Origin of the sequence: Streptomyces sp. NBC_00459 (assembly GCF_036013955.1) — a bacterium.
In the GTDB taxonomy this organism is placed as follows: Bacteria; Actinomycetota; Actinomycetes; order Streptomycetales; family Streptomycetaceae; genus Streptomyces.
In genome coordinates, this window is the sequence record NZ_CP107903.1 from 7,325,912 (window position 1) to 7,556,597 (window position 230,686).

A 230,686-nucleotide genomic window follows, 5' to 3' on the forward strand; every position below is an offset into this window, starting at 1 on the left:
TGGGCGAGTCCGCCCAGCAGGGAGGCGGCGATGAACACGAGGATGCCGGTCAGGAAGACCCGGCGGCGGCCGAGGATGTCACCGGCCCGGCCGCCGAGGAGCAGCAGGCCGCCGAAGGTGAGGGTGTAGGCGCTGACCACCCAGGTGAGGTCGGTCGTGCTGAACTTGAGGGCGCCTTGAATGTGAGGTAGGGCGATGTTCACAATCGTCGCGTCGAGTACGACCATGAGCTGGCAGGCCGCGATGACGGTGAGTGCTATGCCGGGATGCCCCTCCCGGCGGGCCGCACCTGGTTTGTGGTCCTTCATCAACGAAGAGGTAGTCACTATGGGCCCCCATAAGAGCACTAGTGAACGCTCACGTTCACTGTCGCGTCGAACGGTAGTGAGTCCCCGACAGTGAACGCAAGCGTTCACTGAAGTCGCCGCCGTGTGGTGCACCCGTTGCCCGGGTAATCTCGGCGATTCACCTCGCCGGCGATCCCCTCAATACCGACAATCCTCATAAATACTGGCACTTGCTGCCCCCTCCTGCCCGCTGGAGACACTCGGATGGTTACTTCGCGCTGGACGGCTGCCCCCGCCCGGGCGGCCTCCCCCCGCCGGCGCGGCGCCGTGCTCGAACGCGCGATCCTCGATGCCGCGCTGGAGCAGCTCAGCACGGTCGGCTGGAACGGGCTCACGATGGAGGGTGTCGCCGCCGGTGCCCAGACCGGCAAGGCCGCGGTCTACCGTCGCTGGCCCTCCAAGGAGGACCTCGTCGCGGACGCGCTCCAGGCCGGGCTGCCGCGCTTCGACCGGGCGCCCGACCTCGGCAACGTGCGGGACGACCTTCTCGAACTGTGCGGGCAGGTGCGTGAGGCGCTGTTCTCGCGCCCCGGATTCGCGCTGCGCTCGGTGATTCACGAATGCGACAACCCACAGGCCGAGCGCTTTCAGAGCGTGATCTTCGGAGGGCTCGTCGAGCCGACGGTGAAGCTCCTTCGGGAGATCGTCGACCGGGGAATCGAGCGGGGGGAGGTGCGTCCCGACGCTGCCAACGGCTATGTCCTCGATGCCATCCCGGCGATGATGATGTACCGCTCCAAGATGTGCGGCAGCGAATGGGGGGAGCGGGACATCGAGGAGATGATCGACCAGTTGATGGTTCCGCTGCTGCGCGTGGGCGGCATCTGAAGTCCCCTCCGAAGGCCTCCGGGGCGTGCCCCGCGGTGACCCTCAAGTCGACTGGGGGAACCGGGGTGTCGTGTGGGGTTCCGGGCGGCGTAGGCTAAGACCGCCATGCCGTACGAAGCACCCACCCACACAGTCGAGCGCTCTTTGCGCGCCACGACCGGGGCGAAGGTCATCGCCGGCGTCGACGAGGTGGGGCGGGGTGCGTGGGCCGGCCCCGTCACTGTCTGCGCGGCGGTCACCGGCCTCCGGCGGCCCCCCGAGGGACTCACCGACTCCAAGCTCCTCGCGGTCAAGCGGCGTACCCAACTCGCGGAAGTCCTGCGGGAATGGGTCACGTCGTACGCGTTGGGGCACGCCTCGCCGGAGGAGATCGACGACCTGGGGATGACGGCGGCACTGCGGCTCGCCGCGGAGCGCGCTCTCGAGGCCTTGCCGGTCCGCCCGGACGCGGTCATCCTCGACGGGAAGCACGACTACCTGGGGTCGCCGTGGCAGGTCCGTACGGTGATCAAGGGTGACCAGTCGTGCGTGGCGGTCGCGGCGGCGTCCGTGATCGCCAAGGTTCAACGCGACAAAATGATGGCCGAACTGGGTATCGACCATGCAGACTTCGGGTTTGCGGCCAATGCCGGGTATCCGTCGCCCGTACACAAGGCCGCGCTGGAGGAGCGGGGTCCCACCCCGTACCACCGGCTGTCGTGGGCGTATCTTGATGCGCTGCCCCAGTGGCGGCACCTCAAGAAGGCCCGCAGTTGGGCGAACGGGAACACTCCGGAGATCGAGGGCCAGCTCGGCTTCGACTTCTGACCGTTTCGTTCGCACTCATGTGCCACCCGCCGACGCGAGTCGCAGCGGCGTTTGATAAATATCAAGTCATGCCTCTCATTCCCGAGGAGCCTCAGATTCACGAGAGTGCCCAGGGTCCCCGCGTCGCTCCGGCCAGTGGCCACAGCGCGCCGACCCCCCGTCCCGTACCCGGCCCGCGCCCCGCGGCTTCGCCGCGTCCCGGCCGTCCGGGTCCCTTCCGGCCCACCGCGCCGGCCCAGCGTGCACCGCACGACGCGCCCGCGGCCGTGGCTTCGACCGCCGGAGCGGTCAAGCCCGGGCCGTCCGCGGCTCCGGCCGCCCCTGTCCCTTCCATCCCTTCCGCGCCTGTCTCCGAGGCCCCGGCGGCCCCGCAGGTCCAGCTGATCCCGGCCTCGGCCGAGGGTGCGCTGGACGCTGCCGAGGAAGCCGTCGACCTGCTCCTGGAGTCGGGTCGGGCCCCCGGCGAGGTGCTGGTGATCACCACCGGCGATCCGCACCCGTGGGCCGCGCACGAGCTGTCCTTCGGTGAGGGCCCGTACTGGGCGCAGCACGACGCGGGCGACGACGTCTTCTATGCCGACGCCGCCGTTCTGAGCCGTGCCGCCTCCCGTCCCGTGGTCGTGGTCGCCGTCAACGGCGGTGCCGACACGGCCGCGGCCGCCCTTCCGCTGGCCCTCGGCCGAGCCGGTGCCCTGCTGATCTGCTGCGGTGACCCGCAGCAGATCAACTCGGCGCTGGGTGCTGGGGTCCGAGCGGCTTCGTGAACCGTTCCGGGTCGGCCGGTCCGGCCGACCGGACCGGCCGACGGAGCGCTTCTGAAGCGGGGACCGTGCGGAGGGCGATCTGACGTTCCCCGACGCGGACGCGCCGGGACGTCCGTGGCTGCCGTGCGGCTCTCTGCCGTGCCTTGGCCCGGGCGGCAGGAGACGGGATCCCAATGGCGCAGCGTTATGGGCGACAGGGGCACGCGCACGCGTGCCCCTGTCGTCGTGCGTGCCGGATGCCGTCAGGGCGAATCGTGTTGCCCATCATGGGCTGGGGCTTCTCGCCCGTGTACGTCGTACCGGCGGACGCCGTTGTCCGTGGCGGCTGATCCCTGTACGGCTGAGGCGCGTTCCGCTGGGCGCCTGTGTCAGCGGGCTGCCGCGCGGCGCAGGATGTCCGAGGCGGCGCCTCCGGTGCGGGGCATCGGCAGCGGTGGCGGTGCCTCGGACATGGCGAAGGGCTCCGGGGGTGAATCCGCGTTCGGGCGGCGTCCTCCGCGACCCTCGCCGAGCACCTGCCAGCCGTCGCGGGTCAGCGTGATGTACGCGCCGCAGCGCAGCCCGTGGAGGGTGCAGGCGTCACGCAGACCCCACATCCACGCGCCGTCCTCCTCGGTCCAGCGGGCGTCGCCGTCGCGGCAGTAGAGCAGGACGGCGGTGCGCACCGGAGTACGGCGACGCAGGTCGTGAGGGATGACCCGACGCAGCTGCGCGAGCAGCGAGTTGCGGAACATCCAGCCGTCGGCCGGCGCCGAGCGGCGGGTGAACGAGGCGCTCGCCCGCAGCCGTTCGTCCGGATCGAGGACGGCCACGATCGCGGTCGCGGGCCCGGGGCGATGCCGCGCGTGCAGTCCGCTGACGACCTCGCGGGGATTGCGCAGCAGGGGAATCCCGGCTGCGGCCCACTCCGCGGGTTCGAGCATGCGGGCTGCTGAGTTGGTGGAAGCGGCGGACAGGTCGGCAGACGTCGACATGGATGCCGCGGGGGACGGAGCGAATCCGAAGGTCACGGTCCTCCCTTCGGCTACGCGCCCACACTGCGGGCGGAGATCGGACTTGGGGGAGCGCACACCGCGGCGGAGCCCTGCCGGACCACGGACACGCCGTGCGGGGAGCGGACTTCAATTCTCGCTGTCGAACTGGGTTGCGGCAACGAGCAAATGGGGCCACCGACCGGCTTCTGGTGATCTGTGGATTATATCCCTGCCCGGTGTGTCATTTGTAGACGGCTGAGGTGGCCGGGAACATGCCGTTGGTCCGCTTGTTCGGTTTGGTTCACGTTCCCGTCATCGATGACGCAGGACGAGGACCAGTGGCAACACCGCCTGCACGACGGTGAGTCGCCGTCCCAAGCCTCCACCGCCCGGGTCCACACGGTCGCGGTGAAGTCGTCCGAAAGGGGGACCGGGTCCACCGTCCGAGCGGCCGGGAAGGGAAGGGCGCTGGGCATGTCGTCATGGCCGAGGATTGGGCCGATGTCAGTGCCGTGGGGTTGCATGGGGGCATGAGCAACCAGGAGCTACGTGACGAAGCCGACGCCATCCTCGCTGAGCTGGTCGGTGCCCCTGGGGGTTCGGCGCGGTTGCGGGAGGACCAGTGGCAGGCGGTGGCCGCCCTGGTGGAGGAGCGCAGGCGTGCCCTGGTGGTGCAGCGCACCGGCTGGGGCAAGTCGGCGGTGTACTTCGTCGCGACCGCTCTGCTGAGGCGGCGTGGCGCAGGCCCGACGGTGATCATCTCGCCACTGTTGGCCCTGATGCGCAACCAGGTCGAGTCGGCGGCACGGGCCGGTATCCGGGCGCGCACGATCAACTCCGCCAACCCGGAGGAGTGGGACACCGTCTACGGGGAGGTCGAGCGCGGCGAGACCGACGTTCTCCTCGTCAGTCCGGAACGCCTCAACTCCGTGGACTTCCGCGATCAAGTGCTGCCCAGGCTCGCGGCCACCACCGGCCTGCTGGTGGTCGACGAGGCGCACTGCATCTCCGACTGGGGACACGATTTCCGTCCCGACTACCGCCGGCTGCGCACGATGCTCGCGGAGCTGCCGGCAGGGGTGCCGGTGCTGGCCACGACGGCGACCGCGAACGCGCGTGTGACGGCGGATGTGGCCGAGCAACTGGGCACGGGGGGCGGGGACGCTCTGGTGCTGCGGGGGCCACTGGACCGGGAGAGCCTGCGACTGGGCGTGCTGGAGCTGCCGGACGCGGCGCATCGGCTGGCCTGGCTGGGGGAGCGGCTGGGGGATCTGCCGGGTTCGGGGATCATCTACACGCTGACGGTGGCTGCGGCGGAGGAGGTCGCGGCGTTCCTTCGGCAGCGCGGGTATCCGGTGGCCTCGTACACGGGGAAGACGGAGAACGCCGACCGGTTGCAGGCGGAGGAGGATCTGCTGGCGAACCGGGTGAAGGCGCTGGTGGCGACCTCGGCGCTGGGGATGGGCTTCGACAAGCCGGACCTGGGGTTCGTGGTGCACCTGGGGTCGCCATCGTCACCGATCGCCTACTACCAGCAGGTGGGTCGTGCGGGCCGCGGTGTGGATCACGCGGATGTGCTGCTGCTGCCGGGGCGGGAGGACGAGGCGATCTGGGCGTACTTCGCTTCGGTGGGCTTCCCTCCCGAGGAGCAGGTACGGCGCACACTGGCCGTCCTGCAGGAGGCGGGCCGACCCCTGTCGCTGCCGGCGTTGGAGCCGCTGGTGGATCTTCGGCGTTCGCGGCTGGAGACGATGCTGAAGGTCCTGGACGTGGACGGGGCCGTCAAGCGGGTGAAGGGCGGCTGGACGGCGACAGGGCAGCCGTGGGCCTACGACACCGAACGCTACGCCTGGGTCGCCAAACAGCGCGCCGCCGAGCAGCAGGCCATGAGGGACTACGTGGCGACCACGGGGTGCCGGATGGAGTTCCTGCAGCGGCAGCTCGACGACGAGAAGGCGGTCCCGTGCGGCCGCTGCGACTCCTGCGCCGGGCCCTGGCTCGATCCTTCCGTGTCGCCCGGCGCTCTTGCGGGGGCCGCAGGTGAACTGGACCGCCCCGGGGTGGAGGTCGAGCCTCGCCGGATGTGGCCCTCGGGCATGCCGGCGGTCGGGGTCGACCTCAAGGGCCGTATCCCCGTGGGTCAGCAGGCGGCCACCGGGCGGGCGCTGGGCAGGCTGTCGGACATCGGCTGGGGCAACCGCCTGCGTCCGCTGCTGTCGGCGCAGGCTGTGGACGGGCCGGTCCCGGACGACGTGCTGGCCGCCGTCGTGACGGTGGTGACCGACTGGGCCCGCTCACCGGGCGGCTGGGCCGGCGGCGGTCCCGACGCTGCGGCGCGGCCGGTGGGGATCGTCGCCATGCCCTCCCGTACCCGCCCGCAGCTGGTCGCCTCGCTGGCCGGGGGACTGGCCCGGGTCGGCAGGCTTCCCCTCCTGGGCAGCCTGGCGTACACCGAGCAGGCCGACGAGTACGCGGCGCACCGCAGCAACTCCGCCCAGCGGCTGCGCGCCCTGGCCGCCTCGTTCACCGTGCCCGCCGAACTCGCCGCGGCCCTGGCAGCCACCCCCGGCCCGGTTCTGCTCGTCGACGACTACACCGACTCCGGCTGGACACTGGCCGTAGGGGCACGCCTCCTGCGCCGGACCGGAGCCGACGCGGTCCTCCCGCTCACCCTTGCCGTGGCCGGGTGAGAGGGCTTCGCTGAGAGGGCTGCCGAGCGTCTGGACGGCGGTACGTGCGCGTGCGGTCCGCTCGCTGGCGCCGGAGGCCGTCACCGGCATCCAGCTGGGCATCGCAAGCGGCTCGGGAGCTCCCGGGTGACCTTCGGCCATGGCGGCCTGCTTCGGCTCCGACGGCGAGGACTGATCACCGGGGCCTTCTCACGCGGTCAGCCGCGCAGGAAGTACAGGACGGTCATGATCACGGCGGTGCTCAGAATGACGCCCCGCAGCAGCCGGGCGGGGAGGCGGCGGGCGAGGTGGGCGCCGGCGAAACCGCCGGCCACCGCGCCGATCAGCATGGGAGCGAGGAGAAGCGGCGCGCTCAGTGTGTCCGAGGCGATCAGGAACAGCACGGTCGCGCTGAGATAGATGGCGGCGAGCTGCGCGATACGCATCGGGTTGCTGACCGCGGCGTCGAGACCGAGGCCGATGCTCCAGAAGGCCAGCATCAGGATGCCTACGGCACCGCCGAAGTAACCGCCGTACACGGCGAGGATGAACTGGCCTGTCAGGACGGCGCGGGAACTCATGCCGACCGTGCGGCCGAGCGTGGCGTTCCACGCCTGGGACAGGCGGGTTCCGAAGGCGAGAGTCACCGTGGCGAAGGCGAGCAGCCACGGCGCCGCGGCGTCGAAGGACGATGCGGGCAGTGCCAGGAGCAGGCCGCCGCCGACTCCGCCGCCGATCACACTGATCGCTGTCAGCGACCTCGTGGACGCCCCTCCGACCGGCGCTAGTTCGCGTCGGTACACCCATGCGCCGGCCACGGCCCCGGGCACCAGGGCGACCCGCGACAAGGCGTTCGCCGTCACCGGTGACAGACCGAGTGACACGAGAACGGGCAGCGCCACGAAGGTGCCCCCGCCGCCGATGGCGTTCAACGCTCCGGCGGCGGCACCAGCCAGCAGGACCAGCAATATCTCGGACACACGCTGAGCATCCGTCCTCTGGAGAGATGCTGACAATGCGCAATCGACGGACCCAGCCTTAGTCCAGAACATAGGCTGAGGGGGTGCGCTATGACTTGGACGACCTGCGACTCTTTGTCCACATCGCGGCGGAGGGGTCGATCACGGCGGGTGCGCACCGGATGCACCTGAGCCTGCCTTCGGCCAGCGCCCGGGTGCGCTCGCTGGAGCGGCACGCCGGAGTGCCGCTGCTGGTCCGCGGGCGGCGAGGCGTGCGGCTCACCCCGGCAGGGACGACCCTGGCCCGCCACGCACGCGACGTACTCGCCCAGACCGCTCGGCTCGAAAGCGCCGTCGCGAGCTACACGCGGTCTCCGACGGCTCCGCTGACCCTGCTGGGCGGCGGTTCCGCGATGCAGGGGCTCGTGCCGCGGGCCCTGGTCTCGTTCCTGCGCGCGCATCCGGACGTCGACGTCACTGTGTCCGAGAGCCGCACCCCGCAGACGGTGCGCATGCTGGCCGACGGCGAGGCGGATCTGGGGGTCGTCCTCGACGACGAAGCCCGCGACTGCGGCCTGCGCACGGAGCTCCTCGGGGACGACTCCTTGGTCGTGATCGGCCAGGTCGGCGGGGTTCTCGCCGGGCGGACCGCGCTCACGTACGGCGAGGCCGCCGAGCACCCTCTCGTCGGGCTCGACGCCGGCTCCTCGCTGCGCCGCTGGATCGAGAAGCACCTCGGACCGCACGCCCCGGTGGCGCGTCACCGCACCACCGTCGCCGATCTCAACGTCCTCGTAGCCCTCGCTGCCGCCGGTGTCGGGCTCGCCGTGGTGCCACGTCGTGTCATCGATCGCCGGCAGCCGGTCGACGTGTGCGAGCTGCGGGAACCCTGGGCCCGCAGGCAGCACTTGCTGGCCTGGGGCGTCAAGGACCGCGCTGCACCGGCGGCCACCGAGGCACTCGCAGAACACCTGCGCCGAGCGGCAACGGTCGAACCGTCGTCCCGTGACGCGCGCGGAGAGCCTGCCGGCCAGTTGCCCGTCCCCGGCGCCCAGGAGCCGCCAGGAGCCGAGGGTGGCGGCGATGCCGATGACGATGCCGATTCGAGGCAGCGCCACGCTGCTCTGCGGGAGTACGGGGTGGTGTACGGATCCCGGCGCTGACCTTGACGTGTTCCTGGTCGAGGTTATCCACAGGCTCCAGCGGGATCGCGGAATCCGCGAGATCGTCACGGCATGACGAATCACAGCGAAACGCATCAGGTCACCCTGCGTACCCCGGCCGAACTGGCCGACGCCCTGCCCTATTTGCTCGGATACCACCCCGAGGACAGCATCGTCCTGGTCGCGTTGCACGACCGGGACGGGCGCGGCCGGTTCGGAGGCCGCGCCCGGCTCGGAATTCCCGCCAACCCGGATGACTGGCCCGCCGTGGCACAGCAACTGACACACGGTCTGGTGACCGGCAGCGAGCGCAGAGGCGCACGGCCCGAGAGCATGGTCGTGTACCTCTGCCAGGAACCGACGGAGGGCGAAGCGCGGCACCAGGTGAGGGAACGTCTGCGCCCGCTCGCCCAGTTGCTGCGCACCGAGTGCGGTCGTCTCGACGTACCCGTGGTCGAGGCTCTGTGCATCGCCGACAACCGCTTCTGGTCCTACTGCTGCGTGACGCCCGAGTGCTGTCCGGACGACGGAGTGCCCATGGGCCTTCCAGGTACGTCGGTGCTGGCCGCCGCCGCGGCCTATGCCGGTCTGCAAGTGCGAGGCACACTCAGTGAGTTGCGGGCCAGGTTCCATCCCTGGGAGACCGCTGCGGCGCTGGAACAGGAACGCGCGCTCGACACCGCCAACGCCCGCCTGGTGCCCCGGATCCTCGACGACGCGAGCCGCGCCGACGTGGCAGAGGAGACCCTGCGGCAGGCACTGCGGGCCAGGAGTCGACTGGCCGACGCACCCGCGGTCTCCGGCACACTTCTGGCAGACCTTCACGACGACGAACTGCTCGCACACGACGAGGCCGCCACGCTGATCCTGGGTCTGCAGGATCGTACGACCCGCGATCGCGCGGCGGAGTGGATGGAGGGCGACGAGGCGGCACCGGCCCTGCGCCTCTGGCGGGCCCTGGCCCGCCGCTGTGTCGGGCCGTACCGCGAGCACGCCGCGGCCCCTCTGACGCTCGCCGGCTGGGTCGCCTGGTCGACCGGTGACGAAGTGGAGGCCAGGGAAGCCCTGGCCATGGCACTCGGCGCGGACCCCGGCTATCTGTTCGCCCGCCTGCTGCACCAGGCCTGCAACGAGGGTCTGGACCCGGAGTCGATCCGGCGCTGTCTGCGCGCGGAGCGCGGCGACCGGCCTCGCATCACTGCCGGGACGCCCGGAACCATGCCGGACACCGAGCGAATCGGGGTCGGCGACGCGTACGAGGACGGGGGCATCGGCTGGGGCGAGGATCCGGAGGGGTTCGGGAGCGAGGAGGGGTTCGAGGCCACGGCGGCTTCCGAAAGGACGGAGCGGTTCGGGGGATCGAGCGGCGTCGGTCGGGTGGAGGGGCGCGGGAGCGACGGCTGGATCGACGACACCGAAGCCACGGCATCCCTTGACGGGGTCACGGGTTCCCCTTCCTGCTCCACGTCGGTCAGCGGTGCCACCCGGGCGCTGGAGTCGGCCACGAGGCGTCGACGTCGGGTAGGTCCGGCAGATGACGGCGACACCCGCCCACGCGTCCGGCGGACCGGCGGAACCCGTCCCCAGCTCTTGGGCAGGTCCGTCGCACGTCGGCGCAGCCCGGGCGCCGAGGAGGCCGCCCCTCCCGGCCACCGCACGAAGGGGAACGACTCGTGAACAGGGGTGGGGCAGTTCACCGGCGCTCCGGCGCCAGTCGCATGCCAGGGGGACGGCTCGACAAGGACGGGACAGCCCACCGGCTCCCGAACGGCGTCGGGAGGGGTGACCGACGGTTAATCACCGGCGGGACGTCCGAGGAGCGACGCGTCAGTGAGGGGGCAGCGGGCCGGCGTCCGGTCGGCTCTGTGGCGGCCGTTCGACGGTTCGGCAACGGCGGAACACGCGACCGGCGATTGAGCAACGGCAGCGCGCCCCACGTACAAGTGACCGGCGCCAGGACAGCCCCAGGACACCTCTCCCTTCCGACCACACTGGACGGCCGACGCAGTCGTCCCGGCACGGGTCGGAAGTATGCTCCGCTTCACCGCCATTCGGTCGGCTTGTCCCGCCGGAGGCGTGACTCGGGGAAGCCCTGGTCCGTTCACCTGAGTGGCGGAATCCTTGGACAGGCCGAGCCGCCGCATCATCCCTGTCCTGCCGAAGCCCCCTACCGGGCGCCGAGCGCGCCCTCGGCGCCCAGAGCGCAGAAGAAGTCGCCCATGCATCCGCCGACCCCGCCCTCGGCCGCCGACGACGACCGTCGCGGCGCAGGCACACCCACGCCGCCCTTGCGGGGAGGTGGCGACGGAGTCCCCGGCAACGCGGGGTACCCGCGAGGCTCGGAGCCTCGCTTCCCGGGCACCGGGCGCCCTTCCGCGCCCCGGCCGCCGCTTGCCCCACCCCCGCCCGCCCGCCGTCCTGCTCAGCTGCCCCCGACCCACACCACCCTGATCTGCGTCGCCCTTCCCGGGCTCGCGATCTCCACGGACCAGGGGCAGCTCACCGGCCGGGGACTGGAAGGCTTCTACCGCGGGGGCAGGCGGGTGCTCGCCCGGTGCCAGGTCCGGGTGGCCGGCCGTGAACCGCTCGCGGTGCAGGCCCGGATGACCGCCGCCGACCGTGCCCGATTCGTGGGAACGTTACGTGTCTCCCCGGACGGCGGGCCCGACCCGGACATCGTCGTCGAGCGCATCCGCCACGCGGACGGCACTGAGCTGATCACCCTGCACAGTTCGGCGCTGCGCCCGTTGCGCCTGCCGGTCGAGGTGTCACTCGGTACCGACCTGGCGGACCTGGGCATGATCGCCGCCGGCACCGCGGGCCCCGAACTGCCCGCCAGCGTCCACGCTTCCGGCCTGCGCTGGTCCAGCGCCGCCGGCAGCGCCGCCGTCACCGCCGACCCGCCACCCGCCGACGCGCTGGCTTCCGCGGGCCTGCTGCGCTGGGAGCTAGACCTGCCCCCGGGCGGTTCCATTACCCTGGAGCTGCGTATACGGCAGGACGGTACGGGGCCAGTCCGGGCCGTGGGTCATGTGGCGACGAGCCCCCTCGCCCCAGCACGGGCCGCAGGCGACGATCCACGCGTCGAGGCACTCCTGCGGACCAGTATCGAAGACCTTCAGGCCCTGCTCCTGCGCGACTCCGCGCATCCCGCCGACACCCACCTCGCGGCCGGCGCGCCGTGGCGCTGCGGGATGGCCCCGGCCGAGGCTCTTGCCGCCGCCCGAATGACGCTCCCCCTCGGCACCGGGCTCGCGGCGGGCACACTGCGAACCCTCGCCCGCACCCAACTCCCGGGGCCGGGCCCGAGATCCGGCATGCTCCCCGGCCCGCGCCGGGACGCGGGCCCCCACCTGCCACCGGGCTGTACGGGCACGGAGGCCACCCTGCTCTTCCCCGTGCTCCTCGCCGAGGCCCGCCGCTGGGGGCTCCCGGAACAGGTGACCGAGGAACTGCTCCCGACGGCCGAGCGCTGTCTGACCTGGCTGCGCACGACCGTGGGCGACGGAACCTACCTGCCGGATCCGCAACCGGGCGGCCCTCTGCGCTGTGAGACGCAGGCCCATGCGCACCGCGCCGCCCTCCTCGGCGCCGATCTCCTCGACGCGTACGGCCGCCCGGGCGGTGCCGGGCTGCGGCAGTGGGCCCAGAAGCTGCGCAGCGCGTTCAGGGACGACTTCTGGGTCGAGGACCGGGGCGGCGGCCGACCCGCCGCGGCTCGTACGCCGGACGGGCGCACCGTGCCGCACTTCGGTGCGATCGCCGCCCATCTCCTCGACACCGGTCTGCTGGGCGAGGGTGAGCAGGCTCCCGGGCTGCTCGACAAGGTGCAGACCGAACAACTCGCCCGGCTGTTCGGCAGTCCGGCCCTGGACTCCGGCTGGGGGTTGCGCGGCCTGGGCGTCAAGGAGGCGGGATACAACCCGTTCGGCCACCGCAGCGGTGCCGTGCGGGTCCAGGAGACCGCGGTGGCCGTCGCCGGCCTGGCCACCGCAGGGTACGAGAGGGAGGCGAGTGCGCTGCTGCGCGGGCTCCTGGCGGCGGCCGAGACCTTCGCATACCGGCTGCCGGAGATGTACGCGGGAGAGCAGCGCGTGGAAGGAGGCGCCCCGTTGCCCCACCCGGCCGCCTGCCGGCCGTCGGCCACGGCTGCCGCCTCCGGGGTGCTGCTGCTCGCGACCCTGGCCGGTATCCGTCCGGACGCCCCGGCGAGCAGGGTCATGCTCCGTCCGGTACGCAGCGTTCCGCTGGGCGAGATCGGCCTGACGGGGCTGCGGATCGCGGGGGCCCCCTTTTCCGTACGGGTCGGTCGCCTCGGCGTCGCCATGGTCGAGGAGGCCGCCGCGGGACTGCAACTGGGAGCGTGATCTCCTACGGCATGCCTCGGAAGGGCGCCCGGAAGGCCTTGACACCTGTGTCCGACCAGCGTGGACCAGTCATGGTGCGGCTGGAGAAGAGAGTGTTTATCGTCAGGCAGACGACTATGATCGCGGGCATGCCCTACGACCCGTCAGCCTTCCCGCCCTTCGCCGTCACCGTGGACCTGGTCGTGCTGACCGTGCGTCGTCACGCCCTGTGCGCGCTGGCGGTACGCAGGGGTGAGTCGCCCTTCCAGGGACGCTGGGCGCTCCCCGGCGGCTTCGTACGGGCCGACGAGGATCTGTCACAGGCCGCAGCGCGTGAACTGGCCGAGGAGACCGGACTGCGCGCCCACGACCCGGACGCCCCGGCTCAGGACAACGGCGCTCACCTGGAACAGCTCGCGACCTACGGCGACCCCAAGCGCGATCCCCGGATGCGGGTGGTCAGTGTCGCCCATCTCGCGCTCGCCCCCGACCTGCCCGCTCCCAGGGCGGGCGGTGACGCGAACAGTGCCCGCTGGGCACCCGTCGAGGAACTGCTGCAACAGGGCGGCTACGGCCGGGACGGCGAACAGGCGGCACCACTCGCCTTCGACCACGCCCAGATCCTGTCGGACGGGGTGGAGCGCGCCCGCTCCAAGATCGAGTACTCGTCGCTGGCCACGGCGTTCTGCCCGACCGAGTTCACCGTCGGCGAGTTGCGCCGTGTCTACGAGGCGGTGTGGGGCGTCGCCCTCGACCCGCGAAACTTCCACCGCAAGGTCACGGGCACCCCGGGCTTCCTCGTCCCCACGGGAGGTACGACCACCCGGCAGGGAGGTCGTCCGGCCCAGCTCTTCCGAGCCGGTGGAGCCACTCTGCTCAACCCTCCGATGCTGCGTCCCGAGGTCTGACACCGAACCCTGGGGCAACGCATGCCTTTCAGTGGGCCCTGCCACACCCGGTAAAACGGACATAACGCGCTATCTTGCTACGGGTGATCCAGGCCTTCGGACTGACCAGCAACCCTCGCAAGGAGCTCCCGCCCGCCGTCGACGACGTCTCCTTCGAGGCACGCGCGGGCTGCGTCACCACGCTCCTCGGTACCCCGGGCGCCGGCAAGACAACGGTGCTCAGGCTGATGCTCGAACTGCAACAGGGCCGTGGGACCACCTACTTCAGAGGGCGCCCGCTGCACCGCATCGCCCATCCGTCCCGTGAGGTCGGCGTTCTCTTGGGCGATGTGCCGGGGCACCCCGCGCGCACCGTCCGAGGCCAACTCCGCATGCTGTGCGCGGCGGCAGGCGTCCCGGTCCGCCGTGCCGACGAGGTCCTCGAAGTCGTCGGCCTCGTCAGTCTGCGCGACGAACGCCTGGGCACACTGTCGCGCGGCATGGACCGTCGGCTCGGTCTGGCCTGCGCTCTGCTGGCGGACCCGCACACCCTCGTGCTCGACGCGCTCACCGACGGCCTGTCGGCCCGTGAACGCCATTGGCTGCACGGCATGCTGCGCGCCCACGCGGCCCAGGGCGGCACCGTCCTGTGCGCCACCACCGACCCCAAGGAGGCGGCCCGAACCGCCGACCGGATCATCACCCTGGAGCAGGGGCGACTCGTCGCCGACCAGGAAGCCGCGGACTTCGCCCGCACCAGGCTGCGCCCCCGAGTCGCCGTACGCAGCCCCCACGCGACCCGTCTCGCGGCCCTGCTGACCAAAGAGGCCCGGACGGCGCATCGTTCCGTGGAGGTCGTGCCGGAGGCCGGTAACCGGCTCTCCGTGTACGGCAGTACCTGCGCGGACATCGGCGAGACCGCGTTCCGGCACGGCATCCTCGTACACCAACTCGCCGACGAGGTCGGTGACATGGGTCCCGGCGCCGGGTCGACCCGGCAGGGCGAGCCGTCGGCATGCCACGAGGGACGGACGCTTGGCGAGGGCCCCGTGGCTGGTGGGGCGATGGCGCTCGATGAGCCCAGAGCAGCCGGTACGACTGGAGAGACCGACTCCACAGCAGGACAGAAGACTGCCGGAGTCACGTCTGAGGCCGCCCCGGCGCAGGGCTCTGCCACCACCCCGGGTCTTTCCACAGCGCACGGCTCTGCCGGACAACGTCCTCCCGCAGCCGCTGCGGCGTCAACCGGGACCACCCCGGCAACCCGTCTCCCCGAGCCGAACGGGCCCACCGGCCGCCTGTCGACAGTCACCCGTGTCTCCGGGCAGTCAGTCGGCCGCGCCTCGGCGACGTCCGCGCCGACACGCCCCCGGGGCGCCCGCCCGCGCTCCTCCGACGCCCTCACCTCCGACAGCCTGCCGCCGCTCCCGCCCCCCATTTCCGTCCGCCCCGCTCCGAGTCCGCTACGCCCTCTCCGTTACGAGCTGCGCCGGGCCGCGGGCGTCGGCACCGGGTTTCTGACCGGGGCCGCCGTGCTCGTCTCGTCGGCGCTTGTCGCCGTACTCCTGGCCCGTGTCGGCCACACTCCGCAGCATCGCCTGCTGGCCGCCTGGCCGCAGGAGCTGCCGCTGCCGCCCGCTGCGCTCGGCGCCGGGCTGCTGGGCGCCATCGCCTTCGGGGACGAGTTCCGTCACCCCGCGCTGGCGGTCAATCGCGGCACCGTGCCCCGTCGACTGGGACTGCTCGTCGCCAAGCTCCTCGTCGCCGCGGCCACCGGGCTGCTGCTGGCCTTCCTCACCGTGGGCTGCGACGCCGAAGTGCTCTACCTCGTCTACGGACGGGAGCTGGCGCGCGTTCCCGCGGACTGGCTCGCGCTGACCGCGAGTTGGATCGGCCTTGTGATCGGCTGCGCCTGGGCCGGGGTCCTGGCGGCGGGCATCTTCCGGTCCACCACCGCTGGGCTGGCGGCGGTGGTCGCCGTACCGGTCGTCGTGGTGCCCCTCGTGCAGAAGGTCCTGGAGGGCTCGTCCGTGCGGAGCGCGGCCGGTTTCTCCGTGCGCCTGCGGGAACTGTTCCTGGCGGAGTGGCCCTTCGGGGGTGAGCGGTATCTGGCTGCCGGAACGCGGATGATCACCCAACCCGTCGGCGGCGCGCTGACATTGTCACTGGCTGCTCTGCTCTGTGCGTATCTGCTCACGACCCTGCGAAGCAGGGTCCGATGACGATCGTCCGCGCCCTTCCGGTCCTGCCCTGCGCACAACTCCCCGAGGAACGCCCGTTTCTTTCCGATAAGGCGTCAATTGCGACGGGGTGAGCGATCACCCTTTCGTGTGCTTTTCACCAAAGACCTCAAGGGAGTTGAAGGCGGCGCCGACAAAGGATCCGTGAGTACCCTTGCGCACACCATGATGACCGCCGCCCGCTCCGCAGACTCAGGTCTCGTCGGCCCGGGCGGGCTCGACCGCTATCCCTACGCCGAGGCCCCCGGTGCCGATCGGGTGGGAGTCCCTTCCTGGGACGCCACGGATCCGGAACTGGGCCGTGTCGGCCGCCGCAGCGCGGGCAGCCGCGGTCGCGGGCTGCACGGTCAACTCGTCCAGCAGCTGGGCCAGATGATCGTCTCCGGCGACCTGGGCGCGGACCGCCCCCTCGTGCCCGAGGAGATCGGCCAGCGTTTCGAGGTCTCCCGCACCGTAGTCCGTGAGTCGCTCCGGGTGCTGGAGGCCAAGGGCCTGGTGAGTGCCCGGCCGAACGTGGGCACGCGCGTGCGTCCCGTCAGCGACTGGAACCTCCTCGACCCCGACATCATCGAGTGGCGCGCCTTCGGGCCGCAGCGCGACAACCAGCGCCGCGAGCTCAGCGAGCTGCGCTGGACGATCGAGCCGCTCGCTGCTCGCCTCGCCGCCGGGCATGGGCGCGAAGAGGTCCAGCAGAGGCTCGTCGACATGGTCGAGATCATGGGTCACGCCATGAGCCAGGGTGACGCGCTGACGTTCTCGCGCGCCGACGCCGAGTACCACTCGCTGCTCATCCAGCTCGCCGGCAACCGCATGCTGGAGCACCTCTCCGGGATCGTGTCCGCCGCCCTCCAGGTGTCCGGCGGTCCGATCACCGGTTGTGACCGGCCCAACGAGGCGTCCTTGGCGCACCATGCCCGGATCGTCGAGGCTCTCGGGGCGGGCGACGGTGCGGGAGCGGAGGCGGCCATGCGGCAGCTCCTCATGGTGCACCCCGAGGTGGAGCGCGTGGTTCCGGCCCCGCGTGAGCACTGACCGAGAGTCGAGGGCGGTGCGATCGGGGGACGTGTCGTCCTCCGGAAAGCATCGCTCGGTCCGCGAACCGTCGCTGCCGGGCCCCGTCGGATCCCGAGAGGGCTCGGCGGGGTCCGGCAGCGAGACCGGGTGACCGAGCGGTGCGGTGAGAGGAAGAGGCGGCGGACCGTGCTGAAGTACCCGTCGTGGCCGTGAATGCCGCTGCCGATGGGGGCATGGATCGGTCGGGACGGCCTTGTCGTCACCGTGGCTGACCACCTTTAATAACAATTGACCGTTTATGAGCGCTTACGGGGTGTGACTCGGGCCACGCAGATTGGGCGTAACGCTTGCGGAAGCAGCGCGATGACCTAAGAGGTGACAGCCGCGGAGGGAATACGGACGCCGTTCAAGGCGCTGTGCATCTTCCCGGCCCTCGCCCGCGCCGTCGGCCCATCCCCAGTCGGCGGTCGTCGGCTCCTGTCCGTAGTGGACGGGGCCGGAAGCCGTTTTCCAACGTTCGAGAGGTTGTTCGTGTCGGCCAGCACATCCCGTACGCTCCCGCCGGAGATCGCCGAGTCCGTCTCTGTCATGGCGCTCATCGAGCGGGGAAAGGCTGAGGGGCAGATCGCCGGCGACGACGTGCGTCGGGCCTTCGAAGCTGACCAGATTCCGGCCACTCAGTGGAAGAACGTACTGCGCAGCCTCAACCAGATCCTCGAGGAAGAGGGTGTGACGCTGATGGTCAGTGCCGCAGAGCCGAAGCGCACCCGAAAGAGCGTCGCAGCGAAGAGTCCGGCCAAGCGCACCGCCACCAAGACGGTCGCAGCGAAGACGGTGACCACGAAGAAGGCCACCGCCACCGCCACCTCGACGGCCCCTTCCGCCGAGCCCTCCGTCGACGACGAGGCGCCCGCGAAGAAGGCCGCCGCCAAGAAGACGACGACTGCCAAGAAGGCGGTCGCGAAGAAGACCGTCGCCAAGAAGACGGCGGCCAAGAAGACGACCGCCGGCAAGGACGACGCCGAGGCCGTCGAGGACGAAGCGCTCGAGGACGTCAAGCCCGGCGAAGAGGAGGAGGAAGGGGCCGAGAACAAGGGCTTCGTCCTCTCCGACGACGACGAGGACGACGCGCCGGCCCAGCAGGTCGCCGTCGCCGGTGCCACCGCCGACCCGGTGAAGGACTACCTCAAGCAGATCGGCAAGGTCCCGCTGCTCAACGCCGAGCAGGAGGTCGAACTCGCCAAGCGCATCGAGGCAGGCCTGTTCGCCGAGGACAAGCTGGCCAACGCCGACAAGCTGGCTCCGAAGCTCAAGCGCGAGCTGGAGATCATCGCCGAGGACGGTCGCCGCGCCAAGAACCACCTCCTGGAGGCCAACCTCCGTCTGGTGGTCTCCCTGGCCAAGCGTTACACCGGCCGCGGCATGCTCTTCCTGGACCTCATCCAGGAGGGCAACCTCGGTCTGATCCGCGCGGTCGAGAAGTTCGACTACACCAAGGGCTACAAGTTCTCCACGTACGCCACCTGGTGGATCCGTCAGGCGATCACCCGCGCGATGGCCGACCAGGCCCGCACCATCCGTATCCCGGTGCACATGGTCGAGGTCATCAACAAGCTCGCGCGCGTGCAGCGCCAGATGCTCCAGGACCTGGGCCGCGAGCCCACCCCGGAGGAACTGGCCAAGGAACTCGACATGACCCCGGAGAAGGTCATCGAGGTCCAGAAGTACGGCCGCGAGCCGATCTCCCTCCACACCCCCCTGGGTGAGGACGGCGACAGCGAGTTCGGTGACCTCATCGAGGACTCCGAGGCCGTCGTCCCGGCCGACGCGGTCAGCTTCACGCTCCTTCAGGAGCAGCTGCACTCCGTCCTGGACACCCTGTCCGAGCGCGAGGCGGGCGTCGTCTCGATGCGCTTCGGTCTCACCGACGGTCAGCCGAAGACCCTCGACGAGATCGGCAAGGTGTACGGCGTCACCCGCGAGCGCATCCGCCAGATCGAGTCCAAGACCATGTCGAAACTGCGCCACCCGTCGCGTTCGCAGGTGCTGCGCGACTACCTCGACTAGGTCGCGGTCGTACGACACGACACGGAAGGCCCGGTCTCCCCCAGGGGAGCCGGGCCTTCGTGCTGCGCGAGTGCGGGGCGTCGCACCGGCGTGCGGGGAGCGCGGTCCGGCGCGTGCGGAACGAGGTGCTCCAGTCGACGGCGTCCCTCTTTCGTGGCGCGAGCGTGCGGGGCGGAGCGCCTTGGATCACTCTGGGTTTCTCGTGATCATCCCAGAGTGAGGAGCGCGCATGCGCCATCCCCTTGTCCGGGTCCTGTCCCGGACGCTGACCCGGTCGCTGGTTCTGGCGGCCGCGGCGGCCGTGATACCGCTGGCGTCCGCCGCCCCGGTGGCTGCCGACGGCGTTGTCGTCGGCGGATTCCCGGTCGACGTGTCCGAGGGCCCGTGGACGGTGGCGCTGTCCAGCCGTGACCGGTTCGGGGGTACGCGCGCCGGGCAGTTCTGCGGCGGCGTGGCCGTCGGCCGGAGCACCGTACTGACCGCGGCCCACTGCATGGGCGAGGACGTCCTGGGGGCGCCGCCCCACCGCGCACGGGACCTGAAGGTCATCACCGGGCGTACGGATCTGACGTCCGCCCAGGGCAAGGAGATCGCCGTACGTGACACCTGGGTCAACCCGGGCTACGACAAGCTCAGCAACGCCGGGGACTTCGCCGTACTCACCCTCGCCGAGCCCCTTCCGGAGAGTTCGGTCATCGGGATGGCGGCTGCGGGTGACCCGGCCTACCGACCCGGTACGAACGCCACGGTCTACGGCTGGGGCGACATCACGGGAGGCGCGGACTACGCGCGCAGTCTGCGCGCCGCACGGGTGCACGTGCTGTCCGACACGGTCTGCGAGCGGGCATACCCGGGCAGTGCCGACGGGACGTACCGAGCAGAGAGCATGCTGTGTGCGGGGGAGGCCGCAGGGGGGCCTGACGCCTGCCAGGGGGACAGTGGAGGGCCGCTGGTCGCTCAGGGGCGGCTGGTAGGGCTCGTGTCCTGGGGGAGCGGCTGCGGACGGCCCGGAAGCCCGGGCGTCTACACGCGGGTCTCGGACGTCGTGCGGACCATGGGGTGGGGCACCGCCCCTGCCCCCGGAAACGGTGGCTGAGGGCCTGTGGGTGGCGACCGGAGGGGTGTTTCGGGGTCCGCCCGGCTGAGGGCTCCCGACGGCCGCTGAGCGGCTTGAGTGAAGCGGGCGGCCACTCCTGAGTGCAGGAGTGGCCGCCCGAATCAACCGGTCTGTGCCGGGGCTGGCTCGTCGTCGACGCGCAGTATCAGCGTTCTTCTTCGTTGGAGCTGGCTGGAACGGTCGTCAGTCGCTCCGTCTCGTCCTGTATCTCAGCGGCGATCTTCTTGAGTTCCGGCTCGAACTTGCGACCGTGGTGGGCGCAGAAGAGCAGTTCTCCGCCGCTCGCCAAGACAACGCGAAGGTATGCCTGGGCGCCGCAGCGGTCGCAGCGATCAGCGGCCGTCAGCGGGCTCGCGGGGGTCAGAACAGTAGTCACGTCGCCTCTTCTCTAGCTCGACGAGCTGTCGTACCAGGGTCAACATCCAACCAGGCCGAAAACGTTCCCGCTTGTGGCCCTTCCTTGAAAAAAATCTTTTCGAGGCGGCTGTCTGATTCCGGTTGGCGGCGAATGTGCCGTATTGCGTGTCTTTGTGTCTGTACGGGTTCGCGCTGTCTGTCGTCTGTAGGGGTGTTGGTCCTCCCGGCTGGATTGCCGGTTGTTGATGAGGACGTGCCCGGAGCCTAAATGGTTCATGCCTGGAAGGGAACGTGATATGTACTTCACTCCATCGAGGGATCGAACAGGCATGCGACTCTGGATTAGTGTGAGTTTCGCCGAGGGTGGTGTTACATCGGCTCTACCAGGCCTCGGTACCCTCTGAGCGGCGACCGAAGCCAGGCCCTTACCCATCAGGGCCCCAACTGAAATTCAGCGAGGAGCGAACCGCGTGACCGCCGATACGTCCGTGCCGTCCACAGCGCTGCTGGCAGGAGCAGACCGGGACGGTTCCAACTACACCGCGCGGCACCTGCTCGTCCTCGAAGGGCTCGAGGCCGTGCGAAAGCGCCCGGGCATGTACATCGGGTCCACCGACAGCCGTGGCCTGATGCACTGCCTCTGGGAGATCATCGACAACTCCGTGGACGAGGCCCTTGGGGGCTACTGCGACCACATCGACGTCGTCCTGCACGACGACGGCTCCGTCGAGGTGCGGGACAACGGCCGCGGCATCCCCGTGGACGTCGAGCCCAAGACCGGCCTCTCCGGTGTCGAGGTCGTCATGACCAAGCTGCACGCCGGCGGCAAGTTCGGCGGCGGCTCGTACGCCGCCTCCGGCGGCCTGCACGGCGTGGGCGCGTCCGTGGTGAACGCGCTCTCGGCGCGCCTGGACGTCGAGGTCGACCGCGGGGGGAACACCCATGCGATCAGCTTCCGGCGGGGCGTGCCCGGTTCCTTCTCCGACGTCGGCCCGGACGCCACGTTCGAGACGGGAAGCCTGCGCAAGACCAAGCGGGTCCCCAAGACCCGCACCGGAACGCGCGTGCGGTACTGGGCCGACCGCCAGATCTTCCTCAAGGACGCCAAGCTCTCCCTGGAGAACCTCCACCAGCGCGCTCGGCAGACCGCGTTCCTGGTGCCGGGCCTCACCATCGTCGTCCGTGACGAGGTGGGCCTTGGTGAGGGCGGCAGCAAGGGCGAGGAGTCCTTCCGCTTCGACGGAGGCATCAGCGAGTTCTGCGAGTACCTGGCCACCGACAAGCCGGTCTGCGACGTCCTCCGCTTCTCCGGGCAGGGATCCTTCAAGGAGACGGTGCCGGTCCTCGACGACCACGGCCAGATGACCCCCACCGAGGTCACCCGCGAGCTGGGTGTCGACGTGGCGATGCGCTGGGGCACGGGTTACGACGTCACCCTCAAGTCGTTCGTGAACATCATCGCCACGCCCAAGGGCGGGACCCATGTGGCGGGGTTCGAACAGGCCGTCTCGAAGACGATGAACGAGGTACTGCGCACCAAGAAGCTGCTGCGCGTGGCCGAGGACGACATCGTCAAGGACGACGCACTGGAGGGCCTCACCGCGGTCGTCACCGTGCGTCTCGCCGAGCCGCAGTTCGAGGGCCAGACCAAGGAGATCCTCGGCACTTCGGCGGCACGCCGCATCGTGACGAATGTGGTGTCCAAGGAGCTCAAGGACTTCCTGACCTCCACCAAGCGGGACGCCGCCGCGCAGGCCCGCGTCGTCATGGAGAAGGCGGTGGCCGCCGCGCGCACGCGCATCGCGGCCCGTCAGCACAAGGACGCACAGCGCCGGAAGACGGCCCTGGAGTCCTCCTCGCTGCCTGCCAAGCTCGCCGACTGCCGCAGTGACGACGTCGAGCGCAGCGAACTGTTCATCGTGGAGGGCGACTCCGCGCTCGGTACGGCCAAGCTCGCCCGGAACTCGGAGTTCCAGGCCCTGCTGCCGATCCGCGGCAAGATCCTCAACGTCCAGAAGTCGTCCGTGACCGACATGCTGAAGAACGCCGAGTGCGGTGCGATCATCCAGGTCATAGGGGCTGGATCTGGTCGTACGTTCGATATCGACGCGGCCCGCTACGGCAAGATCATCATGATGACCGACGCCGACGTCGACGGCTCGCACATCCGAACACTGCTTCTGACGCTGTTCCACCGCTACATGCGGCCCATGGTCGAAGCGGGCCGGGTGTTCGCCGCGGTGCCGCCGTTGCACCGCATCGAGCTCATCCAGCCGAAGAAGGGCCAGGACAAGTACGTCTACACGTACTCCGACCGTGAGCTGCGCGAGAAGCTCCTGGAGTTCCAGAGCAAGGGTGTCCGCTACAAGGACTCGATCCAGCGCTACAAGGGTCTCGGTGAGATGGACGCCGACCAGCTGGCCGAGACCACGATGGATCCCCGTCATCGCACGCTGCGCCGGATCAACCTGTCCGACCTGGACTCTGCCGAACAGGTCTTCGACCTCTTGATGGGCAACGACGTCGCTCCTCGCAAGGAGTTCATCTCCAGCTCGGCGGCAACGCTGGACAGGTCGCGCATCGACGCGTGACCCATCCGGTTCTCGGTCCCGGGGCAGCGCTTGCAAGTGCTGCCCCGGCACCATTTCTCCACCCTGGGGTGGACCTTCTACCCGCTGCGAATCCACCCTTGATCCACCCCCGCTCCGATCCTGTGACCTGCCGATTTCCGTAGCGTCGAAGGTGTCGACAGCACCCGTTGCCGACACCCGCTCCTTCTTCGCCCACGGAGGCCTGATGTCCGGGCTCGTTGATGCCTTGCTGATCGTCGCCGTCGTCGCCCTGGTGGTCGTACGCCAGTTCCGTACGCGTCGGACAGACACGGACCGGCGCTGGTGGGTCCTGCCCGTGATCCTGGCCGTCGTGGCGCTGCGCGAGCCCGGACTTGTCGACAGCCACCACCGCACGGAGTCGATCACCCTGCTCGCGGCCGAACTGCTCATCGGCCTCGCCACGGGAGCCGGCTGGGCCTGGACAACCCACGTCTGGGCGGAGGCGGACGGCGTGGTGTGGAGCCGGAGCACCAGGGCGAGCGTCGCCGTGTGGATCACCGGGATCGGCCTCCGCGTCGGTCTCTTCGCCCTGGGCGCGGCACTCGGCGTCCACCAGGACACCTCGGCCCTTCTCCTCGCCCTCGCGGCGACCCTGCTGCTCCGCTCCGGAATCCTGCACTGGCGGACAAAGTCCCTGCACCTGGCATCTCCGCACCCGGAGCCGCTGCATCCGGGGTCCGTGCCCTCGGCGCGCCGGCAGACCACGGCTTACGGTGACGGCGTGCGGTCGCGGAAGGAGCACGTGTGACGAAGAACGACTGGTTGCGCTGGCCCTCCCAGGAGGCGCTCGGCCGCGAGGGAATCTCACGCAACCGCCGTCGGCTCGCCTGGGCCACCCGGATGCTGGTCCTCGGCACGCTGCTGTGGGGAGCCGTCAGCGGCAATCCGCCCCGGGGCCGGGACTCGGCTCTGGCCGTCGGCGGAGTCCTGCTCGCCGCGCTGCTCGCCTGGGCGCTCCACCGGACGACGTTCCAGCACAGACTGTGGCCCTCCCTGGCCCTCCTACTGCTGCTTCAAGGCCTCGCGGTCGCGGGCCAGGCCGCGGGCTTCCGGGTGCCGGCTCTCGTCCTGTGGTGCGGATGCGCGGTCACGGCCCTGGAAAGACTGCCCCTGTCGGCCGCTCTGCCCATGAGCATCGTGGCCCTCGGCTCGTACGCGGGGGTCAATGACGATCCCTTGCTCACCACGACCGTCACCAGCATCGGTCTCGCACTCGCCGGATACGTCCTGCGGCTCGACGCCGAAGCACGCGGCAACGCCCAGCTGCTCCTCGCCCAGGAGCGGGCCGCACGGGCCGCCGAAGCGGAGTCGGCGGCGCTCGCGGAGCGCGCCCGGATAGCGCGGGAGATCCACGACGTACTGGCGCACAGTCTCTCGGCGCAGCTGGTGCACCTGGAAGCGGCCCGCCTGCTGATCGAGCGAGGCGCCGATCGGGACCGGATACTCGAACGGGTGGTGGCGGCGCGGGGGATGGCCCGCGACGGTCTGGCCGAGACGAGACAGGCCCTGTCCGCACTGAGGGGCGAGATGTCCCCGCTGGAGGACTACCTGAGTGAACTCGTCGACGCGACCGACGACGTGGGAGTCACCATTACGGGTGAGCGCAGACCACTGCCTGCGGAAGCCTCGCAGGCAGTGCGCCGGGTGGCGCAGGAAGCGCTGACGAATGTCCGCAAGCATGCTCCGGGCGCCAAGGTCCAGGTGAGGCTGGACTACAGCGAGCACCAAGTGACGCTGGACGTACGGGACTCGGGCGGTTCGCCGGGCGAACTCACGGGGACGGGCGGCGGGTACGGTCTGCTGGGCATGCGGGAGCGTGCCGAGCTGCTGGGCGGTTCGCTCGATGCCGGGCCGGGGGAGAAGGGGTTCGTGGTGACGCTGAGGGTGCCGACATGACGCGGGAGGCCGGCCCGAAGCTCGCGCGGGTCGTGGTCGCGGACGACCAGACCGTCGTACGGGAAGGCATCGTGATGCTGCTCGGGCTGCTGCCCGGCATCGAGGTCGTCGGAGCGGCCGGAGACGGGGACGAGGCCGTGAGGCTCGCCGGTGAACTCGCGCCGGACGTGGTGCTGATGGATCTGCGCATGCCGCGCTGCGACGGTGTCGAGGCGACCCGGCGGATCAGGGCGGAGTACCCCGGGACGCAGGTCGTGGTGCTCACGACGTTCGCGGACGACGAGTCGCTGTTCCGTGCGCTGAAGGCGGGCGCGCGCGGCTATCTCACCAAGGATGCGGACGGTGACGAGATCGTCCGGGCGGTGCACAGCGTGCTGTCCGGGGACGCGGGGCTGGCGCCGAGCATCCAGCGGCGGCTCCTGGAGCGGCTGACGGAGCCGGAGAAGAAGCCTGCCGCGCCCGCCGAGCCGCCCGACGGGCTCACCACGAGGGAGACCGAGGTGCTGGTGCTGATCGCGGACGGCCTCAGCAACCAGGAGATCGCGCACCAACTGCATGTCTCCACAGCGACCGTGAAGACCCACATCAACAACCTCTTCGCCAAGACGGGAATCAAGGACCGTGCGCAGGCGGTGCGTTACGCCTACGGGAGGGGGTTGGTGCGGCCTCCCACGGGGTGAATCACCTAATGGGGTGAAGTCTGCGGAGAAGAAGAGTCGGGGATCTTCCCGTTCTGTCCATCCTTGGGCATGCAGTCAAGCACCGGTCGCCCCAACAGACGCGGGGGCGGCCCTGAGAGTTCGGCCGAGACCCACGAAGGTCGTGACACCGTCCCGACCCACGCGGGGGTGGGCGGGGACACCCGGTTCGACGACCCCTGGTACGACGCACTCGCCTCCGGCTGGGGTGAGTTGGACGGCACGGGTGCGCCCACCCCCCTTGTACCGCCCGCGCGCCAGGAGCAGGAGAGCCGGGGCGGTGGCGCGGCCGACGTCTATCTGGAGGTGCAGCGCAGCGCGGCCTTCCAGGAGGTGCGCAGTCGGTACAGGAGGTTCGTGATCCCCGGTGTCGCCATCTTCTTCTCCTGGTACGTGGGTTACGTGGTGACCGCGACCACTGCGCCCGGATTCATGGCCCGGCCCGTGGTGGGCGCGGTGAACGTGGCGATGTTGGCGGGACTCGGACAGTTCCTCACGACGTTCCTGTTCACCTGGGCGTACGCGCGACACGCACGGCTGCGCAGGGACCGGGCCGCGCTCGATCTGCGCTGGGACACCCAGGAACTGACGCGTGGCCTCAGAGGTGGTGGATCGTGACCGGCAACCATCAGATGCTGGCGCTGGTGCTGTTCAGCGCCTTCGTGGCCGTCACGCTGGCCATCACCACGTGGGTGAGCCGGCACCGGCAGGGCTCGGCGGAGGAGTTCTACGCGGGCGGCCGGCTCTTCTCCCCGATGGAGAATGGTTTTGCCATCGCGGGCGACTACATGTCGGCCGCGTCCTTCCTCGGCATCTCCGGCCTCATCGCGCTCTTCGGCTACGACGGGCTGCTGTACTCGGTGGGATTCCTGGTGGCGTGGCTCGTCGTGCTGTTCCTGGTCGCCGAACTGGTGCGCAACTGCGGGCGGTTCACCCTGGCCGATGTCGTCGCGTCGCGGATGCGTGAGCGGCCGGTGCGGATCGCCGCGGGAACTTCCTCGGTCACTGTGTCCGTTCTGTATTTGGTGGCGCAAATGGTGGGGGCGGGCAGCCTGGTCGCGCTGCTGCTGGGCGGGACGAGCGAGGCGGCGCAGTCCTGGACGGTGATCGCGGTCGGCGCGCTCATGGTGATCTATGTGTCGTTGGGAGGGATGCGGGCCACCACCTGGATCCAGATCGTCAAGGCGGTCCTGCTCATGGGCGGGGCGATCACGCTGACCGTGCTGGTGCTGCTGCGGTTCCACGGCGACTTCGACCAGCTGCTGCGCACGGCGGCCGAGCGCAGTGGTCACGGTGACGCGTTCCTCGCCCCGGGGCTGAGGTACGGCGGTGACTGGACCTCGCGCTTCGACTTCATGAGCCTGGGGCTCGCCCTCGTACTGGGTACGGCCGGGCTGCCGCACATCCTCTCCCGCTTCTACACTGTGCCGACCGCCAGGGCCGCGCGCCGATCGGTCGTCTGGTCGATCGGACTCATCGGCGGCTTCTATCTGATGACGATCGTCCTCGGCTTCGGCGCGGCGGCGATCGTCGGACCGAAGGCCGTCCGCGGTTCGAACGCGGCCGGGAACACGGCGGTCCCCCTGCTGGCCCTCGATCTGGGCGGCGGAGCGGACTCCACAGGCGGAACGGTTCTGTTCGCGATCGTCGCCGCCATCGCCTTCGCAACGATTCTCGCGGTGGTCGCAGGTATCACCCTCGCGTCCTCGGCGTCGGTGGCCCACGACCTGTACGCGTCGCTGCGTCGCCCGCGAGCCAAGCCGCGCAGTGAGGTGGCCGTGGCCCGCACTGCCGCGGTCGGCATCGGCGTGGTCGCGATCGCCCTCGGACTCCTGGCCCGTGACCTCAATGTCGCCTTCCTGGTGGGCCTCGCCTTCGCCGTCGCGGCGTCCGCGAACCTGCCGGTGCTGCTCTACTCGTTGTTCTGGGGCGGCTTCACCACCCGGGGTGCGGTGTGGTCGGTGTACGGCGGGCTGATTCCGTCAGTCGTCCTCGTACTGCTGTCGCCCGTGGTGTCGGGCAGCCCCGAATCGCTGTTCCCGGGAGTGGACTTCCAGTACTTCCCGTTGCAGAACCCGGGCCTCGTCTCGATCCCGCTGGGATTCATCGCGGGCTGGCTCGGCACCGTGACCTCGGCGGAGGATCCGGACGAGGCCAAGCACGCGGAGACCGAGGTGCGGTCACTCACGGGGGCGGGAGCTGTCTAGCGGGCGGCGATCTCACTGCCGTACGACGTCGTACGACAGTGATGGGCAGGGAAGCGACTCAGGGGGCCACCCATGCGTACCGGTGTTCGGGGCGGCCCGTGTCGCCGTACTTGAGGGAGAGGCGGAGGCGGCCCGCCTGTTCCAGATGGCGGAGGTAGCGCTGGGCCGTGGAGCGGCTCAGGCCCGTCTCGACGGCCACCTCGTGAGCGGAGAGCGGGTGGCCGGCGCGGTGGAGCACGCCGCAGATGAGGTCCGTGGTCGGTTCCGAGTGGCCGCTCGGAAGGCCGGGGGACGAGGGGGCGGGCGGCGTGCGCAGGGCACCGAAGATCCGGTCGACCTGTTCCTGGCCGGTGTGGCTCCGGTCCCCGACATGGTCGACGGTGCGGCGCAGGGCGGCGTAGGAGTCCAGACGGGTGCGCAACGCGGCGAAGGTGAACGGCTTGACCAGATAGTGCAGCGCGCCCACGCGCATCGCGGCCTGGACGGTCACCACGTCGCTCGCCGCCGTGATCATGATGACGTCGGTGCAGTGGCCCTGCTCCCGCATGCGGTGAACGAGTTCCAGTCCCGTCTGGTCGGGCAGGTAGTGGTCGAGCAGGACCAGGTCGATGGTGCCCTGCTGCACGGCTGCCAGGGCCTGGGCCGCGGTGTGCGCGCGGGCGGCGACCCTGAATCCGGGAACCCTGCCCACGTACCTGGCGTTGATCTCTGCGACACGGAGGTCGTCGTCCACTACCAGGACGTCAATCATCGAGCCTCTCCCTCAGGGCCGACGAGCGGTCGGCCCGTGCGGTGAACCCGTGTTGCGGCTCCGCAGCTTCGGCGCACGGAACGAGCAGAACAGATTTTCGCAAGCAGAAGAACGGCTTGCGCCCCGAAGTCCGATGTTGTGGCATGCGCCATGTCTCCCGCCATCGAACAGCGAGGCGCGAGCAAGATCTTCACAACTCCGCCGGGCTCGTTCTCAGGGACGGGTCGCCCACACATAACGGTGCTCAGGACGGCCCGCGTCACCGTACTTGAGGGTCAGCCTGGCCCGTCCCGTGCGCTCCAGCAGCTTCAGATAGCGTTGGGCGGTCTGGCGGCTCACCCCTGTCCGTTCGGCGATCTCCTGGGCGGAGAGGGGGCCTTCGGCGTTCACCAAGGCTCGGCGCACGAGCTCCGCGGTGGTGGGGGAGTGCCCCTTGGGCAGTTCGGGCTCGGGCCCGGAGGACAGGGCGCCGAAGATCCGGTCCACCTCGGCCTGTTCGGCCTCGCCGCCGCCGTCGAGGGTGCGGCGCAGCTCCGCGTACGCCTCCAGCTTGGCGCGCAGCCCCGCGAACGCGAACGGCTTGACCAGATACTGCAATGCTCCCTGGCGCATCGCCGCCTGTACGGTCGACACGTCCCGGGCCGCCGTCACCATGATCACGTCGGTCTCGTGGCCGCGTCGGCGCATCTCCTGGACGACCGAGAGGCCCGTGCCGTCGGGCAGGTAGTGGTCCATGAGGACGAGGTCGAGGTGAGGCAGTGCTTCCAACTGCCGCAGTGCCTCGGCCGCGCTGTGCGCCGCTCCCGCGACATGGAAGCCGGGCACCTTCTCCACATAGGCGGCGTTGACGCGCGCCACCCGGATGTCGTCGTCCACGACCAGGACCTCGATCATCTCGACTCCTCCTGTGCGGCGGTGGCGCCGGTGGTCGTGGTGGTGGCCGGCGCCGGTGACGGCTCCGTGTCCGGGACACGCGTGTGTTCCGTCTCCGGGACGCGACTGTGCCGGGTTTCCGCCGCCGGGTCCGGCTCCACGAGGGCTTCCGGCAGTACGACGGTGAACTCCGCGCCCCCGCCCTCGGCCTCGTCCACGCGCGCGCTGCCACCCTGCCGCTCCGCGAGCCGGCGTACCAGGGGGAGCCCGATTCCGCGCTTGCCGTGTGCCGGGGGTTTCTTCGTGGACCACCCCTCCGTGAAGATCAACTCGCGCTGTTCCGCCGGGATTCCGGGCCCCGTGTCGCGCACCCGGAGGACCGCGGTCCGGCCCTCCGCGCGCAGTTCGACCTCCACGCGCGCGTGCACCGTGCCGGCGACGGCGTCCAGCGCGTTGTCGACCAGGTTGCCGACGACGGTGACCAGCCCCCTGGGATCGACCAGCCGGTCCGGGAGCAGCGTCCGGTCCGAGACCCACAGGGCGACACCGCGCTCCGCCGCCACGGTGGCCTTGCCGACCAGCAGCGCGGCGAGCAGCGGATCGCGGATCTTCTCGGCGATCTGCTCCGCGGTGGCCCGGTGATCGCCCACCACCTCGCCGATGAACTCCGCGGCGTCGTCGTACATCTCCAGTTCGAGCAGCCCCAGGAGCGTGTGCATGCGGTTGGCGTGTTCGTGGTCCTGGGCGCGCAGGGCGTCGAGCAGGCCGTGCGTGGAGTCGAGTTCGCGGCCGAGCTGTTCCAGTTCGGTGCGGTCGCGCAGGGTGGCGACGGCGCCGCCGTCGTCGGTGGGCATGCGGTTGGCGACCAGGACACGCTGTCCGCGCACGGTGAGCAGATCGGTTCCGGTCACACGTCCGGCCAGCACGTCGGTCGTACGTCCGGAGCCGAGCGCCTCGTCCAGGGAGCGGCCGACAGCCTCCTCGCCGATACCCAGCAGGCGCTGTGCCTCGTCGTTGAGGAGCCGGACGCGGCCCGACCGGTCCAGGGCGACGACACCCTCGCGGATGCCGTGCAGCACCGCCTCGCGTTCCGCGAGCAGCGCCGCGATGTCGGAGAAGGCCAGGTCCCGGGTCTGTCGCTGCACCCTCCGTGAGATCAGCCAGGCGGCCAGGGCTCCCACAGCCATGGCACCGCCGGCGTAGGCGAGCAGTCCCGGAATCGCGTGGAACAGCAGAGCGCGCACGCTGTCGTACTCGATGCCGACCGAGACCGCCCCGACAACCTTGCCGTCGGTGTCACGCAGCGGAACTTTGCCGCGGGCCGAGCGGCCCAGGGTGCCGCTGTCGATCTCCATGACCTCCTTGCCCGCCAGGGCCTGGCGGGGGTCGGTGGAGACGACGCGGCCGATCTCCTTCGGATCCGTGTGCGACCAGCGCACGCCTCGCATGTCCATCACCACGACGTACTCGGCCCCGCTGGCCTTACGGATCCGCTCCGCCTCGGTCTGCACCGGCCCGTCGGCCGACGGACTGCTCCCCTGCAGGTCCTCGGCGATCTGCGGCTGGGCCGCGGTGGTCTGCGCGATTGCCAGCGCCCGGCGCATGGCCTGGTCGTCCAGCTGGTCGCTGAGCGGCGCGAGGAACAAACCGGTCGCGAGCACCGCGACTCCCGCGGCGATCGCCACCTGCATCAGCAGCACCTGCGAGAACATCCGCCGCGGCAGACCCAGGCGCAGGCGGCGAACAGGGGGAGTGGGGCTCATACCCATGACGGTACGGGGACGAGCGGCCTGTGCCGTAGTGGGGTGCGAAGTGGATCCCTTGATCAATGTGTGGACCGGCGTGACGGGGTGCTTGCCGGGTGGACCGCCGGCCGTGCGGGACGACGCCGAGTGCGGTCAGCGCGTCGGAGCCGTGGACGCCAGTTCGCGCACTGCCACCACGTCCATCCGCGCCGGCGAGCCCAACGCCGATCCGCAGCTCTCCGCGCGGGGCGGCAGCGAGGCACCCTGGGTCACTGCGACGCTCCACCTGCGTCCGTCCGTGTGGGCGACGGTCACCTCCCAGTACGGTGCCGAGCCGTCCGTCCGTACGACACTCAGCGCGTCCGCCGCGTATTCGCGCGCCGCCGAGCGGACGGCCAGTTCCGCGGCCTGTCCGGGGCGCTCCCAGGCGGAGCCGCCGCGGCAGCCCTCCACGACGACACGCCCTTCGCGCACACCCTGGAGGACCTCCTTGACGTGCGGGGCCTGGGCGCGGCCGTACGCGTATCCGTACGGCAGGACGAGCAGCGTCGGCGAGAAGCGGTGGCCGCCGAGGTGCGTGACCTCCCAGGCGCCCTCCACTCCGGAGGATGCCAGTTCGGCGGCGAGAGGGCGGCCGAGCAACGCGCAGCAGCGGTCGCGCTTGCCGTTGGTGCAGACGAGCGCCAGGGGGTCCCCGGTGTGGGCGCGCCCCTGGAGTGCGGCGTCGAAGGTCTGCGGGGCGCCCTTGCCGAGCGCGGCGAAGTCGAGGTCGAGCAGCTGCCCGGGGTCGCGGGTCGTGGCGCCGTGCAGCCAGACGTTCCCCGGCGTGGTGTGGGCCGCGTACACCTGTCGTGCGGCGGGTGTACCGAAGTCGGCGTGGCGGCCGGGGCGGCGGATCAGCGCGATCCGTACGCCGGTGCCCTCCGCGGCCTTCTCCAGGGCGCGGCCGAGTGAGGGGTCCAGGTGGCTCATGGTGAGCGCCTGGGCACCCCAGGGGCCCGGCTGTTCCAGCAGCAGCCACGTCCTCGCGGTCGCCGCGGTTCCCGCGATGGGCTCGTCGAGGTCCCGGGAGACGGTTGCGCACCTACTCACAGAGGTGAGCCTAACCTGACTTGGAGCGAGACGACTTCCAGCTGCGCGGAACGGGTGGTTCCGACGCTGTCGGGCTACTTCGGGAGCGGTTGCGGAGGGCGCTCACCCACGTAGGTTCCGGACGGGCGCATCCGCAGCGGACGCTCGCCGTACTCCTCCAGGGCGTGTGCGATCCAGCCCGCGGTGCGGGCGACGGCGAAGATCGTCTCGCCTGCCGACGCCCCCATGCCGCAGGCGACGGTGAACACGGCCAGGGCAAGGTCCACATTGGCGTGCAGCGGCGTGTGACGGGCGGCGGTCGTCACGACGTCCCGGGCCGCGGCGAGGGCGGGCGCCGCCTGCGGCATCTCGTCGAGGAGAGCGAACAGGGCACGCGCGCGTGGATCCTCGCCGGGGTAGAGCCGGTGGCCGAGCCCGGGGACGCGGCGGCCCGCGCGCAGCTCGTCCGCGACCACGGGAGCCGCATCGCCCTCGTCGAGCACGTCGAGGAGCATCCGGTGTGCCAGGCCGCTGGCGGCGCCGTGGAGCGGGCCTTCGAGGACGCCGAGTCCGGCCGAGACGGCCGCGTAGGGGTGCGCGCGGGCGGACGCGGCGACGCGTACGGCGAGGGTCGAGGCGGCCAGGTCGTGGTCGACGAGGAGGCCGAGTGCCGTGTCCAGGACGCGCAGTGACGCCTCGTCGGCGATCCGGACGCTGAGCCGGGCCCAGAGACGGTGGGCCAGTGGGCCCTCGTCGCGGTGGCCGGGCGCGCATGGCGGAAGGGCGGTCACGAGAGTGGGGATGAGGATGCGGGCGGTGCCCAGGACGGTGTCCTCGGAGAGGTCGAAGCGGAGCGGATCGACCGCTGCCGCGGCGATGGCGGCGACCCGGAGCCGGTCGACGGGGTCGCTGTGCTCCGGCAGCGCGTTGACGGAGCGGCGGGCGGCGGCGACGGAGGCCTTCGGCGCGGTGAAGGTGGCTCCGGGGCGCAGGGTGCCGGTCCACAGCCATTCGGCGACTTCTTCGTAGGAGTGGCGTGCGGCCAGCTCGGTGGCGTCGACGCCACGGAAGTAGTAGCGGTCCTTGTCGATGAGCGTGAGCCCGGTCCGTACGGACAACTCGTTGCCGGAGGCCGAACTCCCGCCGCTGTCCCGCTTGTTGCGGCGCGCGAGCGCCTCCACCTCCGAGACGTCGAAGGTGCTGCCTCGGCCTCCGGGGTCGCGTCGGCTGCTGAGCTGGCCGCGACTCACGTACGCGTACACGGTCTCGGGCTTCACGCCGAGCAGCTCGGCGGTCTCCTTGGTGCTCAGCCGACGGCTGGTGTGGTCGGGGGCGGGTTCCTGATCGCGCATGGGGGTCACCGTATCCGTATGGACTATGCATTGATTCAATCAATATTGACATCGTTTCAGTCAATCATGGACAGTCGAATCAAGTTCAGGGAGGAAACATGCCGAACAATCGGGCCACAACAGCTGTTCCCGCCGCTGTCGACGTACCGCGAGGGCTCGCAGGCGTCGTCGTCACCGACACCCGAATTGGTGACGTCAGGGGGCGCGAGGGGTTTTACCACTACCGTCAGTACTCCGCCGTCGAACTCGCGCAGACCCGCGGCTTCGAGGACGTCTGGCACCTCCTGGTCCATGGTGAGCTGCCGGACGCGGGCCGTCTCGCCGCCTTCACCGCGCGGACCGCGGCGCTGCGGCGGCTGCCCGACGAAGTGCGGGCGGCGCTGCCGTCGATCGCGGCGGCGACCGGCAGGTCCGGGCCGCTGGCCGGTATGCGTACGGCACTGTCGCTGCTCGGTGCGGCGAAGGGCTTCCGCCCTGTGTACGACATCGACGCGGAGGAGCGGCGCGCGGACGCCCTGGTCGCCTCGGCGGCCGTGCCGACCGTCCTGACGGCGCTGTACCGGCTGGGCCGGGGTCTCGACCCGGTGGAGCCGCGGGACGACCTCCCGTATGCGGCCAACTACCTGTACATGTTGACGGGGTCGGAGCCGGAACCACTGCACGCCAGGGCGATCGAGCAATACTTGATCTCAACCATTGATCACGGATTCAATGCATCAACCTTCACGGCGCGGGTCATCGCGTCGACAGGCGCGGACGTGGCCGCCTGTCTGGTGGGAGCGGTGGGAGCCCTCTCTGGTCCCTTGCACGGCGGCGCCCCGAGCCGCGCGCTGGACACCCTGGACGCGATCGGGACGAAGGACCGCATCGACACCTGGATCCGCGAACGCGTACTCGCCGGTGACCGCATCATGGGCTTCGGCCACCCGGTCTACCGCACGGAGGACCCCCGCTCCCGCATGCTCCGGGGCATCGCCGAGCGGTTCGGCGGCCCGCTGGTCGATCTGGCGGTCGAGGTCGAACGACGGGTGGAGGCGATCCTGGCCGAACTGAAGCCGGGCCGCGAACTGCACACGAACGTCGAGTTCTACGCGGGTGTGGTCATGGAACTGTGCGGCCTGCCGCGGGAGATGTTCACACCGACGTTCGCGGCGGCCCGTGTGGTGGGTTGGAGCGCCAACATCCTGGAGCAGGCGGAGGACTCGAAGATCATTCGGCCGGCGGCGCGATATGTGGGGCCCGTACCGCCGGTGGCGGTGCCGTTGATGCTCTGAGACCGGATGACCACGGGCGGCCCGACACACGGGTGTCCCGCACCGGCTGCCGACGGCCGTTCAATCAGCGACGATTCCTCCGGCTCTATCCTGGGGCGGCATTCGTTCCCCGGATGTGCGCACGGCCCTGAGCCGGTGTGCGCGTCGGCGTGAGAGAGGTCGCAGATTGAGTCAGCCGGGTCCGAGCCAGAGCCCTCGGCAGATCCCCGTCATCGTCCTCACCGGTTTCCTCGGTTCCGGCAAGACCACTCTCCTCAACCACCTCCTCCACCGCAGTGGTGGCAGCCGTATCGGGGCCATCGTCAATGACTTCGGGGCCATCGAGATCGACGCCATGGCCGTCGCGGGGGCACTGGGGGACTCCACGGTGTCGCTGGGCAACGGATGTCTGTGCTGCGCTGTCGATGCGAGCGAGCTCGATGTCTATCTTGATCGACTCACTCAACCCTCGGCCCGGATCGACGTCATCGTCATCGAGGCGAGTGGACTCGCCGAGCCGCAGGAACTCGTTCGGATGGTGCTCGCCAGCGAGAATCCCCGAGTCGTGTACGGGGGGCTGGTCGAGGTCGTCGATGCCGTCGAGTTCGACGACACACGGGCGAAGCACCCAGAGGTCGACCGGCATCTCGCCCTCGCCGATCTCGTCGTCGTCAACAAGGTCGGGCGGGTCGCGGACGCCGGTGAGCGGGTCCTGGGGACGGTTCGCGGGCTGGTCGACGGTGCCGCTGTCGTCCCCGCCGACTACGGGCGCGTGGACCCCGAGTTCCTCTTCGACTGCCGGCCGAACCAGGAGCGCATCGGGCAGCTGTCCTTCGACGACCTGCACAAACACGAGGAGGACGGCGAGGAGGAGAGCGAGGGGGACCACTCCGCGCATCTGCACGCCGCCTACGACAGTCTCTCCTTCAGCTCCTCGACCCCCCTCCACCCGCGTCGGCTGATGGAGTTCCTCGACAGTCGGCCCGAAGGGCTCTACCGCATCAAGGGATACGTCGACTTCGGCCCGCACGACCCGGGCAACCGGTACGCCGTGCATGCCGTCGGGCGGTTCCTGCGGTTCTATCCCGAGCGCTGGGCCGACGGTGAGGAGCGGCTCAGCCGCCTCGTCCTCATCGGGTCCGGCATCCACCTGGCCGCCCTGGGCAAGGACCTGGAGGCCTGTACGGACGACGCCCCACACGCCGACGAGCACAGCATGTGGGGCGTCCTCAGGTACGTACAGGAGCAGGGGCCGGAGGGCTACGGAGAGGTCGGCTGACCTACACCGGGCCCGTCACCACACCCACCGTCCTCGGCAGGGACACGCCCGAGCCGTCGCGGCGCGGGTCCATCTCCGGGAGTTCGGCCGGGGTGCCGTTCTTCTGGGACGCCCGCGCCGGTGTCGGGCCCGCCCAGGCCAGGGACAGACAGTCCTCGCCCTTCAGGAACCGCTGGCAGCGGACGCCGCCCGTGGCGCGACCCTTGCGCGGGTACTGGTCGAAGGGGGTCAGCTTCGCCGTCGTCTGGACGGAGTCGTCCAGCGTGCCCCGCGAGCCGGCGACCGTGAAGACGACCGCGTCCACCGCCGGATCCACCGCCGTGAACGAGATCACCTTGGCGCCGTCCGTGAGCTTGATGCCTGCCATGCCCCCGGCCGGGCGGCCCTGAGGGCGGACGTGAGCGGCCTGGAAGCGCAGCAGCTGGGCGTCGTCCGTGATGAAGACCAGGTCCTCCTCACCGGTGCGCAGCTCCGCCGCGCCGACGATCCGGTCGCCGTCCTTGAGCGTGATGACCTCCAACTCCCCCTTGTTGGAGGGATAGTCGGGGACCACACGCTTGACGACGCCCTGCTCCGTGCCGATCGCGAGGCCCGGGGACGACTCGTCGAGCGTCGTCAGGCAGACCACCGTCTCGCCGTCCTCCAGGGTGAGGAACTCCGACAGCGGGGCCCCGCCCGAGAGGTTGGGCGCAGCCATCGTGTCGGGGAGCCGGGGGAGATCGATGACGTTGATACGCAGCAGGCGGCCCGCCGACGTCACCGCGCCCACCTCGCCCCGTGCCGTCGCCGGGACCGCGGAGACGATCAGGTCGTGCTTCGCCCGCCTGCCGTCCTCGTCGGCCGGGAACGGCTCACCGTTCGCCGTACGAGCCAGCAGGTCCGTCGAGGAGAGCAGGACCCGGCACGGGTCGTCGGCCACCTGGAGCGGGACACCGGCCGCAGGGGCGGCGCCGGCCGACTCCAGCAGGACCGTACGCCGCTCGGTGCCGAACTTCTTGGCCACCGCGGCCAGTTCGGTCGAGACCAGCTTGCGCAGCTCCGCGTCCGACTCCAGGATCCGGGTCAGCTCCGCGATCTCCGCGGCCAGCCGCTCCTTCTCGGACTCCAGCTCGATACGGTCGAACCGGGTCAGCCGGCGCAGCGGGGTGTCCAGGATGTACTGCGTCTGGATCTCCGAGAGGGAGAACCGCTCCATCAGGCGTTCCTTCGCCTGCGCGGAGTTGTCGCTGGAGCGGATCAGCCGGATGACCTCGTCGATGTCCACCAGCGCGGTGAGCAGGCCCTCGACCAGGTGCAGCCGGTCGCGGCGCTTGCTGCGGCGGAACTCCGAGCGGCGCCGTACGACCTCGAAGCGGTGGTCGAGATAGACCTCCAGGAGCTCCTTGAGCCCCAGGGTGAGGGGCTGGCCGTCCACGAGCGCCACGTTGTTGATGCCGAAGGACTCCTCCATCGGCGTCAGCTTGTAGAGCTGTTCCAGGACGGCTTCCGGCACGAAGCCGTTCTTGACCTCGATGACCAGGCGCAGGCCGTGGCTGCGGTCGGTGAGGTCCTTGACGTCGGCGATGCCCTGGAGCTTCTTCGAGCCGACCAGGTCCTTGATCTTGGCGATCACCTTCTCCGGGCCGACGGTGAAGGGCAGTTCGGTGACGACCAGGCCCATGCGGCGCGCCGTCACGTTCTCCACCGACACCGTGGCGCGGATCTTGAACGTGCCGCGGCCCGTCTCGTACGCGTCCCTGATCCCGGCGAGGCCGACGATCCGGCCACCGGTGGGCAGGTCGGGGCCCGGGACGTGCCGCATCAGGGTGTCGAGGTCGGCGGCCGGGTAGCGGATGAGGTGCCGGGCGGCCGAGATGACCTCGCCGAGGTTGTGCGGCGGCATGTTGGTGGCCATACCGACGGCGATGCCCGACGCGCCGTTGACCAGCAGGTTCGGGAAGGCGGCGGGCAGCGCCACCGGTTCCTGCTCCTGGCCGTCGTAGTTGGGGGCGAAGTCGACGGTGTCCTCTTCGATCGACTCCGTCATCAGGGACGTGGCGTCGGCCATGCGCGCCTCGGTGTACCGCATGGCGGCCGGCGGGTCGTCGTTGCCCAGAGAACCGAAGTTGCCGTGACCGTCGACCAGCGGCACGCGCATGGAGAACGGCTGGGCGAGACGCACCAGGGCGTCGTAGATCGACGAGTCGCCGTGCGGGTGCAGCTTACCCATCACCTCGCCGACGACGCGGGCGCACTTCACATAGCCGCGGTCGGGGCGCAGGCCCATCTCGTTCATCTGGTACACGATGCGACGGTGTACGGGTTTGAGGCCGTCGCGGGCGTCGGGCAGGGCTCGGGAGTAGATGACCGAGTACGCGTACTCGAGGAAGGAGCCCTGCATCTCGTCGACGACGTCGATGTCGAGGATCCGCTCCTCGAAGTCATCGGGCGGCGGGGTCTTCGTGGTGCGGCGGGCCATCGCTGCCGGCTCCTTGCTGAGACATGAACGGGATCTGACGCGGACCATTGTGGACTGCCGCACTGACAACGCGGACCAAGGCCCATGCCTGCGGCGGTGTTCGGCGACGGCCGCTGATGCTGAAACGTACCGCCTGGAACCCGAGGAATCTCGCTGTCGGCGTACGTCCGCCGGGAACTTCGCCAGCACTCCACACGCTTGCATACAGTGGCAGGACCGGCAGGAACTCAGCGGTTGCAACAACCGCATCCGCGATCGAAGGGACGTACATGCCCATGGGTCACACGGCCACAGCCGAGGCAGGCTCCGGCGGCCTGACAGCGACCGAGCACCGCCTCGCCAACGGGCTGCGCGTGGTGCTCTCCGAGGACCACCTGACCCCGGTCGCAGCGGTGTGCCTCTGGTACGACGTCGGGTCGCGCCACGAGGTCAAGGGGCGTACCGGCCTGGCTCACCTCTTCGAGCACCTGATGTTCCAGGGTTCGGGCCAGGTGAAGGGCAACGGCCACTTCGAACTGGTCCAGGGCGCGGGCGGCTCGCTCAACGGCACCACCAGCTTCGAGCGCACCAACTACTTCGAGACCATGCCCACCCACCAACTGGAGCTCGCGCTCTGGCTGGAGGCCGACCGCATGGGCTCGCTGCTCGCGGCCCTCGACGACGAGTCCATGGAGAACCAGCGGGACGTCGTCAAGAACGAGCGCCGACAGCGCTACGACAACGTCCCCTACGGCACGGCGTTCGAGAAGCTGACCGCCCTCGCGTACCCGGAGGGCCACCCCTACCACCACACGCCGATCGGCTCGATGGCCGACCTGGACGCGGCGACGCTGGAGGACGCGCGCGCGTTCTTCCGCACGTACTACGCGCCCAACAACGCCGTCCTGTCGGTCGTCGGGGACATCGACCCCGAGGAGACGCTCGCCTGGGTCGAGAAGTACTTCGGATCCATCGCCGGGCACGACGGCAAGCCCGCGCCGCGCTCAGGCGCCCTCCCCGACGTCATCGGCGAGGAACTGCGCGAGGTCGTCGTGGAGGAGGTCCCCGCGCGCGCGTTGATGGCCGCCTACCGGCTCCCGGAGGACGGCACGCGCGCGTGCGACGCGGCCGACCTGGCGCTCACCGTCCTCGGCGGCGGTGAGTCCTCCCGTCTCTACAACCGGCTCGTACGGCGGGACCGTACGGCGGTGGCGGCCGGCTTCGGCCTGCTGCGGCTGGCCGGAGCGCCCTCCCTGGGATGGCTGGACGTGAAGACCTCCGCGGACGTCGAGGTGCCGGTCATCGAGGCCGCCGTCGACGAGGAGCTCGCCCGGTTCGCCGCGGAGGGCCCCACGGCCGAGGAAATGGAGCGCGCCCAGGCCCAGTTGGAGCGCGAGTGGCTGGACCGGCTCGGTACGGTCGCGGGCCGCGCCGACGAACTGTGCCGTTTCGCGGTGCTGTTCGGCGACCCGCAGCTCGCCCTGACCGCCGTGCAGCGCGTGCTCGACGTGACGGCCGAGGAGGTCCAGCAGGCCGCCAAGGACCGGCTGCGCCCCGACAACCGCGCGGTGCTCGTCTACGAGCCGGTCTCCGGAGAGACCGCCGAGGACGCTGATCCGCCGCAGGACCCCGAGGCCGAGGCCACGATCGAAGCCACCGACACCGACGAGGAGGCGGCCAAGTGACCGAGCTCGCCACGATGGAGTTCCACCCCCAGCCCCAGGCGGGCGAGGCCAGGCCCTGGGCCTTCCCGGCCCCCGGCCGGGGCACGCTCGGCAACGGTCTGACCGTCCTGCGCTGCCACCGCCCCGGCCAGCAGGTCGTCGCCGTCGAGGTACTCGTCGACGCCCCCCTGGAAGCCGAGCCGGCCGGTCTCGACGGAGTGGCCACGATCATGGCCCGGGCCTTCTCCGAAGGCACCGACAAGCACTCCGCCGAGGAGTTCGCCGCCGAGCTGGAGCGCTGCGGCGCCACCCTCGACGCGCACGCCGACCACCCGTGCGTGCGCCTCAGCCTCGAAGTGCCCGTGTCGCGGCTCCCCAAGGCGCTCGGTCTGCTGGCCGACGCCCTCAGGGCGCCCGCGTTCTCGGACAGCGAGATCGAACGGCTGGTGCGCAACCGGCTCGACGAGATCCCGCACGAGACGGCCAACCCGGCCCGTCGCTCCGCCAAGCAGCTGTACAAGGAGCTGTTCCCGGCGGCCTCGCGCATGTCCCGTCCGCGCCAGGGCACCGAGGAGACGGTCGCGAAGATCGACGCGGCCGCCGTACGCGCCTTCTACGAGAGGCACGTCCGGCCCGCCACGGCCACCGCCGTGGTCGTCGGCGACCTCACCGGCGTCGACCTGGACGCGCTGCTCGGTGACACCCTGGGGGCCTGGACGGGCTCGTCGGCCGAGCCGCGGCCCGTGCCGCCGGTGACCGCCGACGACACCGGCCGGGTCGTCATCGTGGACCGCCCCGGCGCCGTGCAGACCCAACTGCTCATCGGCCGCATCGGCGCCGACCGGCACGACCGCGTCTGGGCCGCCCAGGTCCTCGGCACGTACTGCCTCGGCGGCACCCTCACCTCCCGCCTGGACCGTGTCCTGCGCGAGGAGAAGGGCTACACCTACGGTGTGCGGGCGTTCGGCCAGGTCCTGCGCTCGGCTCCGGACGGTACCGGTGCCGCGCTGCTCGCCATCAGCGGCTCCTTCGACACTCCCAACACCGGTCCCGCTCTCGAGGACCTCTGGAAGGTGCTCCGCACCCTCGCGGCGGAAGGGCTCACCGACGCCGAGCGCGATGTCGCGGTGCAGAACCTGGTCGGCGTCGCCCCGCTCAAGTACGAGACCGCGGCGGCCGTGGCGAGCACACTGGCCGACCAGGTCGAGCAGCACCTGCCCGACGACTACCAGGCGACGCTGTACCGGCAGCTCGCCGCGACCGGCACCGTGGAGGCCACCGCGGCGGCCGTGAACGCCTTCCCGGTGGACCGCCTGGTGACGGTCCTCGTCGGCGACGCGGCGACGATCGAGGAGCCTGTCCGGGCCCTCGGTATCGGCGAAGTGACCGTCGTCCCCGCCGAGTAGCGGCACGGCGTACACGAAAGGGGCCCCGGTGCCGAAAGCGTCACCGGGGCCCCTTTGTCCATTTTGATGCGCAAGTTGTCCGTATTGATGGAGAGGTGGACCGTCTGCACTGTGGCATGCGCTACAAAACCCGTGATCGGTTTGTTGATTGAAAGATGTCCCGTTTAGCGTCTGTCCGGCTGTCCGTCATGCACCGAGCCGCAGCCGCGGCACCGGACAGTCATCGCCGAGTCCCCGTACGGCGCGAGCCAGGGGAGCCGGGGACCCACCATGTGCAGTCCCTGGGGTGAATCGGATGCCCGCGCGTGCCGCGAGGGTGTCCGTAGGAGACCTTCCTGCTCCGAACCCGTCAGCTAACCCGGTAGGCGAGAAGGAAGGAAAGGACCCACAACTACATGGCGTTCACCCGCGCCACCGGGAAGCACCGTCGTCCCAGCCGCCCCAGCCTTGTCACCCGTACGACCGTCCGAGCAGCCGGCGTGGCCGCCCTCGCGACCACCGGCGTCGTCGGCTCCCTCGCCGCTCCGGCGCTCGCCGCGGAGTCCACCGTCGAGCAGACCGGCCTCACCCCGGTGATCTCCATCGGCGAGTCGCTCGCCGAACAGATCGACGCGCAGGCCGCCGCCCAGGAACAGGCCGCCGAGAAGGCCGCCGCCGAGAAGCGGGCCGAGGCCGCCGCGCGCAAGGAGGCGGAGGAGCGGGTCAAGGAGGCACGCGAGGCGAAGGCCCGCGCCGCTCGCGAGGCCGAGCGCAAGCGCCTCACCAGCTATGTCGCCCCGATCGCCGGCTCGTACATCTCCACGGGCTACAAGACCGGCGGCGCCATCTGGTCCTCCGGCAGCCACACCGGCGTCGACTTCCATGCGGCGTCCGGCACCACCGTCCAAGCGGTTGGCTCCGGCACCGTCGTCGAGGCCGGTTGGGGCGGGTCCTACGGCAACAACATCGTGATCAAGATGATTGATGGTACGTACACTCAGTACGGTCATCTGTCGTCCATCAACGTCTCCGTCGGTCAGACGGTCACCCCGGGTCAGCAGATAGGCCTCTCCGGAGCCACCGGCAACGTCACCGGTGCGCATCTCCACTTCGAGGCACGCACGACCCCGGAGTACGGCTCGGACATCAACCCTGTCGCCTACCTCCGCTCGCACGGCGTGAACGTCTGACGACCCCGCGCACCACTTGTCGTGGCCCCGGCTCACCGAGCCGGGGCTTTCGGCGTTTCACAGGGGTGTGTGTCCAAAAAATATCCATCGATTCCGGCCTGCCGTCGGAAATTCCGGTTCTCTGCAATAGAGTCACTCAACACACGTCAATCGTCGACGTTTCACGGGGATTAAAGCGGAGGTCGGACATGCGTATTCCGGCGCACTCGGTATGCACGGCGATCCGGGACGACATCGTCGCCGGTGTCTACGAGCGCGGCAGCCGGCTCACCGAGGAACTGCTCGCGCGCCGGTACGGCGTCTCGCGCGTCCCCGTCCGCGAGGCCCTGCGCACGCTGGAGGCCGAGGGCTTCGTGGTGACCCGGCGGCACGCGGGCGCGTGCGTGGCCGAGCCCACCGAGCAGGAGGCCTCCGACCTGCTGGAGATGCGCATGCTCCTGGAGCCGCTGGGCGCCTCCCGGGCCGCCCAGCGGCGCACCGAGGCCCACCTCAAGGTGCTGCGCGGCCTGGTCCGGCTGGGGCAGGAGCGGGCCAGGCGGGGGAACAGCGAGGATCTGCGCTCCCTGGGGGGCTGGTTCCACGAGACGCTCGCCCAGGCTTCCGGAAGCCACGCCCTGACCTCGACGCTCACCCAGCTCCGGCACAAGATCGCCTGGATGTACGCGGTGGAGGCGCCGGCCAGTCCCGTCGACTCCTGGGCGGAGCACGGGGCGATCGTGGACGCGGTGGCGCGCGGTGACGGTGAGCGGGCGCGGGCGATCACGGCGCTGCACACCGAGCGGGCGACCGTCGTGCACCGACTTCGATTTCCGGGCGCCGGGGAGCGGCCGGATCGTGTGAGGACTTCGCAACATCCCGTAAACATGACGGGCCTGCGTCATTAACACGGGCGCCGTATACAAAGAGGGTTGAATTCGCGGGGGATTATTTCTGCTGCCTGCGATCGGGAATTACGAAGGGCCCGCCCGATATTCGGGCGGGCCCTTCGTCGTGTGCGGATGATGCTTTTGCGGTGGCATCTGCCGCCACCGTCGATCGAGGACCCTTCAGGCTTCCTCAGACGGTCTCGGGAAGTTCCTCGAGCCCCTCGGCCACCAGCTTCGCCAGGCGGTCGAGCGCGGCTTCGGCGCCCTCCGCCTCGGAGGCGAGGACGATCTCCTCGCCGCCCTGGGCGCCCAGGCCGAGGACCGCCAGCATGGAGGCCGCGTTGACGGGATTGCCGTCGGCCTTGGCGATCGTCATGGGGACGCCGGCGGCCGTGGCCGCACGGACGAAGATGGAGGCGGGGCGGGCGTGGAGGCCCTCCGCCCAGCCGACGTTGACGCGGCGCTCAGCCATGTGATGCTGCCCTTCACTGTCTCAGGGTTGTCTAGACCATTGTTCCATAGCGTGAAGCGTGCCGGGAGGCGGGCCCAAACCCGTCCCGGAACCGCGTTCGAACCCCGGCCTGGGCCCGACTTCGGTCCCCCACAGACTGCCTCGCGACGTTGTCGGACGCGAGCCGTACTCTGGGGCGCATGCAGAACTCGGCGGACCGGCACGAGTACCCCGCCCACTGGGAGGCGGACGTCGTGCTGCGCGACGGCGGCACCGCCCGTGTCCGGCCCATCACGGCGGACGACGCCGACCGGCTGGTCAGCTTCTACGAGCAGGTGTCGGACGAGTCGAAGTACTACCGCTTCTTCGCGCCCTATCCGCGCCTGTCCGCAAAGGACGTCCACCGCTTCACCCACCACGACTTCGTGGACCGGGTGGGGCTCGCGGCCACGGTCGGCGGCGAGTTCATCGCCACCGTACGCTACGACCGTATTGACGCCGAGGGACTGCCCGCCTCCGGTCCCGCCGGCGAGGCCGAGGTCGCCTTCCTGGTGCAGGACGCGCACCAGGGACGTGGTGTCGCCTCCGCCCTCCTCGAACACATCGCGGCTGTCGCCCGCGAGCGCGACATCCGCCGCTTCGCCGCCGAGGTGCTGCCGGCCAACAGCAAGATGATCAAGGTGTTCACGGACGCCGGGTACACCCAGAAGCGCAGCTTCGAGGACGGTGTCGTACGCCTGGAGTTCGACCTGGAGCCCACCGACCGCTCACTCGCCGTCCAGCGCGCGCGGGAGCAGCGGGCCGAGGCGCGTTCCGTCCGGCGGCTGCTCGCCCCGGGCGCCGTGGCCGTCATCGGCGTCGGCCGTGCCCCCGGCGGAGTCGGCCGCAGCGTCCTCGACCACATCAGGGACGCCGGTTTCACCGGTGACCTGTACGCGGTCAACAGCGCCTTCCCGGAGGAGCAGAAGGACATCGACGGAGTACCGGCGTACCGATCGGTCGGCGACATCGGGGGCCCCGTCGACCTCGCGGTCGTCGCCGTCCCGGCCGAGTACGTCCCCGAGGTCGTCGCCGAGTGCGGTGAGCACGGCGTGCAGGGACTCGTCGTGGTCTCCGCCGGTTACGCCGAGAGCGGCCCCGAGGGACGGGAACGGCAGCGCGAACTGGTGCGGCACGCGCGCACGTACGGGATGCGCATCATCGGCCCCAACGCCTTCGGTGTCATCAACACGGCGGAGGACGTCCGGCTGAACGCGTCGCTCGCCCCGGAGATGCCGAGGCCTGGGCGGATCGGGCTGTTCGCGCAGTCCGGGGCCATCGGAATCGCGCTGCTGTCCCGGCTGCACCGGCGCGGAGGAGGTGTCACCGGGGTCACCGGGGTGTCGACCTTCGTCTCGTCCGGCAACCGCGCCGACGTGTCCGGCAACGACGTACTCCAGTACTGGTACGACGACCCGGACACCGACGTCGTCCTCATGTACCTCGAATCCATCGGCAACCCGCGCAAGTTCACGCGCCTCGCGCGGCGCACGGCGGCGGCGAAGCCGCTGGTCGTCGTACAGGGGACGCGGCATGGCGGTGCCGCTCCCCAGGGGCATGCGGTACGGGCCACGCGGTTGCCGCACGCGACGGTGTCCGAGCTGCTGCGGCAGGCCGGGGTGATCCGGGTGGACACGATCACCGAACTGGTCGACGCGGGGCTGCTGCTGGCACGCCAGCCACTGCCCGCCGGGCCGAGGGTGGCGATCCTGGGGAACTCGGAGTCGCTGGGGCTGCTGACGTACGACGCGTGCCTCTCCGAGGGGTTGCGGCCGTCGGCGCCGCTGGACCTGACCACGGGGGCGTCGCCCGAGGACTTCCACCGGGCGCTGTCCCGGGCGCTGGCGGACGAGGGATGCGACGCGGTCGTCGTCACCGCGATCCCCACGGTGGGGGAGGGTTCCCTCGGCGACGCCGCATTGGCCGAGGCCCTGAGATCGGCCGCGGCGGAGGTTCCCGGGAAGCCGGTGCTGGTGGTCCATGTGGAGCTCGGGGGACTGGCCGAGGCACTGTCGGCCGCGGCCAGTACCGCCCCACGGGCAGGTTCACCGGCAACCGGCACCGCAGCGGCGGAACGCCTGCCGGACGCGGGGGCGGAACGGCAGTCCCCCGCGCCGGTGTCCCGGACGCAGACATCCCCGCCCCCGCCCGCCCCCGAATCCTGCTCCCGGCTGATCCCCGCCTACCCCGCCGCCGAGCGCGCCGTGCGGGCCCTCGGGGAAGCCGTGAAGTACGCGCAGTGGCGGCGGGAGGCCGCCGAGCCAGGCAAGGTGCCCGAGTCCATCGACGCGGACATCGACGAGAAGCGGGCCGCCGAGCTGATCGGCGGACTCCTCGCGCGTGGCCAGGGGCTCACCCTCGGTACGGACGAGACGTGCGAGCTGCTCGGGACGTACGGCATCCCGGTGCGCAGGGCCCTGCCCGCCCCGAGCCCCGAGAGCGCCGTGACCGCCGCGCGGGCCATCGGCTACCCCGTGGCTCTCAAGGCCACCGCCCCCCACCTGCGGCACCGCGCCGACCTGGGCGGCGTACGCCTGGATCTCGCGGACGAGGAGCAACTGCGGCGGGCGTACGCCGAACTGACCGGCCTCTTCGGGAACCCGGATCAGGTGCGGCCCGTGGTGCAGGGGATGGCACCGAGGGGGGTCGACACCGTCGTACGGGCGGTGATCGACCCGGCGGCCGGCGCGGTGCTCTCCTTCGGGCTCGCCGGGCCCGCCTCGCAGCTGCTCGGGGACATCGCGCACCGGCTCGTACCGGTCACCGACCGCGACGCGGCCTCGCTGATCCGCTCGATCCGGACGGCGCCGCTCCTCTTCGGCTGGCGCGGCTCGGCGCCGGTCGACACCGGGGCGCTGGAGGAACTGCTGCTCAGGGTGTCGCGGCTCGTCGACGATCATCCCGAGGTCATCGCGGTGTCCCTGGAGCCGGTGGTCGTCGCGCAGCACGGCCTGAGCGTGCTCGGGGCGTCGGTGCGGCTGGCGCCGCCGCCCGTCCGTGACGACCTGGGTCCCAGGACACTTCCTGTGTACTGAGCGGTGCCTCGCAGCCAGTGGGCCCCCGTAGGATGGGCACATGGCCAAGACCAGTACGTCGACCCAGGGGCTGCGAGCGGCGATCGAGCGCAGCGGCTACTACCCGGCCCTCGTGGCCGAGGCGGTGGAGGCCGCGATCGGCGGCGACTCCATCCGGTCGTACCTGGTCCACCAGGAGACGACATTCGACGCGAACGAGGTGCGTCGGCACGTGACCGTGCTCGTCCTCACGGGCAACCGTTTCATCGTCAGCCACACCGACGAGCAGGCCGAGGACACCACGTCCCCGACGCCGTACGCCACCACGTCCACGGAATCCGTGAAGCTGGGCCGGATCTCGTCCGTCGTCGTCAGCAGGGTCGTCGCCAACCCGGAGTCGTACGCGCCGGGCACGCTGCCCCGAGAGGTCGTCCTGACCATCGGCTGGGGCGCCGTCTCCCGCATCGACCTGGAGCCCGCCGCCTGTGGCGACCCCAACTGCGAGGCGGACCACGGCTACACCGGCAGTTCGACGGCGGACGACCTGAGCCTGCGCGTCAGCGAGGCCGGTGACGGCCCGGAGACCGTCCGCCAGGCCCTCGTCTTCGCCCAGGCCCTCTCGGAGGCGACCGCGGACGTCCCCCGCTGATGGCGCAGCCGACCGCCTGGGACTACCCGGAACCGCTCGCCGTGTCCTCCGCCCCCGTCCCGCACTACGGCACCGGCTCGCTCGCCGACCTGCTGCCCACCCTGGCCGCCGGCATGGACGTACCGGGTATGTCCGCGGCTATCCCGGAACTGGCGCCCGCCGACCGGAACTGCGTGTTCCTGATCGACGGACTGGGCTGGGAGCAACTCCGGGACCACCCGGACGAGGCTCCCTTCATGAGCTCGCTCATGAGCAGCTCGCGCGGTGGCACGGGCCGCCCGATCACCACCGGCTACCCGGCGACCACCGCGACCTCCCTCGCCTCCGTGGGCACCGGGCTGCCGCCGGGCGCGCACGGCCTGCCCGGCTACACCGTGCGCGATCCGGCCACCGGCGAGCTGATGAACCAGCTGCGCTGGCAGCCGTGGACGGACCCGCGCGCGTGGCAGCCGTACCCCACGGTGTTCCAGCTGGCGGACGCGGCCGGGGTGCACACGGCCCAGGTCTCCTCGCCGACCTTCGAGAACACCCCGCTGACGAAGATCGCGCTCAGCGGTGGGACGTTCCGTGGGAAGCTCGCGGGTGAGGACCGGATGGACCTCGCGGCCGAGCAACTGGCCGCGGGCGACCGCTCGCTGGTCTACACGTACTACGCGGAGGTGGACGGCAAGGGCCATCGCTTCGGCGTCGACTCGGACGCCTGGCGCGGTCAGCTCATGTACGTCGACCGGCTCGTCCAGCGGCTGGCCGAACAACTCCCGCCGCGCACCGCGCTGTACGTCACCGCCGACCACGGCATGATCGACATCCCGTTCGACGAGCAGCACCGCATCGACTTCGACGAGGACTGGGAACTGCGCGCCGGCGTGGCGTTGTTGGGCGGCGAGGGCCGCGCACGGCACGTGTACGCGGTGCCGGGAGCCGAGGCCGACGTACTGACCTGCTGGCGTGAGGTGCTCGGCGAGCAGTTCTGGGTGGCCTCGCGCGACGAGGCGATCGCGGCGGGCTGGTTCGGACCGACGGTCGAGGAACGGGTGTACGGGCGGATCGGCGACGTGGTGGCGGCGGCCCGGGACGACGTCCTGATCGTCGCCTCCGAGCGGGAGCCGAGGGAGTCGGCGATGGTCGGCAACCACGGCTCGATGACCCCTGCGGAACAGCTGGTCCCGCTCCTGCAAGTACGCTCCTGAGGCCCGTCCCTGCCCGACAGCCCCTGCCCAGCCTTCCCGCCGTCCTCCTGTCCTGCGCGTATCTCGCCGAAAGGTGCTCGACCTCCCATGCCCGAGCTGGTGTTCTTCTCCGGAACGATGGACTGCGGGAAGTCGACGCTGGCGCTCCAGATCGGGCACAACCGGTCCGCACGGGGGCTCCAGGGCGTGATCTTCACGCGCGACGACCGGGCGGGCGAGGGCAAGCTCTCCTCGCGGCTGGGTCTGGTGACGGAGGCGGTCGAGGCGGCCGTGGGTATGGATCTGCACGCCTATCTGGTGGACCAGATGTCCAGGGGCGGCAAGGTCGACTACGTGATCGTGGACGAGGCGCAGTTCCTCGCGCCGCAGCAGATCGACCAGTTGGCGCGGGTGGTCGACGACCTCGGCCTGGACGTCTTCGCGTTCGGCATCACCACCGACTTCCGCACGAAGCTCTTCCCTGGCTCCCAGCGGCTGATCGAGCTGGCGGACCGGATCGAGACCCTCCAGGTGGAGGCGATGTGCTGGTGCGGGGCACGGGCCACGCACAACGCGCGCACCGTGGGGGGCGTGATGGTCGTGGAGGGTGAGCAGGTCGTCGTGGGTGATGTGAACCGGCCGGCCGAGGAGATCGGCTACGAGGTGCTGTGCCGACGCCATCACCGGCGCCGTATGACGAGCGCCTCCGCGCACGCCTCCGTGATCTCTCCGGACGTCCTGCCGGTCAATTCGGCCTGATCGTTCTCCTCGGCGGTGCTTTCCGGCCGTTCTCGATACGATGAAGGTCACAATAACGTATCGGGCATTTCGCGCTTCAACCTTCACCTGAAGCACACAAGTTGGCTAAGTTGACCTCCGAACACCTTCCTAAACCTGCTGTCCGCACCTGACAGTTGGCTGGGGGGACGTACCACGGAAGGAGCTCGTCCCGCATGGCGCCGGAACGAACCCGAGATGATGGGCCGAGCCGTGAGGAGGTCCAGCAACGGATCAACAGCCTCTACGACCAGGCCGAGAGCTTCACCGGGACCTTCAACGCCACCCGCGCGATGAAGCTGGGCATTCGCAGGCGCGTCAACCCCGCGCCGGAGGCCGCGCGCAGGCGCTCCGATCCCGCCCTCGACGAGGTCGCCCGACCGTGGTTCGACGTGGGCCGCTCCCAGTTGGGCCCGACCGTGCCGGCAGTGCTGCCGCCCGACAGGAGGCCGGCCCGCGCGGCAGAGGAACGGCCCGCCCGACCGGCAGGACCGAACGTCGAACTGACCGCCCTTCCCGTGGCGGAGTTGTCCGCCGGACCTGTCGCCGCGCTGCCCGCCGGGCCGACCGCCGCTCTTCCGCCCGGGCCCATGGCCGAGCTGCCGCCCGCACCGGTCGCCGAACTTCCCGCCGCACCCATGGCCGCGCTGTCGGCCGTGCCCGCACCGCGCCGGGAAGCTCCGGGCGGCCTGGACTCGCTTTCGGCCGAGCCCAGCTGGTTCCCGTCGCCCGCCCAGGGCGCCGCTCCGCTCCCGGTGGCCGGTTCCCTGCCCGTCGAGGACGCCTGGCGCCTCCCCAACCGCGTCGAACAGCCTCGCCCCCAGCCCGCCGAGGAGTGGCAACTGCCCCAGCCGGTCGGCCTGAGCGCGGACGCGTTCCTCGACGCCGGCACGCCCCTCTACGCGGGCACGCTCCGCGACGGGGACTACGCCCTCGTCACCGAGCTCCCCCTCGTCACCGAACCGTTCCCGGTCGCCGACCCGTTCCCCGCGACGGACACGCCCTACGGAACGCACACGCCGGCGCACGGTACCCAGACGTACTACGGCACCCAGACGCCGCCGCACGGCACGCAGACGTCCTACGCCACGGGGACCTACTACCTCGGCACCGAGTCATTTCCGGGCCCCGGGACCGGCGCGAGTATCGGCAACGGCCTCGCGTTGGGCCTGGAGCCCGGCGCGAAGGCGGCGAAGGCGGTCGCCTTCGCCCGTGCGCAGATCGGCAGACCGTGCGTCTGGGGCGCGGTCGGGCCGGGGTCGTACGACAACTCCGGTCTCATCCAAGCCGCGTGGAAGGCCGCCGGGGTCGCGCTCCCGCGTTCCGTGCACGAGCAGGCGAGCGCCGGCATGGCGATCAACATCGCCGATGTCCGGCCCGGTGACCTCGTCTTCTTCCACGGCGAAGCGGGTCAGGTCGGTCACGTGGGCATCTTCGTCGGCGACGGCATGATGATGCACGCACCGAGTCCGGGTGCGCGGGTGCGCGACGACTCGATCTTCGCGGCCGGCGAGGCGGCGATCCACAGCGTCCTGCGGCCCGCGTAGGCGCCCTTCCAGGGGGCCGTCAGCGTGCCCCCTGGATCAGCGAGAACATCGCCCCCTCCGGGTCCGTCACCGTCGCCACGCGGCCGTGTGCGCCGTCGTGCGGGGGCTCGACGACATGGCCGCCCAGGTCCACCAGGCGGGTGGCCGCCGTATCCGTGTCGGCGACCTCGAAGTACGTCATCCAGTGCGGGCCCCGGTCGCGGGGCAGGAGGTTGCCCACGCCGTGGATGCCGGCGACCGGGCGGCCCTCGACGTGCAGGGTGACGTAGTCGAGGTCCGCCGACACCACGGGCTCTCCCTCGTAGCCGAAGACGGTCTTGTAGAACTTGGCCACGCTCGACGAGTCACGCGTGACCAGCTCGTTCCAGGCGGGAGTGCCGGGGACGCCGGTGATGCCCGTGCCCAGATGGGCGGCGGTCTGCCAGATGCCGAACACCGCACCCATCGGGTCGGAGGCGATCGCCAGCCGGCCCGCCTCGGCAGCGTCCAGGGGGCCCACGCCCACGGTGCCGCCCGAGTGCCGGACCATCTCCGCCGTGAGATCCACATCGTCCGATGCGAGGTACGGCGTCCAGGCGACGGGAAGGTGGCGGTCCGGCGGCAGCTGGCCGATGCCGGCCACCTCCTGGCCGTCGAGCAGGGCCCGTACGTACCAGCCGAGCTGCTGCGGGCCCAGCTCGAACTCCCAGCCGAACAACTCCCCGTAGAAGTCCTGGGTCGCCGTCATGCCGTGCACCATCAGACTCACCCAGCAGGGTGTGCCGGGCGCGTGCCGGGCCGGCGCTTCGCTGTTCCGGTCGGCCGACTCCCGTGCCTCGGTCATCGTCACTCTCTCCTCGACCCCTCGCGGTGGCCGTGTCACTTCCGCTGTCCGCCGCGTCGGCGGACCTGCCGCACACCGTCATACGGCGCGCTCCGTCGCCTATGTCGGTCGTGCCGTACTGCGTGCCCGCGTACCCGCACGCTCCGTGCCGATGCTCGCACCACCCGCGGTACCGCGCGCCCGGGCCGCGCCGATACCGCACGTCCTCGTCCTGAGGGTGCCCGAATCGGCGTTTCCTGCCTGTTTCCGCTCAATTGCCGCAAGGTGTACATCGGTCGTACAGCATGTGCTCGATCCCGTACGCCGTGTGATCGAACCTGTCCGGCGGGAGAGTAGCCCGACCTGACCGCTGCGGCCACCCCGTGCGTAAGGATGGAGCCATGAACGCCATCATCTCCGCACCCGAGCTCGTGAACGAGCTGGCCGGTTCCAACCCGCCGGTCCTGCTCGACATCCGCTGGCAGCTGAGCATGCCCACCGCGGGGCCCTTCGACGGGCGCGCCGAGTACGCCGACGGGCACCTGCCCGGTGCGGTCTTCGTCGACCTGGACCGGGAGCTCGCCTCGGCGGCCGGACCGGCCGGCCGGCATCCGCTGCCCGATCCGGAGGCGTTCGGCGCGGTCATGCGCCGCGCGGGCGTCTCGTCCGGAGTCCCGGTCGTCGTGTACGACGGCGGACAGGGCTGGGCGGCGGCCCGCGCATGGTGGCTGCTGCGCTGGACGGGTCACCCGGACGTGCGGGTCCTGGACGGCGGGTTGCCGTCCTGGGAGGGGGCGCTCGACACGGACGTGCCGGCGCCCGCCGCGGGCGACTTCACGCCGGTGCCGGGAGCGGTGGGGCTGCTCGACGCCGACGGCGCCGCCGCGCTGGCCCGCTCCGGGCTGCTGCTCGACGCGCGCGCGGGGGAGCGCTACCGGGGCGAGGTCGAGCCCATCGACCGGGTCGGCGGACACATCCCGGGCGCGGTCTCGGCGCCCACGAACGAGAACGTGGGGGCGGACGGCCGCTTCCTTCCCGCGGACGAGCTGGCGGCCCGTTTCAAGACCCTGGGCGCGGCGGACGCCACCGCGGTGGGCGTGTACTGCGGATCGGGTGTCTCGGGCGCCCACGAGGTCCTGGCGCTGGCGGTCGCGGGCATTCCGGCCGCGTTGTACGTCGGCTCCTGGTCGCATTGGTCCGGCGATCCGGCGCGGCCCGTGGCCGTGGGGCCCGACCCGCAGTAGCGCAGCAGTTCGGCCGACGGTTGCAGCGTTCGGCCGAATGGGGGGCGTGACCGACTGTGGGGCCGCATCCGACGGACGCGGCCCCACAGTCGTACGAATAGCCCGTACGGGCGACTACTCCTTGTTCTTCCGGCGGGTGCCGAACACGATCTCGTCCCAACTCGGTACCGCCGCTCTGCGGCCGGGACGGACGCCGTCCGCCTCGGCCTGGCGGTCGGTGGCGCCGACCAGGCGGTCGCGATGGGCGCCGACAGAGCGGGGCATGAGCACGTCCGCGTACGCGGAACCGGCCGAGGCCGCAGGGGCCGGGGGCTCCTCCAACTCGGGCTCTGGTACCGGCTCCTCCGTGGTATCCGTGGAGGAGGGTCGTTCCGGCACGACCATGTCGCCGCGGAAACTCGGTACCGCTTCCAGGAGGCTCGTCAGCGAGTCACGCTCGCTCGCGGTCACGCCCTCCTCGGTGAGCTCGGACGACGGCGTGGGCAGGACCGGACGGTCCAGCGGGCGGTCGCGCGGCAGCCGGGCGATGCGCGGTACGAACGGGAAACTGGGCTCGGGCGCCGCGAGGTCGTCCGACTCGCCGATCAGCGAACGGGCTTCATCGTCGACGGCCTGGACGAGCCGCCGGGGCGGGTCGTACGTCCAGCTGGCCGAGTGCGGTTCACCGGCGACCAGGTAGACCAGGAGGACTTCCCAGGTGCCGTCGTCGCGGCGCCAGGAGTCCCACTGGACGGTCTCCTTGTCGGCGCCACGGATCGTCAGCCGCTCCTGCACGGCCTCGCCGAGCTGTGGACCGGCGTTCTCACCGGGCCGACGGACCGGAGTCTTCCGGGCCCGCTCGGCCATGAAGGCTCGTTCGGCCAGCACGGGCCCCTCGAAGCGGCGTACGCGGTCGACCGGAATCCCGGCGAGCTGCGCCACCTCTTCCGCGGACGCGCCGGCACGTATGCGTGCCTGGATGTCGCGGGGGCGGAGATGACTCTCCACCTCGATCTCGATCTGGCCGAGGCGGGGACGGTCGCCGCGTACGGCGGCGCGCAGACGCTCATCGATCGGAAGCGTGTACTCCGTGCTGTCCGCAGCCTTCAGCACCAGCCGTGTGCCGTCGTTAGAGACGGCCACGACACGCAGTTCGGGCATGGGGACCTCCCGGGTGGTGCCTGCCGACGTCACGTGCGTCGCTGCTTCCGCTAGTCGAGTGTGGCCTGCCCGGGTGCAGCCTGCCACAACCTTGCCGAGTTGCCCGGCGTGTCGGGCGGGTGCCCGCGATCGCCGTTATGCCACGGTTATCTATTCGCAACGCTAAGTGACAAACTCCGTCACCCTGTGCAACGAGCCCCCTCTTGGCGATCCTGGAAGGCCCCGGACGCCCAGGCGGGAGACCGGACCCAGGGCTCGCAACAGTACTCCATTTGGGCCACGTGCGTGGATTGGCACGCCACCCAATTCCTGCCGGGGAGTGCGAGTTGGCCGTTCTCCCGCCGGTTCCGTGACCTCGGGCGCAGCACAGTTCACGTAAACATCGGAAACGGAACCAATTGCTTCGCTACGCGCCGAGAACCCGTCGCAAGTAGTCGTTCTGGAACAGGCGTTCAGGGTCGAGTCGGTCCCGCAGTGCGGTGAACTCCCCGAAGCGCGGGTAGACCCCGGCGAAGTACTCGGCGTCCCGGGTGTGCACCTTGCCCCAGTGCGGCCGTCCCTCGTGCGCCGTGAAGATGCGCTCGGCGGCGGTGAAGTACGCCTGGTAGGGCGTCCCGCGGAACATGTGGACGGCGACGTAGGCACTGTCGCGGCCCGAGGCGGTGGAGAGGGCGATGTCGTCCGCGGGGGCCGTGCGCACCTCCACGGGGAAGCTGATCCGCATGCCCGACCGGTCGACCATCGCCTTGAGTTCGCGCAGCGTCGCCACCAGGGCCTCGCGCGGAACGGCGTACTCCATCTCCACGAAGCGCACCCGGCGCGGTGACGTGTAGACCTTGTACGGGATGTCGGTATAGGTCCGCGCGGACAGGGCCTTGCTGGAGATCTGGGCGATCGCCGGGATCGTGGCGGGCACCGTGCGGCCGACCAACTGGGCCGCCTGGAAGACGCCGTTGGAGAGGAACTCGTCCTCGATCCAGCCGCTGATCCGGCTGACCGGCTTCTCGGGGCCGGCGCTGCGGTTGTTGCGCTTGGTGTTGGTGTTGCCGGTGTGCGGGAACCAGTAGAACTCGAAGTGCTCGTTCTCGGCCCAGAGTTCGTCGAAGGCGGCGGTGACCTTGTCGAAGGTCATCGGCTCCTCGCGGGCGGTGAGCAGAAAGAGGGGCTCCACGGCGAACGTGATCGCGGTGATGATCCCCAGGGCGCCGATGCCGACCCGGGCGGCGGCGAAGACCTCCGGGTTCTCCTTCTCGGAGCAGACGAGCAGGGAACCGTCCGCGGTCACCAGCTCAAGTCCCTTGATCTGGGCGGCTATCGAGCCGGACTCGCGGCCTGTGCCGTGCGTGCCGGTGCTGGTGGCGCCGGAGACCGTCTGCTCCATGATGTCGCCCATGTTCGTGAGCGACAGACCCTCGCGGGCGAGGGCCATGTTGAGTCTCTTGAGCGGAGTGCCCGCCTCGACCGTGACCGTCAGGTTCTCGCGGTCAATATTGCGGATGCCGGTCAACAGTTGAGGGCGGATCAACACCCCGTCTGTGGCGGCGGTCGCCGTGAAGGAGTGTCCGGTGCCCACGGCCTTCACCTTCAGGCCGTCCGCGGCCGCCTGTCGCACGGCGGCGGACAGTTCCTCCACGGAAGCGGGCGTGACCTCCCGGGCGGGCCGGGCGGTGACGTTGCCCGCCCAGTTACGCCACGTGCCGCTCTTGCCGCTCACTGTGCTGTTCAACGGTGCCTCCCCGACACGGAGCCGGCCTGTTCAGCCGGCGATACCCGAGGAAACCGACCGCGACCGCGACGGCCCCGGACGCCACCGGAACCCCGTACCCAGCGCTCGCACCGGCGGCGTCGATCACCCAGCCGGACACGGAGGAGCCGAGCGCGACCCCGACCGCGAGCCCGGTGCTCACCCAGGTCATGCCCTCGGTCAGTTGCGCGCGTGGTACGTGCTGTTCGATGAGGGACATCGTCGTGATCATCGTCGGAGCGATGGACAGACCCGCAACGAACAGCGCCACGGCCAGAGACGGCAAGTTTCCGACCAGTAGGAGGGGGATCATACTCACGGCCGTCGCACATACGCCCAGCAACCACCGCCGTTCCGGGGCTCCCGGCAGGTGCAGCAACCCGAACACGGCTCCTGCCGCGCAGGAGCCCGCCGCGTACAGGGCCAGTACGACGCTCGCGGCACCCTTGTGACCCCGTTCCTCGGCGAAGGCGACGGTGACCACGTCGACGGCCCCGAAGATCGCCCCGGTCGCCGCGAAGGTGACCACGAGAACCTGGAGGCCGGGGGAGCGCAGTGCCGAGCCGCCCCTGTGCTGCGAGAGCGGATGCGGCTTCGGCTCGGTGTCGCGCTGGGACGTCAGCCAGAAGACGCCGACCGCCAGGAAACAGGCCGCGAGCAGCGGTCCCGCCTCCGGGAACCACACCGTCGACAGTCCGATCGAGAGGATCGGCCCGAAGATGAAGCAGACCTCGTCCACCACGGACTCGAAGGAGTACGCGGTGTGCAGTTGCGGGGTGTTCCGGTAGACGGCCGCCCAGCGCGCCCGGGTCATCGCGCCGACGCTCGGTACGCAGCCGATGCCGGCGCTGCACACGAACAGCACCCAGTCCGGCCACCCGAAGTGCGCGGCGAGCAACAGCCCGGCCGAGGCCGACAGGGCGGCGAGCGTCGCGGGACGCAGGACACGGCGCTGCCCGTACCGGTCGACCAGGCGTGAGACCTGGGGGCCCGCCACCGCGGCCGCCAGGGCGATGGTCGCCGAGAGCGCGCCCGCGAGGCCGTAACGGCCGGTGAGCTGGGAGACCATCGTGACCACGCCGATGCCCATCATCGACAGCGGCATCCGGCCGAGGAACCCCGCGGCGGTGAAGCGCCCGGAGCCGGGGGCGGCGAACAGGGCGCGGTAGGGGCTGGGCACGGGAGTCTCCGGTCGATCCGGTAAGAGGGTGGCGAATGCGTGGGTAAGGCGTGAAGGGAGCTGTTACAGCTTACGAGTCAGGTGAACCCAACGCACTCTCGGGGACGGGCCGGGATCTCGTCCGTCAGAGGGGGGTGGCAGGATCGGAGCCATGCCAGATGCGCTCGACGCCACCCCCTACGACGCCCTGCTCCTGCTCTCCTTCGGCGGCCCCGAGGGCCCGGACGACGTGGTTCCGTTCCTGGAGAACGTGACGCGCGGGCGGGGCATCCCCAAGGAACGCCTCAAGGAAGTCGGACAGCACTACTTCCTGTTCGGCGGGGTCAGCCCGATCAACGACCAGAACCGCGCCCTCCTGGACGCCCTGCGCAAGGACTTCGCGGACCACGGTCTGGACCTGCCGGTCTACTGGGGAAACCGCAACTGGGCCCCGTATCTGACCGACACCCTGCGCGAGATGGTCCGGGACGGCAGACGCCGCATCCTCGTCCTCGCCACCAGCGCGTACGCCTCGTACTCGGGCTGCCGCCAGTACCGCGAGAACCTCGCGGACTCCCTGGCCGCACTGGAGGCCGAGGGGCTCGACCTGCCGGAAGTCGACAAGCTGCGGCACTACTTCAACCACCCGGGCTTCCTGGAGCCGATGATCGAGGGCGTGCTCACCTCCCTCGCCGAGCTCCCCGAGGACGTCAGGGCGGGCGCGCACCTCGCCTTCTCGACCCACTCCATCCCGACCGCGTCCGCCGACACCTCCGGGCCGGTGGAGGACCACGGGGACGGCGGGGCGTACGTGAAGCAGCACCTGGACACCGCTCAGCTGATCGCGGACGCGGTGCGCGAGCGGACCGGCGTCGACCACCCCTGGCAACTCGTCTACCAGTCGCGTTCAGGAGCCCCGCACATCCCGTGGCTGGAGCCCGACATCTGCGACCACCTGGAGGAGCGCCACGACGCCGGTGTCCCGGCCGTCGTGATCGCGCCGATCGGGTTCGTGTCGGACCACATGGAGGTCCTGTACGACCTCGACACGGAGGCCAAGGACAAGGCGGCGGAACTGGGCCTGCCCATGCGCCGCTCCGCGACCGTGGGTGCCGACCCGCGCTTCGCCGCCGCGATCCGCGAACTCGTTCTGGAGCGCGCCGCCACCGAGAGCGGCCAGGACATCACGCCGTGCGCCCTGGGCGCGCTCGGCGCGACCCGGAACCTCTGCCCCGTGGGCTGCTGCCCGTCCCGTGCCCCCAGGCCCGCCGCCGCGGGCGCCGACAGCCCGTACGCGTGAGGACCCCTGTGAGCGACCCCCTGCTGCCCGAACTGCTCCGGCTCGCCCAGGAGGCGGCCCGCCGTGCGGGAGAGCTGCTCAGGGACGGACGGCCGGCCGATCTCGCGGTCGCCGCCACCAAGTCCAGCCCCATCGACGTCGTCACGGAGATGGACATCGCGGCGGAGAAGCTGATCACCGACGTGATCTCCGGCCACCGCCCGGACGACGGTTTCCTCGGCGAGGAGGGTGCCTCCAGAGAGGGCGGCACCGGCATCCGCTGGGTCATCGACCCGCTCGACGGCACGGTCAACTACCTCTACGGACTGCCTACCTGGTCGGTCTCCATCGCGGCCGAGCGGGACGGCGAGCGGATCGTCGGGGTGGTCGCGGCGCCGATGCGCGGCGAGACGTTCCACGCGGTGCTCGGCGGGGGAGCATGGGCCACGGGTGCCTGGGAGGGTGAGCGCAGACTCGCTGTCCGCCCGGCCCCGCCCCTGGACCAGGCCCTGGTGTCGACGGGCTTCAACTACGTCGCCGAGGTCAAGGCCCACCAGGCCGAGGTGGCCCGGCGACTGATCCCGCTGCTGCGCGACATCCGGCGCGGCGGTTCGGCGGCGGTCGACCTGTGCGACGTGGCGGCGGGTCGGCTGGACGGCTACTACGAGCGCGGTCTCAACGCCTGGGACGTTGCCGCAGGCGACCTGATCGCCCGAGAGGCGGGCGCGCTGACCGGTGGACGCCCCGGAGAGCGCCCGTCACGCGATCTGACGGTCGCGGGCACCCCGGGCGTCTTCGAACCCCTCCAGCGGCTCCTGGAGGACTTCGGAGCCTGGCACGACTGACCAACGGCACAAGAGGTGAGCCCCGGCACTGGATCGATGCCGGGGCTCCTCTTTTTCTCTCCTACGGACTGAATCAGACGCTGGGCGCGCCGACCTCCACGCCGTGTTCGGCGGCGAGGCGGCGAAGTTCGTCGAGGTCGGCCTCTTCCACCTCGACGAGGAAGTCGTCGCCCTCGTCGCGAGCCCGTGTCAGGTCGGTCTCGGTTGCCCTTATGCGCTGCAGAAGTCCTGCGGTGAATGCGTCCATGCTGCGCCCCCTCGTCCTGGGTCGTGGGTCGATGGCACGGGGGTGTGCCGTTCGGAAGGGGCGATCACGTCTCCAACTGGATGCCCGGCGTTGCCCTGCCGGGCGGCCACGGTGCCGGACACCCACGCCCGCTCCGCGGAAAGCGGTTCGTTGTGCCACTAGGTGTCATGGCACACGCAGAGCGTGATCGCGGGGTGTAAAGCCGTCCTCCCCCCGCTCCCTGCGGAGGAAACCTCGGCCCCTCAAGATTTCTTCCCCCCGCTGTCGGCAGAAGCGGCCCGGCTCGGCCGGGAAACTTCCATGCAGTGATCGTCCGTGGGCCTCTTACAACCGGTTTACGGGCGAAAGCGGCAGGATGGAGGCCTGACCGCAGGAAAAGTTTCCGCCAACGTGCCTTCCCGGCCCGCGGGCGACCCCGAGGAAGGACAAACGACGTGCGCGTACTCGTCGTCGAGGACGAGCAACTGCTCGCCGATGCGGTGGCCACCGGACTGCGCCGGGAGGCCATGGCCGTCGACGTCGTGTACGACGGCGCGGCGGCCCTGGAACGCATCGGCGTCAACGACTACGACGTGGTCGTCCTCGACCGGGACCTCCCGCTGGTCCACGGCGACGACGTCTGCCGCAAGATCGTCGAACTCGGCATGCCCACGCGCGTGCTGATGCTCACGGCTTCCGGAGACGTCAGCGACCGGGTCGAGGGACTGGAGATCGGCGCCGACGACTACCTCCCCAAGCCCTTCGCCTTCAGCGAGCTGACGGCACGCGTGCGTGCCCTCGGCCGGCGTACGAGCCTGCCGCTGCCGCCCGTCCTGGAGCGCGCCGGGATCAAGCTCGACCCGAACCGCCGAGAGGTCTTCCGCGAAGGCAAGGAAGTCCAGCTCGCGCCCAAGGAGTTCGCCGTCCTGGAGGTGCTGCTGCGCAGCGAGGGCGCTGTCGTCTCGGCCGAGCAGCTCCTGGAGAAGGCCTGGGACGAGAACACCGACCCGTTCACCAACGTCGTCCGTGTGACCGTGATGACCCTGCGCCGCAAGCTGGGCGAGCCGCCTGTGATCGTCACCGTGCCGGGTTCCGGCTACCGGATCTGATCTCCGATGGCCACGACACCCGTGCCTCAGCAGGCACCTCCGAAGCCCACCTGGGACCCGAGGAAGCCGCAGCAGCTGCCACTGCCCTGGCTGCGCCCGACCATCCGCATACGCCTCACGCTGCTGTACGGCGGCATGTTCCTGATCGCGGGCATCCTGCTGCTGTCGATCATCTACCTACTGGCCGCCCAGGCCATCCGTGAGGGCAGCGGCAGCCAGTCCTTCCAGATCAACGGCAGTGGCGTCAGCATCACCAGTGACACCTGTCCGGCGCTGAACGTCGCGACCAACGACCAGGAGCGCAGCGCCGCGCTCAAGGCGTGCTACGACGCCCTGCGCCAGCACGCCCTGGACGGCCTGCTCAGCCGTTCACTGCTCACACTGCTGGGTCTCGCGGTGATCGCCTTCGCCTTCGGCTACGCCATGGCCGGCCGGGTCCTGACCCCGCTCGGCCGGATCACCCGAACCGCCCGCGCGGTGGCCGGCTCGGACCTGTCCCGCCGGATCGAGCTGGACGGCCCCGACGACGAGCTGAAGGAGCTGGCGGACACCCTCGACGACATGCTTGAGCGTCTCCAGCGGGCCTTCACCGCCCAGCAGAGGTTCGTCGGCAACGCCTCGCACGAGCTCAGGACGCCGCTGGCGATCAACCGCACGCTCCTGGAGGTGCACCTGTCCGACCCGGGGGCGCCGCCGGAGCTCCAACAACTCGGCAAGACACTGCTGGCCACCAACGAGCGCAGTGAGCAGCTTGTCGAGGGGCTGCTGCTGCTCGCCCGCAGCGACAACCAGATCATCGAGCGCAAACCGGTCGACCTCGCCGAGGTCGCCGAGCAGGCCGTCGACCAGACGCATGCCGAGGCCGAGGCCAAGGGCGTCGAGTTGCGCGGGAAGCGCGATCCCGCGGTCGTCCAGGGCAACGGCGTACTGCTGGAGCGGATCGCGCTGAACCTCGTACAGAACGCCGTGCGGTACAACGTGCCGGAGGACGGCTGGGTCGAGGTGACCACGGCGGTCCAGCACGGCCAGGCGGTGCTGGTCGTCTCGAACACGGGGCCTGTGGTCCCGGCGTACGAGGTGGACAACCTCTTCGAGCCCTTCAGGCGGCTGCGTACGGAGCGTACGGGCAGCGACAAGGGTGTGGGCCTCGGACTGTCGATCGCGCGCTCTGTGGCGCGCGCCCACGGAGGCCACATCTCGGCCGTGCCGCGTGAGGGAGGTGGACTCGTGATGCGAGTGGCCCTGCCGATCTGAGATCATGTCGCCGACACGCGAGGATGTTCGCTTTGCGCGGAATTTCCGGGGTACCCTCCCGGCGACCTCGTGTGTGATCGATCACAAGGGCGAATTTACGGCCATCCACTCTCCGTGATTGTGCAAGTCGTCGTAAGGCCCGGTAGATCCGGGTTTTCGAGGGTCTTGATCACGGGAAGTACACGGTGGGGGCCTTTGAAGTGTGGCATTCGGACCGTGTACGGTCCCGATCGCCATCCATGCCGATCTCTCTCAAGGGGGTCGGTTGGGTGTCGATCGAGTAACAGACCTTGATGTGAGGCAAAATCTCCGCCTCAGGTCGGGCACAAGTCCGGCCTCTCACGCGTTACCTGCGCTGAGACACCGCAGACACCCAGAGGGGGAGAGCGCGACATGGCAACGGATTACGACACCCCACGCAAGACCGACGACGACGTCGACTCGGACAGCCTTGAAGAACTGAAGGCCCGGAGGAACGACAAGTCGACTTCCTCCGTCGACGTCGACGAGTTCGAGGCCGCCGAAGGCCTCGAACTGCCCGGAGCGGACCTCTCGAACGAGGAGTTGGCCGTCCGGGTGCTGCCCAAGCAGCAGGACGAGTTCACCTGCATGACCTGCTTCCTGGTGCACCACCGCAGTCAGCTGGCCCGCGAGAAGAACGGTCAGCCGATCTGCCGCGACTGCGACTGAGGACGGGTCGGCCGTGACTGGCTCGACCCCTCCTTGGAAGCGCCGCTTCCCCACGCGGGGAGCGGACCAGGGGCCGCACGACGGCCCTCACGGTGTGCGTGACGACGAGCGGGGCTCATCCGATACAGGATCGGCCTCGCTCGAACCGGCCGCCAGGCCGGCCGACCACGGGGATGACCTCCCGGTGCCGGCCGAGCCTTCCGCACCCGTCGCCGGGCGACGGGCGGCCACGATCCGGGAGAAGGCAAGGGAAGGCGTCCGCAAGGGCGGCAGCCGCGCGAGGGCAGGCCTGGCGTACCTCACCGACCGGATCATCGAGAACGCCCCGCGTATCCCCGTACGCGACCTCGCCACCCTCCGCCGACAGTTCCCGGGTCTCGGTCCCGAGCAGCTCGCGGACAAGCTCGTCGCGGGCGCCGCGAGCGCCACGGCGACCGTCGGCGCGGGCATCGGGGCGGCGGCGATGCTGCCGGTGCCACCGGCCATGCCGACCGAGCTGGCCGCCGAGATCACAGGCGTGGCCGCGATCGAGCTGAAGATGATCGCCGAGCTGCACGAGGTCTACGGCGTACGCCCGCCCGGCAGCCTGAAACAGCGCAGCACCGCGTACCTCAACTCGTGGTCGGGTGAGCGCGGGATCGACGTGACGAAGCCGTCGACGATCAACTCGGCCCTCGGCGGTCAGATGAAGCGCGAACTGCGCCAGCAGATCATGAAGCGGACGATCCGGGACCTGCCCAACCTGATGCCGTTCATGGTGGGCGCCGCCGTCGGCGCGGTCATGAACCGGCGCGACACCAGAAAGCTCGCGGACCGCATCCGCAAGGACCTGCGCAAGTTCCAGGTCCCCTGGGACCAGCTCCCGGAACTGCCCCCGCTGGAGCCGCTCACGGACGCGCTCAGCCTCGGGGACGGGCCGAAGGAACTCGGGACGTAAGAGCCCTGAAGGGCGCACGCGCCCCTGGACATCAGGTGCGGCGGGCAGGTCTTTGCCCGCCGCCGAGGAAGAATTTGCCTACGCGCGCCGAGCCGCCGCACCGGCGGGTTCAGCCCGCGTCGTGCGCAGCCGCCCGCGCCGACTCCAGTGCCGCCACCAGCTGTTCGGGCTCCCGCGTCGACAGGTACAGGTACGGGGTGGGGTCCTTGGGGTCCGTGACCTGAACGCGCAGCGCCGTGGGGATGTAGGAGCGCAGAAGCATGAAGGCCCGGGTGTCCGCCTTGTAGGTGCGCCAGGCGCGCGCCTCCTCCGCGTCCAGGATCTCCGCCTCGCCCAGGGCCGTCACCGGGATCTTCGCCTCGCCCGCGATCAACGCGTCCCCGACGATCCGGATCCGGATCGATCCGTAGGAACTCGCCGCCACCGCGGCCACCGCGGTGCCGCCCACCAGGCCGCCGAGCAGGGGAAGTGTGCCGAACGGGAGCAGGATCAGGGCGAAGGAGACGCCGACCAGGAACGAGATCAGCCACCAGGAGCGGGGGGCCGTGAGGCGTTCTTCGTACGGGGAGGCGGAAAGCTGCATGGAACCAAGCTTGGCATGGTGTCGGTCGACGGCCGACTCGCGGGTAAGGTCTGCGGCTGTGAGTGGTACTTCCGCAGCTCTGAAGCCCCCTGCCGACGCCGTGGCGCCCGTGCGGCACCCCGACGCGCCCGCGCCCGGCGAGCTCCTCGGTGCCCACTACGAACAGTGTTTCGGATGCGGCGGCGAGCAGGCCCATGGACTGCACCTCGCCGCCCGGGCCGGAGACGGTGTCACCGTCACCGCCGAGTTCACCGTGCGGGAGGCCCACCAGGGCGCTCCCGGCCTCGCGCACGGCGGTGTGCTCGCCAGCGCGCTGGACGAGACGCTCGGCTCGCTGAACTGGCTGCTGCGCACCATCGCCGTGACCGGACGGCTGGAGACCGAGTTCGTCCGGCCCGTGCCCGTCGGCACCCTGCTGTATCTGGAGGCCGAGGTCACGGCGGTGGCCCGGCGCAAGATCTACTCGACCGCCACCGGACGCATCGGTGGCCCCGACGGGCCCGTCGCGGTGCGCGCCGAGGCCCTCTTCATCGAGGTCAAGGTCGAGCACTTCATCGACAACGGCCGCCCGGAGGAGATCCAGGCCGCCATGAGCGACCCGGACCAGGTCCGGCGCGCCCGCGCATTCGAGGTGAACCCGTGAGCCCCGCACCCATGGGCCGTGAGCCGCTGGACGTACTCATCCGCCGCGTCGATCCGGACGTACCGCTTCCGGCGTACGCGCAGCCGGGCGACGCCGGAGCCGACCTGCGGACCACGGAGGGATGCGAACTGGCGCCCGGCGAACGGGCTGTTCTCCCCACCGGGGTGTCTGTCGCCCTCCCGGACGGGTACGCGGCCTTCGTGCACCCTCGTTCGGGCCTCGCGGCCCGGTGCGGTGTCGCTCTGGTGAATGCCCCGGGGACGGTTGATGCCGGGTACCGTGGGGAGATCAAGGTGATCGTGGTGAATCTCGACCCGCACGAACCAGTGCGATTCGAGCGCTTCGACAGGATTGCCCAACTGGTCGTCCAGCAGGTCGAGAAGGTCCGCTTCCGGGAGGTCGCGGAACTTCCCGGCTCGGCGCGGGCCGAGGGGGGCTTCGGGTCCACCGGCGGTCACGCCTCGGTGGGCGGTGCGAGCGGTCACAGCGGTCAGGCCGCAGTAGGCGGCACAACGGGTGGGAATCGATACGCTTCGGTCGTAGCCGACCGGGAAGGACAGTGACGTGTTCGGACGTCGCAAGAAGAAGGGTGCCGCCGAGGACGCGGCCGGCGAGGCCGAGCAGGTCGTCGACAGCGTCGATACCGAGGCGGACGAAGCATCGGGCGGCCGTGCGCGCGTCCGGCTGGAGCCGGAACCGCGTCCCGACGGGCCCTGGGACGACACCGAGGTGCGCGAGCCCGGCGAGGGCCGGGTGGACCTGGGCGGACTGTTCGTGCCCGGGGTCGACGGCATGGAGCTGCGGGTCGAGGTCGCGGGCGACGCGATCGTCGCGGCGACCGTCGTGCTGCGCGACAGTGCCGTGCAGCTCCAGGCCTTCGCCGCGCCCAAGCGCGAGGGCATCTGGGGCGAGGTACGCGAGGAGATCGCCAGCGGCATCACCCAGCAGGGTGGCATCGTCGACGAGGTCGAGGGGCCGCTGGGCTGGGAGCTGCGGGCGCAGGTACCGGTGCAGCTGCCGGACGGCACGGGCGGTTTCCAGGTCGTGCGGTTCGTCGGTGTGGACGGCCCGCGGTGGTTCCTGCGAGGGGTCATCTCCGGGCAGGGCGCCGTGCAGCCGCAGGCCGCCGGCCTCCTGGAGCAGATCTTCCGGGACACGGTCGTCGTCCGTGGTGAGGGGCCGATGGCGCCCCGCGACCCGATCGTCCTGAAGCTGCCGAACGACGCGCAGATGGTGCCCGAGGGCGTCCAGCAGGTCGAGGAGGAGGCGGGTTCCCGCTTCGGCGGCGGCATGGGCCAGCTCCAGCGCGGACCGGAGATCACCGAGGTTCGCTAGCCGCATCGCTTTTCACGGTACGGGCCGTACTCCTCACCGGGGAGTACGGCCCGTGGTCCGTTCGTCGGTGCGTCAGGGTTGCGTCAAAGACCTGCCCCGGACTGCTTCTCGTCCCTTTTGTCGACATTGTTGGACGTAGGGTCGACGCTGCGTGAGCGGCAGGCACGGGAAGACAATGAGGCCATGGGACGCGGCAAGCTTCGGATCTACCTCGGTGCGGCACCGGGCGTCGGCAAGACGTACGCGATGCTGTCCGAGGCGCACCGCCGTGTCGAGCGCGGGACGGACTGTGTGGTGGCCTTCGTGGAGCACCACGGCCGGCCGCGTACGGAGGTGATGCTCCACGGACTGGAGCAGATCCCGCGCAGGGACCTCCCCTACCGCGGGACCGTGTTCACCGAGATGGACGTGGACGCCGTGCTCGCCCGTCGGCCGCAGATCGCCCTGGTGGACGAACTGCCGCACACCAACATTCCCGGCTCGCGCAACACCAAGCGCTGGCAGGACGTGGAGGAGCTGCTGGCCGCGGGTATCGACGTGATATCGACCGTCAACATTCAACATCTTGAGTCGTTGGGTGATGTGGTTGAGTCGATCACTGGTGTACGTCAACAGGAGACAGTCCCCGACGAGGTGGTCCGGCGTGCGGATCAGATCGAGCTGGTCGACATGTCCCCGCAGGCGCTGCGGCGGCGGATGGCCCACGGCAACATCTACAAGTCCGACAAGGTCGACGCGGCTCTCGCCAACTACTTCCGGCCGGGGAACCTGACCGCTCTGCGGGAGCTTGCGCTGCTGTGGGTGGCGGACCGGGTCGACGAGTACCTGACCGAGTACCGCAGCGAGCACCAGGTCTCCAGGATCTGGGGCTCGCGCGAGCGGATCGTCGTCGGACTGACCGGCGGACCCGAGGGCCGCACGCTGATCCGGCGGGCCGCGCGGCTCGCGGAGAAGGGCGCCGGCGGCGAGGTCATGGCCGTCTACGTCGCCCGCAGCGACGGGCTGACCAACGCGTCGCCGAAGGAGCTGGCCGTACAGCGGACACTGGTCGAGGATCTTGGCGGAACGTTTCATCATGTGGTCGGGGACGACGTCCCGGTGGCGCTGCTGGACTTCGCGCGGGGCGTGAACGCCACGCAGATCGTGCTGGGCGTCTCCCGGCGCAAGACCTGGCAGTACGTCTTCGGGCCCGGGGTCGGCGCGACCGTGGCCCGGGACTCGGGGCCCGACCTCGACGTCCATCTGATCACCCACGACGAGGCGGGCAAGGGACGCGGGCTGCCCGTGGCCCGGGGGGCCCGGCTCGGGCGGGCGCGGATCGTGTGGGGCTGGCTGGTCGGCGTGGCCGGTCCGGTGGTCCTCGCGCTGCTGCTGAACGCCGTCGACCTCGGCCTCGCCAACGACATGCTGCTGTTCCTGGCGCTCACGGTGGCGGCGGCCCTGCTCGGCGGCCTCTACCCGGCGCTGGCGTCGGCGGCGGTCGGTTCGATGCTGCTGAACTACTTCTACACGCCGCCGTACCACCGGCTGACCATCGCCGACCCGAAGAACATCGTCGCCCTCGTGATCTTCTTCGGGGTCGCCGTGTCGGTGGCGTCCGTGGTGGACCTGGCCGCCCGGCGCACGCATCAGGCGGCCCGGCTGCGGGCGGAGTCGGAGATCCTCTCCTTCCTCGCGGGCAGCGTCCTGCGCGGCGAGACCAGCCTGGAGGCCCTTCTCGACCGGGTCCGGGAGACCTTCGGGATGGAGTCCGTGGCCCTGCTGGAGCGCGCCTCCGACGTCGATCCCTGGACCTGCGCGGGCAGTGTCGGCACCCGGCAGGCGGTGGAGCGGCCGGAGGACGCCGACGTGGACATGCCGGTCGGCGACCACATGGCGCTCGCACTGTCCGGCCGGGTGCTGCCCGCCTCCGACCAACGCGTGCTGGCCGCGTTCGCCGCCCAGGCGGCCGTCGTGCTGGACCGGCGGCGCCTCCAGTCCCAGGCCGACCAGGCTCGTACCCTCGCCGAGGGCAACCGGATCCGCACGGCGCTGCTCGCCGCCGTCAGCCATGACTTGCGTACGCCGCTGGCCGGGATCAAGGCGGCGGTCTCGTCGCTGCGGTCGGACGACGTGGCGTGGTCCGAGGAGGACCAGGCGGAACTGCTGGCCGGCATCGAGGACGGGGCCGACCGGCTCGACCACCTCGTCGGCAATCTGCTGGACATGTCCCGGCTCCAGACCGGCACCGTCACCCCGCTGATCAGGGAGATCGACCTCGACGAGGTGGTGCCGATGGCCCTGGGCGGCGTACCCGAGGACAGTGTCGAGCTGGACATTCCCGAGACGCTGCCGATGGTCGCCGTCGACCCCGGGCTCCTTGAGCGGTCGGTGGCCAACCTGGTCGAGAACGCCGTCAAGTACAGCCCGGCGGGGGAGACGGTGCTGGTGGCCGCCAGCGCCATCGCCGAGAGGGTGGAGGTGCGGGTGGTGGACCGGGGGCCGGGCGTGCCGGACGAGGCGAAGGACCGCATTTTCGAGCCCTTCCAGCGGTACGGTGACGCTCCGCGCGGGGCCGGGGTGGGGCTGGGGCTCGCGGTGGCCCGGGGGTTCGCCGAGGCGATGGGCGGCACCCTGCGGGCCGAGGACACGCCTGGGGGCGGGCTGAGCATGGTGCTCACGGTGCGGGCGGCGGGGGCAGGGGACGGGTTCTCGCTGCGTGGTGGGACGCGGACGACGGAAGCGGGAACAGAAGTGCCGACAGCGGCGGCAGGGACAGTGGTGGCAGGGACAGCGGCGGCGGAGTCGGAAAGGCAGGTGTCATGACCCGGGTGCTGGTGGTCGAGGACGAGCCGCAGATCGTGCGTGCCCTCGTGATCAACCTCAGGGCACGCAAGTACGAGGTCGACGCGGCCTCCGACGGCGCGACCGCCCTCGAACTCGCCGCCGCCCGCCATCCCGACGTGGTCGTGCTCGACCTGGGACTGCCCGACATGGACGGTGTCGAGGTGATCAAGGGGCTCCGGGGATGGACACGGGTGCCCATCCTGGTGCTGTCGGCCCGTCACTCGTCCGACGAGAAGGTCGAGGCGCTCGACGCGGGAGCCGACGACTACGTGACCAAGCCCTTCGGCATGGACGAACTGCTGGCCCGGCTGCGGGCCGCCGTCCGCCGGGCCGAGCCCACCGGGAGCGGCGAGGACGACGTCATGGTGGAGACCGACGAGTTCACCGTCGACCTGGCGGCGAAAAAGGTCCACCGCGCGGGGCGTGACGTACGGCTGACCCCCACGGAGTGGCATCTGCTGGAGGTGCTCGTGCGCAACACGGGACGGCTGGTCAGCCAGAGACAGCTTCTCCAGGAGGTCTGGGGGCCGTCGTACGGCACGGAGACCAACTATCTGCGCGTCTACATGGCGCAGTTGCGGCGCAAGCTGGAGGCGGATCCCTCGCATCCGAAGCACTTCATCACCGAACCCGGGATGGGATACCGGTTCGAGCGGTAGGACCGTCCTGGGGCCGTCCTCAGGGAGGCATGGTCCCGGGGTACGTCGGTGTCGGTGGGCGCCGGTACGCTTCAGGTATGAGTGCTGTTCCTCGTTCCGAGAAGCCGGTGGGCCGGTTCCGGCGCATGCTCGACCGGCTCTCCTCGTCCCAGGAGGACCTGGAGTCCGAGGAGCTGCGCGAGGACACCGCGACCGCGGGCTGTACGCGTATCGGTGACTGCCACGACCGACAGATAGTGACGGTTACTGGTACGTTGCGCACGGTCACGCTGCGGCCGAGGGCGGGGGTTCCGGCCCTGGAGGCCGAGCTCTTCGACGGTTCGGCCGCGCTGGACGTGGTGTGGCTCGGCAGGCGTTCCATCGTCGGGATAGAGCCGGGGCGCAAGCTGATCGCGTCGGGGCGGATCTCGATGAGCCGGGGCCGGCGTGTGCTGTTCAATCCGAAATACGAACTGAGACCCCTCGGACGGGAGTAGCCGGTGACCTCGCTCGACAAGCCGACCGAAGACGCCCAGCAGGATTCCAGGGCGGTGACCGAGGCCGCGCTCTTCGAGGCGTTCGGCGGTCTGCGGGGCATGATCGAGACGGTCCTGCCGGGGCTGCTCTTCGTCACGATCTACACGATCAAGAAGGACCTGCACTCGTCGGCCATCGCGGCCCTCGCAGTCTCGGTGCTGCTGGTCGTGGTGCGCCTCGTCAAGAAGGACACCGTCAAGCATGCCTTCAGCGGTGTCTTCGGTGTCGCCTTCGGCGTCGTCTTCGCCATGATGACGGGCAATGCCAAGGACTTCTATCTGCCCGGCATGCTCTACACGCTGGGGCTGGCGCTGGCGTACATCATCACGACGCTGTGCGGTGTTCCGCTGCTCGGGCTGATCCTCGGCCCGGTCTTCAAGGAGAACCTCTCCTGGCGTACGCGGAATCCGGGGCGCAAGAAGGCCTACGCGAAGGCCAGTTGGGCGTGGGGGCTGATCCTGCTCGCCAAGTGCGCGATTCTCTTCCCGCTGTACCTGTGGGCGGACACGGCGTCGCTCGGCTGGGTCCTGGTGGCGTTGAAGATCCCGCCGTTCCTGCTGGCCGTGTGGCTCACATGGGTGTTCCTGGCGAAGGCGCCGGCGCCGATCGACGTGTTCGCGGAGATGGAGGCGGAGGAGCGGGCGGCCGAGGAGCGGAAGGCTGCGGCTTCTTCTTCCGAGTAGCTTCCGGGTATGGGGAGTGGGGGCGGGCGTCGGGGTGTTTCGCCCCCGCCGCCCCTACCCGTCCCATCCCTGGGGGCTGCGCCCCCAGACCCCCGCTTCGGCCCTGAAGGGGCCTCGTCCTCAAGCGCCGGACGGGCTGAAATCAATCAGCTCGGGGCTTCCTCCTTGCGTACCGACAGGAGGTCCTCCAGCTGTTCCTCCCTGGCCTGGGCGGCTACGAACAGGAGTTCGTCGCCGGGTTCCAGTGAGTCCTCCCGGGACGGGGTGAGGACCCGGGTGCCGCGGATGATCGTCACCAGGGACGTGTCCTCCGGCCACTCCACGTCGCCGACCTGAATACCGGCCAGCGCGGACTCCGGGGGGAGGGTCAGTTCGACCAGGTTCGCGTCGCCGTGGCTGAAGCGGAGCAGGCGTACCAGGTCGCCGACGCTCACCGCCTCCTCGACCAGGGCCGACATCAGGCGGGGGGTGGAGACCGCCACGTCCACACCCCAGGACTCGTTGAACAGCCACTCGTTCTTGGGGTTGTTGACCCGGGCGACGACGCGCGGAACGCCGTACTCCGTCTTCGCGAGCAGGGAAACGACCAGGTTCACCTTGTCGTCGCCCGTCGCGGCGATCACGACGTTGCATCGCTGCAACGCCGCCTCGTCCAAGGACGTGATCTCGCAGGCGTCGGCCAGCAGCCACTCCGCCTGGGGGACTCGTTCGACCGAGATGGCCGTGGGGGCCTTGTCGATCAGCAGGATCTCGTGACCGTTCTCCAGCAGCTCGCCCGCGATCGAGCGGCCGACGGCACCGGCACCGGCAATGGCGACCCTCATCAGTGACCGGCCTCCTCTTCGGGGCCTTCGGCGAACGACGCCTCGACCTTCTCGACGTCGTCCGTACGCATCATCACGTGCACCAGGTCGCCCTCCTGGAGCACCGTCTGCGAGGTGGGCAGGACCGCCTCGCCCAGCCGGGTGAGGAAGGCGACGCGCACACCGGTCTCGTCCTGCATCCTGCTGATCTTGTGGCCCACCCAGGCCGACGACGCGTGCACCTCGGCGAGCTGGACGCCACCCGTGGGATCGCGCCACAGCGGCTCCGCACCGGACGGCAGCAGCCGGCGTAGCATCTGGTCGGCCGTCCAGCGGACCGTGGCGACGGTCGGGATGCCCAGGCGCTGGTAGACCTCGGCGCGGCGGGGGTCGTAGATGCGGGCCGCGACGTTCTCGATGCCGAACATCTCGCGGGCCACCCGGGCGGCGATGATGTTCGAGTTGTCACCGCTGGAGACGGCGGCGAACGCGCCGGCGTCCTCGATGCCGGCCTCGCGAAGGGTGTCCTGGTCGAAGCCGACTCCGGTGACACGACGGCCGCCGAACCCGGAGCCCAGTCGTCGGAAGGCGGTGGGGTCCTGGTCGATCACGGCGACCGTGTGCCCCTGTTGCTCCAGGGTCTGCGCGAGAGCGGAACCCACTCTGCCGCAGCCCATGATGACGATGTGCACGACCGTCCTTCCGATCCGATGTCAAGGCCCGCCGTTGTCGACTTGGCTTGAACAGGGTCTCAGACCCCTGCCCAAGCTACACACGCACGGTCGTCGGACGGCACCCCCGCGTGTACTCCGTGTGTGCCCGTGGGCCGCCTACCTGCGGCTGATGCTGCGCACACTGGCCACGGTCAGAAGGGTGAGAACGACGAGTGCGGCGGCGGCACCGATCAGCTCCGCGGCGAGATGCGGCATGGGGTCTCCCGGGCAAGAGGGGCAGCAGGGAAGCCGGAAAAGCGGCTAAAGGTGACATAAAGGGTGCTGTGGTTTCGTCATATAGCCATGAGGACGCGGTCCCAGGGGTGTTCGCCTGTCTCGGATGCCGGGATTTCACTCGACGGACCGTCGGGTTTTCACCCGGATGTGCCCAGAACAAGGCGGGGAGCTTACGATCCTGTCCGTGTCCAAACTGACCGACGTGCCCAAACGGATCCTGATCGGGCGCGCACTGCGCAGTGATCGGCTCGGCGAAACGCTCCTGCCGAAGCGCATCGCTCTCCCCGTCTTCGCCTCCGACCCGCTCTCCTCCGTTGCCTACGCTCCCGGGGAAGTGCTGCTGGTCCTGTCGATCGCGGGCGTGTCGGCGTACCACTTCAGCCCGTGGATCGCACTCGCTGTCGTCGTACTGATGTTCACTGTGGTCGCCTCCTACCGGCAGAACGTGCACGCGTACCCGAGCGGCGGCGGCGACTACGAGGTGGCGAACACCAACCTCGGTCCCAAGGCCGGCCTCACGGTCGCCAGCGCGCTGCTCGTCGACTACGTCCTGACCGTCGCCGTGTCGATCTCCTCGGGCATCGAGAACCTCGGTTCCGCCGTCCCCTTCGTCGTCGAGCACAAGGTGTTCTGCGCGGTCGCCGTCATCGTGCTGCTGACGCTGATGAACCTGCGGGGCGTCAAGGAGTCCGGGAAGCTGTTCGCGATTCCGACGTACGTGTTCGTCGCGGGCGTCTTCATCATGATCGCGTGGGGCGCCTTCCGCGGCCTGGTGCTGGGCGATCACATGCGCGCGCCGACGGCCGGCTACGAGATCAAGGCAGAACATCAGGGACTGGCCGGGTTCGCACTCGTGTTCCTGCTGCTGCGGGCCTTCTCCTCCGGCTGTGCCGCGCTCACCGGTGTCGAGGCCATCTCCAACGGTGTACCGGCCTTCCGCAAGCCCAAGTCCAAGAACGCGGCGACCACGCTCGCGGCGATGGGTCTCCTCGCCGTCACCATGTTCTGCGGGATCATCGTGCTGGCCATGACCACCAAGGTGCGGATGGCCGAGAACCCCGCGCACGACCTGCTGGACAAGGGAGTCGAGGTCGGCTCCGGCTACGTCCAGAACCCGGTGATCTCACAGGTCGCGGAGGCCGTGTTCGGCGACGGCAGTTTCTTCTTCATCCTGCTGGCCGCCGCCACCGCGCTGGTGCTCTTCCTGGCCGCCAACACCGCGTACAACGGCTTCCCGCTGCTCGGCTCGATCCTCGCGCAGGACCGCTATCTCCCGCGCCAGCTGCACACGCGCGGCGACCGGCTCGCCTTCTCCAACGGCATCGTGCTGCTCGCCGGCGCGGCCGTCCTGCTGGTGTGGATCTACGGAGCGGACTCGACCCGCCTCATCCAGCTGTACATCGTCGGCGTGTTCGTGTCCTTCACGCTCAGCCAGACCGGCATGGTCCGGCACTGGAACCGGCACCTGGCCACCGAGAAGGACCAGATGAAGCGCCGGCGCATGGTCCGCTCCCGCGCCATCAACACCTTCGGCGCCTTCTTCACCGGGCTGGTGCTGGTCGTCGTACTGGGTACGAAGTTCACGCACGGCGCCTGGGTGGCGCTGCTCGGCATGGTGATCTTCTACGCGGTGATGACGGCGATCCGCAAGCACTACGACCGGGTCTCCGAGGAGATCGCCGCCCCGGAGGGCCCGAGCGACGACAGCGTACGGCCGTCCCGGGTGCACTCGGTCGTTCTGATCTCGAAGATCCACCGGCCCACGCTGCGCGCGCTCGCGTATGCGAAACTGATGCGCTCCGACACGCTGGAGGCGCTCAGCGTCAACGTCGATCCGGCGGAGACGAAGGCGCTGCAGGAGGAGTGGGAGCGCCGGGGGATCACCGTCCCGCTGAAGGTGCTCGACTCGCCGTACCGGGAGATCACCCGACCGGTGATCGAGTACGTGAAGGGGCTGCGCCGGGAGTCGCCGCGCGACGCCGTGTCCGTGATCATCCCGGAGTACGTGGTCGGCCACTGGTACGAGCAGCTGCTGCACAACCAGAGCGCGCTGCGGCTCAAGGGGCGCCTGCTGTTCACCCCGGGCGTCATGGTGACGTCGGTGCCCTACCAGCTCCAGTCGTCCGAGGTGGCCAAGAAGCGGGCCCGGAAGCGGCAGGACTGGAACGCGCCCGGATCCGTCCGGCGCGGGCCCGCCGAGGAGCGGACGCAGGAACCGAGCGCGAAGAGCTGACGAGCCGGGGACGGCCCGGTACGGGCTTGTGGTGAGTGGTCGGGCGGCACCCACGTAGACTGGTGGGCTGTTGTCCGGCCGTTCCCTTTTCTCTCCCCTGGAGTCACCCCGCCATGCAGGCAGAACCGAAGAAATCGCTGGCGGGGCAGGAGTACGAGGTCGAGGTCGGTCCTGTCGCCCATGGCGGCCACTGTGTCGCCCGTACGGACGACGGCCAGGTGCTCTTCGTCCGGCACACGCTGCCCGGTGAGCGCGTCGTGGCCAGGGTGACCGAGGGAGAGGAAGGCGCGCGGTTCCTGCGCGCCGACGCGGTGGAGGTGCTGACGGCGTCCAAGGACCGGGTCGAGGCCCCCTGTCCGTACGCCGGCCCCGGCCGCTGCGGCGGCTGCGACTGGCAGCACGCCAAGCCGGGCGCCCAGCGCCGCCTCAAGGGCGAGGTCATCACCGAACAGCTGCAGCGGCTCGCCGGCCTGACCCCGGAGGAGGCCGGCTGGGACGGCACGGTGATGCCGGCCGAGGGCGACAAGCTGCCGCCCGGCGAAGTCCCCCAGTGGCGTACGAGGGTTCAGTACGCGGTGGACGCGGACGGCAACGCCGGGCTGCGGCGGCACCGTTCGCACGAGGTCGAGCCGATCGAGCACTGCATGATCGCGGCGCCGGGCGTCAGCGAGCTGGGCATCGAGGAGCGTGACTGGTCCGGCATGGAGTCCGTCGACGTGATCGCCGCGACCGGATCGCAGGACCGCATGGTCATCCTGGAGCCGAAGCCGGGCGCCCGTCTGCCCCTGGTCGAGCTCGACAAGCCCGTCTCCGTCATGCGGGTAGAGGAGCACGACGGCGGCATCCACCGCGTCCACGGCCGCGCCTTCGTCCGCGAGCGCGCCGACGGCCGTACGCACCGGGTCGGCAGCGGCGGCTTCTGGCAGGTCCACCCGGCGGCGGCGGACGTGCTGACGAAGGCGGTCATGCAGGGCCTGCTCCCGCGCAAGGGAGACATGGCCCTCGACCTCTACTGTGGCGTCGGCCTCTTCGCGGGCGCCCTCGCCGACCGGATCGGCGACAAGGGCGCGGTCCTCGGCATCGAGTCGGGCAAGCGCGCGGTCGAGGACGCCCGGCACAACCTCGCCGCCTTCGAACGCGTACGCATCGAACAGGGCAAGGTCGAGGCGGTTCTGCCGCGCACGGGCATCACCGAGGTGGATCTGATCGTCCTGGACCCGCCGCGGGCGGGGGCCGGCCGGAAGACGGTCGAGCAGTTGGTGAAACTGGGGGCGCGGAAGATCGCGTATGTGGCTTGCGACCCGGCGGCGCTGGCCCGGGACCTGGGGTACTTCCGGGACGGGGGGTATCGGGTGCGGACGCTGCGGGCCTTCGATCTGTTTCCGATGACTCATCATGTGGAGTGCGTGGCGATTCTTGAGCCTGTCGCCAAGGGCGCCTGAGCCGCAGGTTCTGGCCGTGCGGATGAGGTGCGCCGTGGGCCTGAGGCGGAGGGTGCACGGGCGGTGACGGTATGCTTACCTGCTGGCCCGATCCCCGTCGTGCTGTCGTAGAAGGTGTCGGAGGAGGGGAGAGGGCGTCGGTCGGGTCGAGTGCGGGGTCCAGGGGAGGAGAGGGAATGCGGCAGGCGGGTGTGCTCGATGTCGGGTGCCACAGTGCTCTGCTGACGGTGGTCAGGCGCCGTCCGGGTGCGGTGCTGGAGCCGGTGTTCTCCCGCAAGGTTCGGCTGAGTCTGCACGAGACCCTCGATCGCAAGGGGCGTCTGGACAAGGCCGGTATGAAGAGTGTCGAGCGGGCCGTGGCCGAGGCCGTCGCCGCCGATCCGCGTCCGCGTGGACCGGAAGTCTTCGCGTTCGCGACCTCCGTCATCCGGGACGCGCCCAACCGTGACGAGGTCATCGCGCGAGTGGCACGCGCCACCGGTACCCGGCTGCGCGTGCTGACCGGCGAGGAGGAGGCGCGGTTGGCCTACGTGGCGGCGCGCCAGTGGGCCGGACCGGCGGCCGGGCAGTTGCTGGTCCTGGACATCGGCGGTGGCACCCTGGAGATCGCCGCCGGCACCGGAGACCAACCCCGCGTCGTTCACTCGCTCCCGCTGGGCGCCCGCAGGATCACCCGGGACTGGCTTCCCGGCGGCACAGTGCCGTCCCGACGTTGCCTGACGGAGGTGCTGCAGCATCTCCGCAGGTCCCTGGAAGCCGTCCCCGGCCTGCCGCAGGCCGAGCCGGGAGGGCGGGTGCTGGCCTCCTCCAAGACCTTCGAGCAACTCGCCCGGCTCGCCGCCGCCCAGAGCAGGACACCGCGCACAAGACGGCGGTTGACGTTGCCCCAGCTGCGCAGGGCAGCCTCCCTGTTGGCCGACGCGTCTCCGTCCCACCGGGCGAAGCTGCCTGGCATCTCCCGGCACCGCGCCGAGCAGTCGCTGGCCGGAGCCCTGATCGCGCAGTCCCTCATGGAAGCCTGCGGGGCCAAGAGCGTCGAGATCTGCCCCTGGTCCACCCGGGAAGGGCTGTTGCTCGAACACCTCGGCGTGGCTCCCACCCCGGTCGGCCGGCCCCGCCTCGCCGGCTGAGCCGGGCGGACCTGGTCTGCCGGGCTCAGCGGGTTCGGGGAGTTCGGGGAGTTCGGCGGTCGGTCCAGTGAGGTGGTGCTCGACTCCCGTGAGGGGAAGGGCTTCGGCCGTCAAGGGCGTCCGAACTGCTGGTCCGCGGAGTTCACCCGACGCTCGCTCTGTACTCGCTCGGGCTGACGCCGTGCTCCCTTTTGAACGCGGCGCTGAGAGCGAAGGCGTTCGAGAAGCCGACGTGGGTCGCCACCGCGGCGAGCGTGGCGTCGGGCTTGCGCAGGAGGTCGGCGGCCAGGGCGAGGCGGCGTTCCCTCAGATAGGTCATGGGCGGTTGTCCGACGAGGGCCGTGAAGCGGCGGGCCAGGTTGGCCCGGGACACACCGGTCTTCGCCGCCAGGGCCGGCAGGGTCCACGGGTGGGCGGGGTCGCTCTGCAGCATCCGTAGGACGGGGCCGACGACGGGGTCGCTGTGCGCCCGGTACCAGGCGGGGACCTGGGCGCCGGGGCGGGTGAACCAGGCACGCAGGGCCGTGATGAGCATCAGGTCCAGTGTCCGGTCCAGGAGGACCTGCTGACCGGGCTCCTCGCGGGTGATCTCCTCGAACACTGCCCAACCGACCGGGCAGACACCCACGTGCGCCTCGACGACGGCCAGGGGCGGCAGCGCGGCGAGCAGCCGGTCCGGGGTACCGCTGTCCACGGTGTACACAGCGTTCAACAGCAGCGTGCCGTCAGCGACTTCCGTGTCCCGGGGGTCGACGCCCGGGACACGGGGGCCGGCCAGTTCGTCGCCCTGCGGGGTCGTGCGGCGGCCCCCGCGATGGACCACCACATCCGGTTCGGTGTCCAGGGCGTCCGCGATCACGTACGGTGCGCCGCCGCACAGTACGGCGACATCCCCGGGGCCGATCCGGACCGGGTCGCCGTCTTGAGGAGTGATCCAGGCGGCGCCGTGCACGAGGACGGCGAGGGCCAGCGGCGAGCCGTCCTCGAAGCGTGTCGCCCAGGAGCCGCTCAGGGCGGACTGATCGAAGACGGCGCCACTGGTCCGTACCCCGTTCAGGAGGTCCGTCAGCGGATCCGTGCTGGTCAGTCCCATGGGATCCATGCCGGTCAGGGTAGACGAACGCATATGGACATGAGTCCGCACAGCATGGCCCGGCCGGTCGGCGGCTGGTTCTGTTGAGGTCATGAGCGACGAGATGATCCTGGTGACAGGGGCCACGGGCAAGACCGGCCGCAGGGTGGCGCGGCTGCTTCAGAAGCGGGGTGTGACGGTTCGCGCGGCGTCCCGTTCCGGCACGCCGTCCTTCGACTGGACGGACCGCTCCACCTGGGAGCCGGCCCTGCGGGGCGTGACGGGGGTGTACCTGGTGCACCCGGGGCTGGGCAGCCCGCAGGCCGCGGAGGACATCGCCGCGTTCGTGCGGCGGGCCGCGGCCGCCGGAGCCCGGCACATGGTGTTGCTGTCGACGCCCTCCGATGCCTGGGGTCCTGCTCAGGAGCATGTCCTGGCCGCGGAGCGGGCGTTGGAGCACGCGGGCGCGGAGTGGACGGTGCTGCGGGTGCGGTGGTTCTTCCAGAACTTCAGCGAGGACTTCTTGCTCGACCCCGTGTTGAGCGGCGAGCTCAGGTTGCCGACAGGGGACGGCAAGGAGGCGTTCATCGACGCAGAGGACATCGCCGAGGTGGCGGTCGCCGCCCTCACGGAGGCGGGACACGCAGGATGGCACTACGAGCTCAGTGGTCCCCGGCTGATGACATTCGGGGAGACGATCGCGGAGATCGCCCGGGCCACCGGCCGCGACCTCCGCTATGTGCCGTTGACGCCGGAGGCGTACGTGGACGAGCAGCGGGCACAGGGTGTGCCCGAGGAGTGGGTGCAGTTGACGGTCGGCATGTACGACTACGTCCGCTCAGGCGGCCTGGCCTCGGTCGGCGACGGTGTCCAGCGGGCTCTGGGCCGGGCTCCCCGTGACTTCTCCGAGTACGCCGACGCCGCCGCCCGGCAAGGCGTCTGGAACATCTGAACCGTTTCGTTCTCCGCGCCGACACCGGCCGCCGCCCGGTCCCCGCAGGGACCGGGCGGACGGTTCTACTCTCGTCAGCGCGCCCCCGGCCCCGTCAGGAACTCCGCGAGTGTGCGGGTCAGGGTGTTGTGGGCCGGGGCCGCGAAGAGCGGGTCGAGGTGGTTCATACCGGTGTCGGTCTCGTATGCGGCGTACGGGATACGGGAGCCGGTCACTACCCTGCGCGCCGCCTCCTCGATCGTGCCCTTGGCGTAGCTCGTCCCGAAGGCGTACAGGGGTACGTCGAGACGGTCGGCGTGGTGCAGGCGCAGGCCCAGGGAGCGGGCGAGCGCCGAGTCGGTGTAGGCGTCCGTGACGTCCAGGTCGACGGAGAGCCGGGCCGGCCAGTACCACTCCCACACGGCTGGCACCGGACCGGCGTACGCCGCCGCGACCCGGCCTATCGGTGTGATGCCGGCGTCGACCCAGCCGCGTACGTCCCCGCTGTCGGCGAGGTGTCCGGAGTGCACGGTGATGGCGTTCGGCCAGCCGAAGCCCGCGTCCACGAAGAAGCCCAGCAGGCCCGCGTTGGTGACGGTGTACGGCAGGCGCAGGGCGTCGGGCAGGCGGGGCTGGAGGACCGAGGGGCCGTCGGGGTCGTGGAGCGCGTAGTGACCGGCGAGCTGGTACCAGATCTGGGTGCTCTCAGCGCGGCTGCCAAGGCCCACGCCGCTCAGGGTCAGGTCGAAGACCGCCCCGGCGTCGATGGCCGCCAGCCGCTCCCGTACCTCCTCCGGCGAGTCGTGGACCGGGTCGCCCGTCCCGTCGAAGGCCCCGAGCACCCCGCCGTCGACGGCCACCAGCCCGGCGAGGTCCCGGTATCCGGGGCAGCCGTCGAAGTCCCAGGCCGCGTACGCCAGCGCGGTCGTCGCACCCCACGAGTGCCCGCCGAGCACCACGCGCCGGCCACCGCGCCCCGCCGACCGGACGACGGCCCGGAGATCGGCGAGCATCAGGGGCAGGCCCCAGTGCGCGGCGAAGGGGGAGGCGGCCGGGTCCTGGGTGCGGTAGTGGCCGTCGAGGTAGTGGGCGAGGGGGTCCGGGCCCGCGAATCCCGACCGGTCGGCGAGGTTCTCCTCCCGCCGGTCGAGGGCCCACACCTGCAACCCGGGCACGGCCGCGACCAGGTCACGGGCCAGCAGCCGGAAGTCGTTCGCGGCCCCGAACATGCCGGGCACCAGCACGAGGACGGTCGCCGCCGTGTCGGGCCCGACCTTGAGGACATGCACCCGGTCCGTCCCGGTGGGCCCGCCGCCGGCGCCCACGGCCACCGGCACGTACGGCTCCGGGCGGCGGGCGGCTTGTCCGGTGGCGCCCGGTGTGCGTCGTGCGGCCAGTGCGGATCCGGCCCCCGTGCCGGACGCGGCCAGCGCCACACCGCCGATCATTCCACCCAGCACCGAACGGCGCGGCAGACGGCTCGTCATCTCACGTACCTCCAGGGAGAGTTGATCGAGACCAGCTTCCCTCTCGCCCTCGACGGCCCGTGCACCAGGGGGCACTTGGGCGACTGCTCGGCGGGCCTGTCTCCCGCTGCCCCTTAGGCCCCGTGTCCGACGCGCGGGTCGTCATGAGCGGCTTCGGTGCCCCGCCCAGGTGCGCCGATCGGGACCGGCGGGCTCACTCGCCCGCCCTCGGCCGGTCACCGACCCGCCGACCTCATGGCCGACAACCGGGCCCGGGCGCCGCCCGTCCCCGCCCTGTCGCGCACCCGGCGCACGAGGTCGGTGGCGGCCTCGGGCCACTCGGCGTGTTCGAAGGTGAAGCCCGCGTCGAGCAGCCGGCCCGGGACGACACGGCGGCTCTTCAGCAGGAGTTCGGTGTCCGAGCGGAGCGCGAACGCGCCCAGTTCCGCCATCCACCGCGTCGCGGGCAGGCCCACCGGAACGCCCCACGCGTCCCGCAGCGCGTGCATGAACGCGCGCTGCGGGACGGGGTGGGGAGCGGCGAGGTTCACCGGTCCGGCGAGGTCGTCCCGGTCGGCCAGGAACTCGACGGCGCGTACGAAGTCGTGGTCGTGGATCCAGGACACGTACTGCGCGCCGCCCGCGACCGGGCCGCCGAGGCCGAGCCGGGCCAGCCGGAGCAGGACGTCGAGGACACCGTCGCGGTCCGGGCTCATCACCATGGCGGTCCGCAGGGCGACCTTGCGTGTGGCGGGCGTCGCCGCCTGGTCCTGGGCCCTCTCCCAGGCCCTGGCGATGTCGACGCTGTAGGCCCAGTAGTCCGGTACGCCGGGTTCGGCGCCGCCGATGACGCCGGTCGCCTCGTCGTTCGGGGCGTCGAAGCGGTGGGCGTACACGGTGGCGGTGCTCATCTGGAGCCAGAGCCGGGGAGGCCGCGCGGCGCCCGCGATCGCCTCGCCGACGACCCGGGCGGAGTGCACCCGCGAGTCCATCATGGCCCGCAGATTGGCGGGCGTGTAGCGGCAGCTGACGCTGCGGCCCGCCAGGTTGATCACGACGTCGCTGCCGTCGACCGCCTCGGCCCAGGCGCCCAGGGTCTCGCCGTCCCAGCCGATCTCACGGTCGCCCGTCGGGCGCCGGGTCAGGACGGTGACGTCGTGACCCGCAGCGGTGAGAGCACGGTTCAGGATGCCACCCACCTGACCGGTTCCACCGGGTATGACTACCTTCACGGCTCCCCCTCAGGACTTGGAACGTGTTGGAGCGAGAGTAGCCCAATTATTTGAACGCGTTCAAAACATGTCCGGGAAGCTTGTCGGTGGTGCTGACAGGAACTGTGGGTTCGATCTGAGTGTGCGGGCCTGCGTTCGGCGGAGAAGCGTTCCGCGTCAGCCTTCTGGACTGGGAGTTCACGGGTCGGACGGGCTGTCCGTCGAGTGTCCGGGGGAACCTCGCCGACCGGCCGGGGGTACCCCGCCGAACGGTTGATCGGTACTTTGCGTACCTGCCAGTGACGTTCGAGCCCCGGATGGGAGGATGAGGGCCGCCATGACAGCCGGGTGGGGTGCGCGCACGCTACGGGCCGCGGTCTTCGCCGCCGTCTGCGTGCTGCTCGCCGCCCTCGGTCACGCGCTGATGTCCGGCTCCACCGTCGCCTGGTGGACGCTGGCCGCCGGGGCCCTGGTCACGGGCGGCGCGGGCTGGTGCCTGACCGGCCGCGAGCGCGGACTGCCCCTGGTCGTCGGCGTGGTGGTCGTCGCCCAGGGCGCGCTCCACTCGGCGTTCTCGTACACCCGGAGCACGGGCACGGGTTCCGCCGGTATGCCGATGGACTCCATGGACATGGGCCATACCGGCAGCGGCATGGGCATGGACATGGGTGCGGGCGTGGGTCACGCGGCCCACGGCGGCCACGGCATGGACGTCCTGTCGTCCTCGTACGGCATGCTCGCCGCACACACGCTCGCCGCACTGCTGTGCGGTCTGTGGCTGGCGCACGGCGAACGGGCCGCGTTCCGCATCCTGCGGGCGGTGGCCGGCCGGCTGGCAGCTCCGCTGCGGCTGGCGCTCGCGCGGCCCGTGACGCCGGACCGCCCCCGGCCGTGCCCGCGGCGCAGTGGCTCGGACCGGGCGCCGCGGCTGCTCCCGCTCGTCCACGCGATCACTTCTCGGGGCCCGCCGACGGGGATCGCTGTCGTCTGAGACAGCCGGTTCCCCGGGGCCGCTCCAGTTGCGCCGACACACTCCGCGTCGGCCTCCGCAGGCGCCTCGGGCCTCGGCCGTACCCACTTGCGTGGACGGCCGTCCTCCCTCTCCCGGTAGCGGCGTGCGCCCATCCTGCGCGCATCGCATCGCTCCTGCGTCGCGCTGCCCCGCAACGCGTCGCGCGGGCCGCCGCGCCGGATTCCGGATGATCCGAGAAGGACACCAGGTGATCACTCCTGTACTCCCCGACCCGACCCTCCCGACCGCCCCGGCCTGCCCGAACCCTTCGGCCGACGAGTCGATAACCGCCTGGGCGCTCGCCGCCCGCGGTGGCGATCCGGTCGCCGTCGAACGCTTCGTCGGTGCCCTGCACCGCGATGTGGTGCGGTACGTCGCCCATCTCTGCGCCGATCCGCAGGCCGCCGACGACCTCGCCCAGGACACGTTCCTGCGGGCGCTCGGCAGCCTGCACCGGTTCGAGGGGCGGTCCTCGGCCCGCTCCTGGCTGATGGCCATCGCGCGGCGCGCGGTGATCGACAGCTTCCGGCACGCCGCCGCCCGGCCCCGGTTGTACGACACCGAGGACTGGCGGCTGACCGTCGAACTGGCCCAGCCGCGCGGGCTGCCCGGCTTCGACGACGGGGTCGCTCTCCTCGACCTGCTGGCCGCGCTGCCCGACGAGCGGCGCGAGGCGTTCGTCCTCACACAGCTGATGGGGCTGCCCTACGCGGAGGCGGCCGAGGTCAGCGACTGCCCGGTGGGGACGGTGCGTTCACGCGTGGCCCGGGCCCGCGCTACCCTCGTCGGCCTGCTCACCGAGGCCGAGAGCCGGGCGGCGCCGGAGTCCGTGCCCGGGTCCGAGGCCGTGAACGAGCGCCCGTTGGCCGTTCTGGCCGCCTGACCAGGGAAGGCGCGACAGGAGAGTCACCGCTTCTCCCCGTCCGCGACCGCTTTCTCGGGTTCCTCGGGGAGTAGCGCGCACATCGTCTCGCGCTCCTCGGGGCCGATCTGCGCGAGCCCCGAGGCCACGGTGTCGGCGAGCGTCGGCGAGGTCCCCGTGAACAGGCGGCGGCCCTTCTCGGTGAGGGCCACCTCGACGCCTCGCTTGTCGCCGCACACCGAGCGCCGGGTGACCAGCCCGGCGTGCGAGAGGCAGGCGATCTGATAGGTGAGCCGGGTCTTGGGGCGTCCGAGCAGCTCCGCGATCCGGGTCATCCGCAGCCCGCCGTCGGGCCGGTCCGCGAGCAGGCACAGCACCAGGAACTCGTCGTGGGAGACCCCGAGCGTGTCCTTGAGCACGGGACCGAGCCGCTGCTCGATCGCCCCGGTCGCGGCCAGCAGGACCATCCAGCCCCGTAGCTCGGCCGGGAGCAGACTGCCCTCCTGCGCGGCGGTACATCGGGTCAGGTCGGCGGAGTCTTCGGGAGGGGCGGCCATGCCGTCGATTCTACCGGTTGTCCAATTTTGCACGAGGGGTTGTTCATATTTGGATAACGGGCTAGCGTGGCGCCATCGCCCCGTCATCCAAATTTGGATGACTCGGGTCACGCGACTCGCACGAATTGCACGACCCTCGTTCCTGTCAGGAGACAGCTCATGACCGTTGCCGTGGAAACAGGCCTGTGGCAGCTCGACCGGACGGCCTCCACCGTCGCCATCAAGCACAAGACGATGTGGAACCTGGTCACCGTGAACGGCACCTTCGCCATCACCGGCGGCGGTGGCGAGGTCCTTCCCGACGGCACCGCCACGGGCACCCTGACCCTGGACGCCGCCTCCCTGGACACCAAGCACGCCAAGCGTGACAAGCACCTGCACGGAGCTGACTTCTTCGACGCCGAGAACCACCCCGAGATCACCTTCGCGGTGCGCGGCGCCGAACTCCGCGACGGCGACTCCGTCCACGTCAACGGTCAGTTGACCGTGCGCGGCATCAGCCGCCCCACGACCGTCGTCGCGCGCCTCACCGACGCCGGTGCCGACGCGCTCACCCTGGACGCCGAGTTCACCGTGGACCGGGACCAGTTCGGCCTGGGCTGGAACCAGCTGGGCATGATCCGCGGCCTCACGACGGTCACGACCAGCCTCCGCTTCACCCGCACCCCCGCCTGAGGGGCAGTGCCGCAGGGCTCTACGACCGCTCGCCCGGCAGCCTGACGTCCATGCTCGACAAGGTGTCCGGCGACGCCGTGAAGGCGCGCAGCCGGATCCGGGTACCCGGGCGCCGGGGCACATGGAACACCGGTCCGGGCGGCCGGAGCCGGTAGACGGCGCTCGCGTGCGCGGGCAGTGCGGCCGGTCCCTGGACCACCTTCCACCACCGGCTCATGCCCTGGCCGGTGGTGAATGTGAAGTGGGGCGCGAGGGCGCTGTCGTCGACGTTCGTGACCCGGAGGGTCAGCTCCGACACGGCGCCCGGGCGGACCGTGAGCACCCTCGTCACCCGCATCCGCAGCGGTGGCGAGCCCGTCGCCGCCACGGCCGCGCTCGCCAGTGCCGGTACGAGGAGCAGTCCGGCCGCCGCGACCAGCGCCGGACGCCTGCGCGGACCCGACAGGAAGCGCGGCCGGGGCTGCCACGCGCCGGCGAAGGACGCGGCCGGTGCGGTCACCGCGGCAGCCAGCCACAGCGGGGTCATCAGCAGGTAGTAGCCGTCCTGCGAACGCGTCGCCAGGAAGAAGGCGCACCACGGCAGTACCGTAGCCGCCGGACCCAGCCGTCGTACGAACAGCACCAGCAGTGCCAGCAGAGCCCCCGTCAGCAGCATGCTCGCATGGCTGTACCAGGCCAGCCGATCGCTGCCGGCGGTGTAGTAGAGCGCGACGCCCACCAGGCCCTGCCCGTGGATCGTCGCGTTCTGCGTCAGCGGCAGCGCGACCCCGGCCGCCCAGGTGCGCGGCTCGCTCACGACGAAGTACGTGTTGATCAGCAGCCATACGGTGACCGCCGTGCCGGCGATCCGCAGCACCACCCCGGCGGCGGGCCGCGCGCCCAGCTCGCCCCGGCGCACCGCGTAGATCCCGGCCAGCAGGAACGGCACGAGGAACCACGGCAGCTGCTGCGCCGCGCAGGCCGCGCCCAGACAGGCGGCCCGCGCGAGGCCGCCCCACCCCAGCCGCCCCCCGGCGCCGATCCGCGGCCAGTGCACCACCACCGGGACGAGCAGCGCGAGCCCGAGGATCGCCGGGTAGCCGAGCCGCGCGTAACTCGGCAGGAAGCCGAAGCCCAGGCATGCCATGGTCGCCGCCGACCGCCACGGCACCGGCAGCAGCCGCCACAGCGTGACCGCACCGAAGAGCAGGGCCCCGGTCGTCACCGCGGTCGCCGCGAGCGCGCCGTGCCCGAGCCACAGAAGCGGCGCGGTCAGCAGCAGGGCCAGGGGCGGGTAGCCGTAGGTGAGGTCGTAGCCGCCGTTCATCGTCGGGGTCAGGGCGACGTCGGGGTTGTGCTGGAAGAGCCAGGGCCAGGGCTGCCCGTACACGGGGTGCCCGGCGACCAGTTCACGGGCGGCCTGCGCGGTGAGGACGCCCTCGTCGCCCCCGGCGTGGTTCAGGGCGAACGTGCACAGGGTCAGGGTCACGGCCGTGGCCAGGACGCAGAGGTCGAGGCGGGCGAGCGAACGCGTCCGGCGCACGGTCAGCGCCAGCACTCCGCTGACCAGGATCGACAGATAGCAGAGCGAGATGACGGCGGCGACGACGAGCCGGTGACTGGCGGCCTGTGTCCACACCGCTCGCGTACCGATGAACAGACTGACGGTCGCGAGCAGCGTCAGGACGCGATGCCACTGCGCGGGGGCGTCGGCCTCCGGCGCGGTGGCCGGGGTCCGCGGTCGCAGGGGTCCGGTCTTCGCCACGACGTCCGGCGCTGTTTCTGCCAAGTGCACGACACCGGAAGGTAATCGTGCCCGGTGTGCCGCACGCGGGTGGAGGTGAAGGGTCCGGTGTGAGGCCGGTAAGAATGTCCGTCAGTAGTTTTTTGTGGCGCCTTGGTCTACTTCACGGCATTCAGTACACGTCTCGCACATAGCGCTTCGCCGCCGTCAGCTGCTTCACGTACACACCCGCCTCGTCCTCGCTGAGGCCGCCGTGTGCCACCGCGATGTCCCGAAGTGCCCGGTCGACGTCCTTGGCCATGCGGGAGGCGTCGCCGCAGACGTAGAAGTGGGCGCCCTCCTGGAGCCAGTGCCACAGTTCGGGTCCGTGCTCGCGCATCCGGTCCTGGACGTAGACCTTGTTGCGCTGGTCGCGGGAGAACGCCGTGTCCAGGCGGGACAGGGTGCCCTCGGCGACCAGGCCGTTCAGCTCGTCCTCGTAGTAGTAGTCGGTGGCGCGGTGCTGCTCGCCGAAGAACAGCCAGTTCGGCGCCGTGTGTCCGAGCGCCCGCCGCTCCTCCAGGAACCCCACGAACGGCGCCACTCCGGTACCGGGCCCGACCATCACCATCGGCGTCGAGGCGTCCGCGGGCGGCCTGAAGTGGGGCGAGCGCTGGACGAAGACGGGCACCGCCGTGTCCGGCCCGGCGTCGGCCAGGAAGGGCGAGCAGACTCCGCCGCGCGGCCGGCCGTGCAGGTTCTCGTACCGCACCACGGACACCGTCAGCGACACCTGCGTGGGGTCGACGAGCGGGCTCGACGATATGGAGTACAGGCGGGGCTGAAGCCGCCGCAGCACATTCACCCACTCCTGCGCGGACGCCCGCACCCCGTACTCGGTGACCACGTCGACGGCCTGCCGCCCCCATGACCACCGGGCCAGCCCGTCCTTGTTGTCGGACCGCATCAGCTTCTTCAACTCACGGTTGTCCCGGGCCCGTTCGGAGACAAAGCGCAGCAGGTCGGACGTGATACGGGTGATGTCGAGCTGCCGGTGCAACGCCTCGGAGAGCGAGAACTCGCCAACTCCCTCCACCGTCACGCCGGTTGACGCGTCCAGTCCGGTCACGGCCAGCCATTCCTCCACCAGCGAAGTGGAGTTGACGGGCCGTACCCCGAGCGCGTCCCCCGCTTCGTACGTCAGTGCCGTACCGCTCGTGTCGAAGGTGAACCGGCGTACCTCCTTGGTCGCGCCGGGCAGGCTGAGCAGCCGGTTGCCCACGAGCCGGGCGGGCGAGGGGGCGGGCCTGGCGGACCGCACAGCGGGAGAGGGGACGGGAGCGGCGGCCGGGGCGACCGTCGTACCCGTCGGCTGCTGCTGCGGTGAACGAGGCTTCTGCGCGTCCTTCGTGGCCTGCGCGTCCTTCGTGTCCAGCACGTCGAGCACCTGGTCGAGCCATGCGTCCGCCGACGGCTCGAAGTCGGGCTCGCAGTCGGTGCGCGGCGCGATCCGCACCGCCCCCAACTCGTCGAGCCGCGCGTCCAGTCGGCGCCCGTGCCCGCAGAAGTCGTCGTACGAGGAGTCGCCCAGCGCCAGGACGGCGTACCGCACGCCGTCCAGCCGCGGTGCCTGCTCACCGGAGAGCGAGTCCCAGAAGCCGGAGCCGTTGTCGGGGGCGTCGCCGTCGCCGAACGTGCTGGTGATGAAGAGGAGATCGGCACTGTGCGCGAGGGCGGTCACATCGGCCTCGTCCATGCCGACGAGCCTCGCCCGATGACCACCGGCGTTGAGCCGCTCGGCCGCCGCACCGGCGAGTTCCTCGGCGTTGCCGGTCTGCGAGGCCCACAGCACGACGACTTCGCGTCCGTCGACCTCGACACCCACGCCGACCCGTTCCTGAGGCGGGGTGTCCACGGCCCTGGAGTACATGCCGGCGAGCATCCCGTTCACCCAGTCGGCGTGCTCGGCGCTGAAGGGAGCGGAGGCGGGCAGCACGGGAATGCCCACGGCACCGGTGGGCAGCCCGGCGAGGAAGCCCGAGAGGTACTGGCGTTCCTGCGAGCTGAGGACGGGCGGGGGAGCGGGCGTGAACGCGAACTCCGGTACTGCGACCGGCACTTGAGGACGAACCGGCTCGGGGGCCTCGGGGTGCCGTACCTCGGACTCGGGGCGGTGAACCTTGACCAAGGACACCGCGCACACCTTGAACTCCGGCTGCAGGGACAGCGGATCGACCGCGTCGCTCGTCACCGCGTTGATGCTGAGGTATTCACCGAAGAGGTCGTTCCAGTGGAAGGGCGCGAAGACGCAACCCCTTCGCACCCGGTCCGTGACGACGGCCGGCAGCACGGCCCGCCCGCGCCGTGAGGCGACCTCGACCGAGTCGCCGTCCACGACCCCCAACTCCCGCGCGTCCTCGGGATGCACCTCCACGAACGGCCCGGAGTTCAGCCTGTTGAGCTTGGCGACCTTCCCCGTCTTCGTCAGCGTGTGCCACTGGTGCTGCACACGCCCGGTGTTGAGGACGAACGGGAAGTCGTCGTCGGGCAGTTCGGCGGCGGGCAGATGCGGCCGGGCATGGAAGACACCGCGCCCGCTGGCGGTCGGGAACCGCAGTCCCTCGCCCTCCTTGGCCCCGTTGTCGCCGTACCTCTCCCGATACCGGATGGGGTTGCGCGCGGGACCGTCCACCGAAGGCGCCGGCCACTGCACGGGAGTCTCCCGCAGCCGCTCGTACGTGACCCCGCGAAGATCCCAGCCGGTCTTCGGGTTCCACGCCCGCTTGAGCTCCTCGAAGACGTCCTCCGCGCTCTCGTAGGCGAAGCCCTCGAACCCCATCGCGCGGGCGACGGCCGCGATGATCCGCCAGTCGGCCATGGCGTCGCCGGGCGGGTCGACGGCCGCCTGGGCGAGGGTGAGACTGCGCTCGCTGTTGACGAGGACGCCCTCCGCCTCGGTCCACATCGCGCCGGGCAGGACGACATCGGCGTACGCGTTGGTCTCGGTCTCGGCGAAGACGTCCTGGGTGACGACGAACTCGGCGGCCTCCAGGCCCTCGATGACCGTACGGCGGTTGGAGACCGAGGCGACCGGGTTGGTGCAGATGATCCAGCAGGCCTTGATGTGCCCCTCGGCCATCCGCCGGAACATCTCGATCGTGCCGTGCCCGGCGCCGTCCTTGCGGAGCGTGCCGGCCGGCAGCTCCCACAGCTCCTCGACGAACGCCCGCTCCTCGTCCACGAGCACGGACCGCTGCCCGGGAAGCCCCGGCCCCATGTACCCCATCTCCCGGCCGCCCATGGCGTTCGGCTGCCCGGTGAGGGAGAACGGCCCGCTGCCGGTACGGCAGATCGCGCCGGTGGCGAGATGCAGGTTGACCAGGGCGTTCGTGTTCCAGGTGCCGTGCGTGGACTGGTTGAGCCCCATGGTCCAGCAGCTCATCCACTCACCCGAAGCACTGGCCTCCCCGATGATCCGCGCCGCTTCCCGGATGTCGTCCTCGGGGATGCCCGTGATCGCGGAGACGGCATCCGGCGCGTAGTCGGCGAGGAAGGCGGGCATCTCCTCCCAGCCCTCGGTGTGGGCGGCGATGAACTCCGGGTCCGTGTGCCCGTTCGCGTGCAGGAGATGGAGCAGGCCGTTGAGGAAGGCCAGATCCGTGCCGGGTTTGATCTGCAGGAACAGATCGGCCTTGGCGGCGGTGGCGGTACGCCGAGGATCGACGACGATGAGCTTCGCCCCCGCCTTCACCCGCTCCATCATCCGCAGGTAGAGGATCGGATGGCAGTCGGCCATGTTCGAACCGATGACAAGGAAGGCGTCGGCGTGGTCGAAGTCGTCGTAGGAGCCGGGCGGCCCGTCGGCGCCCAGCGACAGCTTGTATCCGGTGCCCGCGCTCGCCATGCACAGCCGGGAGTTCGACTCGATCTGGTTCGTGCCGACGAACCCCTTCGCCAGCTTGTTCGCCAGGTACTGGGCCTCCAGGCCCATCTGCCCGGAGACATAGAAGGCGACGGCGTCCGGCCCGTGCTCGTCGACGATCTCGCGCAGCCGCCGCGCGGTCTCGGCGATGGCGTCCGCGACAGGTGCGGGCACCAGCTCCTCGCCCCGGTCGTCCAGGCCGTCCCGGACCAGCGCGGTGGTCAGCCGGCCGGGTGCGCTGAGCATGTCGGCGGTCGTCGCGCCCTTGGTGCACAGCCGCCCGGCGTTCGCGGGGTGCGCCTTGTCCCCGGAGGCCTTGAAGACCGTACGCCGGCCGTCGGGTCCGAGCCCGACGTCCAGCACGATTCCGCAGCCCACCCCGCAGTACGAGCACACGGTCCGTACCTGCGTGGTCGTGGGGGTTGTGGTCACGTGCTGCCTTTCTCGTCCTGCGGTGTCCTTCTCCGTGCCGGGCCTGCTACCGCTGAGCGTACGAATTGCCCGTTACGTCGATGTCACGTGATCCGATCATGAGCGGTTACACCCGCTGCACAGCCAGAGTGTCAGTGCTGTGAGGTACGTATAGGTGTTCGGATTTTTCTCACACAGGGGGTCGCTGAGCGTGTCGTATTGGGCCGATCGGGTGACCATGAGTAAGAATTGGCTGATGCAGACAGTCAGTGCGAGCCAGGGCGGAGTGTGCCGATGAGAAGCCACGACGCCACCGACGAACAGTGGGAGGGGCTCGCCCAGGTCGTACCGCTGAGAGGCCGGGACGCCTGGCCGTCCGCGGTGGGACACCGGTCGATACCCGAGGCGGAGACCGAGGCCAGACGCCGTTTCGTCGTCCTGCGCGTCAACGTCTTCGCGGACGCGCGCGAGGTCGCCGAGACGCTGATGGCGGGCATACCGGTACTCCTCGATCTGACGGGCGCCGAGCCGGACACCGCCAAGCGGGTCCTCGATTTCAGCACGGGTGTCGTCTTCGGTCTCGCGAGCGGGATGCACCGGGTCGACCGGAACGTGTTCCTTCTCACCCCGCCCGGCACCGAGGTCGGGGGGCTCATGGGGGGAGCGGGAGTCCCGGGGCACTGAGACCGGGTTCGTCACGAGATCCGTCCCCCGTTCGTAGGAAGGTGCGGCGGACGGAACGGTTCGCCTCGCGGGCGGAGGCCTACGGTCCGGATATGACCCTGCCACTGGACTTACCGCCCGCCCCGGCCCCCGCAGTGCAGGGGGCGGCGCGTCCCGAGCGGCCGAGCGTCACCGAGCTGAGGCTGTCCGCCTACGCGGGGCACCGCCGGGCCAGGTTCCCGCTCGGGCGGCTCACCCTTCTCGCCGGGCCGAGCGGCGGCGGCAAGTCGACCGCCCTCAGGGCGTACGAGTCGCTGGCCCGCCTCGGCTCCGGCGCCGCCGTCGAAGAGGCGTTCCCGGACCCGGCGGCCTGCGTACCGGAACGCGCCCGGCCCGACGCCCAGCGTCGGCGCGGCTTCCGCATCGGCTGTACGGCGGACGGCCCCGAGGGTCCCGTACTGCTCGACGTCGCCGTCCAGGCCGAACCCGAACTCCGCATCGTGGGCGAGCGGTTGAGCGCGGGCGGGGTGGTCCTGCTGGAGACGGCCCTGCGCGATCCCAGCCGGCGCACCGTCCAGGCCGCCTGGCACACCGCCGGTTCGGCGTCGGTCACCCGCGCCCCGATGCCGGACGACCGGCTCGGTACGGCCCTGCTGCCGTTGCGGGTGGCCGGGAAGACCGACGGCCAGCGCCAGGTCATCGCCGCCGCCGAGCAGATGGTGGTCGCCCTGCGCTCCGTCTTCGCCTGCGATCCCCGGCCCGACCGGATGCGCGCGGCGGTGCCGGTGAGCAGCGGGCGGCTCCTGCCGGGCTGCGACAACCTGGCCGAGGTCCTCTGGCGCACCCGGTCCGAATGCGCCATCCGCCACGGGCTGTTGGTCGGCGCCGTCCGCGAGGGCTGCGCCGGCCCGGTCTCGGACGTACGCGCCGACGAGGTCGCCGACGGTCGCGTGCGTGCCGTACTCGACCGGGGAGACGGTCCGCTCACCCACTTCGGCAGGCTGGGCGACGGCGAGTTGAGATACGCGGGTCTGGCGCTGGTCCTGCTCACCGGTCCCGATGTGCTGGCGGTCGACCGGCCCGGCGAGGTGCCCGACGCCCTCCAGACGCTCACGGTCCTGGCCGACGGCTTCGACCGCTCGCTGGACGTACGGCAGCGCGCGGAACTCCTGCGGCTCGCGGCCCGGATGTGCGACCGCGGGCACATCCGCCTCCTCGGGACGGTGAGCGACGCGTCCTGGGCGGAGGAGGTGCCGGGGGTGACGGTGGTACACCTGGAGCCGTGACGGATCAGGAACGCAGTGAAGGCTCCGAGCAGTTCGAACACCCGGAGCGCGGCGACGGGTTGGACCTGGCGAAACTCCAGCGCAGGCTGGCCGACTTCGCGGCGGCACGGAACTGGCAGCCCTTCCACACCCCCAAGAACCTCGCCGCCGCGCTCAGCGTGGAGGCGTCCGAACTGGTCGAGATCTTCCAGTGGTTGACGCCCGAGGAGTCGGCACGGGTGATGGACGACCCGGACACCGCCCACCGCGTGACGGACGAGGTCGCGGACGTGCTCGCGTATCTGCTCCAACTGTGCGAGGTGCTCGGGATCGACGCGCTGGCTGCCCTCGACGCGAAGATCGACCGCAACGAACAGAGGTTCCCGACAAAGGAGTAGTTACTCTACGGAGTCGAGATCCGGTCCTTTCTCTATTTGTTGTCCGCAGATTTCCGCCTTCCTCTGGCTTTTCGTCCCACAGGCCTTCACTCTGGGTAGTGGACGGTTGGGTTCGGGCGGACGTGCGAACAGCGCGTCGGGGACAGACGGGGGCAGCGCATGGACGCGGTGCGGCTCATCCTGACGAGCAGACGTGCCCTCGCGAGCAGCGAAGGTGTGCCTCAGACCCTGACGGAGGTGTGGCAGGCACAGGCCCTCGCACAGGCGATAGGCAGCCGCCTCGCCGTCACCGGGCCGCCCGAACTGCGGGGCGAGGCACTGGGGTTGACCGAACTGGCGGGCCGAGGCTGCGGCGTACTGGACGAACCGCCTCTCGCCGACGGCGCGTTACGCGCGGCCCAGCTCACCGAGCTGGGCGACGCACGCCAGGCCCTCATGTGCCTCGGCGCGCTCCTCGGCGAGGCCGGCATGGCCCTGGTCGGCATCGCCAGCGCGGCCGACAACGAGACGACGTACTGGCAGTGCATGGAATCGATCGACGCGGCGGACGAGTCCCGCGACCGGGTCCTGGAAATGCTGCGCAAACTGGCGGCCAAGGAGGCGACGGGGGGAGCGGAGCGGGTGGCCGGGTAGGCGCTCCGCGGGGCGTGACGGGCTTGGTGCGGGCCGGCGGGGGCCGGTCGCGCGGTTCCCCGCGACCCCTTCAGGCAGGGGCCGAGCTTTTCAGCCCGGCCCGGACGCACCGGCCTGTCTGGAGAGTGAGCTCCCAGCAGGGGTCGGCCTCAACCAGCCTCAGGCTCCTCCGCGGACGTCGACGACACCCCCGCCGACTGGAAATCCGCGTCGAGTGCGGAAAGATCTGCGTTGAGAGCGGCCATCAGCTCCTCCATCTGCTGCAGCAGCCCCTTCGGCTGTGCGGGCCCCGCCTGCTGCGGCACGACTTCTTCGGACAACGGACGGCCTCCTAGGCCCCTGGCTCCCGGGGGAGCCGACGCGGGTGCGCCCCGGAGCGAGCGGGCCGGCAATCGAACTGGCCGACCGGTCGGTGCCGGCGCGGGCGCCGGTCGGGCCGGCTCCGCCCGAGCCAACGATCATCGCGGTGGAGGGTCACTGGTACGGACCCGCACCTCGCACGCGGTTGACGGTTTTTCACCCGCCCGGGGAGGCGTGGGGCGGGGGGTGCCGGTGAGGTTGACCGGGGTCCGAGTGCAGGATGGGGGCATGGATCTTCGCATCTTCACCGAACCCCAGCAAGGCGCGACCTACGACACCCTGCTCGCCGTGGCGAAGGCCACCGAGGACCTTGGTTTCGACGCGTTCTTCCGCTCCGACCACTACCTCCACATGGGTTCGGGGGACGGCCTGCCCGGCCCCACCGACGCCTGGATCACCCTTGCCGGAATCGCCCGGGAGACCAGGCGCATCCGCCTCGGCACCCTGATGACGGCCGCCACCTTCCGACTTCCCGGCGTCCTGGCGATCCAGGTCGCGCAGGTCGACCAGATGTCCGGCGGCCGGGTCGAACTCGGCCTGGGTGCGGGCTGGTTCGAGGAGGAGCACAAGGCGTACGGCATCCCGTTCCCGCAGGAGAGGTTCGCCCGTCTCGAAGAGCAGCTGGCGATCGTCACCGGCCTGTGGGGGACCGAGGCGGGCGAGACGTTCAGCCACCACGGCACGCACTACGACCTCACCGACTCGCCGGCCCTCCCGAAGCCCGCGCAGGCGAAGATCCCTGTACTCGTCGGCGGTCACGGTGCGGCCCGTACCCCGCGGCTGACCGCGCAGTACGCCGACGAGTTCAACATGCCGTTCTCGTCGGTCGAGGACACCGAGCGCCAGTTCGGCCGGGTGCGTGCGGCGGCCGAGCGGGCGGGCCGCAAGGCCGACGAGCTGACGTACTCGAACGCGCTCGTGGCCTGTGTCGGCAAGGACGACCGGGAACTGGCCCGTCGTGCCGCCGCGATCGGCCGCGAGGTCGACGAACTGAAGGCCAACGGACTGGCGGGCTCCCCGGCCGAGGTGGTGGAGAAGATCGGCCGGTACGCGGAGGTCGGGTCCCAGCGGATCTACCTGCAGATCCTCGACCTCGACGACCTGGACCACCTGGAGCTGATCTCCTCGCAGGTGCAGTCGCAGCTGTCGTAACCCCGGTGGGCGGCCGATCCCTGGCCCGCGCGTACCCCGTCGACCGGCCCTTTCCGGCCGTGACGGGGTACACCGCGGTGCCGGCTACGGACCGGTCACCGTCGGCAGCCCCGGTCCCGCACACCGCACATCCGCGGTGGGCGACCGCCCGTCGACCAGATAGGTCGCGGCCGTCGAGTCCACGCACGCGTTGCCCCGGCTCGCGAACACGCCGTGGGAGTAGTCGTCGTCGAGGGTGACCAGACGGGAGCCGGGCAGCAGGCGGCGCAGTTCGCGCGCGCCCTCGATCGGGGTGACCGGGTCGTGGGCGGAGGCGATCAGCAGGACGGGCGGGGCGGCCGGGCTGCCCAGGGCCGTACGGCGGGCGGGCCGGTGGTGCCAGAAGGCGCAGGCCGACGCCTCCATGCCGGTCAGCACGGGCTGTGGGTCCAGCCGTCGTGTGCGGCGGAGGTCGGCCAGGACGCGGGCGGGGGCGGGGCCGGGTCCGTCGGCGCACTTCACCGTCCGGTTCGCCGCCTCGAAGATGCGGGAGTCCGGCGAGTCGAGGGCGGTCGTGGGCCGCAGGGTGCCCGGCGTACCGTCCCGCAGATACGTACGCAGTCCGTCGGCCAGTCCCGCCCAGCGTTCGGTCCGGCCGAGGGCGCGGTAGACGGCCCGGTCGAAGGCCGCAGCCCCGAACCCGTCCACGGGCCGCTCACGAAGTGAGTCCCGCACCCGCAGATACGCGCCGCGCACCGTCCCGGCGTCGTCGCCGAGCCCGAATCGGTCCGGGTGCCGGGCGGTCCAGTCGAAGAAGGTGTCGCGCTGGCGCAGCAGAGCCCGGCTCTGGACGACGTCGAAGCGGTACCAGTCCCACGGGCCGACGACACTGTCCAGCACCATCCTCCCTACCCGGTAGGGGAATCGGGCCGCGTAGGCGGCACCCAGATAACTCCCGTACGAGACACCGAGGAAGCTCGTCCGGCGCTCGCCGAGAGCGGCACGGATCGCGTCCATGTCCCGCGCGGTCTGCTCCGTGGAGAGGTGAGGCAGCGCCTCGTCGCCGACGCCCGCCGCGCAGTCGTCCGCCAGGGCGCGCAGCGAGCGCAGGTACGCCGACTCGGCCCGGGGGCCCACGGGTACGGGGTCCGCGTGCGGACGGTCGCTGTCGAACAGGCCCCCCATCGCACCGCAGTCGGCGGGTGAACTCAGGCCGGTGCCCCGTGGATCGAAGCCGATCACGTCGTAGGCGCGCCGCACGCTCTCGGGCAGCTTCGCCCGCTTCGTGACCGCGTACGGCAGCCCGGAGCCGCCCGGGCCGCCCGGGTTCACCAGCAGGATGCCGCGACGTTCGACGGCCGTACCGGAGGCGCGGACCCGGGAGACGGCGATCCGCAGCCGTGGGCCGTCCGCCGGAGCGTCCCAGTTCAGGGGTACGTCGACCCAGCCGCACTCGACGGTCTCGGGCGCCGCCGGTCTCGGTACGGAGTCGGGACAGGTGTCGAAGCTGATGGGGGCGGCAGCGGCCTGGGCCGTCGGTGCGGGGAGAAGGGCTGTGGTGCCTGCCAGGAGGGCGCACAGCAGGGCCGAACGGCGTGGGGGACGGGGCACGGGTCTCGCAATCTCGGTTCCGGTATCGGATTCGGCAATCGTCGGGTCATCAGATGACAATGAAAACGATTATCGATAACGTGTCCACGGTCAAGTCCGGAGCCCTCCCTGACGGGGGCGCTTTCGCGCTGCCCTGACGGCCGCAACCGTCAGGGTGGAAAGGGGAGTTGTGGCTCATTTGCTGGTGGTCGAGAGCTGGGTCGGATCGATGAGCAGGCTGCTGCCGCGAGCGATCCGGGAGAGCGGGCACGAGTTCACGTTCCTCACCCGTGACCTGCACCACTACCTGCGCAGTGCGCCCGAAGGAGCCGCGCATCCGCTGCTCGGTGCCCGCAACGTGGTCACCGCCGACACCAACGATCTCGGCGAACTGCTGCCGTACGTCGAGCGGTTGCACGGGGTGTTCGGCTTCGACGGGGTGATCACCTCGTGCGACTACTACCTGCCCACGGTCGCCCGGATCGCCGGGCATCTCGGGTTGCCGGGATCCGGCCCCGAAGCCGTGGAGAACGCCTGCCGCAAGGACGCCACCCGGCGTGTGCTGGCGGACGCCGGGGTGCCCGGGCCGCGCTTCGCCGTGTGCGAGGAGTGGGCCGACATCGTGCGCGAGGCCGCAGCCATCGGATATCCGCTGGTCGTCAAGCCGGTCGACCTGTGTGCGGGGATGTACGTCCGCCGCGTCGACGACGAGGCCCAACTCGCCGAGGCGTGCAGGGCGTTGAGCGCGTTCCCGGTCAACGCCCGGGGGCAGCGGCGCCCGCCCGTCGTACTCCTCGAAGAGCTCCTCGACGGGCCCGAGGTGAGCGTCGAGACCGTGTCCTGTGCGGGCGCGGTGCAGGTGGTGGGCGTGACCGACAAGAGCATCGGCGGAGCGCCCGCCTTCATCGAGACCGGCCACATGTTCCCGGCCGCGCTCTCGGCCGCCGACACCGAGGCCGCCGAGCAGACCGCGCTGGCCGCACTGAAGGCGCTCGGTCTGGTGGAGGGCGTCGTGGCGCACACGGAGATCAAGCTGACCTCCACGGGGCCGCGTGTCATCGAGGTGAACCCCCGCCCGGCCGGCAACCGGATCACCGAACTCGTCCGCCATGTCACCGGCATCGACCTCGCCGCCGCCTTCGTGGACGTCTCCCTCGGCCACGCCCCCGACCTGCGCCGCACCGAAACGGGTCTGCGCAGCGCCGCCATCGGCTTTCTCGTCCCGGAGACGGAGGGGCGGTTGGAGTCGCTGACCGGCGGAGACCGACTCCGCGCCCAGGAAGGCGTGCTGGAGGTGCAGCTCACCGAACCCGGAGCCATCGTCAGGGCGGCCGGCAGCAACAACGAGTACCTGGGGCATGTCATGGCGGCCGACCCGGACGGACTCGGTGCCCGCGCCCGCGTCGACTCCCTGCTGGACACGCTGCGCGCCGGACTGGTGATCAAGTGAACGCCGGACCGCGTACGTCGACTGTCGCCCCGGCGGCCGGTACGGAGCTCTTCTCGCCAGTCGCCTCAGCGGTTTCCTACGACGGGTTGGCCGACCGTGCCCTCGCCGGTGAGCTGGGACCCGATCCGGCGGGTCTGCGCATCGCCGTGGCCTTCTCCACCCGGCAGGCCGTACGGCACGAGGGGCGGGGGAGCGGGTACCGCAACGAGGTGCTCAGTCTGCGGCTGGGCGCGGCAGTCGGGTCGTGCGCGGTCGAACCCGGAGAGCTGCCGGACAGCGCGATCGACACCTGCGTCGGCGCGGAGATCGCCGGGCTCCTCCGACACCCCCTGCTGCCGGTGCGTGTGGCCGCCCTCGACGCCTACCTCATGCACATCACCCCGCACACCCCCGAGCACGGCGCCCGGACGGTACGGCTCCCGGCGGGGTCCTCGCTGGCGAAGTCGAGGGCCCGGGCGCAGACCGTCGTGGCGCTGCTCGACCTGCCCGCCGGGGCCACGGTCCTCGTCGTCGGCGTCGTCAACTCCCTTCTGGAGGCGCTGCGTTCACGCGGGCTGAACTATGTGGCGTGCGATCTGAAAGGCGGCGCGACGGAGTGGGGCGAGCCGGTGGCCACCGACGCCCTCGCCGAGCTGGAGAGCGGACACTGTGACGCCGTACTCGCCTCCGGGATGACACTCGGCAACGGGACGTTCGAGCCGCTTCGGCGCCACGCACTCGCGCACGGACGGCAGTTGGTGATGTTCGCCCAGACCGGCAGCGCGATCCTGCCCCGCTTCCTCGGGCACGGTGTGAGCGCGGTGTGCGCGGAGCCGTACCCCTTCTTCTGGCTCGACGGCGGCCCCGGCGCCATCCACTGCTACGGCGGGAGCGGCCTGCGATGACCACCACCGCCCTACGTTCCGCCCCTGCCGCACGCCATGAGCTGCTGGCGCTCCTCGGACACACCCCACTCGCCCGGATCACCGCCGAACTCCCGCGCCCGCAACCGGGGTTCTGGGCCAAACTCGAAGGGCTCGGGGCGGGCGGGATGAAGGCACGCGCCGCCGTGTCCATGCTCCTCGGTGCCCGTGAACGGGGCGAACTGCGCCCCGGCGCATCGGTGGTGGAGTCCACCTCCGGCACCCTCGGAGTCGGGCTCGCCTTCGCCGGGCAGGCACTCGGGCACCCCGTCGTACTGGTCGGCGACAGCGAACTGGAACCTTCCATGCGGCAGTTGCTGCGCTCGCACGGAGTACGGCTGGAGATCGTCGACCGGCCGGCCACACCGGGCGGCTGGCAGGCGGCGCGACTCACCCGCCTGCGTGAACTCCTTGCCGCGCTGCCCGACGCCTACTGGCCGGACCAGTACAACAACCCCGACAACATCGCCGGATACGCCTCCCTGGCCGCCGAACTCACCGCCCAGCTCGACCACTTGGACATTCTGGTGTGCAGTGTCGGCACCGGCGGGCACAGTGCCGGAATCACCGGACCACTGCGCCGGCGCTGGCCCGCACTGCGGCTCATCGGCGTCGACGCGACCGGTTCCACCATCTTCGGCCAGCCCGCCCGGCCCCGCCTGATGCGCGGCCTCGGCAGCAGCATCCACCCGCGAAACGTCGCCTACGACGCCTTCGACGAGGTCCACTGGGTCGGCCCCGCCGAAGCCGTGGACAGCTGCCGCAGACTCGCCCGCGAAAGCTTCGTCAGCGGCGGCTGGAGCACCGGCGCCGTCGCCCGCGTCGCCGCCTGGGCGGCCCGCGTCCACCCCGGCGCCGTCGTCGCCACCGTCTTCCCCGACGGTCCGCACCGCTACCTCGGCACCGTCTACGACGACGACTTCGCCCTAGCCCACGGTCTCGACCCGAACACGGCGGTCACCCGCCCGGTCGAGATACCGCACCCCCGCGCCGCCGAGGCCACCGGCTGGGTGCGCTGCACCCGTGTGACCGACCCGCTCTCCCCGCAGGAAAGGAACCAGTGAAGGCCAGCCTGCGCACCGTCCGCCTCGAACTCACCGAGCCGCTGCGCATCTCCCGCTCCACCATGGCCGCCCGCGACGCCGTGTGGCTCGGCATCGAACACGAGGGGCTGCACGGCCACGGTGAAGCCGTCACCAGCGTGTACTACGGCCTCGACGCCGACACGCTCCAACGGCACCTCGGGGAAGTGGAGTTGAGCCGCTTCGCCGACCCCGAGGACGCCCTGGAGGCTCTGCGGGCAGGGGAGTTGGCGGGTGACGGCAACACACCGGCCGCTGTCACCGCCGCCGTCGAGTCCGCGCTCCTCGACCTCGTCGGCAAACGCGCCGGCGTCCCCGTGCACCGGCTGCTGGGCGCGTCCGCCGCGCCCGTCGCCGCGACCGCCCGCACCATAGGCATCACCTCGGTGCGGAAGGCGGCCGAAGAGGCCCGACGGCTCGCCGCGAGCGGCTTCCGGATCGTCAAGGTCAAGGCGGGGGCGCCCGACCCGGAGGACGACGTGGAGCGCGTACGTGTCATCCGGGACGCGGCGCCCGGCGTACGTCTGCTCCTCGACCCCAACGGGGCCTGGAGCATCACCCAGGCACGGGAGTTGCTGCCCCGGTTCGCCGAACTCGGCGTCGAGGCGGTGGAACAGCCGGTTGTCCCCGGCGACCCGGAGGCCTTCGGGGCCCTGGCCGAGTGGTCGCCGGTGCCGCTCATCGCCGACGAGGACGCGGTGGACCTTCAGGACGCGCGGCGGCTCGCCGGGCGCGTGCACGGCATCAACGTCAAGCTCGCCAAGTGCGGCGGGGTGCACGCGGCCCTGCGGATCGCCGGGTTGATCGAGGGCAGCGGTACGGGGTTGATGCTCGGCTGCCTCACCGCCAGCACCCTCGGCATCGCCCCCGCCGTCCATCTCGCCGACCGCGCCCGCTGGACCGACCTGGACGGACATCTGCTGCTGGCCCGGGACCCGTGGTCCGGAATCGGTGGCACCGACGGCCTCGTACGGACAAGTGGCAGACCCGGACTCGGAGTTGAGGAGACCGGGGTCCAAGGGTCCGGAACGCAGGCGCTCGGAGCAGAGGCGCCAGGAGCAAAGGGGGTCGGGCATGGGGACGCTGCGTGAGATGCGGCGCTTCCCGCTCGCCGTCCAACTGCTCCTCGTCAACCAACTCGGCGTCAATACCGGCTTCTACCTTCTGATCCCCTACCTCGCGACCCACCTCAGCGAGGACCTCGGGATGTCGGCGGCCGTCGTCGGCATCGTCCTCGGGGTGCGCAACCTCAGCCAGCAGGGCCTGTTCATCATCGGCGGTTCCGCCGCCGACCGGCTCGGCGCACGTGGGGTGATCATCGCCGGGTGCGGGCTGCGGACGGTCGGGTTCGGGCTGTTCGCGCTCGGCGACGGATTGCCGGTGCTGCTGGCCGCGTCCGTGCTGAGCGGGCTGGCCGGGGCGCTGTTCAACCCGGCGGTACGGGCCTACCTCGCTCAGGAGGCAGGGGGCCACAAGGCGGAGGCGTTCGCGCTGTTCAACGTCTTCGCCACGACAGGTGCGCTGGTCGGCCCGCTGCTCGGCAGCGCGCTGCTCCTCGTCGACTTCCGGGCGTCCGCGCTCACCGCCGCCGGTATCTTCGCGGTCCTCACGGTCGCCCAGGCCCTCGTTCTGCCCGCCCGGAAGGTCGAACCCGCGAAGAGCGGTGTCCTCGCCGACTGGCGCGAGGTGGTGGGCAACCGTGTATTCGTGGCGTTCGCGCTCGCGATGGTCGGCATGTTCACCCTGGAGAACCAGCTCTACCTGCTCCTCCCCGACGGCGCCCGCCGGGCCACCGGCTGGGACGGCGCGGCGGGCCTCGTCTTCCTCGTCGGCACACTCGCCAACCTCGCCTTCCAGCTCCGGATCACCCGATCGCTCAAGTCCCGTGGCGCAAGGGCTCGTTGGATCGCGGCGGGGCTGGCACTGATGGGGCTGGCGTTCGTCCCGCCGATGCTGGTGGCGGGGGCGGGAGACGGGTCGTGGTGGGCCGCCGTACCCGTTCTGGTGGGGGTGCTGATCCTCAACCTCGGCGTGATGGTCGCCTCACCGTTCGTCATGGAGCTGATCCCCGGCTTCGGCCGGCCCGAGCTGACGGGTACCTACTTCGGCATCTTCTACGTCGTCTCCGGCGTCGCCGCCGCCGTCGGCAACACGGTCGTGGGATGGGCCATGGACGCCGGTGACCGGGGCAGCTCCGAATGGCTGCCCTGGGCGTGCTGCGCGGTGTTCGGCCTCGCGTCGGCCGGGGGCGTGGCCTGGCTGCACCGGCTGGGGGCACTGCCGGCGAGCCCGGCGCCCGTGTCGGAGAGGAGCGCGGTGTGAACAGCGATACCCAGGAAGGTGCTGTGAACCGTGATGACACGGACCGCTCTGTGAACAGTCCTGCCGGGAAACGTCCTGTGAGCAGTGGCAACCTGCTCACCGACCACCCCGAGCTGTACGAGGCGCGCTTCCCCGACCCCGACCGGCTGGCCGGGCGCTGGGCCGAGGACTGTCTGCGCCGGCACGGAGGCGGGTCACGTGTGCTCGACATCGGGTGCGGCACGGGACGCGACGCCGAGTATCTGCACAGCGCCGGGCGGACCGTCACCGGAGCCGACCTCTCCGAGGCGATGCTGACGCACGCCCGCGAGAAGCACCCCGGCCCTGAGTACGTCGGCGCCGATCTCACCGGGTTCGAACTGGGCACCGGCGCCTTCGACGCCGTCGTCTGTCTCGACAGCGCGCTTCTGTACTGCCACACCAACGAACAGCTCGACGGATTCCTCGCCTCCTGCCGACGAGCCCTTACCCCCGACGGCCTACTCGTCGCCGAGATGCGCAACGGCGCCTACTTCCTCGGGCGCACCGACCTGCTCGACACCCCGGCCGTCGGAGGCTTCACCTGGCAGGGCACCGCCTACCGCTCCGTCACCACACTCACCGTGGACCGGACGGCCGGGCTACTGCGCCGGGTACGGGACTGGACGGCCGACGACGGTACGCCGCCCAGTCAACAGCGGTCAGCCTGGCGGCTGTTGTTCCCACTGGAGCTGCGTCACGTCCTCGCCGCGCACGGTTTCGACGTACTCGAACTGCACGACGGGCCGGGCCCGCGAACCGAACCCTCCTGGCAGGAGGGCGAGTTGCCGGGTGAGACGACCGACGCGGACCGGCTGCACCTCGTCGCGCGTCTGCGGCACTGACGCCGACGCCATCGCCATCGCCGACAGCCACACACATCTCCGTACCTCCCGAGACACCGAAGGACTCCCATGCACGACTTGTCTGCCCTGCGCCGACGCGGATTTCTCACCGCCGTGGGCACAACCGCCGCGCTCGGCGTGTTCGGCCTCGCGGGCTGCGCCGACTCCACGGACGACACGTCCGACGGCAGCGGCACCGACAGTGGCACGCCCAGACGCGGCGGACGGCTGCGCGCCGCCTTCGCCGGCGGGGGTGCCAGCGAGACCCTCGACCCGCATCTGGCCAGTCTGTTCGCCGACGCGGCCCGCGCGAAGGCGCTCTACGACAAGCTCGCTGACTACGGCGCCGACCTCTCCGCGCAGCCCCGCCTCGCCGAGAAGTGGGAGGCCAACAAGACCCTGGACCGCTGGCAGGTCACCCTGCGCCGGGCCACCTTCCACAACGGCAGGGCGGTCACCGCCGAGGACGTGCTGTACAGCTACCGGAGGATCGCCGACCCCGACCGGACGTTCCGGGCGAAGGCGTCCCTCGAGCCGATCGACCTCGACGCCAGCCGGGCCACCGGCACGCACGGGATCGAGTTCGTACTGAAGCGGCCGACGGCCGAATTCCCCAACATCCTGGCCTCGTTCGGCGCGTACATCGTGCCCGACGGCGCCACCGGAACCGACTTCGACAAGAAGCCCGTCGGGTCCGGTCCCTTCAGGTTCGTGTCCTTCGCGCCCGGCCGGTCCGCGCTCTTCCGCCGCTACGACGACTACTGGGAGGGCGCCCCGCACCTCGACGAGATCGAGTTCGTCGTCGCCAACGAGGAGTCGGCGCGCGTCAACGCGCTGCTCGGCGGCCAGGTCGAGTACGCCCACGAACTCAACCCGACCACCGCGCGAGCCCATGAGGGCAAGGGGCAGATCGAGATCGTGCGGCTGCGCAACAGCGCCATGCAGGGCTTCGCGATGAAGACCGACCGCGCGCCCTTCGACGACAAGCGCGTCCGCGAGGCCTTCTTCCTCATCGCCGACCGGCAGGAACTCGTCGACGGCGCGCTGTCCGGCGCGGGTGTCGTCGGCAACGACCTGTTCGGCAAGGGGTACGAGTACTACGCCGCCGATCTCCCGCAGCGCGCCCAGGATCTCGACCGGGCCAAGGCCCTGCTGAAGCAGGCCGGAGCCGAGAACCTCAAGGTCACGCTCGACACCTCGGAGGTCGCCGCGGGTTTCACCGAGGCCGCCGGGATCTTCCGCGACCAGGCCGCGAAGGCGGGCGTCACGATCGAGGTGAAGGTGGGCAGCAAGGACTCGTACTGGAGCGACATCCTCGACTCCGGCACGATCTGCTGCTACCGCTCCGGCGCCATGCCCATCGAGGCGCACATCTCGCAGCGACTGCTCACCGACTCCACCACCAACGCGACGAAGTGGCACCACAAGGACTTCGACGCGCTCTACCAGCAGGCCCAGTCGACGAAGGACAAGACCGAGCGGACCGCCGTGTACGAGCGTATGCAGCGCAGGCTGTACGCCGAGGGTGGCTTCCTGGTGTGGGGGTTCGCCGACTGGATTCTCGGAACCGCCAACAAGGTCAAGGGGGTTGAGGCGAAGGCGCCCGCCAACTCGCTCGACTGGGCGCGGTTCGACAAGGTCTGGCTGGCGTGAGCGGACTGCGCTCCTTCGTCGTCCGGCGGCTGCTTCTCGGCGGCGCGCAGACCGTGGCCGTGGTGCTGCTGGTCTTCGCGCTCACCGAGGCGCTGCCGGGCGACGCGGCCGTCGCACTCGCCGGGGACCAGCCCGACCCGGCGCGCATCGCGGCCATCCGCGAGGCCATGCACCTCGACCGGCCCGCGTACGAACGGCTGCTGGACTGGGTGACGGGCCTCGCGCACGGGGACTTCGGCACCTCGCTGACCTCTGGACGCCCGGTCGGCACATACATCGAGGACGGGTTCGGGCCGACACTGCTGCTCGCGGGCATCACGGTAACGCTGCTGATTCCGCTGGGAGTCGGGCTCGGTGTACTCGCCGCCCGGCACGAGGGGCGGCTCGTGGACCGGCTCGTCAGCTCCGTCACCCTCGGCGTGTACGCCGTACCGGAGTTCGCCCTCGGGGTGCTGCTGGTGACCGTCTTCGCCCTCCGGCTGGGCTGGCTGCCGCCGACCGCCGTCGGCTACGGCACCGACCTGCTCGGCCACCCCGCCGCACTGGTCCTGCCCGTGCTGGTTCTGCTGTCCCGGCCGGTCTGCTCACTGTCCCGGCTCGTCCGGGCCGGCATGGTCGACGCACTGAACTCGCCGTACGTCGCCCAGGCGCGCCGGTACGGTATCCCGGGCGCCCGTGTCAGGTACGGTCACGCCCTGCCCAATGCCGTGGCCCCCGCGGCGCAGCAACTCGCGCGCACCGTCGACTGGTTGCTGTGCGGAGTCATCGTCGTGGAGGCGCTGTTCGTGATCCCGGGCCTGGGAACCGTGCTGATGAACGCCGTCGCCGAACGCGATGTGCCGGTCGTGCAGGGGCTGGCGGTGGTGTTCGGTGTGCTCACCGTCGTCCTCAACCTGGGCGCCGATCTGGTCGCGCACCGGTTCGCGCCCCGGGCGGGTGTGGCCGCGTGAAGGGCATCTCGCGCTTCGCGCTCGGGGCCGCCGTCATCGGCGTACCCCTCGTCCTCGCCCTGCTCGGACCGCTGTTCGCGGGTGAACCGGGGCCGCGGGCCGTCTCGTTCACGCTCGGGGACGGGCACTGGCTCGGCACCGACTTCGTGGGCCGGGACGTGTGGCAGCAGGTGCTGCACGGCGGCCGGCCAGTGGTGGTGACCGCGCTGGCCGCGACCGCGCTCGCCTACCTCGTGGCGCTGCCCATCGGCCTCATCAGCGCGCTCACACACCGGAGTTGGCTGGAGGAGCTGCTGATGCGGCCCCTGGACGTACTGCTCGCCGTACCCTCGCTGCTGCTGATCCTGCTGGTGGCCTCGGTGTTCGAACCGGGCGCGGTCGGGCTCGCCCTGCTCGTCGCACTGGCCAACATCCCGGACGCGGCCAGGATCGTGCGCGCGGCGGCGGCCGACGCCGCCGCCCGCCCGGCCGTCGAGGCACTGCGTATGCAGGGCGAGACCTGGTGGCGCATGGCCGTCGGCCATGTCGGCCGCGCCATCCTCCGCACCCTCGCCGCCGACGCGGGCATCCGGCTCACCGGCGTGCTGTACCTGGTGGCCACGGCGGCCTTCCTCGGCGTCGGGGTCGCGCCGGATGCCGCCGACTGGGCGGTCATGGTGGACCGCAACCGCACCGGGCTGTTCGTGCAGCCCTGGGCCGTGGTCGTGCCCGCGCTGCTGATCGTCGCGCTGACGACGGGCAGCAACCTGCTCTTCGACGCGGCGCTGGACGGACGTACCCGCAGCGTGCGGCGCCTCGGCGGAAACCGGCGCCCCGGCGACAACCGACGTACCCGTGACAGCCGACGTACCGGCGAGAAGGAACGACAGGCATGACCGTCCCCGTCAACGACCCCGCCGACACACCTGTCGCCGAGATCGAGAACCTCCGCGTCGAGATCGACGGCCGGCCCCTCGTCGACGGAGTCAGCCTCCGTGTCCTCCCCGGCCGGGTGACCGCCCTGGTCGGCGCGTCCGGCAGCGGCAAGACCACCACGGGCCTGGCTCTGCTCGGCGAACACCCGCCAGGCGCCCGGGTGTCGGGCGAGGTACGGGTGTCCGGCGGGGGGCCGATCGGATACGTCCCCCAGCATCCCGCCGCCGTCCTCAACCCCGCCCGCCGGGTGGGCGCCCTGCTCGGCGACATCGCCCGCGAACAGGTACGGGACCTGCCCCGGGCAGTACGCCGGACGGAAGCTCGCACCCGTGTGCTGCGCGCCCTGGCGGATGCCCAACTGGTCGAGGGGGAGACCCTGTTGGGCCGCTACCCCCACCAGCTCTCCGGCGGCCAGCAGCAACGGGTGGTGCTGGCCCAGGCGCTGCTGCTGGGTGCCCGGGTCGTCGTCGCGGACGAACCCACCACGGGCCAGGACGCGTTGACGAAGAGCCGCATCGTCGACGAGCTGACGGCCGTCGTCGCGCAGGGCATCGCCGTGGTCCTGCTCAGTCATGACCTCGACGTCGTCCGCGCGCTGGCCGACGAGGTGCTGGTGATGTACGAGGGCCGGGTCGTCGAGTCCGGCCCGACGGAACGTGTGTGGCGCGCGCCCCGACATGCGTGGACCCGTGAACTCCTGGCCGGGTCACCACAGTTCGGTGACCGAGACGGCACCCGTGACCACGGCGCCGACGAGCGGACCGGCGGCCCCGCCCTTCTCGTCGAGAATCTCACCGCCCGCCACCACCGCACCCAGGTCCTGCGTGTCCCCGAACTCGGTCTGCACGCGGGCGAATGCCTCGCCGTCGTCGGTCGTTCGGGCAGCGGCAAGACCACCCTCGCCCGGTGCCTCGCCGGACTCCACCGGGACCACGAAGGCCGGGTGACCCTCGACGGCAACGTCCTCCCGCGTAGCCTGCGTGCCCGTGACCGGCGTCAACTGGCCGCCGTGCAGTACGTGTTCCAGGACGCGCGAGCAGCGTTCGACGAGTACCGGTCCGTCGTCGACCAGGTCGCCCGTACTGCCGTACGGCTGCGCGGCGCCCAAGCCGCGGACGCCTGGGCGGAAGCCCTCGCGGCCCTCGCGGAACTGGGGCTCACCGAGGAGCAGGCCCACCGGCTGCCCGGTCGGCTCTCCGGCGGCGAACTGCAACGTGCCGCCCTCGCCCGGGCGTTGCTGGCCCGGCCCCGCGTCCTCATCTGCGACGAGATCACCTCGGGCCTCGACACGGTCACCCGGCGCGGTCTCCTCGACGTCCTCGCCGGGCTGCGGCGCGGGCGCGACGACCTGTCCGTCGTCCTCATCACACACGACCTGGACATCGCGTCGCTGGCCGACCGGATCGCCGTTCTCGACGCGGGTGAACTGGTCGAACAGGGCCCGGCGGTACGGGTGTTGACCGAGCCGTCGCACCCGTTCACCAAGCGGCTGCTGGCGGCGGCGGAGTAGAGGAGGAGGGCGGGAGGGAGCCGGGCAGCCGGTTCGCGGGTGGCTTCAGCGGATGCGGTGCCGCTTCCAGAAGGGGCCCAGGTCCTTGTCCGTCACGGACTGGGCCGCCTTCTTGAAGTCGGCGGTGGTGGAGACGCCGTACCAGTGGTCGTGGGCGTACCGCTTGAGGAGCCGGGCCATCGTGCCGGCGCCGAGCGTGCGCTCCAGATCCGCCAGGGCGCAGGGGCCGGTCGTGTACAGGAGGTAGTACTCGCCACGGTGCGTGGACCAGTAGGCCATCGAGTTGGTGAGCGCGGCGCCGGCGCTCGGCCAGTCGCCCTCCGACGAGCAGTCGAAGCCGTCCCAGCCATAGAAGCGCGCGTTGGCGTACTGGGCGAAACTCTCGTCCAGCCAGGGCGAGTTGTACTCGTCGTTGCCCACGATTCCGTACCACCACTGGTGCGCCACCTCATGGACGGTGGCGCCGCCTTCCTCGGTGGTCCCGAGGACGACCAGGCCGGGATACTCCATGCCGCCGCCGAACCCGCTGGTCATCACGAGGTCGATCTCGCCGTACGGATAGCGGCCGAACTCCTTGCCGAACCGGTCGACGGCGGCCACGCCGTCCCGGCGGTTGAGGCGGACGCCCGCAGCGGGTGTGTCCGGCGCCCAGTACGACTTCACGCGCACGCCCCCGGGCGAGGTCTCGGTCGCGGTACGGAACGGGCCCGCCGCCCACGCGAAGTCCCGTACCCGCTCGGCGACGCTGTGCGTGACCGTCCGGCCGGGCCTGCCGGGGCGGGTCCAAGTGCGCCCGGTCGCGGGGACCTTGAGGGCCGTGGGGTGGTCGAGGCGCACCCGGAAGTCGCTTGCCAGCGCATAGAAGCTCTCGCCGGTCGCCACATACGGATCGAGGTGCCACCCCTTCGCGTCGTGCACGGCCAGGACCGGCAGCGCGTTGCCCAGGAAGCGGAACGCGCCCTCGCGGCCGAAGCGGTTGTTCCGTTCGGGCACGGTGATGGACACGTCGAGGGCGATGGTCGTCCGTTCACCGCGTGCGAGCGGTTTCGGCAGAGTGATGCCCAGTGCCGTGCAGCCCACGGTGAGGCGGCCCGGGGTGCCCCCGCGCACCTTGGACACCTTGACGGGCGACGGCTTGCCTGACGTGCCGCATCCGTCGTCGCCGTTGCCCCAGAGGCGTAGATACACCTCGCGCAGGGGCCGATCGGAGGCGTTGCGGAACGACATCCGCTGCCGGCCGGTCCAGTGGGAGCCGTCGGAATCGGCGCGCAGGGTGACGTCGTAGCGAAGTCGGTCGGGCGTCGCGGCCGTGGTGGAGGCTCCCGCCCTGGCGTCGGGCGCCGTGTCGACCCGGGCCGCGGTGGAGCCCGCGGTCGCCAGGGACGCGAGCAGCACGACCAGTAGACGGCGACGGGCTCTTGACGACCACGAGGGCAGTGACGACATGGCAGCGGATCATGCCACATCGCTCCGGATCCTGGCCCCGACCTGCGGGAATCGAGAGAATCGACTCCGCTTCGGCGGTGGGACCGGGTGCCGGACGCCGGACTGTCGGCGAAGCCGCCGCGGGGAAAATGCCTGAGTACGCCGGGAGCGTTCGCTGTACGTTGACGCACAGCAAGTATCCCCAGTTCAACCCCTTCTCTGAGGCCTGGCCACCGTGTTCCTGACCATCAGCACCACCGGCACCCCCGAACGTCCCGCGACCGATCTCGGCTACCTGCTGCACAAGCATCCCGACAACGCGCAGACGTTCTCCACGTCCTACGGCACCGCGCACGTTCTCTACCCCGAGGCGTCCGACGAGCGCTGTACGGCCGCGCTGCTGCTGGAGGTCGACGCGGTCGCACTGGTCCGGCGCGGCAAGGGCAAGGGACGCGGCGGCGCACCCGACGCGGCACTCGCGCAGTACGTCAACGACCGCCCGTACGCGGCCTCTTCGCTGCTCGCGGTCGCGCTGAGCGCGGTGTTCAGCAGCGCGATGAAGGGCCAGTGCCGGGCGAAGCCCGAACTCCCGGACCAGGCGCGTCCGTTGCGCATCGACGTGCCCGCACTGCCGGCCCGGGGCGGCGCCGACCTCGTACGGAACCTCTTCGAGCCGCTCGGCTGGACGGTGACGGCCGAACCGGTCGCGCTGGACACGGAGTTCCCGGAGTGGGGCGACTCCCGGTACGTGCGTCTCGTCCTCGAATCGGAGACGCTGACGCTCGCCGAGGCGCTGCGCCATCTGTATGTCCTGCTGCCGGTCCTCGACGACGCCAAGCACTACTGGGTGGCGCCCGACGAGGTCGACAAACTGCTGCGGGCCGGTGAGGGCTGGCTGCCCGCGCACCCGGAGCAGAAGCTGATCACCAGCCGCTATCTGTCCCGTCGTTGGTCGCTGACCCGGCAGGCCATGGAGCGACTGGAACTGGTCCGGCTGGCCGAGACCGACGACAGCGAGGTCGAGGAGATCGACAACGCCGTCGAGGACGAGACGGAGGCGGAGCCGGAGGAGAAGCCGACCTCGCTCGGCGTGCAGCGCCGGGACGCGATCATCGCGGCGCTGAAGGCGTCCGGGGCCGCCCGGGTGCTCGATCTCGGGTGCGGACAGGGCCAGTTGGTGCAGGCGCTGCTCAAGGACACGGCGTTCACCGACATCGTCGGTGTGGACGTGTCCATGCGCGCGCTGACCATCGCCTCGCGGCGGCTGAAGCTCGACCGGATGGGTGAGCGGCAGGCGGCGCGCGTCAAGCTGCTCCAGGGCTCGCTCGCCTACACCGACAAGCGGCTCAAGGGGTACGACGCGGCCGTACTGTGCGAGGTCGTCGAACACCTCGACCTGCCCCGTCTGCCGGCCCTGGAGTACGCGGTGTTCGGCGCGGCCCGCCCCCGCACGGTCCTCGTGACGACGCCGAACGTCGAGTACAACGTCCGCTGGGAAACCCTCCCGGCCGGCCACAGCCGCCACGGCGACCACCGCTTCGAGTGGACCCGGGAGGAGTTCCGCGCTTGGGCGGACGCGGTGGCCGAACGGCACGGCTACGAGGCGGAGTTCCTGCCCGTCGGGCCGGACGACCCGGAGGTGGGTCCGCCCACCCAGATGGCCGTGTTCACGATGAGGACCGAGACCGAGACCGAGAACGGGACCGGGACCGGGACCGGGACCGGCACGAAGGAAGAGAAGGAGGCGAAGGCCGCATGAGCAGCGTCGAGAACGTCACAGGTGTCGATAACAAGGGGCGCGTGCTGCCCGTCACAGACCTCTCCCTCGTCGTGCTGGTCGGGGCGTCCGGCTCGGGCAAGTCCACTTTCGCGCGGCGGCACTTCAAGCCGACCGAGATCATCTCCTCGGACTTCTGCCGAGGCCTGGTCGCCGACGACGAGAACGACCAGAGCGCCTCCGGGGACGCCTTCGACGTCCTGCACTACATCGCCGGCAAGCGACTCGCGGCGGGCCGCCGTACGGTCGTCGACGCGACCAACGTCCAGGAGAGCAGCCGGAAGCAGCTGATCGAGCTGGCGCGGAGGTACGACGTCCTGCCCATCGCCGTCGTCCTCGACGTGCCCGACGACGTCTGCGCCGAACGCAACGCCTCCCGCACCGACCGGGCCGACATGCCCCGCCGGGTCATCCACCGGCACATCCGCGAACTCCGCCGCTCCCTGCGCCACTTGGAGCGCGAGGGATTCCGCAAGGTGCACGTCCTGCGCGGTGTGGAGGAGATCGAGAGCGCCGAGGTCCGCACCGAGAAGCGCTACAACGACCTGACCCACCTCACCGGGCCCTTCGACATCATCGGTGACATCCACGGCTGCGCGGCCGAACTGGACTCGCTGCTCGGCAAGTTGGGCTACGAGGACGGGGTGCACCCGAGCGGCCGTACCGCGGTCTTCGTGGGCGACCTCGTCGACCGCGGCCCGGACAGCCCGGGCGTGCTGCGCCGTGTGATGTCCATGGTCGGCTCGGGCAACGCGCTGTGCGTACCCGGCAACCACGAGAACAAGTACGGCCGTCACCTCAAGGGCCGCAAGGTCCAGCACACCCACGGACTCGCCGAGACCATCGAGCAGATGGCCGACGAGAGCGACGAATTCCGCTCCCAGGTGCGGGAGTTCATCGACGGCCTGGTCAGTCACTACGTCCTCGACGGCGGTCGGCTGGTGGTCTGCCACGCCGGTCTGCCCGAGAAGTACCACGGCCGCACGTCGGGCCGGGTGCGCTCGCACGCGCTGTACGGCGAGACGACCGGTGAGACCGACGAGTTGGGCCTGCCGGTGCGCTACCCGTGGGCGGAGGACTACCGGGGCCGGGCGGCCGTGGTGTACGGCCACACCCCCGTCCCGGAGGCGAGCTGGCTGAACAACACCATCTGCCTCGACACCGGTGCCGTCTTCGGCGGCAAGCTGACCGCGCTGCGCTGGCCGGAGCGGGAACTGGTCGACGTACCGGCGGAGCAGGTCTGGTACGAGCCGGTCAGGCCGCTGCGGTCGGAGGCGCCGGGCGGGCACGACGGCCGGCCGCTGGACCTGGCGGACGTCCACGGCCGCCGGGTGGTGGAGACGCGCCACGCGGGCCGGGTCACCGTCCGGGAGGAGAACGCGGCAGCGGCACTGGAGGTCATGAGCCGGTTCGCGGTGGACCCGCGTCTGCTGCCGTACCTTCCGCCGACGATGGCTCCGACGGCGACGTCCCACGTGGACGGCTATCTGGAGCACCCGGCAGAGGCGTTCGAGCAGTACCGGGCGGACGGGGTCGCGCGGGTCGTGTGCGAGGAGAAGCACATGGGTTCGCGGGCGGTGGCGCTGGTGTGCCGTGACGCGGAGGTGGCTCGGAAACGGTTCGGTGTGAGCGCCGGCAGTGATGGCGGAGGCGGTGTCGGTGACGGTCCTACGGGGGCGTTGTACACGCGTACCGGGCGCCCGTTCGTCGACGATCCGACGGTGACCGAGGAGATCCTCGGCCGGGTACGGGTGGCTGCGGACGCGGCCGGCCTGTGGGAGGAACTCGACACCGACTGGCTGCTCCTGGACGCCGAGTTGATGCCGTGGTCGCTGAAGGCGTCCGGGCTGCTGCGGTCGCAGTACGCGGCCGTGGGCGCAGCCTCCGGGGCGGTGTTCCCGGAGGCGCTGGCGGCGCTGGAGGGTGCGGCGGCGCGTGGCATCGACGTACAGGACCTGCTCGCGCGTCAGCGCGAACGGGCCTCGGACGCCTCGGCGTTCACTGCCGCCTACCGGCGCTACTGCTGGCCGACGGAAGGGCTCGACGGGGTTCGTCTGGCGCCCTTCCAGGTCCTGGCGACGGAGGGGCGAAGCCTGGCCGGGCTTCCCCACGATGAGCAACTGGCCCTGTTGGACCGGCTGGTGGAGCACGACCGTACGGGTCTGCTGCAGACGACCCGTCGGCTGTACGTGGACACGGCCGACGCGGAGTCGGTGCGGGCGGGCGTGGACTGGTGGCTGGAGATGACCGGCCGGGGCGGTGAGGGCATGGTCGTCAAACCGCTCGGCGGGGTGGTGCGAGACGGGAAGGGGCGACTGGTGCAGCCCGGCATCAAGTGCCGGGGGCGTGAGTACCTGCGGATCATCTACGGTCCGGAGTACACACGGCCGGAGAACCTTGCCCGGCTGCGGGGGCGGTTCCTGAACCACAAGCGGTCGCTGGCTATCAGGGAGTACGCGCTGGGGCTGGAGGCGCTGGACCGGTTGGCGGAAGGGGAGCCGCTGTGGCGGGTGCATGAGGCGGTGTTCGGTGTGCTGGCGCTGGAGTCGGAGCCGGTGGATCCGCGGCTGTAGCGCTGTAGCGCTGTAGCGCTGTAGCGCTGTAGGGGCGGCGGGGGCTTTCGCCCCCCCCGCCCCTACGCGTCCCATCCTGTACCTGGGGGCTGCGCCCCCGGACCCCCCTTCGGCCCTGAAGGGGCCTCGTCCTCAAACTCCCCCAGAGGGGAGACCCCCAGACGGGCTGGTGGTGCCGGCCGGCGCTGAAACCACCCCCTCAGCATCAGCCCACCAACCGCAACCGCTCCCCGCACACCCCCACCCGGACCGTCTGCCCCCATGTCAACTGCACCGCATCCCCCTCCATCCCGTCCCCGAACGCCACCAGCCGCTCCGACTCCACCGTGAGTCGGAGCTCCGCTCCCGACGCCAACTCGCCCGCCACCAACGACGTCCCGGTGACCGGTGAAGGCCAGGCCTCCCGTACGAACCACAGCAGGCGGTCGTCGGTGGGGCGGGGCAGGGAGAGGGCGGCGCCCCGCTCCTGCCACAGCGACCGCAGCCAACCGCTCGCCCCGGTCCCCGTTCCCACCAGTACCCCGGACGAGGCCTGGGCCTCGGCGACACCCCTGTCGTCGCCGAGGCCCAGGCGATACCGGACCGTCTGGTGGCCGGGTGCCCCCAGGTAGATCTCGTTGAGGGCGACCAGCCGCTGCGTGTCGTCCGCGACCGCCTCGACCATGGTCAGTTCGTCGACTCCGGTGTCCCGCGCGAACACCGCGGGCAGCAGACCCGCCACCGCTGCCGGGCGGTGTCTTACCAGCACCCCGGGATTACGCCCGGGATCGGTGTCGACGCCCAATACCGGCTGCCCGGTGAGGTACTTGGCGACATTCGCCACCAGCCCGTCCTGTCCGACCACGACGACCACGTCCTCCGGCCCGAAGAGGAAACGGTCCAAGTCGGCCCGCTCGACCCGGGTCTGACGCCAGGTCAGAGGGACTGCCGCCGTCACCTCCGCCATGGACCTGTGGGTGCGGCGGTGGCGTTCGGCGATCTCCTCGATGTCCCGTCCCCGGGAGCGAAGGAAGAAGGCGGCCTGGCCGTGCGTGCCGTGCCGGGCCACCAACTCCTCGTACTCCGTGGTGCGGTGGACCATGACGGCCCGCGGAGCGAGGCTCACTCCCGCGCTCCGCCCAGCCTGGCGAGCAGGCCGGTCAGTACGTCCGGTGACACCGTCAGGCTGTCGATCCGGGGCAGGTTCTCGGCGAGCCGGGTGCCTGTCAGGGCGTGCAGCATCGCCACATCCGCGTCCGCGTGGGCGTGCAGCCACGCCGTCTGGGCCTGGGCCCGCGCCTCGCCCACCCCGCGCACGCTCGCGGCCTCGGCCTCCGCCAGCCGTACGACCCGCGCCGCCTCCGCCTCTGCCCGGACGGCGTCGGCCGCCGCGTACTCCTCGGCCTCCCGGCGGGCGTTCGTACCCCGCTGGTCGACCAACTGCTCTTCCCTCCGGGCGAGTTCGATCTGACTGGCCAGCTCGTTCTCGGCGATGGTCCGCTCGCGTTCGACTGCCACCGCACGACGTTCGTACGTCGCCCGGTCGGCCTCCTGCTGAATCTGTTCGCGGGCGGGCGTCCGCAACGCCCGCTCCACCTCGGGCTCCGGCCGCAGCGCCACCACCCGTACGGCCACGACCTCGATGCCCGTGGCCGGCAGACGTGGCTCGGCGGCCAGCCCCGCCGCGACCCGTTCCCGCACCGACGCCACCCCGTCGACCAGCGCGGACGCCAGTGCCGTGCGGGCCAGGACATCCAGGGCATGCTGCTGGGCCGTCTCCGTCAGCAGCGTCGACAGCTGCTCCAGGGGCGCGCTGCGCCAGACGCCCGTGTCCGGGTCGACGGAGAAGTCGAGGCGGGCGGCGGCCAGAGCGGGGTCGCTGATGCGGTAGGTGACGGTCGCCTGGACCGCCACGTCCTGGAAGTCGGACGTACGGGCATGGAAGGTCATCGCCAACTCCCGGTCGTCGACCGGGACTTCGGAGAGTGTGGCGGTCAGGGCGCGGAACCAGAAGCTGAGCCCGGGACCGTCGTGCGCCAGTCGGCCGGAGCGGTGGTGGCGGATGTGGGCGGTGGGAGTGCCGCGCAGATGGCGCCATCCGAGGCGCCGGGTGATGTCGGCCATGTGCCTGTCGTCCATCCCTCGTCCGGTGCGGGAGCGTCCGTTCGACGGCACTCCCGCACCCCTTGTCGTCAGGTAGACGATATCCGATGGGGCTGCTTATCGTCAAGGGGACGAGATGGAGGGGTGGGGTGTGGAGGGTTATCGCACATATACCGCCGACCAGCGGGTGAACAGGGTGCGAAGTGGTCAGGATGGAGGCATGGGATTCCATGTCGACTCCGAGGCCGGGCGGCTGCGCCGCGTCATCCTGCACCGGCCGGATCTAGAGCTCAAAAGGCTCACCCCCAGCAACAAGGACGCCCTTCTCTTCGACGACGTCCTGTGGGTGCGCCGTGCGCGTGCCGAGCACGACGGCTTCGCCGACGTCCTGCGCGACCGGGGCGTCGTCGTCCATCTCTTCGGCGACCTGCTCATCGAGGCCCTGGCGATCCCGGCGGCCCGCACCCTCGTGCTCGACCGGGTCTTCGACGAGAAGGAGTACGGGCCGCTGGCCACCGACCATCTCCGGGCCGCCTTCGAGAGCCTGCCCGCCGCCGAGCTGGCCGAGCTGCTCATCGGCGGCATCACCAAGCGCGAGTTCCTGGCTGCGCACGCGGAACCGGCCTCGGTCCGCTTCCATGTCATGGACCTCGACGACTTCCTTCTCGGCCCCCTCCCCAACCACCTCTTCACCCGCGACACCTCGGCCTGGATCTACGACGGCGTCTCCATCAACGCGATGCGCTGGCCCGCCCGGCAGCGGGAGACCGTGCACTTCGAGGCGATCTACCGGCACCACCCGCTCTTCCGTGACGAAACCTTCCATCTCTGGTCGGAGGGCCAGGCGGACTATCCCTCCACCATCGAGGGCGGGGACGTCCTGGTCATCGGCAACGGCGCCGTACTCATCGGCATGAGCGAGCGCACCACGCCGCAGGCGGTCGAGATGCTCGCGCACAAGCTGTTCGCCGCCGGTTCGGCCGAGACGATCGTGGCGCTCGACATGCCCAAGCGGCGTGCGTTCATGCACCTCGACACCGTGATGACGATGGTCGACGGAGACACCTTCACCCAGTACGCCGGGCTCGGCATGCTTCGTTCGTACACCATCGAACCGGGCGTCGGGGACAAGGAGTTGAAGGTCACCGACCATCCGCCGGAGCACATGCACCGGGCGATCGCCGCCGCGCTCGGCCTGAGCGAGATTCGCGTCCTGACCGCGACACAGGACGTGCACGCGGCCGAGCGGGAGCAGTGGGACGACGGCTGCAACGTCCTCGCCGTCGAGCCGGGTGTGGTCGTCGCGTACGAGCGCAACGCGACCACGAACACGCATCTGCGCAAGCAGGGCCTTGAGGTGATAGAGATCCCGGGCAGCGAGCTGGGGCGGGGGAGGGGCGGTCCGCGCTGTATGAGCTGTCCGGTGCAGCGGGATGCGGTGATGTAGCGGGGCGTGGCTCGTCCGTGTCCCCGACTCCCGGTCCGTCGCGGGCGGGCTCGAAAACCTGACCGCATAGAAATGTTAGGAGTCGTATAGACTTCCATTCGTCCACGTCCTGTACGCCCTGCCGGATCACCTGGAGCGCCCCCATGGCGACTGTCCCCACCGCCCTCGCCGGGCGCCATTTCCTCAAGGAGCTGGACTTCACCGGGGAGGAGTTCCGCGGCCTGCTCGACCTGGCCGCCGAGCTGAAGGCGGCGAAGAAGGCCGGCGCCGAGACGCGGCACCTGGTGGGGAAGAACATCGCGCTGATCTTCGAGAAGACCTCGACGCGTACGCGCTGCGCGTTCGAGGTCGCGGCGGCGGATCAGGGCGCCTCGACGACGTATCTCGACCCGTCGGGCTCGCAGATGGGTCACAAGGAGTCCGTGAAGGACACCGCGCGGGTGCTCGGGCGGATGTACGACGGGATCCAGTTCCGGGGCGACAGCCAGGCGGCGGTCGAGGAGCTGGCCGCGTACGCGGGGGTGCCGGTGTTCAACGGTCTTACCGACGACTGGCACCCCACCCAGATGCTGGCCGACGTGCTGACGATGACCGAGCACAGCGACAAGCTGTTGACGGAGATCGCCTTCGCCTACCTCGGCGACGCGCGCTTCAACATGGGCAACTCGTATCTGGTCACCGGCGCGCTGCTCGGCATGGACGTACGGATCGTCGCACCGCGGGCCTACTGGCCCGCCGAGGATGTCGTCGCCGGCGCGCGGAAGCTGGCGGAGGCGAGTGGCGCACGGGTGACGCTGACCGAGGACGTGCCGGAGGGCGTACGGGGTGTCGACTTCGTCGCCACCGATGTGTGGGTGTCGATGGGGGAGCCGAAGGCGGTGTGGGCCGAGCGGATCGCGGCGCTGGCTTCGTACGCCGTGACGATGGATGTCCTGCGGGCGACGGGGAACGCGGACGTGAAGTTCCTGCACTGTCTGCCGGCGTTCCATGATCTCGGCACGAAGGTCGGGCGCGAGATACACGAGACCTACGGGCTGGAGTCGCTGGAGGTCACGGACGAGGTGTTCGAGTCCTCGCACTCGGTGGTGTTCGACGAGGCGGAGAACCGGTTGCACACGATCAAGGCTGTGCTGGTCGCTTCGCTGGCCTGAGGAGTCTCTCGCCCCCCCCGTTGCCGGGGGCTGCCGCCCCCGGGCCCCGCGAACCCCTACGCCCGACGCCACTGTGCCGGTACCACCGGTACCCGGAACCACACCGCCTTGCCCGAGTCCGTGGTCCGGTGGCCGCAGGACGAGCTCAGCGTCCGGATCAGCAGCAGCCCCCGCCCGTGTTCCTGCCAGGGATCCGGCTCCTCCGACAACGGCCGCGTCAGATTCCCCGGCGGCGCCGGGTCGGGATCGTGCACCTCGACCTGGCAACTGGTCGGCAGCAGCTCCACCACCAGCTCTATCGGCGCGTCCCCGGCCGTGTGCTCCACGGCGTTCGCCACCAGCTCCGCGGTGAGCAGTTCCGCCGTGTCGCAGTCCGCCGCCGCATGCTCCAGCTCGGTCAGAGCCGTGCGGACCAGCGCGCGGGCGACAGGCACCGCCGCGGCGGTGTGCGGCAGGGCGATACGCCAGGAGGCGGGGGCGGGGGGTTCTTGCACGGCGGTTCCGTTCATGGAGCAGGCTGTCCTGCTTTCAACAATAGGAATGGTACGGCGGGGTCCGGCCGAGGCACTGGTCGGGCGCCGCGCGGGACTTACGGCCCCGCTCACCGTTCGGCTTACCCACACCAACGGCCCGTCTCCCCTGACCACTCCCACTGTTACCGCGCTATTGACGCCTCGTGACGGGACCGGATCACCGGAACAGGCCGCCGCCGCGGTCCCCGATGTATCGCGTAGTCATGACGACAGTCACAGATGAGTGATAAATTCATACGCAGCCGTCCCCCGCGTGACGAGGAGGCCGCGTATGAGTCCCTTCACCGGCTCGACCCCCCGCACCTCCACCTGGCACCACCTCCGCCTCGACCTCGCCCCCACCGGCGTGGCCACCGTCACCCTCGCCCGTCCCGAGAAACTCAACGCCCTCACCTTCGGCGCCTACGCCGACCTGCGCGACCTGCTCGCCGAGCTGTCCCGGGAGAGATCCGTACGGGCGTTGGTGCTGGCCGGAGAGGGCCGCGGCTTCTGCTCCGGCGGCGATGTCGACGAGATCATCGGCGCCACCCTCTCCATGGACACCGCCCAGCTGGTCGACTTCAACCGGATGACCGGGCAGGTCGTGCGGGCCGTACGGGAGTGCCCCTTCCCGGTGATCGCGGCGGTGCACGGCGTGGCGGCGGGTGCCGGAGCGGTTCTCGCGCTGGCCGCGGACTTCCGTGTCGCCGACCCGTCCGCGCGCTTCGCGTTCCTCTTCACCCGGGTCGGCCTCTCCGGCGGCGACATGGGCGCCGCCTACCTGCTGCCCCGGGTCGTCGGACTCGGTCACGCGACCCGCCTGCTGATGCTCGGCGAGCCGGTGCGGGCGCCCGAGGCCGAGCGCATCGGCCTGATCAGCCAACTGACCGACGAGGGCCGCGCCGACGAGGCGGCCCGGACACTGGCCCACCGCCTCGCGGAGGGCCCGGCACTGGCGTACGCACAGACGAAGGCCCTCCTCACCGCCGAACTGGACATGCCCCTGGCGGCAGCCGTGGAACTGGACGCCGCCACCCAGGCCCTCCTCATGACCGGCGAGGACTACAAGGAGTTCCACGCGGCGTTCACCGAGAAGCGCCCCCCGAAATGGCGGGGACGATGAAACCAACGTCAGGGGCGGCCTACCCAGGGGCGCGGGGAGCTGCGCGACCAGCCACAACGAACCCGCACCCGCCGGCGCATCCGAACCACCCCCACCGCATCGCGATCATCGGCGGCGGCCCCGGTGGCCTGTACGCCGCAGCCCTGCTCAAACGCCTCCGGCCCGATCGGGAGATCACCCTCTGGGAACGCAACGCCCCCGACGACACCTTCGGCTTCGGAGTGGTCCTCTCCGACGAAACCCTCGGCGGCATAGAGCACGCCGACCCGGCCGTATACGAAGCCCTGCAACAACACTTCACCCGTTGGGACGACATAGACATCGTCCACCGCAACACCCGCCACACCTCCGGAGGCCACGGCTTCGCCGCCCTCGGCAGACAACAGCTCCTGGAGATCCTGCACGCCCGCTGCCGCTCGCTCGGCGTCGAACTGCGCTTCCGCACGGAGGCGCCGTACCCGGCGTGGCTGGCGGAGACGTACGACCTGGTCATCGCCGCCGACGGCGTGCACAGCACCACCCGCGAGGCCTACGCCCAGGAGTTCCGGCCCCGGCTCACCACCCACCGCTGCCGCTATCTCTGGCTCGCCGCCGACTTCGCCTTCGACGCCTTCCGCTTCGAGATCGCGGAGACGGCGCACGGCGTGATGCAGCTCCACGGCTACCCGTACTCCGCCGACTCCTCGACCGTGATCGTCGAGATGCGGGAGGAGGTGTGGCGGGCGGCGGGCTTCGACGAGAGCGACGTAGCGGCATCGGCCGACCGCTGCGCCAAGATCTTCACGGACGCCCTCGGCGGACGGCCGCTGCGCGCGAACAAGTCGGCGTGGACCACCTTCCGCACGGTCGTCAACGACCGCTGGTCGCACGGCAACGTCGTGCTCCTCGGGGACGCCGCCCACACCGCCCACTTCTCCATCGGCTCCGGCACCAAGCTCGCCGTCGAGGACGCCCTCGCGCTCGCCGCCTGTCTGGAGGAGCGGCCGACCCTGCCCGAGGCGCTGGCGGCGTACGAGGAGGAGCGGCGGCCCGTCGTCGCCTCCACCCAGCGGGCGGCCCGCGCCAGTCTGGAGTGGTTCGAGAACCTGCCCCTCTACCTCGACCAGCCGCCGCGCCAGTTCGCCTTCAACCTCCTCACCCGCAGCCGCCGCGTCACCCACGACAACCTGCGGCTGCGCGACCCGCACTTCACCGCGGCCGTGGAGCGGGAGTTCGGCTGTCCGACCGGGACCCCGCCGATGTTCACGCCCTTCCGGCTGCGCGGACTGACCCTCCGCAACCGCGTCGTCGTGTCCCCCATGGACATGTACTCGGCCACGGACGGTGTCCCCGGCGACTTCCACCTCGTCCACCTGGGGGCCAGAGCGCTGGGCGGCGCCGGCCTGGTGATGTCCGAGATGGTGTGCGTCAGCGCGGAAGGGCGCATCACCCCGGGTTGCGCCGGCCTCTACACGGACCGGCAGACCGGGGCCTGGCAGCGCATCACCGCCTTCGTGCACTCCCAGGCCCCGGGCACCGCACTCGGCATCCAGCTCGGCCACTCAGGTCGGAAGGGCTCGACGAAGCTGATGTGGGAGGCCGTCTACGGCGCTGAGCCGCTTGAGCAGGGCAACTGGCCGCTCGTCGCCGCGTCCCCGATCCCCTACCGGCCGGGCAGCCAGACTCCGCACGAACTGACGCACGCTCAACTCGCGGCAATATGCGAGCAGTTCACGGCAGCCGCCCGCAGAGCCGCCCACGCAGACTTCGACCTGCTCGAACTCCACTGCGCCCACGGCTACCTGCTCTCCGGCTTCCTCTCCCCACTCACCAACCACCGCACGGACGCGTACGGCGGCCCGCTCGCCGCTCGCCTCCGCTTCCCCCTAGAAGTCTTCGACGCCGTACGGCAGGTGTGGCCCCAGGAGCGCCCCATGACCGTCCGTATCTCGGCCACGGACTGGGCCGACGGCGGTACGACGGCCGAGGACGCCGTCGCGATCGCGCGCGCCTTCGTCGCCCATGGCGCCGACGCGATCGACGTGTCGACCGGCCAGGTGGTGGCCGACGAGCAGCCGGAGTTCGGCCGTTCGTACCAGACCCCGTTCGCGGACCGTGTCCGTCACGAGACGGGCGCCCCGGTGATCGCCGTGGGCGCGATCTCCTCCTGGGACGACGTCAACTCCCTGATCCTGGCGGGCCGTACGGACCTCTGCGCGCTGGCCCGCCCCCATCTCTACGACCCGAACTGGACCCTGCACGCGGCGGCCGAGCAGGGCTACGAGGGTCCGGGCGTCGTCTGGCCGATGCCGTACCGGGCTGGCGGCCGGCGCCCACGCACCGGACGCTCGGACGAGCCCAAACCCCGGCTGACACTGGGGAGTTGACCTCGGCGCTGTAGAGGGCCTCCACCCGCCGTCCTTCGCACCGCCACCCCGCGAATTACAGCTGCGCGAATCACAGCCCCGCGAACCGGGACCCCGCGTCCCGCAGCCGGGCGTGCAGCCCCTGGAAGACGGCCGCCGAGCGGACGCCCGGCCAGTCCGCCGGGAGCAGGTGGGCGGGCAGCCCGGGGTCGGTGTACGGCAGGTGGCGCCAGGAGTCCAGAGCCATCAGGTAGTCGCGGTACGCCTCCTCGGGCGGGGTGTCCGCGCGCTTCTCCCAGTCGAGCAGCACGCGCGCGTGGCGGTCGAGGAACGCCTCGTGCTCCTTGGCGATCGCGGCCAGGTCCCACCAGCGGGAGACCGCCTCGCCCGTCGCCGCGAAGCCCAGGTGCTGGCCGCGGAAGAAGTCGACGTACGGGTCCAGGCGCAGCCGCTCCAGGGTGTGGCGGGTCTCCTCGTAGAGGCGTGCCGGGGCCACCCACACGCCCGGGGCCGCCGTGCCGAAGCCGAGTCCGGCCAGCCGGGAACGGAGCACGTGGCGTTTCTGGCGCTCCGACTCGGGGACGGAGAACACGGCGAGGATCCAGCCCTCGTCGTGCGGGGGCGGGGTGGCGGCGTACACGCGCCGGTCGCCGTCGTCGAGCAACTGACGGGCGTCCGGCGAGAGTTCGTACCCGGCCGCGCCCTGAGCCGTACGGGCAGGCAGGAGCAGGCCGCGCCGCTTGAGGCGGGACACGGACGACCGTACGGAGGGCGCGTCGACACCGACCGCGGCGAGGAGCCGGATCAGCTCGGCGACGGGTACCGGGCCGGGCATGAAACGGCCGTACGCGCCGTAGAGCGTGACAATGAGAGACCGCGGGGCGTGCTGTTCGGACACGTTGATCATTTTAGGCCGCCGGAATCACTGCTGTTCGCCATTTCCGCTGGTCAACTACCCCAGGTGAATGACTTTCGGTCAAGATCACGTCAGGGTGGGGTCAGGTCGGCGTCGGGTCGGCGCGCAGCCGGAAGCGCTGGAGCTTGCCCGTCGCCGTCCGCGGCAGCGCGTCCAGGAAGACGATCTCGCGCGGACACTTGTACGGTGCCAGCTCCCCCCTGACGAACGCGCGCAGCGCCTCCGCGTCCCGCCTCACGCCTTCCTTGAGCACGGCATACGCCACCACGACCTGCCCGCGCGCCTCGTCGCCCCGCCCCACCACGGCCGTCTCCACGACGTCCGGATGGCGCAGCAGGGCCTCCTCGACCTCCGGGCCCGCGATGTTGTACCCGGCCGAGATGATCATGTCGTCGGCCCTGGCCACGTACCGGAAGTACCCGTCGCTCTCCCGGACGTACGTGTCCCCGGTGATGTTCCAGCCGCCCCGCACATACGCGCCCTGGCGCGGATCGGCGAGATATCGGCAGCCGACCGGACCGCGCACCGCGAGGAGCCCGGGCGTGCCGTCCGGCACCGGCACGCCGTCCTCGTCCTGCACGCGCGCGTGCCACCCCGGAACCGGAACCCCGGTCGTGCCGGGCCTGATGTCCTGGTCGGCCGCCGAGATGAAGATGTGCAGCAGTTCGGTCGCGCCGATGCCGTTGATCAGCCGCAGGCCGGTGCGCTCGTACCAGGCCCGCCAGGTGGCCTCGGGCAGGTTCTCGCCCGCCGAGACACAGCGGCGCAGGGAGCCGGTGTCGTACGCGTCCAGCTCGTCGAGCATCGCGCGGTACGCCGTCGGCGCGGTGAACAGGACCGAGACGCGGTGCTCGGCGATGGCCGGCAACAGCTGCTTGGGGCCCGCCTGTTCGAGGAGGAGCGCGCTGGCCCCGGCCCGCATCGGGAAGACCACCAGACCGCCGAGCCCGAAGGTGAAGCCGAGCGGCGGACTGCCCGCGAACACGTCGTCCGCGTGCGGCTTCAGCACGTGCCGCGAGAAGGTGTCGGCGACGGCGAGCACATCCCGGTGGAAGTGCATGCACCCTTTCGGGCGGCCGGTGGTGCCGGAGGTGAACGCGATCAGCGCCACGTCGTCGGCCGCGGTGTCCACGGCGGGGTACGGGGTGCCGGGCACCGGACGGTTCAGCAGGTCGTCGAGGCCGTCGCCGCCGTACGTCGTGATCCGCAACCCCGGTATCCCCGCCTTGGTGAGGTCGTCCAGGGCCCTGATGTCGCACAGCGCGTGCCGCACCCGGGCGATCTCGCACATCGTGCTCAGCTCGTGCGGACGCTGCTGGGCCAGCACGGTGACCGCGACCGCACCGGCCTTCAGCACCGCCAGCCAGCAGGCCGCGAGCCACGGTGTGGTGGGGCCGCGCAGGAGGACCCGGTTGCCGGGTACGACCCCCAGATCCCGGGTCAGGACATGCGCGACCCGGTCGACGCGGGAGCGCAGCTCGCCGTACGTCCACACCTCGCCGGCGGCGGTACGGAACGCCGGGCGCCCGGGGGCGGCACCGGCGCCGCTCAGCAGCTCGGCCGCGCAGTTCAGCCGGTCGGGGTAGCGCAGCTCGGGCAGGTCCAGGCGGAGCTCGGGCCACTGGTCCGGGGGCGGCAGATGGTCGCGCGCGAAGGTGTCCACATGGGCCGAGGGGGCTTGTCGGGCGGGGGCGGTGCGCTCCTCGGGAACCCTGCCGTACCCGGGCTGCCTGGGATGCGTGGGGTCCATGGCGGTTCCCCCCTTGCCGTGATGGGCGAAATGGTGGGCGCGCAGAACGAGCGTATCGTGTTGGTGACGGCAGTCAACTGTGCGCGATACCGTCGGGGAAGGGGTCGCGACCGGTGGCCTCGGAGGGAGGACCGGCGATGCCCGCATTCTCGCTCGAACCGGCACAGGCCGCCTGGTGTGCCGAACTGCGCACGCTGGCCTCCGACCGATTGCGACCGCTCGCCGAGAAGGGCGAACCGGGCCGCGTCAACCGTCCCCTCGTCGCCGAACTCGGCCAACTGGGCCTGCTGTCCAGGCTGTTCACCTCCGGCGCACTCGACCTGTGCCTGATGCGGGAGTCCCTGGCCCACTCCTGCACCGAGGCGGAGACCGCCCTCGCCCTCCAGGGCCTCGGCGCCCACCCGGTCCACGCCCACGGCACCCCGGCCCAGCGCGAACAGTGGCTGCCCCGGGTGAGCGCGGGCAGCGCGGTGGCCGCTTTCGCGCTGAGCGAGCCGGGCGCGGGCTCCGACGCGGCGGCCCTGTCACTCGCGGCCACCCCCGACGGCCCCACCGGCTGGCGCCTCACCGGCGAGAAGTGCTGGATCTCCAACGCCCCCGAAGCCGACTTCTACACCGTCTTCGCCCGTACGACAGCGGGCGCGGGGGCCCGTGGCGTCACGGCCTTCCTGCTCCCCGCCGACCGGCCCGGCCTCACCGGCACCGCCCTCGACATGCTCTCCCCGCACCCCATCGGCGCCCTCGCCCTCGACGCCGTACCGGTGACCGTTGACGACGTCATCGGCGAACCCGACCGCGGATTCCGCGTCGCCATGGGCACCTTGAACCTGTTCCGCCCGAGCGTCGGCGCCTTCGCGGTCGGCATGGCCCAGGCGGCCCTGGACGCGACCCTCGCCCACACCGGCCGACGGGACGCGTTCGGCGGCAAGCTGAAGGACCTCCAGGCCGTCGCCCACCAGGTCGCCGAGATGGCCCTGCGCACCGAGGCGGCCCGGCTGATGGTCTACGCGGCAGCGGCGGCGTACGACGAAGGCGCCCAAGAGGTCCCGGGGCGCGCCGCGATGGCGAAGCTGCTGGCCACCGAGACCGCGCAGTACGTCGTCGACGCGGCCGTCCAACTGCACGGCGCGCGGGCACTGCGGCGCGGCCACCTCCTCGAACACCTCTACCGGGAGGTGCGGGCACCGCGTATCTACGAGGGGGCGAGCGAAGTCCAACGGACGGTCATCGCGAAGGAGTTGTACAGGGGCTTGGACGAAGGGGCGGGTACCGAATGAGTGTTGAGCGCGTCAATCCTGACGGTCTCTCGCCGCCCGCCGGCTTCTCGCACGCCGTCGTCGCCACCGGCTCCCGGCTGGTGTTCCTCGCGGGACAGACCGCGCTCGACGTCGACGGGAAGGTCGTGGGGGACACCCTGCCCGAGCAGTTCGAGCGTGCCCTGGGGAATCTGCTCGCCGCACTGCACGCGGCCGGCGGCACTCCCGCCGATCTGGCCAGGGTCACCGTGTATGCGAAGGACGTCGCCGACTACCGTGTCCAGGCCCCTCGACTCGGCCGTATCTGGAGGAGGTTGGCGGGGCGCGACTATCCGGCGATGGCGGTCGTCGGGATCGTCCGGCTCTGGGACGAACGGGCCCTGGTCGAACTCGACGGCTTCGCGGTGCTGCCGTAGCGAGTCGGTGAACCGGGGCCCCGGGTCGTTCAGGCCGCGGCGGCCAGACGGTGCGGGGTGATCACGCTGCCGTCGGGCAGCAGCTCGCCGGTGTCGTCGAAGACGATCGCGCCGTTGCACAGGAGGTTCCAGCCCTGCTCGGGATGGAAGGCGACGATGTGCGCGGCGTCCCGGTCGGGACGGTCGGCCGAGGGGCACGGGGGCTGGTGTGAACACATGGTGTGCCTCCGGATCGGATGCTGGTGCTCGGGTGCGATGCAGTGATGCTGTGCCGCGATGGATCCTTGCCACTTCTGACGATGCCCGTGCCGGGGGCCCGACGCCAAGTCGTGTCGAGGAAGCGTGACACCACGCGGACGTGCTGTGACATCACCCTGACATTCGGAAATGATCCGAAAAGCGTGGCAGTCGGCGTGCGCGACTCGCCGACGAAGGGGTGATGATCACGCGCGCGGGCGCGGGGGACCAGTACCTGTGGAGTCCCCCCCAAGGAGGTTTCCCCATGTCACTGTCCTTCGCGCCGTCGTTCCCGGCCTTCTCGTCCCTCTCCCGTGCCGCGGCCGTCGCCGCCGGCGCCGTGCTGCTGGCCGTGGCCCCGGCCGCGTCGGCGGCCCAGGCCGCCGACGAGGGATTCGACCGGGTGACGGTCGAATCCGGCAGCATCACGTCCGACGGCGAGCTCACGCTCTCCGGCAGCTACCGCTGCCTCAGCACCGGCGACTCCGTCCGTGTCGCGGCCTCGATCGAGCGCGGCGAGAACGTCTGGTACGGCATGGACAGCATCCCCGCCAGCTGTGACGGCTCCTGGCACCAGTGGTCGAACACCAAGGCCACCGAGCCGGGCGCCTACGAGCCCGGCCCGGTGCGGGTGAAGACCAGCCTGGTGGAGTTCCGCCGCTCCGGCTTCATCCCGATGCCGACCGTCCGCTCGGAGCAGGTCCAGGAGGTCGTCCTCAAGGAGGTCTGACCCGCGAGCCCGGCCCGACGGGGCCGACGGGGGCTGCCCGGTGCTACGCGCCGGTCAGCCCCCGCATCCATGCCTCGACCTCGTCGGACGTACGGGGCAGCCCGGCCGACAGGTTCTCGTGACCGTCCGCCGTCACCAGGATGTCGTCCTCGATCCGGACTCCGATGCCCCGGTACTCCGCCGGCACCGTCAGATCGTCCGGCTGGAAGTACAGACCCGGCTCGACCGTGAGGATCATGCCGGGTTCGAGGGTTCCGTCGACGTACAGCTCGGTACGCGACTTGGCACAGTCGTGCACGTCCAGGCCCAGCATGTGACCGGTGCCCGCCATGGTGAAGCGGCGCTGGAGGGCCAGCTCGTACACGTCTTCCGGGTCGCCCTCCAGGAGGCCCCACTCGACGAGCTTCTCGGCCAGGTACCGCTGGGCGGCGACGTGGAAGTCCCGGTAGGCGGCACCGGGCTTGACCGTTCGGATGCCGGCTTCCTGCGCCTCGTAGACCGCGTCGTAGATCTTGCGCTGGAGCGGGGTGAAGGTGCCGCTGATCGGGAGGGTGCGGGTGACGTCGGCGGTGTAGAGGGAGTTCGTCTCCACGCCCGCGTCGAGCAACAGCAGTTCTCCCGGGCGGACTTCGCCGTCGTTGCGCTGCCAGTGCATGATCGTGGCGTGGTCGCCGGCGGCGCAGATCGAGCCGTAGCCGATGTCGTTGCCCTCAAGTCGGGCGCGGCGGAAGAAGGTTCCCTCGATCCAGCGCTCCGAGGTGGCGATCGCGGTCGCCAACTCCTTCACCACGTCCACGAATCCGCGCACGGTCGAGTCGACCGCCTTGCGCATCTCGCCGATCTCCCACTCGTCCTTCACCAGACGCAGCTCGGACAGGACCGACTTCAGCTCGGTGTCACGGTCCTCGTCCGTCGGCACCGCGGCTTCGAGCCCGGCGTCGTGGCCGCGCACGATCCGGGTGGGGACAACGGGGGCGGCACGCAGTTCCTCCGCCGCCTCGCGGACGTCACGGCAGGGCAGGCCGAGGAGCTGTTCGGCCTCCGCCAGGGAGTGACGGCGGCCGACCCACAGCTCACCCTTGGCCGCGCCCTGCCAGAACTCGCCGCTCTCCCGGTCGGAGCGGGGCAGGAGATAGGCGATGGCGTCATGGCCGCCGGCGTCCGGGCGGGGTTCGAGGACGAGGGAGCGCGTCCTCGGTCTGGTCGCCCGTGAGGTGGACGTACTCGGTGGAAGGGCGGAACGGGTAGTGCGTGTCGTTGGCGCGGACCTTGAGGTTGCCGGCCGGGACGATCAGCCGCTCGCCGGGGAACCGGGCGGAGAGGGCGGCGCGGCGCTCGGCGGCATAGGGCGCCTGCTCGATCGGGCGCAGGTCCTGGAGTTCGGTGTCGGCCCACCCCGTCGTCATCAGCTGGGCCAGCTGGGGGGAGACGGACGGGTAGAGGCGGTTCTTACGGTCCTTGGTCTCGGCGGTCTCGGCGGTTTCGGTGGGCTCGATCGGCGCGGTGGTCTCGGCGGTCTGGGTGGTCTCCGTGGATTCCCTGGACACCTGTCGGCACCTTCTTCGTTGTGAGGCGTGGTGGCGTGCACTGCCGTTCCCGCAGTATGCGCAGCCCCGGTAAGAGACATGCCCTGCCGCAGGTCGGATCGGCGGCGGGTCGAGCCTAGGCGCCCTTGGCGGCAAAGGGAATATGTGACATTGTACTGACGTGAGTAAGCGACTGACCTGCGATGTTGTGGTCATCGGTGCCGGAATGGTGGGCGCCGCCTGCGCCCTGTATCTCGCCCGGGCGGGCCTCGTGACCCTGGTCCTCGACCGGGGACCGGTGGCCGGCGGCACCACCGGCGCGGGTGAGGGCAACCTGCTCGTCTCCGACAAGGAGCCGGGGCCCGAGCTGGATCTCGCGCTGCTCTCCGCCCGCCTCTGGCACGACCTCGCCGCCGAGCCGGGCATCGGCGGTGCCGTCGAGTTCGAGGCGAAGGGCGGGATCGTCGTCGCCTCCGACGCCGAGGGCATGGCCGCGCTGACCGGCTTCGCCGCCGGACAGCGGGCGGCGGGCGTCGAGGCCGAGGTGATCGACGCCGGCCGACTCGCAGACCTGGAACCGCACTTGGCCCCCGACCTCGCGGGCGGCGTCCGGTACCCGCAGGACTGCCAGGTGATGCCCTCCCTCGCCGCCGCCCAGGTCGTCCGGGCGGCCCGGCGGGCCGGGGCCGAACTGCTCACCGGCACGGCCGTCACGGGCATCCTGCGCGCGCCGGACGGCTCCGTGCACGGCGTACGGACGGCGGGGCACGGCGACATCCACGCCACGGTCGTCCTCAACGCGGCCGGCACCTGGGGCGGCGAGGTCGCCGCGCTGGCCGGGGTGCGCCTGCCCGTGCTGCCACGCCGCGGCTTCGTCCTCGTCACCGAACCACTGCCGCCCGGCACCGTCCGCCACAAGGTGTACGCCGCCGACTACGTCGCCGATGTCGCCAGTGGTGACGCCGGGCTCCAGTCCTCGGCGGTCGTCGAGAGCACGGCCGCGGGCCCGGTACTGATCGGGGCCAGCCGCGAACGGGTCGGTTTCGACCGGACCTTCTCCCTCGCTGTCGTACGCCGACTGGCGGCCCAGGCGACGGCCCTCTTCCCGGTCCTCGGCACGGTCCACGCGATGCGCGCCTACCTGGGCTTCCGCCCCTATCTGCCGGACCATCTGCCGGCCATCGGGGCGGATCCCCGGGCGCCGGGGCTCTACCACGCGTGCGGTCACGAGGGGGCGGGGATCGGGCTCGCGGTCGGTACGGGGCACCTGATCGCACAGTCGTTGACGGGCAGAACGCCCGACCTCGATCTGGCGCCGTTCCGCCCGGACAGATTCGCGGGGGAGGAGCGGTGAGGAGCGCGAAGAGGACGAAGCGGGCCGAGACGGCCGAGATGGTCGGGAAGATCGGGAAGGTGGAGATGGTGAAGAAGGTGACTCCGCTGGGGCTGGCCAGGGCACGGCCCGGACCCCCGTTCACCGTCACCGTCGACGGGGACGAGACCGACGCACTGCCCGGTCAGACCGTCGCCGCCGTGCTCTGGTCGGCGGGCATCACCTCCTGGCGCAGCACCCGGGGCAGCGGTGCGCCACGCGGGATCTTCTGCGGCATCGGGGTCTGCTTCGACTGTCTCGTCACCGTCAACGACCGCCCCAACCAACGGGCTTGCCTGGTCCCGGCCACCCCCGGAGACGCGATCCGCACCCAGGAGGGCACCGGCCATGACGAACTCGGGTAGGGCCTCTCTCGCGGTGGTCGGCGCCGGTCCGGCGGGCCTCGCCGCCGCGCTGACGGCCGCCGACCGGGGCGTACGGGTCGTGCTGCTCGACGCCGGGGAGCAGGCGGGCGGGCAGTTCTACCGGCAGCCCGCCGCCGCGCTGAACGCACGGAGACCACAGGCCCTGCACCACGCCTGGGGCACCTGGAAGAAACTGCGGGGCCGACTGGCGGCGCATGTCGCGGCAGGTCGGGTCACTCACCTGGCGGACCGTCATGTGTGGCTGGTGGAAAGGGAGTTCGGGGGAGGCGGCGGCTTCGGTGTGCACGCCCTGATCGGTCCCGGGCAGACCGGGTCGCAGACCGTCACCGCCGACGCAGTCCTCCTCGCCACCGGTGGCTACGAGAAGGTGCTGCCCTTCCCCGGCTGGACCCTCCCCGGTGTGATCACCGCGGGCGGTGCGCAGGCGATGCTCAAGGGCGGCCTCGTCCTGCCGGGCCGTACAGCGGTCGTCGCCGGAACCGGGCCGCTGCTGATGCCGGTCGCGGCCGGCCTCGCCGCGGCGGGCGCCGAGGTCGCCGCGTACGTCGAGTCAACACACCCCGCCGACTTCGTACGGCACTCCGCGACGCTCGCGGCCAACCCGGCGAAGATCGCGGAGGCGGCCCGGTACGCGGCCCGACTGCTGCGCCACAAGGTGCCGGTGACGGTACGTCACACGGTGGTCGCGGCGCACGGGACCGATCGCGTCGAGGCCGTCACCGTCGCCGCCCTGGACACCCACGGCCGGGTACGGCCGGCCACCAGGCGCCGGATCGTCTGCGACACCCTGGCCGTCGGGCACGGCATGCTCGCGCACACCGACCTCGCCGAGAACCTGGGGTGCGCGATCGACGCCACCGGGGACCCCTTCGTCGTCACCGACGCCGAGCAGCGCACCGATGTCCACGGTGTCTGGGCGGCGGGCGAGGCCACCGGCATCGGGGGAGCGGTGCTCGCGCTGGCCGAGGGCGAGATCGCCGGCCACTCGATCGCCGCCCGGCTGAAGGGAGCCGAGCCGCGCCCCGCCGACTGGGTGACCGCCGCCCGGACCCGTACCCGGCTGCGGAGGTTCTTCGCCGCCCTCGACACCGCCTACGCCCCGCCCGCCCACTGGGCGGAACAGGTCGCCGACGACACGGTGATCTGTCGATGCGAGGAGGTGACGGCCGCCGAAGTCCGGGAGGCGGTCGAGGAGTTGGGGGCGACCGATCTGCGGACCGTCAAGCTGCTCACCCGGGCAGGTATGGGGTGGTGCCAGGGGCGGGTCTGCGCAACCGGTGTTGCCGGCGTCGCGGGGTGTCCGGTGGGTTCGGGCAAGCGGCCGTTTGCTCGGCCTGTGCCGTTGGGGGTGTTGGCGGCGGAGCCTGAGTGCTGATGGCCGTGTCTTGTCCGTGGGTTCGTCGTGGCTTGTCTCGCAGTTCCCCGCGCCCCTGTCGGGGCGCTCTACCTCTGCATATCGAAAGGTGAGGTCCTTATGAGTACCCCCACTCCCGTCTGGCGCGGTGTTCTTGTCGCCACCGCGTTGCCGCTCAATGACGATCTGAGCGTCAACTACGAGGCCTACGCCGACCATTGCCGCTGGCTCGTCGAGAACGGCTGCGACGGCGTCGTACCGAACGGCTCGCTCGGCGAGTACCAGGTGCTCACCGCCGAGGAGCGGGTGAAGGTCGTCGAGACCGCGGTCGCCGCCATCGGTGGGGACCGGGTGATGCCCGGCGTGGCCGCATACGGCAGTGCCGAGTCCGCCCGCTGGGCCGCCCAGGCCAAGGACGCCGGCTGCGCCGCCGTCATGCTGCTGCCGCCCAACGCCTACCGCGGCGACGAGCGTTCGGTGCTCGCGCACTACGCCGCCGTCGCCGAGGCCGGAATCGACATCGTTGCGTACAACAACCCGATCGACACCAAGATCGACCTCACCCCCGAACTGCTCGCCAAGCTGCACGCGGCCGGACACATCAAGGGCGTGAAGGAGTTCTCCGGCGACACCCGGCGCATCTACCAGATCCAGGAACTCGCCCCGGAACTCGATGTGTTGATCGGCGCCGACGACGTCCTGCTGGAGCTGGCCACGGCCGGCGCGGTGGGCTGGGTCGCCGGTTACCCCAACGCCCTGCCCCGGGCGACGGTCGAGCTGTACCGCGCCGCCGTGGCGGGCGACCTGGCCACCGCCCTGCCGCTCTACCGACAGCTGCACGCACTCCACCGCTGGGACTCCAAGGTCGAGTTCGTGCAGGCGATCAAGCTGTCGATGGACATCGTCGGCCGGCACGGCGGGCCCGTCCGCCCGCCGCGCATGCCGCTGCTGCCGGAGCAGGAGAAGGCGGTCCGCGAGGCCACGGAGAAGGCCGTCGCCCTCGGCCTCGCCTGAGCCGACAGCACGCCGACCCGACTTCACCCGAGCCGACCTGAGAGGATCGTGATCATGCGCAGCAAGCTCGTCCTGCACGCCGTCGACTCGCACACCGAGGGCATGCCGACCCGGGTCGTCACCGGCGGAATCGGCACGATCCCCGGCGACACGATGAACGAACGCCGGCTGTGGTTCCGCGAACACCGGGACGACGTACGGCACTTCCTGATGAACGAGCCGCGCGGGCACCCCGCCATGAGCGGGGCGATCCTCCAGCCGCCGACCCGGCCCGACTGCGACTACGGCGTCGTCTACATCGAGGTGTCCGGCTATCTGCCGATGTGCGGCCACGGCACGATCGGTGTGGCGACCGTGCTCGTCGAGACCGGCATGGTCCCGGTCGTCGAGCCGGTCACCACCATCCGCCTCGACACCCCGGCCGGACTCGTCGTCGCCGAGGTGGCGGTGGAGAACGGCGCGGCGAAGGCGGTCACGATCCGCAACGTGCCTTCGTTCGCGGTGGATCTGGACAGGAAGGCGACCCTCGCCGACGGCCGCACGGTGACGTACGACCTCGCCTTCGGCGGCAACTTCTACGCCATCCTGCCCCTCGACGAGTTCGGCCTTCCCTTCGAGCGCGAACGCAAGGACGACATCCTCGCCGCCGGGCTCGCCCTGATGGACGCGATCAACGCCGACAGTCCACCCGTACACCCGGAGAACCCGACCATCAGCGGTGTCCACCACGTCTATCTGGCGGCCCCCGGCTCGAACGCGACCCGCTCCAGGCACGCCATGGCCATCCATCCCGGCTGGTTCGACCGCTCGCCCTGCGGCACCGGCACCTCCGCCCGTATGGCCCAGCTGCACGCGCGCGGTGAACTCCCTTTGCACCAGGACTTCTTGAACGAGTCCTTCATCGGTACGTCGTTCACCGGGCGGCTCGTCGAGAGCACGGCGGTCGCCGGACGCCCCGCCGTGGTGCCCACGATCACCGGCCGCGCCTGGATCACGGGCACTGCCCAGTACCTGCTGGACCCGGACGATCCGTTCCCGGCCGGCTTCGTACTCTGACACCGCCCGACCCGAGATCCATCAGATCCACCAGGAGAACCCATGGCCGCCGAGCGCACCGGCCCCGCCCTGCCCAGCATCGGCGGGCCGCGGCCCAGCTACCGCGCGAGTGTCGCCGACGCACTGCGGGCCGCGCTCGTCGCCGGTGAACTGCGGCCCGGCGAGGTCTACTCGGCGCCCTCGCTCGCCGCCCGCTTCGGCGTCTCGGCGACGCCGGTGCGCGAGGCCATGCTCGACCTGGTGAAGGAGGGCATGGTCGATCCCGTACCCAACAAGGGTTTCCGGGTCACCACGGTCTCCGAGCGGCAGCTCGACGAGTACACCCACATCCGGTCGCTGATCGAGATCCCGACCACCGTCGGCCTCGCCGTGACCGCCGACCCGGCCGCGCTGGAGGCGCTGCGCCCCCACGCGGTGGAAAGCGTCGCAGCGGCGGACAGCGGCGATCTCATCGCCCATGTCGAGGCCGACCGCCGCTTCCACCTCGGTCTGCTCGCCCTGGCCGGCAACCAGCACCTGGTCGAGGTCGTCGGCGACCTCCGCAAACGGTCCAGGCTGTACGGGCTGACCGCACTGGCCGAGCGCGGCCTGCTGAAGTCGACCGCCGAGGAGCACCTGGAGATCCTGGACGCGCTCCTCGCCCGGGACGCGGAGCGGGTACGGACCGTGATGACCCGGCACCTGGGCCATGTCCGGGGCGACTGGGCCCACTGAGACCCCAATGGCGTACGTGAACTCCGCGTGCGCGTTCGGACGTGTTCGGTTGTTGCCGTCCGGGTGGGGGAGGACACTGAATCCATGGCCTCCGCGCGCGCTGACGACGACCATCAGGACGGACCTGACCTGGTGGAACAGGCGTTTCGGCAGGCGGCCTTCTCGATGTCCGTCTTCGACATCGAGCAGCGGTACCAGCGGCTCAACGACGTGGCCTGCCAGGTGATGGGCGTCGAGGAGGACGTGCTGCTCGGCCAGGTCTTCCCGTACGGAGTACCGGCGGACGTCGAGCAGCTCGGCATGCTGGCGGCCCTGCGGGACGTGGCCGCCACGGGCAAGCCCACGCACTACGAGAGCTTCACGCGGGCGCCCTCCGGGATCCGCGAGCACGCCTGGAACCTGGAGCTGTGGCCCGTCCGGGACGCCTCGGGCGAGGTGTGCGCGGTCGGCATGGCCGCGTTCGACAGCAGCGAGCAGCACTGGGCGCGGCAGCGGCTGGCGGTGCTCGACGAGGCGGCCGTCTCGATCGGCACCAGCCTGGACCTCGACCGCACCGCCCAGGAACTCGCCGACCTGGTCGTTCCCCGGTTCGCCGACTTCGCCAGCGTGGACCTGCTGGAGGCGGTCATGCGCGGCGACGAGCCTGCCGAGGCCGGACCGGACGGCGAGGTGGTGCTGCGCCGCCTCGCCCACGCCGCCGGGAGGGTCGGAGCGCCCGGGCCCGTGCTCGGCCCGGGCGCCACCGACACGTACCCGCCGTACTCCCCGCCCGCCCGGGCGCTGCGCACCGGACAGCCGGTACTCAGCCGCAGCGGCGCCCCCGACTTCGACCACTGGATGGCGAGCGCGCCCGAACGGGCCCAGAGCCTGCGCGGAGTCGTCGTCACCTCGCTGGTGGCGGTGCCGCTCATCGCGCGCGGTACGACGCTCGGGGTCGCCGTCCTGCTGCGCACCCGGCCCGACGTCTTCAACGAGGACGACTTCGTCCTGGCCAAGGAGCTGGCGAGCCGCGCCGCCCTGTGCGTAGACAACGCCCGCCGCTACACGCGCGAGCGCACCACCGCTCTCGCCCTCCAGGAGAGCCTGCTGCCGCGCGGGCCCTCCCGGCAGTCGGCGGTGGACGTCGCCTCCCGCTATCTGCCCACCGACTCGCGCGCGGGCGTCGGCGGCGACTGGTTCGACGTCATCCCCCTCTCGGGCGCGCGCGTCGGCCTCGTCGTCGGCGACGTGGTCGGCCACGGCATCCAGGCTTCGGCGACCATGGGCAGGCTGCGTACGGCGGTCCAGACGCTCGCCGACGTCGACCTGCCGCCCGACGAGCTGCTGGCCCACCTCGACGACCTGGTCCTGCGCCTCGCCGCGGACGACGACAGCGTCACCGGCGGCGACCGGGTGGCCGTCGGCGCGACCGGGGCGACCTGCCTGTACGCGGTCTACGACCCGGTCTCCCGTGAGCTGGCCGTCGCCAGCGCCGGCCACCCGCCGCCCCTGCTGGTCCTGCCGGACGGCGAGACCCAGGTCGTGGACGTCAGCGTGGGGCCGGTGCTCGGAGTGGGCGGTCTGCCCTTCGAGACCACCGAGATCCAGCTGCCGGAGGGCAGCCTCGTCGCCCTGTTCACGGACGGGCTGGTCGAGCCCACCGAGGGCGATCCGGACCTCGGCATCGCCCTGCTGGCCCGGACCCTCGCGGACGGTCACCGTGCGCGGGCCTCGCTGGAGGACCGCTGCGACCGGGTCCTGTCCGCCCTGCTGCCGAAGAACCCCGGCGACGACGTCGCCCTGGTGCTGGCCCGCACCCGCGCCCTGGACGCCGACCACGTCCGCGTCTGGGACCTGCCCGCCGACTTCGAGGTGGTCGCCGACGCCCGCAGACGCGCCGTCGCCCAGTTGGAGCAGTGGGGCCTGGAGGATGCCGCCTTCGTCACCGAACTGGTCGTCAGCGAACTCGTCACCAACGCGATCCGCTACGGCGCCGGCCCGATCCAGCTCCGGCTGATCCACGACCGTACGCTCATCTGCGAGGTCTCCGACGGCAGTTCGACCTCACCGCACCTGCGCCGGGCCAGGATCTTCGACGAGGGCGGCCGAGGTCTCCTCCTGGTCGCCCAGCTCACCACCAGCTGGGGCACCCGGCACACCAGGACCGGCAAGACGATCTGGGCGGAACAGGCGCTGACCTGACGGTTTCCGAAACCTCGACGATGTTCAGGAGGCGGTCGCAGCACCCGTGGTGCGCAGCCGCTCCGGCACCGCCCACCACTGGTCCGGCCGGTCCACCACCGCGGCCTCGGGCCCGGTGCCGAGGAACCGGGCGAGCCGGAAGAGATACGCCGCGATGCCCGCCGCCCCCTGCATCCACGCGGTGCCCGGCGGCAGCAGCGGATGTTCCTGACGGTGTTCGATGAAGCGCCAGCGGGCGCCCGCCCCGTCCCTGACGGCCCGCTCCACCAGCGCGTCGCCCATCACGCGAGCCGCCCGCACCAGGGTCTGCGCGGTATCCGGGTCCCCGCAGTCCTGTGCCGCGTCCAGGAGTACGTCACCCACGCCCGCCGTGCCGCAGCAGCGGCCGTCGTTGTCCCAGAACCCGGGGCGCAGGCGCTGCGGGACGCCCGAGGTGAGGATCGAGGTCATGCAGCGCTGCCGCAGCTCACCGACGCCCAGTCCGGACACCTCCGTCACACCCGCGTGCGCCAGCGCCGAGAACAGGTGCGAGGTGCCCGTCGGACCGTGGCACCAGGTGTACGTCACCGGCTCGACCTCGCGCTTCGACGGCGGGATCGTGTGCGGAACGATGAAGCCACCGTCGTCCAACCGGCCAACGGACAGAACATGCCGGGCCCCCAGGACTGCCGCCTCGACGAAGTCCTTCCGGCCCAGGGCAGTGCCCGCCACGGCCAGTGCCGAGGCCACTCCGGCGGTGCCGTGGGAGTAGTTCGGCGCCCGCCACTCCGTCGTCGCCCCGATGCCCCAGTCCAGGCCCGCCTCCGTACGGTGCGCCACCCGCAGCAGCGCCTCGCAGCCCGTCGTCGCGATCGACTCCGTGAACTCGCCGCCCGCCCAGAGGGCGGTGAGCACCACGCCCGCGGTGCCCATGATGATGTCGTTGAGGGGCGCGTCCGATCCGTCTTCGAACCCGACGGTGGTCCGCCAGCCGTCGGGGGTCGCCAGTTCGGCCAGTCGCCGCAGCGCGACCGACTCCGTGCCCGGTGCCAGCAGCCTCAGCGCCGTCACGTCACCGGCCAGGCCGTCGTACAGCGAGGGTTCCGTCCGCTCCTTCGCCGCTGCCGACAGTCTGGTCACGATCCCGGCCGCCAACGACCGCTCCCGGTCGGTGGGTTCGCGATGGCGGGCGATCTCGGCCAGCACGGGGGCCAGACCGGCGATCCCCGAGTACAGACTGTCGCGATCCTTCGCGGGAACGGTGTCGGGAGCGTCGTCCTTCGCCGTGTCCTCCGACACCGTCTCCGGCAGCCACGGGCCGTCGTCCTCGCGGATCTGGTCCAGCACCCACGACCAGGCGGCCTCGCCCAGTTCCCGGTATCTGTCGTATGAAGCGTTCGAGTCGTTCGCATCGTTCTCGGGCACCCGGTCACGCTACAACCGCACGATCACCACCGGGAGGCGTCTCCCGCTTCCGCGGTGCTCCTGCTCCGCCGCCACGGTCATGGGGAAGGAAAATCTGTTCCCATCGCGTGCGGGAGGGGTCGCTTCGGCACGGTAGAAAGGACCCATGGCGGAGCGCGCGACCCCCGTAGGGGACATGGACGATGTTGACGCGGTGACCCGTGCGGTACTGACCGCGTCGCGGCTGCTGCTGGCGGTCTCCGCCCGGTCCCTCGCCGAGGTCGAGGAGCGCGTCACGCTCCCGCAGTTCCGGATGCTGGTCGTCCTGTCCACGCGCGGCGACACCAAGCTGGTCACGCTCGCCGACCTGCTCCAGGTGGCTCCCTCCACCGCGATGCGCATGATCGACCGGCTGATCGCGGCAGGCCTCGCCGAACGGCATCTCAACCCCGACAACCGACGTGAGACCCAACTGGGCCTCACCGAGGAGGGACGTCGAACGGTCGAGGACGTCATGGCCCGGCGGCGGGCCGAGATCTCCGGGATCGTGGCCCGGCTGGCCCCGGCCCAGCGGGCAGCGCTCGTCGAGGCGCTCACCGCCTTCAGCGAGGCGGGCGGCGAGCCCCCGACCCCGGCGACGGACGACACACAGTCGCAGGCGCTCGGCTGGGCGGACACCGCGATCGTGTGACGTCGTTCCCGGAACGCGAGACCCCGGGCCCCGTCGCTCAGCCCGCTGACGTCGACGTACGGGACGGGCCCGTGGGCGCCGGGGCGGCCGTGCGGATGTTCAGGTCCGGGCGCGGGGTGAGCGCGACCATCGGTGCGCCCTGCAGGGGCGGCGGCGGGGTCGTGTCGTCCTTGGGCAGCTTCGGCGGTGTGCTCTGCTGGAAGTTGACCTGGTCGATGTTGACCAGGCCGGTGTTCTCCAGCACGGTGATGTGATCGAGGACGGTGTCGTTGGCCAGGTCGGCCAGGGCGCGGATCATGACGTTCCTGGTGGTGGCGCGGGTCTTGGCGATGACCGGGAAGATCTGGCCGTGGGTCACCCGCATGATGGTGACCGCGGTGGAGTCGAACTCCTTGCCGGCGGCCGCGTCCGCGGTGGCCACGAACTGCTGCTGTTGCGGCGACGCCACGTTGGGCAGGACCACCCCGAGTTCGGGGGCGATCCTGCGGCACATGTCGTCGAGTCCGGCGTGACCGACGATCAGGTGCTTGCCGGCCTCCCGCATCTCCACGGTCGTGCCCCGCTCCATCGCCATCTCGCCCAACGGGTACTCCCACAGCCCCGCCGCGCGCACCTTGACCACGAAGTCCCGGTCGGCCTCGGTCAGCGGTCCGTAGCGGGTGTTGGCGATGACGCGGTCGGGTGAGCTCGTCGTGTTCTGCACGCCGAGCATGGCGGGGTAGGCCAGTGCGGCGAGGGTCAGACCCAGAGCGCCGAACACGAACACGTTTCCCGCCTTTTTGGCCGAGATGGGCATGGTGCCTCCTGATGCGAGCGGCTCTTACGTCAGGAGGTACGGGAGTGAGACGGATTTCAATCATTGCTCAGGGTAAATTTTGCACTCTGCCAAATCTGTAGAGGCGGCATGATCGGTGGATGGCAGTAGTGGAGAACGAGAGTGGTGACGGCGACGTGACTGGGCGGGCGGAGATCTCGTCGGCGGAGGAGGCCGCGAACAACGCACTGGTGCTGGCGTTCGGGCGGTTGCAGGGTGCGGCGAACCGGCTCGAGTACATCCTCGGCCGGTCGCTGGAGCAGGAGTGCGGGATCAGTCACCTCATGTTCGAAGTGCTGCTGATCCTGGGGCGGGCGGGGGAGCCGGGCCTGTCGATGCGGGCCGTGGCCCAGGAGCAGGTGCTGACCACGGGCGGTGCGACGCGTCTGGTGGACCGGATGGCGGCGGCCGGGCTGGTCGAGCGCGCGGAGGACCCCGACGACCGGCGCGGCCGGCTGGTGCGCCTGACCCCGCTGGGTGAGGAGACCGCCGTGCGGGCGTCCCGGCTGCACGTGGAGAACATACGCCGCCATTTCGTGGCGCCGCTGCCGCCCGAGGACTGGGAGCGATTCACCGAGGACCTGCGCATTCTCAGTCACTCCGCGCGGGACGAGCTGCCCCGCCTGCCCTGAGACCGCGCGCGGGTGTGTCGGGCGCCACATGCACGGGACGGGTACGAGGAAATGCCTGACGCGTCAGTTACTGTTACCTCAGGTGAAGCGCTCGCATACGGTGGGCGCCACGCCACTGCCGAGGTCCTTCATGAAGCTCGTCCTTGTCTTCGACGCCTACTGCGGCTGGTCGCACGGCTTCTCCGGAACGCTGGGCGAGGTCGCCTCCCGTCATCCGGACGTTCCGGTCGAGGTGGTGTCCGGCGGCCTGTTCACCGGGTCGCGTCGGGTGCCGGTCCGGGAGTTCGGATACGTCCAGGGTGCGAACGCGCAGATCGCCGAGCTGACCGGTGCCGAGTTCGGTGAGGCGTACGAGAAGCTGATCGCGGACGGCTCGTTCGTGATGGACTCGGAGGTCGCCGCGCGCGGGGTCGCCGCACTGCGTCAGGCCGCGCCCGCCCGTGCTGCGGAACTGGCCGTCGCGTTGCAGCGCGCCTTCTACGTCGACGGTCTCAGCCTGTCGGAGGCAACCACCTATCGGAAGGTCGCCGAAGAGGCCGGCCTGGACGCCGACGCCGTGGTGGCCGCCTTCGAAGGAACCGGGGTGCGGGTCGCGGCCGGCACCGACTTCCACCGGGCCGCCTCGCTGGGCGTCACCGGCTTCCCGACCCTCCTCGCCGTCGACGGCGACCGGGTCACCGTGCTGGCCCGGGGTCACGCCACCGCGGACGAGGTCGACGAGCGGCTCGCGACCCTTCGCACCCCCTGAATCCTCCCGCCCCCGTCCCCGCCCTCCCCGTCTCCACTCTCCCCGTCCCCAACATTCCCTTCGCCCCGCTCAACCCCCCTCTCCCGCAAGGAGCTTTCGATGAGTGCCCTCTCCTTCAAGGTCCTGGACCTGGACTTCCCGGCCGGCAGCAGGAACAAGACCGCCACCCTCGTCACCGGTGAGAGCGAGGCGCTGCTGGTGGACGCGGCGTTCACGCGCGCCGACGGCCACCGCCTGGCCGCCGAGATCCTCGACTCGGGCAAGACGCTGACGACGGTCTTCGTCAGCCATGCCGACCCCGACTTCTACTTCGGCGCCGAAGTGATCGCGGACGCCTTCCCCGACGCGGTGTTCGTGGCGACGCCGCTGGTGATCGAGCACATCCGGGACTCCTACGAGGGCAAGCTCAAGGCGTGGGCGGCGCTGGGCCCCAACCTGCCCACCCGTCTGGTTGACCTTCAGCCGCTGAGCGGTGACCTCACCCTGGAGGGCCACCGTTTCGAGCTGAAGGGCGGCCCGGACGCGCTGCCCGACCGTCACTACCTGTGGCAGGCCGAGGAGCGCGCGCTGCTCGGCGGTGTGCTGCTCTTCCAGCAGGAGCATGTCTGGGTCGCCGACACCGCCACCCCCGGTGACCGCGCCGCCTGGATCGCCCTGCTCGACGAAATGGCAGCGCTGGAGCCGGAGTTGGTCGTCCCGGGGCACCGGCTGCCCGGCACGGCGGCCGACGCCTCCGCGATCACCGCCACCCGCGACTACCTCGTCGCCTTCGAGGAGGAACTGGACCAGGCCGCGGACGGTGCCGCCCTCACGGCGGCACTGGTCAAGCGTTACCCGGACAACGGCATGCTGATCGCCGCGCAGATCGGTGCGAAGGTCGCCAAGGGCGAGATGAAGTGGGGCTGACCATGACCGACACCGATACCGGTTTCGCGGCCTCCGCGGCGCCCGCCGACGTCGTACGCCGTCAGTACCTCGCCTCCGCCGCCGGGGATCTGGACGCCCTGCGGGCCACCCTCGCCCCGGACGTGGAGTGGACGGAGATGGCCGGCTTCCCGCTGGCCGGCACCTACCGCACCCCCGAAGGCGTCACGTCGAGCGTGATGGAGCAGCTGGGCAAGGAGTGGGAGGGCTGGACCGCTCACGACGACACGTATGTCGTGGACGGGGAGAACGTCGTCGTCCTGGCCCGCTACACCGCGGCCAACAAGGCCACCGGCAAGGCGATCGACGTCCGTGTCGCCCACCACTTCGTCGTACGCGGCGGGCTCATCGTCCGCTTCGAACAGTTCGTCGACACCGCCCTCGTCCGTGACGCCATGGCCCACTGACCCGGGCGTCGTCACGACTCCCTGCGGACCCACCGGTCAGTGCTCCGGCGCTGACCGGTGGGTCCATGTCCTGGCTCCATGGGCGGCTGCCGCCAGACACGCGACCGTCGTCGCGACCCATACGGGATGCCCCACCAGCCAGGTCTGGACGCCCTCGAAGGGGTCGGTGGAGGTGAGGGCCGCGCGTTCGAGCATCCAGGACGACGAGAAGAGCAGGCCGACGACCGCCACGCCGATGCGGAAGGCGGGATAGGAGCGGGTCCGGGCCAGGACGAGCAGTGACGGCATCAGCAGGGCCACGACCAGCAGTTGGGTCAGTTCGATGCCCAGATTGAAACCCAGCAGGGTGGTCACCAGGGAGCCCCGGTCCAGGCCGAGGTCCGTGATCAGGGAGGCGAAGGCCAGGCCGTGGATCAGGCCGAAGCCGACGGCGATCAGAACCTCGCCGTGTGCCACCAGAGGGCGGATCGCGTGGATCGCCGACACCGCGATCGAGAGGGCGATCAACGTCTCCACCGGGCGCGTCGGGAGGTCGATCACTCCCGTCGCCGCCAGAGCCAGGGTGAGCGAATGGCCCACCGCGAACGCCGACACCACATGCACGACCCGCATGATCGCCCGCCGCCGTGACGCCGCCGGGCGCCAGCTGCCGCCGGCCGCAACCAGGGGCGCCGGGATCAACAGCATGAGCAGGAAGAGGAGATGGTCGGCGCCCTCGCCGACGTGCTCGATGCCGAGGGCGGCCGTCGAGGCGAAGCCCCGCAGCCAGGAACCCTCGTCCGCCGGGACCGTGAGGGTCTTCGTCGCGTGGTCGAGGATGCCCAGGGTCTCGGCGTCGTCCGCCTTCAGGATGCCCCGGTCGAAGTCGTACCGGACGGTGACGACGACCTTGTGCGTGAGCAGTTCCTCGACGATGACGTCGTACCTCAGGTCGAAGGCGGTGACCTCGCCGCCGGGCGGACGGAACTCCAGCGGGTAGACGAGGTGGGGCGACGCGTCGATCGACGTGACCGTTCCCGTGCCGAGTTCCACCGTCCAGGGTTTGCCGTCCTTGCCGACAGCACTGATGTGCTGGGCCGTGTAGCTCTTCAGGAACGCCCGGTCGGCGCCCAGGACGCGGGCGCCGGTCAGGTCGCGGTCCACCGCGATGGACAGACGGTCCAGGGGGAGCTGGATCTCGCCGTCCACGCTGTCGTCGCCGATGTCCAGAAGGACCGCCGAGGTGGACATCGGGTGTGCCTCGGCCGTCGGTGCCAGGAGGCCGGTCAGGAAGAAGGCCGCGAGGAGGAGCGCGGGCAGCAGCCGGTAGGTCTTCTTGGTCATCGTCTGTCCTGTTTTCCCGTGTCCGGTGTCCCGTGTTCCTCCTCGCGGCTGTCGCTCCGTCAGTTCCAGCCGTAGTCGGCGGTCTCGTCCCGGAAGATCGTGTGCTGGTGGATCTCGTCGGTCGAGGCGCCGGGCTGGTTGGAGAACTCGATCCAGGCGGACGGGCCGTCGAGGCGTACGTAGGTCTGGTCGTTGTCGAGGGTCGTGCCGCCGCTCCACCCGATGTACGTCTTGTCGTACTCGGAGGCGTATTTGGCGAGGAGCCGCTTGGCGGCGGCCTCGTCCAGGTCGTCCACCCACGCCTTCAGCATCGCGGTGACCTTGGCCTGCTGCTTCTTGGTGAGGGAGCTGACGAGCACGCCCTCGGGGTCCGTCGGGAAGGGGCCGTCGTTGCCCGGGCCCAGGAACAGGTCGTCGAAGCTGCCGTCGATCTCGGCGGAGGTCAGCTCGGTCGAGGTCAGGGACTGGATCGCGCCGATGGTGGCGGTCCGCTTGTCCTCCATGGGGGCGTAGAACATCTCCTCCCAGTTGAACTCCATCGGCTCGACGGCGGTCAGGGTCGGGGAGATGGACACGTTCTGGCCGGCGTAGGTGAGGTTGTACGCGGCGTGGTGGCCGCCGTACTGGAGGGTGAACTGGCCGGTCTTGCTGGGCTGTCCGAAGAAGGAGATGTAGTACCACTCGGAGCCGAAGTTGGCGCCACCGCCACCACCGCCGCCGCCCGGGGGACGGGTGCCCCCACCGGTGGGAGCACCGGTCGGGGTGCCGGTCGGAGTCGTGGTCGGGCTGTCGGTCGGGGTGGCCGACGGGGTGCCGGTCGCGTCGCCGGCCGTCAGCGAGGCCAGGTAGTCGTCGGCCTTGCGGATCTCGACGAGTTCCTCGTACCCCTGCTTGCTGAGCGCGGCCTCCATGACCTTCAGGGCCGCGGCCTCCTGCTCGTCGGTGAGGTCACCCAGCTTGAGGCCGTTGCGCTCCACGACAGGGGTCGGGAAGTTGGACCAGCCGGTCTTCTTGGCCGCGTCGTCGAAGTCGTACAGGACGGTGTCCTGCTGCTCGGCGGAGAGCGTCGCCAGGAACGCGTCGGCGGCGGCCACGACCTTCGCGGTGTTCGCGCCTCCCACGCCCTTGACCTTCTTCGCGACCTGGGCCGCGTTCAGAGCCGCCGGGGCGACCGAGGACGTGCTGGTCGCGGCTGAACAGCCGGTGACGCCCAGGCTGACGCATACGGCCAGAGCTGTCATGGTGCGGCGCATGGAGACTCCTGTGGAGGGGGTGATCAGGAGATCCCATGGTGTGCGGCCGTCCTTGGACCCCGGCGGGAGCTGTTCGGGAATTGGATGAGAACCGACACGATGCCCCGGCAGCAGGTGGGCCATCATGAAGCGCATGCCGAACCGTGTCCTCATAGCCGACGACGACCGTGCGATCCGTGAATCCCTGGAACGCGCCCTGGAGTTGGAGGGCTACGAGGTCGTCACCGCCGTCGACGGGGTGGAGGCACTGACCCAGGCACGCCGGGGTTCCTTCCACGCGCTCGTCGTGGACGTGATGATGCCCCACGTCGACGGCGCCGGGGTGTGCCGGGTGCTGCGCGCCGACGGCGACCGCACCCCGGTCCTGATGCTCACCGCGCGGGCCGGCACGCCGGACCGCATCGCCGGCCTGGACGCGGGCGCCGACGACTATCTGCCCAAGCCCTTCGCGGTACCCGAACTGCTGGCGAGGCTACGGGCGTTGCTGCGCCGGGCCGCACTGACACCGGACGACGGCGAGGAAACCGACGCGGCCGGCTCCGAACTGCGGATCGCCGCCCTGCGGATCGACCTTTCCGGGCGGCGGGCCTGGTGGGGCGGGGCCGAACTGCGGTTGTCCAAGACCGAGTTCGACCTGCTGGAGCTGCTCGTGCGCAACGAGGGCATCGTGCTCGGCCACGCGGCCGTCTACCGGGAGATATGGGGCGAGGAGTTCGCCGTGGACGGCAAGAACCTCGCCGGTTACATCGGCTATCTGCGGCGCAAGCTGGGCGACGCCGGTGCGCCCGACCTCATCCACACCGTGCGGGGCGTGGGTTATGCGGTGCGGCGGCCATGAGCGCGTGGTCAGGGGTGGTCGCGCGGCTGAGGGCACGGCGACGGTCGCTGTCCCGGTCACTGTCACGGCTGTCGCCGGGGCCGAGGGGTTCGGGGTCGTGGGTGCGGGCGCGGGCACGCTTCGGTCTGAGTCTGCGTACGAGGTTCGCGCTCGCCTTCGCCGTCGTGGGTGCCGTGGTCGCCGTACTCGTCGGGCTGCTCAGCTACGGTGCCGCCTCCGACCGGGTCATGGCGGAGATCGACCGTTCGCTGCGGTCGGCCACGGTGGCCGCGGCCCAGAATCCCGACCAGGCGCTGTCGCTCTCCGAGGCGGTCGAGAGCGCCCCCGACCTCTACCCCGGCCCGGACCTGCCCGGTCCCGGCGACGAGGACGAGCGGACCGTCATCGCACGGGCCGTGGCCGAGGACGGCACCGTCACCCGACTGGGCGGCCCGGTCGTGCGGTTGCCCGTGTCCGCCATCGCGCGGACCCTCGCCGCCTCCGGCACCGCCGGACAGACGGACACCACCGAGGTCGTCGCCGACTCCCGCACCTTCCGCCTGCTGACCACCGCGCTCGGCGGTGACCGCGGTGCCCTGCAGGTGGCAGTTCCGGTCGACCAGACCCACTATGTGCTGGGCGGTATGGCCCGGGAGATCGCCGCAGCGAGTCTCGCGGTCATGCTCGCGGCGGCGGGCGCCGGATGGCTGCTCGCCCGGCGCATCACCCGACGCCTGGAACGGCTGGCCGGGGTCGCCGAGGAGGTCAGCTTCGGCGACCGGTTCGACGGCGCGGGACTGGTGGACGGACGCGACGAGGTCGGGCGGCTCTCGGCGTCCCTGAGCCGGATGCTCGGCCGGCTCGCCGCCGCCCGCGAGGCCCAGGAGCGGCTGGTGCAGGACGCCGCGCACGAACTGCGCACCCCGCTGACCAGCCTGCGTACGAACGCCAGTGTGCTGCGCCGCGTCACCGAACTCTCGCCGTACGCCCGTGACCGGCTCCTGGACGATGTGGAGGGCGAGACCGCAGAGCTCGGCCAACTGGTCGACGAACTGGTCGAGTTGGCCCTGGCCCGGGACCGGAAGGAGGCCGAGGAGTCGGTGGAACTGGCCGCGCTCGCCCGGCGCGTGGCTCAGCGCGTCCATCGGCGTACCGGACGCTTCGTCCTGCTCGACGTGGACGACTCCGTGATCAGGGGCCGCCGACAGGGGCTGGAACGGGCGGTGGGCAACCTGCTGGAGAACGCCGCCAAGTTCGACGCCGGCAGCGACTCTCCCGTCGAGGTGCGCATCCGGCAGGGGGAGATCACCGTCGCAGACCAGGGACCGGGCATCGCCCACCCTGATATCGAACGTGTATTCGATCGCTTCTATCGTGCCGACACCGCCCGCGCCCTGCCCGGCTCCGGACTCGGCCTGGCCATCGTCCGTGACATCGCCGAGGCCCACGGAGGCACGGTCTTCGCGCGGACCCGGCCGGGCGGGGGCGCGGAGGTGGGGTTCACCGTGGAGAGGGCCCGGCTGCTGGGACCGGAACCGCCGGGGGCGAGGGTGGCGGGAGACCGCCGGCGGACACAGGGGGCCAGGGGGACGTCGTAGAGGGCAGCAGGCCGTGGCCGGCGAACGGAATCCGTCCGCACGACCGCCCCCGGGTGCGGCGGTACCCGCGTACCGCCCCTCAGCTGTCCCGGAGGAGACCAGCCAACGCTGTGACCTGCGATGTCTGGCCGTCGCAGGCCGCTGTCCTGCATGAATGCCCTCTCGGTTGTCTCGCGCCACCAGTTTCTCCAGTTCCCCTTTCTCCAGTTCCCCCGGTTCCGTCGGCTGCTCCGTCGTCCGGCCGGCCGTCAGACCCCGCTCGCGCTGCTTGAGGACGGCGTGGCTCAAGCGGATCCGTCGCCCGGACGATGTTTGACGCGAGCGCTCGGGGTCACGCGGCTTGTGGGCCTCGGGAGGGCCGGCGACACCGAGGCCCGCTTGTCGGCGCGATGTGCGGCGCGTTCCGGCGTTTGCCCGTGTGCCCGTACCGCGCGACGACCGTGAACCCCGTCGACAGTCGGCAGAAGGAGTGTCATGACAGAGATCCGCCCCGCCACCACCACCGACTCGGGCGCTCCGGTGGAGAGCGACGAGCACTCACTGACCGTTGGACCCGGGGGGCCGGTCCTTCTGCAGGACGCCTACCTGATCGAGCAGATGGCGCAGTTCAACCGGGAGCGCATTCCCGAGCGCCAGCCGCACGCGAAAGGGAGCGGTGCTTTCGGTCACTTCGAGGTGAGCCACGACGTGAGCGCCTACACCAAGGCGGCCGTGTTCCAGCCGGGCACGCGCACCGACCTGGTCATCCGGTTCTCGACCGTGGCGGGGGAGCGTGGCAGCCCGGACACCTGGCGCGACCCGCGTGGTTTCGCGGTGAAGCTCTACACCAGCGAAGGCAACTACGACATGGTCGGCAACAACACGCCGGTCTTCTTCATCAAGGATCCGATGAAGTTCCAGCATTTCATCCGGTCCCAGAAGCGCCGCGCGGACAACAACCTGCGCGACCACGACATGCAGTGGGACTTCTGGACGCTCTCCCCGGAATCCGCCCATCAGGTCACCTGGCTGATGGGAGACCGCGGAATTCCGCGGACGTGGCGTCACATGAACGGGTATTCGTCGCACACCTACATGTGGATCAACGCCGACGGCGAGCGGTTCTGGGTGAAGTACCACTTCAAGACCGACCAGGGCATCGAGTTCTTCACCCAGCACGAGGCCGACCAGATGGTCGCCGTCGACACGGACTACCACACGCGTGACCTCTTCGAGCACATCCGTGACGGGGAGTACCCCAGCTGGACCCTCCACGTGCAGGTCATGCCGTACGAGGACGCCGCCGGCTACCGCTTCAACCCCTTCGACCTCACCAAGGTGTGGCCGCACGGCGACTACCCGCTCATCCCGGTCGGCCGTATGACGCTCGACCGCAACCCGACGGACAACCACGCCGAGATCGAGCAGGCGGCCTTCCAGCCGAACAACCTGGTCCCCGGCATCGGGCCGAGCCCGGACCGGATGCTTCTGGCCCGCCTGTTCTCGTACGGGGACGCGCACCGCCACCGGATCGGCGCCAACTACCAGCAGCTTCCGGTCAACGCGCCCGTCGTCGACGTCCACAGCTACTCCAAGGACGGCGCGATGGCCTACCGCAGGACGACGGACCCGGTCTACGCCCCGAACTCCAAGGGCGGCCCGGCCGCCGACACGGCCCGCTTCGGAACCCCGCCCGGCTGGGCGGCGGACGGCGAGATCACTCGTGCCGCCTACGTGTCCCACCCGGAGGACGACGACTGGGGGCAGCCGGGCACCCTGGTGCGCGAGGTCATGGACGACGCGGCCCGTGACCGCCTGGTCGACAACGTCGTAGGCCATCTCCTCAACGGGGTGAGCGAACCCGTCCTCGAACGCGCCTTCGCGTACTGGTCGAACATCGACGACACGATCGGCAAGCGCATCGCCGACGGCGTGCGGGCGAAGTCCCACGAGAAGGATCCGAAGGCGGCGGACCAGGGCAACCCCGCGCGCCGCGCCATGCAGCACAAGGCATAGAACCCGTCGGCTCCGCCTCTGTGGACGGGCGTTGGGCAGCGGTGGCGGCGACACCGTCGCGGATCCCGACGCAGGGTGCGGGATGCACCGTGCTCGCGCGAGCGGTCGGGGAAGGTCCTGCACACCCACCTCCGGTGAGCCGAGCAAGCAGCGCACCCCGTGAGTGCGGTGGTGGGTCGCGGGATGCCGCTCGGGCCGGCCCTGGTCCGCCCGGAATGACCCGGCGGTGTGGCAGATCCCGAGCGGCCCGAACTCATCGCAGGCGAACACCCGGTCCGGGAAGCGGTCGAGCGGGATCGGCCCGTGTGGACACCGGCCGCGGTCAGCCCATGTGGACGGGCGTCGCGCCCTCGGTGTGCTCCTGCTTGCCCGCGTTGACGGCCAGGAACGTGACCACCAGTCCGCCCAGGAACATGGCGCCCGAGGCGATGAAGGCCATGGTGTACCCGTGGGTCAGCGCCTCACCCGCCTTCGCGACCAGGGGGAGGTCCTGGGTGGCCTGGCCCCTGAAGAGGGTTGAGGCGGCATCGGGGAGCTTGTCGTTCGCGGCCGAGGTGGAGATGGTCGACAGGACCGCGAGCCCGAGTGCCCCGCCGATCTGCTGTGCGGTGTTCAGGAGCGCCGAGGCCATACCGGTGTCCTGGTGGTCGACGCCGCTCACCGCGCCCAGTGTCATCGGGACGAAGCTCAGGCCGAGCCCGACCGCGGTGACGAACATCGCCGGCAGGAGATGTCCGGCGTAGGAGGAGTCGGGTTCCAGGGCGGCGAACCAGAGCATGCCGCCCGCGCCGACCAGCAGGCCCGGTCCGGCGATCAGCCGGGGAGACAGGCGGGTGACCAGCTTGGAGCTCATGCCGGCGGCGGTCCCCATGCCTATCGTGAAGGGCAGGAAGGCGAAGCCGGTCCTGATGGCGCTGTAGCCGAGGATCAGCTGCATGTAGAGCGTCAGGAAGTAGAACATGGCGAACAGGCCCGCACCGATGAACAGCATCGTGCCGTAACTGCCTGAACGGTTGCGGTCCTTGAACAGTCGCAGCGGCATCATCGGGTCCGCGGCGCGTGCCTGGATGACGAGGAACGCCGCCAGGAGTACGGCGGCCGTCGCGAAGGACGCCGGCGTCGGACCGTTCGTCCAGCCGTGCTCACCGCCGCGTGTGATGCCGTAGACGAGGGCGATCAGACCGCCGGTTCCGGTGATGGCGCCGGGGACGTCCAGGCGGCCCGGGTGCCGCTCGGCCTCGACGAGGGATTTCGTGCCGGCGAGGACGGCCAGGCCGATGGGGATGTTGACGAAGAACACCCAGCGCCAGTCGAGCGCGTCGGTCAGCGTGCCGCCCATCAGCAGTCCGACCGTGGCACCGACGCCGCCCATGGCCGCGTACACACCCATGGCCGTGTTGCGTGACTTGCCGGCCGGGAAGGTGGTGGTGATCAGGGCCAGCGCGTTGGGTGCGGCGAGGGCGGCGCCGATGCCCTGGAGGATGCGGGCGCCGATCAACATGCTCTCGTTCGGGGCGAGTCCGCCCAGCAGAGAGGCGAGCGTGAAGACGGCGATGCCTGCCTGGAACAGGCGTCGCCGGCCGAAGAGGTCGCCCGCTTTGCCGCCGAGCAGCATCAGGCCGCCGAAGGCCAGCGCGTAGGAGTTGACGATCCACGCCAGGTTCGCGTTGGAGACACCCAGGTCGGTCTGGATGGCGGGCAGGGCGATGTTGGTGATGGTGGCGTCGAGGATCACCATCAGCTGGGCCGTGGCGATCACGAAGAGCGCCAGGCCGAGGTGCCGGCCGCCCGGGGAGGCCCCGGACGCATCGGTACCCGGCTGTCCTGGGGGCATGGTTGTGCTGTCGGCAGACAAGGGAGAACTCCAAAGGGTGGGCGAGGGGCGCGGAAAGGTGATTCACCCGGGCTGCGAAGAGACGTGGGATGTCACATCCGGGTCCGGGTCCGGCGCCCGGACGGAATGGGCACACAGGCGGGCGGCACGTCGTCGAGTGCCGTGCGGGGAGGCGGAGTTGCTCGCGGTGGCACGCGGGACGCGCGAATCCGGGGCGGCGATCCCTCTCAGCCGGGGCTGCTCCTGCCGTGCTTCCAGTAGCCGAGGAAGGAGATGTCGGACTTCGGGACGCCCTGGTCCTTGACCAGGTGGCGCCGCAGGCCGGTGGGAAGGCCGCTCTCGCCCGCGACCCAGCAGTGGACGGGCTGCCCCGGGAGGAGTTTCCAGGAGGACGTGACCGTCTTGAGGGCCAGTTGTCCGGGGATGGCGGTGTGGTCGTCGCGGGGCAGCCAGTGGACGGTGACGCCGGTGGGTGCCGCGACGGGTCGGATGTCCCTGGCGGTGGGCACTTCGAGGTAGGCGTCTCCGGTGAGATCGGGCGGTGACTGCTCCAGGATGGACAGGAGAGCCGGTACGGCGCTCTCGTCGCCGACGAGCAGCTGGGACCGGGCGGCCGGGGTGGGGAGGTACCCGATCCCTTCGGGAAACAGGCCCACCGGGTCTCCGGGGCGGGCATGCAGGGCGAACGCGGAGGCGGGGCCGGCGTCGGCGTGGTCACCGTGCAGGACGAAGGCGATGTCCATTTCGCATGCTTCGGGGCGGAACGCGCGCACGGTGTAGAGGCGGACCCAGGGGCGGACGGCCGGCCGCATGAGCAGGAACTGGGCCAGCCAGCCGTTGTGCGAGGCGGTCGGCATGGCGAGTTCCCGCTGGCCGTCGCGGCGGAAGAACAGCCGGCATGCCTGGTCGAACCCCATGGGATCGAAGTCCGCCAGGTCGGGGCCCTGGATGGTGAGGGTGACGAAGCTCGGGCTGGTGCGTTCGGTGCGGGTGACCTCGGCGCGGTGCATCCTGCGCCGGGTCGGTGACTTGTGTCGGGGCATGGTGGCGCTCCCGGTGGGATGGGTCAGGCGGTGTGGGTGAAGGCGGGCAGGAGGATCTCGTCCGTCAGACGTTCGAGGAACGCGTCGGTGACGGGGACGCCCGCCACGAGAATCCGATTCATCAGCACGCCCTGCGCCAGCTCGCTGAGCCAGGACGGGTCCGTATCGGTACGCAGTTCGCCGCGGGCCTGGGCCCGGTCGATGACCTCTTCCCACATGCCGTCGAGGGGCTGGGCGAGCTGACGTTCGGTCGCCTCGCGCAGGTCCGCGTCACGGCGGATGGCGTCCACGAGGTTGCTCAGCATGGCGCCGTCCCGCTTGAGCCAGTTGCTGATCAGCCGCAGGGCTTCGAGGACGTCGGCGCGGAAGCTGCCCTGGTCGGGCACGGTGAAGGAGAAGTCCACCCGGCGGCGTACGGCGTCGATGACCAGTTCGTGCTTGGTCGGCCATCGTCGGTAGAGGGTCGTCTTGGACACGCCCGCCCTGGCCGCCATGGCGTCGAACGTCAGCCGGTCGAAGCCGACCTCGCTGAGCAGTTCCACGGCAATGGTGAGGATGTGGCGCTCGCGCTCTCGGATCTTTGCCTGGGATTGCATAGTACGAAACTGTAGCGTACTGATGAGGTAAGGCAACCCTTATTTTTTTGCATCCGAGGAGAGGTGACCCGAGTCACCGACCCCCGACGCGCCCCGCCACCTGCCGGCGATCTGCCGGAGCTGAGGCGGCGCCTGCGTCAACACCCTGATTGCTGTTTCGGCGCATTCACCATCCCGGTCGTCCATCGGGCGAAGGGGAGGCCTTGGGCCGACCTTTTTTGCGGCCGCCCGTAGGCGGGTCGAACTATGTCGAACCATGGGGAGGCGGCAGAGAAATGTGCCACTGAGGACTTCGATGGCGGACAGTGGTTGTGGGTGCATGTCACAGCAGGGCAACAGAACAACTGGAGCGGGCTGAAAGGTTTTGACGGGGGCACTCGGTTTGTTGCGGCACCGATGGGTGCTGCTCCCTGAGGGAAAGAGAAGCTCGTGTATATAGGTCTGGGTACCGTCGTCGTCATCATTGTCATCGTGGCTGTCGTCCTGATGCTGCGCCGCCGCTGAACCGTGCCGCTCGTGGCGCATTGTCAGCCATGATCACAGCCCGCCCTGGAATCCCGTCCTCGGATACCTGGGCGGGCATGGTCGCGATTCGGTGGAGGGCGGCGGCAGTGCTGTGCGAACTGCGCGGCACGCTGACCGCGTCTGGCCCGGCGCAGGAAATCCACGACATCGTGGTCGGGGTGGCTCCTGCTTCTCGGCACGCCCCATGAGTAACCAGCTTCGCCCGTCTCATGCGGACCGACCGTGCCGACCGGGCGTTCCTGGACATCGCCACCGCCCGGCACGGTAACCGGATCGGCGGCCGTGACGGAGGCAGGTCTCGGTCGGGGCGGTCTGCGCCACGCCGTGGCAGTGAGGCCCGAAAACACTCGCATGTCATACGGCGAGGCGGGCAACAAGCCATTTCGGGAAGGGGAATCGACATGGCTGTGTTGATTCTTCCATCTACTTCTCCTCACCGTGATATCGGGTGGCGCCGGATTCGCCCTTCACGTTCTGTGATGGATCGCCGTCGCTGTAGCCGTAGCCCTTCTACGGCTCCCGGGATTCTTCTTCAGGAGTGCCGGAACCGGTGGAGCGGGCGGCCCTTGGTACCGCTGGTGAGCCGACTGCCCGTACCGTCCGTCGCGTCGACGGATACGCGGAACGAAAACAAATTGTGTGGGACGAGAAACGGTGGGCACTCGATCCACCGAGGGACGCCCACTGAAATATCGGACGGGCTTCCTCGGTATTCACGTACTGCAAGGGGAGGTTTTTGTATGACGGACAACATGTGGGGCTACCCGGCCGAGTCGGGACACCGGACGGGGACTGACCTGATCGGATTCAAGGTCGAGGCGAGCGACGGCTCGATCGGCAAGGTCGACAAGCACTCCGAGGATGTCGGAGCCGCGTACATCGTCGTCGACACCGGAGTGTGGATCTTCGGCAAGCAGGTTCTGCTCCCTGCCGGTGTCATCTCGTCCATCGACGTCGCGGAGCGGACGATCCATGTCGGCCGTACCAAGGACGAGATCAAGAACTCCCCCGAGTTCGACAAGGACAAGCACGTCGGTGACCCCGGCTACCACGAGCAGCTCGGCGGCTACTACAGAGACCACCGAGCCTGACCGACACCCCGCAGCACACGGGGCGGGCACCGGCGTTCTGCCGGTGCCCGCCCTTCGCCGTGCCCGGCAGGCCCACCGGTGGCCTGGACACCCGCACGGTCCGGGACGTCGAGGTCCGCATCATCGTCGGCCCTCGGGGTACCTGCGCCTGACACCCGCCCCGCGCGAGGAAGCGCGAGGGCCGTGAGCACCGCCTCGGCTCCTGCGGCCGGGTGCTGGCCCCGAGAACGGGTGCCTCTGATCATCCACGTTCCGTCGCATGCAAGGAGAGTGAGCCTGATGGCCACTGTGTCCCTCACCGGAGTGTCCAAGAAGGACGCCGCCACCGTGTTCGGCGTTCTGCGGACGGCGTTCCCCGCAGACCGGCCTGTCGACGACGTGCCCGAGGAGCAACCGGGCGGTGACTCCGTCGTGTGGAGCGCGGAGTTCGAGCCGACGCGGGAGTGGATCCCGACCGATCCGATCCCCCTGGAGGGCCCGGTCTCCGCCACGCTGCAGGGCGGCTACACAGCCGTGGACCAGCTCCGCGAAGCCCTGGGTGTCACGTTCGCCGTGGACGAGCGGGGCGCGGCGTCGGGAGACCAGGAGAAGGAGGTCGATCTTCGGCTCACGACGAAGCGGTGACGGGAAGGAGCGCCGTCCTGTCACGATCCCGACCCACGAGGAGATGAGCGGCATGGTGCAGATCGGGTACACGATGATGACCGAGCAGGCGGGCCCGCGGGAGCTTGTCGGCCATGTGGTCGGCGCCGAACGCGCCGGGTTCGACTTCTCGGTCACGTCCGACCACTACTTCCCGTGGCTGGAGTCCCAGGGCCACGCCTCCTACGCGTGGAGTGTGCTCGGCGCCGCCGCGCAGGCCACCGAACGCATTCCCCTGATGACGTACGTGACGTGCCCCACGACCCGCTACCACCCGGCGGTCGTCGCCCAGAAGGCCGCCACCGTGCAGCTTCTCTCCCAGGGGCGATTCCGTCTGGGACTCGGTTCCGGGGAGAACCTCAACGAGCATGTGGTGGGCGGGGGCTGGCCCGCCGCGCATGTCCGGCTGGAGAGGCTGGAGGAGGCCGTGGAGATCATCCGCTCGCTGTTCGCGGGGGAGAACGTCAACCACCACGGGGTCCACTTCGACGTGGAGAACGCCAGGTTGTGGGATCTGCCCGACGCGCCCCCGCCGATCGGTGTCGCCGTCTCGGGAGACCGCTCGTGCCAACTCGCCGGTCACCTGGCCGACTTGCTGATCGCCACCGAACCGAGGCCGGAACTGATCTCCGCGTTCGACCTGCACGGTGGCACGGGCAAGCTCAAGGTCGGCCAGCTGCCGATCTGTTACGACACCGACCGCGACGCGGCGATCGCCCGTGCCCATGACCAGTTCCGCTGGTTCGGTGGCGGCTGGCCGGTCAACTCCGAACTGCCCGGTCCCGCCGCGTTCGAGGGTGCCACACAGTCCGTACGGCCCGAGGACGTGGCCGGGTCCATTCCCTGCGGCGACGACGTGGACGCGGTCGTCGAGGCCGTACGCCCTTACGTCGACGCGGGGTTCACCGAGGTCGCCCTCGTCCAGATCGGCGGCGAGCACCAGGAGCCGTACCTGGAATGGGCCGAGCAGAAGCTGCTGCCCGCCCTCCGCTACGAGCTGTGAGAGGGCGAGGGCACCCGTCATGACCACGAACCGCGCCGCGATCTTCGACGTGGACGGAACGCTCGTCGACACCAATCACCTGCATGTCGTCACCTGGTGGGAGGCGCTGCGTCAGGCGGGCCACCGTGTCCCCATGCGGGAGATCCACCGTGCCGTGGGACTCAGCGCCGGCGATCTGCTGGACCATCTGCTCGGTGACGGCGACGCCCGTGATCCCGACGAGGACGAGCAGCTCGATGCCGCCCATCACGCCCTCTACGCCACGTACTTCGAGCGGCTGCCGGTCCTGGACTCGGCGGGCGATCTGCTGCGCGCCCTGGCCGGGTGGGGCTGGACGGTCGTCCTGGCGACCTCGGCGAGCGGCGCGGAACTGGCCGCGCTGCGACGTGCCATAGGTGCGGACGAGGTCATCGTCGGGGCGGCCGGCGCGGACGACGTCGCCGACGGCAAACCGGCCCCCGGTCCCGTCCGGCAGGCCAGGGAGCTCGCCGGTGTGCCCAGTGAACGGGCCGTGTTCGTCGGCGACACCGTCTGGGACATGCAGGCAGCCCTGCGGGACGGAGTGCTTCCGGTGGCGGTCCTCTCCGGCGGGATTCCCCGCGCGGACCTGGAGGCCGCCGGTGCCCAGGCGGTCTACCGCGACGCCGCCGACCTCCTCGCCCACCTGGACTCCAGCGTCTTCGCCGACCGGGAGTGACCTGATCCTGGGGCGTTACGAGGTCGGGCGCTGGTGAGGACGGAGTCGTCCTGGGGCGGGCGCCGGGCAGTCGGTGCCGGCGACGTGCTTGCGCATACCGCGAGTTGACGCGATGCGCGAGTCGGGGACGCGCAGCCGCGTCCTGCCGTGGGTGGCGTGCGAGCAGGGTTCGAGCGTGCCCAAGCCCCGGTGCTACCCGTGCCGAATGAGCCGGTCCGGCAAGCGGATGGCCATCGACCGGGTGGCCATCGACGTGTCCGCGCTCACGTTCTGTGACGTCAGCGGACTCAACGCCTCCTGGACGCTACCCAGCAATACCATCGCTCCCCGCAAAGGCCGGTCGTCGCTTCGGCCGTCGTGCGAGCGGTGCCCCCGGCGGCGAGCCGTCCGGCCTCCAGTACGGCGACCTCGCGTCCCTGCCCGGCCAGTTCCCAGGCCGTACCGAGTCCCGCGATGCCGCCCCCGATCACCGCGACATCGACGGAGAGGTCACGGGTCGGCAGGGGAGCGGTTGGCTCGCCGGGTGGTGCCGCTGCCGCTACTCCGCCAGAGTTGCGGTGGATCGCCCCGCGTGACTCGTCGGTCAGTCGGGTGTCTCGCCCGAGTCGGCGGGCTGGGAGTCGTCGGTCGGCGCGGACCGCTCGATGTCGTCGTTGGTCGCGGCCCAGCTGGCCAGCAGGTTGAGGGCGTCCTGCGAGGGTGATTGGGGCTCGGCGGTGTAGGTGAGGAGGAACTGGCTGGGGCCGTCGGGGAGCGGGAAGGTTTCGAAGGGCAGGTCGAGGTCACCGACGACCGGATGGTGGAGGAGCTTCACGCCCGTGGTGTGCATCCGGACGTTGTGGGCGGCCCAGCGGCGGCGGAATTCCTCGCTGCGGGTGGACAGTTCCCCGATCAGGTCCGTCAGCCGCCGGTCGTAGAGGTCGCGGCCGGCTTCGGCACGCAGCATGGCGACCGTGTCATTGGCGACTTCGTCCCAGTGGCGGAAGAACTCGGTCGCGTGGGGGCTGAGGAAGACGAACCGTGCGTTGTTCGGTGGCCGTGCCGGGTCGGCGTAGACGGGGGAGAACAGGGCGCGCCCGAGGTGGTTGGCGGCCAGGATGTCCCCGCGTCCGCCGAGGATGAACGCGGGGGTGCCGGCCATCGAGTCGAGGACGCGCTGCACGGCGGGCCGTACGCGTTGCTGGGCGGGGCGGCGGCGTGGCGGACGGGTCGTGCCGGCGCCGCGCAGCAGGTCGAGCAGGTGGATGCGTTCGGCCTCGTCGAGCTGCAGTGCCTGTGCGATGCCGTCGATGACGCTCTCGGAGACGCCGGTGGCGTTGCCGCGCTCCAGCCGGGTGTAGTACTCGCTGGAGATGCCCGCGAGGAGGGCGACCTCCTCGCGGCGCAGGCCGGTGACCCGGCGGCGCTCTCCGCCGTACAGGGGCAGTCCGGCCTGCTCGGGGGTGACCCTGGCCCGCCGCGTGCCAAGGAATTCCCGGATCTCCGCGCGGAATTCGTCACGGATGTCGCGGTTGCTGCCTTTGGGGTCGTTTCTGCCTGCCATGCACTTCACTCTACGAGCGAGTCCGCCGCGCTGGGGGTCCCTGTCAGTGACCCCCTCATCAGGGACTCCCACGCTCCCGTGCCAAGCGGTTCTGTTGGTGGTGCACCGCCCACGGCGGTGTGAACGGCCCGGATACGGCGGCGCTCGTGTCGCCGGGCCGCACGTATCCCCCCCGCACACACCGGGTGCCCGACCACGGTGCCCCAACAGAGCTAGGACCCCCATGAGCAAGGTCATTCTCGTCACCGGTGCCGGACGCGGTCTGGGCATGGACATCGCCCGCGAGGCCCTCGCCGCCGGTCACCAGGTCGTCGCCACCGGCCGCCGCCCCGAGGAGGTCGAGAAGACCCTGGGCGGGCCGCAGGACAACCTGCTGGTCACCAGGCTGGACGTCACCAGCCCGGAGGACGCCGAGGCCGCCGCGCAGGCCGCCGTCGACCGCTTCGGCCGCATCGACGTCCTGATCAACAACGCCGGGAACCTGTTCACCGGCTACTTCGAGGAGATCTCGCCCGCGCAGATGCGCCGGCAGTTCGAGACCAACCTCTTCGGCCCCATGAACGTCACCCGCGCTGTCCTGCCCATCCTGCGCGAGCAGCGTGCCGGGCACGTCATCACGATCACCTCGACCGCCGGCCTGGTCGGCATGGAGTTCACCTCCGCCTACGCCGCCTCCAAGTTCGCCGAAGAGGGCTGGATGGAGTCCCTGCGTCACGACGTCGAGCCGTACGACATCCACACCACGATCGTGGAGCCCGGCTACTTCCGCACCGAACTCCTCGTGGACGGCTCCACCACCTGGCCCGAACTGTCCATCGACGACTACGCCCCGCGCACCGCCCCGCGGATCGAGGGCATGAAGAGCATGAACGGCAAGCAGCCCGGTGACCCCGCCAAGCTCGCCCGCGCCCTGCTCACCATCGCCCAGCAGGAGAAGCCGCTCCAGCGATTCGTCGCCGGTGCGGACGCCATCGAGGCCGCCGAGGCCAAGGCGAAGGAACTCCTCGCCCAGGCCGAGGTGTCCCGCGAGCTGGGCGGCAGCCTCGCCCACGACGACACCCACGTCTGAGAGGGACGACATGCCCCTCAAGGCGAGTACGAGCCGAGCAACGCGCAGTTCGTACGTGACCAGGTCGAACTCCGCGAAAGCTCCGGCGGCACGCAGGGGACGACGCTGAGTGTCCTGGTCGTAGGGGAAGAGGACGAAAGGCTCCGGGACCTGCCCGTCGTCATCGCCTCCATGGCGGGAGCCCTCACCCACCCGGTCCGGTACCACAACGCGGTGGCCGACCCCCGGGGCGAACTCCAGGACGGCCCGGTGCGCCAGGACACGCCGGCACGCGAGGTGACCGGGGACGAGAAGGCCCTGTGGTGGGCCCGAGCTGTCGAGGCGTTCCCCGAATACGCCGAGCACCAGAAGAAAACGGACCGTGGGATCCCCGTCCTCGTTCCGGAACCGGCGGCCCACGAGCACTGACCCGGTGCGGCCGGTCCAGCCCGCGGATGCCATGGCTGGTCGGTGCGCGGATGGCCGCCTGGACGAAGCAGATCACGACGACCGCAGCATCAATGTCCTCGGCAGCCCGACCCACGACGGCACCGTCGCCTGCGCAACGCGCCCCTGACGAAGCGCATGCCCCCGCCGGGCGGCAGCTACGGCGCCGCCCCGGCACCCGAGCACCAGCAACCGCGCCGACAACGCGCGGATCACCCCAGCACGGTCCGCCAACCGGTGGCGCACCCCGCTGCTCATGACCACCGACCGGCCCGACGGCCGCCACCACACGGAATGAAGGAGTATCCGATGAAGCACGTATCACTGGGCGGGCTCGAAGTCTCACGCATCGGCCTGGGAGCCATGACCATGGCCGGCACCTACACCACGGGCGGGGGACTCGACGACGCCGAGTCGATCCGCACCATCCACCGAGCCCTGGACCTCGGGGTCACCCACATCGACACCGCCGAGATCTACGGCCCCTTCCACAGCGAGGAAATCGTCGGCAAGGCCATCAAGGGCCGGCGCGACGAGGTCGTCGTGGCGACGAAGTTCGGTCTCGTCTCCCACGCCGGCGATGGTCCCGGCGTGATCGACAGCAGCGCCGGGAACGTGAAGGCCGCCGTCGAAGGCTCGCTCCTGAGGCTCGGCACCGACCACATCGACCTCTACTACCAGCACCGCGTCGACCCGAACACGCCCATCGAGGAGACCATCGGCGCACTGGCCGAACTGGTCGCCGAAGGCAAAGTGCGCCACATCGGACTCTCGGAAGCCGGCCCCGAGACGATCCGCCGCGCACACGCCGTACATCCGGTGGCCGCGCTGCAGACCGAATACTCCCTGTGGACCCGCGACGTCGAGGCCGAGATCCTCCCGCTGGTGCGCGAGCTCGGCATCGGGTTCGTTCCCTACTCGCCGCTCGGCCACGGCCTGCTGACCGGGCAGATCCGTACCGTCGACGACTTCGCCGACGACGACTGGCGCAAGACCAACCCGCGCTTCACCGGCGAGAACTTCCGGCGCAACCTGCGCATCGTCGACGAAGTACAGGCCATCGGCGCCGAGATCGGCGCCACCGCGGCCCAGACCGCACTGGCGTGGCTGCTGACCCGTGGCGACGACATCGCCCCCATCCCCGGCACCCGGCGGGTCTCACGCGTCGAAGAGAACACCGCCGCCGACGCCGTAGAACTCAGCCCCGCACAGCTCGACCGCCTGAACAACCTCACACCGGCCGCGGGCGAACGCCACAACGAGGCGAACATGGCCACCATCGACCGGTGATCTGACGCCCCGGCAACCTGCTGACCGTCGCACCCGACCAACCCGCGTCCGTTCACCCATTTCACCGATCACTGAAGAGGTTCTCTCATCATGTCCAAGGTTCTCCTTGTCGTAGGTCACCCCGACCTGTCCCGGTCGAAGGCCAACAAGGCCCTGGTGGACGCCGTCCGCGAGCTGGCCCATGTCACCGTGCACGACCTCTACGCCACCTACCCCGACTTCCGGATCGACGTCGACGCCGAGCAGGCACTGCTGGCCGACCACGATGTGATCGTCTTCCAGCACCCGGTGTTCTGGTACAACACCACCCCCTTGTTCAAGCAGTGGCAGGACAAGGTCTTCACCCTCGGCTGGGCCTTCACCATGGACGGTTCGCCCTCGCAACTGGCCGGCAAGAAGGCGGTCGTCGCCGTCACCGCCGGCGTCCCCGCCGACCACTACACCCCCGAAGGCGCGAACCGGACCACCATCGAGACCCTCCTCAGCAACTGGCACGCGACCCTGCGGCTGTGCCAGTTCGACATCCAGCCGATGGTCAAGCTGTACGGCACCGCCTTCGGCCTCTCCGACGAAGACCTGGCCACCGCCGCCAAGCAGTACAACGAACTGCTCGCCTCCTTCGCCGCCTGACCGCACTCCCACGAGGTTGGTGATCCGCTGCCGTGGACGTCGGCGGCGGAGACGGTGTTCTGCTCGGATCGGTGCAGGTCACGGCCGATCCCGGCCTGGGTCGTCTCCTGGCCGAAGCGCATCTCGACGATGGCCCGTTCCCTCTCGTCGAGCTGCCGCAGCGGCGGGCCGAGCGTGTGGAGGTCCTCGAACAGGCCCAGCGCGGGATCGACGTCGCCCATGCTGTCCGCGTACGTCGGCGCACTGCCGGACCCGTCGTCGGTGCCCGCGGTGTCGATAAAACCGGCGACATACCCGTTCGCGGCGACCAGACCCTCGATCACCTCGTGGCGAGGTCGACGCGGAGTTCCTGCAGGCGCCGGGGGGCGTGGACGGCCCAGGTGACGTCGCGGAGGAAGCGTTTGGTCTCGCCGACGATGCAGGGGATCGCGAAGGAGGTGAACTCGACCTCACGGGTCAGGTCGAAGCGGTCGGTGGCCGTGATGAGGCCGATCGTGCCGACCTGGATGACGTCCTCCACGTCACCGCTGTCCCGGGTCCTGAGCCGGCGCGTCGCAAAGTGCACCGGCGACAGGTTCATCCCGATCAGCGTGTTCCGCGCGTACTGATGCTCCTGGGTGTCTTCCTCCAACCCCCGCAGCCGGTCCATGAACAGCCTGGACAGCACGCGCGCGTCCTCGGGGGCGCCCTTGCCACCCTCCTCGATCCACGGCAGGCCGCTGATGACGTGAGGTGTCTCCGAGTTCCTGGCCCGCATTCATGCAGGTCAGACAGGGTGCGGCGGCACCGTCCGTTCAGATGTCCCGGAAGATCTCGATCTGCGCCCCCACCGAGTTGAGCCGCTCCGCCAGATCCTCGTACCCGCGGTTGATGACGTACACGTTGCGCAGTACGGACGTGCCGTCGGCAGCCATCATGGCCAGCAGGACGACCACGGCGGGCCGCAGCGCGGGCGGGCACATCATCTCGGCCGCTCGCCAGCGGGTCGGGCCCTCGACCAGCACCCGGTGCGGGTCGAGGAGCTGGAGGCGGCCGCCGAGGCGGTTGAGGTCGGTCAGATAGATCGCGCGGTTGTCGTAGACCCAGTCGTGGATGAGGGTCTTGCCTTGGGCGGAGGCCGCGATGGCCGCGAAGAACGGCACGTTGTCGATGTTGAGGCCAGGGAACGGCATCGGGTGGATCTTGTCGATCGGCGCCTCCAGCTTGGAGGGCCGGACCGTCAGGTCGACCAGCCGGGTGCGGCCGTTGTCAGCGAAGTACTCGGCCGTACGGTCGTGGTCGAGCCCCATCTCCTCCAGGACCGCCAGCTCGATCTCCAGAAACTCGATCGGCACCCGGCGCACGGTCAGTTCGGACTCCGTGACGACCGCCGCCGCCAGCAGGCTCATCGCCTCGACCGGGTCCTCGGAGGGCGAGTAGTCCACGTCGACGTCGATGGTCGGTACGCCGTGCACGGTGAGCGTCGTCGTACCGACGCCCTCGACCCGTACACCCAGGGCCTCCAGGAAGAAGCACAGGTCCTGGACCATGTAGTTGGAGGACGCGTTACGGATGACGGTCACCCCGTCGTGCCGGGCGGCGGCGAGCAGAGCGTTCTCGGTGACGGTGTCCCCGCGCTCGGTCAGCACGATCGGACGGCCGGGGGAGACGGAACGGTCGACCCGGGCGTGGTAGAGCCCCTCCGTCGCCGCGATGTCGAGCCCGAACCGGCGCAACGCGATCATGTGCGGCTCGATGGTCCTGGTGCCGAGGTCGCAGCCCCCCGCGTACGGCAGCCTGAAGGCGTCCATGCGGTGCAGCAGCGGGCCGAGGAACATGATGATCGAGCGGGTCCGGCGGGCGGCCTCGGCGTCGATGGCCTCCATGTCCAGTTCGGCAGGCGGCACGATCTCCAGGTCGACGCCGTCGTTGATCCACCGCGTCCGTACGCCGATCGAGTTGAGGACCTCCAGCAGGCGGTACACCTCTTCGATGCGGGCGACGCGGCGCAGCACTGTGCGCCCCTTGTTGAGGAGCGAGGCGCACAGCAGCGCGACACACGCGTTCTTGCTGGTCTTGACGTCGATGGAGCCGGACAGCCGACGACCACCGACCACGCGCAGATGCATCGGACCCGCGTATCCCAGAGAGACGATCTCACTGTCGAGGGCTTCGCCGATTCGAGCGATCATCTCAAGGCTGATGTTCTGATTGCCGCGCTCGATGCGGTTGACGGCGCTCTGGCTGGTGCCGAGCGCCTCGGCCAGCTGCGTCTGTGTCCAGCCCCGGTGCTGTCGGGCGTCACGGATGAGCTTGCCGATACGTACGAGGTAGTCGTCTGCCATGGGGTTGAGGTTATCTCACATATGAGATGACGCCTCTTGTGGGATCCGTTGGGGTGACGGCTGCTCAGTCGCCCTTCTTTGTGCGGGTCTTCCGCCACCCGAAGGGTCCGGGCAGATTCATCGACGTCGTACGGCGTCCTGTGGTGCTGCGCGTGTGCCGCGGACCGTGTTCGCCGCCTGTGGTGACCGACATGGATCGCCTGTTGATGTTCAGTCGGAGCCAGGGGAGTATCCGGAAGCTCTTGCGGAATGTGAGAGGCATGGAGCCCGGTTACCCCGGATCGGCGCAGTAATGGGCCACATCACACGGCGGCCGGGCATGACCATCCGCCACCCATGTACTAGAGTTATCTCGACATCGAGATATCTGCCCAGGCGCGCCGCAGCCCTACGCCGACACCAGTCGGCGGTAAGGGTCACCTAACTTAGCCTTACCTTAGCGGATCGGCCGAGTCGTCGTGGCGGCAGGATGCGGTGGAACGCGCACATCAATGAAGGAGACTGTCGTGTCGGCGAACAGCTTCGACGCCCGTAGCACGCTCAGCGTGGGCGACGAGTCGTACGAGATCTTCCGGCTGGACAAGGTGGAAGGCTCGGCTCGCCTTCCGTACAGCCTGAAGGTGCTGCTGGAGAACCTGCTCCGTACCGAGGACGGCGCGAACATCACCGCCGACCACATCCGGGCCATCGGCGGCTGGGACTCGCAGGCGCAGCCCAGCCAGGAGATCCAGTTCACGCCGGCCCGCGTGATCATGCAGGACTTCACCGGCGTGCCCTGTGTCGTGGACCTCGCCACCATGCGTGAGGCCGTCAAGGCGCTCGGCGGTGACCCGGCGAAGGTCAACCCGCTCTCCCCGGCCGAGATGGTCATCGACCACTCCGTCATCGCCGACAAGTTCGGCACCAACGAGGCCTTCGCGCAGAACGTCGAGCTGGAGTACGGCCGCAACAAGGAGCGCTACCAGTTCCTTCGCTGGGGCCAGACCGCGTTCGACGACTTCAAGGTCGTCCCGCCGGGCACCGGCATCGTCCACCAGGTGAACATCGAGCACCTCGCGCGGACCGTCATGGTCCGTAACGGCCAGGCGTACCCCGACACTCTCGTAGGCACCGACTCGCACACCACCATGGTCAACGGCCTCGGTGTGCTCGGCTGGGGCGTCGGCGGTATCGAGGCCGAGGCCGCGATGCTCGGCCAGCCCGTCTCGATGCTCATCCCGCGCGTCGTCGGCTTCAAGCTCACCGGTGAGCTGACGCCCGGCACCACCGCCACCGACCTCGTGCTGACCATCACGGAGATGCTCCGCAAGCACGGTGTCGTCGGCAAGTTCGTCGAGTTCTACGGCGAGGGCGTGGCCGCCACCTCCCTCGCGAACCGCGCCACCATCGGCAACATGTCGCCGGAGTTCGGTTCCACCGCCGCGGTCTTCCCGATCGACGGCGAGACCATCAAGTACCTCAAGCTCACCGGCCGCTCCGCGCAGCAGCTCGCGCTCGTCGAGGCGTACGCCAAGGAGCAGGGCCTCTGGCTCGACCCGGCCGCCGAGCCCGACTTCTCCGAGAAGCTGGAGCTCGACCTCTCGACGGTCGTCCCCTCCATCGCCGGCCCGAAGCGCCCGCAGGACCGCATCGTCCTCGCGAACGCCGCCGAGCAGTTCAAGGTCGACGTCCGCAACTACGTCGACTCCGTGGACGAGGCGGGCCAGGAGTCCTTCCCGGCCTCCGACTCCCCGGCCGTCGCCCCGAACGGCGCCCCGTCCAACCCGGTCACCGTGACCGCCCCCGACGGCTCGACCTACGAGATCGACCACGGCGCGGTGACGGTCGCGGCCATCACCTCCTGCACCAACACCTCGAACCCGTACGTCATGGTCGCCGCCGCGCTGGTGGCCAAGAAGGCGGTCGAGAAGGGCCTGACCCGCAAGCCGTGGGTCAAGACCACCCTCGCCCCGGGCTCCAAGGTCGTCACCGACTACTTCGACAAGGCGGGGCTCACCCCCTACCTCGACAAGGTCGGCTTCAACCTCGTCGGCTACGGCTGCACCACCTGCATCGGCAACTCCGGCCCGCTGCCGGACGAGGTCTCCAAGGCCGTCAACGACCACGACCTGGCCGTGACCTCGGTGCTCTCCGGCAACCGCAACTTCGAGGGCCGGATCAACCCCGACGTCAAGATGAACTACCTGGCGTCCCCGCCGCTGGTCGTCGCGTACGCCCTCGCGGGTTCCATGAAGGTCGACATCACGCGCGACGCGCTGGGTGTGGACCAGGAGGGCAAGCCGGTCTTCCTGGCCGACATCTGGCCCTCCGAGGCCGAGGTCAACGACGTCGTGGCGAACGCCATCGGCGAGGACATGTTCAGCAAGTCCTACAAGGACGTCTTCGCGGGCGACGCCCAGTGGCAGGCCCTGTCGATCCCCGAGGGCAACACCTTCGAGTGGGACCCCCAGTCGACCTACGTCCGCAAGCCCCCTTACTTCGAGGGCATGACGATGGAGACCACCCCGGTCTCGGACATCGCCGGCGCCCGTGTCCTCGCCAAGCTCGGCGACTCGGTCACCACCGACCACATCTCCCCGGCCGGCGCGATCAAGGCCGACACCCCCGGTGGCAAGTACCTCACGGAGCACGGTGTCGAGCGCCGTGACTTCAACTCGTACGGTTCCCGCCGTGGCAACCACGAGGTGATGATCCGCGGTACGTTCGCCAACATCCGCCTGCGCAACCAGATCGCGCCGGGCACCGAGGGCGGCTACACCCGCGACTTCACCCAGCCCGACGCGCCCGTGGCGTTCATCTACGACGCCTCGCGCAACTACATCGAGCAGGGCATCCCGCTGGTCATCCTGTCCGGCAAGGAGTACGGCTCCGGCTCGTCCCGCGACTGGGCCGCCAAGGGCACCGCGCTCCTCGGCGTCAAGGCCGTCATCGCCGAGTCGTACGAGCGCATCCACCGCTCGAACCTCATCGGCATGGGCGTGCTGCCGCTCCAGTACCCGGAGGGCGCCACCGCCGAGTCCCTCGGCCTCACCGGCGAGGAGACCTTCTCCTTCACCGGCGTCGAGGAGCTGAACAACGGCACCACCCCGCGCACGGTCAAGGTGACCACCGACACGGGCGTCGAGTTCGACGCGGTCGTCCGCATCGACACCCCCGGTGAGGCCGACTACTACCGCAACGGCGGCATCATGCAGTACGTGCTGCGCAACCTGATCCGCAACTAGTCGATCAGGTAAGGCAGTTGGGCCGCACTTCCCGCGCAGGCGGGGGTGCGGCCCTTCGCGTGTCCGCCCTGCCTCCTACACCCAGCCCCGCTGTGCGGCCCGTACCCCCAGCTGGAACCGGCTCGACGCGCCCAGCCGGTCCTGCAACTCGCTCACCCGTCGGCGCAGCGTCCTGAGGCTCACCCCCAGATGGCGGGCCACCGCCTCGTCCTTCAGGCCGGCCGTCAGCAGCCGGGTCAACGTCCGCTCTCCCTCGGAGAGTTCACCCTCACCGACTCCCTGGCCGAGGGGTGTCGCCTGCTGCCAGGCCAGGTCGAAGAGCTTCTGCAGTGCCTCGGTCACCGCCGAGTGCCTCACGACCGCCGCACAGTAGCCGCCCGCTTCGGACGAGGTCAGCGGAAGCATCGCCCGACGGCCGTCCACCACCAGCAACTTGACCGGCACCGAGGGCAACACCCGCGCCTGCTCACCGAGTTCGACCATCTTCCAGGCGTGGAAGAGGACGTCCGGATCCTCCAGGGCGGTCGCCGCGTACACCGTGCGGTACACGATCCCGCGGCTGAGCAGGTCGGACTGAAGGTCCAACTGGGGGGTGCGCGGCGCCAGATACGGGGGAGTGTCGAAGACGCACACCTCGTGCTCGGCGCCCGCGTACAGCTCCTCCAGCCGGGCCGAGTTGGCGCCCTCCCCGGACACCACCTCGACCAGCCGTGACGGCTCCTCCCGGAGCAGCCCCGCCTCGTACGCGGTCGCCATCTCCTCGGCGGTGGCGGTGAGAAGTTCGGACTCCGTCTCGCGCCGCCGGATCAGTGCGCGGATCGCGACCCGCGGGTCGACCGCGCGTAACCCGCCCATGGAGTCCGGTGGTTGCAGCAGACCGAGCGAGAGCAGCCGGTTGCAGGACTCGCGGATCCGGGCCGGAGCGGCACCGGTCAGCAGGGCCCAGCCGGCCGCGCCCGCGTCGGGTTGGTGGAGGATCGACTGGTACACCAGCTCGTCGAGGGCGGAGACCCCCACCGCGGCCCAAGGACTCGCGGCAGGGGTCTGTTGTGCCGTGTCATATGCCGTATTGACCATGCCACGGCACGCTAGAGGATCCTTGTTAAGACTGAGGCACAGGAGACGGTAGTTGCTTCGGCAGCTACTTCAGTCCGAACGCCCGCAGCACGGTCTGGTCGATCCCGTTGCCGTCAAGGTCGGTGGCCCGCACCCGCAGCGACACCGACTCGGCGCCCTTCGCGGCCTTGAAGCCCGCCTTGCCGTTCCTGACCTTCACTTCCTTCCAGGAGGTGCCGTCGTCGTAGGAGACCCAGGCCTTCAGGCTGCGTGCCCGCACGCTTCCCAGCTGGTCGGAGACCGGCAGCGCGACCTCCAACTCCTGCTTGCGTTCAGCCCGGTTGAGAAGGTCGAGGCCCTTCGGGGCGATATTGACGGTGAGCAGCGGCAGGGCGGTCGAGGCGTCGGTGTGCGCCGAGGCGAAGGTCCACTCGGAGTGTGTGCTCGTGGAGTACCTGGCCCAGGCCGCCCGGCGCTGCACGTCCAGTGCGAAGCGGTACGAGGCCTTGTCCGCCGGCACGTCGAAGATGCCGTATCCGCCGAACGTCGAGTCACCGACCAGCTGTCCGTCCGCGTAGAGCTTGCCCTTCGCGGTGGTGTCGGTGCCGTCGACGTATCCGTAGTGACCGGGCGTGGAATCGTTCAACTCCGTGACCGAGAGGGTGAGTTTGTCGCCCGTGCGTTCGGAGAGGCCGTACTCCTCGCTGGTTCCGGGGCGGACGACCTGGCGCAGCCAGTTCTCCGTCGTCTTCTCCGTGGCCGCCTTGTCGAAGGTCCGCAGCGGGCTCCACTGGCCCCTGAACGTGTTCCAGTTGGGGTAGACGACGTGCCAGGTACGGGTGTCGGGGTCGACGTAGTAGTACTCGTCGCGCTCCGTGCCCAGCTGGGTGTACACGCTGCTCTCGATGGCGAAGAGCTGCCAGGGGCGGTAGGTGTACAGGGTGTCCGCGCCGATCTCGCCGGCCGTCGCGCCGTAGTAACGGGCGTGTGCCTTCACCGTGTTGGTCTTGTCCAGACGGTACGTCTGGTCGGCGGAGATGCCACCGCTCTGCGCGACGAGCAGGTTGTAGACGTACGGGCTGACCGGTGTGCCGCCCAGCTTCAGCGTGACCTTCCTGCCGGTCTTCAGCAGGCCGGTGAGCTTGGCGCCCTCCTCGCCGGTGGCGATCATCAACGGGACGGTGGTCGCGCGGTCCACGGCCTCGATCCAGAAGCCGGGCGTCTTGCGGTACGCGATTAGGTAACCGGCGCCCGCCTTGGTGGCGTTGTCCAGGGCGCTCTGGGCCCGTTCGGTGGCGCCGAGCGCGACCACCGCGACCTTGCCCTTGACGTCGAGCCCGGCGAAGTCGGCCGCGGTACCGCCGCCCGCGTCCACCGCGCGGACCCTGTGGTCGCCGCTGATCTTCAACGGGAAGTCGTTGTACGTCTGGGAGTAGTAGAGCGAGGACAGCTCGGTCTGCTCCGGGCTGGTGACGCTCGCCGTCAACTCCTCCTCGTACAGCCGGAACTTGGCGGAGAACTCCAGGTTTCCTATGGTGACCTTCGGGGTCGGCACCACATAGAGGTGGTCGGTCCAGAAGCCCTGGCTGTAGGTGAGGCCCCAGGCGTTGCCCGGCCCCTCGCGGTGCACATTGGTGCTGAAGCCCTTGAACTCGGAGTTCTGCTTGGTCTTCGGCTTGATCTCGACAGCCTTGCGGGCGTCGAGGACGACCGCGGTGTCCCCGCCCACCTTGATCTCGGGGCTGCTGACGACCGAGGTACCGACGGCCAGACCACCCGCGTCACGGTCCGGGATCCAGGTCGAGATGGCGTACGTGCCGGCCGGGACCTGCCAGGTCCAGCCGGTGCCGAGGAAGCCGTACTCGTCGGGGTAGGCGCCGTTCAGCTCCATGAGCGTGTAGATCGAGCCCCCGGTGGGCGCCTTGCCGTCGCGGCCCAGGAGCGAGACCTTGAGGGCGTAGGTCTTCGGCGCCTTTTCGAAGCCGACGCCCGTGGTGACCTGGACGCCGTCGGCGGTCGCCGTGACGTGGCCCGTGTACCGGCCCTGCGCCTGTGCCGCCGGGTCGACCGTCACCGGGACCGTGGCGGTGCCCTTGGCGGGGACGGTCACCGTGCCGACGCCCGGGGCGGCTGCGGCGAGAGAGGACGAGATCGTCAACTCCACCGCCTTGTCGGTGGTGTTGGTGTACGTGATGTCCTTGGCGACGGCCACCGAGTCACCGTCCTCGAACTCGCCGAAGCTCAGCGCCGAGGTTCCGAACACGCCCTGCCCGGCCGCCCGTACGACATCGACCCGGCCGTCGCCCTGCTCGAACACGGAGTTGTCGGCGTTCGTCCTCGCCGTACTGGCCAGCGCATCCTTGAGCTGCGCTCCCGTCCAGTCCGGGTGGGACTGCGCGACCAGCGCCGCCGCGCCCGCGACATGCGGGGTCGCCATCGAAGTACCGTTCGCCGCCGTGTAGTTGTCGTCGACCGGCGTGCCCATGGAGGTGCCCGCGGCCCGGGCCGCAGTGATGCTCACGCCCGGCGCGGTGATCTCCGGCTTGACCGCGAAGTCGCCGGGGCGCGGACCCCGGCCGGAGAACGGGGCCAGCTTGTCGGACTTGTCGACCGCGCCCACCGTCAGCGCCGAGTCGGCGATGCCCGGGGTGCCCACGGTCTGCTCGCCCGGGCCCGCGTTGCCCGACGCGATCACGAAGAGGGCACCGGTGGACGCGGACAGCTCGTCGACGGTCTCACTGAGCACGTCGGAGGGACCGGTCGCCGTACCGCCCAGCGACATGGAGACGATCTTCGCACCGGAGTGCGCCGCCCACTCCATGCCCGCGATGATCCAGGAGGACTGGCCACGACCGTCGTTGCCCAGCACCTTGCCGACCAGCAGTTCCGCGCCCGGTGCCACACCCCTGAGGCGGCCCGCCGAGGCCGCGCCCGAGCCGACGATCGTGGACGCCACATGGGTGCCGTGCCCGTGGCCGTCCTGCACGGCCTGGTCCGGTACGAAGCTGGTCGACTCCGCGATCTTCCCCGCGAGGTCCGGGTGCCCGGCGTCCACGCCCGTGTCCAGTACCGCGACCTTGACGCCCTTGCCGTCGTAGCCGGCCTGCCACAGCTCGGGCGCGCCGATCTGGGGCACGCTCACGTCGAGGGACGCCTTCACCCGGGCGTCCAGCCAGAGCTTGTCGATGCCCTCGCCGAGCTGCTTCGCGGCCCTCGCGGTGGGCTCGGTGCCGAGGGCCGGGGCGATGTCCGCCCAGAACGCGGTCGATTTCCTCGCGCTCAGCGCGGCGCCGTCGATCCCGGGGAGCGCGAGCGTCCGGCGCGCGCCCTCGGGGGTCGCACCGCCCTTGCTGTACGTCGCGATCACGGGGGTGGCGCCGGTCTTCGCGTCGCTGTAACCCTGCTTCACCAACTGGCTGACGTTGAAGAGAGCCGGGTCGAGGCGGCCCGCCTGGATCAGCGGAATCGCGTCCGTCGGCAGGACGCTGACCTCGCCGTTCTTCTCACTGGACAGGAAGGTGGCGGCCTCGCGCCCCTTGCCGCGGCGGACGTCGACGGCGTTCTTGCCGTCCGCTCCCGCGGTGAGCGACACGGTGTCGCCGGTGATGAGGGTGACGGTCTGGGTGCTCGTGGCGCCCTGCTGGGTGGTGGGCGTGGTGGCACTCTGCGGGCGTGTGGCGCCCGGCTCTGTGACCGGGGACACGGGACCGGCCGCCGCGGGCACGATCGCGCCCGCGACCAGTCCGGCCGCTCCTGCCACGGCCCAGAGGGCATGGAGTCTTCGCATGTGTGGACGTCCTCCCCTGAACGCTGGAAAACGCTTCCGGCCTGGTGAGCGGAAGCCAGTGATCAGCGTGGGTGCCGCACGGAACGGGGCTCAAGGGATTCCTGTGGCCGGGGAGTGCCAATGCCACCTTCGGCCAAGGCAGTTGACCGCATCCGATCCGCATCCGACACGGCACCCGATGCCTCCGCGAGGGCGTCCCACGGCTCCGGCTCAGGTTGAACACAGGGTTCCCCCAGGAAACCGGGACACGATTCGTACATGTCTGGCACTTCTGGGGTTCGCGGCGGTAACGGCGGTCACGTCCGTGTGCTGATCGTCGACGACGAACCGGCGCTCACGGAACTGTTGTGCGTTGCCGTCACCGAGGCGGGCTGGCGGCCCTACGCCGCCGCCGACGGCGAGAGCGCGCTGCGCATCGCCCGCTCCTCGGCCCCGCACGCCGTCGTCCTCGACGGCATGCTGCCCGACCTCGACGGCCTCCAGGTGCTGCGCAGGCTGCGGTACGAGAGCCCACGGCTGCCCGTCCTCATGCTCACCGCCCGCGATGCCCTCGAACACCGTCTCGACGGACTGGAGGCGGGCGCCGACGACTACGTCACCAAGCCGTTCTCCCTGGAGGAGGTCGTGCTGCGGTTGCGCGGACTGCTGCGCCGGTGCGGCGCCGAACAGACGCGCACCGACGACTCCGTACGCGTCCTCGGCGACCTCGTGATCACCGAGGAGTCCCGCGAGGTGCACCGCGACGGCACCCCCGTCCAGCTCACCGCCAAGGAGTTCGACCTGCTCAGCCTGCTGATGGGCCATCCACGCCAGGTGCTCAGCAAGGGGCAGATCCTCGACCATGTGTGGACCAGCTGCTTCGACAGCGGCGACAACCTCGTCGAGGTGTACATCTCCAGTCTGCGCCGCAAGATCGACAAGGGCCGGGCCCCGATGATCCACACCGTGCGCGGACTCGGATACGCGATCCGGGCGGGGGAGGACGGGAGATGACCGTACATCTGCGCGGGCGCTCGCTGCGGACCCGTCTGCTGTTCTTCATCGGGGTCACCCTGGCCGTGGTGTGCGCCGCCATGGCGGTCACCACCATCTTCGCCCAGCACAAGTACCTGCTGGGCAGCCTGGACGACCGCGTCGCCAACGCCGTCGCGCGCAGCCAGGGCGGTGCCGCGCTCCATCCCGAACTGGACGCCAACCTGGGCTTCCTCAACGAGAGCGGCCAGCCCGCCGGAACCCTGGCCGCCCGTCTCGCCGCCGACGGCACCCTGCTCTCCGCGCAGGTCGTGACCCAGGACGCGGCGCCGCGGGACCTGACCCCCGCCCAGCGCTCCGCACTCGCCGGCATCAAGGCCGACGGCTCGATGCACACCCGGACCGTGCCGGGCCTCGGGACCTACCGGATCACCGCGGTCGGTGGCAGCACCGAGAACGGCGTCCGGGTGCTGACCGGGCTGCCGATGGACGACGTCCAGGACATGATCCGGGGGCTCGTCGTGGTCGAGGCCGTGGTGGCCGTGGTCGGACTGACGATCGCGGGCTGCCTCTGCGCGGTCGTGATACGGCGCCAACTGCGGTCCCTGGGCCGGGTCGCCGCCACCGCGGTCGAGGTCTCGCGCGCGCCGCTGGGCCGGGGCGCGGTCGTCGGCCTCACCCGCGTCCCGGAACGCGACACCGACCCGCAGAGCGAGGCCGGCCAGGTCGGCGCCGCCCTCAACCGGATGATCGACCACGTCGAGTCGTCCCTCGCCGAACGCCAGGCCGACGAGGAACGCATGCGGCGCTTCCTGTCCGACGCCAGCCATGAACTCCGTACCCCGCTCGCCTCGATCGCCGGATACGCGGAACTCATGAACCGGGGTACGCAGCGGATCGAGCCGGCGCTGGCCTGGCGGCGCGTGTCGGCGGAGTCGGCGCGGATGACCGGGCTGGTGGAGGACCTGCTGCTGCTCGCCCGGCTCGACGAGGGGCGGCCGTTGCAGTCCGCCGAGGTGGATCTCGCGGCGGTGGTCGCCGAGTCGGTGTGGGACGCGCGAGCCGCGGGGGAGAACCACCACTGGCAGCTCGCGCTGCTCCTGGACTCCCCGGCGCTGGTCGTCGGCGACGAGGCCCGGCTGCACCAGGTGGTGGCCAACCTGCTGGCCAACGCACGGGTCCACACACCCGCCGGCACGACGGTGGTGGCCTCGGTGGAGATCGTGGACGAGCGGTGCGTCATCCGCGTACGCGACGACGGCCCCGGCATCCCGGCGCACCTGCTCCCGTCCGTCTTCGAACGCTTCACCCGAGCCGATGTCTCCCGCGCCCGCAACAGCCCCCAGGACGGGGGTTCGGGCCTCGGCCTCGCCATCGTGTCGGCCATCGTGGCGGCCCACGGAGGCGGCATCGACGTCGAAAGCACCCCGGGACACACCGAGTTCACGATCGAACTGCCCACCGCGAGAGTGGTGCCGCCGACGGCGTCGCGCCCTGAACTCCGTACGCCCCTTCGACGGTGAGCCCGGGTCGTACCCAGGAAGCTCCACCGCGGGCGCAGCGGCCCCGCAGAGGCTGGTCAGGCCGGCCCTGTTGCCGCGTCCCAACCCCCGCCCCCGGCTTCGGGTTTCGCGAGGGCCGCAGTCATCCGGGTGCGGTCCTCGTGCGTCAGGCGTTTACAACGGCACCGTGCGGCGCTAGCTTCGAAGGAGGGTGAGGTGGGAGCGCTCCCACACCGAGCGGACCGGAACCCGTAAGCGGGAGTCGCTCCCACCTCACCACCCCCCACGCATCACACCGTGCGCATCGCGCATCACGCGCGCCCCCGCCGGGCGCGCCCCTTCACCCGCACGTTCCGTACGTACCGCACGACGTACGGCGCATCGCGTACGACTGAAGGAGAACATGACATGGCCCTGACATCAACTTCCCCACCTTCCCCCAGGACCCCACGCCGATTACCGCTACCCACCCGAGGCAGAGCCTTCTTCCTCATCCTGCTGGCTCTGCTCACCGCGATCCCGGCCCTGGGCCTGGTCGTCACGGCGGGCGGTGACGCGGAGGCCCACGGCACCCCGATGAAACCCGGCAGCCGTACCTTCCTCTGTTGGCAGGACGCCCTCACGGACACCGGCGAGATCAAAGCGATCAACCCGGCCTGCAAGACGGCACAACAGGTCAGCGGAACCACGCCGTTCTACAACTGGTTCTCGGTGCTGCGCTCGGACGGCGCCGGCCGCACCCGGGGCTTCGTCCCGGACGGCCAGCTGTGCAGCGGCGGCAACACCAACTTCACCGGGTTCAACACCCCCAGCGCCGACTGGCCGTTGACCCATCTCACCTCGGGTGCCAACGTCGACTTCTCGTACAACGCGTGGGCGGCGCACCCGGGTTGGTTCTACGTCTACATCACCAAGGACGGCTTCGACCCGACCAAGACACTCACCTGGGACGCGATCGAGTCGCAGCCGTTCCTGAGCGTCGACCACCCGCCGCTCAACGGCACCCCGGGCAACGTCGAGGCCAACTACTCCTGGAACGGCACGCTTCCGGCGAACAAGTCCGGGCGTCACATCATCTACATGGTGTGGCAGCGTTCCGACAGCGCCGAGACGTTCTACTCCTGCTCCGACGTCGTCTTCGACGGCGGCAACGGCGAGGTGACGGGCATCAAGGACCCCGGCAACCCGCCCACCGAGCCCCCGCCCGGCGCGTGCACCGCCACCCGCCGTACGACGGGCTCCTGGAACGGCGGCTACCAGTCCGAGGTGACCGTCACCAACTCCGGGACCGTGCCGATGCTCGGCTGGATGGTCGACTGGACCCTCCCGACGGGCCAGACGGTGGACAGCCTCTGGAACGGCAACGCGACCTACAACGGCCAGGCGGTGATGGTCCACAACGCCAACTGGAACGGCTCGCTCGATCCGGGCAGGACCACGACGTTCGGATACGTCGTCCGGGGCTCGGGCGGTGATACGGCAACTACCCTGCCCTGCCGGGTCGGTTAGACCCGCGGGGCTGCACGTTCGGGTTCAGGCGGGTTGAAGGCCGCTCAGGGCGGACCCGGTGGTCGATACCCACCGGGTCCGCGAGCCGGGCCCGCACGGGGGATGAGGCCCGGGTGGAGTGCGTCCGGTGATGCGACCGGCTGGAGACAACGTTGTCCAGCGGCCCGAACGTCACTCTATCGCCCCAACGGACGACATCGTCAAACCGGTTGCCTCCGGCACCGTCCCCCACCGGAGTGGACCCGCTACCCCGCAGGCGTGACCGGCGCGCGCGTCCCCTCCACGGCCCCCGACCTCCCGTGGTACCGCTGGCGCACGTCACTGTCCCCGCGGCTTGTGCGACCTGTGGTGCGCGACCCGTCCGAAGGAGGAGGGGCCGCGTCATGCGTGTCCGCCCTACGTCCCTGCTGCTGACCGCCGCCCTGGCGCTGGGCACCACCACCCCGGCACTCGCGGCGACGAGTGTGCCCGCAACGCCCCCGAACCCCCTGGTCCAGGACCCCACCCCGTACGTCGATCCGCTCATCGGCACCAGAAACGGCGGCGACGTCTTCCCGGGCGCCGTCGTCCCGTTCGGCATGCTCTCCTGGAGCCCGGAGAACACCCGGGGCGACGCCCTCCGCACGGCGGCTCCCGGCGGCTACCACTACGACGCCACCCGCATCCGGGGCTTCAGCCTCACCCACATGTCCGGTACGGGCTGCGCGGGCGGCAGCGGCGACATCCCGTTCTTCCCGTACGCCGGTCAGGTCACCTCCTCCCCGGCGAGTGACACCAGGGACGCGGTGTACGCGGCCGACTTCAGCCACGCCGACGAGACGGCGGAGCCCGGCCACTACCGGGTGGGCATGGCGTCCGGGGTCACCGCCGACCTCACGGCGACCACCCGCACAGGCTCCGCCCGCTTCACCTACCCGGCCGGCAGACCGGCGTCGATGCTGATCCGCACGGCCAACTCCGAGGTGGGCTCGACGGATTCGACGGTCACGATCGACCCCGCCGCCCGCACGGTCTCCGGCTCGGTCACCTCCGGCAACTTCTGCGGCCACCTCGACCCCGAAGGCCGACGCGCCTACTACACCCTCCACTTCACGGCCCGCTTCGACCGCGCCTTCAAGGCGACGGGCACGTGGCGGGACGACCGGCTGAACCCGGGCGGCACCTCCACGTCCGGCGGAACAGGCGGCTTCACCGCCAACAGGGGCCGTCCGGTGGCCGGCAAAGGGGCAGGCGGCTATGTGGAGTTCGAGCCCGGCGAGGGTCCGGTGGGCGTCAAGGTCGGGATTTCGTACGTCAGCAGGGCGGGTGCCGAGGCCAACCTCGCGGCCGAGAACCGGCCGACCCGCTCCTTCGCGTCGGTCCAGTACGCAGCCCGACGTGCCTGGCGGGCCAGGCTCGCCGCCGTCAAGGTGGGCGGGGGCACGGAAGCCGAACGCACCACCTTCTACACCGCCCTCTACCACTCCCTCCTCCACCCGAACGTCATCAGCGACGCCGACCGCCGCTACCGGGGCGGCGACGGCGAGGTGCATCGGGTCCGCGCGGGCCACGACAGCCAGTACGGCACCTTCTCCGGCTGGGACGTCTACCGCTCCCAGCTCCAGCTGCTCACCCTCCTCGACCCCGACGCCGGTTCGGACATCGCCCAGTCCCTCTACGAACTCGCCCGCCAGAACGGTGGGTCGTGGGACCGCTGGCTGCACGGCGCGAGCGGCACCCACGTCATGAACGGCGACCCCTCGCCCGTCTCCCTCGCCGGTATCCGCGCCTTCGGCGGCAGACACTTCGACCTGCGCGGCGCGCTGGACTCCCTGCTCCGTGCGGCGACGGCACCGACGCGGCAGGACCTGTCCCCGGCGGGCAGGCCCGTCCTGTCGGTCGGGCAACGCCCCTCCCTGGACAAGTACTTGGCGCACCACTACATGCCGTCGGTGTCCAACGCGTGGGGCGGCGCCGCGGAGACCCTGGAGATGTCGGGCGCGGACTTCGCCCTCGCCGAACTGGCCCGTGCGGCGGGAAGGACAAGGACGGCGGACAGCTTCATGAAGCGCGCCCAGTGGTGGCAGAACAACTTCGACATCGCGGCCCATCGAAGCGGCGGCTACATCACCAACCGCAAGGCGGACGGAAGTTGGGTTCCCGGGTTCACCCCGGCCACCGGCAACGGCTTCGTCGAGGGTACGGCGGCCCAGTACACCTGGATGGTCCCGCACAACCCGGCGGGCCTGTTCGCGGCGATGGGCGGCACCGCCACGGCGGTCGACCGCCTGGACGCCTTCTTCCACCACCCCGACGGCAGCTGGGCCCTCACCGGCAGCGGCGGCGAGAAGTCGGAGCTGGACAACGAACCCTCGGTCAACGTCCCCTACCTGTACGCCTATGCGGGCGCGCCGCACAAGGCCCAGGAGACGGTGCGCGCGGCGATGACGAGGCTCTGGTCGACGCGCCCGGGCGGCATCCCAGGCAACGACGACCTCGGCGCCATGTCCTCCTGGTACGTCTTCGCCGCGCTCGGCATGTACCCACAGGTGCCGTCACGGGCCGAACTGGTCCTGACCTCACCCCTGTTCCCGAGGATCGAGATCGACCGTCCCTACGGCAACGACATCTCGATCCGCGCAGAGCGAGCGGCAGCGGACACCCCGTACGTCCACTCCCTCGCTGTGAACGGCCGTACGAGCGACCGCCCTTGGCTCCCGGCGACCTTCGTCCGGCACGGCGGCACACTGGACTACACCCTCGCCGCCACCCCCAGCCGCACCTGGGGCACCGCTCCGTCCGACGCCCCGCCGTCCTTCCGGGCGGGCGAGCAGCCGTACCAGATCGGCGTCGGGCCCACCGCGGCGACGATCGCACCGGGTGGCAGCACACAGGTGGACATCCGCGCACTGTCCCTGACGGGCACCGCCACCCCGGGTCCGGAGGTGAGCTTCGAGGTCAGGACCCCGAGCGGCGTAACGGCAACACCTGCCTCCGGAACGGTCGTTGAGGGCACCCGGCGGATCACGCTCACGGCGTCTCCCGATGCCGACCAGGGCTTCCATGAGGCGAGGATCAAGGTGACGTCGACGCCTGACACGGCATACGAGCAGCCGGTCTCCCTCACCGTGGCGGCCCCCGGATCCCTCCTCGCCGCCTACGACAACACGGGCACCTCCGACGACACCGGCGACCACACCGAGGCCGACTACGACCGCGGAGGCTGGAGCTACTCACGGCAGGCCCTGGCAGCGGCGGGCCTGGTCCCGGGCGCGCGGGGGAAGCTGCGGACGGGCCTGACCTTCACCTGGCCGAGCTCGCCGACGGGCCGTCCGGACAACGCGTCGGCGGCTGCCCAGACAGTGCAACTCGCCATCCCCACCACCCAGATGTCGTTCATCGGCAGTGCGGTCTTCGGCAGTCGGCAGGCCCGGGCGACCGTCACCTACACCGACGGCACCACCGGCACGGTCGACCTGGCCTTCACCGACTGGACGCTGGGCGGTGGCACGGGCACCGTCCAGTACGGCAACGAGGTCGTCGCGAGGACCACGTACCGGAACGTCTCGGGAGGGGGCCGGGACCCGGTCCCGACGTACGTCTTCGCCACCAGGCCGTTCCAGGCCCCGGCGGGCCGGAGAATCGCGAGCGTCCGCCTCCCGGCCGACGTAGACCTGCACATCTTCGCCCTCGCGGCCACCTGACTGCCTGACCGGCGCCGCCTCTGGCGGAGGACACCACCGCCCTACGCCGGTTGCTGCCCCGCCTCCCCGCCCGCCTCCCCGACCCCTGACCGGCGAAGCGGGCAGGGGCAGGTCAGCCCAACAACTCCACCTCCGCCAGCGTCGACTCACCGTCGAGGACCAGCCGGTACCGCGCGTACGAGCCCCCGGACGCCACCGAGAACACCCGGGTCTGCCTGTCCCACCTGAACGACTCACCTGAACGCCGGTCCAACGTCTGCCAGTTCGCGCCGTCGGATGAGGATGCGGAGGAGCTGGAGCCCTGCAACACCCAGCCCGTCGGAGCCTGGGTCCGGCCCGAGGACGTCAGCGTGTACTGAACGGCCTTCGTGGGACCGGCGATCGGCAGCTCCACGGACGTCACCGTCGCGTTCGTCGCCGACGTGTTGTCGAACAACGCGCCCCCGCCCGTCACCACATCCGTCCGCGGTGTCGGCACCGCGTCGTCCTGCGTGATCGACACCGGGGCCGCGTCCTTAGCCGCTCCCCAGGTCGAGGGCTCGGAGCCCATCCCGAACTCCAGGGTCCCGCCTTGGGAGATGATCGAGTGGGGGAGTGAAGTCGACGTCCAGGGCAGGCCGTTGACCTTCAGACCCTGCACGTACACGTTCCGAGCGTTGTTGGCCGGGGCGCTGATCACCAGATCCCGGCCGTTCTCCAGATGGACCGTGGCCCTGGTGAACAGCGGGGAACCGATGGCGTATTCGCCGCTGCCCATGACCAACGGGTAGAAGCCGAGTGCCGAGAACAGATACCAGGCCGACTGCTCGCCGTTGTCCTCGTCGCCGTGGTAGCCCTGGCCGATCTCGCTGCCCGTGTAGAGACGGGACAGGACCTCGCGGACGTTCTTCTGTGTCTTCCAGGGCCGGCCGGCCGCGTCGTACATGTAGTTCACGTGGTGGGCCACCTGGTTGGAGTGGCCGTACATCCCCATCCGGACGTCCCGTGCCTCCGTCATCTCGTGGATGACCCCCTTGTACGAGCCCACGAACTCGGGCGAGGCCGTCTCCGGGGTCTCGAAGTAGTCGTCGAGCTTGTCCGCGAGGCCCGCCCGGCCGCCGTAGAGGTTGGCCAGGCCCCGGCTGTCCTGCGGGGCGGTGAAGGCGTAACCCCAGCCGTTCGTCTCGGTGTAGTCGTGGCCCCAGACGCGCGGGTCGTACGCCGACGACTCCACCCGCCAGTCGCCCCGCGCGTTCCGGCCCTGGAAGAAGCCGGCCCTGGTGTCGAACAACCGCACATAGTCCTGGGCACGGTTGAGGAAGTACTCGGACTCCTCCTTGTACCGCGCCTGCCCCGTCTCCCGGTACAACTCCTGACCCATCCGGGCGATGCCGTAGTCGTTGAGGTAGCCCTCCAGCGCCCACGACAGGCCCTCACGGGTCTCCGTGCTCGTGTAGCCGAGGAAGGGTGAGGTCGCCATGCCCTTGCGGCCCACGCCCGACATCGGGGGCACGACGGTCGCGTTCTTCACGGCCGCGTCGTAGGCCGACCTCGCGTCGAAACCGACGCCCTTCACATAGGCGTCGGCGAACGCCACGTCCGACGAGGTGCCCGTCATCAGATCGGCGTACCCGGGGGAGGACCAGCGCGAGGTCCAGCCGCCGTCCTTGTACTGCTGCACGAAACCGTCGACCATCTCGCCCGCCTGACGAGGCGTCAGGAGCGAGTAGGCGGGCCAGGTCGTCCGATAGGTGTCCCAGAAGCCGTTGTTGACGTACACCTTGCCGTCCACGATCTTCGCCCCGGTGTGCGTCGGGGTGTCGGGCCCCGGCATCGGGGAGAACGGAGACGCGTACTGGAACTTCGAACCGACCTTCTCGAAGCCGGAGTTGGGGTACAGATACAGCCGGTACAGGCTGGAGTAGAGCGTCGTCAGCTGGTCCGGCGTCGCCCCCTCCACCTCGACCTTCCCGAGCAGCCCGTCCCACTGCCGCTGCGCGGCTGCCCGCACCGCCTCGAAGGACGTACCCTCCGGAATCTCCTGACGCAGATTGGCCCTGGCCTGCTCGACGCCGATGAGCGAGGTGGCGATCCGCAGTGTCACGGTCCCGTCCGGCGCCGGCCTGAACCGGAGATAGCCCTTGACCCCGCTCGACGACCCCTCCGTGACCACCGCGTCGTCGTCGAACACCCCGTACACGAACAGCCGGGTGGCCCCCGTCGACAGGCCCGACTTCACGTCCGAGTAGCCGGTGAAGGTGCCGTTCTCCTGGTCGAGGGTCAGGCCCGCCTGGTCGGTGACGTTGTCGAACAGGACGCTCGCGTCGTCGCCGGGGTAGGTGAAGCGCAGCACCGCCGCGTGGTCGGTCGGCGTCATCTCGGCCCTGACGCCGTTCTCGAACCGCACCCCGTAGTAGTGGGGCCGCGCGGTCTCGTTCTCGTGCCGGAAGGGCAGTGCCCGTGCCGTACGGCCGGTGTCCGGGGTGCCGGCGGCGGCGGACGGCATCACCTGGAAGGTCTGCCGGTCACCCATCCAGGGGCTCGGCTCATGACTCGCGCTGAACGCCTGGATCGTCGGCAGGTTGTCGGCGTTGTTGGCCCGCGCGTAGTCGTAGAGCCAGCTCAGCGAGCCCGCGTTGGTCACCGGCGTCCAGAAGTTGAAACCGTGCGGCACGGCCGTCGCCGGGAAGTTGTTGCCCCGGGAGAAGCCGCCGCTGGAGTTGGTGCCCCGGGTCGTCACCGCATGGTCGGACAGGTGTTCCCGAGGTGGCTCGGGGGCGACGGTCCGGAGCGTCACGTCGTCGATCCAGCCCCGGAACCTGGCCGGGCCGGCCGGCGAGTCGTAGGCCACCAGCACCCGGTCGACGGTCCTCCCCTGAGCCACCGCCCCGATCCGCGAGGCCACATGGTTCCACTGGTTGACGTACAACCCCTTCGCCGCGCCCTGCCCCTGAGGCGTCAGCGCGAAGCCGTGCTGGTCGACCGCCCGAAGTTCACTCAGAAGGGTGCCGTCCGTGAAGACCAGGTCCACCGACACGTTCGTGGCGTCGTAGTCGAGATCACCGTCCGCCATCGAGGGGAAGATCCGGTACGACAGTTCGGTGTCCCGGTCGACGGCCACGTTCACGTCGAACACCTTGTTGGACGAGTACGCCCGCCCGGCCGCCCGATGCGTGCCGGCGTACCGCAGCGCCCGTTTGCCCGTGAAACCGGCGCGCGCCTTCGCGGTCGGCGAGCCGCTCGGGCCGCGGTCGACCAGCGACAGCATGTCCCGGGGCGCAGGAGTGTCACCGCCGCCCGTCGAGAACTGGACATCGGCGAGCTGCGTGATGGCTCCCCCGTTGTTCCGCCCGATGTCGAGCCGGAAATGCCGGTACTCGGCAGGCGAGGACAGGTCGTACGACCTGGTCCGGAACCGCTCGGCGAACGACTCGCCCGAGCGACGGTCGAGGGTCCTCCAGCCCGTCGTCCCGTCCACCGAGCCCTGGAGCGTCCAGTCGGCCGGGTCGCGTTCGGCGTGGTCGTTGGCCGAGGTCAGCGCATACGTGACCACCTTGAGCGGCTCGTCCAGGTCGAACTCCACCCACCCGGTGGACGCGAACGTCAGCCACTTGGTCCCCGGCACGCCGTCGACGAGGTTCTCCTTCACCTCACCCCCGCCTGTGTTCTCGCCGCTCGCCCGTACGTCCGTCACATGGTCGGTCGCGTTGCCCGGGATGCCGCTGCTGTAGCCGCCGTCGACACCCGAGGTCCGCCTGGTGCCGTCCGGACCGGTGTCGACGGTGTTCAGCCAGTCCGGCGCCGGCTCACCCGCCTCGAACGAGGAGGCGAACTCCCGGTCGGCGGCCGGTGCGGTGACCGGGAGGGCGGTCGCCGCACCCTGTCCACCGATCGCCAGTGCGAACACCGTTGCGATGGCTGGAATTGATCCGAACTGCCATCCGTACCGAGCCCTGTTTCGAACTCCCTGCCGCATGCGAGAGCACCCTCCCTGCTGCCGGACAACGTTGTCACCTTGGCTGCGCAGGAACCAGTAGGGAGTCAAGTGGTCAGTGGTGTCAAGGGCGTTGGGTGTGGCATTCGGGCCCAATATCGCTAATTTTTCGCGCAAAGGGACGCGCGCCGTCCACATATTTCCGCGAGGTCTCAACTCGGAAAAGACCCGCGACCAACCCTGCTTTCGATCTTGCCCCTTTGACGGGAAGTGGACTATACCTGTCGGCATCTGCCACTGTTCGACCGGCCGACATCAGGTGTGAGGGGAGCCGGAAGGGTGGTTTGACTGTGCTGAACGCGCGGCCCGCCGGGTATTCCCTCTGATCAGGGCGCATCACGCACTAAGTACTTCCTGCACGACCCAGTTCGACCCGATCGCGGTGCCGGGAGGATCCGGTTCACCGCCTGAGTCCTGGAGAAGGCGAGGACTTGAGCATGGGATCCACTTCCGACGAGAGCCGCACCCCCGACCGCACCACCGGTACCACCACTGGCACCACGGCCACCGGGCTCGGCCGCCGCGACCTGATCAAACGGTCAGCGGCGCTCGGCCTGATCTCCGTCCCCACGATGAGCTTCCTGTCCTCCTGCGCGAGCAGCGGCGGAGGCGACGAGGACAAGGCCAAGGCGGGTACGAAGACCGCGAAGAACCCCCTGGCGGTCAACGACACCGCTCAGATGGAGTTCGTGCTCTTCGACGGCGGCTTCGGCAAGGAGTACGCCGAGGACGCGGTCAAGATCTACGAGCAGAACTTCCCGAAGGCGAAGGTCAAGTTCTCCGCCACCCAGAAGATCCAGTCCACGCTCCAGCCCCGCTTCAACCAGGGCACCCCGCCGGACCTCATCGACAACTCCGGCGCCGAGCAGATGGACATGGGCGTCCTGGCCGGCAAGAACCAGCTCGCCGACCTCACCCCGCTGCTCGACGCCCCGTCCTACGACGACCCGGACAAGAAGGTCCGCGACACGCTGCGGCCGGGCATCGTCGAGATGGGCCAGCTCGACGGCGACCCGGTCTGGATCATGTACTACGCCTACACGGTGTACGGCGTCTGGTACTCCCAGAAGGCCCTCGACTCGCTCGACGCCACCTACCCGGAGACGTGGGACGAGATGCTCGCCGTGTGCGAGAAGGCCAAGAAAAAGGGCATCGCCGGCTGGACCTACGCGGGCAAGTACCCGTACTACCTGCCCTTCTCGCTCTACGCGATGATCGGCAAGGTCGGCGGGGTCGAGGTTCTCAACGCGATCGACAACCTGGAGCCGAACGCCTGGAAGGCCCCGGCCGTCAAGGCCTGTTTCGAGGCGTACTACGAGCTCTACAAGAAGGGGTACGTGCTCAAGGGCACCCCCGGTCTCGACCACATCCAGTCGCAGACCGCGTGGGCCAAGGGCAAGGCGCTGTTCATCCCGAACGGCTCCTGGGTGGAGAACGAGTCGGCCAACGTCATCCCCGCCGACTTCGACCTCGCCGTCTCCGCGCCGACCGGCATCGACAGCTCCGACAAGCTGCCGTTCGGCACGATCTGGGCATCCGGCGGCGAGCCGTTCATCGTCCCGGCCAAGGCGAAGAACACCGCGGGCGGCATGGAGCAGCTGCGCATCATGCTCAGCGAGGCCTCCTCGAAGAACTTCACCACCAAGGTCAAGTCGCTGACCGCGTACAACGGCGGCACCGACGGCATCACCCTCACCCCGGGCCTCAAGTCGGGTGTGGCGGCGCTGGAGAAGGCCGGCGACAACGTCGTCAACCCGCGCCTGCAGGACTGGTACGTGCAGCTCCAGAAGGAGCAGATCGGGGTGTCGGGTCTCGGCGAGATGATGGCCGGGCGGCTCACCCCGGCCGAGGCCATCAAGAAGATCCAGGCCTTCGCCGACGCGACCGCGAAGGACACGTCGATCAAGCACTACAAGCACCAGTGATCAGAAGCCGATGAACTGTCACCAGCGGCGGCACCCGCGCACGGAACGGGGTCTGTGGTAATGCAGCACGGCAAGTACCGCTTCATCGTGGGATTTTTGGCGGTCCCTCTCGGGCTGTACGCGCTTTTCGTCATCTGGCCGTTCATCCAGTCCATCTATTACTCGTTCACGGACTGGACCGGACTGAGCCCGGAATTCAAGATGGTGGGCTTCGACAACTACAAGAGGATGCTCGACGACGACATCTTCTGGAAGTCGTTGCAGCACAGCCTCCTGTTCGCGTTGGTGCTGCCGCTGGTGACGATCAGTCTGGCGCTGTTCTTCGCCTTCATGATCAATGTGGGCGGCAAGAGGCGCCGCGGTGGCCCGGTGATTTCCGGGGTCCGCGGTTCCGCGTTCTACAAAATCGTCTACTTCTTTCCGCAGGTGCTTTCGATCGCGATCGTCGCGCTGCTGTTCGCCTTCGCGTACAACCCGGACAGCGGCTCGATCAACTCGTTGCTGCGCGGCATCGGGCTCGGCAGCGTCCAGCCGCTCTGGCTGGGCGACCCGGACCTCGCCCTGTGGTGTGTGATGGCGGTGCTGGTCTGGTCGACGGTCGGCTTCTTCGTGGTGCTGTTCTCCGCGGGCATGGCGTCGATCCCGGCGGACCTGTACGAGGCGGCGCTGCTCGACGGCGCGGGCCGGGCCACCACGTTCTTCCGGATCACCCTGCCGCTGCTGTGGGACACCGTGCAGTCCGGCTGGGTCTACATGGGCATCCTCGCGCTGGGCGCCGAGTCGTTCGCGGTCGTCCAGATCATGACGACCGGGCCCGGGGGACCGGACTACTCGACGACCGTCATGGTCCTGTACGTGTACCAGAAGGCCTTCCGTGACGGTCAGGCCGCCTACGCAACCACCATCGGGGTCGCCCTGCTCGTCGTCACGCTGGCCTTCGCGGCCCTCGTGCTGCGGCTGGGCCGGCGCGAGCGGCTGGAGTACTGACACACATGAAGACGACCGACAGCACACCGTCGGACACGGTTCCCCAGCACTCCGGGGGGCCCGTGCGCAAGGAGAACGCGTCCGGGAAGGAGAAGCGCGAGAAGAAGGAGGGCGCGGTCCTCAACGTCTTCTCGCACGGCATGCTCGTCCTGTGGGCGTTCATGGTCGTGATGCCGCTCGTGTGGGCGGTGATGACGTCCTTCAAGGACGACAACGCGATCTTCAGTTCGCCCTGGTCCCTGCCGGACAAGCTGCACTTCGACAACTGGGCGCGGGCCTGGACCGACGCCAACATGAGCGACTACTTCCTCAACACCGTCCTGGTGGTGGGCGGTTCGCTCGTCGGCACCCTGGTGCTGGGCTCGATGGCGGCCTACGTCCTGGCCCGCTTCGACTTCCCGGGCAACCGGTTCATCTACTACCTGTTCATCGGCGGCATGAGCTTCCCGATCATGCTGGCGCTGGTCCCGCTGTTCTACGTGGTGAACAACATGGGCCTGCTGAACACGATCCACGGGCTGATCCTGGTCTACATCGCCTACTCACTGCCGTTCACGGTCTTCTTCCTGACCGCGTTCTTCCGGACCCTGCCGGTCTCGGTGGCGGAGGCCGCCTTCGTCGACGGAGCCTCGCACTCCCGGACCTTCTTCCAGATCATGCTGCCCATGGCCAAGCCCGGGCTGATCAGCGTGGGCATCTTCAACTTCCTCGGCCAGTGGAACCAGTACATGCTGCCGACGGTGCTCAACACCGACCCCGACAAAAGGGTGCTCACCCAGGGCCTGGTGCAGCTGGCCGCCAGCCAGGGCTACAAGGGCGACTGGTCCGGTCTCTTCGCCGGTCTGGTGATGGCGATGCTGCCGGTGCTTGCCGCGTACATCGTTTTCCAGCGCCAGGTGGTGACAGGACTCACCGCGGGCGCGCTGAAGTAACCGGAACCTTCCGTTCAGCCGCCGTACGCGCGCGTGCATACCGCAAACCGTGCACGCGCGCACCTATGTGTACAAGACCTCGGATGCAGTTCAACCTCTTGACGGGAGGTGACCCGAACGGCTCAGCTTAGAGTTCACTAGTTGGACATAGACGGGGCCTCATCGAAGCGGTCCCGCGCGCAGGAGGTCGTCGTGGAGACTCCGGGGTCGCAGTCGTCACTGCACCGAGCCAACCTGGAACGGGTCGTACGGGCCGTGCGCCTCGCCGGGTCGCTCACGCAGGCCGAGATCGCCAGGACCACCGGCCTGTCGGCGGCCACGGTGTCCAACATCGTCCGCGAGCTGAAGGACGGCGGAACGGTCGAGGTCACACCCACCTCGGCGGGGGGCCGAAGGGCCCGGGCCGTCTCCCTGAGCGGGGACGCCGGCATCGTGATCGGCGTCGACTTCGGCCATACGCACCTACGGGTCGCGGTAGGCAACCTCGCCCACCAGGTGCTGGCCGAGGAGTCCGAGCCGCTGGACGTGGACGCCTCCGCCGCGCAGGGCTTCGACCGGGCCGAAGAGCTGGTCAATCGCCTGATCGCAGCAACGGGCGTCGACCGTTCCAAGATCGCCGGAGTGGGCCTGGGCGTACCCGGTCCGATCGACGTGGAGTCGGGCACTCTCGGCTCCAGCGCGATCCTGCCCGGCTGGAGCGGCACCAGGCCCGGTGAGGAGCTGCGCGGGCGCCTCGACGTGCCGGTGCACGTGGACAACGACGCCAACCTCGGCGCCCTCGGTGAGCTGGTCTGGGGCAGTGGCCGGGGGGTGCGCGACCTGGCGTACATCAAGGTCGCGAGCGGTGTCGGGGCCGGACTGGTGATCGACGGCAAGATCTACCGGGGCCCGGGTGGCACAGCGGGAGAAATCGGGCATATTACTCTTGATGAATCCGGCCCCGTCTGCCGCTGCGGAAACCGGGGCTGCCTGGAGACCTTCGCGGCGGCGCGCTATGTGCTGCCGCTCCTCCAGTCCAGCCACGGAACCGACCTGACCATGGAAGGTGTCGTGCGGCTGGCGCGGGACGGCGACCCGGGTTGTCGTCGCGTGATCGCCGACGTCGGCCGTCATATCGGCAGTGGAGTCGCCAATCTCTGCAATCTGCTGAACCCGAGCAGAGTGGTCCTCGGTGGTGATCTCGCCGAGGCCGGTGAGCTGGTGCTCGGTCCCATAAGAGAGTCTGTCGGCCGCTATGCGATCCCCAGTGCGGCACGTCAACTGTCCGTTCTTCCAGGGGCACTTGGAGGTCGTGCAGAGGTGCTCGGAGCGCTCGCTCTCGCGTTGAGCGAAATGGGCGATTCGACCCTTTTGGACGGCACGCTGAACGCAGCCACTCCTGCCTTCACCTAGAGAACGAACAAAGCCGTTGCCAACCCGTTAAGGATTTACTTCTTGACGTCGCACGTGTGGCCGAGTTGACTTCCAGCCACCTCGGCCGCAGCGTTGCGGCCCTGTCAGGGAGGCACCACCAAATGAACGCGATGATGCGTAGAGTCGTGATCGGTACCACTGCTGTTTCCATGGCTCTCGCCGTGGCCGCTTGTGGCAAGGCCGGCGACGACGACAACGACAGCGGTTCGAGCGGCGACAAGACCATCGGTCTGCTGCTCCCCGACAGCGTGACCGCACGCTACGAGAAGTTCGACAAGCCCTTCTTCGTGGCCAAGGTCAAGGAGCTGTGTTCCGACTGCAAGGTCGAGTACGCGAACGCAGCCGGCGACGCGGCCAAGCAGGCCCAGCAGGTCAGCAGCATGATCACCAAGGGCGTCAAGGTGATCGTGGTCAGCGCCCAGGACTCCGCCGCCATCAAGTCGTCCATCCAGACGGCGGTCGACAAGGGCATCAAGGTCGTCGCGTACGACCGTCTGGCCCAGGGCCCGGTCTCCGCCTACGTCTCCTTCGACAACGTCAAGGTCGGCCAGCTCCAGGGCGAGGCCCTGCTCGCCTCCCTCGGCGCCAAGGCGACCCCGAAGGCCAAGGTCGTCATGATCAACGGTGACGACGCCGACCCGAACGCCGGTCAGTTCAAGAAGGGCGCGCACGAAGCCCTCGACGGCAAGGTCGACATCGCCTACGAGCAGTCCGGCCTGTGGAAGGACACCGTCGCCGCCCAGAAGATGTCGGCCGCCATCACGCAGCTCGGCGCCAAGAACATCGCGGGCGTCTACGCCGCCAACGACGGCATGGCCGGTGGCATCGCCAACACCCTCAAGGGTGCGGGCATCAGCGGTATCCCGCTGACCGGTCAGGACGCGGAGCTCGCGGGCATCCAGCGCATCGTCGCCGGCACCCAGTCCAGCACCGTCTACAAGGCCTTCAAGCCGGAGGCCGACGCCGCCGCCCAGATCGCGGTCAACCTGCTCGACGGCAAGAGCATCGACTCGCTCGCCACCGAGACGCTGACCAGCGGCTCCGGCGACAAGGTCCCCTCGCAGCTGCTGACCCCGGTGTCGGTCACCAAGGCCAACATCGCGGACACGGTCGTCAAGGACAAGCTCTACACCGTCGCCGAGATCTGCGCCGGCGAGTTCGCCGCCGCCTGCAAGACCGCCGGGCTTCAGTAGGCGGTCGGCACACCAGGACCGCCGGCACCGGGCGGGCGCCCACAGGCGCTCACCCGGACATGACCGCCCGGCGGTCCCGCGAGACCTGTCCGACGCCCGGCCCGGCCTTCATACCCCGCTGCCGGGCCGGGCGTCGGACGGAACCGTTGCCATCGGCAGCGGACTCGCGCATGTTCGTCCTGTAAACCCGTGCCATAGCGCACACCCCTCCGCGCCTACCCCAAGCGCGGCATCCCCGCCGGTCAGGCGGCGAAGGAGATGGTTCACGTGTCCGCTACGCCCGTGTTGGCGTTGCGCGGAGTCTCCAAGCGGTTCGGTGCGGTCCAGGCCCTCACCGACGTAGAGCTGGAGGTCCACCCCGGAGAAGTGGTCGCCCTGGTGGGCGACAACGGCGCAGGAAAGTCGACCCTGGTCAAGACGATCGCGGGCGTTCACCCCATCGATGAGGGCGTCATCGAGTGGGAGGGCAACCCGGTCAGCATCAACAAGCCGCACGACGCCCAGGGACTCGGCGTCGCGACCGTCTATCAGGACCTCGCCCTGTGCGACAACCTCGATGTGGTCGGCAACCTCTACCTCGGACGCGAGCTGCTGCACCGCGGCGTCATCGACGAGGTGACGATGGAGAAGAACGCCCGTGAGCTGCTGAGCACTCTCTCCATCCGCATCCCGAGCGTGCGCATCCCGATCGCCAGCCTCTCCGGTGGTCAGCGCCAGGTCGTCGCCATCGCGCGCGCCCTGATCGGTGACCCCAAGGTCGTCATCCTCGACGAGCCCACCGCCGCCCTCGGCGTCGAGCAGACGGCCCAGGTCCTCGACCTGGTCGAGCGGCTGCGCGAGCGCAACCTCGGCGTCATCCTCATCAGCCACAACATGGCCGACGTGAAGGCGGTCGCGGACACCGTCCACGTCCTGCGCCTCGGCAAGAACAACGGCTCCTTCCCCGTGAAGACCACGAGCCACGAAGAGATCATCGCCGCGATCACCGGAGCCACGGACAACGCCGTGACCCGTCGTGCGGGGCGTCGCGACACGGAGGCGGCAAAGTGAGCGACACGTCCAAGACCGTGAAGCCCGACCCAGGGGCGGAGCACCAGAACACGGTGGCACCCGCCGACGACCCGACCGCGGCGGCGGTGTCCGTCGTCGACCCGCGTCTGCTGGTCCGGGACGAGGGCCTCAAGGGCTACGTCACCGAGTTCAAGCGCAAGGTGAAGGGCGGCGAGCTGGGCTCGCTGCCGGTCGTCATCGGCCTGATCGTCATCTGGACGATCTTCCAGCTGAAGAACGACCTGTTCCTGAGCGCCGGCAACCTCTCCGACATCAGCTACTTCATGTCGGCCACCGGCATGCTGGCCATCGGCCTGGTGTTCGTCCTGCTGCTGGGCGAGATCGATCTGTCGGTCGGTTCCGTCAGCGGTCTGGCGTCCACGCTGTTCGCCGTGTTCGTGGTGAACCACGGCATGAACGCCTGGCTCTCGCTGATCCTGGCGATCCTTACCGGCGTCGCCATCGGAGCGCTGCACGGCTGGTTCTTCGCGAAGATCGGCGTACCGGCGTTCGTCGTCACCTTGGCCGGCTTCCTCGGCTGGAACGGCCTGATGCTGTGGCTGTTGGGCTCCAGCGGCACCATCAACATTCCGTCGGACAGCGGTCCGGTGCACGTGCTGGGCAAGAGCTCCTTCTTCATGGACCAGGCCATCATCGGGGCGTATCTGCTGGCCGCTCTCGCGGTCGTGCTGTCCCTGGTCGGTAACTTCGGTGAGCAGCGCCGCCGCCGGGCGGCTGGTGTGCCGTTCCGGCCGAACAGCGAGATCCTGCTTCGTGTGGGGGCGCTCGCGGTCGCTTCTTTCGTGGCCGCGGCCGTGCTGAACAACGCCGCGGGTGTCTCCAACTCTCTGGTGATCTTCCTGGCGACGCTGGTGATCGTGGACTTCGTGCTGCGTCGTACGACGTACGGTCGCAAGGTGTTCGCGGTGGGCGGCGGCATCGAGGCTGCCCGTCGTGCCGGTATCAGCGTGCCGATGGTCCGCATCAGCGTGTTCGCGATCTCCGGCGGCTTCGCGGCGGTCGGCGGCATGTTCTTCGCCGGCGTAACGGCGTCCGCCACGCTGAACGCCGGTGGCGGCAACACGCTGATGCTGGCCATCGCGGCGGCGGTCATCGGTGGCACCAGCCTCTTCGGTGGGCGGGGCAACGTGTGGTCGGCGCTGCTGGGCATGCTGGTGATCCAGTCGATCCAGACGGGTCTGGACCTGCTGAACATGAACACGTCGATCCAGTACATGATCACTGGTGCGGTGCTGTTGGGTGCGGTTGTCATCGACTCCGTGTCCCGGCGGAGCCAGAAGGCCGCAGGGCGCGCGTAGCGGGCAGCGTCGTGGAGGTTGCGCTGGTTGTCCGGCTGCGGCTCGTCCGTGGTCGATCGCACAGTTCCCCGCGCCCCCGAAAGCCGCCTGCGGCGTACTTTCGAACGATTGTGCCCGGTGTCCCGTTGGGGGTGCCGGGCACAGGCGTGTCATAGACGGCACATTTCTTGGGTACGGCCGATCGCGTGACGTATGGCGCAGAGGCCGGGCGTTGGTCCCGAAGGCGGAACACTAGACTCGACACGCCCGGCGAAAGCTCGATCAGCTCTACTGCAAGGAGGCACGGGTGCCGCTGCTGACCCGCATCAAGGGACCGCGCGATCTTGACCGGCTCAGCCTGGAACAGCTCGACCAGCTGGCCGAGGAGATCCGGACCTTCCTCGTCGACGCGGTCTCCAAGACCGGCGGACACCTCGGACCGAACCTCGGGGTCGTCGAGCTCACCATCGCGCTGCACCGGGTCTTCGACTCGCCGAAGGACAAGGTGCTGTGGGACACGGGCCACCAGTCCTACGTCCACAAGCTGCTCACCGGCCGCCAGGACTTCTCCAGGCTGAAGATGAAGGGCGGTCTGTCGGGCTACCCCTCGCAGGCCGAGTCCGAGCACGACGTCATCGAGAACTCGCACGCCTCGACGGTCCTCGGCTGGGCCGACGGTCTCGCGAAGTCCAACCAGGTACTGAAACGCGACGACCACCACGTGGTCGCGGTGATCGGTGACGGCGCGCTCACCGGCGGTATGGCCTGGGAGGCGCTGAACAACATCGCCGACGCCAAGGACCGTCCGCTGGTCATCGTCGTCAACGACAACGAACGTTCGTACGCGCCCACCATCGGCGGCCTCGCCAACCACCTGGCCACCCTGCGCACGACCGACGGCTACGAACGGTTCCTCGCCAAGGGCAAGGACCTGCTGGAGCGGACCCCGGTCGTCGGCAGACCGCTGTACGAGACCCTGCACGGTGCCAAGAAGGGCCTCAAGGACTTCATCGCCCCGCAGGGCATGTTCGAGGACCTCGGACTCAAGTACGTCGGCCCGATCGACGGCCACGACATCGAGGCCCTGGAGTCCGCGCTGGCCCGCGCCAAGCGCTTCGGCGGCCCGGTCATCGTGCACTGCCTCACAGAGAAGGGCCGCGGCTATCAGCCCGCCCTCCAGGACGAGGCCGACCGCTTCCACGGCATCGGCCCCATCCACCCCGACACGGGCCTGCCGGTCAAGGTCTCCGGCGCCGACTGGACCTCCGTCTTCGGCGACGAGATGGTCGAACTGGGCCGGGAGCGCGAGGACATCGTCGCCATCACGGCCGCGATGCTCCAGCCCGTCGGCCTGAAGAAGTTCGCGGACGCCTTCCCGGACCGCATCTACGACGTCGGCATCGCCGAGCAGCACGGCGCCGTCTCCGCGGCCGGGCTCGCCACCGGGGGAGTGCACCCCGTCTTCGCGGTGTACGCGACCTTCCTGAACCGGGCCTTCGACCAGGTCCTCATGGACGTGGCGCTGCACAAGTGCGGCGTGACGTTCGTCCTCGACCGGGCCGGCGTCACCGGCACCGACGGGGCCTCCCACAACGGTATGTGGGACATGTCGATCCTCCAGGTCGTCCCGGGCCTCAGGCTCGCCGCGCCGCGCGACGCCGACCAGGTCCGTGCCCAGCTCCGCGAGGCCGTCCAGGTCGACGACGCGCCGACCGTCGTCCGCTTCTCGAAGGGCGCCGTCGGCCCCGCCGTACCCGCGGTGGGACGCGTCGGCGGCATGGACGTGCTGCGCGAGCCCGGCACCGACACCCCGGACGTGCTTCTCGTGTCCGTGGGCGCGCTGGCACCCATGTGCCTGGAGATCGCCGCCCTGCTCGACCAGCAGGGCATCTCGACCACCGTCGTCGACCCGCGCTGGGTCAAGCCGGTCGACGAGGCCATGGCGCCGCTCGCCGAGCGGCACCGCGTGGTCGTCACGGTCGAGGACAACTCCCGTGTGGGTGGCGTCGGTTCGGCCGTCGCTCAGGCCCTGCGGGACGCGGGGGTCGACGTACCGCTGCGCGACTTCGGTATCCCGCCGCGCTTCCTCGACCACGCATCCCGGGCCGAGGTCATGGCGGAGATCGGCCTGACGGCACCGGACATCGCCCGCCAGGTCACCGGCCTTGTCTCCAGGATCGACGGACGGTTCGAGCAGTCCGAGGTCGACTCGGTGGAGCCCGCCCGCGACTGACCCACGGATGAGCCCCAATGGGCCGGTTTCCCCACCCTTTACGGTGGCGAGACCGGCCCATTGGCGTGAAATCCCTCGCGCCGGGGCATGCGCTCCCCCAGTCTCGGCTTCACTCAACCCGGGGGACGCCCATCGCCCCCTCCCGACCATGTCCGGGACGGCACAGCGTGGGAGGTACGCCCGTGAGCAGCACCCTCTTCAGGACGAAGAAGGTCGAACAGTCCATCCGCGACACCGAGGAGCCGGAGCACGCGCTCAAGAAATCCCTGTCCGCGCTGGATCTGACGGTCTTCGGCGTCGGCGTCATCATCGGCACCGGCATCTTCGTCCTCACCGGCACGGTCGCCAAGAACAACGCCGGGCCCGCCGTCGCCCTGGCCTTCGCGGTCGCCGGGGTCGTCTGCGCCCTCGCGGCGCTCTGCTACGCCGAGTTCGCCTCAACGGTCCCGGTGGCCGGCTCCGCGTACACGTTCTCGTACGCCTCGCTCGGCGAACTGCCCGCCTGGATCATCGGCTGGGACCTGGTACTGGAGTTCGCGCTCGGTACGGCGGTGGTGGCCGTCGGCTGGTCCGGGTACATCACCTCGCTCCTCGACAACGCCGGCTGGCACCTCCCGGAGGCGCTCAGCGGCAGGGACGGGGCCGACGGCTTCGGCTTCGACATCCTCGCCGCCGCACTGGTCCTGGTGCTGACCGGCATCCTCGTGCTCGGCACGAAGCTCTCCGCGCGGGTCACCTCGATCGTCGTCGCCGTCAAGGTGACCGTCGTCCTCGTCGTGATCATCGCGGGCGCTTTCTTCGTCAAGGGCGACAACTACGACCCGTTCATCCCGAAGGCGCAGGAGGTGGCGGCCGGTGACGGCCTCCAGGCGCCGCTCATCCAGCTGATGTTCGGCTGGGCGCCCTCGAACTTCGGCGTGATGGGCATCTTCACGGCGGCCTCCGTCGTGTTCTTCGCCTTCATCGGCTTCGACGTGGTGGCCACCGCCGCCGAGGAGACCAGGAACCCGCAGCGGGACATGCCCCGGGGCATCCTCGGCTCCCTCGTCATCTGCACCACCCTGTACGTCGCGGTGTCGATCGTGGTGACCGGCATGCAGCACTACACCGAACTGTCGGTGACCGCGCCCCTCGCCGACGCCTTCAAGGCCACCGGGCACCCGTGGTTCGCGGGCTTCATCAGCTTCGGTGCCGCGGTCGGCCTGACGACGGTCTGCATGATCCTTCTCCTGGGCCAGACCCGGGTCTTCTTCGCGATGAGCCGCGACGGTCTGCTGCCCCGCTTCTTCTCCCACGTCCACCCGCGCTTCAGGACCCCGCACCGGCCGACGATCCTGCTGGGCGTGATCATCGCGATCGTCGCCGGCTTCACCCCCCTGAGCGAACTCGCCGAACTGGTGAACATCGGGACGCTGTTCGCCTTCGTCGTCGTCGCGATCGGCGTGGTCATCCTCCGCAAGTCCCGCCCCGACCTGCCCCGGGCCTTCCGGACCCCGTGGGTGCCGTTCATCCCGATCCTGTCGGTGCTCGCCTCGCTCTGGCTGATGCTGAACCTGCCGGCCGAGACCTGGCTCCGGTTCGGCGTCTGGATGGCGCTCGGCTTCCTCGTGTACTTCCTGTACGGCCGTTCCCACAGCCGCCTGGGACGCGAGGAGGAGTCGACGGCGGACACCAACTGACCGGGACGATCAGTGGAGTTGGCCAGCGGAGTCCGTACGGTACGGCGGTCTAGTCGTTCCGTACCGTACGGGGGCCGGCGACCTCGGCGCCCAACTCCGCGACCCTGCGCCGAAGTTCACGGTCGGCGGTGACGACGAGGCGCTCCCGGTCCCCGGCCTCGGCGACCAGCTCGACCATCCGGTCGTCCCCGCTGCCGGGCGCCGGCACGACCCGTACGCCCGGAACCGAATCGATCCCACGGGCCGCGCCCTCGACCACGAGGACGATCTCCACGGGCCCCGCCCGCCCCGGCAACCCGCTCTCCGCGTACGCCACCAGCCGGTCCCGCAGGCGCTCCGCCGCCCCGCGCCGGTCCCGCCACCAGCCGTCGGGTACCGAACCGACGACATTCGCGGCGTCGACGATCACGAGCAGCGGGGCATTCATGAGGATCAGGGTCGCACGGGGACCGGAATCAGGGGTACCGGATGAGGGGGCCGGGGGGCGCGGCAAAGGTAAGAGCACACTAAAGTAGTCCAGTGCCCATTGTTCCTCCTTCCGCGACCACGACCGCGGGACGTCCCGAGTCGGTCAACGGCGACTGGCTCATACGGGGCCGCGACGGCCGGCTGAGCGCGTACGACGCCGTGGGAGACGGCATCGTCTGCCGCGCGGAGTCCCGGCCCGGCGGGCCCTGGCTCGCGCCCCGGCGCATCGGCGGCGACCAGCGCGTGCACCCCATGCTCGGAGTCGGCCAAGGCTCCGACGAATACGCCCACTTGGCGACATGGCGGCCCACGGTGAAGGGCGAGGCGGGACTCGTCCACACCACACACTTCCGCCCTGCCCTCGCCGCCCTCGACTGGACGCCGCTCGGCCATCCGAACCAGAAGGGCGACCGGACCGGCGTACCGGCGGTCGCCGTCGACGCGGAGGGCCGCGCCCATGTCTTCGTACGGAACGCCGTGGGCGGTGTCAGCATGCGCGGCCAGAAGGAGCGCGGCGGCTGGGGCCCCTGGCGCGACCTCAAGGGCGAGGACGTGGAAGAGCAGTTGACGGCGGTCACGCGTGCCTCCGGCCGCGTCGAGCTGTACGGCAACTCGCCCCACGGCATCCTGCGCTGGACGCAGGGCGGACCCGGCTGGATCCCGGAACTCGACGAGGCCCCGCTGAAGGCGACGGCCCGTCAGGGCAGTCTGCGGGCGCTGGTCACGTCGGACGAGCACGTGACGCTGTTCTACACGGACGAGTCGGACACGGTGTGCGCCTGGCGGTCGGGCAGCGAGCCGGTCGAACTGCTCCCCGGGGCCGGTCCCGGACCGGTGTCGGTGATCCGCTGCACCCTGGACGAGGTCGACTGCACGTTGCTCGCGCAGCGCTCGGCGAGCGGGCGGGTGGCCTTCGCCGCGTATCCGACCGAGCAGGAGTCGGCGGGCGCGTGGTGGACCGAGTCGGGCCCCCAACTCCCGCTGGACGCAAGGGTGTCGCTGGCGGAGGACGCGAACGGCAGGGTGGTCGCGGCGACCGTGGTGCCCGGCGGTGGAGAACTGAGGGTGGCACGGAGGAAGCGGGAGTCGGGGCTGGCGCTGGAGGCGTGGGGAGCCGTGTGACGGGCTCTCTTCGCCCCCGCCGCCCCTACCCGTCCCATCCTCGGGGGCTCCGCCCCCGAACCCCCGCTCCTCAAACGCCGGAGAGGCTGAAATACCCAGCCCGTCCGGCGATTGAGGACGAGGCCCCTTCAGGGCCGACAGCGGGGGTCTGGGGGCGCAGCCCCCAGGACCAGGATGGGACGGGTAGGGGCGGCGGGGGCGAAAACCAAGTGCCCCGCACGCCACCACGGCGTACAGGGCACTCGGCAACCACAACGAACCGTTACGCCGGGACGGAAGCCACCCCGGCCTCCAGGAACCGCTTCCCGTTCACCCGCTCGGAGACACCCTCACGGTCCAGGTACGGCGTGACGCCACCCAGGTGGAAGGGCCACCCCGCACCGGTGATCAGGCACAGGTCGATGTCCTGGGCCTCGGCCACGACACCCTCGTCGAGCATGAGCCCGATCTCCTGGGCGACCGCGTCGAGTACCCGGTCCCGCACCTGCTCCTCGCTCAGAGCGACGTCACCCTGCTTCAGCAGCGCGGCGACCTCGGGGTCCAGCTCGGGCTTCCCGCTGTCGTACACGTAGAAGCCACGCTTGCCGGCCTTGACGACGGCGGCGAGGTTCGGGGAGACCGTGAAGCGGTCCGGGAACGCCCGGTTCAACGTCTCCGAGACGTGCAGACCGATCGCCGGACCGACCAGCTCCAGCAGCACCAGCGGAGACATCGGCAGACCCAGCGGCTCCACCGCCTTCTCCGCGACCTCGACCGACGTACCCTCGTCGATCACGTTCTGGATCTCGCCCATGAAGCGGGTAAGGATACGGTTCACGACGAACGCCGGAGCGTCCTTCACGAGTACCGCGGTCTTCTTCAGCTTCTTGGCGACACCGAACGCCGTCGCCAGCGAGACGTCGTCGGTCTGCTCGCCGCGCACGATCTCCAGGAGCGGCAGGATCGCGACCGGGTTGAAGAAGTGGAAGCCGACGACCCGCTCGGGGTTCTTCAGCTTCGACGCCATCTCCGTCACCGACAGGGACGACGTGTTCGTCGCGAGGATCGCGTGCGCCGGGGCGACCGCCTCGACCTCCGCGAACACCTGCTGCTTGACGCCGATCTCCTCGAAGACGGCCTCGATGATGAAGTCGGCGTCGGAGAAGCCCTCCGCCTTGTCCAGGACACCGGTGACCAGGGCCTTGAGGCGGTTGGCCTTGTCCTGGTTGACGCGGCCCTTGAGCAGCAGCTTGTCGATCTCGGCGTGGACGTAGCCCACACCCTTGTCGACGCGCTCCTGGTCGATGTCGGTCAGCACGACCGGCACCTCAAGACGGCGCAGGAAGAGCAGCGCGAGCTGCGAGGCCATCAGGCCCGCGCCGACGACGCCCACCTTGGTGACCGGACGCGCGAGCGACTTGTCCGGCGCACCCGCCGGACGCTTGCCGCGCTTCTGGACCAGGTTGAAGGCGTAGATGCCGGAGCGCAGTTCGCCACCCATGATCAGGTCGGCGAGCGCGACGTCCTCGGCGTCGTACCCCTTCTGCAGGTCGCCGTCCTTGGCCGCGGCGATGATGTCCAGCGCGCGGTAGGCGGCCGGGGCGGCCCCGTGCACCTTGCTGTCGGCGATGAACCGGCCGCGCGCGACGGCCTGGTCCCAGGCCTCGCCACGGTCGATCGCCGGGCGCTCGACGACGATCTCGCCCTTCAGGACGGCGGCCGTCCACAGCAGCGACTGCTCCAGGAAGTCAGCGCCCTCGAAGAGCGCGTCGGCGATCCCGAGGTCGTAGACCTGCCCGCCCTTGAGCTGCTTGTTCTGGTTGAGCGAGTTCTCGATGATCACCGTGACGGCCTTGTCCGCGCCGATCAGGTTCGGCAGGAGGGTGCAGCCGCCCCAGCCGGGGACCAGACCGAGGAAGACCTCGGGCAGCGAGAAGGCCGGCAGGGCCGCGGAGACGGTCCGGTACGAGCAGTGCAGACCGACCTCGACGCCACCGCCCATGGCGGCACCGTTGTAGTAGCCGAAGGTCGGGACGGCGATCTGGGCCAGCCGCTTGAAGACCTCGTGGCCGCCCTTGCCGATGGCGAGCGCGTCGGAGTGGTTCTTCAGGAGCTCGACGCCCTTGAGGTCCGCGCCGACCGCGAAGATGAACGGCTTGCCGGTGATGCCGACACCGACGATCTCGCCGGCCGACGCCTCCTTCTCGACCTGGTCGATGGCGATGCTCAGGTTCGCCAGCGAGGCCGGGCCGAAGGTGGTCGGCTTGGTGTGGTCGAAGCCGTTGTCGAGGGTGATCAGCGCGAAACGGCCGGCGTTGAAGGGCAGGTCGAGGTGGCGTACGTGCGCGGACGTCACGACCTCGTCGGGGAACAGCTCGGCCGCGCCCTTGAGGAGTTCGGTGGTGCTCACTTGTCGCCTCCGGCGTCCTTGTGGTTCGGGTTCTCCCAGACGACGGTGGCGCCCATGCCGAAGCCGACGCACATGGTGGTCAGGCCGTAGCGGACCTCCGGCTGCTCCTCGAACTGACGGGCAAGCTGCGTCATCAGACGCACACCCGACGAGGCCAGCGGGTGACCGAAGGCGATGGCACCGCCGTACTGGTTCACGCGCGCGTCGTCGTCCGCGATGCCGTAGTGGTCGAGGAAGGCCAGGGCCTGGACGGCGAAGGCCTCGTTGACCTCGAACAGACCGATGTCACCGATGCCGAGGCCCGCCTTGGCGAGGGCCTTCTCGGTCGCCGGGATCGGACCGTAGCCCATGACCTCGGGCTCGACGCCGACGAAGGCGTACGAGACGAGACGCATCTTGACCGGCAGGTCGTTCGCGCGCGCGAAGTCCTCGGACGCGATGATCGACGCGGTGGCGCCGTCGTTCAGGCCGGCCGCGTTGCCGGCGGTGACCCGCCCGTGCACACGGAACGGCGTCTTCAGCCCGCTCAGGTTCTCCAGGGTGGTCCCCGGCCGCATCGGCTCGTCGGCGGTGACCAGGCCGAAGCCCGTCTCGCCGACCTCCGCGTTGGTGTTCCGTACGGAGATGGGCACCAGGTCCTGCTGGATCTTGCCGTTGGCGTACGCCTTGGCGGCCTTCTCCTGGGAGCGCACGGCGTACTCGTCGGCGCGCAGCTTGGTGATGTGCGGGTAGCGGTCGTGCAGGTTCTCGGCGGTCATGCCCATGAACAGGGCCGACTCGTCCACGAGCTTCTCGCTCACGAACCGCGGGTTCGGGTCGACGCCCTCGCCCATGGGGTGACGGCCCATGTGCTCGACGCCACCGGCGATGACGGCGTCGTACGCGCCGAAGGCGATCGAACCGGCGGCGGTGGTGACGGCGGTCAGCGCGCCCGCGCACATCCGGTCGATGGAGTAGCCCGGGACGGACTGCGGCAGCCCGGCGAGGATGCCCGCAGTGCGGCCCAGGGTCAGCCCCTGGTCGCCGATCTGCGTGGTCGCGGCGATGGCGACCTCGTCGATCTGCTTCGTGTCGAGACCCGGGTTGCGGCGCAGCAGCTCCCGGATCGCCTTCACGACGAGGTCGTCGGCGCGGGTCTCGTGGTAGATGCCCTTCGGGCCCGCCTTGCCGAACGGGGTGCGGACGCCGTCGACGAAGACGACATCCCTGACGGTACGAGGCACGATGGCTCTCCTCCAAAGGTGCGGGACGGCACTGCTGCGATACGCAACCGCTGAGCGGGCGCTCAGCCCCATGCTACTTGCGAGTAACTGTGCTGCACACCCCTGAGGGGAGGAGCGGCGAACGTCACACGGCTTCACATGTTACCGCCGGTTACATGTGCGCGCCCGAAGGGCGCGAAGAAGCCTCCCGACACCTGGACGAGGCGCTGCCTGCCGGCGACTTCTCCATGCCTGCCTCTGTACGCCGTCCAAAGATCTTGGCGTGATTTCGACGTCCCTTTTCTGCTTCGAGAGCCTCTTCATCGCCCGGTGGCGGACGATCTCGGCGGGTGCGGTTCTGGTCGGCCTGCCCCGATCGCCTTCGAGCCGTCTTCGATCTGCGGCTCCGCCGGTGGGCGCGACCCGCCGCAACGGACCCGCCCCACTCGGCCGCACGACGGTCGGCTACGGCGCCTCGGCGGAAAGCGCCTCCACCAGAACCGGCGTCACCTGCTCCACCTGCCAGTCCCTGGCCCCGTACCCCGTAAGGGCCGCGGCCACGGAGCCGGCGTCCAAGGGAGTGGGCGGCTCCCAGCAGACCCTTCGCACCGTGTCCGGAGTGATCAGGTTCTCCTGAGGCATGTTCAGCCGCTCGGCCAGTGCGGAAACCCCGGCCCGCGCGGCGGACAGCCGGGCGGCGGCCACCGGATCCTTGTCGGCCCAGGCGCGCGGCGGCGGAGGCCCGGTCACGGGCTGCCCCGGCTGGGGCAACTGGGAGTCGGTGAGCGCCTTGACGCTGTCCACCGCCGCCTGCCACTGCTCCAGCTGCCGCCGCCCCATCCGATGCCCGAAGCCGGTCAGCCCGGCCAGCGCGTGGACATTGGCCGGCACGGCGAGCGCGGCCTCGACGATGGCCGCGTCCGACAGCACCTTGCCCGGAGAAACGTCCCGGCGCTGGGCGATCCGGTCCCGGGTCTCCCACAGCTCCCGTACGACGGCGAGCTGCCGACGCCGGCGCACCTTGTGCATGCCCGACGTGCGCCGCCAGGGGTCCTTGCGGGGCTCCGGCGGCGGCGCCGACGCGATCGCGTCGAACTCCTCGCGGGCCCACTCCAGCTTGCCCTGCCGGTCCAGCTCCTTCTCCAGCGCGTCCCGCAGGTCGACCAGGAGTTCGACGTCAAGTGCCGCATACCGCAGCCAGGGGTCGGGCAGCGGCCGGGTCGACCAGTCGACCGCGGAGTGACCCTTCTCGAGTACGAATCCCAGGACGCCCTCGACCATCGCGCCGAGGCCGACCCGGGGGAACCCGGCCAGCCGTCCGGCCAGTTCGGTGTCGAACAGGTGGGTGGGGACCATACCTATTTCGCGGAGGCAGGGCAGGTCCTGTGTGGCGGCGTGCAACACCCATTCCACGCCGCTCAGCGCCTCACCGAGGCCCGACAGATCAGGGCAGGCGACGGGGTCGATGAGGGCGGTGCCGGCGCCCTCGCGGCGCAACTGCACCAGATAGGCGCGCTGGCCGTAGCGGTAACCGGACGCGCGTTCCGCGTCGACGGCGACGGGGCCGCTGCCCGCGGCGAACGCGGCGATCACCTCGGCGAGCGAGTTCTCGTCGGCGACGACGGGCGGAATCCCGTCACGGGGTTCGAGGAGGGGGATCGGCGCCTGAGCCTCAGAAGATCCGTTGTCGTCCGGAGGAGCGCCTCCGGTGGTTCGCAGTGAGCTGTCTGCTGCGGTCTCTTGGGCTTCGGTCACCTGTCAAGGGTATCTGTGTATGGACGGCGCCCGCCGACGGAACGTTCCGTCGACGGGCGCCTTGGGGTCGTAAACCGGTCACGTGTCACACGTGTCAGTGAATTCCGTGGGTCATCTCGGTCAGGAGTGGTGGCGGAGCGGTCGTCGGCGGCCGGTCGCCGATGGTCGTTCGTCAGGGATCAGGGTCAGTGACCAGGTCAGGATCGGGCTCGGTGTCAGTGGATGATTCCGGTCCGCAGGGCCACCGCCACCATCCCGGCGCGGTCGCCCGTGCCGAGCTTGCGGGCGATACGGGCGAGGTGGCTCTTGACGGTCAGCGCGGACAGACCCATGGAGACGCCGATCGCCTTGTTCGACTGGCCCTCGGCGACCAGTCGCAGGACCTCGACCTCGCGTCCGGACAGCTCGCGGTAGCCGCCCGGGTGGCTCGGGGCACCCGGGGGGCGGCGGTGCATACGGGCGCCGGCGCCGATGGGGGCGGCGCCCGGCCGGCCGGGGAGTCCGATGTTGTTGCGGGTGCCGGTGACGACGTAGCCCTTCACGCCGCCCGCGAGGGCGTTGCGCACGGCTCCGATGTCGTCGGCGGCGGACAGGGCCAGGCCGTTGGGCCAGCCCGCGGCACGGGTCTCGGACAGCAGGGTGAGCCCGCTGCCGTCGGGCAGGTGGACGTCGGCGACGCAGATGTCGCGGGGGTTGCCGATGCGGGGACGAGCCTCCGCGATGGACGAGGCCTCGATCACATCGCGCACACCGAGCGCCCACAGATGGCGGGTGACGGTGGAGCGGACGCGGGGGTCGGCCACGACCACCATGGCGGTCGGCTTGTTCGGGCGGTAGGCGACCAGGCTTGCGGGCTGCTCAAGAAGAACGGACACCAGGCCTCCTGGAGTGCGGGACGGATCCGGTCCTGGGGGTGAAACCGGCTCGACCGTGCTTTCAAGGTCACAGAGGTCTTCGGCATCAAACCTGTGCTCCTTTAGAGAAAGATCACGATCTGGTGAGTAACAATCCGTGCAATTCGGACACGCGATCGATCATCCGAAGATCGAACGGTTTCGCTCTGCGTCGATACGCGGCCGAAAGTGGCCGTATCGACAAAGAGCTACTAAAGACGGCGTGCCGATACCGGGAGAAGGAAGGCGCAGGGAGGCGGCACAGAGGAACGGCCTTGCGGTCCCCGTACAGGGACCGCAAGGCCGTTCAGTGGGTCAGCTCAGTGGGTCGGCAGGTTTTCAGGGCGGGTTCAGCGGGACTGGGGCCCCCGCCGCTGCGGGAGCGTCACCACCGACGCGTCCCCGGGGCCGGCCGGTGGCAGGCCCGCGATCTGGGCGAGCAGGTCGCACCAGGAGGCGAGGTGGGACGCGGTGTCCGGGACGCCGCCGAGGCCCTCGCGGGGTGTCCAGGAGGCGCGGATCTCGATCTGGGAGGCGGCCGGCCGCTCCGACATCCCGCCGAAGTAGTGCGAACTCGCGCGGGTGACCGTGCCGCTGGCCTCGCCGTACGACAGCCCGCGCGCCTGGAGCGCCCCGGTCAGCCAGGACCAGCACACGTCGGGCAGCAGTGGGTCGGCGGCCATCTCCGGCTCCAGCTCGGCGCGTACCAGCGTCACCAGCCGGAAGGAGCCCTGCCAGGCGTCGTGCCCGGCCGGATCGTGCAGCAGGACGAGCCGGCCGTCGGCCAGATCCTCCTCGCCGTCGACGACCGCCGCCTCCAGTGCGTACGCGAACGGCGCCAGGCGCTGGGGCGCCCGCGTCGGCTCGATCTCGATCTGCGGCCTCAGCCGCGCGGTCCGCAACGCGTCGACAGCGGCCCGGAAGGGCAATGGAGCAGCATCCATCGCGTCCCGGTCCCCCTCCTTCGCGTCGTCCATTCCGCCAGTGCCGTCCGACAGTCGTCCCTGAGCCGCAGCCATGCGGGGAAGATTAAGGGGAACGGAGCCTCCGTGCGGGGAGGGACACCCGTGGGACGGGCCACAGTCCGGTGAGAGCCGTCGGGCAGGGCTGTCGGCGGGACTGTCGGTGGGGCGTGCGAGACTTCTGGTCGTGAGCGCGAACCAGAGCCCCGCGGGCCAGCAGCCGACAGCGACGTCCGCCGCCGTCAAGAACGACGCCGTGCAGGATTCCGCCTTCCTGAAGGCGTGCAGACGCGAGCCGGTGCCGCACACACCCGTGTGGTTCATGCGCCAGGCCGGGCGCTCCCTGCCCGAGTACCACAAGGTCCGTGCGGGCATCCCCATGCTGGAGTCCTGCACCCGGCCCGAGCTGGTCGCCGAGATCACCCTCCAGCCGGTGCGCCGGCACAAGGTGGACGCGGCGATCTACTTCAGCGACATCGTCGTCCCCCTCAAGGCCATCGGTATCGACCTCGACATCAAGCCCGGCGTCGGCCCGGTCGTCGAGAAGCCGATCCGCACCCGCGCGGACCTCGCCCAGCTCCGCGACCTCACCCCCGAGGACGTCCCGTACGTCACCGAGGCCATCGGCCTGCTCACCCGCGAGCTCGGCTCCACCCCGCTGATCGGCTTCGCCGGCGCGCCCTTCACCCTCGCGAGCTATCTCGTCGAGGGCGGCCCGTCGCGGACGTACGAGAACGCCAAGGCGATGATGTACGGCGACCCGAAGCTCTGGGCCGACCTCCTCGACCGCCTCGCCGAGATCACGGCAGCCTTCCTCAAGGTCCAGATCGAGGCGGGCGCCAGCGCCGTCCAGCTGTTCGACTCCTGGGCCGGCGCCCTCGCCCCGGCCGACTACCGCCGCTCGGTCCTCCCCGCCTCCCGGAAGGTCTTCAAGGCCGTCGAGGGGTACGGCGTGCCGCGCATCCACTTCGGCGTCGGCACCGGCGAGCTGCTCGCCCCCATGAGCGAGGCCGGTGTGGACGTCATGGGCGTCGACTATCGCGTTCCGCTCGACGAGGCCGCCCGCCGGATCGGCCCCGGCAAGGCGCTCCAGGGCAACCTCGACCCGACGGTCCTGTTCGCCTCCACGGAGGCCGTCGAGGCCAAGACCCGCGAGGTCCTCGACGCCGCGAAGGGCCTGGAGGGCCACATCTTCAACCTCGGCCACGGCGTCATGCCGAACACGCCACCGGACGCCCTGACGCGCCTGGTGGAGTACGTCCACACGAACACCGCCCGCTGAGTCGCCGGTCGGCGCCCGTCACCACGTGTGCCGTGCCTGCCTGCCCCACAGCAGGCGGCCCGGCTCGGGCGGCGGCGGGGTGCCGGCCCTGAGCGGCCAGGCGAGCAGCATGCCCGCGAGGAAGCCGACGACGTGGGCGGCGTACGCCACGGTGCCGGCCTCGGCGACGCCCTCGCCCGACGAGTACACCGCCTGCAGCACGAACCAGAAGCCCAGCACCAGCCAGGCCGGCAGCCGCAGCGGCAGGAAGACCAGGAAGGGCACCAGGACCCAGACCCTGGCTTTGGGGAACAGCACCAGATAGGCGCCCAGGACACCGGCGATCGCCCCGGAGGCGCCGATCAGGGGGTCGCCCGAGTCGGCGTTGAGAAGCGCGAAACCGTACGACGCCGCGTAACCGCAGACGACGTAGAAGAGCGCGTACCGCACATGCCCGAGGCGGTCCTCGATGTTGTTGCCGAAGATCAGCAGGAACAGCATGTTGCCCAGCAGATGCAGCCAGCCGCCGTGCAGGAACATCGCCGTGAACACGGAGAGCACGGGGGACTTGTCGTAGCCGGGCGGGCCGATCACACAGCCCGGCCCTCCGGTGCCGACACCGACGTCGCCCGTCGGCACCAGGCGCGGCAGTTGATGGTGGATCAACTCCTGTGGCACGGCGGCGTACTGGTCCAGGAAGGCCTGGAGATGGCACAACTGTGCCAGGCCGCTCTCGCCCGTCACCGAGCCCGCTGTGCCGGGCATGGAGAGGAACACGAGGACGTTGGCGGCGATCAGCGCGTACGTGACCCAGGGGGTGCGACTTGCGGGGTTCACGTCATGGACGGGGATGACCACAAGGAAGTACTGCCCGGGATGCGTCTCGCGAATCGGTGAACGCGGCTGTCCGTGTGTCCGTATCTGTCCTCAACGTCCGCGGCACGACGAAGGCGCGCCGCGGGGACGACGTGAGGAACAGGCGATGAACGACCGAGTTACTCCTCCGATGCAGTCGGTGCAGGCTCTGCCGAACGGCGAGGCCGAACTCGCGCTGGTGGTCCACCTGCCATGGGAGGACGTGGCCCGGCTCGGCCAGGAGGCGGGGCGGCTGGCCACGCAGATGCAGCGGCCGGTGTCGCTCGACGAGGCCGTGAGCCATCGGCTGCGGTCCAGTGGGCTCGGCGCCCACGCGAAGCCGGCCCAGGCTCAGCAGGCGCCGTCGGTCTCGGCGTCGGCGTCCGTGTCCGCGTTGCCGTCCCGGCCGCCGGGGGAGCAGGCTCGGCAGGCCATCGATCGGATCAACGGGACCGCGTAGCGCCATGGGGGTACCTGCGGATCGCCGGGTGCCGGCCGCCGTGGCTGGTCGCGCCCACGCGGCGGAGCCGCAAATCGATACAGCCCCGCGCCCCTGGGTGTGTGGCCTGCTCCCCTGTTAGGAAGTGCCCGCGCGTACCGCTGTGGTCGCTTTCCTGGCCGCTACCAGTACCGGGTCCCAGACCGGGGAGAACGGTGGGGCGTAGCCCAGGTCCAGGGCTGTCATCTGTTCGACCGTCATGGATGCCGTGAGGGCCACCGCCGCGATGTCGACCCGCTTCGCGGCGCCCTCGCGGCCGACGATCTGGACGCCGAGGAGACGGCCCGTGCGGTGTTCGGCGAGCATCTTCACCGTCATCACGGCCGCGCCCGGGTAGTAGCCCGCGCTGTTCGTCGACTCGATGGTGACCGACACGAACCGGAGGCCCGCCCGGCGTGCGTCCTTCTCCAGTAGGCCGGTGCGGGCGATCTCCAGGTCGCAGACCTTGCTCACGGCGGTTCCGACCACGCCGGGGAAGGTCGCGTAGCCGCCGCCCGCGTTCGCGCCGATGACCTGGCCGTGCTTGTTGGCGTGCGTGCCGAGAGGGATGTGCCGTTCCTGGCCGGAGACGAGGTCCAGGACCTCGACACAGTCGCCGCCGGCCCAGATGTTCTCGTGCCCGCGCACCCGCATCGCCAGGTCGGTGAGCAGGCCCCCGTGGTCGCCCACGGGGAGCCCTGCCGCCCGTGCGAGCGTCGTCTCGGGGCGGACGCCGATGCCGAGCACGACCACGTCCGCCGGATACTCGGCGTCCTCCGTGGCGACCGCGCGCACCCTGCCGTCGTCGCCGGTGAGCAGCCTGGTGACCTCGGCGTCGTTCACCATGGTGATGCCCAGGCCCTCCATCGCCTCGTGCACCAGGCGGCCCATGTCCGGGTCGAGCGTGGACATCGGTTCCTTGCTGCGGTTGACGACCGTCACCTCGTAGCCGCGCTTGACGAGCGCCTCGGCCATCTCCACGCCGATGTACCCCGCGCCGACCACGACCGCACGGCGGCCCCCGGTGGTGGCCAGGGTGTCCAGGAGCGCCTGGCCGTCGTCCAGGGTCTGTACGCCGTGCACCCCGGGGGCGTCCATGCCCGGCAGGGAGGGGCGGATCGGACGGGCGCCCGTGGCGATCACCAGTTTGTCGTACGACGTCCATGACTCGGCGCCCGTTTCCAGGTCACGGGCGCGCACCCGGCCGCCCGGGACGTCGATCTCCATGGCCTCCGTGCGCATGCGCAGGTCGATGTCACGGGCCCGGTGCTCCTCGGCCGAGCGGGCGATCAGCATGTCCCGGTCCGGGACGTCGCCGCTCACCCAGTAGGGGATCCCGCACGCCGAGTAGGAGGTGAAGTTGCCGCGTTCGAACGCCACGATCTCCAGTTCGTCGGGTTCTCTGAGCCGGCGTGCCTGCGACGCGGCGGACATGCCCGCCGCGTCGCCGCCGATCACCACCAGACGCTCGGTCCCACGCTTCGTGTCGCTCGTACGGCCGTCACTCATGCTCATACGAACACGCTACGGGGACCTGACATTTCACTCCTGGTCGGACCTGGTCGGCCAGGGGCAGCCGGAGTCAGTCCTGTTCAGCCTCCTCCGGGCCCTTCGACGGCACCGGAGGGGCCGTCGGCAGGGTCGCCGTCGGCGCCGGGCCCGCGGCTGTCACCGGGGCGCGGTGGTGCTCCCGGCGGGGACGGGCGAAGCGCAGCCACACGAACACCAGCAGGACCGCCACGGCGGCGAACGGCAGTACCGCGGCGAGGGCCACCACGATCCAGCGCAGCATCGACACGAACGCGTCCCAGCCGCCCGCGAGTGCGTCCAGGACGCCGGGGTCGTCGTTCTCCTCGGACGCCTCGGCCGGCTTCTCGGACAGGGAGAGGTTGATCGTGGCCAGGGAGGTGCGGTCCTTGAGGGAGGCCTGGCGGGCGAGCAGCGACTCCAGGTCGGCCTGACGGCGGCTCAACTCGCCCTCCAGGGTGACCACATCGGAGAGTTTGGTGGCCTTGTCCATCAGCTCACGGATGCGGTTCACGCTGGCGCGCTGTGTGGTGATGCGGCTCTCCACGTCGACGACCTGGTCCGTGACGTCCTTCGACTCGGCCTCCCGGTGCAGAAGCTTGCCGGTGCCCTCCAGGGCGGCGAGGACCCGCTCGTACTCGGCGACGGGCACCCGCAGGACGACGTCGGTGTTCTCGCCGCCCTCCTCCTCGTCCAGGGTCGTCGTCTCGCTCCCGACGAAACCGCCCGCGTTCGCGGTGACGGTGCGGACCTTGGCCAGGGCCTTCGACACGTCCTTGACCTGCACGGAGACGGACACGGTACGGATGATGTGCGGACCGGCGGCCGCCTGGGGCGCCGCACTGGCCTGGGCGCCCGGCTTGCTGTCGGACCCGGCCTGCTCCTCCAGGGCGCCCGCAGCGGCCTTGTCCGCACCGCCGTTCGAGTCGCTGGTCGTGCCTGCGTCGGCGCCCGTGCCGCTGCATCCGGTGAGCGCGAGGGCCGCGGCGAGGAGCAGGCCCGACAGGGCCTGAACAGGTCGTGCGGAGCGCCGTGTACGGCGCGGGTGTGTGTGCAGGGTGTTCATCTTGCGGATCCCCCCGAGGGCTGTCGTTGGACCGTCTTGGACGGTTCTGGACTGTCTTGGGACGTCGTGGTGCACGACTGACGTTCCTTCGACGCCCGAAGGGGTCGGGACGTTGGCCGGTTACGGTCCCGATGAGGTCACGGTCGGGACTCGTGCCGGACACCCGGGGGCGGCGGGCGCCGACGGGAGTGTCAGTGGGGTCTGGCAAGGTGGTGGCATGAGCGCAGTGGAGGCCCGCGCGGGTGCCGGGCATGTCGTCGTCATCGGGGGCGGGATCGCGGGTCTGGCCGCCGCACACCGGCTGCTGGACCGGGGCGTGCGGGTCACGCTCCTGGAGGCGTCCGACCGCGTCGGCGGCAAGCTCCTGCCCGGCGAGATCGCGGGCGCACGGGTCGATCTCGGCGCCGAGTCGATGCTCGCCCGCAGACCCGAAGCCGTCGCGCTCGCCCGCGAGGTGGGCCTCGACGACCGCCTCCAGCCGCCCGCCACCTCGACGGCCTCGATCTGGACCCGGGGCGCCCTGCGGCCGTTTCCCAAGGGACACGTCATGGGCGTTCCCGGCAATGCCTCGGCCCTGGCCGGTGTCCTCTCGGACGAGGGGCTCGCCCGTATCGGGCGTGACGCAGACCTGCCGCGCACGGAGGTCGGGGACGACGTGGCGGTGGGGGAGTTCGTCGCCGCGCGCCTCGGCCGCGAGGTCGTCGACCGGCTCGTGGAACCGCTGCTGGGCGGGGTGTACGCGGGCGACGCGTACCGCATCTCGATGCGCTCGGCCGTGCCCCAGCTCTTCGAGGTGGCCAAGAAGCATGTGTCCCTGACGGAGGGCGTGCGCGGCATCCAGGCCCGGATGGCCGCCGCTCCCCAGCAGGGCGGGCCGGTCTTCATGGGCATCCAGGGAGGCGTGGGCCAACTGCCGCTCGCCGTCGCGGAGTCGGTGCGCGCGCGGGGCGGCGAGATCGTCACCGGGGCACCGGTGACCGAGCTGCGCCGGACGGCCGGGACATCGGCGGCGTGGCGGGTCGTCGCGGGGGAGCGGGTGTACGACGCCGACGGGGTGGTCGTCGCCGTACCGACCCCGGTGGCCGCCGGACTGCTGCGCGCCGAGGCACCGGCCGCCGCCGCCGAACTCGCGGGCGTGGAGTACGCCTCGATGGCCCTGATCACCCTGGCCTACCGCCGCGGCGAGGTCAGCCTCCCCGAGGGCAGCGGGTTCCTGGTGCCGCCCGTCGACGGACGCACCATCAAGGCGTCGACGTTCGCCTCCCAGAAGTGGGGCTGGATCGCGGAGGAGAACCCGGACCTGCTGGTCCTGCGGACCTCCGTGGGGCGGTACGCCGAGACGGAGATCCTCCGGCGCCCCGACACCGACCTGGTGGCCGTCTCACGCCACGACCTCCAGGAGGCGACCGGACTGACGGCGGCCCCTGTCGAGACCCGCGTCACCCGCTGGGACGACGGCCTGCCCCAGTACCCCGTCGGCCACCACGCGCGCGTGGACCGCATCCGCGAACACATCGCCAAGCTCCCGGGACTCGCCGTGTGCGGCGCGGCGTACGACGGGGTCGGCATCCCGGCCTGCATCGCGAGCGCGTACGCGGCGGTGGACGCGCTGGAGGCCGACCCGGTGCGAAGCGCGACCGACGGAGCGGGAGAATAGGCACATGAGTGACGACGCCCCCACCACCGACGCGGCCCGCATCCCGAACAAGGGCAAGCTGGCCAAGGACCTCAACGAGGTCATCCGCTACACCCTGTGGTCCGTCTTCAAGCTGAAGGACGTCCTGCCCGAGAACCGCACGGGCTACGCCGACGAGGTCCAGGAGCTGTTCGACCAGCTCGCCGCGAAGGACGTGACCGTCCGCGGCACGTACGACGTTTCGGGGCTGCGCGCCGACGCCGACCTGATGATCTGGTGGCACGCCGAGACCGCCGACCAGCTCCAGGAGGCGTACAACCTCTTCCGCCGCACCAAGGTGGGCCGCGCCCTGGAGCCGGTGTGGTCGAACATGGCGCTGCACCGCCCCGCCGAGTTCAACCGCTCGCACATCCCCGCGTTCCTCGCCGACGAGACGCCCCGGAACTACATCAGCGTCTACCCGTTCGTGCGTTCGTACGACTGGTATCTGCTGCCCGACGAGGACCGTCGCCGGATGCTCGCCGACCACGGCAAGATGGCCCGCGGCTTCCCGGACGTGCGCGCCAACACGGTCGCCTCGTTCTCCCTCGGCGACTACGAGTGGCTGCTGGCCTTCGAGGCCGACGAGCTGTACCGCATCGTCGACCTCATGCGCCACCTGCGCGCCTCCGAGGCCCGTATGCACGTCCGCGAAGAGGTCCCGTTCTACACGGGACGCCGCAAGGAGATCGGCGAGCTGATCGCCGGTCTCGCCTGACGGCGCCACCGCTGCTTCAGGCTGCTTTTCCCTTGCCGGAACGGCCGCCTGGGGCCGCAGGCCGTGGCTCCGCGTGCGGGGCGCACTCCGCGTTCCGACCCGGCAGGCGGCCCACCAGCAGATACGCGTCCAGGTGGGCGTTGACGCACTGGTTCGGGCCGCCCGCGATGCCGTGCGTGCCCGCGCCCCGCTCGGTCACCAGGGCCGAGCCGGACAGCCGGCGCCGCAGTTCGAGCGCGCCCGCGTACGGTGTCGCCGCGTCCCGTTCGGCCGCCAGGATCAGTACCGGCGGCAGTTCACCGGGCCCGGTCCGCACGTCGAGGGGTGTCTGCCGGGGCTCCGGCCAGTAGGCGCACGGCAGATTCATCCACGCGTTGTCCCAGGTCTCGAAGGGCGCCGTGCGCGCGAGCCGCGTGTTGTCCCGGTCCCAGACCTGCCAACTCGTCGGCCAGGGCGCGTCGTTGCACTCGACGGCCGTGTACACGGCGTTGCCGTTCTCCGCCTCGACGGCCGCCTCCGTCACCGGTGCCGCCTGGTCGATCAGCGGCTGCGGATCACCCTTCAGGTAGGCGGACAGTGCGTGGGCGCGGTGCGGCCAGTAGTCGTCGTAGTACCCGGCCTGCAGGAACGCGCCCTGCAACTGCCCCGGCCCCACCTTCCCGCCGGCCGGCTCGGCGGCGAGCCGGGCCGCCGCCCTGTCGTAACTCCGCAGCACCGCCTCCGGCGTGGCGCCCAGCCCGTACACGTCGTCGTGCCGGGCGACCCACGCCCGGAAGTCCGCCCAGCGGCTCTCGAACGCGGCCGACTGGTCGAGGTTGTTGCGGTACCAGATCCCGGCCGGGTCCGGGTTCACCGCCGAGTCGAACACCATCCGCCGTACGTGCGAGGGGAACAGCGTCGCGTACAGCGCCCCGAAGTACGTGCCGTACGAAGCGCCCATGAACGTCAGCCGGTCCTCGCCGAGTGCGGCGCGCAGGACGTCCAGGTCACGGGCGTTGTTGAGGGAGTGGTAATGGCGCAGCGCGTCGCCCGAGCGCTCGGCGCACCCGCGCGCGTACGCCTTCGCCTCGGCGACCCGCTCCATCTTGTACGACTCCGACGGGTGCACCGGTGCCGGCGTGGGTCCCTTGAAGAAGAGCTTCGGGTCCTTGCAGGACAGCGGCGCCGACCGGCCCACCCCGCGCGGGGCGTATCCGACCAGGTCGTACGCCCCCGCGATGCGCTTCCACTCCGGGATGACACCGATCATCGGGAAGAACATGCCGGAGGCGCCGGGGCCGCCCGGGTTGTAGACGAGGGCACCCTGGCGCTCCACCTTGTGCTCGGGGTCGCGAGGGTTCTTGCCGGTCGCCTCGGCCCGGCTGACGGTGAGCTTGATCTGCTTGCCGTCGGGGTGCGCGTAGTCCAGCGGCACGGTGACGGTGCCGCAGCGCACGGTGTCCGGCAGTTCCTCCTCCTCCGCGCACTTGCCGAAGCTGATACCGGCCGCCCCGGCGCGCGCGGCGGCCAGCACGGAACCCCGGAACTCGGCCGAACCGGGACCTCCCGGTAGGCCGGGCCGGCCCGGGGCGCTGTCCGCCGGGGCGGCGGCCAGGGTGGTCAACAGCAAGGACCCGGCAGCAGAGTAGAGGGCGGCAGCTCGCATCGCGTATCCCTTCGGTGGCAACAGAAGGGATGTTTCGGGCGCCGGTAGGTGAAGGCAAGCACCGTCCGCCCGGTGTCGCCGCGAGCACTCCTATGCGCCCCCGCACACACCCCCGGGGCGCCGGGGCGCGGGTCAGCGAAGCCGTTCGCGCAGGATGTCCTGGGGCTCCCGGTGCGCGAAGGCCGCGCGCAGGTCGGCGTCGACGGCGCGGACCCCGAGGACGGCGACAGAGGTGAGGTACGTGTGTTCGTCGTCGGTTGCGGTGTGGAGGGCGGTGGCCCTGGTCCGTCGGGTCAGGGCGGTGAGCAGCCGTTGTCCGGCCGGTGACGCCCAGCGTGAGTAGGGGTGGACCTCGATCCGGGCGATGGCGAGGCAGCTGAGGGTGAGGACGAGGGGGAGCGCGAACCAGAGGGCGACCAGGTCGCGCGGGACGGCACCCCGCCCGGGCGCCAGCAGGGCCACCGCGCCCAGCGCGACGACGGCCAGTGCGGCGGCCCGTACCTGACGGACCGCGAACGCGATTCCGCGCCGGGCGCCGTCGGGCACGGCCAGGCCCGCCGCGACGAGCCGGTCCGCGAGCCTCCGTACGGCCTCCGTGCCGGCCGCGGCCGTCCGTACCGGAGTGATGCGCGACTGGCCCTCCGGCCCGATGGCGCCTATCACCGACCGTTCCATCTCGTCGCGCCCGCTCGGGTCCACGACGGTCGCCCAGCCGGTGTGGGCGAGCAGCAGCCGCCGTTGGCGGGCCATCGACACCAGCGTGAGATCGGCGACCCGTGCCGGTCCGCCGGACAGGAACGCGGCCTCGTACAGCGTCAGGTCACGCCCGCGACCGCCGGGGCCCGCGTCCGGATCGACGGCCGCCGCGTGTACGGCGGCCAGGCACAGCCGGATGCACGCCGTACCGGCGGCGATCCAGGCCAGCAGCAGGAGGAAGGACCAGAACATGCCGTTGTTCTATGCGAAGGGTGCCTGGAACGCCATGGGCTTTCAGGATATGGACGAGGTATGGCCGGTACGTGACGTATGCGCGGTGGCCGGTTCAGGCCGCCTCGGACGGTCCTGCGGCCTCCGGTGGCGGGCTGGTCGCGGGCGGCGGCAGCGGATAGGTCGCGACCGGCGAGGGCGTCACCGGCACGGCGGACGCGGGGGCGGTCGTCGGGCCGGGCGGGGCCGGGGAGTTGGTGAGCGGCGGGGTGCTCGCGGCGGCCATGTCCTGGGCGAGGGCGTCGAAGTCGACGTATCCCGTGGCCTCCAGGACCTGGATGTGGTCGAGGACGGTCCTGTTCGCGTCGTCGGCCAGGGTGCGGACGAGGGAGTTGCGGGTGCTCGCGCGGACCTGCGCGACGACGGAGAACACCTTGCCGTGCGCCATCCGCAGCAGGTTGGCGAACTCGCGGTCGAAGTCCTCGCCGTGGGCCGCGTCCATGGTGCTGAGCCACCCGCGCTGCTGCTCGCTCGGCTGGTTGGGCAGTTCGAAGCTGAGCCGCGAGGCCACGTCCCGGACCCGCTCGTCGAGGAAGGTGTGCCCCTCGATCAGATGCCGGCCCGCGATCCGTACGGCCTCGGTGGTGCCGCGTTCCTGGGCCTGCTGACCGGCGGGCAGTTCCCACAGCCCCGCCAGCCGTACCTTGGTGAGGAACTCGCGGTCGAGCGCGGACAGCGGACCGAACCGTGTCGACACGGTCTGCGCGTTGAGCACGTCCACGCCGGTTCCGGAACGGTCCGTGTACGACCAGACCGGGAAGATCAGTGCCAGGAGGGTCGCCGCCAGACCCGCGACGAGGAGCCCGGTGCCACCGAGACCGGGACGTTGGACGGATCGCATGGCACCTCCTGCTTGCGGCACCGCACGCTGATGCGCTTCGGGCACGGAGTTCGCATCGTACTGCGGGCCCCGCACCGGCTGCGGTACGAGAGGAGACGGTTCCGGGGGGAGCGGGCGGACGCCGTATGAGGGAACGCGAGCCCTGTGCACATCATACGAAACGCCAACAAACCGGACGGCGAATTGTCGCGCAATGGGTGGCACTGTCAACCCCCGCACGGTTTGCGGGGGTTGAGGCATAGGTGCCCGTTCGGTGGCGGGGTGTGGAACGGCGTACGCGGGGGAGTGACGTTCGTCGCTCGGTGCCCCCGTGCGTCAGCGGCGCAGGAGCACGCGTCGGGTGGCCCGGGCCAGCCGGGCCGTGGGGCGCTGGGAGCGCGGGGCCGGACCCGAGCGGTCGAGCCACCACTCGCGCAGCCGACGCAGGCGCTCCGTGTCCTCGGGGGTCTCGGCGCTCCCGGGCTGCCCGCCGAACAGCAGATACGCGGCGAAGTCCAGGGCGTCGTGCCGGTAACCGTCGGACATGGGGTGCCCGTGCGCGTACGCGAGGAAGGCGGGCCGGTATCCGGCCCCGAGGATCTCGGGCAGTTCGGGGGCGACCTTCGCCACGACATCGGCCCGCTTGGCCCCGAGCGCCCGCGACTGCACCCCGAGCCGTACCCGGTCGAACCCCTCCGGCGCGGGCGTCCCCGCGACGAGCGCGGAGAGCAACGCGGTCTGCGCGAGGGCGAGGCGCTGGCGGGCGGGGGTGGAGTCGGGTGCCTGGTCGGGTTCGGCCACCGATGCGTCTGCCGTCGCCGAAGCCGTCGCCTGCGTGGTCGCCGTCTCCGAGGGTGCGGCCACGTCCAACGCCCTGCGGATCGCGGCCAGTTCCCGCTCCAGCTCGCCCGCCTCGGGGAAGTTGTCGTCCCGCTCCAGCAGGACGCCGGGCGGGGTGACCCGGGAGGCGAGGTCCGTGAGGATGTCGAGGACCTGGGGCGGGACCGGGTGGGCGTGGCTGTCGTGCCAGACGCCGTCCCGTTCGAAGCCGCCCGCGACATGGACATACGCGATGGCCTCGACGGGCAGTTCGGCCAGGGCCTTCGCCGGGTCCTCACCCCGGTTGACGTGGTTCGTGTGCAGGTTGGCGACATCGATGAGGAGGCGTACGCCGGTCCGGTCCGCCAGTTCGTACAGGAACTGGCCCTCCGTCAGCTCCTCGTCGGGCCAGGCGAGGAGCGCGGCGATGTTCTCGACGGCGAGCGGCACCGGCAGTGCCGCCTGTGCGATGCGGACGTTCTCGCACAGCACGTCGAGCGCGTCCCGGGTGCGGGGGACGGGCAGCAGGTGCCCGGCCTCCAGCAGCGGGGACGCGGTCAGCGGGCCGCCGGCCCGGACGAACGCGATGTGCTCGGTGACCAGCGGCGAGCCCAGCGCCTCGGCGCGCTCGGCGAGCGCGGTGAGCTGGTCCTCGGCGGGCCGGTCCGCGCCGCCGAGGCCCAGGGAGACTCCGTGCGGGACGACCGTCACGCCGCGCTCGCGCAGCCGCAGCAGCGACTCGGGGAGATGCCCCGGGCACAGGTTCTCGGCCACGGCCTCGACCCAGTCGATGCCCGGCATGGCTTCCACGGCGTCCGCGATCTCCGGCCGCCATCCGATGCCCGTACCCAGTCTCCCCGGTCGCTTCATGGTCTGTCCCCTTCTCCGACCTTCTCGGTCCACGGAGTGATGGCCCGGGTTCCCGGGGTCGAACCCCTCCCCGGCGACCTTCAGAGCAACATTTGAGCTTGCGCCCGCCGGTTCCGGTCGGCCTACTGGCCCTGGGCGAGCTTGTTGGGGTCCGGGGCCTCCGGCCGGTTGGTGTTGATCGTGCCGGGTGCTGGCGGCGACGGCTTGGAGGACAACACGGGGTTGCCGGTCGGCTCCACGGCGGGCGCGATGGGCGGCACCACTCCGGGGGACGGCGGCGGCGGACCGGTCGGGCTGGCGCTGGGTCCGGCGGCCTTCTCGGCGATCTTCTGGAAGTCGATCTTGCCGGTCTTCTCCAGGATCGTGATGTGGTCGAGCACGGTCTGGTTGGTGTCCGAGGCCAGTTGACGCACGAGAGTGTTGCGGGTCTGGTTCCGCACCGTCGCGATGACCGGGAGGATGTTGCCGTGCGCCTGCCGCAGGAGGTTCGCCCAGACCTCGTCGTAGTCCGCGGCCGAGGCCGCCGTCATCTGGTCCAGGAAGCCCTGCTGCTGCGCGTTCGGCTGGTTGGGGATCGGGACACCGAGCTGCTGGGAGACGCTCCTCGCACGTTTGTCGAGGTCGTTGTGGCCCGTGATCAGGTGCTGGGCCGCCTCCCGGACGGCGGGATTGCTGGACTTCGTCATCGCCTGTTGCCCCGCGGGCAGTTCCCACAGCCCGGCCAGCCGGACACGCACGATGAGTTCGCGGTCCAGGGGGGTCAGCGGCCCCCACTGGGTGTTCACCGTGTCTCCGGTGATCGCGGCGGCCGTCGTGGCGTCGTTACGGTGCGGGTACGAGTAGAACACGGGGTACGCGAGCGCGCCGATGGTGCCTGCGATGGCCAGGCCGACGAGGAACGTGCCGTTCTTGCGGGGCAAGGGAGCCTCCCGGGGGAAACCCAACAGGTCGTTGGGGGACTGATACGCGGCTGGTGGGGGACGTACGTGAGGCGCGGTCAGGACACCGAACGGGCCCGGGTCGCCGTCACGTGTACACGAGTCAGATCGTGCCGTTGGCGATGGCGTCGAAGTCGACCGCGCCGGTCTTCTCCAGCATCGTGATGTGGTCGAGCACGGTCTGGTTGGTGTCCGTCGCCAGCTGACGCACCAGCGTGTTCTCGGTCTGGTTCCGAATCGTCGCGATAGCGGGGAAGATCGTGCCGTGTGCCTTCCGCAGGAGGCTCGCCCAGACCCGGTCGAACTCCTTGCCCTGGGCCGCGTCCATCTGGGCCAGGAAGCCCTGCTGCGCCTCGTTCGGCTGGTTGGGCAACTCGACATTGAGCTGGGCGGCGACCTTCCGCACCCGCTCGTCCAGGTCGCCGTGGCCCACCAGCAGGTGGTCCGCCGCCTGCTTGACGGTGGCGCTGCTGGACTTGGCCATCGCCTTCTCTCCGGCGGGCGCTTCCCACAGCCCGGCCAGCCGCACGCGCACGATGAGGTCGCGGTCCGAGGCGGTCAACGGTCCCCATTGGGTGTTCACCGTGCCCGCGGCCGTGTTCGCCACTCCGGTGCCGGAGCGGTCGGCGTAGGACCACACCGGGAACGAGAGCGCGGCGATGGTGGTGGTCAGGGCCGCGATGACGAGGGCCGAGTGGTTGAAGCGCGGCAAAGGAGCCTCCCGGGGAAACCAACTGGTCGTTGGGCATGTGGTACATGGCCAGCGTCAGAAAGTACGGGCGGGAACCCGGGGATGTTCAACGAAGATGTTTGAACCCTGTGCGACCCAGAGCACGGTGGTCCGCGACCACCGTCGCCGAACCGGGCGCGATCTCCGTGAAACCGGCATCACGGACCAAGGGGAGCCCACCGGAGGTGAGTTCGCGCCAGTGGCGCGGCTCCGCCGTGCGGACGGCGAGCGGGAAGCCCGCGTCGCGCCAGGCCGCGCGGGCCTCGTCCGACAGCTCCCACCACGCCAGCTGGGCGCCGTGTCCCGTCTGGGCCATCGCCTTGCCCGCCGACATGTCCAGCTCCGGGTTCAGCCAGAGGACGGGCACCGCCGGGTCGGGGCCGAGCGGCGGCTCCGGATCCTCCAGATCCGTGCCGGAGACCTGGAGCCGGGCCAGGTCCTTGGGCCAGCCGTCCAGCGGAACGGGCGGGAAGACCCGTACCTCGGCCGACTTGCCGGTGACCGTGATGCCGGGCAGCGCCTCGGCCCGCCGCCACTCGGCACCCCGCGCCCGCCGTACGACCTTGCGGATCCGGGCGTCCTGCCAGTCCCGCATGGCCTCCGCCCACTCCCCGTCCCCGGCCGACCGCTCGTCCCCGAGGATCACCAGAACGGCCCGGGCGGCGGTCTCCAACGCGTCCGTACGAGCCGGCGGCTCGGCCTTCTCGATCCGGGCGACGAGGGGGAGCACGAACTGGGGTGCCTCGTCACGCGGTGATCGCTCGGAGCGGAAAGGGCTGTCGCCGGGAACGGCCGGGTCATTGGTCACGTCCTTCAGTCTGCCAGGCGGAAGATCGGTTCTTCCGGGGGGAGAGGACGGGGACCGTATGCGGTATGGGCTTCGACTGGACGGTGTGGGCCGCCGCTACGGCCTGCGCGGCCCCTGGGTCCTGCGAGGGGTCGACCTGACCCTCGCCCCCGGCACCCTCACCCGTATCGAGGGCGCCAACGGAACCGGCAAGTCCACCCTCCTGCGCGTGCTCGCCGGCATCGACGCCCCCACGGAGGGCACCCTCACGGGCCGCCCGCGCACGACGTACGTCCCGGAGCGCTTCCCGGCGGCGCTCCCCTTCACCGCGCACGGCTACCTCACCCACCTGGGCGCCGTGCAGGGACTGTCCCGTACGGCCGCCGCCCGCGCCGCCGACGAGTGGCTGGAGCGGCTCGGCGCCGCCGTGTACGCCCGGACGCCCATGGCGGAGCTGTCGAAGGGCAGCAGCCAGAAGGTGGCGGTCGCGCAGGCCCTGGTCGCCGGCCCGGAGCTGCTCGTCCTCGACGAGGCGTGGACGGGCCTCGACGCCGCCGCCCGGGGCGAGTTGGAGCGGGTCGTCGCCGAACTCACCGCGTCCGGCGCCTCGGTGGTGTTCGTCGACCACGACCCCGGCCGCCTGGCGGGGGTGCCCGACGCGACGTACGCCGTGACCGAGGGTGGCCTCAACCTCCGTACGGCACAAGCCGGTTCACCGGAGCCCACCGGCCCGCACCTGGTCGTGGAGGCCCAGGGGCCGCCGGGCGCGCGGCCCCCGGCCGAGGCGTCGAAGTGGACGACGTCGAGCACCGAGACCGCGACGCCGGGTCAGCACCGGTTCAGTGTCCCCGGCACCCATTCGGACGTCGTCCTGCGCGCCCTGCTCACGGCCCGCCCGCCCTGGCACGTGGTGAGTGTGCGACCGGAGACGACCGGAACCCCCGGCACGACCGCAACACACACCGGCATCGCCGTACCCGCCCCGCTCGCCACCGACGAAAGCCGCCGATGACCGCCCTCCTGCGTTACCAGGCAGCCCTGCTCGTGCGTTCGCAGCGCTGGCTGCCGCCGTTCATCCTGTACGCGGTGTTCCTGGCCGTCGGGGTGCAGGGCGGGCAGCCGGTGCTGGACTCGCTCGGGTATGCCGCTGCGGCCGTCCTGCCGGTGGCCGCCTGGCTGGTGCGGATCTGCGCGGGCAACGAGCCGCCCGCCGCCCGGGCCGCCGTTGCCGCGGCCGTCGGACCCGGACGGGCACACCTCGCCTGTCTCCTGGTGGCCCTGTCCGCCGCGGCGGCGCTCGGCACGGCAGCGACCGTCGTGGTGACCCTGATCAGCGACCCGGCGAGCGCCGATCACCAGATCCGGGTCGAGCCGCTCCCGGCCGGTGGAGCCGGGCTCCTCGCCGCCCTGGCGTGCGCCCTGCTCGGCACGGCCGTCGGCGCGCTCACGACCTGGCCGCTGCTGCGCTCGACCGGCCGGGCGGTGCCCGCGATGATGCTCGGCGCGCTGCTGGCGATGGTGGCGACCGGCTCCCCGGCCAAGTCGGCGATCACGTCCCTGGTGACCGGTTCGCGCGCGGGCACGATCCTGGTCCCCCTGCTGCCACTGGCCGCGGCGGCCCTGGTCACGGTGGCGGCGATCGCCGCGGCCTGCGCGCTCACCTCGCGCCGCTCACCCTGAACAGGCGTTGCGCTGCGCTTCCTGCCATTCACAGACGGGGCAGAGCGTGACGCCCTTCCGCGACTTCGGGTACTCGGTCGGCTCCCGGCACAGCACGCACTCCGCGTACGGCGGTCCACCGGCCTCGCCCCGGCCCTCGTGCTCGTGCTCGTCGCTCATGGCACCAGCGTAAGCCGGTCACCGGCGGCCACCCGTGGCCCCGATCAGTTCGGACACCTTCACGAACCGGAAGCCGCGCTCGCGCAGCGCGGGCACGATTCTGCGGACGGCCCGCTCGGTCGCCGGGGCCGCACTGCGCGTGCAGTGCATGACGACGACCGACCCTGGCCGTACGCCGTCCAGCACCTCCCGGGCCACGGCGTCGGCGTCCGTCGCGAAGGCGTCCCCGCCGACCACGTCCCACTGCACGGCGGTGACCCCGGCCGTGCGCAGGGCGCGCAGCGCCCGCCGGTCGTGACATCCGCCGGGGAAGCGGAAGTAGGGCATGACGCGGGGCACTCCGACTGCCCGGAAGGCGGCGAAGGCGCGTTCGACGTCGGCGCGCATCCGTTCCCCGGCAGCGGAGCCGGATGCTGAGCCGGCGATGGTCGGCAGCCCGTAGCAGTCCTCGGTGAAGGCGTAGTGGCTGTACGAGTGGTTGGCGACCTCGAAGAGGGGGTCCCGGCCGATGGAGCGGGCCTGGGCCGGATACTCCTCGGCCCACCGTCCCGTCATGAACACGGTCGCCGGTACCTTCAGCGTCCGCAGCGAGTCGATCAGCCCGGGATTGTCGAACCGCTCGCCTCGCGCGGCCCGGTCGCCCTGCCCGGCGGTCATGTCCGCGTCGAAGGTGAGGGCGACGGCCCTGTCCGGGGTGCGCGGGCCGTTCCGGAAGACGGGGGTCAGGCCGGCGGGCCCCGGGGCGAGGGTGGGCGGCCGGGAGGATGCGGGGGACGGGAGCGCGGGAGGCTGCCGTTCGGCCCGCTGCGGGAGCGGAGCGGTGCCGCAGGCGGCGAGGGTGGTGAACGCGGTGCCGAGAAGGCAACCGATGGCGATTCGTCGTACGAGACTGATCATCGTATGAAGGTAGAAATGCCCGGGTTTCCCGGTGGGCCGCCGCGAGCGCGAGCCGCGCGGATGTCACCCGCCTGGCCGCGACCCCGCCGGGATCAGCTCCCGGGGCGTGCCGGCTCTGCGGGAGGCCCTACTGTCGCGTGCAGCGCCCGGTGGGGTTGGCGGCGGGCGGGCGGCACTGGTCGTCGAAGTCGTCGGCGTCGTTGCTCAGATAGCGCCCCAGGCAGGTGTTCGACGTCGTCAGGCCGCGTTCGCTGCAGAAGGCCAGCGCGGCGTAGCCGTCGGCGAACGGGCCGGGGGCGTAGATCACCCAGTACCCCGGGCGCAGGGACGCGTACTTGTCGCTGCGCACGTACACGGCCTCCGGTACCGACTCCCTGACCTTGGCGAGCCGTGCGTCCCGGGCGGCGGTCCCGGAGTCGACCGGCTCGGAGTGCAGTTGGGCGATCCAGCGGTCGGCCGTGGCGGGTGAGGGGTTGGGCGAGGTTCTCGTGCCGGCCGGCGGGTTCGACTCGCCGTCCTTGTCGTTCCCGTCGAGGAGACGCGGCGTGAGGAAGGCGGCGGCTGCCGCGACGCAGACCGCGAGGACGGCGGACACGGCGACCCGCTTACGGCGCTGCGGCGACGGCAGGGGCCGCTGTTCCGTGCGGGCGGCCACGGGTGCGGACTGCGGCGATGTCGCGCCGGGCTCCTCGTCGTGGCGCACGGGCTGGGGCGCGGTCAGGGTCCGCTGAACGGACTTCGCCGTCCCGCCCGCCGCCACCTGCGCCAGCATCGCCGCCAGCCGGCCCGTATCGGGTCGTGCCGCCGGGTCACGTTCGAGCAGTGCTTCGAGGACGGGGGTCAGCGGGCCGGAGCGGGACGGCGGCGGGACCTCACCCTCCAGGACCGCGGCCAGCGTCGAGAGCGAGGTCCCTCGGCGCAGGGGACTCACGCCCTCCACGCACACGTACAGCACTACTCCCAGGGACCACAGGTCGGACGCCGGGTCGTCGGAGGGGCCGCGGATGCGTTCCGGGGCGATGTACTCGGGGGAACCGACGAGTTCGCCGGTCATCGTCAGGGCCGTCGCGCCCTGGAGCGCCGCGATCCCGAAGTCGGTGAGGACGGCGCTCCCGTCCGGCCGCAGAAGGATGTTCGGCGGCTTCACGTCCCGGTGCTGGACGCCCGCCGCGTGTGCCGCGCGCAGCGCGTCCAGTACCTGGCCGCCGATCCGCGCCGCCTCCACCGGCGTCAGCGGGCCGGATTCCAGGCGCTTGTCGAGCGAGACGCCGGGCACCAGCTCCATGACGATCCAGGGGTGCGGGTCGGCGTCGACGATCTGGTGGACCGTCACCACATGCGGGTTGCTGAGCCGGGCGAGCGCCCGCGCCTCGCGCATCACCCGCTCCCGTACGGCATCGGTCGCCGCCGCGTCCGGCCGTACGGCCTTCAGCGCGACCTCGCGGTGCAGCACGGAGTCGCGGGCCCGCCACACCGTGCCCATACCGCCGCTGCCGAGCCGGTCCAGCAGCTCGAAACGGCCGCCGACCAGGTCCCCCGATGCGTTCATGGCGGACAGGTTAAAGCCTGCCCGCCATGTCCGGGTTCAGGGGGCTCCCGTTATCGCTTCCATGGGCCCCGTACGGCGAATGTCGTGCCGGGTGTGTAGCAGTTGACGTACATCGTCCGGCCGTCCGGAGAGAAGGTGACGCCGGCGAACTCGCCCCACTCCGGAGCGTCCGGGGTGCCGATGTTCTGGGCGTTCCGGGCCATCGCGTACACCTCGCCCTTGCGCGTCACGCCGTACACGTGCTGGGCGCCCTCCCCGTCCTCGCACACCATCAGGCCGCCGCTGGGGGCGAGACAGATGTTGTCCGGTGACTCCCCGGGCAGCTGGACGTCCGTGTCCGGGCCGAAGACGATGACCAGGGTGAGGCGGCGCGCGGCGGGGTCGTAGCGCCAGATCTGGCCGAAGTGGGTGGCCGCCGAGCCTTCGCTCGCATGGGCGAACGACGACACGAAGTACACGCACCGGCCGCCCCAGTAGCAGCCCTCCAGCTTCTGCGCGTGCGTGATGCCCTTCGGGCCGAAGTCCTGGAGCCGGACGGGGGTCTGGGCGGCCAGCGGATCCGGTACGTCCACCCACTCGACGCCGTCGAAGGCGGCACCCGGCTCCTGGATCGAGGAGAGGTCGGGTACGCCCGGCACGCGCATCGCCTGGAGCCGGCCGCCCGCGCGCAGCGAACCCATCCCGCCCAGCGGCTTCCTGGGCAGGAAGCGGTAGAAGAGGCCGAAGGGCTTGAGGAAGGCGTCCTCGGTCTCGTAGACGATGCCGTTCCTCGGGTCGACGGCGATCGCCTCGTGCTGGAAGCGGCCCATCGCGGTGAGCGGGACGGCGCCGGTGCGGCGCGGGTCGGCCCCGTCGACCTCGAAGATGAAGCCGTGGTCCTTGGTGTAGCCGTTGGTGCCGGCCTTGTCCTCGGTCTCCTCGCAGGTCAGCCAGGTGCCCCAAGGTGTCGGCCCGCCCGCGCAGTTGACGGCCGTACCGGCGATGGCGACCTGTTCCGTGAGGACGTCGCCGTCCCGGTCCAGGGTGAGTGACGTACAGCCGCCCTTGCCCATCGGGTCGTAGGTGAGGCCCTTGATCGTCGGGACCGGGATTCTGCCGGTGACGCGGTTCTCGTGGTTGCGGACCAGATGGACACGGCCGTGCCGGCCCGCGAAGGCCGCCATGCCGTCGTGGTTGGAGGGGACCGGGCCCTCGCCGGAGCACAGGGGGTCGCCCTCGCGGGACAGGACCCGATAGCGGAAACCTTTCGGCAGGTCGAGCAGACCCTTCGGGTCGGGGATCAGGGGGCCGTAGCCGGAGTGCCCCAGCTCCTGGGCGGCGGCGGTACCGGCGAAGAGTTCGGAGAGGGCTCCGGTGAAGGCGATACCGACGCCCAGGGCGCCGGTGCGGGCGAGGACCTGGCGTCGGGAGGCGGGGGAGTCGTCAACTGCCTTGGAGGGAGCGGCTGTTGCGGAACCGTCGATTTCGGGCGTGTCGAATGCGGACATGAGGCGACCTTCCTGCTGGCGGACAGGACTGTGACCTTGCTGTGTGTATCACGCCGTACGGGCCTCGGGAACCACGCGCGTAGCGCGCCTCATCCGGGTGACCCGCCTGGCGGTTGCTGCTGAACCTGTGCCCGTTCCAGGAAGCGGAGCAGTTCCACCGGGAAGGGCAGGACGAGTGTCGAGTTCTTCTCGGCCGCGACCGCCACCACTGTCTGGAGCAGCCGGAGTTGGAGTGCGGCGGGCTGCTCGGACATCACCTCGGCGGCCTCCGCGAGCTTCTTCGAGGCCTGCAGCTCGGCGTCCGCGTTGATGATCCGGGCCCGGCGTTCACGGTCGGCCTCGGCCTGCCGGGCCATCGAGCGCTTCATGGTGTCCGGCAGGGACACGTCCTTGATCTCGACCCGGTCGATCTGCACGCCCCAGCCCATCGCCGGGCTGTCGATCATCAGCTCCAGCCCCTGGTTGAGCTTTTCGCGGTTGGACAGCAGATCGTCCAGGTCGCTCTTGCCGATGATCGAGCGCAGCGAGGTCTGCGCCATCTGCGAGACCGCGAACCGGTAGTCCTCGACCTGGATGATCGCGTTCGCCGCGTCGACCACCTTGAAGTAGACGACCGCGTCCACCCGCACGGTCACGTTGTCCCGCGTGATGCCCTCCTGGGCCGGGATCGGCAGCGTGACGATCTGCATGTTGACCTTGCGCAACCGGTCCACGACCGGGACCACCAGCGTGAAACCGGGCGGCCGTACGTCTCCGGCGAGGCGGCCGAGCCGGAAGACGACCCCGCGTTCGTACTGCTTGACGATCCTCGCCGCCGCCCCGACGTAGACGAGCCCGGCGGCCCCGGCGGCGATGCCCGCGGTCAGTAGTTCCTCAAGCATGACGACGACCTCTCGCAGCCGTCCCTACGTGCCGAATGGCACCCTTAACAAACGATATGCCCGGTCCAGGGCTCGGGTCGAGCCCCGGACCGGGCAACCTCGCGTGCGAAGGCCGCGGAGGCTACGGCGTCGGCGTCATCATCTTCACCGGTTCCGTCCCGGCCTCGCTGTGCCGCTCAGCCCAGCTCTCCAGGGCCGTGCGGCAGGCGTGGTCCAGATGGTGCAGGCCCGACAGGTCCAGCTCTATCGGCCGGTCCTGGGGCAGTGCCTCCAGGCTGTCGAGGATCTTCGGCAGCCGCAGGAAGGTCGCGTTGCCCGACAGGTACGCCTGGACGGGACCGGCACCCTTGTCGATGACCTCCAGCTTGAGGTGAGAGGCCTCCCAGGCGGTCTTGCCCACGGACAGGGCGAGACCGATCAGCACGCCCTCGAACATGTTCACGGAGACGATCGCCAGAGCCGTGACCACCAGGATCAGCGCCTCGCCCCGGTGCTCACGCCAGAGCGAGACGACCCCGCGCAGCGGTATGAGCTTCCAGCCCGCGTGGACGAGGATGCCGGCCAGCGCGGGCAGCGGTATGAGCGCCAGCGCGCCCGGCAGCAGCGCCGCGAACAGCAGCAGCCATACGCCGTGCAGCACCCGGGACGCCTTCGTCCGCGCCCCCGCCTGGACGTTCGCCGAGCTGCGCACGATCACCGCGGTCATCGGCAGCGCGCCCAGCAGCCCGCACACGGTGTTGCCGGCGCCCTGCGCCATCAGTTCCTTGTCGTACTGGGTGCGTGGACCGTCGTGCAGCCGGTCCATGGCGGCGGCGCTGAACAGGCTCTCGGCGGACGCGATCAGCGTGAACGCCACGACCGTGCCGATCACGCTCAGGCTCGCCAGTTCACCGAAGGAGCCGAGCCCGGGCAGCTGGACGGCGTCCAGCAGGCCCTTCACCTCGACCGTACCCACCGGCAGGTCGAACACGAGGGTGACGGCGGTCGCCAGGACCACCGCGGCGAGCGCGCCCGGCACCGCCCGCATTTTCTTGGGCAGCCGCTGCCACAGCACGATCACGGCTATCGTGCCCGCGCCGAGCGCCAGCGAGGCCAGCGCGCTGGTGTTCCCCAGGGCCTTCGCGGCGGCGTCGGGCAGCCCGGTGATCTTGTCGAGTCCGGCGGCCGGCGCCTTCAGCCCGGCCGCCGCGTACAGTTGCCCGGCGATGATCACGAGCCCGATTCCGGCCAGCATGCCCTCGACGACGGACACCGAGATGGCCCGGAACCAGCGCCCCAGCTTCAGGGCGCCCATGGCGAGTTGGAGCAGTCCGGCGGCGAGCACGATCACCCCGAGCGCGGGCAGCCCGTGCTCGCGTACGGCCTCGAAGACCAGGACGGTGAGGCCGGCGGCGGGCCCGGACACCTGGAGGCTGCTGCCCGGCAGGAGTCCGGCGACGATGCCGCCCACGATGCCGGTGACCAGGCCGAGTTCGGCCGGCACGCCGGAGGCGACGGCGACGCCCACGCACAGCGGCAGGGCGACCAGGAACACGACGAGCGAGGCGGCGAAGTCCTGCCGCAGATGGGGGACCTTGGCAAATATGGACATGGCGGCCCTCACAGCGCTTCGAACGCGTCGGTGGCGGCGCGGTGTTCGCGCACGGACCCGGTGTGCACCTCGTAGTACCAGCCGCGCAGGCGCAGTTGGCCCTTCGCGAGGCGCTGCTCCACGCACGGGTAGGAGCGCAGCCGCAGCAGCTGTGCCAGGACGTGGTTCTGGACGGCCGAGGCGACCGTCGGGTCGCCGGTGTCGGACGGGGCGG

Annotated in this window: 187 protein-coding genes, 6 pseudogenes and 1 riboswitch (2 of these 194 cut by a window edge); of the genes and pseudogenes, 119 read left to right on the forward strand and 74 right to left on the reverse strand. The window is 70.6% G+C overall.

The window, feature by feature from the left end:
• Nucleotides 1-326, reverse strand: partial view of an MFS transporter gene (locus OHN74_RS32445; RefSeq protein ID WP_327698110.1) — the 5' end (the start) only. It extends 1,231 nt beyond the left edge of the window; only the first 326 of its 1,557 coding nucleotides appear in the window; the start codon lies at nt 324-326; its stop codon lies beyond the left edge, outside the window.
• Nucleotides 327-551: 225 nt separating this feature from the next.
• Between OHN74_RS32445 and OHN74_RS32450 the strand changes: the two genes are divergently transcribed.
• The 3 genes from OHN74_RS32450 (at nt 552) to OHN74_RS32460 (ending at nt 2,746) form a co-directional block, all read left to right on the forward strand.
• A complete protein-coding gene (locus OHN74_RS32450) occupies nt 552-1,175 on the forward strand; it encodes a TetR/AcrR family transcriptional regulator (protein WP_327698111.1) in 624 nt (207 codons plus the stop codon).
• A 105-nt stretch (nt 1,176-1,280) separates the two neighbouring features.
• Nucleotides 1,281-1,982 carry a ribonuclease HII gene (locus OHN74_RS32455; RefSeq protein WP_327698112.1) on the forward strand — a complete coding sequence of 234 codons (702 nt, stop codon included), beginning with the start codon at nt 1,281-1,283 and terminating at the stop codon, nt 1,980-1,982.
• Nucleotides 1,983-2,050: 68 nt separating this feature from the next.
• Nucleotides 2,051-2,746, forward strand: coding sequence for a hypothetical protein (locus OHN74_RS32460; RefSeq protein ID WP_327698113.1), 696 nt, complete (start codon nt 2,051-2,053; stop codon nt 2,744-2,746).
• Between the two features lie 368 nt (nt 2,747-3,114).
• Here OHN74_RS32460 and OHN74_RS32465 read toward each other — a convergent pair whose 3' ends face one another.
• Nucleotides 3,115-3,756 (reverse strand): hypothetical protein, encoded by a 642-nt coding sequence (locus OHN74_RS32465; protein ID WP_319096019.1) that lies wholly within the window; start codon nt 3,754-3,756, stop codon nt 3,115-3,117.
• 494 nt (nt 3,757-4,250) lie between these two features.
• On the opposite strand from OHN74_RS32465, the gene OHN74_RS32470 reads away from it, so the two are divergent.
• Nucleotides 4,251-6,410: a RecQ family ATP-dependent DNA helicase gene (locus OHN74_RS32470; protein ID WP_327698114.1), complete on the forward strand. Its 2,160-nt coding sequence runs from the start codon at nt 4,251-4,253 to the stop codon at nt 6,408-6,410.
• A gap of 197 nt (nt 6,411-6,607) precedes the next feature.
• On the opposite strand, the gene OHN74_RS32475 is transcribed toward OHN74_RS32470, so the two are convergent.
• Complete coding sequence (locus tag OHN74_RS32475) at nt 6,608-7,369, reverse strand: sulfite exporter TauE/SafE family protein (protein WP_327698115.1); 762 nt, start codon at nt 7,367-7,369, stop codon at nt 6,608-6,610.
• An 83-nt stretch (nt 7,370-7,452) separates the two neighbouring features.
• On the opposite strand from OHN74_RS32475, the gene OHN74_RS32480 reads away from it, so the two are divergent.
• The 8 genes from OHN74_RS32480 (at nt 7,453) to OHN74_RS32515 (ending at nt 20,161) form a co-directional block, all read left to right on the forward strand.
• The gene (locus OHN74_RS32480; RefSeq protein WP_327698116.1) at nt 7,453-8,511 is read left to right on the forward strand and encodes a LysR family transcriptional regulator; all 1,059 of its coding nucleotides are present in this window, start codon (nt 7,453-7,455) and stop codon (nt 8,509-8,511) included.
• 72 nt (nt 8,512-8,583) lie between these two features.
• On the forward strand, nt 8,584-10,188 hold the full coding sequence (locus OHN74_RS32485; RefSeq protein ID WP_327698117.1) for a DUF4192 domain-containing protein: 1,605 nt from the start codon (nt 8,584-8,586) through the stop codon (nt 10,186-10,188).
• 542 nt (nt 10,189-10,730) lie between these two features.
• On the forward strand, nt 10,731-12,878 hold the full coding sequence (locus OHN74_RS32490) for a glycogen debranching N-terminal domain-containing protein (RefSeq protein WP_327698118.1): 2,148 nt from the start codon (nt 10,731-10,733) through the stop codon (nt 12,876-12,878).
• Between the two features lie 128 nt (nt 12,879-13,006).
• On the forward strand, nt 13,007-13,765 hold the full coding sequence (locus OHN74_RS32495) for an NUDIX hydrolase (protein WP_164411138.1): 759 nt from the start codon (nt 13,007-13,009) through the stop codon (nt 13,763-13,765).
• 83 nt (nt 13,766-13,848) lie between these two features.
• Nucleotides 13,849-15,966, forward strand: coding sequence for an ABC transporter ATP-binding protein (locus tag OHN74_RS32500; protein WP_327698119.1), 2,118 nt, complete (start codon nt 13,849-13,851; stop codon nt 15,964-15,966).
• A 162-nt stretch (nt 15,967-16,128) separates the two neighbouring features.
• Nucleotides 16,129-17,016 (forward strand): FadR/GntR family transcriptional regulator, encoded by an 888-nt coding sequence (locus OHN74_RS32505; RefSeq protein WP_327698120.1) that lies wholly within the window; start codon nt 16,129-16,131, stop codon nt 17,014-17,016.
• Between the two features lie 513 nt (nt 17,017-17,529).
• On the forward strand, nt 17,530-19,065 hold the full coding sequence (locus OHN74_RS32510; protein ID WP_327698121.1) for an RNA polymerase sigma factor: 1,536 nt from the start codon (nt 17,530-17,532) through the stop codon (nt 19,063-19,065).
• A gap of 229 nt (nt 19,066-19,294) precedes the next feature.
• A complete protein-coding gene (locus tag OHN74_RS32515) occupies nt 19,295-20,161 on the forward strand; it encodes a serine protease (protein WP_327698122.1) in 867 nt (288 codons plus the stop codon).
• A 166-nt stretch (nt 20,162-20,327) separates the two neighbouring features.
• On the opposite strand, the gene OHN74_RS32520 is transcribed toward OHN74_RS32515, so the two are convergent.
• The gene (locus OHN74_RS32520; protein ID WP_055532400.1) at nt 20,328-20,558 is read right to left on the reverse strand and encodes a DUF7455 domain-containing protein; all 231 of its coding nucleotides are present in this window, start codon (nt 20,556-20,558) and stop codon (nt 20,328-20,330) included.
• Between the two features lie 451 nt (nt 20,559-21,009).
• Here OHN74_RS32520 and OHN74_RS32525 point away from each other — a divergent pair, with 451 nt between their 5' ends.
• The 6 genes from OHN74_RS32525 to OHN74_RS32550 all read left to right on the forward strand — a co-directional run bounded on the left by OHN74_RS32525 (nt 21,010) and on the right by OHN74_RS32550 (nt 27,952).
• Nucleotides 21,010-23,130 carry a DNA gyrase/topoisomerase IV subunit B gene (locus tag OHN74_RS32525; protein ID WP_327698123.1) on the forward strand — a complete coding sequence of 707 codons (2,121 nt, stop codon included), beginning with the start codon at nt 21,010-21,012 and terminating at the stop codon, nt 23,128-23,130.
• Between the two features lie 205 nt (nt 23,131-23,335).
• A complete protein-coding gene (locus tag OHN74_RS32530; protein ID WP_327698124.1) occupies nt 23,336-23,899 on the forward strand; it encodes a DUF1453 domain-containing protein in 564 nt (187 codons plus the stop codon).
• A complete protein-coding gene (locus OHN74_RS32535; protein WP_327698125.1) occupies nt 23,896-25,047 on the forward strand; it encodes a sensor histidine kinase in 1,152 nt (383 codons plus the stop codon). Before OHN74_RS32530 ends, OHN74_RS32535 begins: the two co-directional genes overlap by 4 nt.
• Nucleotides 25,044-25,727, forward strand: coding sequence for a response regulator transcription factor (locus OHN74_RS32540; protein WP_327698126.1), 684 nt, complete (start codon nt 25,044-25,046; stop codon nt 25,725-25,727). The genes OHN74_RS32535 and OHN74_RS32540 overlap by 4 nt, the downstream gene beginning before the upstream one ends.
• A gap of 69 nt (nt 25,728-25,796) precedes the next feature.
• The gene (locus tag OHN74_RS32545; protein ID WP_327698127.1) at nt 25,797-26,363 is read left to right on the forward strand and encodes a DUF485 domain-containing protein; all 567 of its coding nucleotides are present in this window, start codon (nt 25,797-25,799) and stop codon (nt 26,361-26,363) included.
• Nucleotides 26,360-27,952 carry a solute symporter family protein gene (locus OHN74_RS32550; protein ID WP_327698128.1) on the forward strand — a complete coding sequence of 531 codons (1,593 nt, stop codon included), beginning with the start codon at nt 26,360-26,362 and terminating at the stop codon, nt 27,950-27,952. The genes OHN74_RS32545 and OHN74_RS32550 overlap by 4 nt, the downstream gene beginning before the upstream one ends.
• Before the next feature lie 58 nt (nt 27,953-28,010).
• On the opposite strand, the gene OHN74_RS32555 is transcribed toward OHN74_RS32550, so the two are convergent.
• The 5 genes from OHN74_RS32555 to OHN74_RS32575 form a co-directional block, all read right to left on the reverse strand.
• A complete protein-coding gene (locus OHN74_RS32555; RefSeq protein ID WP_327698129.1) occupies nt 28,011-28,703 on the reverse strand; it encodes a response regulator in 693 nt (230 codons plus the stop codon).
• A 213-nt stretch (nt 28,704-28,916) separates the two neighbouring features.
• Nucleotides 28,917-29,597, reverse strand: coding sequence for a response regulator (locus OHN74_RS32560; protein WP_327698130.1), 681 nt, complete (start codon nt 29,595-29,597; stop codon nt 28,917-28,919).
• Complete coding sequence (locus OHN74_RS32565; protein ID WP_327698131.1) at nt 29,594-31,339, reverse strand: sensor histidine kinase; 1,746 nt, start codon at nt 31,337-31,339, stop codon at nt 29,594-29,596. Before OHN74_RS32565 ends, OHN74_RS32560 begins: the two co-directional genes overlap by 4 nt.
• Nucleotides 31,340-31,474: 135 nt before the next feature.
• Nucleotides 31,475-32,413, reverse strand: coding sequence for a sucrase ferredoxin (locus tag OHN74_RS32570; RefSeq protein ID WP_327698132.1), 939 nt, complete (start codon nt 32,411-32,413; stop codon nt 31,475-31,477).
• Between the two features lie 74 nt (nt 32,414-32,487).
• Nucleotides 32,488-33,744 (reverse strand): citrate synthase family protein, encoded by a 1,257-nt coding sequence (locus OHN74_RS32575; protein WP_327698133.1) that lies wholly within the window; start codon nt 33,742-33,744, stop codon nt 32,488-32,490.
• 98 nt (nt 33,745-33,842) lie between these two features.
• On the opposite strand from OHN74_RS32575, the gene OHN74_RS32580 reads away from it, so the two are divergent.
• Both OHN74_RS32580 and OHN74_RS32585 read left to right on the forward strand, forming a co-directional pair.
• On the forward strand, nt 33,843-35,018 hold the full coding sequence (locus tag OHN74_RS32580; RefSeq protein ID WP_327698134.1) for a citrate synthase/methylcitrate synthase: 1,176 nt from the start codon (nt 33,843-33,845) through the stop codon (nt 35,016-35,018).
• A 166-nt stretch (nt 35,019-35,184) separates the two neighbouring features.
• Nucleotides 35,185-36,276 (forward strand): CobW family GTP-binding protein, encoded by a 1,092-nt coding sequence (locus OHN74_RS32585; RefSeq protein ID WP_327698135.1) that lies wholly within the window; start codon nt 35,185-35,187, stop codon nt 36,274-36,276.
• Nucleotide 36,277: 1 nt separating this feature from the next.
• On the opposite strand, the gene OHN74_RS32590 is transcribed toward OHN74_RS32585, so the two are convergent.
• On the reverse strand, nt 36,278-38,734 hold the full coding sequence (locus tag OHN74_RS32590) for a DNA gyrase/topoisomerase IV subunit A (protein ID WP_327698136.1): 2,457 nt from the start codon (nt 38,732-38,734) through the stop codon (nt 36,278-36,280).
• 269 nt (nt 38,735-39,003) lie between these two features.
• Here OHN74_RS32590 and OHN74_RS32595 point away from each other — a divergent pair, with 269 nt between their 5' ends.
• From OHN74_RS32595 to OHN74_RS32610, 4 genes are all read left to right on the forward strand, one after another.
• On the forward strand, nt 39,004-40,398 hold the full coding sequence (locus OHN74_RS32595) for a M16 family metallopeptidase (RefSeq protein WP_327698137.1): 1,395 nt from the start codon (nt 39,004-39,006) through the stop codon (nt 40,396-40,398).
• A complete protein-coding gene (locus OHN74_RS32600; RefSeq protein WP_327698138.1) occupies nt 40,395-41,783 on the forward strand; it encodes a M16 family metallopeptidase in 1,389 nt (462 codons plus the stop codon). The genes OHN74_RS32595 and OHN74_RS32600 overlap by 4 nt, the downstream gene beginning before the upstream one ends.
• 214 nt (nt 41,784-41,997) lie before the next feature.
• Nucleotides 41,998-42,165: riboswitch (cyclic di-AMP (ydaO/yuaA leader) on the forward strand.
• 13 nt (nt 42,166-42,178) lie between these two features.
• The gene (locus tag OHN74_RS32605) at nt 42,179-42,952 is read left to right on the forward strand and encodes a M23 family metallopeptidase (protein WP_327698139.1); all 774 of its coding nucleotides are present in this window, start codon (nt 42,179-42,181) and stop codon (nt 42,950-42,952) included.
• Nucleotides 42,953-43,140: 188 nt separating this feature from the next.
• Entirely contained in the window at nt 43,141-43,836 is a 696-nt protein-coding gene (locus OHN74_RS32610) for a GntR family transcriptional regulator (protein ID WP_327698140.1), read from the forward strand.
• 172 nt (nt 43,837-44,008) lie between these two features.
• Here OHN74_RS32610 and OHN74_RS32615 read toward each other — a convergent pair whose 3' ends face one another.
• Nucleotides 44,009-44,290 (reverse strand): HPr family phosphocarrier protein, encoded by a 282-nt coding sequence (locus OHN74_RS32615; RefSeq protein WP_327698141.1) that lies wholly within the window; start codon nt 44,288-44,290, stop codon nt 44,009-44,011.
• A 179-nt stretch (nt 44,291-44,469) separates the two neighbouring features.
• On the opposite strand from OHN74_RS32615, the gene OHN74_RS32620 reads away from it, so the two are divergent.
• The 5 genes from OHN74_RS32620 to OHN74_RS32640 all read left to right on the forward strand — a co-directional run bounded on the left by OHN74_RS32620 (nt 44,470) and on the right by OHN74_RS32640 (nt 51,464).
• Nucleotides 44,470-47,343 carry a bifunctional acetate--CoA ligase family protein/GNAT family N-acetyltransferase gene (locus tag OHN74_RS32620; RefSeq protein ID WP_327698142.1) on the forward strand — a complete coding sequence of 958 codons (2,874 nt, stop codon included), beginning with the start codon at nt 44,470-44,472 and terminating at the stop codon, nt 47,341-47,343.
• A 40-nt stretch (nt 47,344-47,383) separates the two neighbouring features.
• Nucleotides 47,384-47,971: a DUF5998 family protein gene (locus OHN74_RS32625; protein ID WP_327698143.1), complete on the forward strand. Its 588-nt coding sequence runs from the start codon at nt 47,384-47,386 to the stop codon at nt 47,969-47,971.
• Nucleotides 47,971-49,161, forward strand: a complete 1,191-nt coding sequence (locus OHN74_RS32630) for an alkaline phosphatase family protein (RefSeq protein WP_327698144.1) — start codon at nt 47,971-47,973, stop codon at nt 49,159-49,161. The genes OHN74_RS32625 and OHN74_RS32630 overlap by 1 nt, the downstream gene beginning before the upstream one ends.
• A gap of 87 nt (nt 49,162-49,248) precedes the next feature.
• Nucleotides 49,249-49,899, forward strand: a complete 651-nt coding sequence (locus OHN74_RS32635; protein WP_327698145.1) for a thymidine kinase — start codon at nt 49,249-49,251, stop codon at nt 49,897-49,899.
• Between the two features lie 194 nt (nt 49,900-50,093).
• Nucleotides 50,094-51,464, forward strand: a complete 1,371-nt coding sequence (locus OHN74_RS32640; protein ID WP_327698146.1) for a C40 family peptidase — start codon at nt 50,094-50,096, stop codon at nt 51,462-51,464.
• A 19-nt stretch (nt 51,465-51,483) separates the two neighbouring features.
• On the opposite strand, the gene OHN74_RS32645 is transcribed toward OHN74_RS32640, so the two are convergent.
• A complete protein-coding gene (locus OHN74_RS32645; RefSeq protein WP_327698147.1) occupies nt 51,484-52,287 on the reverse strand; it encodes a VOC family protein in 804 nt (267 codons plus the stop codon).
• Between the two features lie 380 nt (nt 52,288-52,667).
• Here OHN74_RS32645 and OHN74_RS32650 point away from each other — a divergent pair, with 380 nt between their 5' ends.
• Nucleotides 52,668-53,510 carry a sulfurtransferase gene (locus OHN74_RS32650; RefSeq protein WP_327698148.1) on the forward strand — a complete coding sequence of 281 codons (843 nt, stop codon included), beginning with the start codon at nt 52,668-52,670 and terminating at the stop codon, nt 53,508-53,510.
• A gap of 114 nt (nt 53,511-53,624) precedes the next feature.
• Here OHN74_RS32650 and sepH read toward each other — a convergent pair whose 3' ends face one another.
• The 3 genes from sepH to OHN74_RS32665 all read right to left on the reverse strand — a co-directional run bounded on the left by sepH (nt 53,625) and on the right by OHN74_RS32665 (nt 57,574).
• Complete coding sequence (sepH, locus tag OHN74_RS32655) at nt 53,625-54,650, reverse strand: septation protein SepH (protein ID WP_327698149.1); 1,026 nt, start codon at nt 54,648-54,650, stop codon at nt 53,625-53,627.
• Between the two features lie 406 nt (nt 54,651-55,056).
• On the reverse strand, nt 55,057-56,376 hold the full coding sequence (locus tag OHN74_RS32660) for a D-arabinono-1,4-lactone oxidase (RefSeq protein WP_327698150.1): 1,320 nt from the start codon (nt 56,374-56,376) through the stop codon (nt 55,057-55,059).
• On the reverse strand, nt 56,336-57,574 hold the full coding sequence (locus OHN74_RS32665) for an MFS transporter (RefSeq protein WP_327698151.1): 1,239 nt from the start codon (nt 57,572-57,574) through the stop codon (nt 56,336-56,338). The genes OHN74_RS32660 and OHN74_RS32665 overlap by 41 nt, the downstream gene beginning before the upstream one ends.
• Nucleotides 57,575-57,725: 151 nt before the next feature.
• Here OHN74_RS32665 and OHN74_RS32670 point away from each other — a divergent pair, with 151 nt between their 5' ends.
• Nucleotides 57,726-58,853, forward strand: coding sequence for a ferrochelatase (locus OHN74_RS32670; protein WP_327698152.1), 1,128 nt, complete (start codon nt 57,726-57,728; stop codon nt 58,851-58,853).
• A gap of 8 nt (nt 58,854-58,861) precedes the next feature.
• Nucleotides 58,862-59,677 (forward strand): inositol monophosphatase family protein, encoded by an 816-nt coding sequence (locus OHN74_RS32675; RefSeq protein ID WP_327698153.1) that lies wholly within the window; start codon nt 58,862-58,864, stop codon nt 59,675-59,677.
• Between the two features lie 73 nt (nt 59,678-59,750).
• On the opposite strand, the gene OHN74_RS32680 is transcribed toward OHN74_RS32675, so the two are convergent.
• Nucleotides 59,751-59,924: a hypothetical protein gene (locus OHN74_RS32680; protein ID WP_327698154.1), complete on the reverse strand. Its 174-nt coding sequence runs from the start codon at nt 59,922-59,924 to the stop codon at nt 59,751-59,753.
• A 434-nt stretch (nt 59,925-60,358) separates the two neighbouring features.
• On the opposite strand from OHN74_RS32680, the gene OHN74_RS32685 reads away from it, so the two are divergent.
• The 4 genes from OHN74_RS32685 (at nt 60,359) to OHN74_RS32700 (ending at nt 63,893) form a co-directional block, all read left to right on the forward strand.
• Entirely contained in the window at nt 60,359-61,012 is a 654-nt protein-coding gene (locus OHN74_RS32685; protein ID WP_189147587.1) for a response regulator transcription factor, read from the forward strand.
• Nucleotides 61,013-61,018: 6 nt separating this feature from the next.
• Nucleotides 61,019-62,266 (forward strand): sensor histidine kinase, encoded by a 1,248-nt coding sequence (locus tag OHN74_RS32690; protein ID WP_327698155.1) that lies wholly within the window; start codon nt 61,019-61,021, stop codon nt 62,264-62,266.
• Nucleotides 62,267-62,659: 393 nt separating this feature from the next.
• Nucleotides 62,660-62,956 (forward strand): DUF4193 domain-containing protein, encoded by a 297-nt coding sequence (locus tag OHN74_RS32695; RefSeq protein ID WP_006380512.1) that lies wholly within the window; start codon nt 62,660-62,662, stop codon nt 62,954-62,956.
• 13 nt (nt 62,957-62,969) lie between these two features.
• Complete coding sequence (locus OHN74_RS32700; RefSeq protein WP_327698156.1) at nt 62,970-63,893, forward strand: hypothetical protein; 924 nt, start codon at nt 62,970-62,972, stop codon at nt 63,891-63,893.
• A 109-nt stretch (nt 63,894-64,002) separates the two neighbouring features.
• On the opposite strand, the gene OHN74_RS32705 is transcribed toward OHN74_RS32700, so the two are convergent.
• The gene (locus OHN74_RS32705; protein WP_327698157.1) at nt 64,003-64,476 is read right to left on the reverse strand and encodes a DUF3093 domain-containing protein; all 474 of its coding nucleotides are present in this window, start codon (nt 64,474-64,476) and stop codon (nt 64,003-64,005) included.
• Nucleotides 64,477-64,534: 58 nt separating this feature from the next.
• Between OHN74_RS32705 and OHN74_RS32710 the strand changes: the two genes are divergently transcribed.
• From OHN74_RS32710 to OHN74_RS32740, 7 genes are all read left to right on the forward strand, one after another.
• The gene (locus OHN74_RS32710; protein WP_164318455.1) at nt 64,535-65,119 is read left to right on the forward strand and encodes a PaaI family thioesterase; all 585 of its coding nucleotides are present in this window, start codon (nt 64,535-64,537) and stop codon (nt 65,117-65,119) included.
• A gap of 11 nt (nt 65,120-65,130) precedes the next feature.
• On the forward strand, nt 65,131-65,682 hold the full coding sequence (gene dut, locus OHN74_RS32715; protein ID WP_189147722.1) for a dUTP diphosphatase: 552 nt from the start codon (nt 65,131-65,133) through the stop codon (nt 65,680-65,682).
• Between the two features lies 1 nt (nt 65,683).
• Complete coding sequence (locus OHN74_RS32720; RefSeq protein ID WP_327698158.1) at nt 65,684-66,454, forward strand: DUF3710 domain-containing protein; 771 nt, start codon at nt 65,684-65,686, stop codon at nt 66,452-66,454.
• Nucleotides 66,455-66,637: 183 nt separating this feature from the next.
• The gene (locus OHN74_RS32725) at nt 66,638-69,259 is read left to right on the forward strand and encodes a sensor histidine kinase (RefSeq protein ID WP_327698159.1); all 2,622 of its coding nucleotides are present in this window, start codon (nt 66,638-66,640) and stop codon (nt 69,257-69,259) included.
• Nucleotides 69,256-69,939 carry a response regulator gene (locus OHN74_RS32730; RefSeq protein WP_327698160.1) on the forward strand — a complete coding sequence of 228 codons (684 nt, stop codon included), beginning with the start codon at nt 69,256-69,258 and terminating at the stop codon, nt 69,937-69,939. The genes OHN74_RS32725 and OHN74_RS32730 overlap by 4 nt, the downstream gene beginning before the upstream one ends.
• A gap of 77 nt (nt 69,940-70,016) precedes the next feature.
• The gene (locus OHN74_RS32735; RefSeq protein ID WP_053848505.1) at nt 70,017-70,415 is read left to right on the forward strand and encodes an OB-fold nucleic acid binding domain-containing protein; all 399 of its coding nucleotides are present in this window, start codon (nt 70,017-70,019) and stop codon (nt 70,413-70,415) included.
• A 3-nt stretch (nt 70,416-70,418) separates the two neighbouring features.
• The gene (locus tag OHN74_RS32740; RefSeq protein ID WP_327698161.1) at nt 70,419-71,138 is read left to right on the forward strand and encodes a DUF3159 domain-containing protein; all 720 of its coding nucleotides are present in this window, start codon (nt 70,419-70,421) and stop codon (nt 71,136-71,138) included.
• Between the two features lie 146 nt (nt 71,139-71,284).
• Here OHN74_RS32740 and OHN74_RS32745 read toward each other — a convergent pair whose 3' ends face one another.
• Complete coding sequence (locus tag OHN74_RS32745; RefSeq protein ID WP_327698162.1) at nt 71,285-71,962, reverse strand: potassium channel family protein; 678 nt, start codon at nt 71,960-71,962, stop codon at nt 71,285-71,287.
• The gene (locus OHN74_RS32750; RefSeq protein ID WP_327698163.1) at nt 71,962-72,633 is read right to left on the reverse strand and encodes a potassium channel family protein; all 672 of its coding nucleotides are present in this window, start codon (nt 72,631-72,633) and stop codon (nt 71,962-71,964) included. The genes OHN74_RS32745 and OHN74_RS32750 overlap by 1 nt, the downstream gene beginning before the upstream one ends.
• A gap of 442 nt (nt 72,634-73,075) precedes the next feature.
• On the opposite strand from OHN74_RS32750, the gene OHN74_RS32755 reads away from it, so the two are divergent.
• The 3 genes from OHN74_RS32755 to OHN74_RS32765 all read left to right on the forward strand — a co-directional run bounded on the left by OHN74_RS32755 (nt 73,076) and on the right by OHN74_RS32765 (nt 77,696).
• A complete protein-coding gene (locus tag OHN74_RS32755) occupies nt 73,076-75,124 on the forward strand; it encodes an APC family permease (RefSeq protein WP_327698164.1) in 2,049 nt (682 codons plus the stop codon).
• 113 nt (nt 75,125-75,237) lie between these two features.
• Nucleotides 75,238-76,566 (forward strand): class I SAM-dependent RNA methyltransferase, encoded by a 1,329-nt coding sequence (locus tag OHN74_RS32760; protein ID WP_327698165.1) that lies wholly within the window; start codon nt 75,238-75,240, stop codon nt 76,564-76,566.
• Between the two features lie 176 nt (nt 76,567-76,742).
• Nucleotides 76,743-77,696: a Ppx/GppA phosphatase family protein gene (locus OHN74_RS32765; protein WP_327698166.1), complete on the forward strand. Its 954-nt coding sequence runs from the start codon at nt 76,743-76,745 to the stop codon at nt 77,694-77,696.
• Nucleotides 77,697-77,838: 142 nt separating this feature from the next.
• Here OHN74_RS32765 and OHN74_RS32770 read toward each other — a convergent pair whose 3' ends face one another.
• Complete coding sequence (locus OHN74_RS32770; protein ID WP_327698167.1) at nt 77,839-78,798, reverse strand: AraC family transcriptional regulator; 960 nt, start codon at nt 78,796-78,798, stop codon at nt 77,839-77,841.
• Between the two features lie 82 nt (nt 78,799-78,880).
• On the opposite strand from OHN74_RS32770, the gene OHN74_RS32775 reads away from it, so the two are divergent.
• Entirely contained in the window at nt 78,881-79,720 is an 840-nt protein-coding gene (locus OHN74_RS32775) for an NmrA family NAD(P)-binding protein (RefSeq protein ID WP_327698168.1), read from the forward strand.
• A gap of 74 nt (nt 79,721-79,794) precedes the next feature.
• Here OHN74_RS32775 and OHN74_RS32780 read toward each other — a convergent pair whose 3' ends face one another.
• Together OHN74_RS32780 and OHN74_RS32785 are read right to left on the reverse strand one after the other, a co-directional pair.
• On the reverse strand, nt 79,795-81,186 hold the full coding sequence (locus OHN74_RS32780; RefSeq protein ID WP_327698169.1) for an alpha/beta hydrolase: 1,392 nt from the start codon (nt 81,184-81,186) through the stop codon (nt 79,795-79,797).
• Between the two features lie 215 nt (nt 81,187-81,401).
• Complete coding sequence (locus OHN74_RS32785) at nt 81,402-82,397, reverse strand: TIGR01777 family oxidoreductase (RefSeq protein ID WP_327698170.1); 996 nt, start codon at nt 82,395-82,397, stop codon at nt 81,402-81,404.
• A gap of 316 nt (nt 82,398-82,713) precedes the next feature.
• On the opposite strand from OHN74_RS32785, the gene OHN74_RS32790 reads away from it, so the two are divergent.
• A complete protein-coding gene (locus OHN74_RS32790) occupies nt 82,714-83,367 on the forward strand; it encodes a hypothetical protein (RefSeq protein WP_327698171.1) in 654 nt (217 codons plus the stop codon).
• A gap of 229 nt (nt 83,368-83,596) precedes the next feature.
• The gene (locus OHN74_RS32795; RefSeq protein ID WP_443060483.1) at nt 83,597-84,271 is read left to right on the forward strand and encodes a sigma-70 family RNA polymerase sigma factor; all 675 of its coding nucleotides are present in this window, start codon (nt 83,597-83,599) and stop codon (nt 84,269-84,271) included.
• Nucleotides 84,272-84,294: 23 nt separating this feature from the next.
• On the opposite strand, the gene OHN74_RS32800 is transcribed toward OHN74_RS32795, so the two are convergent.
• The gene (locus OHN74_RS32800; RefSeq protein WP_327698173.1) at nt 84,295-84,807 is read right to left on the reverse strand and encodes a MarR family winged helix-turn-helix transcriptional regulator; all 513 of its coding nucleotides are present in this window, start codon (nt 84,805-84,807) and stop codon (nt 84,295-84,297) included.
• A 159-nt stretch (nt 84,808-84,966) separates the two neighbouring features.
• Between OHN74_RS32800 and OHN74_RS32805 the strand changes: the two genes are divergently transcribed.
• Nucleotides 84,967-85,482, forward strand: a complete 516-nt coding sequence (locus OHN74_RS32805; protein ID WP_327698174.1) for a YceI family protein — start codon at nt 84,967-84,969, stop codon at nt 85,480-85,482.
• A gap of 19 nt (nt 85,483-85,501) precedes the next feature.
• Here OHN74_RS32805 and OHN74_RS32810 read toward each other — a convergent pair whose 3' ends face one another.
• Nucleotides 85,502-87,256 carry a hypothetical protein gene (locus tag OHN74_RS32810; RefSeq protein ID WP_443060484.1) on the reverse strand — a complete coding sequence of 585 codons (1,755 nt, stop codon included), beginning with the start codon at nt 87,254-87,256 and terminating at the stop codon, nt 85,502-85,504.
• A gap of 121 nt (nt 87,257-87,377) precedes the next feature.
• The gene (locus tag OHN74_RS32815; RefSeq protein WP_327698175.1) at nt 87,378-91,538 is read right to left on the reverse strand and encodes a bifunctional nitrate reductase/sulfite reductase flavoprotein subunit alpha; all 4,161 of its coding nucleotides are present in this window, start codon (nt 91,536-91,538) and stop codon (nt 87,378-87,380) included.
• A 273-nt stretch (nt 91,539-91,811) separates the two neighbouring features.
• On the opposite strand from OHN74_RS32815, the gene OHN74_RS32820 reads away from it, so the two are divergent.
• The 4 genes from OHN74_RS32820 (at nt 91,812) to OHN74_RS32835 (ending at nt 94,476) form a co-directional block, all read left to right on the forward strand.
• Nucleotides 91,812-92,201, forward strand: coding sequence for a cell division protein SepF (locus tag OHN74_RS32820; protein ID WP_327698176.1), 390 nt, complete (start codon nt 91,812-91,814; stop codon nt 92,199-92,201).
• A 92-nt stretch (nt 92,202-92,293) separates the two neighbouring features.
• Nucleotides 92,294-93,466 (forward strand): ATP-binding protein, encoded by a 1,173-nt coding sequence (locus tag OHN74_RS32825; protein WP_327698177.1) that lies wholly within the window; start codon nt 92,294-92,296, stop codon nt 93,464-93,466.
• Between the two features lie 59 nt (nt 93,467-93,525).
• Nucleotides 93,526-93,843 carry a nucleotide pyrophosphohydrolase gene (locus tag OHN74_RS32830; protein ID WP_327700358.1) on the forward strand — a complete coding sequence of 106 codons (318 nt, stop codon included), beginning with the start codon at nt 93,526-93,528 and terminating at the stop codon, nt 93,841-93,843.
• 159 nt (nt 93,844-94,002) lie between these two features.
• On the forward strand, nt 94,003-94,476 hold the full coding sequence (locus OHN74_RS32835) for a DUF6099 family protein (RefSeq protein WP_327698178.1): 474 nt from the start codon (nt 94,003-94,005) through the stop codon (nt 94,474-94,476).
• Between the two features lie 149 nt (nt 94,477-94,625).
• Here the strand turns inward: OHN74_RS32835 and OHN74_RS32840 are convergent, their stop codons facing one another.
• A complete protein-coding gene (locus OHN74_RS32840; RefSeq protein ID WP_327698179.1) occupies nt 94,626-94,796 on the reverse strand; it encodes a hypothetical protein in 171 nt (56 codons plus the stop codon).
• 268 nt (nt 94,797-95,064) lie between these two features.
• On the opposite strand from OHN74_RS32840, the gene OHN74_RS32845 reads away from it, so the two are divergent.
• Nucleotides 95,065-95,988, forward strand: coding sequence for an LLM class F420-dependent oxidoreductase (locus OHN74_RS32845; protein WP_327698180.1), 924 nt, complete (start codon nt 95,065-95,067; stop codon nt 95,986-95,988).
• 84 nt (nt 95,989-96,072) lie between these two features.
• Here the strand turns inward: OHN74_RS32845 and OHN74_RS32850 are convergent, their stop codons facing one another.
• On the reverse strand, nt 96,073-97,578 hold the full coding sequence (locus OHN74_RS32850) for an alpha/beta hydrolase (RefSeq protein WP_327698181.1): 1,506 nt from the start codon (nt 97,576-97,578) through the stop codon (nt 96,073-96,075).
• Between the two features lie 169 nt (nt 97,579-97,747).
• Here OHN74_RS32850 and OHN74_RS32855 point away from each other — a divergent pair, with 169 nt between their 5' ends.
• From OHN74_RS32855 to OHN74_RS32900, 10 genes are all read left to right on the forward strand, one after another.
• The gene (locus OHN74_RS32855) at nt 97,748-99,007 is read left to right on the forward strand and encodes an ATP-grasp domain-containing protein (protein ID WP_327698182.1); all 1,260 of its coding nucleotides are present in this window, start codon (nt 97,748-97,750) and stop codon (nt 99,005-99,007) included.
• An 86-nt stretch (nt 99,008-99,093) separates the two neighbouring features.
• The gene (locus tag OHN74_RS32860) at nt 99,094-99,891 is read left to right on the forward strand and encodes a Rossmann-like domain-containing protein (protein ID WP_327700359.1); all 798 of its coding nucleotides are present in this window, start codon (nt 99,094-99,096) and stop codon (nt 99,889-99,891) included.
• Nucleotides 99,888-100,973 (forward strand): PLP-dependent cysteine synthase family protein, encoded by a 1,086-nt coding sequence (locus OHN74_RS32865; protein ID WP_327698183.1) that lies wholly within the window; start codon nt 99,888-99,890, stop codon nt 100,971-100,973. Before OHN74_RS32860 ends, OHN74_RS32865 begins: the two co-directional genes overlap by 4 nt.
• Nucleotides 100,970-102,082 carry a dipeptide epimerase gene (locus tag OHN74_RS32870; RefSeq protein ID WP_327698184.1) on the forward strand — a complete coding sequence of 371 codons (1,113 nt, stop codon included), beginning with the start codon at nt 100,970-100,972 and terminating at the stop codon, nt 102,080-102,082. Before OHN74_RS32865 ends, OHN74_RS32870 begins: the two co-directional genes overlap by 4 nt.
• Nucleotides 102,066-103,313: an MFS transporter gene (locus OHN74_RS32875; RefSeq protein ID WP_327698185.1), complete on the forward strand. Its 1,248-nt coding sequence runs from the start codon at nt 102,066-102,068 to the stop codon at nt 103,311-103,313. Before OHN74_RS32870 ends, OHN74_RS32875 begins: the two co-directional genes overlap by 17 nt.
• 77 nt (nt 103,314-103,390) lie before the next feature.
• Nucleotides 103,391-104,176 carry a class I SAM-dependent DNA methyltransferase gene (locus OHN74_RS32880; RefSeq protein ID WP_327698186.1) on the forward strand — a complete coding sequence of 262 codons (786 nt, stop codon included), beginning with the start codon at nt 103,391-103,393 and terminating at the stop codon, nt 104,174-104,176.
• A 69-nt stretch (nt 104,177-104,245) separates the two neighbouring features.
• Nucleotides 104,246-105,829 carry an ABC transporter substrate-binding protein gene (locus OHN74_RS32885; RefSeq protein ID WP_327698187.1) on the forward strand — a complete coding sequence of 528 codons (1,584 nt, stop codon included), beginning with the start codon at nt 104,246-104,248 and terminating at the stop codon, nt 105,827-105,829.
• The gene (locus OHN74_RS32890; protein ID WP_327698188.1) at nt 105,826-106,779 is read left to right on the forward strand and encodes an ABC transporter permease; all 954 of its coding nucleotides are present in this window, start codon (nt 105,826-105,828) and stop codon (nt 106,777-106,779) included. The genes OHN74_RS32885 and OHN74_RS32890 overlap by 4 nt, the downstream gene beginning before the upstream one ends.
• On the forward strand, nt 106,776-107,654 hold the full coding sequence (locus tag OHN74_RS32895; RefSeq protein WP_327698189.1) for an ABC transporter permease: 879 nt from the start codon (nt 106,776-106,778) through the stop codon (nt 107,652-107,654). The genes OHN74_RS32890 and OHN74_RS32895 overlap by 4 nt, the downstream gene beginning before the upstream one ends.
• Nucleotides 107,651-109,204: an ABC transporter ATP-binding protein gene (locus OHN74_RS32900; RefSeq protein ID WP_327698190.1), complete on the forward strand. Its 1,554-nt coding sequence runs from the start codon at nt 107,651-107,653 to the stop codon at nt 109,202-109,204. Before OHN74_RS32895 ends, OHN74_RS32900 begins: the two co-directional genes overlap by 4 nt.
• Nucleotides 109,205-109,249: 45 nt before the next feature.
• Here the strand turns inward: OHN74_RS32900 and OHN74_RS32905 are convergent, their stop codons facing one another.
• Nucleotides 109,250-110,650, reverse strand: coding sequence for a M1 family metallopeptidase (locus OHN74_RS32905; protein WP_327698191.1), 1,401 nt, complete (start codon nt 110,648-110,650; stop codon nt 109,250-109,252).
• Nucleotides 110,651-110,864: 214 nt separating this feature from the next.
• On the opposite strand from OHN74_RS32905, the gene OHN74_RS32910 reads away from it, so the two are divergent.
• Nucleotides 110,865-112,388 carry a 3' terminal RNA ribose 2'-O-methyltransferase Hen1 gene (locus tag OHN74_RS32910; protein ID WP_327698192.1) on the forward strand — a complete coding sequence of 508 codons (1,524 nt, stop codon included), beginning with the start codon at nt 110,865-110,867 and terminating at the stop codon, nt 112,386-112,388.
• The gene (locus OHN74_RS32915; protein ID WP_327698193.1) at nt 112,385-114,979 is read left to right on the forward strand and encodes a polynucleotide kinase-phosphatase; all 2,595 of its coding nucleotides are present in this window, start codon (nt 112,385-112,387) and stop codon (nt 114,977-114,979) included. Before OHN74_RS32910 ends, OHN74_RS32915 begins: the two co-directional genes overlap by 4 nt.
• 205 nt (nt 114,980-115,184) lie before the next feature.
• On the opposite strand, the gene OHN74_RS32920 is transcribed toward OHN74_RS32915, so the two are convergent.
• Together OHN74_RS32920 and OHN74_RS32925 are read right to left on the reverse strand one after the other, a co-directional pair.
• Nucleotides 115,185-116,084 carry a hypothetical protein gene (locus OHN74_RS32920; protein WP_327698194.1) on the reverse strand — a complete coding sequence of 300 codons (900 nt, stop codon included), beginning with the start codon at nt 116,082-116,084 and terminating at the stop codon, nt 115,185-115,187.
• Nucleotides 116,081-117,082 carry an SPFH domain-containing protein gene (locus OHN74_RS32925; RefSeq protein ID WP_327698195.1) on the reverse strand — a complete coding sequence of 334 codons (1,002 nt, stop codon included), beginning with the start codon at nt 117,080-117,082 and terminating at the stop codon, nt 116,081-116,083. Before OHN74_RS32925 ends, OHN74_RS32920 begins: the two co-directional genes overlap by 4 nt.
• A 199-nt stretch (nt 117,083-117,281) precedes the next feature.
• On the opposite strand from OHN74_RS32925, the gene OHN74_RS32930 reads away from it, so the two are divergent.
• Together OHN74_RS32930 and argF are read left to right on the forward strand one after the other, a co-directional pair.
• Entirely contained in the window at nt 117,282-118,508 is a 1,227-nt protein-coding gene (locus tag OHN74_RS32930) for an arginine deiminase (protein ID WP_327698196.1), read from the forward strand.
• A 143-nt stretch (nt 118,509-118,651) separates the two neighbouring features.
• Entirely contained in the window at nt 118,652-119,659 is a 1,008-nt protein-coding gene (argF, locus tag OHN74_RS32935) for an ornithine carbamoyltransferase (RefSeq protein ID WP_327698197.1), read from the forward strand.
• Nucleotides 119,660-119,715: 56 nt separating this feature from the next.
• Here the strand turns inward: argF and OHN74_RS32940 are convergent, their stop codons facing one another.
• The gene (locus tag OHN74_RS32940; protein ID WP_327698198.1) at nt 119,716-120,168 is read right to left on the reverse strand and encodes an ATP-binding protein; all 453 of its coding nucleotides are present in this window, start codon (nt 120,166-120,168) and stop codon (nt 119,716-119,718) included.
• 295 nt (nt 120,169-120,463) lie between these two features.
• On the opposite strand from OHN74_RS32940, the gene OHN74_RS32945 reads away from it, so the two are divergent.
• Both OHN74_RS32945 and OHN74_RS32950 read left to right on the forward strand, forming a co-directional pair.
• Complete coding sequence (locus OHN74_RS32945; RefSeq protein ID WP_327698199.1) at nt 120,464-121,294, forward strand: enoyl-CoA hydratase family protein; 831 nt, start codon at nt 120,464-120,466, stop codon at nt 121,292-121,294.
• The gene (locus OHN74_RS32950; RefSeq protein ID WP_327698200.1) at nt 121,291-123,660 is read left to right on the forward strand and encodes a bifunctional salicylyl-CoA 5-hydroxylase/oxidoreductase; all 2,370 of its coding nucleotides are present in this window, start codon (nt 121,291-121,293) and stop codon (nt 123,658-123,660) included. The genes OHN74_RS32945 and OHN74_RS32950 overlap by 4 nt, the downstream gene beginning before the upstream one ends.
• 70 nt (nt 123,661-123,730) lie before the next feature.
• Here OHN74_RS32950 and OHN74_RS32955 read toward each other — a convergent pair whose 3' ends face one another.
• Nucleotides 123,731-124,546 (reverse strand): PaaX family transcriptional regulator, encoded by an 816-nt coding sequence (locus tag OHN74_RS32955; protein ID WP_327698201.1) that lies wholly within the window; start codon nt 124,544-124,546, stop codon nt 123,731-123,733.
• 91 nt (nt 124,547-124,637) lie between these two features.
• Nucleotides 124,638-126,305 carry an AMP-binding protein gene (locus OHN74_RS32960; protein WP_327698202.1) on the reverse strand — a complete coding sequence of 556 codons (1,668 nt, stop codon included), beginning with the start codon at nt 126,303-126,305 and terminating at the stop codon, nt 124,638-124,640.
• A gap of 137 nt (nt 126,306-126,442) precedes the next feature.
• On the opposite strand from OHN74_RS32960, the gene OHN74_RS32965 reads away from it, so the two are divergent.
• Together OHN74_RS32965 and OHN74_RS32970 are read left to right on the forward strand one after the other, a co-directional pair.
• A complete protein-coding gene (locus tag OHN74_RS32965) occupies nt 126,443-127,582 on the forward strand; it encodes an acyl-CoA dehydrogenase family protein (protein ID WP_327698203.1) in 1,140 nt (379 codons plus the stop codon).
• The gene (locus OHN74_RS32970) at nt 127,579-127,977 is read left to right on the forward strand and encodes a RidA family protein (protein WP_327698204.1); all 399 of its coding nucleotides are present in this window, start codon (nt 127,579-127,581) and stop codon (nt 127,975-127,977) included. Before OHN74_RS32965 ends, OHN74_RS32970 begins: the two co-directional genes overlap by 4 nt.
• A gap of 29 nt (nt 127,978-128,006) precedes the next feature.
• Here OHN74_RS32970 and OHN74_RS32975 read toward each other — a convergent pair whose 3' ends face one another.
• The gene (locus tag OHN74_RS32975) at nt 128,007-128,195 is read right to left on the reverse strand and encodes a DUF5999 family protein (protein ID WP_327698205.1); all 189 of its coding nucleotides are present in this window, start codon (nt 128,193-128,195) and stop codon (nt 128,007-128,009) included.
• A 284-nt stretch (nt 128,196-128,479) separates the two neighbouring features.
• Here OHN74_RS32975 and OHN74_RS32980 point away from each other — a divergent pair, with 284 nt between their 5' ends.
• Nucleotides 128,480-128,944, forward strand: a complete 465-nt coding sequence (locus tag OHN74_RS32980) for a DUF6299 family protein (protein WP_327698206.1) — start codon at nt 128,480-128,482, stop codon at nt 128,942-128,944.
• A gap of 43 nt (nt 128,945-128,987) precedes the next feature.
• Here OHN74_RS32980 and OHN74_RS32985 read toward each other — a convergent pair.
• Nucleotides 128,988-130,350 (reverse strand): annotated as a pseudogene (locus tag OHN74_RS32985) (aminopeptidase P family protein).
• Nucleotides 130,351-130,651: 301 nt separating this feature from the next.
• On the opposite strand from OHN74_RS32985, the gene OHN74_RS32990 reads away from it, so the two are divergent.
• The 7 genes from OHN74_RS32990 to OHN74_RS33020 all read left to right on the forward strand — a co-directional run bounded on the left by OHN74_RS32990 (nt 130,652) and on the right by OHN74_RS33020 (nt 138,547).
• Nucleotides 130,652-131,824 (forward strand): NAD(P)/FAD-dependent oxidoreductase, encoded by a 1,173-nt coding sequence (locus OHN74_RS32990; RefSeq protein WP_327698207.1) that lies wholly within the window; start codon nt 130,652-130,654, stop codon nt 131,822-131,824.
• 77 nt (nt 131,825-131,901) lie between these two features.
• Nucleotides 131,902-132,207 carry a (2Fe-2S)-binding protein gene (locus OHN74_RS32995; RefSeq protein WP_327700360.1) on the forward strand — a complete coding sequence of 102 codons (306 nt, stop codon included), beginning with the start codon at nt 131,902-131,904 and terminating at the stop codon, nt 132,205-132,207.
• Nucleotides 132,191-133,603 carry an FAD-dependent oxidoreductase gene (locus OHN74_RS33000; RefSeq protein WP_327698208.1) on the forward strand — a complete coding sequence of 471 codons (1,413 nt, stop codon included), beginning with the start codon at nt 132,191-132,193 and terminating at the stop codon, nt 133,601-133,603. Before OHN74_RS32995 ends, OHN74_RS33000 begins: the two co-directional genes overlap by 17 nt.
• 99 nt (nt 133,604-133,702) lie before the next feature.
• On the forward strand, nt 133,703-134,596 hold the full coding sequence (locus OHN74_RS33005) for a dihydrodipicolinate synthase family protein (protein WP_327698209.1): 894 nt from the start codon (nt 133,703-133,705) through the stop codon (nt 134,594-134,596).
• 54 nt (nt 134,597-134,650) lie between these two features.
• Entirely contained in the window at nt 134,651-135,652 is a 1,002-nt protein-coding gene (locus tag OHN74_RS33010; RefSeq protein ID WP_327698210.1) for a proline racemase family protein, read from the forward strand.
• 42 nt (nt 135,653-135,694) lie between these two features.
• On the forward strand, nt 135,695-136,366 hold the full coding sequence (locus OHN74_RS33015) for a GntR family transcriptional regulator (RefSeq protein ID WP_327698211.1): 672 nt from the start codon (nt 135,695-135,697) through the stop codon (nt 136,364-136,366).
• Between the two features lie 84 nt (nt 136,367-136,450).
• Nucleotides 136,451-138,547 carry an ATP-binding SpoIIE family protein phosphatase gene (locus OHN74_RS33020; RefSeq protein ID WP_327698212.1) on the forward strand — a complete coding sequence of 699 codons (2,097 nt, stop codon included), beginning with the start codon at nt 136,451-136,453 and terminating at the stop codon, nt 138,545-138,547.
• Between the two features lie 24 nt (nt 138,548-138,571).
• Here OHN74_RS33020 and OHN74_RS33025 read toward each other — a convergent pair whose 3' ends face one another.
• Nucleotides 138,572-139,951 carry a lanthionine synthetase LanC family protein gene (locus OHN74_RS33025; protein WP_327698213.1) on the reverse strand — a complete coding sequence of 460 codons (1,380 nt, stop codon included), beginning with the start codon at nt 139,949-139,951 and terminating at the stop codon, nt 138,572-138,574.
• A 145-nt stretch (nt 139,952-140,096) separates the two neighbouring features.
• Here OHN74_RS33025 and OHN74_RS33030 point away from each other — a divergent pair, with 145 nt between their 5' ends.
• Nucleotides 140,097-140,621: a MarR family winged helix-turn-helix transcriptional regulator gene (locus tag OHN74_RS33030; protein ID WP_327698214.1), complete on the forward strand. Its 525-nt coding sequence runs from the start codon at nt 140,097-140,099 to the stop codon at nt 140,619-140,621.
• A 37-nt stretch (nt 140,622-140,658) separates the two neighbouring features.
• Here OHN74_RS33030 and OHN74_RS33035 read toward each other — a convergent pair whose 3' ends face one another.
• Nucleotides 140,659-141,417, reverse strand: a complete 759-nt coding sequence (locus tag OHN74_RS33035) for a DUF4142 domain-containing protein (RefSeq protein WP_327698215.1) — start codon at nt 141,415-141,417, stop codon at nt 140,659-140,661.
• 119 nt (nt 141,418-141,536) lie between these two features.
• Here OHN74_RS33035 and OHN74_RS33040 point away from each other — a divergent pair, with 119 nt between their 5' ends.
• The 4 genes from OHN74_RS33040 to OHN74_RS33055 all read left to right on the forward strand — a co-directional run bounded on the left by OHN74_RS33040 (nt 141,537) and on the right by OHN74_RS33055 (nt 144,146).
• Nucleotides 141,537-142,067 (forward strand): MarR family winged helix-turn-helix transcriptional regulator, encoded by a 531-nt coding sequence (locus tag OHN74_RS33040; protein WP_443060485.1) that lies wholly within the window; start codon nt 141,537-141,539, stop codon nt 142,065-142,067.
• Between the two features lie 130 nt (nt 142,068-142,197).
• Nucleotides 142,198-142,815, forward strand: a complete 618-nt coding sequence (locus OHN74_RS33045) for a DsbA family protein (protein WP_327700362.1) — start codon at nt 142,198-142,200, stop codon at nt 142,813-142,815.
• Between the two features lie 99 nt (nt 142,816-142,914).
• Entirely contained in the window at nt 142,915-143,721 is an 807-nt protein-coding gene (locus OHN74_RS33050) for an MBL fold metallo-hydrolase (RefSeq protein WP_327698216.1), read from the forward strand.
• Nucleotides 143,712-144,146 carry a nuclear transport factor 2 family protein gene (locus tag OHN74_RS33055; protein WP_443060486.1) on the forward strand — a complete coding sequence of 145 codons (435 nt, stop codon included), beginning with the start codon at nt 143,712-143,714 and terminating at the stop codon, nt 144,144-144,146. Before OHN74_RS33050 ends, OHN74_RS33055 begins: the two co-directional genes overlap by 10 nt.
• A 36-nt stretch (nt 144,147-144,182) precedes the next feature.
• Here OHN74_RS33055 and OHN74_RS33060 read toward each other — a convergent pair whose 3' ends face one another.
• Together OHN74_RS33060 and OHN74_RS33065 are read right to left on the reverse strand one after the other, a co-directional pair.
• Nucleotides 144,183-145,469, reverse strand: coding sequence for a HupE/UreJ family protein (locus OHN74_RS33060; protein ID WP_327698218.1), 1,287 nt, complete (start codon nt 145,467-145,469; stop codon nt 144,183-144,185).
• Between the two features lie 59 nt (nt 145,470-145,528).
• Nucleotides 145,529-146,722 (reverse strand): DUF3500 domain-containing protein, encoded by a 1,194-nt coding sequence (locus OHN74_RS33065; RefSeq protein WP_327698219.1) that lies wholly within the window; start codon nt 146,720-146,722, stop codon nt 145,529-145,531.
• A gap of 133 nt (nt 146,723-146,855) precedes the next feature.
• Between OHN74_RS33065 and OHN74_RS33070 the strand changes: the two genes are divergently transcribed.
• From OHN74_RS33070 to OHN74_RS33080, 3 genes are all read left to right on the forward strand, one after another.
• Nucleotides 146,856-147,560, forward strand: a complete 705-nt coding sequence (locus tag OHN74_RS33070) for a response regulator transcription factor (RefSeq protein WP_327698220.1) — start codon at nt 146,856-146,858, stop codon at nt 147,558-147,560.
• On the forward strand, nt 147,557-149,137 hold the full coding sequence (locus OHN74_RS33075; protein WP_327698221.1) for a HAMP domain-containing sensor histidine kinase: 1,581 nt from the start codon (nt 147,557-147,559) through the stop codon (nt 149,135-149,137). The genes OHN74_RS33070 and OHN74_RS33075 overlap by 4 nt, the downstream gene beginning before the upstream one ends.
• Nucleotides 149,138-149,611: 474 nt before the next feature.
• The gene (locus tag OHN74_RS33080) at nt 149,612-151,132 is read left to right on the forward strand and encodes a catalase (protein WP_327698222.1); all 1,521 of its coding nucleotides are present in this window, start codon (nt 149,612-149,614) and stop codon (nt 151,130-151,132) included.
• A 111-nt stretch (nt 151,133-151,243) separates the two neighbouring features.
• Here OHN74_RS33080 and OHN74_RS33085 read toward each other — a convergent pair.
• The 4 genes and pseudogenes from OHN74_RS33085 to OHN74_RS33100 form a co-directional block, all read right to left on the reverse strand.
• A pseudogene (locus OHN74_RS33085) lies at nt 151,244-151,423 on the reverse strand (IS630 family transposase); the annotation flags it as partial.
• 31 nt (nt 151,424-151,454) lie between these two features.
• Entirely contained in the window at nt 151,455-152,966 is a 1,512-nt protein-coding gene (locus OHN74_RS33090; RefSeq protein ID WP_327698223.1) for an MFS transporter, read from the reverse strand.
• 227 nt (nt 152,967-153,193) lie between these two features.
• Nucleotides 153,194-154,009 carry a siderophore-interacting protein gene (locus OHN74_RS33095; RefSeq protein WP_327698224.1) on the reverse strand — a complete coding sequence of 272 codons (816 nt, stop codon included), beginning with the start codon at nt 154,007-154,009 and terminating at the stop codon, nt 153,194-153,196.
• A 23-nt stretch (nt 154,010-154,032) separates the two neighbouring features.
• Nucleotides 154,033-154,605, reverse strand: coding sequence for a TetR/AcrR family transcriptional regulator (locus tag OHN74_RS33100; protein WP_327698225.1), 573 nt, complete (start codon nt 154,603-154,605; stop codon nt 154,033-154,035).
• A 1,265-nt stretch (nt 154,606-155,870) separates the two neighbouring features.
• Between OHN74_RS33100 and OHN74_RS33110 the strand changes: the two genes are divergently transcribed.
• The 4 genes from OHN74_RS33110 to OHN74_RS33125 all read left to right on the forward strand — a co-directional run bounded on the left by OHN74_RS33110 (nt 155,871) and on the right by OHN74_RS33125 (nt 158,563).
• Entirely contained in the window at nt 155,871-156,221 is a 351-nt protein-coding gene (locus OHN74_RS33110; RefSeq protein ID WP_327698226.1) for a PRC-barrel domain containing protein, read from the forward strand.
• Nucleotides 156,222-156,500: 279 nt separating this feature from the next.
• Nucleotides 156,501-156,845 (forward strand): hypothetical protein, encoded by a 345-nt coding sequence (locus tag OHN74_RS33115; RefSeq protein ID WP_327698227.1) that lies wholly within the window; start codon nt 156,501-156,503, stop codon nt 156,843-156,845.
• Nucleotides 156,846-156,897: 52 nt separating this feature from the next.
• On the forward strand, nt 156,898-157,866 hold the full coding sequence (locus OHN74_RS33120; RefSeq protein ID WP_327698228.1) for an LLM class F420-dependent oxidoreductase: 969 nt from the start codon (nt 156,898-156,900) through the stop codon (nt 157,864-157,866).
• A gap of 19 nt (nt 157,867-157,885) precedes the next feature.
• Nucleotides 157,886-158,563 (forward strand): HAD family hydrolase, encoded by a 678-nt coding sequence (locus tag OHN74_RS33125; protein WP_327698229.1) that lies wholly within the window; start codon nt 157,886-157,888, stop codon nt 158,561-158,563.
• Between the two features lie 341 nt (nt 158,564-158,904).
• Here OHN74_RS33125 and OHN74_RS33130 read toward each other — a convergent pair.
• Nucleotides 158,905-159,126: pseudogene (locus OHN74_RS33130) on the reverse strand (FAD-dependent oxidoreductase); the annotation flags it as partial.
• A 20-nt stretch (nt 159,127-159,146) separates the two neighbouring features.
• Nucleotides 159,147-160,106: a helix-turn-helix domain-containing protein gene (locus tag OHN74_RS33135; protein ID WP_327698230.1), complete on the reverse strand. Its 960-nt coding sequence runs from the start codon at nt 160,104-160,106 to the stop codon at nt 159,147-159,149.
• Between the two features lie 223 nt (nt 160,107-160,329).
• Here OHN74_RS33135 and OHN74_RS33140 point away from each other — a divergent pair, with 223 nt between their 5' ends.
• From OHN74_RS33140 to OHN74_RS33155, 4 genes and pseudogenes are all read left to right on the forward strand, one after another.
• Nucleotides 160,330-161,175 carry an SDR family oxidoreductase gene (locus OHN74_RS33140; protein WP_327698231.1) on the forward strand — a complete coding sequence of 282 codons (846 nt, stop codon included), beginning with the start codon at nt 160,330-160,332 and terminating at the stop codon, nt 161,173-161,175.
• An 18-nt stretch (nt 161,176-161,193) separates the two neighbouring features.
• Nucleotides 161,194-161,583: pseudogene (locus OHN74_RS33145) on the forward strand (nitroreductase/quinone reductase family protein); the annotation flags it as partial.
• 327 nt (nt 161,584-161,910) lie between these two features.
• Entirely contained in the window at nt 161,911-162,891 is a 981-nt protein-coding gene (locus OHN74_RS33150) for an aldo/keto reductase (protein ID WP_327698232.1), read from the forward strand.
• Between the two features lie 90 nt (nt 162,892-162,981).
• The gene (locus OHN74_RS33155) at nt 162,982-163,521 is read left to right on the forward strand and encodes an NAD(P)H-dependent oxidoreductase (RefSeq protein ID WP_327698233.1); all 540 of its coding nucleotides are present in this window, start codon (nt 162,982-162,984) and stop codon (nt 163,519-163,521) included.
• 56 nt (nt 163,522-163,577) lie between these two features.
• Here OHN74_RS33155 and OHN74_RS33160 read toward each other — a convergent pair.
• The 3 genes and pseudogenes from OHN74_RS33160 to OHN74_RS33170 form a co-directional block, all read right to left on the reverse strand.
• Nucleotides 163,578-164,278, reverse strand: a pseudogene (locus OHN74_RS33160) (sigma-70 family RNA polymerase sigma factor); the annotation flags it as partial.
• 37 nt (nt 164,279-164,315) lie between these two features.
• On the reverse strand, nt 164,316-165,845 hold the full coding sequence (locus tag OHN74_RS33165) for a helix-turn-helix domain-containing protein (RefSeq protein WP_327698234.1): 1,530 nt from the start codon (nt 165,843-165,845) through the stop codon (nt 164,316-164,318).
• Nucleotides 165,846-165,909: 64 nt separating this feature from the next.
• Nucleotides 165,910-166,107, reverse strand: a complete 198-nt coding sequence (locus OHN74_RS33170; RefSeq protein ID WP_327698235.1) for a DUF4236 domain-containing protein — start codon at nt 166,105-166,107, stop codon at nt 165,910-165,912.
• A 244-nt stretch (nt 166,108-166,351) separates the two neighbouring features.
• Here OHN74_RS33170 and acnA point away from each other — a divergent pair, with 244 nt between their 5' ends.
• Nucleotides 166,352-169,069, forward strand: a complete 2,718-nt coding sequence (acnA, locus tag OHN74_RS33175; RefSeq protein WP_327698236.1) for an aconitate hydratase AcnA — start codon at nt 166,352-166,354, stop codon at nt 169,067-169,069.
• A gap of 75 nt (nt 169,070-169,144) precedes the next feature.
• On the opposite strand, the gene OHN74_RS33180 is transcribed toward acnA, so the two are convergent.
• Together OHN74_RS33180 and OHN74_RS33185 are read right to left on the reverse strand one after the other, a co-directional pair.
• A complete protein-coding gene (locus OHN74_RS33180) occupies nt 169,145-170,146 on the reverse strand; it encodes a helix-turn-helix transcriptional regulator (RefSeq protein WP_327698237.1) in 1,002 nt (333 codons plus the stop codon).
• 64 nt (nt 170,147-170,210) lie between these two features.
• Complete coding sequence (locus OHN74_RS33185; protein WP_327698238.1) at nt 170,211-173,912, reverse strand: S8 family peptidase; 3,702 nt, start codon at nt 173,910-173,912, stop codon at nt 170,211-170,213.
• Nucleotides 173,913-174,170: 258 nt separating this feature from the next.
• Here OHN74_RS33185 and OHN74_RS33190 point away from each other — a divergent pair, with 258 nt between their 5' ends.
• The 4 genes from OHN74_RS33190 (at nt 174,171) to OHN74_RS33205 (ending at nt 181,578) form a co-directional block, all read left to right on the forward strand.
• A complete protein-coding gene (locus tag OHN74_RS33190; protein ID WP_327698239.1) occupies nt 174,171-174,905 on the forward strand; it encodes a response regulator transcription factor in 735 nt (244 codons plus the stop codon).
• Nucleotides 174,902-176,407 (forward strand): sensor histidine kinase, encoded by a 1,506-nt coding sequence (locus tag OHN74_RS33195; RefSeq protein ID WP_327698240.1) that lies wholly within the window; start codon nt 174,902-174,904, stop codon nt 176,405-176,407. Before OHN74_RS33190 ends, OHN74_RS33195 begins: the two co-directional genes overlap by 4 nt.
• Before the next feature lie 387 nt (nt 176,408-176,794).
• On the forward strand, nt 176,795-177,895 hold the full coding sequence (locus tag OHN74_RS33200) for a lytic polysaccharide monooxygenase auxiliary activity family 9 protein (protein WP_327698241.1): 1,101 nt from the start codon (nt 176,795-176,797) through the stop codon (nt 177,893-177,895).
• Between the two features lie 383 nt (nt 177,896-178,278).
• A complete protein-coding gene (locus OHN74_RS33205) occupies nt 178,279-181,578 on the forward strand; it encodes a GH92 family glycosyl hydrolase (RefSeq protein ID WP_327698242.1) in 3,300 nt (1,099 codons plus the stop codon).
• Between the two features lie 112 nt (nt 181,579-181,690).
• Here the strand turns inward: OHN74_RS33205 and OHN74_RS33210 are convergent, their stop codons facing one another.
• Nucleotides 181,691-185,533, reverse strand: a complete 3,843-nt coding sequence (locus OHN74_RS33210) for a GH92 family glycosyl hydrolase (RefSeq protein ID WP_327698243.1) — start codon at nt 185,531-185,533, stop codon at nt 181,691-181,693.
• 455 nt (nt 185,534-185,988) lie between these two features.
• Here OHN74_RS33210 and ngcE point away from each other — a divergent pair, with 455 nt between their 5' ends.
• From ngcE to OHN74_RS33255, 9 genes are all read left to right on the forward strand, one after another.
• Complete coding sequence (gene ngcE / locus OHN74_RS33215) at nt 185,989-187,476, forward strand: N-acetylglucosamine/diacetylchitobiose ABC transporter substrate-binding protein (RefSeq protein WP_327698244.1); 1,488 nt, start codon at nt 185,989-185,991, stop codon at nt 187,474-187,476.
• Nucleotides 187,477-187,536: 60 nt separating this feature from the next.
• Nucleotides 187,537-188,463 (forward strand): carbohydrate ABC transporter permease, encoded by a 927-nt coding sequence (locus OHN74_RS33220; protein WP_327698245.1) that lies wholly within the window; start codon nt 187,537-187,539, stop codon nt 188,461-188,463.
• 5 nt (nt 188,464-188,468) lie between these two features.
• Complete coding sequence (locus OHN74_RS33225; RefSeq protein WP_327698246.1) at nt 188,469-189,395, forward strand: carbohydrate ABC transporter permease; 927 nt, start codon at nt 188,469-188,471, stop codon at nt 189,393-189,395.
• 192 nt (nt 189,396-189,587) lie between these two features.
• On the forward strand, nt 189,588-190,787 hold the full coding sequence (locus OHN74_RS33230) for an ROK family transcriptional regulator (RefSeq protein WP_327698247.1): 1,200 nt from the start codon (nt 189,588-189,590) through the stop codon (nt 190,785-190,787).
• Nucleotides 190,788-190,909: 122 nt separating this feature from the next.
• Complete coding sequence (locus OHN74_RS33235) at nt 190,910-192,001, forward strand: sugar ABC transporter substrate-binding protein (protein ID WP_327698248.1); 1,092 nt, start codon at nt 190,910-190,912, stop codon at nt 191,999-192,001.
• A gap of 258 nt (nt 192,002-192,259) precedes the next feature.
• Nucleotides 192,260-193,051 (forward strand): ATP-binding cassette domain-containing protein, encoded by a 792-nt coding sequence (locus OHN74_RS33240; RefSeq protein ID WP_327698249.1) that lies wholly within the window; start codon nt 192,260-192,262, stop codon nt 193,049-193,051.
• The gene (locus OHN74_RS33245; RefSeq protein ID WP_327698250.1) at nt 193,048-194,370 is read left to right on the forward strand and encodes a sugar ABC transporter permease; all 1,323 of its coding nucleotides are present in this window, start codon (nt 193,048-193,050) and stop codon (nt 194,368-194,370) included. Before OHN74_RS33240 ends, OHN74_RS33245 begins: the two co-directional genes overlap by 4 nt.
• Before the next feature lie 286 nt (nt 194,371-194,656).
• Nucleotides 194,657-196,582, forward strand: coding sequence for a 1-deoxy-D-xylulose-5-phosphate synthase (gene dxs / locus OHN74_RS33250; RefSeq protein WP_327698251.1), 1,926 nt, complete (start codon nt 194,657-194,659; stop codon nt 196,580-196,582).
• 182 nt (nt 196,583-196,764) lie between these two features.
• Nucleotides 196,765-198,261, forward strand: coding sequence for an amino acid permease (locus tag OHN74_RS33255; RefSeq protein WP_327698252.1), 1,497 nt, complete (start codon nt 196,765-196,767; stop codon nt 198,259-198,261).
• A gap of 49 nt (nt 198,262-198,310) precedes the next feature.
• On the opposite strand, the gene OHN74_RS33260 is transcribed toward OHN74_RS33255, so the two are convergent.
• Entirely contained in the window at nt 198,311-198,688 is a 378-nt protein-coding gene (locus OHN74_RS33260) for an NTP pyrophosphohydrolase (RefSeq protein ID WP_327698253.1), read from the reverse strand.
• Nucleotides 198,689-198,780: 92 nt separating this feature from the next.
• On the opposite strand from OHN74_RS33260, the gene OHN74_RS33265 reads away from it, so the two are divergent.
• The gene (locus OHN74_RS33265) at nt 198,781-199,851 is read left to right on the forward strand and encodes a hypothetical protein (RefSeq protein ID WP_327698254.1); all 1,071 of its coding nucleotides are present in this window, start codon (nt 198,781-198,783) and stop codon (nt 199,849-199,851) included.
• A 262-nt stretch (nt 199,852-200,113) separates the two neighbouring features.
• On the opposite strand, the gene OHN74_RS33270 is transcribed toward OHN74_RS33265, so the two are convergent.
• Both OHN74_RS33270 and OHN74_RS33275 read right to left on the reverse strand, forming a co-directional pair.
• Nucleotides 200,114-202,240: a 3-hydroxyacyl-CoA dehydrogenase NAD-binding domain-containing protein gene (locus OHN74_RS33270; RefSeq protein WP_327698255.1), complete on the reverse strand. Its 2,127-nt coding sequence runs from the start codon at nt 202,238-202,240 to the stop codon at nt 200,114-200,116.
• The gene (locus OHN74_RS33275) at nt 202,237-203,463 is read right to left on the reverse strand and encodes a thiolase family protein (protein ID WP_327698256.1); all 1,227 of its coding nucleotides are present in this window, start codon (nt 203,461-203,463) and stop codon (nt 202,237-202,239) included. The genes OHN74_RS33270 and OHN74_RS33275 overlap by 4 nt, the downstream gene beginning before the upstream one ends.
• A 235-nt stretch (nt 203,464-203,698) precedes the next feature.
• On the opposite strand from OHN74_RS33275, the pseudogene OHN74_RS33280 reads away from it, so the two are divergent.
• A pseudogene (locus tag OHN74_RS33280) lies at nt 203,699-203,815 on the forward strand (carbohydrate ABC transporter permease); the annotation flags it as partial.
• A 92-nt stretch (nt 203,816-203,907) separates the two neighbouring features.
• Here OHN74_RS33280 and OHN74_RS33285 read toward each other — a convergent pair.
• From OHN74_RS33285 to OHN74_RS33295, 3 genes are all read right to left on the reverse strand, one after another.
• A complete protein-coding gene (locus OHN74_RS33285; protein ID WP_327698257.1) occupies nt 203,908-205,197 on the reverse strand; it encodes a ribonuclease D in 1,290 nt (429 codons plus the stop codon).
• Between the two features lie 215 nt (nt 205,198-205,412).
• Nucleotides 205,413-206,072, reverse strand: a complete 660-nt coding sequence (locus OHN74_RS33290) for a response regulator transcription factor (protein ID WP_006380440.1) — start codon at nt 206,070-206,072, stop codon at nt 205,413-205,415.
• Between the two features lie 368 nt (nt 206,073-206,440).
• Nucleotides 206,441-207,109, reverse strand: coding sequence for a DUF3000 domain-containing protein (locus OHN74_RS33295; protein ID WP_327698258.1), 669 nt, complete (start codon nt 207,107-207,109; stop codon nt 206,441-206,443).
• 130 nt (nt 207,110-207,239) lie between these two features.
• On the opposite strand from OHN74_RS33295, the gene hemE reads away from it, so the two are divergent.
• Nucleotides 207,240-208,334 (forward strand): uroporphyrinogen decarboxylase, encoded by a 1,095-nt coding sequence (hemE, locus tag OHN74_RS33300; protein WP_327698259.1) that lies wholly within the window; start codon nt 207,240-207,242, stop codon nt 208,332-208,334.
• Between the two features lie 18 nt (nt 208,335-208,352).
• On the opposite strand, the gene OHN74_RS33305 is transcribed toward hemE, so the two are convergent.
• Nucleotides 208,353-209,171, reverse strand: coding sequence for a rhomboid family intramembrane serine protease (locus OHN74_RS33305; RefSeq protein ID WP_327698260.1), 819 nt, complete (start codon nt 209,169-209,171; stop codon nt 208,353-208,355).
• A 124-nt stretch (nt 209,172-209,295) separates the two neighbouring features.
• Here OHN74_RS33305 and OHN74_RS33310 point away from each other — a divergent pair, with 124 nt between their 5' ends.
• Nucleotides 209,296-209,628, forward strand: a complete 333-nt coding sequence (locus OHN74_RS33310) for a hypothetical protein (RefSeq protein WP_319200062.1) — start codon at nt 209,296-209,298, stop codon at nt 209,626-209,628.
• Nucleotides 209,629-209,745: 117 nt separating this feature from the next.
• Here the strand turns inward: OHN74_RS33310 and OHN74_RS33315 are convergent, their stop codons facing one another.
• Both OHN74_RS33315 and OHN74_RS33320 read right to left on the reverse strand, forming a co-directional pair.
• Nucleotides 209,746-211,161: an FAD-dependent oxidoreductase gene (locus tag OHN74_RS33315; RefSeq protein WP_327698261.1), complete on the reverse strand. Its 1,416-nt coding sequence runs from the start codon at nt 211,159-211,161 to the stop codon at nt 209,746-209,748.
• 67 nt (nt 211,162-211,228) lie between these two features.
• Nucleotides 211,229-212,239: a DUF4349 domain-containing protein gene (locus OHN74_RS33320; RefSeq protein WP_327698262.1), complete on the reverse strand. Its 1,011-nt coding sequence runs from the start codon at nt 212,237-212,239 to the stop codon at nt 211,229-211,231.
• 217 nt (nt 212,240-212,456) lie between these two features.
• On the opposite strand from OHN74_RS33320, the gene hemG reads away from it, so the two are divergent.
• Nucleotides 212,457-213,896, forward strand: coding sequence for a protoporphyrinogen oxidase (hemG, locus tag OHN74_RS33325; protein WP_327698263.1), 1,440 nt, complete (start codon nt 212,457-212,459; stop codon nt 213,894-213,896).
• Between the two features lie 4 nt (nt 213,897-213,900).
• Complete coding sequence (gene hemQ / locus OHN74_RS33330; RefSeq protein WP_327698264.1) at nt 213,901-214,632, forward strand: hydrogen peroxide-dependent heme synthase; 732 nt, start codon at nt 213,901-213,903, stop codon at nt 214,630-214,632.
• A gap of 16 nt (nt 214,633-214,648) precedes the next feature.
• Here the strand turns inward: hemQ and OHN74_RS33335 are convergent, their stop codons facing one another.
• The 7 genes from OHN74_RS33335 to OHN74_RS33365 form a co-directional block, all read right to left on the reverse strand.
• The gene (locus tag OHN74_RS33335; protein ID WP_327698265.1) at nt 214,649-216,277 is read right to left on the reverse strand and encodes an alpha/beta hydrolase; all 1,629 of its coding nucleotides are present in this window, start codon (nt 216,275-216,277) and stop codon (nt 214,649-214,651) included.
• A 132-nt stretch (nt 216,278-216,409) separates the two neighbouring features.
• Nucleotides 216,410-217,225: a TIGR04222 domain-containing membrane protein gene (locus OHN74_RS33340; protein ID WP_327698266.1), complete on the reverse strand. Its 816-nt coding sequence runs from the start codon at nt 217,223-217,225 to the stop codon at nt 216,410-216,412.
• Between the two features lie 94 nt (nt 217,226-217,319).
• Nucleotides 217,320-218,105, reverse strand: a complete 786-nt coding sequence (locus OHN74_RS33345; protein ID WP_327698267.1) for a DUF4142 domain-containing protein — start codon at nt 218,103-218,105, stop codon at nt 217,320-217,322.
• A 315-nt stretch (nt 218,106-218,420) separates the two neighbouring features.
• Nucleotides 218,421-219,773 (reverse strand): DUF692 domain-containing protein, encoded by a 1,353-nt coding sequence (locus OHN74_RS33350; RefSeq protein WP_327698268.1) that lies wholly within the window; start codon nt 219,771-219,773, stop codon nt 218,421-218,423.
• A 122-nt stretch (nt 219,774-219,895) separates the two neighbouring features.
• Nucleotides 219,896-220,693 carry a DUF4142 domain-containing protein gene (locus tag OHN74_RS33355; RefSeq protein ID WP_327698270.1) on the reverse strand — a complete coding sequence of 266 codons (798 nt, stop codon included), beginning with the start codon at nt 220,691-220,693 and terminating at the stop codon, nt 219,896-219,898.
• A gap of 121 nt (nt 220,694-220,814) precedes the next feature.
• Nucleotides 220,815-221,423 (reverse strand): DUF4142 domain-containing protein, encoded by a 609-nt coding sequence (locus OHN74_RS33360; RefSeq protein WP_327698271.1) that lies wholly within the window; start codon nt 221,421-221,423, stop codon nt 220,815-220,817.
• A gap of 85 nt (nt 221,424-221,508) precedes the next feature.
• On the reverse strand, nt 221,509-222,249 hold the full coding sequence (locus OHN74_RS33365) for an aminoacyl-tRNA hydrolase (protein ID WP_327698272.1): 741 nt from the start codon (nt 222,247-222,249) through the stop codon (nt 221,509-221,511).
• Nucleotides 222,250-222,307: 58 nt separating this feature from the next.
• Between OHN74_RS33365 and OHN74_RS33370 the strand changes: the two genes are divergently transcribed.
• On the forward strand, nt 222,308-223,240 hold the full coding sequence (locus OHN74_RS33370; RefSeq protein WP_327698273.1) for an ABC transporter ATP-binding protein: 933 nt from the start codon (nt 222,308-222,310) through the stop codon (nt 223,238-223,240).
• The gene (locus OHN74_RS33375) at nt 223,237-223,908 is read left to right on the forward strand and encodes an ABC transporter (protein ID WP_327698274.1); all 672 of its coding nucleotides are present in this window, start codon (nt 223,237-223,239) and stop codon (nt 223,906-223,908) included. Before OHN74_RS33370 ends, OHN74_RS33375 begins: the two co-directional genes overlap by 4 nt.
• Here OHN74_RS33375 and OHN74_RS33380 read toward each other — a convergent pair.
• The 7 genes from OHN74_RS33380 to OHN74_RS33410 all read right to left on the reverse strand — a co-directional run.
• Nucleotides 223,900-224,067, reverse strand: coding sequence for a hypothetical protein (locus tag OHN74_RS33380; RefSeq protein WP_327698275.1), 168 nt, complete (start codon nt 224,065-224,067; stop codon nt 223,900-223,902). The two genes, OHN74_RS33375 and OHN74_RS33380, sit on opposite strands and share 9 nt — an antisense overlap.
• Before the next feature lie 18 nt (nt 224,068-224,085).
• Nucleotides 224,086-224,964 carry a polysaccharide deacetylase family protein gene (locus OHN74_RS33385; RefSeq protein ID WP_327698276.1) on the reverse strand — a complete coding sequence of 293 codons (879 nt, stop codon included), beginning with the start codon at nt 224,962-224,964 and terminating at the stop codon, nt 224,086-224,088.
• Nucleotides 224,965-225,091: 127 nt separating this feature from the next.
• Complete coding sequence (locus tag OHN74_RS33390; protein ID WP_327698277.1) at nt 225,092-226,513, reverse strand: serine/threonine-protein kinase; 1,422 nt, start codon at nt 226,511-226,513, stop codon at nt 225,092-225,094.
• Between the two features lie 50 nt (nt 226,514-226,563).
• On the reverse strand, nt 226,564-228,000 hold the full coding sequence (locus OHN74_RS33395; RefSeq protein ID WP_327698278.1) for a PhoX family protein: 1,437 nt from the start codon (nt 227,998-228,000) through the stop codon (nt 226,564-226,566).
• 89 nt (nt 228,001-228,089) lie between these two features.
• Nucleotides 228,090-228,881 (reverse strand): slipin family protein, encoded by a 792-nt coding sequence (locus tag OHN74_RS33400; protein WP_327698279.1) that lies wholly within the window; start codon nt 228,879-228,881, stop codon nt 228,090-228,092.
• A 121-nt stretch (nt 228,882-229,002) separates the two neighbouring features.
• Nucleotides 229,003-230,472: a SulP family inorganic anion transporter gene (locus OHN74_RS33405; RefSeq protein ID WP_327698280.1), complete on the reverse strand. Its 1,470-nt coding sequence runs from the start codon at nt 230,470-230,472 to the stop codon at nt 229,003-229,005.
• Between the two features lie 8 nt (nt 230,473-230,480).
• Nucleotides 230,481-230,686 carry the end of a carbonic anhydrase gene (locus OHN74_RS33410; RefSeq protein WP_327698281.1) on the reverse strand. The gene runs 391 nt beyond the window's last position, so 206 of the gene's 597 nt are visible here — the last part of the coding sequence; its start codon lies beyond the right edge, outside the window; its stop codon occupies nt 230,481-230,483.

Coding starts and splice junctions, on each gene's coding strand:
- OHN74_RS32705 (WP_327698157.1), bottom strand. CDS start 64,476: ATGCAGCTTTCCGCCTCCCCGTACGAAGAACGCCTCACGGCCCCCCGC.
- OHN74_RS33350 (WP_327698268.1), bottom strand. CDS start 219,773: ATGAAGCGACCGGGGAGACTGGGTACGGGCATCGGATGGCGGCCGGAG.
- OHN74_RS33135 (WP_327698230.1), bottom strand. CDS start 160,106: ATGGCAGGCAGAAACGACCCCAAAGGCAGCAACCGCGACATCCGTGAC.
- OHN74_RS33120 (WP_327698228.1), top strand. CDS start 156,898: ATGGTGCAGATCGGGTACACGATGATGACCGAGCAGGCGGGCCCGCGG.
- OHN74_RS32965 (WP_327698203.1), top strand. CDS start 126,443: ATGCCCGCATTCTCGCTCGAACCGGCACAGGCCGCCTGGTGTGCCGAA.
- OHN74_RS32530 (WP_327698124.1), top strand. CDS start 23,336: ATGTCCGGGCTCGTTGATGCCTTGCTGATCGTCGCCGTCGTCGCCCTG.
- OHN74_RS32495 (WP_164411138.1), top strand. CDS start 13,007: ATGCCCTACGACCCGTCAGCCTTCCCGCCCTTCGCCGTCACCGTGGAC.
- OHN74_RS33240 (WP_327698249.1), top strand. CDS start 192,260: ATGGTTCACGTGTCCGCTACGCCCGTGTTGGCGTTGCGCGGAGTCTCC.
- OHN74_RS33340 (WP_327698266.1), bottom strand. CDS start 217,225: ATGTTCTGGTCCTTCCTCCTGCTGCTGGCCTGGATCGCCGCCGGTACG.
- OHN74_RS33335 (WP_327698265.1), bottom strand. CDS start 216,277: ATGCGAGCTGCCGCCCTCTACTCTGCTGCCGGGTCCTTGCTGTTGACC.
- OHN74_RS32800 (WP_327698173.1), bottom strand. CDS start 84,807: ATGGCCGCCCCTCCCGAAGACTCCGCCGACCTGACCCGATGTACCGCC.
- OHN74_RS33235 (WP_327698248.1), top strand. CDS start 190,910: ATGAACGCGATGATGCGTAGAGTCGTGATCGGTACCACTGCTGTTTCC.
- OHN74_RS32545 (WP_327698127.1), top strand. CDS start 25,797: ATGCAGTCAAGCACCGGTCGCCCCAACAGACGCGGGGGCGGCCCTGAG.
- OHN74_RS32845 (WP_327698180.1), top strand. CDS start 95,065: ATGGATCTTCGCATCTTCACCGAACCCCAGCAAGGCGCGACCTACGAC.
- OHN74_RS32615 (WP_327698141.1), bottom strand. CDS start 44,290: ATGGCTGAGCGCCGCGTCAACGTCGGCTGGGCGGAGGGCCTCCACGCC.
- OHN74_RS32640 (WP_327698146.1), top strand. CDS start 50,094: ATGGCGCCGGAACGAACCCGAGATGATGGGCCGAGCCGTGAGGAGGTC.
- OHN74_RS33320 (WP_327698262.1), bottom strand. CDS start 212,239: ATGAACACCCTGCACACACACCCGCGCCGTACACGGCGCTCCGCACGA.
- OHN74_RS32485 (WP_327698117.1), top strand. CDS start 8,584: ATGACGAATCACAGCGAAACGCATCAGGTCACCCTGCGTACCCCGGCC.
- OHN74_RS33020 (WP_327698212.1), top strand. CDS start 136,451: ATGGCCTCCGCGCGCGCTGACGACGACCATCAGGACGGACCTGACCTG.
- OHN74_RS33405 (WP_327698280.1), bottom strand. CDS start 230,472: ATGTCCATATTTGCCAAGGTCCCCCATCTGCGGCAGGACTTCGCCGCC.
- OHN74_RS32820 (WP_327698176.1), top strand. CDS start 91,812: ATGAGAAGCCACGACGCCACCGACGAACAGTGGGAGGGGCTCGCCCAG.
- OHN74_RS32940 (WP_327698198.1), bottom strand. CDS start 120,168: ATGAACGGAACCGCCGTGCAAGAACCCCCCGCCCCCGCCTCCTGGCGT.
- OHN74_RS32690 (WP_327698155.1), top strand. CDS start 61,019: ATGGCCACGACACCCGTGCCTCAGCAGGCACCTCCGAAGCCCACCTGG.
- OHN74_RS33195 (WP_327698240.1), top strand. CDS start 174,902: ATGACCGTACATCTGCGCGGGCGCTCGCTGCGGACCCGTCTGCTGTTC.
- hemQ (WP_327698264.1), top strand. CDS start 213,901: ATGAGTGACGACGCCCCCACCACCGACGCGGCCCGCATCCCGAACAAG.
- OHN74_RS32630 (WP_327698144.1), top strand. CDS start 47,971: ATGGCGCAGCCGACCGCCTGGGACTACCCGGAACCGCTCGCCGTGTCC.
- OHN74_RS32610 (WP_327698140.1), top strand. CDS start 43,141: ATGCGTATTCCGGCGCACTCGGTATGCACGGCGATCCGGGACGACATC.
- OHN74_RS32730 (WP_327698160.1), top strand. CDS start 69,256: ATGACCCGGGTGCTGGTGGTCGAGGACGAGCCGCAGATCGTGCGTGCC.
- OHN74_RS32670 (WP_327698152.1), top strand. CDS start 57,726: ATGCCAGATGCGCTCGACGCCACCCCCTACGACGCCCTGCTCCTGCTC.
- OHN74_RS32805 (WP_327698174.1), top strand. CDS start 84,967: ATGACCGTTGCCGTGGAAACAGGCCTGTGGCAGCTCGACCGGACGGCC.
- OHN74_RS33375 (WP_327698274.1), top strand. CDS start 223,237: ATGACCGCCCTCCTGCGTTACCAGGCAGCCCTGCTCGTGCGTTCGCAG.
- OHN74_RS32490 (WP_327698118.1), top strand. CDS start 10,731: ATGCATCCGCCGACCCCGCCCTCGGCCGCCGACGACGACCGTCGCGGC.
- OHN74_RS33060 (WP_327698218.1), bottom strand. CDS start 145,469: ATGACCAAGAAGACCTACCGGCTGCTGCCCGCGCTCCTCCTCGCGGCC.
- OHN74_RS33210 (WP_327698243.1), bottom strand. CDS start 185,533: ATGCGGCAGGGAGTTCGAAACAGGGCTCGGTACGGATGGCAGTTCGGA.
- OHN74_RS32945 (WP_327698199.1), top strand. CDS start 120,464: ATGAGTCCCTTCACCGGCTCGACCCCCCGCACCTCCACCTGGCACCAC.
- hemG (WP_327698263.1), top strand. CDS start 212,457: ATGAGCGCAGTGGAGGCCCGCGCGGGTGCCGGGCATGTCGTCGTCATC.
- OHN74_RS32735 (WP_053848505.1), top strand. CDS start 70,017: ATGAGTGCTGTTCCTCGTTCCGAGAAGCCGGTGGGCCGGTTCCGGCGC.
- OHN74_RS33040 (WP_443060485.1), top strand. CDS start 141,537: ATGGCAGTAGTGGAGAACGAGAGTGGTGACGGCGACGTGACTGGGCGG.
- OHN74_RS32450 (WP_327698111.1), top strand. CDS start 552: ATGGTTACTTCGCGCTGGACGGCTGCCCCCGCCCGGGCGGCCTCCCCC.
- OHN74_RS33015 (WP_327698211.1), top strand. CDS start 135,695: ATGGCCGCCGAGCGCACCGGCCCCGCCCTGCCCAGCATCGGCGGGCCG.
- OHN74_RS33070 (WP_327698220.1), top strand. CDS start 146,856: ATGCCGAACCGTGTCCTCATAGCCGACGACGACCGTGCGATCCGTGAA.
- OHN74_RS33165 (WP_327698234.1), bottom strand. CDS start 165,845: ATGGCAGACGACTACCTCGTACGTATCGGCAAGCTCATCCGTGACGCC.
- OHN74_RS32555 (WP_327698129.1), bottom strand. CDS start 28,703: ATGATTGACGTCCTGGTAGTGGACGACGACCTCCGTGTCGCAGAGATC.
- OHN74_RS33380 (WP_327698275.1), bottom strand. CDS start 224,067: ATGAGCGACGAGCACGAGCACGAGGGCCGGGGCGAGGCCGGTGGACCG.
- OHN74_RS32650 (WP_327698148.1), top strand. CDS start 52,668: ATGAACGCCATCATCTCCGCACCCGAGCTCGTGAACGAGCTGGCCGGT.
- OHN74_RS33295 (WP_327698258.1), bottom strand. CDS start 207,109: ATGGCTGCGGCTCAGGGACGACTGTCGGACGGCACTGGCGGAATGGAC.
- sepH (WP_327698149.1), bottom strand. CDS start 54,650: ATGCCCGAACTGCGTGTCGTGGCCGTCTCTAACGACGGCACACGGCTG.
- OHN74_RS32780 (WP_327698169.1), bottom strand. CDS start 81,186: ATGACGAGCCGTCTGCCGCGCCGTTCGGTGCTGGGTGGAATGATCGGC.
- OHN74_RS33170 (WP_327698235.1), bottom strand. CDS start 166,107: ATGCCTCTCACATTCCGCAAGAGCTTCCGGATACTCCCCTGGCTCCGA.
- OHN74_RS33075 (WP_327698221.1), top strand. CDS start 147,557: ATGAGCGCGTGGTCAGGGGTGGTCGCGCGGCTGAGGGCACGGCGACGG.
- OHN74_RS32885 (WP_327698187.1), top strand. CDS start 104,246: ATGCACGACTTGTCTGCCCTGCGCCGACGCGGATTTCTCACCGCCGTG.
- OHN74_RS33110 (WP_327698226.1), top strand. CDS start 155,871: ATGACGGACAACATGTGGGGCTACCCGGCCGAGTCGGGACACCGGACG.
- OHN74_RS32605 (WP_327698139.1), top strand. CDS start 42,179: ATGGCGTTCACCCGCGCCACCGGGAAGCACCGTCGTCCCAGCCGCCCC.
- OHN74_RS32955 (WP_327698201.1), bottom strand. CDS start 124,546: ATGATCAACGTGTCCGAACAGCACGCCCCGCGGTCTCTCATTGTCACG.
- OHN74_RS33100 (WP_327698225.1), bottom strand. CDS start 154,605: ATGCAATCCCAGGCAAAGATCCGAGAGCGCGAGCGCCACATCCTCACC.
- OHN74_RS33005 (WP_327698209.1), top strand. CDS start 133,703: ATGAGTACCCCCACTCCCGTCTGGCGCGGTGTTCTTGTCGCCACCGCG.
- OHN74_RS33115 (WP_327698227.1), top strand. CDS start 156,501: ATGGCCACTGTGTCCCTCACCGGAGTGTCCAAGAAGGACGCCGCCACC.
- OHN74_RS32865 (WP_327698183.1), top strand. CDS start 99,888: ATGACCACCACCGCCCTACGTTCCGCCCCTGCCGCACGCCATGAGCTG.
- OHN74_RS32625 (WP_327698143.1), top strand. CDS start 47,384: ATGGCCAAGACCAGTACGTCGACCCAGGGGCTGCGAGCGGCGATCGAG.
- OHN74_RS32575 (WP_327698133.1), bottom strand. CDS start 33,744: ATGCGCGATCAGGAACCCGCCCCCGACCACACCAGCCGTCGGCTGAGC.
- OHN74_RS33225 (WP_327698246.1), top strand. CDS start 188,469: ATGAAGACGACCGACAGCACACCGTCGGACACGGTTCCCCAGCACTCC.
- dut (WP_189147722.1), top strand. CDS start 65,131: ATGGGCCGTGAGCCGCTGGACGTACTCATCCGCCGCGTCGATCCGGAC.
- OHN74_RS33395 (WP_327698278.1), bottom strand. CDS start 228,000: ATGTCCGCATTCGACACGCCCGAAATCGACGGTTCCGCAACAGCCGCT.
- OHN74_RS33205 (WP_327698242.1), top strand. CDS start 178,279: ATGCGTGTCCGCCCTACGTCCCTGCTGCTGACCGCCGCCCTGGCGCTG.
- OHN74_RS32455 (WP_327698112.1), top strand. CDS start 1,281: ATGCCGTACGAAGCACCCACCCACACAGTCGAGCGCTCTTTGCGCGCC.
- OHN74_RS33150 (WP_327698232.1), top strand. CDS start 161,911: ATGAAGCACGTATCACTGGGCGGGCTCGAAGTCTCACGCATCGGCCTG.
- OHN74_RS33155 (WP_327698233.1), top strand. CDS start 162,982: ATGTCCAAGGTTCTCCTTGTCGTAGGTCACCCCGACCTGTCCCGGTCG.
- OHN74_RS33390 (WP_327698277.1), bottom strand. CDS start 226,513: ATGAACGCATCGGGGGACCTGGTCGGCGGCCGTTTCGAGCTGCTGGAC.
- OHN74_RS32760 (WP_327698165.1), top strand. CDS start 75,238: ATGCAGGCAGAACCGAAGAAATCGCTGGCGGGGCAGGAGTACGAGGTC.
- OHN74_RS33370 (WP_327698273.1), top strand. CDS start 222,308: ATGCGGTATGGGCTTCGACTGGACGGTGTGGGCCGCCGCTACGGCCTG.
- OHN74_RS32470 (WP_327698114.1), top strand. CDS start 4,251: ATGAGCAACCAGGAGCTACGTGACGAAGCCGACGCCATCCTCGCTGAG.
- OHN74_RS33035 (WP_327698215.1), bottom strand. CDS start 141,417: ATGCCCATCTCGGCCAAAAAGGCGGGAAACGTGTTCGTGTTCGGCGCT.
- OHN74_RS32595 (WP_327698137.1), top strand. CDS start 39,004: ATGCCCATGGGTCACACGGCCACAGCCGAGGCAGGCTCCGGCGGCCTG.
- OHN74_RS32775 (WP_327698168.1), top strand. CDS start 78,881: ATGAGCGACGAGATGATCCTGGTGACAGGGGCCACGGGCAAGACCGGC.
- OHN74_RS33090 (WP_327698223.1), bottom strand. CDS start 152,966: ATGCCCCCAGGACAGCCGGGTACCGATGCGTCCGGGGCCTCCCCGGGC.
- OHN74_RS32980 (WP_327698206.1), top strand. CDS start 128,480: ATGTCACTGTCCTTCGCGCCGTCGTTCCCGGCCTTCTCGTCCCTCTCC.
- OHN74_RS32975 (WP_327698205.1), bottom strand. CDS start 128,195: ATGTGTTCACACCAGCCCCCGTGCCCCTCGGCCGACCGTCCCGACCGG.
- OHN74_RS32515 (WP_327698122.1), top strand. CDS start 19,295: ATGCGCCATCCCCTTGTCCGGGTCCTGTCCCGGACGCTGACCCGGTCG.
- OHN74_RS33200 (WP_327698241.1), top strand. CDS start 176,795: ATGGCCCTGACATCAACTTCCCCACCTTCCCCCAGGACCCCACGCCGA.
- OHN74_RS32695 (WP_006380512.1), top strand. CDS start 62,660: ATGGCAACGGATTACGACACCCCACGCAAGACCGACGACGACGTCGAC.
- OHN74_RS33385 (WP_327698276.1), bottom strand. CDS start 224,964: ATGATCAGTCTCGTACGACGAATCGCCATCGGTTGCCTTCTCGGCACC.
- OHN74_RS32905 (WP_327698191.1), bottom strand. CDS start 110,650: ATGTCGTCACTGCCCTCGTGGTCGTCAAGAGCCCGTCGCCGTCTACTG.
- OHN74_RS33220 (WP_327698245.1), top strand. CDS start 187,537: ATGCAGCACGGCAAGTACCGCTTCATCGTGGGATTTTTGGCGGTCCCT.
- OHN74_RS33010 (WP_327698210.1), top strand. CDS start 134,651: ATGCGCAGCAAGCTCGTCCTGCACGCCGTCGACTCGCACACCGAGGGC.
- OHN74_RS33260 (WP_327698253.1), bottom strand. CDS start 198,688: ATGAATGCCCCGCTGCTCGTGATCGTCGACGCCGCGAATGTCGTCGGT.
- argF (WP_327698197.1), top strand. CDS start 118,652: ATGGCGACTGTCCCCACCGCCCTCGCCGGGCGCCATTTCCTCAAGGAG.
- OHN74_RS33080 (WP_327698222.1), top strand. CDS start 149,612: ATGACAGAGATCCGCCCCGCCACCACCACCGACTCGGGCGCTCCGGTG.
- OHN74_RS32950 (WP_327698200.1), top strand. CDS start 121,291: ATGAAACCAACGTCAGGGGCGGCCTACCCAGGGGCGCGGGGAGCTGCG.
- OHN74_RS33180 (WP_327698237.1), bottom strand. CDS start 170,146: ATGGTCAATACGGCATATGACACGGCACAACAGACCCCTGCCGCGAGT.
- OHN74_RS32540 (WP_327698126.1), top strand. CDS start 25,044: ATGACGCGGGAGGCCGGCCCGAAGCTCGCGCGGGTCGTGGTCGCGGAC.
- OHN74_RS32875 (WP_327698185.1), top strand. CDS start 102,066: ATGGGGACGCTGCGTGAGATGCGGCGCTTCCCGCTCGCCGTCCAACTG.
- ngcE (WP_327698244.1), top strand. CDS start 185,989: ATGGGATCCACTTCCGACGAGAGCCGCACCCCCGACCGCACCACCGGT.
- OHN74_RS33045 (WP_327700362.1), top strand. CDS start 142,198: ATGAAGCTCGTCCTTGTCTTCGACGCCTACTGCGGCTGGTCGCACGGC.
- OHN74_RS32825 (WP_327698177.1), top strand. CDS start 92,294: ATGACCCTGCCACTGGACTTACCGCCCGCCCCGGCCCCCGCAGTGCAG.
- OHN74_RS32765 (WP_327698166.1), top strand. CDS start 76,743: ATGCGGCAGGCGGGTGTGCTCGATGTCGGGTGCCACAGTGCTCTGCTG.
- OHN74_RS32790 (WP_327698171.1), top strand. CDS start 82,714: ATGACAGCCGGGTGGGGTGCGCGCACGCTACGGGCCGCGGTCTTCGCC.
- OHN74_RS32560 (WP_327698130.1), bottom strand. CDS start 29,597: ATGATCGAGGTCCTGGTCGTGGACGACGACATCCGGGTGGCGCGCGTC.
- OHN74_RS33000 (WP_327698208.1), top strand. CDS start 132,191: ATGACGAACTCGGGTAGGGCCTCTCTCGCGGTGGTCGGCGCCGGTCCG.
- OHN74_RS32620 (WP_327698142.1), top strand. CDS start 44,470: ATGCAGAACTCGGCGGACCGGCACGAGTACCCCGCCCACTGGGAGGCG.
- OHN74_RS32590 (WP_327698136.1), bottom strand. CDS start 38,734: ATGGCCCGCCGCACCACGAAGACCCCGCCGCCCGATGACTTCGAGGAG.
- OHN74_RS32960 (WP_327698202.1), bottom strand. CDS start 126,305: ATGGACCCCACGCATCCCAGGCAGCCCGGGTACGGCAGGGTTCCCGAG.
- OHN74_RS33095 (WP_327698224.1), bottom strand. CDS start 154,009: ATGCCCCGACACAAGTCACCGACCCGGCGCAGGATGCACCGCGCCGAG.
- OHN74_RS32745 (WP_327698162.1), bottom strand. CDS start 71,962: ATGAGGGTCGCCATTGCCGGTGCCGGTGCCGTCGGCCGCTCGATCGCG.
- OHN74_RS33125 (WP_327698229.1), top strand. CDS start 157,886: ATGACCACGAACCGCGCCGCGATCTTCGACGTGGACGGAACGCTCGTC.
- OHN74_RS32900 (WP_327698190.1), top strand. CDS start 107,651: ATGACCGTCCCCGTCAACGACCCCGCCGACACACCTGTCGCCGAGATC.
- OHN74_RS32635 (WP_327698145.1), top strand. CDS start 49,249: ATGCCCGAGCTGGTGTTCTTCTCCGGAACGATGGACTGCGGGAAGTCG.
- OHN74_RS32930 (WP_327698196.1), top strand. CDS start 117,282: ATGGGATTCCATGTCGACTCCGAGGCCGGGCGGCTGCGCCGCGTCATC.
- OHN74_RS33310 (WP_319200062.1), top strand. CDS start 209,296: ATGAACGACCGAGTTACTCCTCCGATGCAGTCGGTGCAGGCTCTGCCG.
- OHN74_RS33400 (WP_327698279.1), bottom strand. CDS start 228,881: ATGCTTGAGGAACTACTGACCGCGGGCATCGCCGCCGGGGCCGCCGGG.
- OHN74_RS33190 (WP_327698239.1), top strand. CDS start 174,171: ATGTCTGGCACTTCTGGGGTTCGCGGCGGTAACGGCGGTCACGTCCGT.
- OHN74_RS32645 (WP_327698147.1), bottom strand. CDS start 52,287: ATGACCGAGGCACGGGAGTCGGCCGACCGGAACAGCGAAGCGCCGGCC.
- OHN74_RS32725 (WP_327698159.1), top strand. CDS start 66,638: ATGGGACGCGGCAAGCTTCGGATCTACCTCGGTGCGGCACCGGGCGTC.
- OHN74_RS32915 (WP_327698193.1), top strand. CDS start 112,385: ATGAGCAGCGTCGAGAACGTCACAGGTGTCGATAACAAGGGGCGCGTG.
- OHN74_RS33185 (WP_327698238.1), bottom strand. CDS start 173,912: ATGCGAAGACTCCATGCCCTCTGGGCCGTGGCAGGAGCGGCCGGACTG.
- OHN74_RS32925 (WP_327698195.1), bottom strand. CDS start 117,082: ATGGCCGACATCACCCGGCGCCTCGGATGGCGCCATCTGCGCGGCACT.
- OHN74_RS32835 (WP_327698178.1), top strand. CDS start 94,003: ATGGACGCGGTGCGGCTCATCCTGACGAGCAGACGTGCCCTCGCGAGC.
- OHN74_RS33345 (WP_327698267.1), bottom strand. CDS start 218,105: ATGCGATCCGTCCAACGTCCCGGTCTCGGTGGCACCGGGCTCCTCGTC.
- OHN74_RS33065 (WP_327698219.1), bottom strand. CDS start 146,722: ATGCGCCGCACCATGACAGCTCTGGCCGTATGCGTCAGCCTGGGCGTC.
- OHN74_RS32565 (WP_327698131.1), bottom strand. CDS start 31,339: ATGAGCCCCACTCCCCCTGTTCGCCGCCTGCGCCTGGGTCTGCCGCGG.
- OHN74_RS32770 (WP_327698167.1), bottom strand. CDS start 78,798: ATGGATCCCATGGGACTGACCAGCACGGATCCGCTGACGGACCTCCTG.
- OHN74_RS32460 (WP_327698113.1), top strand. CDS start 2,051: ATGCCTCTCATTCCCGAGGAGCCTCAGATTCACGAGAGTGCCCAGGGT.
- OHN74_RS33030 (WP_327698214.1), top strand. CDS start 140,097: ATGGCGGAGCGCGCGACCCCCGTAGGGGACATGGACGATGTTGACGCG.
- OHN74_RS33315 (WP_327698261.1), bottom strand. CDS start 211,161: ATGAGCATGAGTGACGGCCGTACGAGCGACACGAAGCGTGGGACCGAG.
- OHN74_RS32580 (WP_327698134.1), top strand. CDS start 33,843: ATGCCGAACAATCGGGCCACAACAGCTGTTCCCGCCGCTGTCGACGTA.
- OHN74_RS32970 (WP_327698204.1), top strand. CDS start 127,579: ATGAGTGTTGAGCGCGTCAATCCTGACGGTCTCTCGCCGCCCGCCGGC.
- OHN74_RS33140 (WP_327698231.1), top strand. CDS start 160,330: ATGAGCAAGGTCATTCTCGTCACCGGTGCCGGACGCGGTCTGGGCATG.
- OHN74_RS33050 (WP_327698216.1), top strand. CDS start 142,915: ATGAGTGCCCTCTCCTTCAAGGTCCTGGACCTGGACTTCCCGGCCGGC.
- OHN74_RS32680 (WP_327698154.1), bottom strand. CDS start 59,924: ATGGACGCATTCACCGCAGGACTTCTGCAGCGCATAAGGGCAACCGAG.